The following is a 230,686-nucleotide window of genomic DNA, read 5'->3' as shown; positions in this document are numbered from 1 at the left end:
TCGAGCGCCTGGCGGCTTGGGGCGGGGCCGACGCGGCGATCATCGGGCGCGGCGGGGGCTCGCGCGAGGACTTGTGGGCGTTCAACGACGAGCAGCTGGCGCGGGCCGTGGCGGCGTGCCCCGTCCCGATCATCTCGGCGGTGGGGCACGAGGTGGACGTCACCCTGTGCGATCTCGTGGCGGACTGGCGGGCGCCGACCCCGTCGGCGGCGGCCGAGCGGGCGGTCCCCGTCCTGGCCGATCTGCAGCGCGAGGTGGCGGCGCTTGGCCGCCAGCTGCAATCCGCGGCGGCGGCCCGGGTGCGGGACGCGCGGCGTCGGCTCGAGCAGGTCGCCCGCCACGGCGAGCAGGTGGCACGGCGCCTGGTGGAGCGCCGACGCCTCACCCTCGAGCGCGTGGCGGGGCAGCTGCACGCCCTCTCGCCGCTGGCGACGATGACGCGCGGCTATGTGGTCGCCACCACCCCGGCGGGGGAGCTGCTCGCGTCGGCGCGATCGGTGGAGACCGGCGACGCCGTGCACATCCGGTTCCGCGACGGGCGGGCCGAGACCCGCGTCGAGCGCGTGGTGCGGGAAGACGACCCGAAGACGGAGCAGGCATGATGGCGACGTTCGAGCAGGTGCTGGCACGCCTCGAGGAGATCGTCGAGGAGATGAACCGCGACCAGGTCCCGCTGGATCGCGCGCTGGCGCTCTTCGAGGAAGGGATCGGCCACCTGCGCCAGGCCACGGCCGAGCTGGGGCGAGCCGAGGCGGCGGTGAAGGTGCTCACCGAGCGCACCGATGGTGTGCTGGAGGCGACCGCGCTCGGTGAGTGAGCTGCTGGAGGCGCTGGCCGCAGAGCGCGCGTCGATCGACGCGGCGCTCGCGCGGGTGTGCGACGAGGCGCGGGGCGCGTTCACGCCGCGGGTGGCGGAGGCGGCCTGCTACGCGCTGTTAGGCGAAGGGAAGCGGCTGCGCGGCTTCCAGGGGCGGGCGACGCCGCCCCGCTCGCCGCGGCGGTCGAGGTCGTGCACGCCTACTCGCTGGCGCACGACGACCTGCCGTGCATGGACGACGACGATGTGCGGCGCGGGCGCCCCACGCTGCACCGGGCGTTCGACGTCGGGACGGCCACGACGGCCGGGGTGGCGATGGTTCCGCTCGCGGCCCGAAGCGCGTTCCGGGCCGCGCGCGCCCTGGGGGTCGGCCTCGCCGAAGCGGGGGCGATCGTGCAGGTGCTCATGCGCGCGTCGGGGGCGGGGGGCATGATCGGTGGGCAGCTGCTCGACCTCGACGCCGAGGGGCATTCGCCCGAGCTGGAGGAGCTGGAGCGCATCCACCGGGGAAAGACCGGGGCATTGATCGAGGCGTCGGTGCGCGTGGGGGCCATGGCGGCGCGCGCGGCGGCGCATCGCGTGGAGGCGCTGGGGCGTTACGGCGCGGCGATCGGGCTGGCGTTCCAGATCGCCGACGACGTTCTCGACGTGACCGCGACGACGTCGCAGCTGGGAAAGACCGCCGGGCGTGACGTGGCGCTGCGCAAGGGGACGTACCCGGCGCTGCTCGGCGTCGCGGGGGCCCGCGCCCGCGCGGCGGCGCTGGTGGACCAGGGGGTCGGGGCCTTGCGTGGGGCGGGGATCGCCTCCGAGCCGCTCGTCGCGCTGGCACGCTACGCGATCGACCGTCGTTCATGAGGGGACAGGGCATCTCGCGCACGACCGACGGCCGCGGGCCGGCTGGGGGCGGCGTCGACCGTGTGCGAGATGGCTTCGAGAGCTTCCCCCGATAGGGCAACTTGCGCACCTTCCGATCATGTCTATCCTCGAACGTCTCGCCTCACCTGCCGACCTCCGCCACCTCTCGCGCGACGAACTGCGCGCGCTGGCCGCGGAGATGCGCGCACGCCTGATCGACGTCTGCTCGCGGACCGGAGGCCACATCGGGGCGGGACTGGGGGTGGTGGAGCTCTCCATCGCGCTGCATTACGTGTTCGAGACGCCGCGTGACCAGCTGGTCTGGGACGTGGGGCACCAGGGGTACCCGCACAAGCTCCTCACCGGGCGCAACGACCGGATGGAGACCCTGCGGCAGGAGGGGGGGCTGTCGGGCTTCCTCAAGCGGAGCGAGAGCGAGTACGACACCTTCGGCGCCGGGCACGCGGCCACGTCGATCTCCGCGGCGCTCGGCATCGCCGCCGGGCGTGACCTCCAGGGCGACGACTACAAGGTGGTGGCCATCATCGGCGACGGGTCGTTGACCAGCGGGCTCGCCTACGAGGGCTTGAACAACGCTGGCCATTCCGATCGTGACGTCGTCGTGGTGCTCAACGACAACGAGATGTCGATCGCGCCCAACGTCGGGGCGATGTCGCGCTACCTCACGCAGGTGCAACGCAATCCGCTGTACAACCGCCTGCGCGACCGGATCGGCGGGTTCGTCGGGGCCCACGAGGCGCTCAACACGCTCGTACGAAAGTGGGAAGAGAGCGTCAAGTCGTTCCTGACGCCCGGCGTCCTCTTCGAGGAGCTCGGCTTCCGCTATTTCGGCCCCCTCGACGGCCACGACCTGGACGCGCTGATCGACACCTTCGAGGTGGTGCGCGAGCGGGGCGGTCCGCGCCTGGTGCACGTCGTCACGCAGAAGGGGAGGGGATTCCCCGCCGGGGAGCACGTGGAGAAGTGGCACGCCCTCCCGCCGGGGCACGACCCCGCGACGGGGAAGCCGCTCAAGGCCTCGTCGGCGAACCCGGCGTACACCGCGGTGTTCGGCAAGGGGCTCAGCGAGTTGATGAGCGAGCGCACCGACGTGGTGGCGATCACCGCCGCCATGCCCAGTGGCACGGGGACGGGCGTGGTCGCCAAGGCACACCCCTCGCGCTTCTTCGACGTCGGGATCGCCGAGGGGCACGCCGTCACGTTCGCCGCGGGGCTGGCCACCCGGGGGATTCGTCCCGTGGCGGCGATCTACTCCACCTTCCTGCAGCGGGCGTACGACAACGTGATCCATGACGTGGCGCTGCAGTCGCTCCCGGTCGTGTTCTGCATGGATCGCGCGGGGGTGGTCGGCGAGGACGGCGAGACGCACATGGGGCTCTACGACATCGCCTACATGCTGGCGGTCCCCAACATGACCGTCACCGCCCCGAAGGACGGGACGGAGATGCTGGCCCTGCTGCGGGCCGGCGTGTCGCAGGACCGCGGGCCCTTCTGCCTCCGTTACCCGCGTGACGCCGCCCCCGACCTCGTGCCCCCGATGCGCGAGATCGCGGCCACGCCCCACGCCACGTGGGAAGTGCTCCGCCGCGGGAGCGACGGCGTGGCCATCCTTGCCGTCGGGACGATGGTCCATCCCTCGCTCGATGCCGCCGAATCGTTAGGCGCGGAGGGGCTCGATGTCACGGTCGTGAACTGCCGCTACCTCAAGCCCCATGACGAGGGGACGCTCGCCGAGCTGCTGACGGGGCACCGGACGCTCCTCGTCGTCGAGGAAGGGACGGTCGCCAACGGCTTCGGCGCCTATCTCGCCGCCATCGTGGAGCGGCAGGAGCCGGCGGTGCGGGTGGTGGCGCACGGGGTCCCCGACCGCATCGTCGTCGCGGCGTCGCGCACGCGGCAGCTGGCTCTGTGCGGCCTCGACGTCGCCGGCATCGCGGCGCGCGTGCGGGCCCTCCACGAGAGCGAGGCGCTCGCCGGGTGATGCGTCTCGGCGTCGTCGGGCACCAGGGGTACGACGACCTCCCCCCGCTCATCGAGATGCTGCGCCGGCTCGCACCGGCGCTCGGGATCGCGCTCGCCCTGGAGCCCCCGCTGCGCGCCATGGCGCCCGACCTCCCGGTGATGGACGACCCCGGGTGCGTCGACGCCCTCATGACGTTAGGCGGGGACGGGACCCTCCTCAGGGCCGCACGGCTCCTGGCCGGGCGCCAGGTGCCCATCCTTGGCGTCAACGTCGGGCGGCTCGGCTTCCTCACGGCGTGCAGCCGCGAGGACCTCGACGGCGCGCTGCGCCGCTTCGTCGCCGGCGACTACGTCTCCGACGCCCGCATGGCGCTCGAGGCGACCGTCGCCGAGGACGGCGTTCCCGCCTCGTCGTGGTACGCCCTCAACGACGTCGTCATCAAGCAGGACGGGAAGGCGCGCGTCGTGCGCCTGCACGTGGAGGTGAACGGCGAGGAGATCGCGCAGTTCGCCGCCGACGGCATCGTGATCTCGACCCCGACCGGGTCGACGGCCTACTCGCTCTCGGCCGGGGGGCCGGTGGTCGACCCGGCGCTGGAGTCGATCATCCTGACCCCGATCTCCGCCCACTCGCTCTCCATCCGCCCCCTCCTCCTCCCCCCCACCGCCGAGGTGGCCGTGCGCGTCGAGGATACGGAGAGCGATCAATTGGTGACGATCGACGGACAGGTCGGGAGCAGCTTCGGGAGCGGGCAACGCCTCACCGTCCGGCGCGCCGCGCGCGTCGTCCTTCTCGTCCGGTTCCCGGAGATGACCTTCTTCTGGCGCATGCGGCGCAAGCTCGGCTGGAGCGCCCCCGGGGGCGACTGTCGGTAAGGCATGCTGACGGAACTGCGCATCCGCAACGTCGCCATCCTCGAGTCGGTCGCGCTTCCGCTCCGGCCCGGCTTCAACGTCCTGTCGGGGGAGACGGGAGCGGGGAAGTCCATCATCGTCGAGGCGCTGGGGCTCCTGCTGGGCGAGCGGGGGAGCGCCGACCTGGTGCGCGGCGGGGCCGACAAGGCGAGTGTCGAAGGGGTCTTCGACGCCGGCACGCGCCCCGATGTGCTTGCCACCCTCGACGGGCGCGGGGTCGAGGTCGAGGACGGGCTCGTCGTCCTGCGACGGGAGATCTCCAGCGGCGGCCGGAGCCGCGCGTGGATCAACGGCTCCACCGTCACGACCGGGATCCTGGCCGAAGTGGGGCGCGCGCTCGTCAACATCCACGGGCAGCACGAGTCGCAGACCTTGCTCGATCCCGACGTGCAGCGGAGCGTGCTGGATGCCTTCGGCGGGGCGACGGCACAGGGCGCGCGGGTCACCGAGGCGTTCGATGCCCTGGCCCAGGTCCGCACGCAGGTCGCCACCCTGTCCTCGCGCCGTTCGGATGCCGAGCGCCGCGCCGATTACCTGCGGCACGTCGTCCGGGAACTCGAGGAGGCGCGACTCGTGGTCGGGGAGGAGGGGCGGCTCGACGAGGAGGTGCGTCGGCTCTCGCACGTGGAAGAGCTGCGCGCGCACGCCGTCCACCTCCGCGAAGCGATCGACGGCGACGACGAATCGGCGCTGCGCCGCCTGGGGGCGGCGCAGCGCGCGTTAGGCGCGGCCGCGCGCCTCGATCCCACCCTCGGCCCGCTGCAGGAGATGCTGGATGCCGCCTTCGTGCAGCTGGAGGAGCTCGCCCGTGAGGTGGCCGACTACGAGGGGCGGCTCGACGCCGATCCCGGGCGCCTGGCCGAGCTCGAGCGCCGCCGCGACCTCGTCTTCCGCCTCACGCGCAAGCATGGCGGGAGCGTGGAGGCGGCGTTGGCGACGCTGCGCGAGTCGCAGGGCGAGCTCGATCTCGTCGACACGGCCGGACTCGACCTCGGCGTGCTGGCGCAGCGCGAGGCGCAGCTCGCGGCCGCCCTCGCCCGCGAGGCCACCGCCCTCAGCCAGTCCCGCGCGGCGGCCGCACGCGCCCTCGAGCGCGCGGTCGACGGCGTCTTCCCCGACTTGGGGCTCGCCGACGGGCGACTCACGGTGGCGCTCACCCCGCGCACCGAGGTCGGGCGCAACGGGGCAGAGGAGGTGGAGTACCGCGTGGCGCTCAACGTGGGGCTCGAGGCACGGGCCCTGGCGCGCGTGGCATCGGGCGGCGAGCTGGCCCGTGTCATGCTCGCCCTCAAGACGATCCTGGCCCGGCTCGACGGCGTTCCGACGTTGATCTTCGACGAGGTCGACGCCGGGATCGGCGGACGCGTCGGCCTCTGTGTCGGCGACACGATGCGCAAGGTGGCGGAGCACCATCAGGTCCTGGCCATCACCCACCTCCCGCAGATCGCGGCGCGCGCCCACCACCACATCGTGGTGAGCAAGGGAGCCCGGGGCGGGGTGACCACGGCCGACCTGCGCGTGGTGGACGGCGAGGCGCGCGTCACCGAGATCGCCCGCATGTTGGGGGGGGACCCGGAGAGCGACGCGAGCCGGGCACACGCCCGCGAATTGCTGGAGGCAGCGGCCAGCGCCCCACCCCGGGCCACTCCTGCCGTCCCCGGCAAGGGGAGGGCGCGCGCCCGGCGGAACGCCGGACGGAACGAATGACGAAGCGCGCCACGCCCCACCCTCCGTCACGCGCTTCGGCACGCGCTTCGGCACGCGCTTCGGCACGCGCTTCGGCACGCGCTTCGGCACGCGCTTCGGCACGCGCTTCGGCACGCGCGGCGACGCCCGGGCGCCGCGACGCGCCTAACGAACCACGCGGGGACGGGGGAGCGGGCGCGACTCGGCGGAGCCGAACAGCCGGGCATAGACGCGCAGCCCGATGGCCTGCGTGAAGGTCTTCGGGGCGTTCCCCGTCCCACGCATCGACTGCCCCACCATGTAGCTCACCTCGAGCGGAAGCGTCGAGCGCCCGCGGTACCAGGCGGCCATCGTGGAGTACGTGAATCCCGCGACGAGGCGCTGTTCGGTGCGCGCCGTTCCCGCATCGAGCGCCGACGCGTCCAGCGTCACCGACTCCCCGGCGAGGTTGGTGACCGGGAAGCTCCCCGTGTACGAATCCTCGCCCTTGCGGTAGTAGCTGTACGTGGCGCTGGCCATCAGCGCATCGGTGATCCCGATGCGCGGCGAGAACTCGCCCACGAAGTAGTCGCCCAGGTCACGTCCCACGTACTGGCGGCGGTACAGCGGAGCGAACGGGGCGTTGGGGGTATCGGTGATGCGCAGGTACTGCTCGTCGGCTTGCTGCACGCCGTAGCGCGCGACGATGGAGGCCCAGAACCGCCGGCCGAAGAGCAGGTCGGCGAAGACGCGCCCCTCGATGTCATCCTGCCCGTCGCCGGTCCCGATGTCGGCAAAGTCGTCGGGAGAGTCCAGCTGCGCCGTCCCGCGGCGATACACGCCGCCGACCGCGAGTCGGAACTTGAAGCCGCGAGAGTCGACGCGCTGCGGGGGGCGGGCCCCCAGTCCGTCATACAGGAGGATCTTGGCTCCCACCTCGACGTCGCCGATGTGCGAGCGCTCCACCGTCTCCAGCGGCACGGCACCGATGCCGAACGCCGAGTCGCTCACGATGGCGTTCAGGTCGGCCAGTCCCATCAGCGGGGCCCCGATGGGCCGTGCATCGACCCAGTTGGCCCGGCCGGACGGCGCGCCCAGGAAACCGGCGAACGCGGTGGAGAGGGAGGCGAGACGTGCGAAGACGTCGTTCTGGAGCGCCGACCCCTCGACCGGGGCGAAGCGCGCCCCCTCGCCGGCGCGCGTGCCGTAGACGCGCCCGATGGCCGAGACGACCATCGCCCCGCTCCCCGCCAGCTGCGTGGCCCGTGCGCGATCGGCGTTGATGGCGGCGCACTCCGGGGCGGCGCTTCCGGTGCAGCTGGCGAGCAGCCCCTGGAGACGGCTGACCGCCTCGCCGAGCTGGGTGGAGACGGCAAGGTTCTGCGCCCGGGCGCCCTCGTGCGCGAGCGCCGGGTTCACCCCCATCGTCCCCTCGTTGCGGCCGGGGTTCGGGATGAGCGAGACCTCGTTGCGCGTTTTCACGTAGGGGACCATCACGCCGAGCATGATGCGCCGCGTCACCCCGTACTCGAGGGAGATGGGGGTGGTGACTCGCGAGGCGTCGAAGTCGACGCGCAACCTTCCCAGCGAGCTGGCGACGTCGGTCTTGCCGGTGAGCGCCTGCAGGGCCGACGTCAGCGGACGGAGGGGCTCGAAGCGTGCCGGGCCCAGCGAGTCGAGGTCGTAGTCGACACCGAGACGTTCCACGGTCCCTTCGCTGCGCCCGTTCCCCCCGTTGCCGAACCGCTCGTTCGCGCGACCGAAGGTCGGCTGCAAGCCGATCCGCAGGACGCCGCGGGGGAGGACGGTGGCATCGTCCGACGGGCCGAGGGCGCGCTGCGCCCCGGCGACGCCCGGCAGGAGGGCGAGTGCCGGGACTATCCAAGCCGCAGCGCCTGCTCGCGCGCAACGTCGTTTGAGCTGTTGGGTCGGCACGGTAAGTTGAGGCATCTGGAAATGGCGGCCCCCGCGCCGTGCGCCACGCCGGCGCCCGGACCGAGTCCCGCATCATCGAAAGTAATTGAGCCGTGAACGCTTCGCCGATTCCCCCGATCCCCTGGCAACTCACCGGCAACCACTGGATCTCGCTCCCGTGCATCCACCCGGTCGACGGTTCCCTCCACGCGGTCGGCACGTTGCACCGGGGCGCCCGCGCGGCGGTGGAATTTGCCGGCGGGGCCGATTTTGCGAGTGGCCGTGAGCCCGCCCTGGCGCGACCGGTCCTCGCGATCGACGGCGTCGCGGTGGAATGGACTCGTACCACGCTGGCGTGGGAACGTGCCTTCGGCTGGCTCCCGACGTTCACCGCCACGATCGGTTCGCTGGTCGTGCGTGCGACCATCTTCGCTCCCTACGGGCGCGACGCCGACACGGCGGGGGCGGTGTATGCCTTCGCCTTCGAGAACCGGGGGCAGGGGAGCGTGCAGGTGACGGTGGGGCTGGAAGGGACGCTGGGGCACCGCCAGCTGCGCGTAAAGGCGGCGCGCCCGTTCGTGGATGCGCATGCGGTGCGGCGCGGCGCCACCGAGGCGGTGATCCTCGGCGGGGACGCCGTCCCCGGGCTCGTCGCCGTCGCGATCGGCGCCGATGGGGGGGCGACCATCGAGGTCCCTAACGAGCGGGAATACGCCATCCAGCGCGAGGTGCGCGTCCCGCCGGCGGGGATGGCCGAGGCGGCCTTCTTCCTCGCGGTCGGGCCGGAGGGCGATGGCGCCGAGGCGACGGTCGCCGTGATGCGTCGTCGCGGCTGGCGCTCCCTGCTCTCGGCCACGCGCGACGCCCTTCGCGCGCTGGAGCAGACCAGCGGGCACGACGGCATCGACACGATCATCAACCGCAACCTGCTCTTCGCCTACTTCTACGGTGTGGGGCGGGCGCTCGACGACGCGCATTTCTACCTCGTGCGCTCGCGCGTCCCGTGGCACTCGCGCGGCGTCACGGTGCGCGAGTGGGAGGCGCTGATGTGGACCATCCCCGCGGTGCAGCTGGCGGATGCGCCGCTGGCGCGCGAGCTGATCCTGCGCGCCTGTGAGCTGCACGGCTACTCCCCCGGCGTCGGCGTGCGCTACCTGGACGGGACGCTGTTCGAACCCGGCTTCTCGCTCGAGGGGGCGGGCGCCTACGCCCTCGCCATCGATCGCTACATCCGCGAGACCGGCGACGACCAGATCGTCGAGGAACCGATCATCGCCGATACGCTCTACGGCTCGCACGAGGACATCAGCGCCCGCCGGCACGAGGCCATCCCGCTGTACTCGACCGAGATCACCCCCGCCGGTCGTCCGGCGGCCTTCCCGTACACGCTGCACGGGAATGCCGTGGCGGCTCAGGCGCTCGACGTCTTCCGCCGCACCCTCGACGAGGAGACGGCGCGCGGCGTCGAGGACCCGGAGGCGGTGCGCGCGGCGATCCAGCGCCACTTCGCCGGTGAGCGCGGCGGCAAGCCCATCCTCATGTCGGCGGTGAACCTGGGTGGCGAGGCGGTCGCCGACGACGAGCCGGCCGCGTCGGTCGTCTGGCTCCCGATGTACGAGACGCTCGACCGCCGCGACTCCGCCTACCGGCGGACCGTGCGCTCCATCGACCTGCAACCTCGCGTCCTGGCGCAGCAGATCGCGCGGCTCCTTGGCCCGGATGCGAAGGAGGTCATGCAGTGGCTTCGGCGCGCCCCGTTGCACCAGGGGCTGGCGGCGGAGCAGGTGGACGCCGAGGGACGGGCCACGGCCGATGGCGGCGACGCCTCGCTGGCCGGGTTGCTGGCATACACCCTGTGGTACGCCGTGCACGCGCTCGGTGTCGCCCCGTGACGGGGGATGCGGGTGAGGGGGTAGGGCGAGCGCAGGTCGAGGCGCTCTTCACCCTCGCCTATGGCCGTCGGCCGGCCGTGGTCGCCTCGGCCCCCGGGCGGGTGAACCTCATCGGCGAGCACACCGACTACAACGGCGGCGCCGTCCTCCCGATTGCCATCGCCCAGCGCACGTGGGTGGCCATGGGGCACTCGCGCGACGGCGAGTCGCGGGCCGTCTCGCGCGAGCGCGGGGAGGCGGGGGCGTGGCGCCACGCCGATGCCAGGGCGGCTCACGCGTGGTGGGACTACGTGGCCGGGGCGCTGGTGGCCGCCGAAGCGTTAGGCGGCGGGCGCGGCGCGCGCGAGGTCGCGGTGGCGAGCGACGTCCCGATGGGGGCCGGGCTCTCGTCGTCGGCGTCGCTGGAGGTGGCCACCATCCTCGCCGCCCTCGCCCTCGAGGGAGTCCCGATGGACGCCGCCCCGGCTGCGGCGGGTGGCGGTGCCGCGTGCACCCTGCGCGAAGTGGCGCTGGCGGCCCACCGCGCCGAGTCCGAGTTCGTCGGCGTCGCCTGCGGGATCATGGACCAGTTCGCGAGCGCGCTGTGCCGCGAGGGGCACGCGTTGCACCTCCGGTGCGACACGCAGGAGGCGCGGGCCGTCCCCTTCGCGCGCGGCGTCCTCATCGTCGACACGCTGGCCCCCCGCGCCCTCGTCGCGTCGGCCTTCAACACCCGTCGCGCCGAGTGCGATGCGGCCCTCGCCATCCTGCGCACGCGCGATCCCGGGCTGCGGGCGCTCGCGCGCGCGACGCCGCAGGCGCTGGCCGACGCCCGGCTCCCGCCCCCGCTCGACCGCCGGGCGCGGCACGTGGTGAGCGAGAACCAGCGGGTGCACGACTTCGTGCAGGAGTGCGCGGCCGGGGGGATGGGCGAGCGCCTGGGGCGCCTCTTGAACGCGTCGCACCGGTCGCTGCGCGACGACTACGAGTGCTCCTCCCCCGAACTCGACTGGATCGTGGAGCACTGCGTGGCCCGCGTGGGGATCGCCGGGGCCCGGTTGACCGGGGCGGGATGGGGCGGGTGCGCGATCGTGGTGGGGGAGGAGGAGGCGCTGCGCAGCGTCGTCCCGGACCTCTCCCATGCCTTCGAGCGGGCGTGGGGGCGTGCCCCTCGTATCTGGCTCACCCGGCCGAACGCCGGCGCACGGATCGAGGCGTAGGCGTCGGCGTCGGCGTGCGCGCGAGCGCACGGGGCGACGGACGCGCGGCGTGGAGGGCGACAGCGCTCGTCTTGTTTGCCACGCGGCGCGACGGCTATACTTCGCGCGTCGCGGGAATAGCTCAGTTGGTAGAGCACAACCTTGCCAAGGTTGGGGTCGCGGGTTCGAGTCCCGTTTCCCGCTTCTGATCTGGAGGACGAGAAGGCGAGAAGACGGGAAGACGCGAGGGGGCGGGGCTCGTGGTCTCGTCTTTTGTTTTTTCTCATGTCGAGGCGGTGCGGTGGCTCGGCGCGCGCGGTGGCGCGCGGCTGGTCGCGCTGCGCGGCGCGGGTGGCGAAATGGTAGACGCGGGGGACTTAAAATCCCCTTCGGGCAACCGAGTGCGGGTTCGAGTCCCGCCCCGCGCATCCCCCCCTCCAAGCTTCGAGCGTCGGCGGCTATGATACGCGACATGGCAGATGTCGTTGCGCTCGCCGCCGAGCTCATGGCGATCGAATCGCCCACCGCAGGCGAAGGCAGGATCGTGGACTACGTCTCCCGCTGGCTCGTGGCCCGCGGGTGGAACGTCACCGTCCAGGAAGTCACCCCCGGTCGCGGCAACGTCTGGGCCTCGCGCGCCGGGGGCGGCGTGACGCTCTCCACGCACCTCGACACCGTCCCCCCCTACGTTCCCCCTCGGCTCGAAGGGGACCGGCTGTACGGGCGCGGCGCCTGCGACGCGAAGGGGATCGCGGCCGCGATGCTCGTCGCGGCCGACGTGCTTGCAGCTGCGGGCGAGGACCGTGTCGACCTCCTGCTCGTCGTCGGCGAGGAAAAGGGATCGGATGGCGCGCGTGCGGCCAACCGGCTCCCCGCCACGTCGCGCTTCCTCGTGAACGGCGAGCCCACCGAGAGCCGGCTCGCCCTCGGGGCCAAGGGATCGCTCCGCGTGCACCTGCGTACGCGGGGCAGGGAAGCGCACTCCGCCTATCCGCACCTGGGACAGTCGGCCATCGAGCCGATGCTCGCGCTCCTCCCCACGCTCAAGGACGTCTCCTGGCCCTCCGACCCGGGGCTCGGCGACACGACGGTGAACATCGGGACGATTCGTGGCGGGACCGAGGCGAACATCATCCCCGGAAGTTGCGAGGTGGAGTTGATGTTCCGTCTCGTTGGACCGGTGGACGAGGTGAGGGCGCAGCTCGAGGCGTGGGTGGCCGGGCGTGCCGAGCTCACCTACGGGTCGCACATCCCGGCGCAGCGCTTCCACACGATCGCCGGCTTCGAGACGTCGCCGGTCGCGTACACCTCCGATATCCCGCTGCTCGATCGCTGGGGAACGCCCCTCCTCTTCGGCCCGGGCTCGATCCACGTCGCGCACACGCCTGACGAGTTCATCGACATCGGCGAGCTGCGCGCCGCGGTCGAGGGCTACCAGCGGCTCGTGCGCGCCCTCCTCGATTCATGATGTCGCGTTCCTCGTTGAAGCCGGCCCACAAGTGGCCGGTCGCGGTGCTGGGTGCCACCGGGGCCGTCGGTCAGACCTTCATTCGCCTCCTCCAGGGCCACCCGTGGTTCGAGGTGACCGACGTCGCCGCCTCCGAGCGCTCGGCGGGAAAGACCTACGCCGAGGCGACGCGCTGGATCGAGGGGGCCATGCCGTCCGAGGTGGCGGGGTTGACGGTCTCCGCCTGCGACCCGTCGCAGGTCAGGGCCCGTATCGTCTTCTCCGCGCTCGACGCGAACGTCGCCGGTGAGGTCGAAGCCCGCTTTGCGCGCGCCGGGGCCCTCGTGCTCAGCAATGCGAAGAACTATCGCATGGAGCCCGACGTGCCGCTGGTGATTCCCGAGGTCAATGCCCCCCACCTGGCCCTGCTCGAGGGGCAGCGGCGCGCTCGCGGCTTTGCGCCTGGCGGCGGGATCGTGACCAACGCCAACTGCGCCGCGACGGTCGCCACGGTCGCGCTCGCCCCGCTGCACCAGGCGTTCGGCATCGAGAAGGTCTTCGTGACCACCATGCAGGCGGTCTCCGGCGCCGGCTATCCCGGGGTGCCGTCGCTCGACATCCTCGGCAACGTCATCCCGTACATCGGCGACGAGGAGCCGAAGATCGAGCGTGAGATCAACAAGATGCTGGGCACGCTGCACCACGGCGCCGTCGCGTTCGCCCCCTTCGCCGTCAGCGCGCACGCCAATCGCGTGGCCACGGAGAACGGGCACCTCGTCTGCCTCTCGGTCGGCTTCGGTCGCCGCGTATCGGCACCCGAGGCGTCCGAGGCGCTGGGCGCATGGCGCGGGTGTGCCGAGGCGCGCGGGCTCCCCTCGGCCCCCGAGTCCCCGCTCGTCGTCACCGACGCCGTCGATCGCCCGCAGACGCGCCGCGACGTCGGCGCCGGGCGAGGCATGACGGTCACCGTCGGGCGCGTGCGCCCGGATCCCATCCTCGACGTCAAGCTCGTCGCCCTCGGGCACAACACGATCCGCGGGGCCGCGGGCGGCTCGATCCTTAACGCCGAACTCCTCGCGGCGCAGGGGGCGATCGACGCCGCATGATTGTCGTCAAGTTCGGCGGGACCTCCGTCGGTGACGCGGCGGCGATCGAGCGGCTGGCCACCATCGTGCACTCGCGCCTTCCGCGCCGCCCGATCGTCGTCGTCTCGGCCATGGGCGGCGCCACGAATGCGTTGATCGCGATCGCCGAACAGGCCGCCGAGGGTCAGCTCATCAGCGCGATCCGTGGTGTCGAGGCACTCCGCGAGCGGCACCTGGCCGCGGCCGAGCAACTCCTCGGTGATGCCCCGCAGGCGCGCGAGGTGATGGGCGAATTGAGCGCCACGTTCGACGAACTGGCGTCGCTGGCGGAGGCGCTGTCGGTGCTGGGGCACGCCACGGCGCGCAGCAAGGATGCCATCTCGGCCAAGGGCGAGATGCTGTCGTCGCTGCTGGTCACGGCGGCGCTGGCGGCGCGCGGGATCCCGGCCGAGCACGTCGACGCCACGACGGTGATGATCACGGGCGACCGGTTCGGCAAGGCCGAGCCGCGTCCGGACCGGATCGCCGAGACGACCCAGAAGATCCTGCGCCCCCTCGTCGACCGGGGCGCCGTGCCGGTGCTGGGGGGGTACATCGGATCCACCGAGCAGGGAATCGTGACGACGCTCGGGCGCGGGGGCTCCGACTACTCGGCCTCGCTCTTCGGAGCCGCGTTAGGCGCCGAGGCGATCGAGATCTGGACCGACGTGGACGGGATGCTCACCGCCGACCCGCGCGTGGTGCAGGGGGCGCGCCTCATCGACCGGATCCGCTTCGACGAGGCCAGCGAACTCGCCTCGTTCGGGGCCAAGGTCCTGCACCCGAGCACCATCACCCCCGCCGTCCGGCTCGGGATCCCGGTGTACATCTTCAACTCGCGTCGCCCGGAGGGGACGGGGACGCTCATCACCTTCGATGCCCCCAAGCGCCCGGTAGTGGCGCTGGCGGGAAAGCAGGGGGTGACGCTGCTCCGGGTGCGAAGCCCGCGGATGCTCCTGCAGCACGGCTTCCTGCGCACCCTCTTCGAGGTCTTCGACCGGCACCGCACCTCGGTGGACGTCGTCGCCACCTCCGAGGTCAGCGTGAGCGTCACCATCGACGACGCCACGCACCTGGACACGCTGGTGGTCGACCTCTCGCCCCTGGGCGACGTCTCGGTGGAGCGCAACCGCGGCATCGTCGCGATCGTGGGGGCGGGGCTCACCGACTCCAGCGAGTCGATGTCGCGCGCGCTCGCCGCCCTCAGGGCGCTGCGCGTGCACATGCTCTCGCTCAGTGCCAGCGGCATCAACCTGACGATGCTGGTCGATGGCGACCAGGTGGCGGAGGCGATGCGCCGCCTGCACGACGAGTTCTTCCCCGACGGGACGGCGTGATCATGCGCCTCCTGGTCATCGGCGACGGGAAGATGGGGCGAGCCATCGCGCAGCTGGCGCGCGAGCGCGGGCACGACGTCGTCGGCGTCCTCGGGGCATCGGCCAACGCGGCGGGAGAGGGGATCGCGGCGCTCGCGACCCGTGCCGACGTGGCCGTCGAGTTCACCGAGCCGGCCGCGGCCCGCGCGAACGTCGCCGCCTGCATAGCGAGCGGGCTCCCCGTCGTGACGGGGACCACCGGTTGGTACGATGCCCTCCCGGCGCTCGAGGACGAGGTGCGGCGCACCGGCGGAGCGCTCTTCTGGGCGCCCAACTTCTCGCTCGGCGTCGCGCTCGTGCTCGAGCTCGCCCGTCAGGCGGGGGCGGCGTTCGCTGGCCAGCCGCAATTCGACGCCCACCTGGTGGAGACGCACCACCGCGCCAAGAAGGACGCGCCGTCGGGGACGGGCGCGGCGCTGGCGGCGGAGGTCGCGGCGGCGCTCGGGCGGACCGTCCCGGTCACCAGCGTGCGCGTGGGACATGTTCCGGGGACGCACACGCTCGTCTTCGACGGTCCGTTCGAGCAGGTCACCCTGACCCACGAGGCGCGCGACCGGCGCGTCTTCGCCGACGGGGCCCTGCGCGCCGCCGAGTGGCTGGTCGGGAAGCGGGGAGTCTTCACCATGCGCGACCTGGTGCGCGCCGAGGAGGGAACGTGAGCATGCGTCCATTGTCCGGGTGCGGGACCGCACTGGTCACGCCGTTCACGCGCGAGGGGCGCGTCGACGAGCGCGCCCTGCGCGCCCTGGTGGAATGGCAGGTCGGCGAGGGGGTGCACTTCCTGGTCCCGTGCGGATCGACGGGCGAGGCGGCGACCCTCACCGCCGAGGAGCACGCGCGGGTCGTGGCCATCACCGCCGAGCAGGTCGCGGGGAGGGTTCCGGTGGTCGCCGGCGCCGGGTCCAACGACACGCAGAAGGCGATCGCCCTCTCGCACGCCATGCGCGACGCCGGGGCCACGCACCTCCTGCACGTCTCACCGATGTACAACAAGCCGCAGCAGCGCGGGATCGTGGCGCACTTCCGCGCCATTGCCGATGCCGTCGAGCTCCCGATCGTCGTGTACAACGTTCCCGGGCGCACCGCGAGCAACATCGAGGCGCGCACCGCGCTCGAACTGGCCGCGATCCCCGGGGTCGTGGCCATCAAGGAGGCCTCGGGAAACCTGGGGCAGATCGGCGAGCTCCTGCGCGAGCGTCCCGCCTCGTTCGCCGTCCTCTCCGGCGACGACGCCCTCACCCTCCCGGTGATGGCGCTGGGCGGCGAGGGGGTGATCTCCGTGGTGAGCAATGCGACCCCGCGCCGCATGGTCGCGCTGGTCGAGGCCTGTGCCGCCGGCGACTTCGGCGCGGCGCGGGGGCTCCATCGCCAGCTCCTGCCGTGGATGACGGCCGCGTTCGTCGAGGCCAACCCGGCCCCCGTGAAGGCCGCCCTCGCCATGATGGGACGGATCGAGAACCGCCTTCGCCTCCCCCTGGTTCCGCTGGCCGAGCAGCTGCACGCCACCGTCCACGCGGCGCTCGTCACGGCGGGCGCCATGGCATCATGAGTCACCCCGCGCACGACGCCCTCGCCGCTCGCATCACCGCCCTGGCCGCCACCCCGGCCGGCACCCCGCTCGCGGACGATGCCGAGGCGGTGGTGGCCGAGCTGCTCGATCGCCTCGAGCGCGGCGAGATCCGGGCGGCACGGCGCGATGACGCCGGACGCTGGCAGGCGGTCCCCTGGGTCAAGCAGGGGATCCTGGTCGCGTTCCGCGCCGGCCGGGTCGTCACGTTGCACCCGACGGAGGGGGGCGCCTTCACCTTCTTCGACAAGCACACACTCCCCACGCGTCGCCTCACCCTCGACGACGGCGTGCGCGTCGTCCCCGGGGGATCGTCCATCCGCCGGGGCGCCTACGTGGCGCCGGGGGTGGTCTGCATGCCGCCCATGTACATCAACGTCGGCGCCCACATCGGGACCGGGACGATGGTCGATTCGCACGCGCTGATCGGTTCGTGCGCCCAAGTGGGGGAGCGCGTCCACGTGAGTGCCGCCGCCCAGGTGGGCGGCGTGCTGGAGCCGGTGAACGCCGCCCCGGTCGTGATCGAGGACGAGGTCATCGTCGGCGGGAACTGCGGGGTCTACGAGGGCACCGTCGTGCGCGCGCGCGCCGTCCTCGCCGCCGGCGTCGTCCTGACGCGCGGGACCCCGGTGTACGACCTGGTGCGCGAGACGGTCTATCGCGGCTCGGGCGACGCGCCGCTCGAGATCCCGGCCGGCGCCGTCGTCGTCCCCGGGGCGCGGGCGGTGCGTGAGGGATGGGGCGCCTCGCTCGCCCTCTCGCTCCAGACGCCGATCATCGTCAAGTACCGCGACGACAAGACCGACCTGGCCACCACCCTCGAAGGGTGGCTGCGTTAGGCATGGCGCGCGTGACCGACTCCGTGCACGGCGAGGTCCGCGTCCCGGGCGACAAGTCCGTCTCCCACCGCGCCCTGATCTTTTCCGCCTTCGCCAGCGGCACCTCGCGCGTGCGCGGCATCCTCCAGTCGGACGACGTCAAGTCCACGGCCGGCGTGCTGCGCACCCTGGGATGGGCAGTCCCCGAGGTGAGCGCGGAGATGGTCATCGACGGTGCCGGCTTCACCTCCCGTCTCCCGTCTCCCGTCTCCCGTCTCCAGTGCAACAACAGCGGCACCACCGCCCGCCTCATGGCCGGCGTCGCCGCGGCGCAGCCGTTCGCCAGCACCTTCGTGGGCGATCCCTCGCTCTCGCGCCGCCCCATGCGCCGCGTCTCGGCCCCGCTCGAGGCGATGGGCGCGCGCGTGGAGTTCCCGGACGGGCACGACGGGCTTCCCATGACCATCCACGGCGCCCCCCTCCGCGCGATCGACTGGGAACTCCCCGTGGCGAGCGCCCAGGTCAAGAGCGCCATCCTCCTCGCCGGGCTGTGCGGGCGCGTCCCCGTGCGGGTGCGCGAGCCCGCTCCCACGCGCGACCACACCGAGCGCATGCTCGCCGCGCTGGGGGCCGGTGTCACCACCCGCGACGGATGGATCGAGTTGCAGCCGGCGGATCGTCTCGCCCCGCTCGACCTCGACGTCCCGGGCGATCCCTCGTCGGCGGCCTTCTTCGTGGCCCGCGCCCTCCTGGCCGACGAGGGGAGCCTCGTGGTGCGGCACGTGCTGCGCTCCCCCTTCCGCGACGGCTTCCTGCACGTGGTCCGTCGCATGGGGGCGAGAATCGAGGAGGTGCGCGCCAGTACGGGGAGCGGCGAGCGGCGTGACGACCTCGTGGTGCACGCGGGGAGCGGACTGCGCGCCGTCGCCGTCGGGCGCGACGAGGTGACCTCGATGATCGACGAGGTCCCGATGCTCGCCGTCCTCGCCGCCCGCGCCGTCGGAACGACGGTGGTGCGCGGCGCCGAGGAGCTGCGCGTCAAGGAGAGCGACCGGATCGCGGCCGTCGTCGCCAACCTTCGCGCCGTCGGCGTCGAGGCGGAGGAGCTCCCCGACGGACTCGTGGTCCACGGGACCGAGGCCCCGTTGAGCGGACGCGTGCTCACGCACGCGGACCACCGGATCGCCATGGCCTTCGGCATCCTGGGGGCATCGCGCGGCTGCACCATCACCGTCGACGATCCGTCGTGCGTGGCCGTCTCGTACCCGCACTTCTGGGAAGACCTCGCCCATGTCGCCCGTTAGGCCGGCGCCCGCCAACTGGCGCGGAGGCCACATCGCCATCGCGATCGATGGCCCGGCGGCTTCGGGCAAGTCGTCCACCGCGCAGTGGGTGGCGGCAGAGCTCGGCTTCCGGCACGTCGATTCCGGGGCCCTCTATCGCGCCGCCACCGCCGCCGCCCTGCGCACCGGGCTCCCCGCCAGCGAGTGGACGCCGGCGTGGGTGCTCGCGCAGGCGCAACGGGTGGGGCTCGTTCCCACCGAGACCTCGTTCACCCCGCTCGTCGACGGCGAGCCGGCGAGGGACGAGATCCGGAGCCCGGAGGTGACGCGCCACGTCTCGCTCGTCGCGCAGATGCAGGTCGTCCGCGGGTGGGTCAACGCCCAGGTGCGCGAGGTGGCCCGGTCGCACGACGTCGTCTGCGACGGGCGCGACATGGGGACGGCGGTCTTCCCCGACGCGGAGCTCAAGGTCTTCCTGGTGGCCGACCCGTGGGAGCGCGCACGCCGACGGCTGGTACAGCGCCTCGGGCGTCGCCCGCTCGATGCCGAGATCGCCGAGGAGACCGACCGCCTGGTGCACCGCGACGCCGCCGACGCGACCCAGACCGTCCAGGCCAAGGACGCCGTCCTCATCGACACGACCTACCTGACGCAGGCCGAACAGGTGGAACGCATCGTGGCGCTGGCGCGCGCGACCCGGTCACGCCGCCCCGACTAGGGCGGCGCGCGCAACGGATCCTGGGCCGCGCGCGCGACCCGGTCACGCCGCCCCGACTAGGGCGGCGCGCGCAACGGATCCTGGGCCGCGCGCAGGGCCTGCTCGTAGCTCGCCAGCAGGTGAGCGCGGGAGACGAGTCCCAGCAGGTGCCCATCGCTGGCGCCGACCACCGGAATGGCCTCGTGCGGCGTGGCGCGGAAGCGCGTGGCCGCCTCGGCCAACGACGCGTCGGGCGTCAGCGGGTCGACCGCCGTGGCGAGGTCGGCGGCGATGAGCGTCGTGGCGAGTTGCGGCGCGTCGCGCATGGCCTCGCCCAGTGCCATCGGCGTCACCACGCCGATGTAGCGCCCCTCGGCGTCGACCACGGGAAGCACGGATTGCGGCTGGCGGCCCAACAGCGAGAGCGCCTGCGCGACCGTCGTCGCCTCGCGCAGCATGGCCGGCGCCGGGTCGAGGACGTCGCCCACCGTGCGCAGGCTCACGTCCGGCGCCTCGGCTGCGGCCCCCCGTCGCCGCAGCCATCCCGAATACAGCGAGTCGCGCTCGAGGCGGCGCATCAGCGTCTTGCACGAGACCACGGCCAGCATCAGCGGGAGGACGAGCGTGAAGTCGTTCGTCATCTCGAACACGAGGAGGATCCCCGTGATCGGCGCCCCGGTGGCCCCGGCCACCAACGCCCCCATCCCCGCCACCGAGTAGAGTGCCGGATCGATCCCGCGCCCCGGCAGGAGTTGCGCGCACAACGAGCCGAACGCTCCCCCCGTGGCTGCCCCCACGAAGAGCGAAGGTGTGAAGACCCCACCCGAGCCGCCGAAGTTCAAGGTGACCGAGGTCGCCAGGATCTTCCCCGCAGCGAGGGCAAACAGCGTCCACCACGGAAGCGCGCCGAACAGGTCGAGCGGTGCCGCGAGGTGAATGTCGCCGGCCAGCGCTCCCCGCGATCCGAACAGGAGGAGCCCCACCACCAGCCCGCCGATCAGCGGGCGAGCCCATCGCGGCACCTTCGATGAACGCGCGACGTCCTCGGCGGCAAAGTAGGTGCGCACGTAGAGCGCGGAGGCGAGGGCGCAGATCGCCCCCAGTACGGGGAGGAGGACCCAGATCTCCAGGAGATCCGGCCCGCCGAGCGTGGAGGGGACCGGAAAGGCGGGGGCGCTCCCGAAGAGCCCGCGTGAGACGACGACGCTCACGACGCTGGCGACCACCACCGGAGAGAACGACGCCCCGGAGAAGGCGCCGAGCACCTCTTCGAGCGCGAAGAACGCCCCCGCCAGCGGCGCATTGAATGCGGCCGCGATGGCGGCCGCCGTCCCGCACCCCGCCAGGACGCGGGTGACGGAGGCGTCGACCCGGAAGAGCCGCGCCACCCACGACCCCACGCCGGCGCCGCCCACGACGAGGGGCCCTTCGCTGCCGGCAGATCCGCCCCCGCCGATCGTGATGGCGCTCGCGATCGTCCGGGCGACGGCGGGGCGCACGGGGATGCGACCACCGCGGGACGCGACGGCGCGGATGATGTCGGGGACGTTCATCCCGTCGTGATCGTGCCCGAGGTGGCGCATCACGGCGCTGGCAGCGGCGAACGCGGCCGCGATGACGACGGGGCGGAGGGCGAGGAGGCCGAGTGGGGGGAGGAGGGTGGCTGGCGCGACGAGGAAGAGCGCGTGCGCCGCGGAGATCCCGCGATAGAAGGCGAGGACGCCCAGGGCCGTCAGCGCGCCGACGGGGACGGCGAGGATCAGGAGCACGGCCTCGTCGCTCGTCGCAACCTGGCGGAACCGCGCGGCGAGGGCGCGCCGCCCCCGGGCGACGAGGCGCAGGAGCCGGTCGAGGCGCCATCTGCGTGCGGGGAGGCGGGGGGAGGGTGAGGCCATCAGGGCGGCAAGGTAACGTGCGATTCGCGGCCCGCACCCCCGAGGCTCCCTCCCGTTGACCGGACGCCTCGTTCCCGGCTATTCTTCTCGGTTCCCCGATCCCGGACTTTCCTGGTGCCCCGCCGGCGCGGTCGACCCGGCGAGGCAGGGGGGCCCTTCACTCAACCTCGTCGCGGCGAGCCTAAATATCCGCTGTCACGGAGACACCCGTCCTATGTCCGAGCTCGAGACCACCGCTGGCATGTCGGTCGTGGAGAAGCGCAAGGCCCAGAAGGCCGAGCTGCGCCCGCTGGCCAACCGCCGCCCCGAATTGTACGACGAAGACGAATACTCATCTGCCGAGTACGAGCAGATGATGGAGATGTATAACGGGACGCTCGCGTCGATCGACGAGGGCGAGATCGTGAAGTCGCGCGTGCTCGAAATCCGCGAGAACATGGTCGTCCTCGACATCGGCTTCAAGTCCGAGGGGACGATCCCGCTCGAGGAATTCAAGGACATGCCCGACCTCAAGCCGGGCGACGAGGTGGAAGTCCTCCTCGAGCACCTCGAGGACCAGGAGGGGTCGGTCGTCCTCTCCAAGAAGAAGGCCGACTTCATGCGCGTCTGGGAGAAGATCCGCGTCGCGTACGAGACGGACCATCCGGTCGAGGGAACGCTCGTCAAGAAGATCAAGGGCGGCGTGGTCGTCGACCTCATGGGCGTCGACGCCTTCCTCCCGGGGTCGCAGATCGCGCTGCGGCGCGTCCCCAACATCGACGAGCTCCTGGGGCAGAAGTACGAGTTCAAGATCATCAAGCTCAACAAGCGCCGCCGCAACATCGTCGTCTCGCGCCGCGTGATCCTCGAGACCGAGCGGGCCGGCAAGCGCGAGAAGCTCATGAAGGAGCTCCAGAAGGACCAGGTCCGGAAGGGCGTGGTCAAGAACATCACCGACTTCGGCGCCTTCATCGACCTCGGGGGCGTCGACGGCCTCCTGCACATCACCGACATGTCGTGGGGGCGCATCTCGCACCCCACCGAGATGGTGCACATCGGGCAGGAGCTCGAGGTCAAGGTCCTCGACATCGACTGGGAGCGCGAGCGCATCTCGCTCGGCCTCAAGCAGCTGCAGCCGTACCCGTGGAAGGACGTCATCGAGAAGTACCCGGTCGGCACGCGCGTCGCCGGCAAGGTCGTCTCGATCACCAACTACGGCGCCTTCATCGAGCTCGAGCCCGGCATCGAGGGGCTCGTGCACATCAGCGAGATGTCGTGGACCCGCAACGTCCGCCATCCGTCCAAGATCGTCTCCATCGGTGAGACCATCGAGGCCGTGGTCCTCAAGGTCGATCCGAACGAGGAGAAGATCTCGCTCGGCATGAAGCAGACCGAGCAGGATCCGTGGATGGTCCTCCCGCTCAAGTACCCGGTCGGGACACGCCTCTCCGGCAAGGTCCGCAACCTCACCTCGTTCGGCGCCTTCGTCGAGATCGAGCCCGGCATCGACGGCCTCATCCACATCTCCGACATGTCCTGGACCAAGCGCGTCCAGCACCCGTCGGAAGTGGTCAAGAAGGGCGACACGGTCGACGTCGTGATCCTCAACATCGACGCCGAGAACAAGCGCATCTCGTTAGGCCTCAAGCAGGCCAGCGAGGATCCGTGGCTCCGCATCGGCGAGACCTACCCGGTCGGCACCGAGCTCCGCGGGCGCGTCGTCCGCCTCATGGAGAAGGGGGTCGTGGTCGACATCGGCAACGACATCGAGGGCTTCGTCCCGCTCTCGCACCTCCCCTCCGACAAGGCCATCACCTCCCCGGCCGACATCTGCTGGGAAGGGATGAACCTCGACCTGCGCGTGGTCGAGGTCGATCCCATCCACCGCCGCATCGTCCTCACCGTCACCGACATCCCGGCGGAGCAGCCCCCCAAGCCGGAGACCCCGTCGAAGATCCACACCGAGGATGGCGACATCGTCGGGGAGATCCCGGTCGAGGAGGAGGCGGCGGGCGAGGAGTAGCCGACTCGGCGCCGCGCCGGAACGTTCGGACGCGGCGACAGGGAGGGTACGCGACGCCGCCCCCGGGGAATCACTCCCCGGGGGCGGCGTCCGTTCCGCCCCCACCGCCCGCGTTTGCCGAGGCCGCACCGCCCGCTAGCTTTCGCGCCCATGAGCATGCGCGAAAAACTCGAGCTCCTCGAGCGCCGACGCGCCGAGTCGGAGCAGGGAGGCGGCCCCGCCCGCATCAAGGCCCAGCACGACAAGGGGAAGCTCTCGGCGCGCGAGCGCCTCGACATCCTCCTCGACGAGGGATCGTTCGTCGAGTACGATCGCTTCGTCACCCACCGCTCCACCGATTTCGGTCTCGACGCGCAGCAGGTCTACGGCGACGGCGTCGTCACCGGGCACGGGCGCATCGACGGGCGCCTCGTCTACGTCTTCTCGCAGGACTTCACCGTCTTTGGCGGCTCGCTCTCCGAGACCTTCGCCGAGAAGATCTGCAAGGTGATGGACCTGGCGATGCGCAACGGGGCACCCGTCATCGGCCTCAACGACTCCGGAGGGGCGCGCATCCAGGAGGGGGTCGTCTCCCTCGGGGGCTATGCCGACATCTTCCTCCGCAACACGCTGGCGTCGGGCGTGGTCCCGCAGATCTCGGCGATCCTCGGCCCCTGCGCCGGCGGCGCCGTCTATTCGCCGGCGATCACCGATTTCGTGTACATGGTGCGCGGTTCCTCGTACATGTTCGTGACCGGCCCCAACGTCGTGAAGACCGTCACGCACGAGGACGTGACCATGGAGCAGCTGGGCGGTGCCGATACGCACGCCGCCACGTCGGGCGTGGCCCACTTCGCCCACGACTCCGAGCTGCAATGCCTGCAGGCCATTCGCGAGCTCTTCCGCTTCATCCCGCAGAACAACCTGGGCGACGCGCCCCGCGGGAGCGGGCGCGACCCGCGGGACCGTCGCGACGAGGCGCTCCTCGACGTCGTCCCGGACAACCCGAACAAGCCCTACGACATCCACGAGGTCATCCGCCGCGTCGTCGACGACGGCGAGTTCTACGAGGTGCACCGGGACTACGCCGGCAACATTGTCGTCGGCTTCGCGCACCTGGGCGGCCACAGCGTCGGGATCGTCGCCAACCAGCCGGCCGTCCTGGCCGGGGTGCTCGACATCAACGCCTCCGTCAAGGCGGCGCGCTTCGTCCGCTTCTGCGACGCCTTCAACATCCCGATCGTGACCTTCGAGGACGTCCCCGGCTTCCTCCCCGGCGTGACGCAGGAGCACGGCGGCATCATCCGGCACGGGGCCAAGCTCCTCTACGCCTACTGCGAGGCGACCGTTCCCAAGCTCACGGTCATCACGCGCAAGGCATACGGCGGAGCCTACGATGTCATGAGCTCCAAGCACATCCGCGGCGACTTCAACGTCGCCTGGCCGACCGCCGAGATCGCCGTGATGGGGCCCAAAGGGGCGGTCGAGATCCTCTTTCGCAAGGAGATCGCCGAGTCCACCGATCCGCAGCAGGCGATGGACGAGCGGGTGGCCGAGTACACGCAGAAGTTCGCCAATCCGTACGTGGCGGCATCGCGCGGCTTCCTCGACGACATCATCGATCCCCGCGACACCCGCCCTCGCCTGATCGACGCGCTGGAGACGCTGCAGGGCAAGCGCGACCGGAATCCCCCCCGCAAGCACGGCAACCTCCCCCTGTAGCGCTGTCTCTCGTCTTCTCGTCCTCTCGTGCTCTGATGTTCAGCAAGCTCCTGGTCGCCAACCGCGGCGAGATCGCCCTGCGGATCATTCGCGCCTGTCGCGAGATGGGGATTCGCTCGGTGGCGGTGTACTCCGACGCCGACGTGCAGGCGCCGCACGTGCGTGAAGCCGACGAGGCGGTCCACATCGGCCCGGCCGCGTCGAGCGAGAGCTACCTCAAGGGCGATCGCATCGTCGAGGTGGCGAAGCGGGTGGGCGCCGAGGCGATCCACCCCGGATACGGCTTCCTGTCGGAGCGCGAGTGGTTCTCGCGCCTCGTGCGCGACTCGGGGCTCGTCTTCGTCGGCCCGCCCCCCGAGGCCATCGCCGCCATGGGGAGCAAGACGGCGGCGCGGCAGCTGGCCATTCGCGCCGGCGTCCCCGTCGTTCCCGGCACGACCGAGGCGCTGCGCGACGCCGCGCAGGCCGCGGAGGTGGCCGAGAGCTTCGGCTATCCGGTCCTGCTCAAGGCGGCGGCGGGTGGGGGGGGCAAGGGGATGCGGGTGGTGCGCGAGCCCAAGGAACTTGCCGGGGCGCTCGACGCGGCGCGCCGCGAGGCGAAGAACGCCTTCGGCGACGACGCGGTGTACGTCGAGAAGTACATCGAGGGGCCGCGCCACGTCGAGATCCAGGTCATCGCCGACCAGCATGGGACCGTCTTGTCGTTAGGCGAGCGCGAGTGCTCGGTGCAGCGGCGCCACCAGAAGATGATCGAGGAGGCGCCGTCGGTGGCGGTCTCGCCCGAGCTGCGCCGCCGCATGGGCGAGACGGCGGTCGCGGCGGCGCGGGCCGCGGGCTACGTCAACGCGGGGACGTGCGAGTTCCTCCTCGACCGGAACGGCGACTTCTACTTCCTCGAGATGAACACCCGCCTCCAGGTGGAGCACCCCGTCACCGAGCTGGTGACCGGGATCGACCTGGTGCAATGGCAGATCCGGGTGGCGGCGGGGGAGCGCCTCCCGTTCCCGGCCGACCTGACCCCGCGCGGGTGGGCCATCGAGTGCCGCATCACGAGCGAGGATCCCGCCAACGGCTTCCTTCCCAGCACGGGGCGCATCGACTATTTGCACCTGCCGGCTGGCCCCGGGGTCCGCTGGGACGGGGGGATCGAGGTCGGGACGACCGTCGGGCTGCACTACGACCCGATGCTCGCCAAGCTGATTGTCTGGGGCGCGACCCGCGAGCAGGCCGTCGCGCGCATGCACCGGGCGCTCCGGGAGCTCACCATCGTCGGCGTCGAGACGTCGCGCGAGTTCCACCTGCGCGTCATGGAAGACCCGGAGTTCCAGCGGGGGGAGATCGAGATCCAGTGGCTCGAGCGGCGCCTCCCCGACCTGCTCGGCCGCAAGGCCCCGGCCGAGCGGGTGCGGGCGGCGGCCATCGCGGCCGCGCTCCTGGCCGATCGCGACCGCCTGACGCGCCGCATGGGGGTGTCGCCCGCCCCGGTGGGGAACGGACGCAACGGCGCGACCGCTCCCGCCCCCGATGCCTGGGCGCTGGCCGCCCGGCGCGAAGCGGTCCGCTAGCCCATGCACGCCACCGTGCGCGTCGAGTCGATCGCGGCGGGCGGTGCCGGCGTGTCCCGGGTCGATGGCCTGGTCGTCTTCACGCCGCGCACGGCCCCGGGCGACCTCGCCGAAATCCGGTACACCACGCGCGATCGCCTCGCCCACGGTCGCGTGGTGCGCATCGTGGAGCCGTCGTCCGCGCGCGTCGCGCCGCGCTGCGGGCACTTCGACGGCGACCGCTGCGGCGGATGCCAGCTGCAACACCTTTCGGGCGCGGCCCAGCGCGAGGCCAAGCGACGCATCGTCGCCGATGCGATGGCCCGCATCGCGAAACGCCCGGTCGACGTCGCTCCCGTCATCCCCAGCCCCTCCGACTGGGAGTACCGCAACAAGCTCACCCTGGCCATGCGGTGGCGGGGGGGCGAGTGGCGGGCGGGGCTGCACCAGTGGGACGACGTCGACCGCGTCTTCGCCCTGCGCGAATGCCCCATCACGCACCCCCGCGTGCTGGACGGGTGGCGCGCGGTGCTGCGGGCGGCGGACGCGCTCCCTCGTCAGGCGGAGCTGCGCGGGGCCGTCCGGCTGGTGGACGACACCCTGGCGTTCATCCTGGAGGGCGTGGCCCGATGGCCGCAGGCGCGCGACTTTGCCGAGCGCACCCCGGAACTGGCGATCGTGCGCTGGATCGACTCCCAGGGGCGTGCGCACGACGTCCGCGACGTCGATGCCGAGCGCCCGGCGGCCTCGTTCGGGCAGGTGAACCCCGCGATGGCGGCGCGGCTCCATGCCGACGTGGTGGAGGCGGTGCTCGCCACCGGCGCGCGCGCGGTGGTCGACTGCTACGCGGGTGACGGGGCCACGGCGCTCCCGCTGGCCGAGGCCGGGGTCCGCGTGACGGCGATCGAGCTGGATCGCGAGGCGTCGGCGCATGCGGCCCGTCGCCTTCCGCGGGGGTCGCTGGCCGTCTGCGCGCGCGTCGAGGACGCCCTCCCGTTGCACCTCCCGGCCGACGTGGTGATCCTCAACCCACCCCGCACCGGCGTCGACGCGCGGGTGTGCGCGGCGCTCGAGGACGCACGAGGCCCGCGCGCGCCGCACGTGGTCTACGTGAGCTGCAACCCGGCGACGCTGGCGCGCGACCTGGCACGGCTCCCCTCGTTCCGCGTGCTCCGCGTGCAGCCCTACGACATGTTTCCCCAGACCGCGCACGTGGAGACGCTGTGCGTGCTCACCCCGGAGGATCGCGCGTGAAGTACATCGTCGACGTGAATGGAGAGCGCCTCGAGGTGGAGCTGGACGCCGCGGGGGTGCAAGTGGACGGCGAGCGCGTCGCCGCGCACCTGGCCGACGTGGAAGGAACCCCCATCCAGGTGGTGACCATCGGCGGCGAGTCGCACCGGGTCGCCGTCCGCCGTGGCGACGGACGCGGTCGTTATGCAATCTGGATGGACGGATACCGGTATGAGGTCGAGGCACTCGACGAACGGATGCGGACCATTCGCGACCTCACGGCCGCCGCTGCGGCGAGCGATGGGCCGCGCCCCCTCGTCGCCCCCATGCCCGGGCTCATCGTGCGCGTCACCATCGAGGAAGGCGATGCCGTGGAGGCGGGGCAGGGGGTGGTGGTGATGGAGGCGATGAAGATGGAGAACGAGCTGCGGGCCGCGAGTGCGGGGACGGTTAAGGCGATTCACATCCAGCCGGGAACGGCTGTCGAGAAGGGGGCCCTCCTAGTAGAGTTCGCGTAGTCGCTGGGGCTTCCGTTCATCCCTCGCCGGAACCCCTCGGCACCCTGGAATCGCTGTCCACGGCAGGCGGGCGATGGTCGACCAGTCGAACTCGGTTGAACCAACGCCTCGCGCCGTGCGTTCAGCACACGTCTGCCCCGGGGCGCGTGCGGACGCGCGCTCGGCGGACGCGGTCCCCTTTTCCCTCCACAGGAGAGGCGTATGCACGAGATCTCTCGTTGGCGCAGGAGGCTCTACGTCGCGCTGGCTGGCGTCGTGGGCCTAACGAGTGTCGCGTCGGCACAAGCCGGCACGGGCTCGGTAACAGGTGTCATCACCGACCGCGAGTCGAAGGCCCCCATCGAGGGGGCGCGCATCGTGGTCACCGGTACCACCCTCGAGACGCAGAGCAACGCGAAGGGCGAGTACCGCCTCGTCGGGCTTCGCGCGGGGGTGAACCAGGTCGGCGTCCTGCGCATCGGCTATCGCGCCGGCGCCGACACGGTGCGGGTGCAGGCGAATGAGACGGCGACGCTGAACTTCGAGCTCGCCAAGACGGTCACGACGCTGCAGGAACTCGTCGTCACCGGGACGGTGGGGAACCAGGAGCGCCGCGCCCAGCCGGCGCAGGTGGCCTCGGTGTCCGCGACCGACATCAAGGAGAACGCGGTCGTCAACAACGTCAACGACATGCTCCAGTCGCGCGTCCCCGGCATCGCCGTGAACGCGGCGTCCGGCACGGCGGGGACGAACCGGACGATCCGCATCCGCGGCGCGTCGTCCATCTCGCTCTCCAACCAGCCGATCATCTTCATCGACGGCGTGCGCTTCAACGAGGGGACGGTGAACCTCGGCCTCAATGGGCAGCTCACCGACCGCCTCAACGACCTCAACCCCGACGACATCGAGAACATCGAGGTCGTGAAGGGGCCGGCGGCGGCCACGCTGTACGGCGCCGACGCCTCGGCGGGGGTCATCCAGATCATCACCAAGAAGGGGCGCGCGGGCACCGCCTCGTTCCAGCAGACGGTCCGCGCCGAGTACGGCCAGGCCGATCTCAACTGGACCCCGCCGTCCAACTACGGCAACTGCACCGCCTCGCTCATCGCCGCCAACAGCCCCAACCCGCTGTGCCGCGGGCAGGCGCTGGGGACGCTCGTCAGCGACAACCCGCTGGCCCGTGAGGGGGGCATCCGCACCGGCGCCGACCAGCTGTTCGGCTGGACCGGGCGTGGCGGCGGCCAGAACTACGGTTACTTCCTGTCTGCGAGTGCCGATCGCAACATCGGCACGCTCCCGAGCAACGACTTCCGGCGCTACTCCTGGCGCTCGAACTTCAACTGGATCCCGAACGCCAAGGTCACCCTCGAGGCCGGCGTTTCGTCGATCCTCTCGAAGACGGTGCTCCCCGACAACGACAACAACATCTACGGCTACCTGGGTGGCGCCATGCTCGGCTCGCCCCTCACGCGCCGTGACGATGGCGTTCCGTCGCAGAACGGGTGGTTCGGCTTCAACCGCGGCGTCGATGCCATCGCGGCCATCCAGAACGAGCTCGACACCCGCCGCAACATCCTGAACGCGACCGCCACGTACCTCCCGGCGTCGTGGCTCAAGAGCCGCTTCACCGTCGGCGCCGACCTGCTCAATGACGAGGCGACGCGCTACTTCCCGAAGAACAGCGGGACCAACTACGGCGGCGACCTGAACCTCGGCAGCAACACGCAGACCCGCATCGGGATCCAGCGCTTCACCGTCGACTGGATCAACGACGCCAACAAGTCGTTCGGCGCCGAGAGCCAGTACCAGCTCAACGTCTCGGCCGGTTTCCAGGCCATCGCCACCCGCACCGACAACCTCGGGGCGACGGGGCAGGGCTTCGTGACGAACTCGGCGAACGTCATCAGCAACGCGTCGACGACCTCGGCGACGGGGACGCGCAACGAGGTGCGCCAGTACGGCTGGCTGTCGCAGCTACAACTCGGCATCCGCGACCGCATCTTCATCCAGGCCGGCGCCCGCCTCGACGACTTCTCGGCGTTCGGGACCGGCGTCGAGCCGATCCTCCTCCCGAAGGTCGGGGTGTCGTGGGTCCTCTCGGACGAGTCGTGGTTCCCGCAGAACAGCTTCTTCTCCTCGTTCCGCGGCCGTGTCGCCTACGGGACGACGGGGCGTGCGCCGGGCGCTGGCGCCGCCTTGCAGACGTTGCAGGCGGCCCCGTACGCGGTGCAGCAGGGGGCGTCGATCGTGACTTCCGCCGGCGCCGTGCCGTTCAACCCCGGCAACGTGGACCTCAAGCCGGAGCGCGGCGTGGAGTACGAGCTGGGCTTCGACGCGTCGTTCCTCAACGACCGCGCGCGCGTCGAGTTCACCTACTTCAACAAGACGTCGCTCGACCTCATCCTGCAGCCGCAGCTCCCGCCGTCGCTCGGGTTCCAGCAGAACCCGTTCAAGAACATCGGCGAGGTGCTGAACAGCGGCTTCGAGGTCGGGATCACCGGCGACATGCTCCGCAAGCGCAACTTCCAGTGGGAGACGCGCGTCAACTTCAACACCCTGCATAACGAGATCGTCGACCTCGGCGAGGTGGCGCCCTTCGGGACGCTCAACCGCTTCACCGAGGGCTTCCAGATGGGGTCGTTCGTGTCGAAGCGGATCAAGAACATCAACGAGGCGACCGGCGTGGTGACCGTGGCCGACACCTTCGAGGTGGTGGGCAATGCCCTCCCGACCTTCGAGGCGTCGTGGAGCAACACCTTCACGCTCTTCCGCAACTTCCGCATCTCGACGCTCATCGACACCAAGCAGGACTTCCTCATCAACAACCTCACGGACTTCTTCCGCGAGACCCAGCTCGTCCGCAGCAACCGGCGCCTGGATCCGACCGTCCTCACGGCGCGCGAGCGCCTGCGTCGCTATGGCAACCAGGCCTCGGGCCAGCCGGCCTTCGTCCAGCTCAACGGGCAGGGGACCACGGTGGACCAGACGCGCGACGCCTACCTGCAGCCGGGCGACTTCATCCGCTTCCGCGAGCTGGGGGTGACCTACAACGTCCCGCCGCGCCTCCTGCAGGGCTTCCTCGGGACGCGCACCGCGTCGATCGGCTTCGCCATGCAGAACGTGGCGCTGTGGACCGACTACGAGGGGGCCGATCCCGAGGTCGTCACCGATCCGACCGCTGCGTTCGGTGTCGGGCGCCAGGACTTCCTCACGCTTCCCAACCCGAAGCGTGCGCTCCTCCGTCTCAACATCTCCTTCTAACGCGAGGCCAACATGACGAGATACCAGCGCGCCATCCGGCGCACGCTCGGTGCCGCCGCGGTCCTTGCGAGCGTAGGCTGCAACGATTTCCTCACGGTCGAGAACCCGAACGTCGTCGACGTCTCGGCCATCGACCCGGTCAAGGACGCGACCACGCTCGCCCTCTCGGCGCAGCAGAACTTCGCCGTCGCCCTCGGGTGGTCGGTGATGTACTCCTCGTGGTTCAACGGGGAGAGCATCGTCGCCGAGACCTTCCCGACGCGTAACGAGTTCGGGCGGCGCGACACCAACGAGTCCAACGGGTCACTCAACACGGACGTCTGGGTGCCGATGTCGCTCTCGGCGGCATCCACGAAGATTGTCCTCGACCTGGCGCTCCCGACGCCGGCCTCGAACATCAACCTGGCCCGGGCGTCGCTCTGGCGCGGCTACACCTTCATCCTGATGGCGCAGGACTTCTGCACCGGTGTCGTGGATGGCGGGTCGGAGCTGACGACCGCGAACATGCTCGACTCGGCGGTGGTGCACTTCACCAACGCCATCGGCATCGGGACGGCCAACGGCACCGCGGACGGTGTGGCGATCGCCAATGCGGCCAAGGTCGGCCGGGCGCGCGCGCACCTGCAGGCGGGGCGCGGCGCGCAGGCGGCGGCCGACGCGGCGTCGGTCCCGGCGGGCTTCACCTTCAGCCTCCCGTTCGTGGACAACCTGGCCCAGCGTACGCGCCTCGGAAACCGCTTCTGGCAGTTCACCTCCGATCGCGGGTCGATCGGGGTGGCCGAGGCCTTCCGCGTGCGTCCGGACACGCGCGTCCCCTACAAGACGCCGTCCGAGCACACGCTGCCGCCACAGGACGCTTCGACCGGGGCGTTCTACATCCAGAACAAGTACCCGGGCTTCGACGCGCCGGTGCGCGTGGCGTCCAAGCTCGAGGCCGATTACATCGCGGCCGAGGTGGCCGGGTCGGCGGCGCAGCTGGCGCTGATCGGTGCTCGCCGTGCGGCCGCCGGCGTCGGGGCCTATACGGGCCCGACCGACGCGGCCTCGGTGCTCAAGGAGTTCCTGTGGCAGAAGTCGCTCGACTTCTTCCTCGAGGGACAGCGCCAGGGTGACTGGCGCCGCCAGCCGAACGCGATGACGGGCATCCCCGTCCCGGGGGCACCGTACTTCAAGCCCGGCTTCCCGGCCATCGGCAGCAAGACCTGCTACCCGCTGCCGTTGTCGGAGCGTGACAACAACGTGAACCTGAAGGGGAAGTAGCGGTTCGATCACCCCGCGTTCCCACGGGCGCGGGGGGCAGGGCGCCGCCGGATGATCGCGATCCGGCGGCGCCCTCGTTGTTGGTGGGGGCAACTTGTCGCCTGACATGGAGTTGTCCGTTGACACGCCCCCCGTGCCTGTCTAGCTTGCAAGTCTGCCAAAAAGCGCGTTTCTGCCATTCGTTTCCGATCATGAAGACATTTTCCGCGACTCCCAAGGACATCGACCGGCGCTGGTACATCGTCGACGCCGACGGCATGGTGCTTGGGCGTCTCGCCTCCGAGATCGCGAAGATCCTTCGCGGCAAGCACAAGCCGATCTACACGCCGCACATGGACACGGGTGACAACGTCATCGTCATCAACGCGTCCAAGGTGAAGGTGACGGGGCGCAAGGCCGAGCAGAAGCGGTACTTCCGTCACACGGGCTACATGGGACACGAGAAGTACACGCCGTTCAGCAAGATGATCGAGACGCACCCGGAGCGCGTGATCGAGAAGGCGGTGCACGGGATGCTCCCGAAGTCCGCGCTGGCGCGCCAGGTGCTGCGCCTCAAGCTCCGCGTGTATGCCGATGCGAACCACCCGCACGTCGCCCAGAAGCCGACGGCGTTGACCTTCAACAGCAAGAGTGAGTAGGGATGGCTGAGAACGCGCAGATTCACGCTGTCGGCCGCCGCAAGGAGGCGGTCTGCCGCGTGTACGTGAAGCCCGGCTCGGGCAAGTGGGACGTCAACGGCCGCACGTTAGGCGATTACTTCCCGCGCCCCACCCTGGTGACGGCCATCCAGCAGCCGTTCACGGCGACCGACTCGCTCGGCCGCTTCGACGTCAAGGCGCACGTGGAAGGGGGCGGCCTCACCGGCCAGGCCGGGGCACTCCGCCTCGCCGTGGCCCGCGCCCTCGTCGAGATGGACGAGGCCAACCGCCGCAAGCTGCGCGACCTCGGCCTCCTCACGCGCGACGCCCGTGCGGTCGAGCGCAAGAAGCCGGGGCGTCCCGGCGCCCGCAAGCGCTTCCAGTTCTCCAAGCGCTAGCAGTACCCGCGGGGAGACGGTTCGCCCGTCTCCCCGCCTCCTACCTCGCACTTCTCCCGAGCCTCCGCGGGTGCCAGCCCAGCTGGTCGTAGGCGGCGTTGAAGGAGAAGGTCGATCAACCCAAACGATCAGCAACGCATTCCGATGTCCTCCCCGACCCTCGAACAGCTCCTCGAAGCCGGCGTCCACTTCGGCCACCAGACGCGCCGGTGGAACCCGAAGATGCGCCGGTTCATTTTTGCCGAGCGCAACGGCATCCACATCATCGACCTGCAGAAGACCCTTCGGCAGGCCGAACTCGCGCAGAAGCTGGTGCGCGACGTGATCCTGCGCGGCGACAACGTCCTCTTCGTCTGCACCAAGCGGCAGCTGGCCGCCATCGTGAAGGGCGAGGCGGAGCGCTGCGGCGCCATGCACGTCACCGAGCGCTGGCTGGGCGGCCTCCTCACGAACTTCCAGACCGTCAAGAAGCAGACGCGTCGCCTCAAGGAGCTCGAGTCGGGGTCCGAGGCCGGTGGTGACTTCGAGAACTACACCAAGAAGGAGCAGCTCCTGCTCTCGCGGCAGCGCGACAAGCTCTCCAAGAACCTGTCCGGCATCAAGAACATGGGGCGCCTCCCGGGGCTCCTGTTCATCGTCGACTCCAAGAAGGAGCGCATCGCCGTCTCCGAGGCCAACAAGCTCGGCCTCCCGATGGTCGCCATCTGCGACACGAACTCCGATCCGGACCTCATCACGGTTCCGATCGCCGGCAACGACGACGCGATCCGCTCGGTCGAGCTGATCACCCGCATGATTGCCGACACGATCATCGAGGCGCGCCGCGAGGCCCCGGTCCGCTCGCAGGAAGAGGACGCCGAGGAGAGCACCTACAGCTCCGATCGCGGTCTCGAGCCGGCCGCCGCGGGTGGCAGCGACGAGGAGCGGCGCAAGCGCCGTCGCCCGCGTCGCCGTCGGGCCAAGCCCGAGGCGATCGCAGCTCGCCTCAAGACGGGCGAGACGGCGGGCGAGGGCGGTGAGAGCGGGGACGCGGGCGATGCGAGCGATGCCGGCGAGGCCGGCGGAGACGACAGCGCCGAGTAGACATCACGTGCAGTGGGCGCCCCAGCCGGCGCGCCCACCGCTCCGACGGGGGAAGCGAAGCCGATTCCTCCATCTTCCGTCAGCAATGACCAGCGCCGCCGGCACACCAGCCGGCGGCGTTCTCACGATCCGCAGGATCCTGCGAAGGACGACACCATGAGCAAGCCGATCACGGCGAAGGACATCGCCGACCTCCGCGCCCGTACCGGCGCTGGCATGATGGACTGCAAGAAGGCGCTCGAGGAGGCCGAGGGCGATACCGAGAAGGCGATCGCGATCCTCCGGACCAAGGGGATTGCCAAGGCCGACAAGCGCGCCGGGCGCGCCGCCTCCGAAGGGCGCATCGTCGCCCTGGCCGCCCCCGATGGCAGGAGCATCGCGCTCGTCGAGGTGAACTCGGAGACCGACTTCGTGTCCCGCAACGACGAGTTCGGCGCCCTGGCCCAGTCGCTCGCCGTGCAGGTGCACCAGGACGAGTCCATCGACCATGTCGTCGGCGTCGCCGGCGAGGGGACGCTCTTTGCCCAGCCCTACCACGCCGACACCTCCAAGACGGTCGAGGAGGCGGTGAAGGCCGCCTCGGCCAAGACCGGGGAGAACGTGGTGCTGCGCCGCTACGCGCGCTTCGCCACGACCGGCGCGTTAGGCAGCTACGTGCACTTCAACCACAAGGTCGCGGCGCTCGTCGAGATCACCGGGGGGAGCGGCGCGGCCGTCGAGGCCCTCGCCCGCGAGGTGGCCGAGCACGTCGCGGCCGGCGTCCCGCGCGTCCCCCTCGCCACCACGCGCGAGGAGGTCCCGGCCAGCTTCATCGCCAGCGAGCGCGCCATCTTCGAGGCCCAGGCCAAGGAGAGCGGCAAGCCTGACGCCATCGTGCAGAAGATGGTCGACGGCCGCGTGTCGAAACTCTACGGCGAGATCGTCCTCACCGAGCAGCCCTGGGTGCGCGACGACTCCAAGACGATCCAGCAGCGCGTCGACGAGGTCGCCAAGAGCGTCGGCGCCCCGCTCGCCGTGCGCCGCTTCGTCCGCTTCCAGATGGGCGAGGAGTAAGCGTCCGTGACCGAGTCCCCCGCCACGTACCGTCGCATCCTGCTCAAGCTCTCCGGCGAGGCCCTCGCCGGGGAGAAGGGCTCCGGCTTCGACTTCGAGCGCGTCAACCAGTTCGCGGACGAGATCAAGGCCGTGGTCGAGACGGGCGTCGGCGTGGGGCTCGTCATCGGCGGCGGGAACATGGTCCGGGGGACGCAGCTGGCGGCCCTCGGGATGGACCGCGTCGCCGCCGACTACATGGGGATGCTGGGCACCGTCATCAACGCCCTGGCGCTCCAGGACGTCCTGGAGAAGAAAGGGCTCGACACGCGCGTGATGACCGCCATCCGCATGGAGGAGCTGGCCGAACCCTACATCCGCCGGCGTGCGCTGCGCCATTTCGAGAAGGGGCGCATCGTGATCTTTGCCGCCGGCACCGGCAATCCGTACTTTAGCACCGACACGGCGGCGGCCCTGCGCGCCATCCAGATCAAGGCCGACGTCATCATCAAGGCGACCAGCGTCGACGGGGTGTATTCCGCCGACCCCAAGAAGGACCCCAGCGCCAGGCGCTACGAGCAGATCTCCTACCGCGACGTGATGCTCGAGGAGCTGGGAGTGATGGACCAGACGGCGGTGACGCTCTGCAAGGAGAACAAGCTGCCGCTGATCGTTCTCAACATTCACGAGAAGGGCGCCGTCGCGCGCGCGGTGCGCGGCGAGCGCGTGGGGACCATCGTCCGATGAGCTCGATCCAGAACATCATGAAGGACACGCGGGCGCACATGGAAAAGGCGCTCGAGAACTCGAAGCAGGAGTTCACCTCCATCCGTTCCGGGAAGGCCAACCCCACCATGCTCGACACGGTGCGGGTGGAGATGTACGGCTCGCACATGGCGCTCAACCAGGTGGCCAACGTGAGCAGCCCGGAGCCCCGCCTCCTCGTCGTCACCCCCTTCGACAAGGGACAGGTGAAGGCGGTGGAGAAGGCGATCCGCGAGTCGGACCTCGGCCTCGACCCCGCCATCCAGGGGTCGCTCATCCGCGTCCCGCTCCCGGCCATGAACGAGCAACGCCGCAAGGAGCTGGTGAAGGTCGTGCACAAGCTGGCGGAGGAAGGGCGCATTTCCATCCGCCACTGGCGCACCGAGGCGCGCGATCGCTTCAAGAAGCTCGAGGGGGTCTCGGAGGACGACGTCAAGCATGCCGAGCGGGAGCTGCAGAAGCTGCACGACGACTTCGTCGCCCGGATCGACGGGATGGTGAAGGTGAAGGAAGCAGAAATCATGGAAGTCTGAGCGCAGGGCGCGATGGGTGAGCTCGCCCGGCGCGTGGTCGTGGCGCTCATCGCGGCCCCGCTCGCCATCGGCATGGTGTACCTCGGCGGACTCCCGTTCGCCGCCTTCCTCGGGGTCGTCGGTGGCGCCGGGGCCTGGGAGCTCTATCGCCTGGCCCGGCACGGGGGCGTCGACGCCATGGATGCGTTAGGCGTCCCGGTCGCCGTGGCGCTCCCGCTGCTGGTCCACCTCGACCGGCTGCAGCTGTTGCGCAGCCCGGCCGCCGTCGGGGGGGTGACCTTCGTCGCGCTGCTCGGCGCGTCCATCTGGGCGCGCGGCGTCGGCGGACGCCCGCTGGAGTCGGTCGCGGTCACCGTCTTCGGCGCCCTCTACACCGGGGGGATGCTGGCCTTCGGCTACGCGCTGCGGCATCACCGCTTCGTCATCGAAGCGGCCGCCGGGACCGCCCTCGTGCTGTTCCCCGTGATCCTCACCTGGGCGTCGGACATCGGCGCCTACTTCATCGGGCGCGCGTTCGGCAAGGCGAAGCTCATTCCCTCGGTGAGCCCGGGCAAGACGCGGGCCGGGGCGGTCGGTGCGCTCGTCGTCACCATGGCCGCGGCGTACGCGTACAACGTGCACGTCCTGCGCCCCTGGTCGCAGCTCGCCCTCGCCCCCTGGACCGCCGTCATCTTCGGCCTTCTCGTGAGCCTCGCGGCGCAGGTCGGCGACCTCGCCGAGTCGCTGCTCAAGCGCGAGGCCGGGGTGAAGGACTCGTCGCATCTCCTCCCGGGGCACGGCGGGATCCTCGACCGGCTCGACTCGCTCTTCTTCGTCCTCCCCCTGGCGTACCTCGTCCTCGGGCGCCTGCTCATCGCCGCGCCGCTGTGAGCCGTCAGCCGCAAGGCGTCGCCCTCCTCGGGTCGACCGGGTCGATCGGCCGGTCGGCGCTGCGCGTCCTCGCCCGCCACCCGGATCGCTTCCGCGTCGCCGCACTCACGGCGCACTCGAACGCCGAGGAGCTGGCGGCGCAGGCCGACGCGTTCCACCCCACCTTTGTGGGGCTGGTCGAGAACGGCGAGTCGGCTCGGCCGCACTGGCATCGTGGCCGCGCCGCCACCGTGGAGGCGGCGACGCTCCCGGGCGTCGAGGTGGTCATCAACGCCATCGTCGGGGCCGCGGGGCTCGAGGCGACCCTGGCGGCGCTCGCCGCCGGCAAGCGCGTGGCGCTGGCCAACAAGGAGTCGCTGGTGGTGGCCGGGGCGCTGGTCGAGGCGGAGGCGGCACGCGGGGGCGGAGCGATCGTCCCGGTCGACAGCGAGCACTCCGCGATCCTCCAGTGCGTCGCGGCCCGTCCCCTGTCCGAGGTTCGCCGCCTCATCATCACCGCCTCCGGGGGGCCCTTTCGCACCTGGCCGGCCGAACGGCTCCTCGAGGCACGCCTCGAGGACGCGCTCAACCACCCCACCTGGCGCATGGGGCGGAAGATCACCGTCGACAGCGCCACGCTGGCCAACAAGGCGCTCGAGGTCATCGAGGCCCACTTCCTGTTCGGCCTCCCGTTCGACCGCATCGAAGTGGTCGTCCACCCGCAGAGCATCATCCACTCGATGGTGGAATTCGTGGACGGGAGCGTGGTGGCCCAGATGGGCGTTCCCAGCATGGAGCTGCCGATCCTCTACGCCCTGACCCACCCGGAGCGTATCGCCGACGACGGGGTAACACGCTTCGACCCCGTCGCCTCGTCGCCGCTCACGTTCGAGCCGGTGCGGCATGACGCCTTTCCCGCGCTCGCCCTCGGCGTCGAAGCGGGACGACGGGGAGGGGCGGCACCAGCCGTGTTCAACGCGGCCAACGAACAGGCCGTCGCGCTCTTTCTGGCGGGGGCCATCGACTTCCACGACATTTCGTCGGCCATCGACTCGGCGCTGCGCGCACTTCACGCGGCGCCAGGCGGCGACCTCGAAGCGCTGCTCGCCGCCGATGCGGCGGCACGCCATCACGTCAAGGACCTGTTCGCATGCTGAAGTTCCTCGCTCCACTCCTGGTGTTCGGGGTCGTGGTGTTCGTGCACGAGCTCGGGCACTTCATCGCCGCCAAGCTCACGCGTGTCTATGCCCCGGTCTTCGCCTTCGGCTGGGGGCCGCGCCTGTTCGGCTTCAAGTGGGGCGAGACCGACTACCGCTGGTCATGGTTCCCCATCGGGGGCTTCGTCGCCATGGCGACGAAGGACGCCGAGGCGGTGTCGGCCATCGAGGGCAACACGGAGCTCGGCGGTGCAGGCGATGCCCAGGGGGAAAGGGAGGGGGAGGGGGAAGGGGAGGTCCCCGGCCACCAGCGTGGCCTCAACCCGATCCCGTTCGATCCCGACGCGTTGAAGCCGTTCGGTCCGCACCCGGTGCCGAGCGATCGGTGGATCGAGTCGAAGTCGCTCGCGGCCAAGGTCTTCATCCTGTCGGCCGGCGTGCTGATGAACGTCGTGCTCGCGCTGGTCGTCTCGATCGGCGCCATCAAGGGATTCGGGCGAGCCTATATCCCGGCGGTGGTGGATTCAGTGGTGGCCGGGATGCCGGCCAACGCCGCCGGCCTGCAGCGTGGCGACAGCGTCACGGCGCTCAACGGGAAGCCGGTCGCCCGCTGGACGGAGCTGCTCGAGACGGTGTCCATGTCGGCGGGACGGCCGATCGAGGTCACGGTCGTGCGCCCGACGGGCGAACAGGTCACGCTGACCATGACGCCGGTCCTGAGCGATGACCTGGACGCGGTGACCGGCGCACCCATCAAGGTCGGACGCGTCGGCGTCGCGCCGCGGGCGCGCCCCGCGCGGGAGGCGGTCGGGATGGGGGAGGCGGTGGTGGCGGGGTGGGACGCCACGTGGCGGATGGGCGGGGCCGTGGTGAAGGTCGTCGGCGGGCTCTTCTCGGGACAGGTCTCGGTGAAGCAGCTCGGCGGGCCGATCGCGATTGCCCGTACGTCGTTCGAGGCGGCGAAGAGCGGATGGGAGGAGCTGCTCGGGCTCCTGGCCTTCCTCAGCATCAACGTCGCCGTGCTCAACCTGCTCCCGATCCCGTTGCTCGATGGCGGCCAGATCCTCCTGCGGGTGGTCGAGGCGGCCAAGGGAAGCGAGTTCAGCGCGCGGACGCAGGAGGTCATCATGCGCGTGGGCGTCCTGGCCATTGCCCTGCTGTTCGCGCTCGTGATGTTCAACGACCTCAAGGGACTCGTCGGGCAGTTCTTCCGATGACCGTGCGACAGCTGCTGGCGGCCGTCTTCCTGCTCCTCGCCGTCACCGGATCGGCGCACGCGCAGCTGAAGGGTGTCCGGTTCGAGGTCGCGAGCGTGGGCGACACCACCCTGACGTTTCGGGCCGGGACCGAGCGGTGGCTCAAGGCGGGGCAGCGCGGCATCGCCGTCGACCCGCGGAAGCGGGACGTCCTGGTGGCCCGCCTGCGCATCGCATCGGTCGACCGCGCCGGCCTGGTGACGGCGGTGGTGACGGGGCAGACGACCGCCGTCACCACCGATCACGTGGTGCTGATGCAGGAAGTGCCATCGCCGTGGTACCGGCGACGCACCTTCTGGACGGGGATGGTGATGGGCGCCGCGTTAGGCGCGGTGGCCGGTGCGCAGTTCTGATCCGCGCGCGCCTAGCGCTCGCAGATCACGCTGAACGTGAGGCGCGTCGTGCGGTCGGCGGCCACCATGACGTTGTCGTCGGAGTAGGGCGCGCAGAGCGGCTGTTGCGCGCTCACGCGGTACTGGCCCACGGGAACCACGACCCCTCCGTCCAGTGGCAGCCCCCCCTCACGCCGCACGGCGCCGTCGGCCGAGACGACCGAGTAGCGTGCCCCGCTGGTCACGTTGCGCAGGTTGATGACGATGGTGCCGCAGCTGCGCGGGGTGAGCGTCACGGAATGCGCGCCCCCGGCCCGCACCCGGACGCGCTGCTCCACCGATGCCCAGGAGCAGCCGCCGATGGCCGGGATCGAGGCCCCGACGAGATACTCTCCCGGCTTGAGCGAATCGTTGCGCCACGTCCCGTCGCTCACGGCCTGTCCGTTCACCGTGATCCTGGCGCTGGGCGGGGCCACCACCGCCAGGCGCCCGGTGGTGGGAGCGGCCGGGCGCGGACGTCCGGCCTCGCCGGCGCGAGCCGCGCTGTCGCCCCTGGTCACCGAATCGGGACGCGATCCGACGTTGGCCGCGGCGGGAGCGCCGGTCGCCGTGGTCGCGGCGGCGGAATCCCGGGCGAGTGAATCGCGCGCCGAGGCCGCGCCCCCGCGAATCGCCTCCCGCCGCGTCGCCAGGGCGACCGCCGCCCCGCCGAGCGCGACGACCAGGACGACCAGGGGGGCCACGCGCCTCCACCCCCTGGTCGAGCGCACCAGCTCGAGGGGGGTGACGAGCGTCGGCATCTCTGCCGGCGAGAGGTACGAAGTGCGGGGCCCCGCCTCGTTGGGATGCGCCAGGACCGCGGCCAGCTCGTCCGCCAGCTGCTCGCCCGTGGTCGGCCGATCGTCCGGGTGCTTGGCCAGGCAGCGAAGGATCACGCGCTCGAAGGCGGGGGAGATGGCCGCGTTGATGCTGCGCGGGCTGGGCGGGTTCTCCTCCACGTGCTGCCGGGCGATCTCGTACCAGTCGTCCCCTTCGAAGGGGAGGCGCCCGGTCGCGGCGCGATAGAGCGAAACGCCGAGGGAATAGATGTCCGCCCGCCCGTCGAGCGGCTTGGCTCGCGCCTGCTCCGGGGCGAAGTACTGGGGGGTGCCGACCACCATGTTCGTCCCGGTCTGGTTGGTGTAGCCGGTCACTGCCCGGGCGATCCCGAAGTCGGCCACGACGGCGTTGCCGTGGGGGTCGAAGAGGATGTTGTCGACCTTGATGTCGCGATGGACGACCCCCTCCCGGTGGGCGAAGCCGAGGGCGCGGGCGACGTCGATCCCGACCCGGACGACGAATTCCTCGGGGAGATAGGGGGTGGCCTCCAGCTTGTCCGCGAGCCCGGAGGGGAGGTAGTCCATCGCGAAGTAGACCGCGTCGCCGTCGCGGCCGACGGCGTAGATCTTCACGATGTTCGGGTGGCGGAGCTTGGCGGCGGTGGACGCCTCGCGGCGGAAGCGCTCCTCGAAGGAGGGGTCCCCGGCGAACTGGGGCTTGAGCACCTTGAGGGCGACCGGGATGTCGAGTTCCGGGTCGTAGCCGCGGTAAACCCACGCGAAGCCGCCGGAGCCAATGAGCTCGTCGACCCGGTACTTGCCGAGAAACTTTCCGAGATAGCGCTCAGGCACCGAGGGACGACTTTACAGTGTTAAGCGCGTCGAGTAATTTAGCTGTCTCCAAATGACTTAGCGCACGAGCGCGGCCGTCCGCGCGGGGAATATACCACATGGCATTTGAAAAAGCAGCGACGATCAAGAAGTACCAGGCGTCCGAGAACGACACCGGCTCCACGCGTGTGCAGGTGGCGGTGCTCACGGAACGCATCAACTACCTCACCGAGCATTTCAAGGCGCACGCCAAGGACCATCACAGCCGCCGCGGGCTGCTGAAGATGGTCGGGAAGCGCCGCCGACTTCTCGAGTACCTCAAGCGCAATGACGTCGAGGGGTATCGGCAGGTCATCGGTGAGCTCGGGCTCCGTCACTAACAGTCGTCGCTCCCAACGCAATCGCGCGGCCGCCCCAATGGGGCCCGCGCGTTTTGTGTTCTAACAGTCCCAGTCACAGACACCTCATGCAACGTCTGGAAAAGTCCTTCGCGGGGCGCCGTCTCGTCATCGAGACCGGGCGCATGGCCAAGCAGGCCGCCGGCTCCGCGGTTGTGCAGTTCGGTGACACGATGGTCATCGCCGCGGTCACCGTCAGCGACAACCAGTCGCCGCTCCCGTTCTTCCCCCTCACCGTCGAGTACCGCGAGAAGACGTACGCCGCCGGGAAGATCCCCGGGGGCTTCATCAAGCGCGAGGGGCGCCCCCACGATCACGAGATCCTCGCGGCGCGCATCATCGACCGCTCGATCCGCCCGCTCTTCCCCGAAGGGTTCAAGAACGAGGTCCAGGTCTTCGTCTACGTCATCTCCGCCGACCAGGAGAACGACGCCGATGTCCTCGGGCTGGTCGCCACCTCCTTCGCGCTCAACGCCTCGAAGATCCCCTTCCTCGGCCCCATCGCCGGCGTGCGCGTGGGCCGCGTGCAGGACAAGTGGATCCTCAACCCGACGTTCCAGCAGCTCGCCTACTCCGACCTCGACTTCGTGGTCGCCGGCTCGTCGGACTCGATCGTGATGGTCGAGGGCGGGGCGAACGAGGTCAGCGAGGGCGACGCCCTCGATGCGCTCACGGTGGCCCACAAGGGGATCAAGGAGCTGATCGGCTTCCAGCAGGAGCTCCTCGCCACCCAGGGCGTGGCCAAGATGGCCTGGGCGCGGACGGAGGTCCCGGACGACGTCGTCGCCGAGGTGAAGAAGGCGGCCGAGAAGAAGATCGCCGAGGCCATCAACCAGAAGGAGAAGCACACCCGCGTCCAGGCGGTGGAGGCGGTCAAGCGCGCCGTCAAGGAGAGCCTGGCGGCGGAGAAGCCCGACTTGGCGCCCTACGTGGGCGGGATCCTCGACGATCTCGAGTACCACGCCCTCCGCTCGCAGGTGCTCGGCACCGGGTACCGGGTCGACGGGCGCAAGCCCACCGAGGTGCGGCCGATCACGATCGACACGTCGGTGCTCCCGCGCGCGCACGGCTCGGCGCTCTTCACCCGCGGGCAGACGCAGGCGCTGGTGGCCTGTACGTTAGGCACCGCCGAGGACGTGCAGCGCCTCGACTCCATCAAGGAGCTGGGCGAGTCGACCAAGTCGTTCATGCTGCACTACAACTTCCCGCCGTTCTCCACCGGCGAGGTGCGCCCGGTGCGCGGGACGTCGCGCCGGGAGATCGGCCACGGGAACCTCGCCGAGCGCGCGCTGCAGGCGGTCCTGCCGCCGTTCGAGTCGTTCCCCTATACGCTCCGCATCGTCAGCGACGTCCTCGAGTCGAACGGCTCGTCGTCGATGGCCTCGGTCTGCGGCGGCTCGCTGGCGCTGTTCGATGCCGGCGTTCCGACGCGCGCGGCGGTGGCCGGCGTGGCGATGGGGCTCATCAAGGAAGGGGAGAAGTACGCCATCCTCACCGATATCCTCGGGACGGAGGATCATCTCGGCGACATGGACTTCAAGGTCGCGGGGACGGAGCAGGGGATCACCTCGATCCAGATGGACATCAAGATCGAGGGACTCGATCTCAAGATCCTGAAGGAGGCGCTGGCGCAGGCGCGCGACGGGCGCCTGCACATCCTGGGGGAGATGAACAAGGCGCTCCCGGCGCACCGCGCCGAGCTGTCGCCCTACGCGCCGCGCATCGTCACCCTCACGATCAATCCCGAGAAGATCGGTGACCTCATCGGGCCGAAGGGGAAGACCATTCGCGGGATCCAGGAGGAGACCGGGGCCGAGATCACGGTCGACGACTCCGGCCTGGTGACGATCGCGGCGGTCGGCGGCGAGTCGATGGATCGCGCGCGCCAGATGGTCATGGCCATCACCGCCGAGCCCGTGGTGGGGGAGGTGTACGAGGGGACGGTGAAGACGGTGACCGCCTTCGGCGCCTTCGTCGAGATCATGCCCGGGTCGGAGGGGCTGCTGCACGTCTCGGAGATGCGCCACACGCGTGTCGAGAAGCCCGAGGACGTGGTCAAGAAGGGCGACCGGGTCACGGTGAAGCTGATCGACCGCGACGAGCGCGGGCGCCTGCGCCTGTCGATGAAGGCGCTCCTGCCGAAGCCGGAGGGGATGGAGGAGGCGCCGGCGGGCGACGGCGAGGGGGGCGAAGGCGAGGAAGGCGAGCGCCGTGAGCGCAGCCCGCGCCGCGGCGGGGGCGATCGTGGTCGCCGTGGCGGTCGCGGAGGCGGCGACCGGTAAGCCGTGACGGGATCAGCCACGACCCCGCAGGCCGGTGTCCAGCGATCCGTGCTGGGCAACGGCCTGACGGTGGTCTCGGAGTACATGCCAGGCGTTCGATCGATTTCGATCGGCGCCTGGGTTCGTATGGCGTCGGTGCACGAGACCCGCTCGCAGATGGGGGTGTCCCACCTGCTGGAGCACATGGTCTTCAAGGGGACGCACCGGCGCAGCGCCAAGGACATCGCGATGTCGCTGGAGAACCTCGGCGGCTCGCTCGACGCCTACACGTCGCGCGAGCACACCGCCTTCCAGGCGCGGGTGCTCGACGAGCACCTGGCGGAGGCGGCCGACGTGCTGGGGGACCTCATCTTCTCGCCGGTGCTGCGCGAGAGCGACCTCCAGCTGGAGCGCCGGGTGGTACTGGAGGAGATCGCGATGGTGGACGACACGCCCGACGACCTCGTCTTCGAGCTCCACAACGAGCTGTTGTGGGGGGACCACCCGTACGGCTACTCGATCCTGGGGACGCGCGAGAGCGTCTCGTCGTTAGGCGTGGCGGAGCTGCGGGCATTGCACGCGCGCGGCTACCAGCCGCAGCAGGTCGTGGTGGCGGCGGCCGGGAACGTGGCGCATGACGACCTCCTGGCGGTGCTGGTCCGCACCGGGTGGGAGGCGATCCCGCGCGGTGACGGGGCCCCGGCCCCGGTTCCCGCGCCGGTGGCGCCCCCGCCCGGGGCCCGCCACGTGGAGCGCGAGGCGGCGCAGGTGCAGATCGTCTTCGGGGCGCCGACCATCGCCTACGCCGATCCCCGGCGCTATGCCGTCACCCTCGCCTCCACGCTGCTCGGCGGCGGGATGAGCTCGCGCCTGTTCCAGCGCGTGCGCGAGGAGATGGGGTTGGCCTACTCGGTGTCGACGTTCCACAGTTATCATTCGGACAGCGGCACGCACGGGGTGTACCTGGCCACGTCGCCGGAGAATGCGGTGCTGGCTGCCGCCGCGGTGCGCGACGAGCTGCGGGGCGCCGTGGCGGCGGGGTTCACCCCCGAGGAGGTGGCCGCTGGCAAGGGGCAGTTGAAGGGGCAGATCACGTTGTCGCTCGAAAGCCCGTCCTCACGGATGTACCGCGCGGCGTCAACGGAGCTGTATGGAGAGCCGTACCGGCCGATCGACGACGTGCTGTCGCAGATCGACGCCATCCGGGAGGAAGACGTCGCCGCCATCGCGGCCACGTTCTTCGCGCCCGAGCTGCAAACCGTGCTGAGCCTCGGCCCCGGGCCGGGGGCGGCCTGAGACCCACCCATCCTCTGCGAGCCTAACGATCATGCTCATAGGCGTTCCGAAGGAAATCAAGACCAACGAGAACCGCATCGCCCTCGTCCCGGCTGGGGCCGAGGCGCTGGTGGCGGCCGGGCACCAGGTCCTCATCGAGAAGGGGGCCGGCGAAGGGAGCGGCTTCGACGACAGCGATTACACCGCGGTGGGCGCACAGATCGCCCCCGACGCCGCCGCCACGTGGGCCAAGGCGGACATGATCATGAAGGTGAAGGAACCGATCGAGCGCGAGTGGGCGCACATGCGCCGCGGGCAGACGATCTTCACCTATTTCCACTTCGCGGCGGACGAGAAGCTCACCCGGGCGCACCTCGACTCGGGGGCCACCTGCATCGCGTACGAGACCGTCGAGCTCCCGTCGCGCGAGCTCCCGCTCCTCACGCCGATGTCGGAGGTGGCCGGGCGCATGGCGGTGCAGCAGGGGGCGAAATACCTCGAGAAGCTGTACGGCGGGCGCGGCGTCCTCCTCGGCGGCGTCCCGGGGGTGGCCCCGGCCAAGGCCGTGATCCTGGGGGGTGGGGTCGTCGGGATCAACGCCGCCAAGATGGCGGCCGGCCTCGGGGCCAAGGTGGTCATCCTCGACATCTCGCTCGAGCGGCTCCGCTACCTGTCGGACGTGATGCCGGCCAACGTGCAGCTCATCCACTCCAACCGGCACAACATCCTCGAGCAGGTCGCCACTGCCGACCTGGTGGTGGGCGGGGTGCTGATCCCCGGGGCCAAGGCGCCCAAGCTGATCCGCCGCGAGGACCTCAAGCGGATGCGGCCGGGGGCGGTGATCGTCGACGTCGCCGTCGACCAGGGCGGGTGCGTGGAGACCATCAAGGCGACGACGCACGAGAACCCGACCTACGTCGTGGACGGCGTGATCCACTACGGCGTGGCCAACATGCCGGGGGGGGTCCCGCGGACGTCGACGCTGGCGCTCACCAACGCCACCCTCCCGTACGCGTTGCAGCTGGCCAACAAGGGATGGAAGCAGGCGCTGCGCGACAACCCGGCCCTCCTCAAGGGGCTCAACGTCGTCGACGGCAAGGTGACCTACCCGGGCGTGGCCGAGGCCTTCGGGCTCCCGTACCACGAGCCGGCGCGGTTCGTGGCCTAGCGAGCAGACGAGCCAACGAGTAGACGCGAGGACGAGAGGCTGGGGCCTCTCGTCCTCGGCGTTTCGGCCCCCGCCATCCTCCCCTTCCATGACCCCTACCTTTTCCGTGCCGGTGCGGCGGCTGCCGCTCAACCCGGACCTGCCGCTTCCGGCCAGACAAACGAGTGACAGCGCCGGCTACGACGTGCGCTCGAGCGAGCCGGACTTCGTCTTTGCACCTGGCGAGCGACGCGCGGTGGCAACCGGGCTCGCCTTCGCCCTCCCGCCCGGCGTCGAAATGCAGGTGCGCCCGCGCTCCGGCCTGGCGCTGGGGCAGGGGATCACCGTCCCCAACGCCCCCGGAACGATCGACCCCGACTACCGTGGCGAGCTCCGGGTGATCCTCCTCCACGCCGGCACCGAGCCCGTCACCATCCGGCGCGGCGACCGCATCGCCCAGCTGGTCTTCGCCCGCTTCGAGGCGCCGGCGCTGCAGGAAGTGGATGCCCTGGACGAGACGGCCCGCGGGACCGGAGGGTTCGGGAGCACCGGGATCTGACCCCGCATCGCCCGTCCGCGGGGCGATTCGTGACGTGGCGCACGCCCGCGCGGCGATGCGGAACGCAGCGGGGCGGAGAGCAGGCGGCGACCGGGTGCCGGGCGGGGGGGCTTTCGGGACGCCGGAGATGGGGGACGAGGGAGGCGTACGCGTAGGTTGTGATCTGGCAATGCCTTGCAGCACCTAACGTGCACTGCTAGTTTATCGGGTCACTCGCGTCGCCCCCTTCCGACCACCGGCCCCCTCTCCGGGGTCAGGATTTCCCGATACATGCGTTGGCCATCCCTCTCGGCGGGCAAGCTCTTTCCCGCCAATGCAATCGCGGTTGACCTCGGCACGGCAAACACGCTGGTGTACGTCAAGGGCGAGGGGATCGTCCTGAACGAACCATCGGTCGTCGCGATCGATCGCGAGTCCAAGCGCGTGAAGGGGGTCGGGCTCGAAGCCAAGCGCATGCTCGGGCGCACGCCGGACGGGATCATCGCCGTCCGCCCGATGAAGGACGGCGTCATCGCCGACTTCGACGTGACCGAGAAGATGCTCCGGTATTTCCTGGAGCTGATCATCAAGCACCGGATGTTCAAGATCAAGCCGCGCGTGCTGGTGTGCGTCCCCTCGGGGATCACCGAGGTCGAGCGGCGCGCGGTGCGCGATTCCGCGTTAGGCGCCGGCGCCAAGGAAGTGTTCATGGTCGCCGAGCCCATGGCCGCCGCCATCGGCGTCGGGCTCCCGATCGAGACCCCGACCGGGAACATGGTGATCGACATCGGCGGCGGGACGACCGAGATTGCCGTCATCGCGCTCTCCGGGATCGTGAGCGACACGTCGATCCGCACCGCCGGCGACGAGCTCGACACGGCGATCGTGCAGTTCATGCGCAAGAACTACAACCTCCTCATCGGCGAGCCCACGGCCGAGCAGATCAAGATCCAGATCGGCTCGGCCGCCCCGGTGGGCGAGGAGCGCGAGATGGACGTGAAGGGGCGCGACCTCGTCTCCGGGATCCCGAAGACGGTGCGGGTGCACTCCTCGGAGATCCGCGAGGCGATCCAGGAACCGATCCAGCAGATCGTCGACGCGGTGCGTCGCGCGCTCGAGATCACCCCGCCCGAGCTGTCGAGCGACATCGTGGACCGCGGCATCGTGATGACGGGGGGCGGGGCCCTGATCCGCGGGCTGGACGTCGTGCTGAGCCAGGAGACCGGGTTGCCGATCCACGTCGACGAGGACCCGCTGACGTGCGTGGTGCGCGGCGTCGGGCGCATCCTCGACGACGAGGCGAAGTACTGGTCGGTCCTCTCGTCGTAGGAGGGGGAGATGGCTCGCGCTGCGCGCTCGGGGTCGCGCGCGGATTCCGCGCTGCTGGCGACCTGCGCCCTGCTGGCGCTCTTCGCGACGGTCCTCCCGCTCCCGATCCGTGATGCGATCGCCTCCAACCTGCGGCGCACGGCCGTGGCCCCGCTGCTCGCATTGCAGGAGCGCGCCCAGCGGGCGCGCACGGCGTTCGCCGAGCGCGGCGCGGTGGCGGCGCGGCTCGACTCGCTGGCGCTGCGCAACGCCGAGTTGGGGCAGCTGGCCGCCGAGAACGCCCAGCTGCGCGGGCTCCTGGGGTTGGGGCGTCAGCTGCAATGGGGCTTCGTCCCCGCCGAGGCGCTGCACGGGCAGGGGGAGGGGGACGAGCACCTCCTCGTGCTGACGGCGGGGGCGCGCGCAGGGGTGCGCCCCCGCTCGGCGGTCGTTGCCCCTGACGGACTGGTGGGACAGGTCACGACGGTCGACCCGCGCACCAGCCTGGCCATCCTCTGGACCCACCCCGACTTCCGCGCCAGCGCCATGGCGGCCGACGGGACGGCGTTCGGCATCGTGCGCCCGCACCTGGGCGAGGAGCCCGAGCGGTCGCTCCTCGAGCTGCGCGGCGTGGCGTTCCGCGATGCCCTCAAGCCGGGGACGCGCATCACGACGTCGGGGCTGGGCGGGGTGTACCCGCGCGGCATCCCCATCGGCGTCGTCCTCGGCGAGGTGAAGACCAGCGAGGCGTGGTCGCGCACGTACCTCGTCCGCCCGGCGGTCTACCCGCCCGACGTCGGCAACGTGATGATCCTCTCGCCCGATCGCGTGAGCGGCGAGGCACTGGACGAGGTCTGGGCCAGCGTGGCGCGGGCCGACTCGGCGGCGCGCGGCGTGGCGGCGGCGGGCGACTCGCTGGCGCGCCTCGCGGCGGCGGCCGAAGCCCTGCGGCAGCGGCAGATGGACTCGCTCCGCGCCGTCCTCGGCGTCCCGGCCGCACGCGACTCGTCGGGCACCGACAGCGCCGGCCTGGCCGCGCGCGGCGACAGGCGAGGCGTCGCGCGCGCGGGCGCGTCGGCGCGCAGCGACTCGCTCGTGAGGCGCCCATGAGCCTTCCCCGCGCGGTCCGGACGCTCCTCCTCTTCGTCGCCCTCGTCGCGGCGCAGTACTTTGTGCGCCCGCTGCTGGGGTGGCGGGTCCCGGTGGACTTCCTGGTCATCGCGGTCCTCCTGATCGCGGTGCGCGTGCGCCCGGGGGGGGCGGCGCTGATCGGGTTCCTGCTCGGGCTCGTCGCCGACTCCCTCGCGCCCGAGAGCTTCGGTGCCGCGGCGCTGGCCATGACACTGGTCGGCTTCGGCGCCTCGTGGCTCAAGGCCGTCTTCTTCTCCGACAACGTCTTCCTGCACGCCTTCTTCTTCTTCATCGGGAAGTGGGCGTTCGACACGATCTTCGTGTTCGCCGCCCGGCAGGGCGGATTGTACGAGATGGCGACGCGCGTCGCGCTGTGGTCGCCGATGGAGGCGGCGGTGACGGCGGTCGCCGGGGTTGGGGTGCTTCTCCTCTTCCGCGGCATGCTGGAGGCCCCGGCGACGTGAGCCTCCACCCGAACGACATCCAGCGGCGAGGGCGGCTCGCCTCGTGGCTGGTGGCGCTCTCGCTGATCCTCCTGGCCAGCGGCTTCTTCCGGGCCCAGGTGCTGGAGAGCGCCCGCTTCCAGTTGTCGTCGGAGAAGAACCGGCTGCGCGAGGTCCCGATTCCGGCGGCGCGCGGGATCATCTACGACCGGCACGGGGACGTCATCGCCGAGAACGTCCCGGGGTATTCGGTCTCCATCCTGAGCTCGAGTGCCGACTCCCTGCGCTCCACGCTGCAGCGGCTCTCGACGATCATCGGACTCGCGCCCGACGAGATCGAGTCGGCGGTGCGGCGCCTGCGGCGCGACCCCAACCGGCCCACGGTGGTGCTGGCCGACGCCTCGTTCGACCAGGTGTCGGTGCTCGAGGAACACCGGACGGAGTTCCCGAGCCTGATCATCCAGGCGGCGCCCAAGCGGCGCTATCCCGACGGGCCGATCGTCTCGGCGTTCGCCGGCTACATCAGCGAGATCAACGAGGCCGAGCTCAACTCGACCGAGTACAAGTCGTACAAGTCGGGGCAGCAGATCGGCCGCGCGGGGCTCGAACAGCAGTACGAGCGACAGCTGCGGGGTGTCGAGGGATCGCGCTTCGTGGAGGTCGACGCGCGCGGGCGCGTCGTGCGCGAGGCGGGAGCGCGCCCCGACCGGCCAGCGAAGCCGGCGCCGGCCTTGCGCACCAACATCGACCTCGACCTGCAGCGCTACGTCGCGAGCTACTTCGGCGACTCGCTCGTCGGCGGCGTGGTGGCGATCGAGCCCAGCAGCGGGGCGGTGCTCGCGATTCACAGCGCCCCCACCTTCGACCCCAACCGTTTCATCGGCGGCGTGTCGGCGTCGTACTACAAGGAGCTCACCGAGGACACGCGTCGCCCCCTGTACAACAAGGCGATGCAGGGGCGCTACCCGCCGGCCTCGACGTTCAAGCTGGCAACGGCCGCCATGGCGCTCGAGGCCGGGCTGGTCGACTTCGACACGCGGATGGAGCAGCCGTGCACGGGTGGCTACACGTTCGGGACGCGCTACTTCCGCTGCTGGGATCGCAAGGGGCACGGCAACGTGAACCTGTCGCAGGCCATCGCGAAGTCGTGCGACGTCTACTTCTACCAGCTCGGCCTGCGGATGACCCTCTCGCGGATGCTGGCGGGCGGAGTGAAGCTCAAGTTCCGCGAGAAGAGCGGGATCGACCTCCCCAACGAGACCACGCCGCAGTGGCCATACGCGGTCGAGTACTTCAACAAGCGGTACGGGCCGAACGGGTGGACCAACGCGGTCACGCTCAACCTGTCGATCGGGCAGGGGGAGAACACCCAAACGATCCTGAACATGGCGCGGTTCTACACCGCGCTGGCGACCGATGGCTCGGCGGCGCGCCCCGAGGTGGTGACGCGGAAGCCGGAGCGGACGAAGATCCTGGACCTCACCCCCGCGCAGCTGGCAGGGCTGCGCGACGCCATGGCCGATGTGGTGTCGGGACGGGGGACGGCGGCGAGTGCCGCCATCCAGGGGGTCATCCTGGCGGGCAAGACCGGCACCGCCCAGAACGAGACGGGAAAGGACCACGCCTGGTTCGTCGGCTTCGCCCCCAAGGATGATCCCAAGATCGTCGTGGCGGTGATGCTCTGGCAGGGCGAGCACGGATATGCGGCGGCCCGCATCGCGTCAAAGGTGGTCGAGCACTACCTCAAGCGTCCCACCATCCAGCCGGCCAACGTCGAGGGGGGCGATTGATCAAGCGCGTCTTCGCCGATTACCCGCTCGTCATCATCGCCCTTCTGCTGTCGGCGTACGGGATCGCCGTGGTGTACTCGGCGGGGCAGACCGACGTCCCGGTCGCCGCGGTGGTCGGCGCCTACAAGCGCCAACTGGCGTGGTTCGCCCTGGCCCTGGCGGGGGCGTGGGCGATCAGTCGCGCTTCCGTGCGGCTGCTCGAGTGGGCGAGCTGGCCGGCGTACCTACTGGGAATCGCCCTGCTGGCCGTCACCCTGGTCTTCGGGTCCGGGGCAGGGACGGCGGCCAGCATGAAGGGGTGGCTCACGATCGGCGGGATGCGCCTGGGGCAGCCGGCGGAGCTGGCCAAGGTGACCGTCGTCCTGATGCTCGCCAAGGTGCTGTCGGGACGCCGCGCGGCGCCGAAATCGCTGCTCGAGCTGTGGAAGCCGGCCCTCGTGGTCCTCGTCCCATGGGTGCTGGTGATGGCGCAGCCCGACCTCGGGACGGGGATGGTCTTCGTGGGGATCTTCTTCGCGATGCTGTTCTGGGCGGGCGTCTCGGGGCCGCTCCTCCTCCTCGCCGCATCGCCCGCCATTTCGCTCATCCTGGCCTTCAACACCGGGCTGTGGGGCGCCTGGTTCCTCATCCTCATCGCGGTCGTGCTGTGGTACAAGCCGTTCGTGGTCGAGGGCGTAGCGCTCATCGTCGCCAACGTCGCGATGGGGGTGCTGGCGCCGATCGTCTGGGAGAAGCTCGCCCCGCACCAGCGCGCGCGCCTCCTGGTCTTTCTCGACCCCTCGGAAGATCCCAAGGCCTCGGGCTACCACGTCATTCAGTCGCAGATCGCCATCGGCTCCGGCGGATGGGTCGGGAAGGGATTCACGCTGGGGACGCAGAAGCGCGGGTCGTTCCTCCCCGCGCAGCACACGGACTTCATCTTCGCGGTGGTCGGGGAGGAGCTGGGCTTCCTCGGGGTCTCGATCGCGCTCGCCCTCTTCCTGCTCCTCTTCCTGCGGGTCATTCGCGTGGCGTCGCGCGCCAACGATTCCTTCAGCTCGCTGGTGGCCTTCGGCCTGTTAGGCAGCTGGTTCGTGCACGTGATCGAGAACGTGGGGATGACGCTCAACCTCATGCCCATCACCGGCATTCCGCTCCCGTTCTTCTCGTACGGCGGGTCGTTCATGCTGGCGTGCTGGCTGGCGATCGGGATCCTGGTGCGGATCTCGTCGGAGGGGCGAGGCGAGGCCGACGCGCTCCCGATCGGCCTGCGGCGCTAGGCACCGGCCGGCGTCCCCCTACCAGCGCCCCCGCTCCTCCCCCATTATTCCCGCATGGTCTGGTTCCGGAAGGAGAAGAAGCCTCGGCAGCGTCGCGAGCGGCTGGAGATCCCCGCCGACGCGTGGGAGAAGTGCGAGGCGTGCGCCCACACCGACATCCGCGAGAAGTTCGCGCGGAACCTCAACGTCTGCCCCAACTGCGACTATCACCGGCGCATTCGGGCGATCGAGTACGTGCAACTCCTGCTCGACGACGACAAGTGGGAGGAGGTGGAGACAGACCTGCGCTCGGTGGATGCGCTGGGCTTCCCCGACTACGAGGGGCGCCTGAAGAAGGCACGCGCCAACGCCGGCGACACCGACGCGATCATGACGGTGGCCGGGACGCTGGGTGAGATGCCGGTCAACCTCGGGGTGATGGACTTTGCCTTCATGGGCGGCTCGATGGGATCGGTGGTGGGCGAGAAGATCGCGCGCCTGGCGCAGCGGTCGCTCGAGCGCAAGCACCCGCTGGTGGTGATCTCGGCGTCGGGGGGGGCGCGCATGCAGGAGGGGGTGCTCTCGCTCATGCAGATGGCGAAGGTCTCGGCCGTGCTCTCGCAACTGGCCGAACGGCGCATTCCGTACGTCTCGATCCTCACCAATCCCACCACGGGGGGCGTGAGCGCGAGCTACGCCATGCTGGGAGACGCGATCATCGCCGAGCCGGGGGCCGTGATCGGCTTCGCGGGGCCGCGTGTCATCAAGCAGACGCTGGGCCAGGACCTGCCCGAGGGGTTCCAGACGGCGGAGTTCCTGCTGGACCACGGGATCCTCGACCTGGTGGCGCACCGCAAGGAGCTCAAGCAGACCGTGGGCCGTCTGTTGCGCCACATGAGTGGCAAGCCGGCAGCCGCGGCATGGGCGACGACCTGAGCCGGTACCGCCGCGCCCTCGAGTACCTGTTCGCCCGCACGACCGGCAAGAGCAAGTTTGGGCTCGAGCGCACGCGGGCGCTGCTCGCGGAGCTGGGCGATCCCCACCTCGCCCTTCGCACCTTCCACGTGGCCGGAACGAACGGGAAGGGGAGTGTGTGCGCAACGCTCGAGGCCCTGCTGCGCGCCCGGGGGCTGCGCACCGCGAAGTACACCTCCCCGCACCTCGTCGACTTCGCGGAGCGATTCGTGATCGATGGCGTCGCGGTGCCGGAGGGATTCGTGGCCGACTTCATCGACCGGTGGACGCCGGTGGTGGAGCGCATCGGCGCCACCTTCTTCGAGGCGACGACGGCGATGGCCTTCCACTACTTCGCGGAGTCGGGGGCCGACGTGGCCGTGGTCGAGACCGGGCTGGGCGGGCGGCTCGATTCGACCAACGTCGTCACCCCCCTGGTGGCGGGGGTGACGTCGATCGGGATCGACCACGTGGAGTACCTGGGCGAGACGCGTGAGGCGATCGCCGCCGAAAAGGCGGGGATCTTCAAGCGGGGCGTTCCCGCCGCAAGCGGCGAGAGCGACCCGGCAATCGACGCCCTTCTCGCGATGCTGGCCCGCGAGCACGGCGCCTCACGCATGGTGAGCGTCTGGCGCGACGCCCCCCCCTCCGACGTGACGGTGGGGGAGACGGGGACGCGCTTCGCCCTGCATGTCGATGGGGCCCGGCGCGTCCTGCACACCCCCTTGGCGGGGGCGCATCAGGCGTCCAACGCGGCCCTGGCGCTCCTGATGCTGCGGGAGGCGGGGTCCCCCTACTGGGGAGGGTGGGACGGGGCCGCCAACGCGCTGAAGCGGGTGCGGCTCCCCGGGCGCTTCCACTGGGCCCCCCCGTACATCTTCGATGTCGCGCACAATCCCGACGGCGCGGCCGTGCTGACGCGCACCCTCGCGCACGTGGCGCCGCCGGGACCGGTGGTGGCGGTGCTCTGCGTCCTCGACGACAAGGACTGGCGCGGGGTCATGGAGGCGCTCGCCCCGGTGGTCGCTCACTTCGTCCTGACCGAGGCCCCCACCGCGCCGCGGAGCCGCGCGTGGCACCTGGCGGAGGCCGAGGCGTTCGCCCGGGCGCGCGGGTGGCCGGTGAGTGCCGTTCCCGACTTCGACCAGGCGCTGGCGGAGGGGCGCGACCGCGGCGCGACCGTGCTCGTCACCGGCTCGTTCCATACGGTGGGCGATGCCATGGCTCGCTTGCAGGTCGATCCGCTCGCCGGGTAGCTTTCCCCAATGTCGACCGGAGCGCTCCCAGGATTTCGAGACTTCTACCCCGAGCAGTTCGCGCAGCGCGCCTGGCTCTTCGAGCGGTGGCGCGAGGTGGCGCGGCGCTTCGGCTTCGTCGAGTACGACGGCCCGCCGCTGGAGCCGCTCGAGCTCTACACCAGGAAGAGCGGCGACGAGATCGTCGGACAGCTCTACAACTTCGAGGACAAGGGGGGGCGCCAGGTCTCGCTGCGCCCGGAGATGACCCCGACCGTCGCCCGGATGGTGGCGGCCCGGGCCAACGCCCTGCGCAAGCCGGTGCGCTGGTTCTCGATCCCGCAGCTCTTCCGCTACGAGCGGCAGCAGAAGGGGCGGTTGCGCGAGCACTTCCAGCTCAACGTCGACCTCTTCGGCGAGGGCGACGTGGCGGCCGACGCCGAGCTCCTGGCGGTGGCGTGCGAGATCATGCGGAACTGTGGGCTGGGACCGGACGATGTCGTCGCCCGCGTCTCCGACCGCCGGCTCCTGACCGCCCTGGTGCGCGGCGCCGGGATCCCCGAGGAGGCGATCGGTGCCGTCTTCGCCGCGGTGGACAAGATCGAGCGCGAGCCGACCGAGGCGTTGGTGAAGAAGATGACCGAGGTGGGCGTCTCGGCCACCGCCGCCGGGCACGTGCTGGAGCTCGTGAAGGGGTCGGACTTCGACGCGCTGCGCACGGAGTTCGCCGGCCATGGCGAGGTAACGTCGGCGCTGGAGCGCTTCGACACCTATCGTGCCCTGCTCGACGCCCACGGGGTGCGGGAGTATCTCCGCCTCGACCTCACCATCGTGCGGGGGCTGGCCTACTACACGGGGATCGTCTTCGAGTTGTTCGATGCCCGGGGCGAGTTCCGTGCGGTGTGCGGCGGCGGGCGCTACGACAACCTGCTGCAGGCGCTGGGCGGCGTCGACATGCCGGCCCTGGGCTTCGGCATGGGCGACGTGGTGCTTGGCGAGCTCCTGAAGGCGCGGGGGAAGATGCCCGGCGGGGCGCCCGCGCTGGACTACTGGATCGCGCCGCTGGACGGGACGCACCGGGTGGCGGCGACGGCGCTGGCCGCCCGGCTGCGAGCGGAGGGGGCGAGCGTCGAGTATCCGCTCAAGGAACAGGCGTTAGGCAAGCAGTTCAAGGCGGCGCACGGCGCCGGCGCGCGCGCCGTCGTGATCGTCGGCGACCGCTACCGCGAGGCGCAGGAGGTCGAGGTCAAGGACCTGGCGACCGGCGGGCAGGAGGTGCGCCCGCTCTCCTGGCTGCTCGACCACGCCCGCACTCGCCCCACTGGCGCCAACGACCGACCGTGACGAGACGAGAGAACGCACGCGAATTTCGCACCGGGCGAGGCATCCTCTCCCGTCTCTCGTCTCCCGTCTCCCGACTCCTCAATGTCTGACAAGAAACTCACCCCCCGCGCCACCGATTTCAGCGCGTGGTACAACGAAACCGTCCTCCGCGCCGAGCTGGCGGACTATTCCCCCGTGCGCGGTTGCATGGTCATTCGTCCCAACGGCTACGGCATCTGGGAGCGCATGCAGCGCGCCCTGGACGACATGTTCAAGGCCACGGGACATCGCAACGCCTACTTCCCCCTCTTCATCCCCGAGAGCTTCCTGCACAAGGAGGCGCAGCACGTCGAGGGGTTCGCGCCCGAGGCCGCGGTCGTCACACACGGGGGCGGCAAGAAGCTCGAGGAGCCGCTCGTCGTCCGCCCCACCTCGGAGACGATCATCTACTCGATGTACGCCAAGTGGGTGCAGAGCTACCGGGACCTCCCCATCCTGATCAACCAGTGGGCCAACGTGGTCCGCTGGGAGATGCGCACACGCCTCTTCCTGCGCACGCTGGAGTTCCTGTGGCAGGAGGGGCACACCGCCCACGCCACCCACGACGAGGCCGAGGCGGAGACCCGCCTCATCCTCGGCGTCTATCGCACGTTCATGGAGGAGTGGATGGCGATGCCGGTCGTTACCGGCCTCAAGACGGAGAGCGAGAAGTTCGCCGGCGCGCTGCGCACGTACTGCCTCGAGGCGATGATGCAGGACAACAAGGCGCTGCAGGCGGGGACCTCGCACAACCTCGGGCAGAACTTCGCCAAGGCGTTCGAGCTCAAGTTCCAGGACGAGTCCGGGGCCATGGAATACGCGTGGAACACGAGCTGGGGCGTCTCGACGCGCATGATCGGCGGGCTGGTGATGACGCACGGGGACGACAACGGGCTCCGGACCCCGCCCCGACTGGCGCCCATCGAGGTCGTGATCGTCCCCATCTGGAAGAGCGACGAGGAGCGCACGCGCCTGCTCGAGGCGGCGTACCAGGTCAAGCAGGAGCTGGCGACGTGGGGCGGGCGCGGCGACGACCGCATCCGCGTGCACGTCGACGCCCGCGAGGGGATGAAGCCTGGCGCCAAGTACTACGAGTGGGAGCTGCAGGGGGTCCCGCTTCGCCTGGAGATCGGCCCCCGCGACCTGGCCAACGGGGCGTGCATGGCGGCGCGCCGCGACACGCGCGAGAAGGCGTCGCTCTCGCTCGGGCAGCTCCCCGGCGCGGTCGCGACGCTCCTCGCGACGATCCAGGGCGACATGCTGCGCGCCGCGCGCGAGCGCCGCGAGGCCAACAGCGTCCGCGACCCCATCAGCTATGATCGCTTCCGGGAGATCATGGAGGGCGACGGGGCCTTCGTGTACGCCGGGTGGAACGGCGATCCGGCGGTCGAAGCCAAGGTGAAGGAGGAGACGAAGGCGACGATCCGCTGCATCCCCGAGCCGGAGTTCCTCACGCAGGGAGCGGCGTCGACGTGCATGGTGACCGGCGAGCCCGCCAGGCATACGGTCATCTGGGCCAAGGCCTATTGATGCCGATGATCGCCCGGATCGACGGCACGCTGCACTGCGAGGGGGTGGCGCTCGACCGCGTCGCCGAGGCGGTCGGGACGCCGGTGTACGTCTATGCGGCCGCGTCGATCCGCGAGCAGTTTCGCCGGCTCGATGCGGTGCTGGCGCCCGTCCCGCATCGCATCCACTATGCCTGCAAGGCGAATGCCTCGCTTGGCCTCCTCGCCCTCCTGCGCGACGCCGGGGCGCGCATCGACGTCGTGTCGGGTGGGGAGCTGTACCGCGCGCAGCTGGCGGGCTTCGCCCCCGCCGACATCATCTTCGGCGGCGTCGGCAAGTCGCCGCACGAGCTTCGCGAGGCGATCGCCGCCGCCGTCCACGTGATCTCGGTCGAATCCGAGGACGAGCTGCGCCAGGTCGACGCCATCGCCGGCGCCATGAAGCGCACGGCGCGCGTGGGGATCCGCGTGAATCCCGAGGTCACGGTCGAGACGTTCCACGAGTACATCAAGACGGGAGAGAAAGGGGACAAGTTCGGCGTCCCCTTCGACGAGGCGCACACGGTCGCGTCGCTGGCGCATGCCCTGCCGCACGTGCGACTGGTGGCGATCGGGATGCACATCGGGTCACAGCTGACGGACCTGGCGGCATATGCCGACGGCATCGCGCGGCTGGAGGCGCTCATTGGGGCGCTGCGCGGGGAGGGCGTCGACACGCTCGAGCACGTGGACATCGGGGGCGGCCTCTTCGTGCCGTATGCGGACGAGGCGCCCGCGGACCTGGCCGGCTACGCCTCGATCGTCGTTCCGGCTGTCCAGCGTTTGGGGCTCGAGCTGATCGTCGAGCCGGGGCGCTTCCTCGTCGCGGACGCCGGCGTCCTCCTGGCGCGGGTCCTCTATCGCAAGCGCAGCGGCGGACGCGACGTCCTGGTCACCGACACCGGGATGAACGACCTCCTGCGCCCGTCACACTACGACGCCTACCATCGCATCGAGGCCGTGCATGCCGCGCCGGGGCGCGGGCGATTCGACGTCGTGGGCCCCATCTGCGAGAGTGGCGACTTCCTCGCCCTCGATCGCGAGCTCGAGGACGTGCAGCCGGGAGCGCTCCTCTGCGTCTTCACCACCGGCGCGTACGGCATGAGCATGGCATCGAACTACAACGCGCGCCCGCGCGCGGCCGAGGTGCTGGTGGACGGGGCGCGATGGGCGGTGATCACCGCGCGCGAGACCTACGCCGACCTCGTGCAGCGCGAGACGGTCTCTCCCGAATGGAGGAACTCCTGATGCTCGTCGGCCTCCTGTCCGACACGCACGATCGCCTCCCGGCCATCCGGGCCCTGCTGGATTACATGCAGAAGCGGGGCGTGGGCATCGTGCTGCACGCCGGCGACTTCTGTGCCCCGTTCTCGTTGCAGCCGTTCGTCGACGCCAACATGCCGATGGTGGGCGTCTTCGGGCGGAACGACGGCGACCACGAGGGCATTCGCGCCTTCGCCCAGCAGGGGATGGGGATCGAGTTGTTCGAATCGCCGCACTCCTTCGAGCTGGAAGGACAGCGCATCCTGCTCGTGCACGACCTCGTCGATGCGGGCCCGCGTTCCATCGAGTCGCACGACGTGGTGGTGCACGGCTTCACCCATCGCGAGGAGATGATGATCCGCGGCGAGACGCTGATCGTGAACCCGGGCGAGGGGTGCGGGTGGCTGCACGGCGAACCGTCCGGGGCCATCGTCGACCTCGACACCAAGGACGTGCACTTCTTCAAGCTCAAGGGCGTACACACCTTCCAGACCTCGGACGACGCGTGAGCCTTGCCAACATGGGGAGCCGCATCCTCATCCTCGATTGCGGATCGCAGTTCACGCAGCTCATCGCGCGGCGGGTGCGCGAGGCGCGCGTCTACTCGGAGATCCACCCGCCCACCCGCGACCTCGCCTGGATCAGGGCGTGGAACCCGACCGGGATCATCCTGTCCGGGGGGCCGTCGTCGGTGACCGACGCCGGGGCTCCCACCTTCGACCCCGGCATCCTCGACGTCGCGCCGGTCCTCGGTGTCTGCTACGGGATGCAGTGGATCGCCCTTGCATCTGGCGGCCGTATCGCCGGGGGGGGGAGGCGTGAGTACGGGCGCGCCGAGATCACGGTGCGCGAGAACGCCGCCCTCTTTGCGGGATTCGAGCCGGGGGAGCGATCGCAGGTCTGGATGAGCCACGGCGACCACGTCGAGGAGGTGCCGCCGGGCTTCGTCCTCACGGCGTCCAGCGCCGACAACCCGGTCGTGGCCATGCGCCACGAGTCCCGGCCGATCCACGCGATCCAGTTCCACGCCGAGGTGCACCACACGGTGCGCGGCGCGGACATCATCGCGAACTTCCTCTTCGAGGTGTGCCGCTGCGAGCCGGGGTGGACGCCGGGGCACTTCATCGACGACGAGGTCGCGAAGATCCGCGCCCTCGTGGGCGACAAGCACGTCATCTGCGGGCTCTCGGGGGGGGTGGATTCGTCGGTGGCCGCCGCGCTCGTGCACAAGGCCATCGGCGACCAGCTCACCTGCATCTTCGTGGACACGGGGCTCCTGCGGCTCCACGAGCGTGAACAGGTGGAGCGCACCTTCAAGGCGCACCTCGGCATCACGCTGGTCACGGTACGGGCCGAGGACCGCTTCCTCTCGGCGCTCGCCGGCGAGGCAGAGCCCGAGAAGAAGCGGAAGATCATCGGTCACACGTTCATCGACGTCTTCGAGGACGCCGCCGCCGAGGCGGGGAAGGACGCCGAGTTCCTGGTGCAGGGGACGCTCTACCCCGACGTGATCGAGAGCGTCAGCGCCACCGGGGGGCCCAGTGCCACGATCAAGACGCACCACAACGTGGGCGGGCTGAAGCCCGAGATGAAGTTCAAGCTGATCGAGCCGTTGCGCGAGCTGTTCAAGGACGAGGTGCGCAACGTGGGGCGCGAGCTGGGGCTCCCCGAGGAGATGGTGGGGCGACACCCCTTCCCGGGGCCGGGGCTGGCCATTCGCGTGCTGGGCGACGTGAGCGCGGACAAGGTCGCCGTGCTGCAGAAGGCCGACGCCATCTACCTCGAGGAGATTCGCGCCGCGGGGCTGTACAACGACATCTGGCAGGCCTTCGCCGTCCTGCTTCCGGTGCGGTCGGTCGGCGTGATGGGCGACTATCGCACCTACGAGAACGTCGTCGCCCTCCGCGCCGTGACGAGCACCGACGGGATGACGGCCGACTGGTATCCCTTCCCGTACGATGTCCTCTCCCGCGTCTCTTCGCGCATCATCAATGAGGTGAAGGGGGTGAACCGCGTCGTATACGACGTGAGCTCGAAGCCCCCGGCGACGATCGAGTGGGAGTAGGAGGATGAGACGGGAGACGGGAGACGGGGGACGGGAGTGCAGCGGGGCGCCTTGCAGGCGCCCCGCTGCGTGTGGCGCGTGTGAGGCGGGGAGGGGGACGTGAGCGCGACGCGCGCGGCCGGCTCCGGGACGCTGCGCATCCCCACGCGGCATGAGCTGCGCGACGTCGCGCGCCTGGCAGCGCCCATCGTGACGGTACAGGTGGGGCTCATGCTCATGGGCGTGGTCGACGCGGCCATGGTGGGACGGGTATCGGCCACCGACCTGGCGGCGGTCGCGTTAGGCAACTTCTGGTGGATCACGATCTCCCTCTTCGGCGCGGGGATCGTGATGGCCGTCGACCCGGTGGTGGCGCAGGCGGTGGGGGCGGGAGACGCGGGCGACGCCGCCCTGGGGGTGCAGCGCGGATTGCTCCTGGCGATGGGCGTGACCGTGGCGTCCATCGCCTGCATCCTCCCCACCGAGCACGTCCTGCGCCTCCTGGGGCAGCCGGCCGACGTCGTCCCCATCGCCGCGGCGTACGTGCGCATCCAGATCCCGGCAACGCTCCCCTTCTTCGTCTTCGTCCTCTTCCGCCAGAGCCTGCAGGCCTTCCACGTCACGCGCCCCATCGTGGCGGCGGTCGTCATCGGGAACGCGGCCAACGTCCTGCTCAACTGGATCTTCATCTACGGGAACCTGGGGGCGCCCCCGCTCGGCGCCGTGGGTGCGTCCATCTCCACGGCCATCGGCCGGTACGTCATGACGGGGGCACTCGTCGCCATGGGATGGCGAGCGATGCGCCACACGCTGGTGCCGTGGCGCGCCGACGCCGTGCGGTGGGCGCCGCTCGGACGCATGCTGCGCATCGGGCTTCCGATCGGCGTGCACCAGTTCTTCGAGATCGTCGCCTTCGGCGGCGCACTGGCGCTCATCGGCCTCCTTGGCACCGTGCCGCTGGCGGGGCACGAGATCACCATCAGCCTGGCCGCGCTCACCTACATGGTCCCCCTGGGGATCAATGCCGCCGCCTCCGTCCTGGTGGGGCGTGCGATCGGGCGCGGCGACCTCGACGGCGCGCGTCGCGAGGCGAGCGCTGCCCTGGCCATGGGGGTGGGCTTCATGGCGTGTTCGGCCGTCGTCCTCCTCTCCCTCCCCGAGCAGCTGGCGCGCCTCTTCACGACCGATGCGGCGGTCGCGGCGGTTGCCGCATCGCTCATCCCGATCGCCGGGATCTTTCAGGTCTTCGACGGCATCCAGGGGGTGTCGAGCGGGATCCTGCGTGGGGCCGGCGACACGCACGTCCCGATGCTCGCCAACGTGCTCGCGTACGCGGTCATCGGCCTCCCGCTCGGGGCATGGCTCTGCTTCTCGATGAAGCTCGGGGCCGTCGGGATGTGGTGGGGCCTGGTCATCGCGCTGGTCGTCGCCGCGACCGCGTTAGGCTGGCGCGTGCACACGCACCTCGGGCGACCGATCGCGCGCGTGGCGGTCGACGACACGGCGCGAGGGTGATCGACGCATCGGCGCTGCAGGATTGATCCCGCCCTTTCGGGCGGGATTACTCTCGACGGCTCGCCGACTGGACGATATCGTGGTCGCGATGTCACCCAATACTCGCATCGTTCTTCGCGGCGCCAAGTTCATGGCGTGTGGCACGCTCATCGGCGCGACGCTGGGCGTCGTCACCTTCCTCCCTGGTGAGCTCGTCGCCACGTCGGGCTCCCCCGGCGGTGCCGGGCCGTCGTGGCCGCTTGCCTTCGGCGTGGCGTGGGCCTGCGGGCGGGTCGGTGCCGTCGTCGGGGTGATCTTCTACATCATCCGGCGAACCCTGGTGGGGGAAGTCCCCGATCCGTGCGAGTCGATGCGTGAGCGGGCGCAGCCACGCATGTCCGCGATCCGGGAACAGTCCACCCCGGGGGCACCCGGCTAGGCGAACGTCCCGTTCTGGACGCCCGTCGCTTGGAGAAGCGCGCGGCGACCGATCGAGTGGCGAAGCAAGAGAGGGGCGACCGTGCTGGTCGCCCCTCCGCGTCTTCGCGAATCGTGCATCGCGCATCGCGCCATCAGCCGCCGGCGCGCCGACGGATCAGACCCCCTTCTCCTCGAGCAGCGCCATGAACTCCGCCGGGCTCCCGATGGCGAGAAGGCGATCCGGAACGTCCGTCTCCTTGCTGAACTGGGCGATCTTGCCGAGCACCGGGAGGTACTGGTTCGACACCTCGAGCGGCGGCGCGACGATGAGGAAGAAGAACTTCACGGGCTTCTCGTCGATGGCCTTGAAATCCAGCCCATCCGCCTTGCGTCCGAAGGCCACCCGCAGCTTGTTGACCACCAGGGAGCGGCAGTGGGGAATGGCGATGTTGCGCCCGATCCCGGTGGAGCCGAGGTTCTCGCGGCGCTTGAGCATCTTGAAGAGCATCCCCTCCGACTTTTCGTCGAGCTTGAGCAGGGCGATGAGCTCCTTCAGGATCTCATCCTTGGTGGTCCCGTCAAGCTCCAGCTTGATTGCGTCTTCGGAGAAGAACTCTCGCAGTTCCATCGAACCCTCGAACGTACGCGTGCCCTGATGCGCCGCGATCCATGCGACGCGACGTGCGCGAGGGCTGCGGCGCCCCCGCCCGGAAGACCGCGCAAGTTATGCTGCGTCGCAAGTCGTGTCAAAGCTTCATGTTGAATCACTTTCCGGGTGGGATTAGCTTCCGATTCATGGCGTTTCCATTCCCCGTTGCACACGCGGTCCCGCTCTTCCTGGCCCCCATGGCCGGCGTCTCCGAGTCGCCGTTCCGGCGCCTGTGCCGCCGGTACGGTGCCGACGTCGTCGTGACCGAGTTCCTCTCGGCGGAGGGAATCCGGCGCGAAAACCAGGCGACGCTCTCGAAGCTGCGCTTCGGGGCCGACGAGCGGACCATCGGCGTCCAGATCTTCGGCGCCGAGCCGGACGCGATGCGCGAGGCGGCGGCGTTGGTCACCGACGTCTTCCAACCCGAGTACATCGACATCAACTTCGGGTGTCCGGTCAAGAAGGTGGTGCGGCGCAATGGTGGCTCCGGGTGCCTGAGGGACCTGGGGCTCGTGCAATCGGTGATTCGCGCGGTCATCGCGGGGACGCACCTCCCGGTGACGGTGAAGATCCGGTCGGGGTGGAGCGAGGAGATGCGCGACCCGGTGAAGATCGGGCTCGCCTGCCAGGCGGCAGGGGCACGCGCCCTCGCCATTCACCCCCGTACCCGCACGCAGATGTACACGGGGAGTGCCAACTGGAGCGAGATCGCCCGGGTCAAGGAGGCGCTCGACATCCCGGTCGTCGGGAACGGCGACATCAGGTCGGCGCACGACGCCCTGCGCATGCGGCGCGAGACGGGGTGCGATGGGGTGATGATCGCGCGCGGGTCGTTCGGGCAGCCGTGGATCTTCGACCAGGCGCGGGCGCTCCTGGAGGGGCGTGAGATGCCGCCCACGCCGGAGGTGGAGGAGCGGTTCGCCATCGCCCTGCAGCACGCGCGCATGGTCCAGGAGTACGAAGTGGACCCGGAGGGGGCGGCCGTCGAGTTCCGCAAGCACCTGGGGTGGTATGTGAAGGGGCTTCCCAACTCAGCCGACCTGCGCAAGCGCCTCCACGCCGTCAATTCGTTCGCGGAGGTGGAGGGGATCTTCGCCGACTACCTCCGCTGGCGCGACGAGGCCGGCGTGCCTTCGAACGCTGCAGTGGGCGAAGGAGCCGTGCTGGAGCCCGCCGACGCGTGAGCGCACACCGGATCCTCGACATCCTGGCGCAGGTAGCCAGCGGCGACATCGCGCCGTCGGCCGCGCTCGAACGCCTGGCGCTGGAGCCGTACGAATCGCTCGGCTTCGCGACCATCGACCATCACCGCGCCCTGCGGCAGGGCTTTCCCGAGGTCGTATTCGGGAGCGGGAAGACCGCGGAGCAGGTGGTGGCCATTTGCGAGCGACTGGCGGAGCGCGGCGACGGCTTCCTCGTGACGCGCGCCAGCGAGGCGGTGTGCTCGGCGCTGGTAGAGCATTTCCCCTCGGCCCTCGTGAATTCGCTCGCCCGGACCGTCCGCCTCCCCGCGGGTGCTCCACCGCCCGCTGGCAGCGGCACCATCCTCATCGTGACGGCGGGGACGAGCGACCTTCCGGTCGCCGAGGAGGCGGCCGAGACCGCGTTGGCGATGGGGAACACCGTCACGCGACTCACGGATGTCGGCGTGGCGGGAATTCATCGCCTCTTGGCCCGTGGCGAAGAGCTCCGCCAGGCGAGCGTGATCATCGTGGTGGCGGGAATGGACGGGGCGCTCCCATCGGTAGTTGGGGGGCTGGTGAAGTGTCCGGTCATCGCCGTCCCGACGAGCATCGGCTACGGAGCGGCGCTCGGGGGGGTTGCCCCCCTGCTGACGGCGCTCAACTCGTGCGCGGCCGGGGTCACGGTGGTGAACATCGACAACGGTTTCGGAGCCGCCGTCGCGGCGTCTCGCATCACGCACGCCTGGGGGCGGGGAGGGGGAGACGGCACCTGATCGCCCCTGAACCCGTGCCGGAAGTAGTCTCGCGCCATGGATTGTCAAGTGATTCATGGTCAACGTGTTGCGTACGTCACTTCGAGCGACTCTTCAGGTGCCGATTGACGTGGGGTGGCGAAGCCGTTAGCCTTCATCTGGTAGTCCATGGGGGCGACCTGGATTCGACGGGGTCGGTGACGCCGTGGCTGCGTGCCCAGCTGCTGAGCGCTGGTAAAACACTCGGCAAAATCACAACTGCCAACACTGAACTGGCCCTCGCCGCGTAACTCCTAGGAGTTGCTGCAGGCGTTGCTCCTGATGAAGCCCGCCCGAGGCGGCGTCCGGAGTATCGCAATATCGGGATAGTCCGGCGTCGCGCCTCTTGGCGCCGGGCGAAACTCCAAGGAGGCTCGTGCAGCAATGGGCCGCTCACCGGCCAGTGGCTGCAGACCCCAATCGGTGAGCTACGCACGTAGATGCTGTGGTTGATCTTATCTCGGACCGGGGTTCGACTCCCCGCGCCTCCACTCCGGAAGACCCCGACCGCTCGCGGTTGGGGTCTTCCGCTATTTCCACCCTGCTGACTCGGTCCGCGCCATGAATCTCGGGCGATTCCGCACGCCGGCCACGCCGCTCCATCGCGCGTCCACGGTCCTCTTCGACGATCTGGCGCACCTGCTCCGTGTGCAGCGCGCGATGGCCTCGGGCGGCGGTGACGCGAGCCTCTACGCGACGTTCGGGACCCCGACCACGGCGGCGCTGGCCGATCTGCTGCGCGAGCGGGAGGGAGGCGATGGGGTCGCCTTCGCCCCGTCGGGGCTGGGCGCGGTGGCGCTCGCACTGTTGGCGGTGCTGCGGCAAGGCGACCACCTCCTGATGGCCGACTCGTGCTACGGCCCCACTCGCGCGCTGTGTGACGGGATCCTGGAGCGGTTCGGCGTGGAGACGGAGTACTACGATCCCCTGACCGGCGGCGCGATCGCGCACCGACTGCGGGCCAACACCCGGGCGATCTTCATGGAGAGTCCGGGGAGCTTCACCTTCGAGGTGCAGGACGTCCCCGCGATCGTCGCCGCCGCGAAGCGGACGGAGCGAGAGCGCGGCGAGGCGATCTTCACCCTGATCGACAACGCCTGGGGGTCGCCGGGGTTGCTCACCCCGCTGGCGATGGGCGTCGATATCTCGATCGTCCCCATGACCAAGTACTGGGGCGGGCACGCGGACCTCCTGCTGGGGGCGGTGGTCGCCAACGCGCGCAGCTGGCGGATGGTACGGGGGGCGGCGTTCGACCTCGGTGCCTGTACCAACGCGGAGGATGCCGCGCTCGCCCTGCGGGGGGCGCGCACGGTCGACGTTCGGCTTCGCCAGCATGCCGAGAGCGCGCTCGCTGTGGCGGCGTGGCTCGACGCGCATCCTCGCGTTGGAGCGCTCCTCCACCCGGCGCTCCCCGCCAGTCGCGGACACGACTTGTGGAAGCGCGACTTCAGGGGGAGCAACGGGCTCCTGTCGTTCGAGCTCCTCACGCCGTCGGGGGGGCCGGCCACGCCGCACGACGCCGCCCCCGTGGTCGACGCCCTCGCGCGCAGCGGGGCGTTCGGGCTGGGCTATTCCTGGGGAGGGTACGAATCACTCGTGATGCCCGGGGTGCTGCCGAACGGGACATCCCACCAGGCGCGACGCGTCCGCCCCTGGGAGGGAGGGACCCTCATTCGCCTGCACGTCGGGCTGGAGCCGGTGGAACGCCTTATATCGTCGCTCGAGGGGGCACTGGGGGCGGCGCCTCCGCCCTGAGCCGCGCCGGCCTCAGGGCCTTTCCGTGCCGCCCGGTCAACCGGTCGTCGCCGCCTGTGCTGCCGCCAGCCGGGCGATGGGGACGCGGAACGGCGAGCACGACACGTAATCGAGGCCGGCCTCGTGGCAGAAGGCGACCGAGCGGGGCTCGCCGCCATGCTCGCCGCAGATGCCGGCCTTGAGCTTGGGGCGCGAGGCACGCCCGTCGCGCACCGCCATCTGGATCAGCTTGCCGACGCCCGTGATGTCGAGAACCTGGAAGGGGTCATCCGGGAGGATTCCGCGCTCGACGTATGCGGGGAGGAAGCGTCCGGCGTCGTCGCGGCTCATGCCGAGCGTCGTCTGCGTGAGGTCGTTGGTGCCGAACGAGAAGAACTCGGCGCTTTCGGCGATCTCCCCGGCGGTGAGGGCGGCCCGCGGGAGCTCGATCATCGTCCCGATCTGGTAGTCGATGTCCTCGCCCATGGCGCGCACGACGTGCGCATGGCAGTCCTCGAGGATGGCTCGTTGGTGCACGAACTCCTTCACCGTCGCCACCAGGGGGATCATGATCTCGACGTGGACGTCGATGCCACGCCGCTTGGCCCTGACCGCCGCCTCGAAGATGGCGCGCCCCTGCATCTCGGTGATCTCGGGGTACGTGATCCCCAGGCGGCACCCTCGGTGCCCCAGCATCGGGTTGGTTTCGCGCAGCCCCTCCACGATCCGCATCAGCTCCTGACGGGTCAGCTTGAGCTGGCGGGCCAGGAGCTTCGACTCTTCGCCGCCGTGGGGGAGGAACTCGTGCAGCGGGGGGTCGAGGAGGCGGATGTTGACGGGGAAGCCGCTCATCGCCTCGAAGATCGCCTCGAAGTCGGCGCGCTGCATTGGAAGGAGCTTGGCGAGCGCGCGCCGGCGCCCGCCTTCATCGCGGGCGACGATCATCTCGCGCATGGCGTTGATGCGGTCGCCCTCGAAGAACATGTGCTCGGTGCGGCACAGGCCGATCCCTTCGGCGCCGAAGCCGCGTGCCGTTCGCGCATCGCGCGGCGTGTCCGCATTGGCGCGCACGCGAAGCCGCCGGCTCTCGTCGGCCCACCCCAGCAGGCGTGCATAGGACTGGTACAGCGGGGCGGCGATCGCCGAGAGTTGACCCGACGTCACCCGGACCACCTCCGAGGGGATCGTCGGGAGGTCGCCGGAGAAGACGCGCCCGGTCCCGCCATCGAGTGTGATCCAATCGCCCTCGCCGATCACGGTCCCGTCCACCGTGAACTGCCGGTTCCGCACGTCGACGGCGATCTCCTTGCAGCCGACGACCGCACACTTGCCCATGCCGCGGGCGACGACGGCGGCGTGGCTCGTCATCCCGCCGCGCGACGTGAGGACGGCGCGCGCCGCCACGATGCCGTGGAAATCCTCGGGGGTGGTCTCGTCGCGGACGAGGATCACCGCCTGTCCCGCGGCCGCCCGCTGCTCGGCGACGTCGGGATCGAAGACCGCCATCCCCGCCGCGGCGCCGGGACTGGCGGGGAGGCCGGTGGCGATCGGCCTGGCGTGCGCGGCCGGGTCGATGACGGGGTGGAGGAGCTGGTCGAGGTGCGACGGGTTCACGCGCTGCAGCGCCTCTCGCTCGGAGATGAGCCCCTCGGCCACCATCTCGCCGGCGATGCGAATCGCCGCCGCCGCCGTGCGCTTGCCGGTCCGCGTCTGCAGGAGGTAGAGCGTCCCACGTTCGACCGTGAACTCCAGGTCCTGCATGTCGCGAAAGTGCCGCTCGAGCAGCTCCTGCACGCGGAGCAGCTCTCCATAGGCGCCGGGCAGCTTCTCCGCCATCTCGTCGATGTGCAGCGGAGTGCGGATGCCGGCCACGACGTCCTCCCCCTGGGCGTTGACGAGGAACTCGCCGTAGAACCTCCGCTCCCCGGTGGACGGGTCGCGGGTGAACGCGACGCCGGTCCCGGAATCCTCCCCCATGTTGCCGTACACCATGGCGACGATGTTGACCGCCGTCCCCAGCGTCTCGGAGATGGCGTTCACGCGCCGATAGTCGACCGCCTTCTTGAGCGTCCACGACTTCCAGACGGCCTCGATCGCCCCCCACAGCTGCTCGTGTACGTCCATCGGGAACTCGCGCCCGGTGGTGTTGCGGACGAGCGCCTTGTACTCCTCCACGAGGTTCCGCAGCGAGCCTTCGTCGAGCTCGGCGTCGTTCTGGGCGCCGGTCATCAGGCGCTTGGCCATCAGGAGGTGCTCGAAGTCGTGGATGGGGACCCCGAGGACGACGTCGCCGTACATCTGGAGGAAGCGGCGATACGAGTCGAAGGCGAATCGTGCATTGCCGCTCTGCTGCGCCAGCCCCTGCACGGTGCGATCGTTCAGCCCCAGGTTGAGGATGGTCTCCATCATCCCCGGCATCGAAATGGGGCCCCCCGACCGCACGGAGACCAACAATGGGTTGCGGGGATCGCCGAGGCCGCGCCCGGCCACCGCCTCGAGGCGTTCGAGGTTGGAGGCTACCTCCTCGGCGAGCCCCAGCGGCCGCGTCCCGGTGGCCAGGTAATCGAGGCAGGTACGGCACGCGATGGTGAAGCCCGGCGGGACGGGGACGCCGAGGTTCGTCATCTCGGCGAGGTTCGCCCCCTTGCCTCCCAGCACCGCCTTCATGTCGCGCGTGCCGTCGGCCTTGCCGTTGCCGAAGAAGTAGACCTGGCGTGCGGAGTCCATCATGGGGCGTCGTGTCGTTGGGAGGAGGCTCGCGGGAGGCTAGTCCGAGATCGGCTCCCGCGAGCCGTAGCGAAGCTTGATCGGGGTCGACGGCGCGGGTGTCGGGTACTCCCCCGAAAAGCATGCGTGGCAGAAGCCCGAGGGACCTCCGGGGACGGAGTTGAGCATCCCGTCGAGCGACAGGTAGCCGAGCGAGTCGACGCCGATGAGCGCCGCGATCTCGTCGACGGAGTGATTGGCCGCGATCAGTTCCTCCCGGCTGGGAGTGTCGATGCCGTAGTAGCAGGGGCCGGTGACGGGGGGCGACGAGACGCGCATGTGCACCTCCCGGGCACCCGCCCCGCGCACGAGGGCCACCAGCCCCTTGGTGGTGGTGCCGCGCACGATGGAATCGTCGACCATGACCACGCTCTTGCCAGCCAGCACTTCGCGCACCGGGTTGTACTTGATCTTCACCTTGGCATCACGCCCCGTCTGCGTGGGCTGGATGAAGGTCCGCCCGACGTAGTGGTTGCGAATGAGCGCCAGCTCGAGCGGGAGCCCCGATTGCTCCGCGAATCCCAGGGCGGCCGCGTTGGACGAGTCGGGGACGGCGAAGACGAGGTCGGCCGAGGGGGCCGGCCGCTCCTTGGCCAGCTGCCGCCCCAGGGCGCGCCGCGCGCGGTCCACCGAGCCGCCGAAGACGTACGAGTCGGGGCGCGCGAAGTAGACGTGCTCGAACACGCAGCGATACAGCTGGCGGATGGGGGAGGCCTGGAAGGCTCGCATCCCGTCGCGGTCGACGGCAATGATCTCGCCGGGCTGCACCTCGCGGATGAGCGAGGCGCCGACGATGTCGAGGGCGCAGGTCTCGGAGGCGAAGACATAGCCATCTCCCAGCGAGCCAATGACCAGGGGACGCCACCCCCGCGGGTCCCGGGCGGCCAGGAGCGTCTCGCCGATCACGACGACGAGACAGTACGCGCCCTCGACGCCGGTGAGCGCCTCGGCGAGCATGTATTCGGGGAGTGCCTCGGTCGCCCGGGCCAGGCGGTGCACGATGACCTCGGAGTCCATCGTGCTGGCGAAGATCGATCCCGAATCCTCGAGCTTCTGCCGAAGTTCGAGGGCATTGGTGAGGTTGCCGTTGTGAGCGAGGGCGATATGCCCACCCTTGAACCGGGCGAGCATTGGTTGTGCGTTCTCGATCGACGACGAGCCGGCGGTGCTGTAGCGCGTGTGCCCGATCGCGATGGAGCCGGGGAGCCCCTCCAGCTCGCGCGCCGACAGCCCCTCGCTCACCAGTCCCATCTTGCGTGTCCCGCGAGCGACGGAATCGCGATCGATCGCGACGATTCCCGCCGACTCCTGCCCGCGATGCTGCAAGGAGTAGAGCCCCAGGTGCGTGATGGCCGCTGCCTGGTCCGTGCCGAACACTCCGAATATGCCACACATGGTTCAGCTCTCCTGCGACCCTTCGTGCGACTCGATGGTGGCGGTGGCCACGCGCGTCATGATGCGCGGGATCGCCTCGTGATAGGCGTCGGCGAGGGTGGCGACGGGTGTCGCCGCCACGCCACTCCCCAGGCGCATCCGGAAGGTGCCGTCGCGCGCCCCCACGCGCCCGAGGACGTGGGCCGGGACGCCATGCCGCCCGGCGGCGGCCACGACGTCGGCGGGAGCGCCGGTCGAGACGATGATCCGTCCCTGCGCCTCGCCGAAGAGGACAGCCCGCTCGGGGAGGTGTGCCCACGGGGTGAGGTCGACGTCGACACCGACGGCGGCGTCGCGTTCCATCATCGCGCATTCGGCCAGGGCCACGGCGAATCCGCCCTCCGAGCAATCGTGGGCCGACGACACCAGCCCGCCCTGGATGCACTCGAGGAGCGTGTCGATCAGCCTCTTCTCGCCGTCGAGGTCGCAACGGGGTGGGGCACCGATGGTGAGGTCATGGATGCGAGCGAGGTACTCGCTCGCGCCCAGCTCGTCGGTGAAGTCGCCGAGGAGGACGATGGCGTCCCCGTCGTTCCGGAAGGGGGCGCGGGTGACCCAGCGGACGTCGTCGATGAGGCCGACCATGCCGATGGTGGGCGTGGGGAAGACCACCGAGATCGGGCTCTCGTTGTAGAACGAGACGTTGCCGCCGGTGACCGGCGTGCCTAACGTGCGGCAGGCCTCGCCCATCCCGGCCACCGCCTCCTTGAACTGGTGGAAGACCTCGGGGCGCTTGGGGTTGCCGAAGTTGAGGCAGTTGGTGATGGCCATGGGACGCGCGCCGGTGCAGGCCACGTTGCGCGCGGACTCGGCCACCGCGATGCGCCCGCCGGTGCGGGGCTCGAGATAGACGTAGCGGCCGTTGCAGTCGGTCTTGGCCGCGATCGCCTTGTTGGTGCCGTGCAGGTGCACCACGGCGGCATCGGCCGGGCCGGGGCCGACGATCGTGCTGGCCCGCACCGTCGAGTCGTACTGGCGGTACACCCAGGTCTTGCTGGCGATCGTCGGGCTGGTGAGCAAGCGCCCCAGCGTCCACAGCGGATCCTGCTCCTCCGGGCGTGGTGCGACCATGTGGGGGTCGCGGGCGCGGAGCGCCTTGACGTCCTCGCCCTCGCGCGCCTCGGGGTAGTAGACCGGGCACTCGGTCACGAGCTTCGAACCCGGGAACTCGGCCACGACGTGCTCGCCTTCCGTGACGCGGTAGACCGGCTCGGCGATCACCTGGCCGATGACCTCGGCCGTGAGGTCCCACTTCTCGAGGATGCGCTTGACGTCGCCCTCGTGCCCCATGCGGGCAACGACGAGCATGCGCTCCTGCGATTCCGAGAGCAGAATCTCGTACGGGGTCATCCCCGGCTCACGCACCGGGACCTTGGCGGTGTCGATGGTGACGCCAACGTCGCCGCGCGCCGCCATCTCGGCCGAGGAGCTGGTGAGGCCGGCCGCTCCCATGTCCTGGATGGCGACGATGTGCCCGCTGCGGATCAGCTCGAGCGAGGCCTCGAGGAGGAGCTTCTCGGTGAAGGGATCGCCCACTTGGACGCGCGGACGCTTGGCCTCGCTCGCCTCGGTCAGGTCCTCCGACGCGAACGACGCGCCGTGGATCCCGTCGCGTCCGGTGCGGGCGCCGACGGCGATGATCGGGTTGCCGACGCCCTCCGCCCGGGCCGTGATGAGCTCGTCCTCGCGCATCAGGCCGACGCACATCGCGTTGACCAGCGGGTTCCCTTCGTACGCCGGGTCGAAGACCACCTCACCCGCCACCGTCGGGATGCCGACGCAGTTGCCGTAGTCGCCGATGCCCTTGACCACGCCGGCGAAGAGCCAGCGCACGCGCGGCGAGTCCAACGATCCGAAACGGAGGGAGTTGAGCATGGCGATGGGGCGGGCGCCCATCGTGAAGACGTCGCGGAGAATCCCGCCCACACCGGTCGCTGCCCCCTGGTAGGGTTCGACCGCCGACGGGTGGTTGTGCGACTCGATCTTGAACGCCACCGCGAGCCCATCGCCCACGGAGATCACGCCGGCGTTCTCGCCCGGCCCCTGGAGGACCCACGGTGCCTCGGTGGGGAGGGTGCGCAGCACCGGCTTGGAGTGCTTGTACGAACAGTGCTCGTTCCAGAGCGCGCTGACGATGCCCAGTTCGGTGTGCGTGGGGGTTCGCCCCAGCAGGCGCACGAGGCGCTCGTACTCGTCGGGGGTGAGGCCGTGCTCGGCGACGAGCGCCGGGGTGATTGCCGGGTCGCCGGCACGCGGTGTCGCGCCCATTACCACTTCAACCCGAACATGGCGCGCACGAACGAGCGGAGCTGACTCTGGTCGATGTGCTCCATCATCTCGACCTCGCCCGCATCGAACCAGACGCCATGGCACTCGCTGCAACGGTCGATCTTGATGTGGTGGAACTCGGTCTCCACGAGGTCGTTGCCGCACTTGGGGCACTTCATGTAATGCGACTGGCGCTCGGCGTGCGCGCGCTCGTCGTCGAGGCGGGCGCGCTGCGCCTTGATCAACTCGGCGTCCTGCTTGACGAAGTACTCGTCTTCCGTGCGCGAGGGCTTGTGCTCGTTCATGACTCTAGGCGGGCAAGGGGAGGAGTGGCGAGGAAGGGATCACGCGGCGACGGCGGCCAGCATGCTCTCGAACAACGCGAGGCCGTCGGTGCTGCCGTGGAGCGGGTTCACGGCGCGCTCGGGATGCGGCATCATCCCGAGCACGTTACCGCGCGCGCTGACGATTCCGGCAATGTTGTCGAGGGCGCCATTCGGGTTGGCGGCACCGGTGGCATGCCCGGCGGCATCGACGTAGCGGAAGACGACCTGGCCCGCATCCTCGAGCGCCCGGAGCCCGTCGCCGTCGATGACGTACCGGCCGTCGCCGTGGGCCACCGGGATGCGCAGGAGCTGTCCCGCGCGATAGCGGTGCGTGAAGCCGGTGGTGGCGTTCTCGACGCGCAGGGTGACCGTGTCGCTCACGAACTTCAGCGACGCGTTGCGGAGGAGCGCGCCGGGCAGGAGTTGCGCCTCGCAGGCGATCTGGAAGCCGTTGCAGATGCCGAGCACGGGCGCCCCGCGGTTGGCGTGGGCGATGACCTCGCGCATGATCGGCGAGAAGCGGGCGATGGCCCCGGCGCGGAGGTAGTCGCCGTAGCTGAAGCCGCCGGGAAGGATGACGACGTCCACGCCCTGGAGGTCGTGGTCCTTGTGCCAGAGGCGCACGCCGGTGGCGCCTAACGCCTCGGTCACCGCGAGGTAGGCGTCATCGTCGCAGTTGGAACCCGGAAAGGTGACGACGCCGAACTTCATGCGGGGGTGACTCCCGCGAGCTCGTAGTCCTCGGTGACCGGGTTGGCCAGCAGCTGGTCGCACATGGCGCGCACGCGCGTGGCGGCGGCGTCGGCGCTCTCGGCCTCGAGCTCGAGCACGAGGTGACGGCCGACGCGGACGTCGGCGACCGCGGTGAAGCCCAGGGCATGAAGGGCATCGGCCACGGCCTTGCCCTGGGGGTCAAGAATGCCGCGGCGCGGGACGATATGGACGGCAACTCGGTAGCGGGTCATCCCCGGTTGTCCTCGGTGGGGTTGGAGTGAGGCGGTGAGTCGGACGGTGGAAGCGGACGGTCGCCGCGATGATGGCGGCGCCGGCGGCGGCGGCGGCGGGCCAGCGCGGGGGCGCCCTCCGCCGCCACTTCTTCCGGCTCGGCCAGCGCGCCCCCGACTTCGTCTTCGTCCTCGCCGTCCGCCTCCGCGGCGTCGTGGCCGGGCAGGCGGTCGAGCAGGCCGATGAAGACGGTGGCCACGAGGCCGTACAGGACGTACGCCATCGCCGCCGGGAAGAAGAACTGCTTGGGGAGGAAGATCACCCCGAGCACGGTCCCGACCACCAGCAGCGAGCCGAGGATCTGCTTGACGCTGCGGTACCCGATGGTCGGCATCGCCGCGTACTGGACGTTGCTGATCATCAGGAAGCTCAGGCCGAGCATGATGAAGCGCAGCATCTGATGCCACGGGAGGTCGGCGATCATCGTCTGCGTGTACAGGTCGGTCTGCGAGAACCAGTAGTACGTGGCGAGGGTGCCGCCGGCCGCGGGGGAGGGGAGGCCGGTGAAGTGCGTCTTCTTGCGCCCCGCCTGCTCCACGTTGAAGCGCGCCAGCCGGATGACGGCGCACATCGTGAACAGGAAGCAGAAGATCCAGTCCCACCCGGCCTGGTTGAAGACGGCGAAGTAGATGATCATCGTCGGCGCGAGGCCGAACGAGATGGCGTCGACGAGCGAATCGAGCTCCTCGCCGAAGCGGCTGCCCGTCCGCGTCGCCCGCGCGACGCGGCCGTCGAGGGCGTCGGCTACGCCTCCGAAGACGATGTACGACACGGCCCGTTCGAAGTCGCCGCGCGAGGCGGCGACGATCGCGAAGACCCCGAAGAACAGGTTCGCGAGCGTGAATCCGTTCGGCAGGAGGACGACGGCCTTGCGCGGTTGAGGCCGGGCCACGGTCAGGGCGCTCCCAGGCGGGCGATCAGGGTCGTGCCGGCGAACGTCGTCTGCCCCACCTTCACCATCGGCATCGCCGAGGTGGGGAGGAAGACGTCGACCCGCGAGCCGAAGCGGATGATCCCCATCCGCTCTCCCTGCTCGACGCGTTCCCCTTCGCGGCTGTAGGTCACGATGCGTCGGGCGATGAGCCCCGCGATCTGGCGCACGAGGATGCGTCGGCCGTCGTGCTCGAGCCCCACCGACATCTGTTCGTTCTCGAGGCTCGACTTTTCCGTGGCGGCGTTCAGGAACTTGCCCGGGTTGTAGTGGACAAACTTCACCGTGCCGGCCACGGGATAGCGGTTCACGTGCACGTTGAAGACGTTCATGAAGATCGAGATGCGGAGGGCGCGTCCATGGAGGAACGCCGGCTCGTCGACCTCGGTGATCATCACGATGCGTCCGTCGGCGGGGGAGATGACCAGGTCCGCGCCGCGCTCGCCAATCCGTTCGGGGTCGCGGAAGAAGTACGCGACCCAGAGCGCGACGATGGTGAGGACGAAGGCGAGGAGCCAGAATGGCCACGAGCGCCGGCCGAGCGCCACGGTGTAGCCCACGATCGCCATGGCGGTCGCGAGCAGCATGAAGGGATAGCCTTCTCGGGCGAAGTTCACGGGAGCTTGGTGATGTCGAGTGAGGCGTCGGTGATCCGGCGGAAGGCGTCCAGGTAGCGCGCGCTGGTCGCGGCGACCACCTCCTCGGGAAGGTAGGGTGGCGGAGACTCGCCATTCCACCGCCCCGCCTTGCGCTCCCCGTCCAGGTAGTCGCGCAGGGGCTGCTTGTCGTAGCTGGGCTGCGCGCGTCCCGGCGCATACTGATTCGCCGGCCAGAAGCGCGACGAGTCGGGCGTCAGGACCTCGTCGATGAGGATGGTCTTTCCGCCGACACGCCCGAACTCGAACTTCGTGTCGGCGATGATGATGCCGCGCGGCTCCGCGGTGCGGCAGGCGAAGTCGTAGATGGCACGCGAGAGCCCTTCCAGCTCGGCCGCCTCCCTGGCACCGACGATCCTCGCCATGGTCGCGATCGTGATGTTCTCGTCGTGCCCCGACTCGGCCTTGGTGGCCGGAGAGAAGACCACGGGGGCGAGTCGGGCGCTCTCCACCAGGCCGGCGGGGAGCGGCTCACCCGCCAGCGTCCCGGTGGCCTGGTACTCCTTCCACGCCGAGCCCGACAGGTACCCGCGCACCACGCATTCGACCGGATAGACGTCCGTGCGGCGCGAGACCATCGCTCGCCCCCGCAGGATCTCGCGGTATGGGCCGAGCGCCGGGAATTCGTCGACCAGCGGGGCGACGGCGGTGCTCAGCATGTGGTGGGGGACGATCGGCTCGAGCTGGCGCAGCCACCAGGCGGTGAGCTGCGTCAGGACGATCCCCTTGAACGGGACGGTCTCGCGCATCACGACGTCGAAGGCGGAGACGCGATCGGTGGCCACGATGAGCAGGCGCTCGTCGTCGAGCTCGTAGACGTCCCGCACCTTGCCGCGGCGGTGGGGGCGGAGGGGGAGGGTGGTGGTGGCGATGACGTTCATACCCGCACCTCCTCGCGGGGCGTGGGTGGGAGGCTGGCCTCCAGGATCGGGTCGACCACCTCGGCGAGGAACTCGTCGACCTGCTGCGGGGCGCGGCCGACGAAGCGCGCGGCGTCGAGAGCGGCGCGGATGTCGTCCAGCGCGACGCCGAAGCCCGGATCTCCGGCAAGTCGGTCGAGCATGTCGTTGGCGCGCCCCTCGTCCTTCATGGCGCGCGCCGCGGCGATGCTGTGCCGGCGGATGACCTCGTGCGCATCCTGCCGGCTGCGCCCGGCGCGCACCGCGCGGACGATGAGTTCCTCGGTCGCCATGAAGGGAAGCTCGTCGTTGACGCGCGCGGCGATACGGGCCGGGTGCACCTCGAGTCCCGAGGCGACGTTGGCCAGGAGGACGAGGATGGCGTCGGTGGCGAGAAACGACTCGGGGATCACGAGCCGGCGATTGGCCGAGTCGTCGAGCGTCCGCTCGAAGTACTGCACCGCGTGCGTCTGGTTGGCGTTCGGTTCGAGCGAGGCGACGAAGCGGGCGAGCGAATTGATGCGCTCGCAGCGCATCGGGTTCCGCTTGTAGGCCATCGCCGACGAGCCGATCTGTTCCTTCTCGAACGGCTCCTCGATCTCGCCAAAGGCCTGCAGCATGCGCAGGTCGGAGGCAAGCTTGGCGGCGCTCGCCGCGATCCCGGCGACGACCGACAGCACCTGGGCGTCGATCTTCCGGGTGTAGGTCTGCCCGCTGACGGGGATGGAGGCGCCGAATCCCATGGCCCGGGTCACGAGGCGGTCGAGCTCGCGCACCTTGGCGTGGTCGCCGCCGAAGATCTCGAGGAACGAGGCCTGGGTGCCGGTCGTCCCCTTCACGCCGCGGAAGGGGAGCGTCGCGTCCCGGTGGTCGAGCTCGGACAGGTCCAGGACGAGGTCCTGCATCCAGAGCGTGGCGCGCTTCCCGACGGTGGTGAGCTGCGCCGGCTGCAGGTGCGTATACCCCAGCGTCGGCTGGTCCCGCCAGGTGCGGGCGAAGGCGGCCAGTTCGCGCAGCGTATCGACGACCTTGGCGCGCAGGAGGGCGAGCCCCTCGCGCATGAGCAGGAGCTCGGCGTTGTCGGTGACGAAGCACGAGGTGGCGCCGTAGTGGATGAAGCCCTTGGCGGCGGGGGCGACGTCGCCGAAGGCGTGCACGTGCGCCATGACGTCGTGCCGGAAGCGCTTCTCGTACGCCGCCACCGCGGCGAAGTCGATGTCGTCGAGGTGCGCGCGCATCTGCGCGATGGCCTCGTCGGGAATCGGGACGCCTAACGACTTCTCGGCCTCGGCGAGCGCCAGCCAGAGGCGACGCCACAGGCCGTGGCGCCGCTGCGGCGACCAGAGGGCGAGCATGTCGCGGGACGCGTAGCGCTCCGCCAGCGGGGTGGAATACTGCGCGTGCGTGGTCACTGAATCACGAAGTCCGTGGTGTAGAAGTAGCCACGCCGTTCGAAGACGAGCCGTAACCCGCTGCGCCCGCCGTAGTAGTCGAAGGCGCGGGAGACATCGGCCGCCTCCCCGATCGTGGTGCGGTTGATCTGGACGATCAGGTCGCCCTCCTGCAGCCCGATCTCGTTCTGGATGCGATCGCTGGCGCGCACCACCAGCGCCCCCCTCGTGCTCCGGAACCCGCGCTCGGCGCGGATGGCCGGCGTCAGCGACACGAGCTCGAGCTCGCGCAGCACCGTGACGCGCGGGGCACTCACCTCCGGCAGGTCGGCCACCGTGACGTTGACCGTGAACTCGCGTCCCCCGCGCCGCACGACGAGGGGGATGGTCTCTCCCACGCGCAGGTCGAGACGCTCGGCTTCCCAGTCGAAGACGTTGCGCAGCGCCTTCCCGCGCGAGCGCAGGATCTGGTCGCCCGGCTGCAACCCGGCCCGGGCCGCCGGAGAACCGGGGACCACGGCGCGCAGGACGACGCCTGCCGTCACGATGTCGCGCGGATTGCCGCTCGTGCCCGTGCGCAGCTGCTCACCGATCCATGGGCGGCGAACGCTTCCATGGTCGAGGAGATCGTCGACGATGCGACGCGCCCGGTTGATGGGGATGGCGAAGCCCAGGCCGACCGACCCCCCGCTCGGCGAGTAGATGGAGGAGTTGACGCCGATCACCTCACCCACCGCGTTCACGAGCGGACCGCCCGAGTTGCCGGGGTTGATGGAGGCGTCGGTCTGGATCATGCCGACGTAGATCCCGCTCCCCTCGCTCCGCCCCATCAGGTTGCGCCCGGTGGCGCTGATGACGCCGGCGGTGACGCTCGGCTCGGTGTTGCCGAGCAGGAAACCGAACGGGTTGCCGATGGCGATGGCCCACTCGCCGATGAGGAGCGGCTCGGAGCTCCCCAGCGTGGCGACGGGAAGGTTGCGCGCGTCGATGCGGATGACGGCCAGGTCGTTGGTCTCGTCGATCCCGACGAGGGTGCCGGCATACGTGGTCCCGTCGCGGAGCATGACCGAGATGCGGTTGGCGCCGCTCACGACGTGGGCGTTGGTGACGATGATCCCGTTGGGGCGGATGATGAAGCCCGAGCCCAGCCCGGGTTGCACCTGCTGCCCGGAGCGGCCACCGAAGAACTGCTCGAAGACGTCGGCGGGGACCCGTTCGACGGTTTCGGTCTGCACCGTGACGACGGCCGGGGCGACGCGGGCGACGGCGTCGGTGATGGCCGTGCGGCGGGCAGCGTTGATCTGGGCGTTCTGCTCCGCCACCTGGGCCGAGGCGGCGAGCGCCGGGGTGGCAGGGGCGGGGGAGCCGCCATCGCAGGCGGAGCCGAGGGCGACGGCGATGGCGGCGATGGTGTCGCGGAAGCTCATGCGTCGGCGAGATAGAGGGCGTCTGGGTAGGCGACCCGATCGAGGAAGAGGGCGTGCGCCGGCGCGGGGGGCGACACGTCGGTGTTGGACGTCGCGCCGAGGAGCGCGGGGAGGTCGCCGGGGGCGCGCCGACCACTCGCGATCTCGAGCATGGTCCCGACCAGAAACCGCACCATATGGTGCAGGAAGCGATTGGCCTCGATGTGGAAGGTGAGGCCACCGGGGCGATCGCTCCAGCAGGCGTCGGTCACGATGCAGCGGTGAGGGTCGTGGTCGGGGGCGGTACCGCGAACGGCGAAGGCGATGAAGCAGTGATCGCCCACAATCTCCCTGGCAGCGGCATCGAGCAAGCCACGATCGACCGGATGTCGATACGCCCATTCGGTGCGTCGCCGGAACGGTGACATGACCGCGTCATCCGTTCCCACGTAGTACGCATACCGTCGGGCCTGCGCGCTGAACCGTGCGTGGAACTCGGGGCGCATCTCGTGCACCGCCGCTACCCACACGTCGTCGGGGAGGAGTGCGTTGAGGGCGCGGCGCAATGTTGGCGCGCTCCACTTTTCCGGCACTCGCACTCCGACCGCCTGCCCGCGCGCGTGGACGCCCGCGTCGGTACGGCCGGCCCCCTGGGCCACGATTCGTTCACCGCACAACCTGGCGAGCACCCGCTCGACCTCACCCTGGACGGTTCGCGTCCCAGGCTGCACTTGCCACCCCGAGAAGGCGGTCCCGTCGTAGTGCAGCACGAGCTGCAGGGTGCGCACCGACATCGACGCGAAAGTTAGCCCGGCAACCCTTCAAGTCAAGCAAACGCCGGGGCGCGCGGCACCGCGCCAACCGATTGACTTCGCGTCACCTACAGGGTCACTTTGCACCTCCGCGCCGCCCTCGGTGAGGGAGCAGCGTACCGTCCCGACATGTCGATTCGCACCCTCCCGTCGCTCGCGCACGCCCTGAGTGTTGCCCCCGATCTCGACGCCGCCCTGGTGGCGCTCGGGGAGGCGCTGGCGGAATCCGACCGGTCGGCCGTCGTCGCGCTGTTTCGCTACGATGGACGTCGCGACATGCTCCGCGAGCGGCTCACTCCCGCCGGAAGCCAGGTGACCCGCGCCGTGGTGGACACCACCATCGATCACCTCCCGCCGGCCGCGCGGGCGATGGTCGCGCACGGGGGACAGTTCGTCGACCTGGGCGACCGTTCCGCGGAGTACGCCCGCCTCCTCGGGCTCACCCCCTTCGCCGACGGGGGGATCCTCGCGGTGCGCGGCCTAACGACTGACGGCGACCTCTCGGGGATGCTGGCCCTCTACGAGCAGCGGCGCATGTTCGGGACCCGCACCACCGAGCGCTTCGCCCCATCAGTGGCGCTCTTCGAGCTGGCGTACGGCCGCTTCGGCGAGCGGGAGGCGCGGGAGGAGGCGGTCCGCACGCTGGAGGACGTCACGCAGCGGGTGCACAGCGAGTACGTGCGGAAGCTGGGAGCGCTCGAGACCGAACTGGGGCGCGCGCGCGGCGCCGCGACGCAAGCGAGCCCCGCCGACAGCGACCGCCTGTTGCAGCTCGAGCGCGACATCGCCGGGGCGCAGGAGGACGGGCGTCGCGCCACCCGCAAGGCGACCTCGCTCGAGCAGCAGCTCACCGCCGCCGTCGCCCAGCTGGAGCAGGCGCACATCGAGCTGCACCGCCGCAACGAGGCGCTGCGCCAGAAGACGCGCACCTTGTACCTCATCGAGCGCTCGCTTCGCGTGGACAACACGGCGCACGACCCGCGCCAGCTGGTGGACGGGCTGCTGGCGCTGGTGGGAGACGACATGCAGGCGCAACGCTGCTCGCTCATGCTGCGCGCGCCCGAGCCCGAGATGTTGTACCTGGCGGCAGCGCGCGGCCTGGCCCCCAACATCGTCCTCGGCTCGCGCGTCCCGTTCGGCAAGGGCGTCGCCGGGATCGTGGCGGTCTCGCGGGAACCGCTCCTGGTGCAGGATGCCGCCGAGGCCGATCGCCACCCCCTCCTGCGCGACCAGTACCTGACCACCGGCTCCTTCATCTCGTTCCCCCTCATCTATCGCGGCGAGTTGCTGGGGGTGGTGAACCTGACCAACCGGGCCCGGCGCGGCGTCTTCGTCGAGGAAGACGTGGAACGGGTCAGCCTGCTCGCGCTCGAGATCGCCCTCATCGCGTCGAACGCGCGCCTCCCCGAGCGGCTCCTGGGAGAAATTGGTGGGCGCTAACGCACTGCAGCAGGCCATACGCCGGCTGGCCTTCGGGGAATCGCTCGACGCGCCGACGGCGACCGCCTCCTTCGGCGTGATCATGCGCGGCGAGGCCACGCCGGCGCAGGTCGCCGCGCTGCTGATGGGGCTGCGGGTCAAGGGCGAGACCGTCGACGAGGTGGCGGGGGCGGCCACCGCCCTGCGCGAGGCGATGGTCCACCTCCCCGCGGACGACCCCGACTCGCTGGTCGACACGTGCGGGACGGGAGGCGGGACGCTCACGACCTTCAACATCTCCACCGCGGCCGGCTTGCTGGCCGCAGGTCTCGGGGTGCGGATCGCGAAGCACGGCAACCGGTCCTTCACCTCCCAGTGCGGGAGCGCGGACGTGCTCGAGGCGCTCGGCGTCCGGCTGGACGCCCCCCCGGCGGTGATGGAGCGCGCGCTCCAGGAGGCGGGCGTGGTCTTCATGTTCGCCCCCAGCATGCACCCGGCGATGCGCCACGTGGGACCGGTGCGGCGCGAACTCGCGGTTCCGACCGTGATGAACATCGTGGGCCCCCTGGCCAACCCCGCACAGGCCGGTCGTCAGGTGCTGGGGGTCGCGGAGGTGCACCGCATGCCGCTGATGGCCGGTGCGCTCTCGGCGCTGGGGAGCCGGCACGCCCTCGTCGTCCATGGTGAGCCGGGACTCGACGAGTTCTCGCCGCTCGGGACGACCCGGGTGCTGGAGGTGCGCGATGGCACGACCCGCGAGTGGAGCGTCGAGCCGCGCGACTTCGGGTACCCGGAGTTCTCGGCCGACGGACTGGCCGGCGGCACGCCAGCCGACAACGCCCGCATCGTGCGGGAGGTGCTGGCAGGCGAGGGGACACCGGCGGCCACGGCCGCGGTGGAGCTGAATGCCGCCGCGGCCCTGTACGTCGCGGACGTGGTGTCGGACTTCGCGGCCGGTGTGTCGATGGCTCGCGAAGGGCTCGCGAGCGGGGCAGGGCTCGCCGCCCTTGAGCGGCTGCGGCAGGCGTACGCGCTCTAGTCGCGCGCCCGCACGACCGCCCTGATGCTTGCGGCCTAGTACTTCCGGATGACGCCGACGACGATGCCCTGGATGGCGATGTCGTTCTCGTGAACATACATCGGCGCCAGCGCATCGTTGGCCGGCTGCAGGCGGATGCGCCCGTCGCGCTCGCGGTACAGCTTCTTGCACGTGGCGCCGCTGTTGTTGAGGAGGGCGATGACCATCTCCCCGTTGTCGGCGCTGCGACGCTCGTTCACGATGACGAAATCGCCGTCGCGGATCTGTTCGTCGATCATCGAATTGCCGCGCACCCGGAGGACGTAGTGGTCGCCGTTGCGGCTCACCAGTTCCTGCGGCACGGCGATCGTCTCGTTGTAGGACAGGGCCTCGATCGGGGCCCCGGCCGCCACGGTGCCGAGCAGCGGCAGCTCGATGGCGCGGGCGAAGACGTCGGAGGGGAGGATCTCGATGGCGCGGCTCTCGTTGTAGTTGCGCCGGATGTACCCCTTACGCTCCAGGTTGGTCAGGTGCTCGTGCACCGTGGCCAGCGAGTTATAGTTGAACTGCGCGGCGATCTCCTCGAAGCTGGGAGCATAGCCGTGATCCGCCGCATACTCCTGCAGGTAGGTCAGGATCTCTCGTTGCCGCTTGGTCAACGCCATTGTGCGCTCCGCGCCAAGGTGCGTTCGGGAGCCATGAGTGCAAGGACGATCCCCGAACATCTGCCGAAGCAACGTTAGCCGAACAAGCCCCGAAGTGCAAGAGAATCTCCCCTGGACGCCCCCCTCGGGCCCATTGGGCCGCCTGAGCCGGGCTGCCCTCGAACGCGCCGAGCTCCTCCTCCCCCGGCGGGCGGAGCTGCGCGATCGCGCCCGCGACGCCGCTCCTCGCCCATCCCTTGCCCAGGCCCTTCGGGGAGGGGAGACGGTGGCGATCATCGCCGAGATCAAGCGACGCTCCCCATCGAAAGGGGTGATCAATGCCGCCATCGATGCGGGCGATCGCTCCCGGCTCTACGCCGAGTCCGGGGCGCGCGCCCTCTCGATCCTCACCGAGCCGGCCGAGTTCGGCGGCTCGGCCGATGACCTTCGAATGGTGGCGGGACAGGTGGCGATCCCCCTGCTCAAGAAGGATTTCCACGTCCACGAGGTCCAGGTGTGGGAGGCCCGGGCGCTGGGGGCGTCGGCGATGTTGTTCATCGCACGCGCCCTTGCCCCCGACATGCTGCGCCGTCTGGTCGACCTGGCGGTCGAGGCCGGCGTCGAACCCCTCATCGAGATTCGCTCCGAGGCGGAGCTCGAGGTGGCGCTGATGACGCCGGCGCAGGCGATCGGCGTGAACGCGCGCGACCTGGAGACGCTCGTCGTGGACGCGGCCGTCACCGAGCGGGTCCTCCCGCGCATCCCCGAGGATCGCATCCGGGTGGCGGAGAGCGGGATGGCGACGCCCCGCGACGTGGCCCGCGCCGCGTCGCTCGGCGCGCATGCGGCGCTCATCGGCTCGTCGCTCTCGGCGGCCGCCGATCCCGCGGCCACGCTGCGGGCCCTGGCGGGCGTCGCCCGGGGGGGACATGGGGGTTGAGATCAAGTTCTGCGGGCTGACGCGAGCCGACGATGCGCGGGTCGCGCTGTCGTTAGGCGCGGCCTACCTGGGGTTCATCCTCGCGCCCAGCCCCCGTCGCCTGACGCTGGAGCAGGGCGCGGCCCTCCTCGCCTCCCTGGATGCCGGTGCGACGGCGCCTCCCGCCCGGCGGGCACGCCGCGTCGGCGTGGTGGCGGGCGCGGACGTGCGGTCCATCGTCCAGGCCGTCGACACCCTCGGACTCGACGTCGTCCAGCTCCATGGCGTCGATGACGAGCGGCTCGTGCCGGCGCTGCGGGCGGCGACTCGCGCGCAGCTCTGGAGCGTGGTGCACGTGGGCGCGGACGGCGTCGATGAGAAGCGCCTTACGAGCGCGGCGCGTGCCGATGGCGTCGTCCTCGATGCGAAGGTCGACGGGGTGCTGGGGGGAACGGGGCGCGCGTTCGACTGGGCGCGGGTCGCCCGGGCGGTGGATCCGTTCCGCGGGGTCCGACCGATTATCCTTGCTGGAGGGCTGCGACCGGACAACGTCGCGCGCGCGATCGCGCTCTTCGCGCCGGACGTGGTCGACGTCTCGTCGGGGGTGGAAGCGGCCCCCGGTTGCAAGGATCCTGCGCGCATGCGCGCGTTCGCGGACGCCGTACACGGAGCTGGAGGGAGATGACGGTCCCCGTCGCACTGCACGATCGATTTGGCGTCTATGGCGGGCGCTACGTACCCGAAACCCTGATCCCGGCGCTCGACGAGCTCGAGGCGGCGTTCGACGCCGCGCTGTCGGATGCGGCCTTCATCGCCGAGTGGCATTCGCTGCTGACGCACTACGTCGGGCGGCCGTCGGCGCTGAGCGACGCGCCGCGGCTGTCGGAGCTGGTCGGGGCGCCGGTGTGGCTCAAGCGCGAGGACCTGAACCACACGGGTGCCCACAAGATCAACAACACCGTGGGGCAGGCCCTGCTGGCGCGCCGCATGGGGAAGTCGCGCATCATCGCCGAGACGGGGGCGGGGCAGCACGGCGTGGCGACCGCGACCATCTGCGCGCGATTCGGGCTCGAGTGCGTCGTCTACATGGGCGAGGAAGACATGCGGCGGCAGGCGCTCAACGTCTACCGCATGCAGCTGATGGGGGCGCGTGTGATCCCCGTCACCAGCGGGACGCGAACGCTCAAGGACGCCACCACGGAGGCGATCCGCGACTGGGTCACGAACGTCCGCGATTCCCACTACATCATCGGCTCGGTGGTGGGGCCGGCCCCGTATCCGCGGATGGTGAAGGAGTTCCAGGCGGTCATCGGGCGCGAGGCCCGGGCGCAGATGCTGGAGCGCGCCGGGCGGCTGCCGCGGACCGTGGTGGCATGCGTGGGGGGGGGGTCGAACGCGATGGGAATTTTCGCCGGATTCGTTGACGATCCGGGGGTGCAACTCGTCGGAGTGGAGGCGGCAGGTGAAGGGCTCGATTCCGAGCGCCACTCGGCGTCGCTGTCCCGCGGGACGCCCGGCGTCCTGCACGGCTCCCTGAGCTACCTGCTGCAGGATGACCGGGGGCAGGTGCACCCGGCGCACTCGATCTCGGCCGGGTTGGACTACCCGGGCGTGGGGCCGGAGCACTCCTTCCTGAAGGATAGCGGCCGGGCCCGCTATGTCGCGGTCGGTGACGAACAGGCGCTCGAGGGATTCGCGATGCTGAGTCGACTGGAGGGGATCATTCCGGCATTGGAGACGGCTCATGCGGTGGCGTGGGTCGCGGCGCAGCGTGGGCAGTGGGGCGCCGACGAGCCGGTGCTGCTCTGCGTGAGCGGGCGCGGCGACAAGGACGTGGCGCAAATCCGCGAGATGGGGCTGCTCACGCTGTGACGCAGCCGTCGGCGCCGCCCCAGCTCCCTGGCGTGGACGACCGTCCCGAGCCCCCGTTCCCGGCGGCGCTCGTGGAGGAGATGCTGCGCATGTTTGCGCGGGCGGTGCGCGCGCACCAGCTCTACCTCCACAACAACCCGACGTACCTCAAGGCGCTGGACAACCTGCGTGCGACCTTCGCGCCGATCTGGTCCCATACCGACGAGGTCACCATCGAGGTGACCGACACCCAGCTGCGCTGGGAGGGGCTCGTCGTCATCAACGAGCCCGACAAGACGACCGACGCGCTGCCGTGGGTGCTCTACAAGGACGGCATCCGCGAGTTGCAGCTGATGCGCGGCGTCGAGGAGTCGGAGGTCGTCGCGCTGGTGGACATCGTGTCGCGGGTGCGCAAGGCGCTGCCTGACGAGGACGACCTGCTGACGCTGCTGTGGGAGCAGGAATTCGCGCAGGTCCGCTACCGGTACGTGGACATGGTGCTCGAGGGGGTCGCGCCGCTGGATGCGTCCGACCTGGCGCACCAGGACCGGTTGGTGGACCCGCAGCAGGTGCAGGAACCGCCGCAGGAGACGATCCTCCCCAGCGGGGTCGTGAACCTCGACGACTTCGACGCCACGCTCTACTTCCTCGACGAGCACGAGGTGGAGTACCTGCGTGACGCGGTGGCGGCCGAGTACGCGGCCGACCTGCGGGGGAACGTCGTCTTCATGCTGCTCGACGTCTACGAGGTGCAGACCGATCCCGCGATCCGCGAGGAGATCGTGAGGGTGCTCGACAACCTGCTCGTGCAGCTGCTGGCGGCCGGGCGCCTCCGCACGGTGGCCCTCCTCCTGCGCGAGGTGAACGTCGCGGCCAACCGGGCACGGGAGATCGCGCCCGCGCAGCGCGAGCAGCTCCTGACGCTCCCCAACCGCATGAGCGAGCCGGAGGCGCTGTCGCAGCTCCTGCAGTCGCTGGACGAGCGCGCGGACCTCCCCGAACAGGGCGACCTGAACGAGCTCTTCGACCAGCTCCGGGTGACGGCGTTGGGGACGATCTTCGCCTGGCTGGGGCGGCTCCAGGATCCGCGCGTACGCGCCCAGCTCGAAGCGGCGGCGCAGCGGCTGGCGGCATCCAACACGGCGGAGCTGGTGCGCCTCATCGGGGCGCCCGAGCGCGAGGTGGCGCTGGAGGCCGTCCGCCGTTCCGGCGCGATGCGGGCCGCCGCAGCGGTCCCCGCGCTCTCGCGACTCACCGGGCACCAGGAGGGCGGGGTGCGCCTGGCAGCCGTGCAGGCGCTCGGCGAGATCGGGACCCCCGGTGCGCTGCAGCAGCTGGAGCGGGCCATCGACGACCCGTCGCGTGAGGTGCGCGTGGCGGCCGCCCGCGCCTTCGCGGCGCGCGCCCACAAGCCGGTGCTGGCGCGCCTCGAGGCGGCCATCAAGGCGAAGCGCCTGGGGGATGCCGACCTCACCGAGAAGATGGCGATCTTCGAGGCCTATGGGGCGATGTGCGGCGAGGCGGGGATCCCGCTGCTCGACGGCCTGCTGAACGGCAAGGGGATCTTCGGACGGCGCGAGGACGCCGAGCTGCGGGCCTGCGCGGCGCGGGCGCTCGGCCAGGTCGGGTCGAACGCGGCCATCGAGTCGCTCCGGCGCGCGGCGGCGGACAAGGAGATCCTCGTGCGCAACGCCGTCAACCGCGCCCTGCGGGGAGGGACGGAGTGAGCGGGATACGGCCCACCCCGGCGACGGGGACGCGCATGCAGGTCTCGACCAGCGACCTGTCGGGGGACACCTACATCCGGCGTGCCGGAAGGCAGCTGATCCAGAGCGTCTACGGCGCCATGCGCGTCATCCGGCTGTACCCGCCGGAGAACGAGGCGGTGCGCAACGCCCTCGCCGACCTGGCCGCGACCGCCGGGGCGCTGCTCGAGCGGGAGCACGAGCTCGAGCTGCGTGCCACCAACGAGTTCATCTTCGTCAACTCGACCCGCCTGCGCCTCGACCTGGACAACTACGCGAGCTTCTCGCAGATCCTGTCGGCGCTTCGCGCCTGCGGCGTCGGGGTCGTGCGCGTCCATCCGGGAGCGCAGGCGCGTGACTGGCTCGTCTTCCTCTCGCTCCTGCTGAGCCAGAGCAAGTCGGAGGGGGATGTCACGGCGTTCGACGTCGCCGAACGGCTCGCCGCGGCGGGGGTCTCGGTCTTCGAGCTGGGGGCGCCGCTCGTCACCGAGGACGACAGCGACCGCCTGGAGCGCGCCAAGGAGGCCGCCAAGCGCACCTACTCGCAGTCCGTGGCGGTCACGAAGGAAGTGATGAACTCGGTGCGCATGGGGGCGGCGCCGAACATCAAGAAGATCAAGCGGGTGGTCCAGACCATCGTCGACCAGATCCTGAACGAGGAGACGTCGCTGGTGGGGCTCACCACGATCCGCGACTACGACGAGTACACCTTCACGCACTCGGTCAACGTCTGCATCTTCTCGGTCGCGCTCGGGCGACGCCTGGGGCTGAGCAAGTTGCAGCTGTACGACCTCGGGCTGGCGGCGCTCTTCCACGACATCGGGAAGTCGCGCGTCCCCCTGTCCGTGCTCAACAAGGTCGAGGGGCTCAACGATGACGACTGGCGATGGCTGGCCGCGCACCCGTGGCTCGGCGTGCTGGCGCTCTTCCAGATGCGCGGACAGCAGGAGCTGCCGTACCGCGCCATGGTGGTGGCCTACGAGCACCACATGAAGCTCGACCTCACCGGCTATCCCAAGAGCACGCGCCCGCGCCAGCAGAGCATCTTCAGCAAGATCGTCGCCGTGGCCGATGGCTTCGACGCCGCCACCACGCGGCGCGCCTACCAGACGGTCCCCATGTCACCGGCCGCTGTGCTGGCCGGCATGCGCGACAACCCGAAACGCGGGATGGACCCGGTGGTCGTGAAGGGGTTCATCAACCTCCTCGGCGTCTTCCCCGTGGGGACGGTGGTCGTCCTCGACACCTTCGAGCTGGCCGTGGTGCACGCCACGAACCCGAACCCGGCCGCGATCTCGCGCCCGATCGTCCGCATCGTCAGCGATGACCGCGGCAACGTGCTCTATCCGGGGCACCTCGTCGACCTCACCGAGCAGAACGGCGATGGCACGTACGCCCGCACCATCATCAAGACCGAGAACCCCGATCGATACGGCATCAATGTCGGCGACTACTTCGTCTGATCCGCTCGCGCAGCGATTCGAAACCCTGGCCGGCGCCAACCGCCGCGCCCTCGTGACCTACATGACGGCGGGGCACCCGGACCCGGCGCGCTCGGTGGCGCTCATGCGCGCGCTCGAGGCCGGGGGAGCGGACGTCATCGAGGTCGGCGTCCCATTTTCGGACCCGATGGCCGACGGACCGGTGATCCAGCGCAGCTCGCAGGTGGCCCTTGGCCATGGCGTGGGACTGCCGCAGGTGCTGGAGATGGTGCGCGAGGCGCGACTCTCGGTTCCGGTCGTCCTGTTCAGCTACCTCAACCCGATCCTCGCCGCCGGCCCCGAGGTTCTGGCCCGCGCCGCCGAGGCCGGAGTCCACGGCGTGCTCGTGACGGACCTGCCGGTCGGTGCCGACCCGGCGCTCGAGGCCAGGATCGGCGACGGACCGCTGGCGTTCGTGCGCCTGGTGGCCCCGACGACGCCGACCGAGCGGATGCGCGAGATCGCCCGTCACGGGCGCGGCTTCGTGTACCTCATCTCGCGCCTCGGCGTGACCGGCATGCAGCGCGACGTGGCCCGCGACCTTCCGGAAACCGTGGCGCGGCTGCGGTCGGCGACGGAGCTCCCGATCTGCGTGGGCTTCGGCATCTCCACCGGGGAACAGGCGCGCGCCATCGGGCGCATGGCCGACGGCATCGTGGTGGGGAGCGCCATCGTGAAGGCGGCCGAATCCGGGGTCGAGGCGGCGCACGCCCTAACCGTGGAACTCCGCCAGGCACTCGACGCCGCCTGACGTGCGCGTGCGCGTCGACCTCCTCACACGTGGCATCGCCGTCGCGGGGACCGCGGTGGTGGGGGGGCTGACGGTCGCCGACCCACGGTGGGCCACGCACCCCGCAGGCCTGCTGGTCGTGGCACTCGGCACCATCCTCCTGCGCGCGCGCCCGGTCGCGCTGACCAAGTACTCGACGCTGTCCGGGACGGCGGTGGCCGCGATGTCCGGGGCGCTGGTCCTCGGGGTGGGCGCCGCGACGATGGCCGTCTTCGTCGGCATCCTCTGCACCGACTGGCTCCTCCATCGCAAGATGCTGTGGTGGGCCTGGGTCAACGCCGGGCGCGAGGTGCTCGCCCTGGCCGCCGCGTACGGGGCCTATGCCGCCACCGCCCTCCTCACGAACGTGCAGCTGACGGGGGCGCTCACGGCCGAGGTCGTCCCGGCCATGTCCGTCTTCGCCTTCGCCTATTTCGTGACGGGGCGGGGGCTGCAGTACTTCTCCCTCCTGGTGCGCGACAAGCTGTTCCCCGACGAGCGCGCGCTCATCCTGCGCTACGAGGTCGTCACCTTCGGGGCCGCCGTGGCGGCGACGTTCCTCGTGGTCCTGACGATCGTCAACGTCGCGCACGCCGGGTGGTGGGTGGTCGCCGTCGCGCTGGGTTTCGCCTCCCTCCTGTTCCAGCGCATCCTCGAGGAGGCCATCGCCGCCGAGGAGCTCAACAAGGTGCACCAGATGGAGCTGGTCGTCTCGAGCGACGCCTCGCTCGGCGAAGCCTTCACCCGCATCGCCGGGCTGGCGAGCCGCCTGATCGACTGGCGGGAGTTCAGCATCCATCGCCTGCACGAGGGGGCGCCCCGCCTCCTCTTCACCAGTCGCGACGGCCTGCTCGATCCGCCCATCGACCCCCCCGACAGCGGACGGCTGCTCCGTGAGGAGGCGCTCGCCAGCGGGCGACCGGTGGTCGTCAACGACGCCACGATCGACCCGCGGCTCGTCGGCGGACGCGAGACGGTGCAGAGCACCGTCGTCGTTCCGCTCATGTTCGGGGAGCGCGCCGTGGGGCTGCTGGAGCTGGAACACCACAAGCGCGACATGTACGGGGCGAAGGAGCTGGCGATGGTGCAGCGCTTCGCCAGCCAGCTCGCCACGACGATCCACATCCAGGACCTGCGGCGTCCCCTGGTGGAGTCGGTGGCCCGGCTGGAGCGGCAGGTGGGGACGATGGGTGAATCGGCGCACGCGCTGCGCGGGGGTGCCGAAACCGTCGCCCGACTGGCGACGGAGCTGTCGCGATCGGTGGCCGAGGCGAGCGACCAGTCGGCGCGCGGACGCGATGCCGCCGCGGACGTGCACGCGACGACGACGACCATCGCCCGCGACGCGCGTGAAGCGGCGTCGGCGAGCGAACGCGCCGCGCAGATCGCCACCGAGCATCGGGGGACGATTGGCACCGCCATCGAGCGCCTCGTGAGCGCGAAGGGGTTCGTCGGCGAGAGCGGGGCCATCATGGCCGACCTTGGCGACGAGACCCGCCGCGTCACCTCGTTCATCGGCGTCATCAAGGACCTGGCCGAGCAGACGAATCTCCTGGCGCTCAACGCCGCCATCGAGGCGGCGCGGGCCGGAGAGGAGGGACGCGGCTTCGCGGTGGTGGCCGAGGAGATCCGCAAGCTGGCGGAGCAGAGCGGGCGCGCGTCGGAAGACGCGAGCGTGCTGGTGGCGACGCTGGTGGGCCAGATGGAACGGGCGACGCGGCAAATGGATCGCGGGCAAAGCCTGGTGTCCGACGTCGAGACCCTGTCCGGATCGGCGCGCGACGCGATGGCGCAGGTGGTGGAGTCGTCGCAGGCCGCCGCCACGTGGGCGCGGCGCATTGCCGAGGTGTCGCACACCCAGGACGAGGCGGTCGGCGGGATGCGCGATCGGCTGGCGCGCGTGGCCGAGATCTCGCGCCGGAACACCGAGGGGACGGAGCAGCTGGCGGCGACGGCGGAATCGCAGGCGCGCTCGGTGCACGAGGTGGAGGGGGCGACGCGCGAGCTGCGCGAGCTGGCCACCTACCTTGGCGACCTCGCCCGACGCCTGTCGCGCATCGGGCAGCGCTGAAATTGACGCCCCTCCCGGGCGCTTTTAGGTTGCGCCGGCGTGCCCTCCTTCGCTGATTCCTCGCCGCCGTCGCACGCCCCGTCCCCGGTGGAGCTCCCCTCGTGGGCGCGGGTCGGCGACAAGCGACGCGCGCACATCGCGCGCGTGACGGCGTTGCTGGACGGCTGGAGCGAGGCGCTGCACCTCACCGATGCGGAGCGCCAGCTGTGGCACGATGCGGGGCGCTGGCACGATGCGCTGCGCGATGCGCCGCTCGACGAATTGCGGCTGGCGGTCCCCGACCGGTCGCTCCCGGACTCGGTCCTGCACGGCCCGGCCGCCGCGCGCCGCCTGGCCGAGGAGGGGGAGGCGCGGGAGGAAGTGCTGGAGGCCATCCGCTGGCACACGCTTGGCAATCCCGAGTGGGGACGCGCGGGGCGGGCCCTGTTCATGGCCGACTACCTCGAACCCGGGCGTCCGTTCGCGCAGGCCGATCGGGCCTTCCTGGCCTCGCACGTCCCCATGGACTTCGACGGCGTCTTCCGGCAGGTGGTGCGGACGCGGATCGAGTGGACCCTGCGCGAGGGGAAGACGATCTTTCCCGAGACGGCGGCGCTGTGGAATCGCGTGCGATGAGGCGCATCGCGCTGTTCGTGGCGGCGGCCGTGCTCGTGGCCGCCGGGGCGGGCGCCTGGCTCCTCCGCGCCAGCCCTGGTGCACCTGACGAGCCCCGCGCGCCCCAGGGCGCCCCCGTGCGCCGGGTCGTCCCTCCGGGGACGCGCATCCGGGTGGAGGTCCTCAACACGACGACCACGCGGGGCGTCGCACGCCGGGTCACGCTCTACCTGCGGGATGCCGGCTTCGACGTCGTGCGGTTCGCGGGGCAGGGACCGGCGCTCGATTCGACCCTGGTGCTGGACCGCAGCGCTCACCCCGAGTGGGCGGCGCTGGTCAGCGAGGCGTTAGGCGGGGCGCGGGTGGAGTCGCGCCCCGACAGCTCACGCTACGTTGACGTCACCGTGCTGGTCGGCCGGGTGGTGCGAACGCCGCCGGAGGCGTTCTACCCGTAGCTGTCCGCAGGCGGCCGCGATGTCCTTGCCGCGGCTCTTCCGGATCGCCACCTCGACGCCGAGGCGTCGCACGCGGCCGGCGAACGCGCGGATGCCGGCCGCGGTGGTGGGGACGAAGTTCCCGGCTCCCCCCGGGTGCAACGGAATCAGGTTGACGAACGCCCCGCACTCCCGCGCCAGGGCGGCCAGCTGCTCGGCATGCTCGGGGTGGTCGTTGACCCCGCCAAGCATGACGTACTCGAAGGTCACGCGCCGTTCGAATGCCGCGGCCGCCGCGATGACCTCGGCCAACGGGTACTTCACGTTGATCGGCATCAGCGACCGGCGGAGCTCGTCGGACGGTGCGTGGATCGAGATGGCCAGGCGGAATTGCTCGGGACGGTGCCCCAGCGCGACGATCCCCGGAAGGACGCCGACCGTGGAGACGGTGATGTGGCGGGCCCCGATGCCGAAGCCCTCGGGGGCGTTGAGGATGGTGAGCGTGGGATCGACGGCGGCCCAGTTCATCAGTGGCTCGCCCATCCCCATGAAGACGATGTTCGTCGGACGCACTGGGGGGGCCAGCAGGGCGAGTTCGCGCACCTGGCCCGCGATCTCGTGCACCTCGAGGTTGCGGGCGAATCCCATGACCCCGGTGGCGCAGAATGCGCACTTGAGGGCACACCCCGCCTGCGAGGAGATGCAGAAGGTCATCCGGTCGCCCTCGGGGATGGCGACCGTCTCGATGGTCTGCCCGTCGTGGAGCTGGAACAGGAACTTTTCGGTCCCGTCGGTCGACGACTGGCGCGCCACCAGGGCGAGTGGAGGGAGGGCGAACGCCCCGTCGAGGGCATCGCGCAATGCCCGCGGCAGGGTCGAGAGCTCCTGGAACGACCGAACCGGATGCTTCCAGAGGGCGGGGAGGAGCTGCTTGAGCCGATAGGCAGGCTCTCCGCGGGCGCGCAGGAATTCGCCGAGCGTCTCGGCGGCCCGCGCCGGCGTGAGGTTGAGCAGGTTGGTCTTCACGCGTCGACCGGCGACGAAGGGACGGGATGACGGGCGGGGCGCGGCGACCGACTCGTCCGCCCCGGTCGCCGCCGGATGGCCCGCCGGCCGGCGATGCCCGGCCCGTGACGGTCCAACACAAAGCGTGACATGCGGTTGAGCATACCGGATCCGGGGGGCGCGGTCAACTCATTGCCTACCACCGTCGAGCGCGGAAAACTAGATTCCGCGGGAGTTGTTCCGCCGGGACAGGGGCGCCCCGATCGTCGGAGGCGCCCTCCGGCCCGTCATCGCCCATGCCCCGATCTCGCAGGACGAATCGCTCCGATCCGCCCGTGGCGCGCTCCGCAGGAGACTCGGACGCGCCGTGTGCCGGACGCCGGAGACGCCGATGAGCGTGGTCCGTCGCTGGAGTCCGCCGATTCTCTGGGGTGGGATGATCCTGGTCGCGACATCACTGCCTGGTAGCGCGCTCCCGTCACCCCCGATCGTCCCCGGGGTGGACAAGGTGGTGCACGCCACGCTGTACGGTGTGCTCGGGTGGCTCGTGGCCCGCGCGGTCGCGGGGCGAGGGTGGGGCACCTGGGCGATGATGGGGCTGGCCATGGCGACGTTCGCGGCGGCGGACGAGTGGCATCAGCAGTGGATTCCCGGTCGAAGCACCGATGCCTTCGACTGGGTGGCCGACGTGGCAGGGGCCATGGCCGGCGCCTCACTTTTGCGGTCGGCGCGCGGGCGCCGGGAGACCAGGACGTGACGAGTGCGAACCCATTGGCCACGGCCCTCAGGAGCCACCTGTGCGGCGCCCTGCGTGAATCGCACGTCGGGGAGCGGGTGCGCGTGGGAGGGTGGGTGCATCGCACCCGGAACCTGGGGGGGCTCGTCTTCGTGGACCTGCGGGACCGGGCCGGGCTCCTGCAGGTGTCCTTCGCCCCGGGGACGGCGACCGCCGAAGCGTTGCAGGTGGCGGAGCGCCTGACGCCGGAGACGGTCGTCCTGGTCGAAGGAGAGGTCGTGGCCCGTCCCCCGGAGGGGCGCAATCCGGAGTTGGAGACGGGAGCGATCGAGCTGCGTGCCGTGAGCGCCCGCGTCGTCGGGCCGGCGGTCACGCCGGCGATCCCGGTGGCGCGAGGCAAGGGGGAGAAGCTGGCCGCCGAGGAGTTGCGGTTGAAGCACCGCATCCTGGACCTGCGGCGCCCCGAGCTGCAGCAGAACCTCGTCCTGCGGCACCGCCTGATGCAGGTGACGCGGCGGGTGATGAGCGGCCTGGGCTTCCTGGAGATCGAGACGCCGATCCTGACCAAGCCCACGCCCGAGGGGGCGCGCGACTTCCTGGTCCCGAGCCGGGTGCACCGCGGGGAGTTCTACGCGCTCCCGCAATCGCCGCAGATCTACAAGCAGCTGCTGATGGTGGCCGGGTACGACCGCTACTTCCAGGTTGCCCGCTGCTTCCGCGACGAGGACCTGCGCGCCGACCGCCAGCTGGAGTTCACGCAGATCGACCTCGAGGCGTCGTTCGTGAGCGTGCAGGACGTGCAGGACGTGGTGGAGGAGGTCCTGGTGGCGTTGTGGGGGGAGGCGGGGCATGCGGTCCCGCGTCCGTTCCCGCGCCTCACGTGGCGGGAGGCGATGGAGCGATTCGGCGTCGACAAGCCGGACCTGCGTTACGGCGTCGAGATCGAGGACCTGTCGGCGCACGTGGGGGCCGACGCGGCGCCGTTCGTGGCCGAGTCGTTAGGCGCCGGCGGCCGGGTGCGCGGGGTGCGCGTCCCGCATGGGGCGGAGGCGTCGCGCAAGGAGATCGACGGCTTCACCGCGGCGGCCAGGGACGCCGGGGCCGGGGGGCTCATCTGGGCCCGTCGCGCGGAGCAGGGGTGGGAGGGGCAGGGGGTGAAGGCGATCGGGGCCGGCGCGCTGGAAAGGGCGGGCGGCGCCGTCGGCGACTTGCTGCTGGCGGTCGTGGGCCGGGACGAGGTCACGTCGCCGGCGCTGCACGCCGTCCGGTCGCTGGTCGTGAAACGCCCGGGGATCCCCGTCCTCCGGGAGCACGCCTTCTGCTGGGTGGTCGACTTTCCGCTGTTCGAGCATGACCCCGACACGGGGGCGCACGTCCCCGCGCACCACCCGTTCACCTCGCCGCACCCGGACGACCTTCCCTTCCTGGAAAGCGACCCGGGGCGGTGCCGCGCGCAGCACTACGACGCGGTCTACAACGGGAACGAGCTCGGGAGCGGGTCGATCCGTATCACCGATCCGCGGCTGCAGGCGCTCATCTTCCGCCTGCTGGGGATCGGTCCGGAGGAGCAGCAGCGCCGCTTCGGCTTCCTCCTCGACGGGCTCGCCTCCGGGGCGCCGCCCCACGGCGGCTTCGCGTTAGGCTTCGACCGCATCGCCATGCTCCTGGCGGGGGCCCCGTCGCTGCGCGACGTGATCGCCTTTCCCAAGACGACGGCGGCGCGCGCCCTCTTCGAGGGGGCGCCGACGCCGGTGAAGCCCGAGGACCTGCGGGCGCTCCACCTCTCCATCACCGACTGACTCGTGGCCGATCCGACGCTGATCCCGACGCAGACGCACCGCCTGAGCGCCGAAGGGGCAGACCCCCTCACGCTGGCGGGCGTGCACGACGCCAACCTGGTCGAGCTGCAGCGCCTCTCCGGGGCGCGCGTGGCCCTGCGGGGAGACGCGCTGACCCTGAGCGGGTCGGCCGAAGCGGTGGAGCGGGGGGTCACCATCGCCCAGAGGATGATCGACACCGCCCGCCAGCGCGGCGCCCTCGACGCCGACGACGTCCTGCGCATCTCGCTCGAGGAATCGCGCGAGGAGGGCGAGGACGACTACCGGATCGTGCTCCCCGGCGTGCGTCGCATCATCCAGCCCAAGACGCCGGGCCAGGGGGCGTACCTGCAGGCGATCGCCGAGAACGACATCGTCATCGGGATCGGCCCCGCGGGGACGGGGAAGACCTACCTGGCCGTGGCCGCCGCCGTCGACGCGCTGTCGCGCAAGCGCGTGCGACGCATCATCCTCGCGCGCCCGGCGGTGGAGGCAGGAGAGAGCCTGGGCTTCCTTCCGGGTGACCTGCAGGCCAAGGTGGACCCGTACCTGCGCCCCCTCTACGACGCGCTGGAGGACATGATGCCGCTCGAACGCATGCAGAAGGCGCTCGAGACGCGCGTCATCGAGATCGCCCCGCTCGCCTACATGCGCGGGCGCACGCTGAACGACGCGTTCGTGATCCTCGACGAGTCGCAGAACGCCACCAACGCGCAGATGAAGATGTTCCTCACGCGCCTGGGGGCCAACTCCAAGACGGTCATCACGGGCGACAAGACGCAGATCGACCTCCCCAAGCGCGAGGAGTCGGGGCTGCTGCAGATCGAGCGCATCCTGTCGCACATCGACGGGATCGCGATCCATTACCTGACGGACGTCGACGTGGTGCGGCATCGCCTGGTGCGCGAGATCATCAGGGCGTACGCCGAGGACCTGGGCGCCTGAGCGGCATGGACGACGAACCTTCCCCCCCGGCGCGCACGCGCCACGCCCTGGACGTCCTGGTGTCCAGCGAGGCGGGGCGCCTTCCGCTGTCGCGCGCGCGCGTGGCGGCGATCGGGCGGCGCGTCCTCGCGGGCGAGCGATGCCGGTCGGCGGTGCTCACGATCGCCTTCGTCACCGACCGGACCATGGCACGCCTCAATCGCCGGCACCTGGGACACACGGGGGCCACCGACATCATCACCTTCGCGCACGCCCCGGCCGCCCCCGTGCTCCCGCTGGTGGGGGACGTCTACATCGCCCCGGCAGTCGCCAGACGCAATGCGGCCGCCTTCGGCTGCACCATGCGGGAGGAGCTGGTGCGCCTGACGGTGCACGGGGTGCTGCACGCCCTCGGCTTCGAGCACCCGGAGGGCGCGGAGCGCCAGCGCTCGCCCATGTGGCGGCGCCAGGAGCGGTGGGTCCGGCGCCTGCGGGCGGAGGGCGCATGGTGACGATCCTGTCGTGGATGGCGGCGCTGCTCGCCGCCGCGGTGGCGGCCGCGTGCGCCGCCGCGGACGGTGCGATGCTGGCCCTCGATCCGGACGCGCAGCTCCCGCGCGATCTCCGGGCGCTGCACGGGCGACGCGAGCGCGCGCACCGCGCGCTGGCCTTCGCGCGCGTCATGGCCCAGCTCACCGGCGGCGTCAGCGTCGCCGCTGCCCTCGGGCTGGGCGAACGGTCGCGCGGCGCGGCGGTGGCCCTGGGAGGGCTCGCGGCCCTGCTGCTCGTCGGCGTGACCGAATCGCTGGCCCGCAGCACGGGAAGCGTCCGTGGCGAACGCGGCGCCCTGCGTCTCCTGCCGTTCATCCGGGCGGTGGAGCGGGGGCTCGCGCCGATCGCCGCCCTCGGCGGCTGGATCGACGCAACGCTGCATCGCCTCCTCCCCCCGTCGGCGCGGCAGGAGGACGCCCGCGAGGCGACGTCCGAGCAGTTCCGGCAGGTGGTGGCGGCCGAGGCCGAGGCCACGAAGGAGGAGGAGTTGCAGCTGCGGGGCGTCTTCCGGCTTGGCGACACCGAGGTGCACGAGCTGATGGTGCCGCGCGTGGACATGGTGGCCATCGACCGCGACACGCCCTTCTCGGAGGTGGTGGACCGGGTGCGCAGTTCGGAGCATGCCCGCATCCCGGTGTATCACGAGAGCATCGACGACATCGTCGGGATCCTGTTCGCGAAGGACCTGCTGGCGGGGATCGTCGCCGACGAAGTTCCGGAGGACTGGACCGCGCTCGTGCGCCCGGCGGTCTTCATCCCCGGGGCGAAGAAGGCCGACGCCCAGCTGCGCGACTTCCAGGCGAGCGGTCAGCACGTCGCGATCGTCGCCGACGAGTTCGGGGGGACGGCCGGGCTGATCACCATCGAGGACGTGCTGGAGGAGATCGTCGGCGACATCCGGGACGAATACGACGTCGAGGAACCGCCGGTGGAGCGCGACGGCGACGACCGCTTCTGGTTCTCCGCCCGGCTGACGCTCGACGAGCTCTCCGACATCCTGGGGGTCGACATGCGCCATGAGCAGGTGTCGACGCTGGGCGGGCTCGTCTACGAGGTGCTGGGGCGCGTCCCGCGCGCGGGCGAGGAGCTGACCCTGCATGGCTTCCGGGTGGTCGTGGAACGCGTGGTGCGGCGGCGCGTGCATCGCGTGTACTTCGAGCGCCTGGTCTCGGACGAGCCGACCGAGTGGGGCCTGGAGGGGGGCGCATGAGCGCCGCCGCCCTCCTGCTGGTGACCATCGTCGTGGTGGCCTCGTTGACGGCGGCCGCCACGGCGGTGCGGTCGGTGAGCCGGATCTGGCTGCGGCACTGGGTGGAGCGTCGCCTGAGCGGTGCCCGCACCGCCGCCCTCTACCTCGAGCGCCCGCAGCGCTTGCTCCTGGCGGCCACGACGGGGGTGGCGATGGCCGTGTTCATCGCCGGGACGTTCATCGGCACGGCGGTGCCGGGGGGCCCCTTGGCCAAGGGACGCGCCATCGTGGGGTACGCCCTCCTGTTGCTCCTGGCGGGACAGCTCATCCCGCGCGCGGTCGCGCGCCGCTGGTCGAGCGCCCTGATCCCCGTCCTCCTCCCGCTGCTGCGGGTGGTGGAATTCCTCTTCATGCCCCTCCTCGTCGTGGTGCGGCGCGTGACGGGCGAGGCGCGACGCGAGGCGAGCGAGGAGGCGGCGACCGACGCCGAAGCCCTCGAGGAACTCCTGCGCGAGGGCGAGCTGGAGGGCGTGGGCGACCATGCCGAGATCGCGATCATCGAGGGCGTCGTGCAGTTCGGCGAGAAGACGCTGGCGGAGGTGATGACCCCCCGCGACGAGGTGTTCGCGATCGAGGAGGGGACGGCGCCGGCCGACGTGGCGCGCCTGGTCGCGCAGTCACGATACAGCCGCGTCCCGATCTACCGGGGATCGCTCGACCACGTCGTGGGCATGCTGCACGCGTTCGACCTGATCGACACGGCCGGGGAGGAGCGGCCGCGCTTGCGCCCGGTGGCGCTGGCGACCACCGCGATGCCCTGCGACGCCTTTCTCACGCGCATGATCCGCGGGCGCACGCACCTGGCGGTGGTGAAGGACGACACCGGACACACGGCCGGGATCGTGACCCTCGAGGACCTGCTGGAGGAGCTCGTCGGCGACATCCGGGACGAGCACGATGAGCCGGTCACCCCGGGGACTCCCCTTTCCGCGGGCGCCCCGCTCGCCCCCACCGAGCTCCCCGGCGCTCCCCCCGCCGCCTCCCCCCCCATTCCCCCGAACGCCGGACCCGACGCGTCGTGACCACCCTGTCGTCTTCGTTCCCGGCCGCCGCCAGCGGCGAGCTCCCCGCCGCGATCCAGCGACTCCTGGGCGCGTTCGACGCCCGGCAGCCGGCCGCCCTCGCGCGTGCCGTCAGCCTGGTCGAGAACCAGCGCGAGGGGTTCGATGCGCTGCTGGCCGCGCTTCACCCGCGCATCGGCCGCGCCCGGCGCATCGGGATCACCGGACCGCCGGGAGCCGGGAAGAGCACGCTCACGACCCAGCTCACCAAGGCGTACCGCGCCGCCGGGCTCACGGTCGGCATCGTCGCCGTGGACCCGACCTCACCGTTCACCGGCGGGGCCCTGCTGGGCGACCGCATCCGCATGGAGGACGTGGCGCTCGACCCGGGGGTGTACATCCGCTCGCTCGCGACCCGAGGATCGTTAGGCGGCCTGTCGTCGGCGACGCGGGTCGTGGCCGATGTCCTCGACGCCTTCGGCTTCGACCGCATCCTGCTGGAGACGGTGGGCGTCGGCCAGAGCGAACTCGACATCGCCCGCGCCGCCGAGAGCACCCTGGTCGTCCTCGTTCCGGAGTCGGGCGACTCGATCCAGACGCTGAAGGCGGGGCTGATGGAGATCGCCGACCTGTTCGCGGTCAACAAGGCCGACCGCCCGGGGGCGGACCGGGTGCGCAACGACATCGAGCTGATGCTGGGGATGCGATCGGGGCTCGCATTGCGCGACGTGCCGGCGCACCATGGGGTGGACCTGGGCGCCATTGCCAACCCCGCCAGGGTGGCGCGTGCCGCCGCGCGCGGCGAGCAGGAGGAGCGCTGGGTCCCCCCGGTGCTGCGCACGGTCGCCGCCAAGGGGGAGGGGGTCGGCGAGGTCGTGGACGCGCTCGACCGGCACTTCCGCTATCTTGGGGCCAGCGGGGAGCTGACCCGGCGACGACGCGAGCGGTGGCGGGAACAGGTCCTGGAGGTGGCGGAGCAGCGCCTGCGACACCGGGTCTGGCGCGACCCGGACATCCAGGCCTTCATCGAGGCGTCGCTCCCGGCCATCGAGGCCGGCACGAGCACGCCGTTCGGCATCGCCGACGAGTTGTTGCGGCGCGGTGCCGGGATCCTAACGAGGACGAGCCCATGACGTCGATGCGCGATCTGACCGAGACGGTCCGCGAGCAGCAGCAGGAACTCGAGCGCCTGCGCGCGGAAGTGGCGCGCTGGCGCACGCGCTACGAGCAGGGTGAGAAGCGCGACCTCGCCTTCGTGAACTCCGAGAAGGAGGTCGAGCCGGTCTATACGGTGCTCGACGCCATGGACGGCGATCCCCTCGCGCTGCCGTTGCCCGGCGACTTCCCGTACACGCGCGGCATCCACCCCACGGGTTACCGCGGCCGCTTGTGGACGATGCGCCAGTTCGCCGGATTCGGCACGGCGCGCGAGACCAACCAGCGCTTCAAGTTCCTCCTCGAGCACGGGCAGACGGGGCTCTCCACCGCATTCGACTTCCCGACGCTGATGGGCTACGACTCCGACCATCCGCGGTCGGAGGGTGAGGTCGGGAAGACGGGAGTCGCCATCTCGTCCCTGGCCGACATGGAGACGCTCTTCGACGGGATCCCGCTCGACAAGGTCTCGACGTCGATGACGATCAACGGACCGGCGGTGATCCTCTTCTGCTTCTACGTGGCCGCGGCCGAGCGCCAGGGGGTGAAGCCGGAGCAGGTGATGGGGACGGTCCAGAACGACATCCTCAAGGAGTACATGGCGCAGCACGCGTGGGTGTACCCGATCGAGCCCGCGTTGCGCCTGATCGTCGACCTGTTCGAGTGGGCGGCGACGAACACGCCCAAGTGGAACACCATCTCCATCAGTGGCTACCACATCCGCGAAGCCGGGGCGACGGCGGCGCAGGAGCTCGCCTTCACCCTGGCCAATGGCTTCACGTATGTGGAGCGCGGGATGGCGCGCGGCCTCGACGTCGACACCTTCGCCCCGCGCCTGTCGTTCTTCTTCGACATCCACAACGACTTCTTCGAGGAGATCGCCAAGCTGCGCGCCGCGCGCCGCATCTGGGCCAGGCGCCTGCGCGACGTGTACGGGGCGCGGGACCCGCGCTCGTGGATGCTGCGCTTCCACTCGCAGACGGCAGGGGTGACGCTCACCGCGCCGCAGCCGATGAACAACATCGTGCGGGTGGCCTACCAGGCGATGGCCGCGGTGCTCGGCGGGACGCAGTCGCTGCACACCAACTCCATGGACGAGACGCTGGCCCTCCCCACCGAGGCGGCGGTGCAGGTGGCGCTCCGCACGCAGCAGGTCCTCGCCTACGAGACCGGCGTCGCCAACGTGAGCGACCCGTTGGGCGGGTCCTACTACGTCGAGGCGCTCACCGACCAGTTCGAGCGCGAGGCCGAGGAGATCTTCGCCCAGGTCGAGGAGCAGGGCGGCGTGGTGAAGGGGATCGAACAGGGGTGGTTCCAGCGCAAGATCGCCGAGAGCGCCATGCGCCAGCAGTGGGAGATCGAGCAGCGCCGGCGCCTGGTGGTGGGGGTGAACGAGTTCGTCACCGAGGAGCCGGAGCTGACCATCCCGGTCCTCAAGGTGGGGAAGGAGGCGGACGACACGCAGCGCGCCGGGCTGGCCCAGCTGCGCGCCACACGCGACTCCACCCTCGTCCAGCAGCGCCTGGGCGCGCTGCGCGACGCGGCGCGTACGGACGCCAACCTGATCCCCTACATCCTCGATTGCGCCCGCGCCTATTGCACCTTGTACGAGATCCGTGCGGCGATGGAGGAAGTCTTCGGCGCGTACCGGGAGCCGGTCTTCTTTTGAGCACCAGAAGACGAGAAGACGAGAAGACGGGACGACGAAGGATGGCTTCCGCGGGCGCCGGGAACCGGCGCGGCGAGGGTCGCTCACCCTCGTCGGCTCGCCCCCACGTCGCCTCGTCCGCTCGCGGGGAGTGGTGGGCGTCGTACTTCGACGCGCAGTACCTGCTCGAGTACGAGCCGATCTTCGACCTGGCGCAGGACCGGCGCGAGGTCGCCCGGCTGATCGAGATCCTGGAGCTCCCCGTCGGGGCGCGCGTGCTCGACGTGCCGTGCGGACAGGGGCGACATGCGCACCTCCTGGCGGAGACCGGCTTCGACGTCGACGGGCTCGATTATTCACGCGAGCTGCTGCAGAAGGCCAGGGCACGCGGAACGGGAGCCACGCTGCGGTACACGCAGGGTGACATGCGCCGCCTGCCGGCCAGGTGGAGCGGACGCTTCGACGCCGTGCTCAATCTCTTCACCTCGTTCGGCTTCTTCACGCAACCGGCGGACGATGCGCGCACCATCGCCGAGTTCGCGCGCGTCCTCCGCCCCGGCGGCATCCTGGTGTGGCACGGCGGGAACCGCGACGGCGTGATGGCGCGCTTCGTGTCGAAGGACTGGTGGACGACGACCGACGGGACGGTCGTGGCCCACGAGCGCACCTTCGACCCGCTCGCTGGAATCCTGACGATCCGTTCGACGTTTCGCGGCGCCGGCGTGAACGGGGAGCGAGAGCACCGACTCCGGCTCTATACCGCCACGCGCCTCGCCGAGCTTTGCGCCGACGCCGGGCTCGTCGTCGAGCAGGCGTTCGATGGATGGCGCGACCGCCCGCTCCGGCGCAGCTCCGGCGAGATGCTCCTCGTTGCCAGGAAGGAGCACTAGGCGAGAGGTGCCTTCCCCAGCGAACGGGGGCTAGTTTTCCGGTCGCCGCTCGCCGGCGACGGAACACGCCGCTCGCCGGCGCTGGAACACGCCGCGCGCCGTTCGTCGTTGAACGCTTCCACACGGTACGCCCCACGACCGAGCACCCTATGTCCCGACCGATTCGTGTCCTGATTGCCAAGCCCGGCCTCGATGGCCACGACCGCGGCGCCAAGGTGGTGGCCGCCGCGCTGCGCGATGCCGGGATGGAGGTGATCTACACCGGGCTGCACCAGACCCCCGAGATGATCGCCAACGCCGCCGTGCAGGAGGACGTCGACGTGATCGGGCTGTCGATCCTGAGCGGGGCACACATGACGCTCTTCCCCAGGGTCCGCCAGCTGCTGGTGGAGGCGGGGCGGGATGACATCCTCGTCACGGGCGGCGGGATCATCCCCAAGGAGGACATGGAGGCGCTGCGCGCCCAGGGGATCGGGGAGCTGTTCGGCCCCGGCACCCCGACATCGGCGCTGATCGACTACATCCAGGGGTGGTTCCAGTCCCGGCAGCCGGCGGCATGACGTCACGATTGCGGGAGCTCGGCGCGGCGGTGCGCGAGCTCGAGGCGACGCTGCGCTCCGGCGGCGGCGCCGACAAGGTGGCCCGACAGCACAAGCAGGGAAAGCTCACGGCGCGCGAGCGCATCGAGGCGCTGTGCGACGTCGGCTCGCGGTTCCTCGAGATCGGCCTCCTGGTGGCCTACGACCAGTACGACGGCCAGGCGCCGGGCGCCGGCGTGGTGACGGGAATCGGTCAGGTGCACGGCCGCGAGGTCGTGATCGTGGCGAACGACGCCACCGTGAAGGCCGGCTCCTGGTGGCCGGAGACGATCCGAAAGATCCTGCGCGCGCAGGAGATCGCGATGCGCTGCCGCATCCCGATCATCTACCTCGTCGACTCGGCCGGGGTCAACCTCCCGTACCAGGGGGGGGTCTTCCCGGGGCAGTACGGGGCGGCGCGCATCTTCTACTACAACTCGATCATGCGGCGCTACCTCCGGGTGCCGCAGATTGCCGCGGTCATGGGGCCGTGCATCGCCGGCGGTGCGTACCTTCCCGCGCTCTCCGACGTCATCCTGATGGTGAAGGGGACGTCGTTCATGGGGCTCGGCGGCCCCAACCTCGTGAAGGGGGCCACCGGCCAGACGATCGACGGCGAGACGTTAGGCGGGGCGTCGACGCACACCGAGGTCAGCGGCGTGGCGCACTACGCCCTGGACGACGACGCCGCCTGCCTGGCGAAGATTCGCGAACTCGTCGCGCGGCTTCCGCAGGGAGCCGCACTCCCCGCTCGCGTCTCCCCGCGCCCGTCGGGCGCCTCACCGGACGCCCTCTACGACCTCCTCCCGGCCGACCACCGCATGTCCTACGACATGCATGCGGTGTTGCGTTCCGTCCTCGACGACGGAACGCTCGACGAGTTCCAGCCCGGCCTCGCGCGAGAGATGATCTGCGGCGACGGGCACATCGAGGGAATCGCCGTCGGCGTCATCGCCAACCAGCGCGGCCTCATCAAGGGGCGCCCGGGGGAGAAGCCGCGCTTCGGCGGGATCCTCTATGCGGAGAGCGCCGAGAAGGTGGCGTACTTCATCGACCGCTGCGATCGACAGGGCATCCCGCTCCTCTTCGTGCAGGACGTGTCGGGCTTCATGGTCGGCGCCGAGGCCGAGCACGAGGGGATCATCCGCGCCGGGGCGCGATTCGTCGAGGCCATGGCCTGCGCACGCGTCCCCAAGCTCGTCCTGACCGTGAACCACGCGTCCGGGGCGGGCTACTACGCGATGGCGGGGCAGGGGTTCGACCCCGACTTCATCTTCTCGTGGCCCACGGGGCGCATGGGGGTGATGGAGGGAGAATCCGCGATCCAGGCGGTCCACGGCCCGGCGCTGGAGGCGGCGAAGAAGGCCGGCCACCCTCCGTCGGGCGAGGTGCTGCAGGCCGTCGAGGAGATGCGAGCCGACTACGAACACCAGCTCGACGCCCGCTACGCGGCCGCGCGCGGCTACGTCGACGCCATCATCCATCCGGAGGAGACGCGCGACGTCATCGCCATGGCCTTGCGCGCCGCGCTCCGCAACCCGGGCCCGCACATCGGGGCCTTCGTCCTTCCGCCGCAACCGGAGGTTGCACGATGAGTGCGCCGATGAAGTCGCTCGTCAGGGTCGCATCCGGCCAGGGATTCTGGGGCGACTGGCTCGAGGCGCCCCGCCGCCAGGTGGAGGGAGGCCCCGTCGACTACCTCATGCTCGACTACCTGGCCGAGGTGACGATGTCGATCCTCCAGAAGCAGAAGGAGCGCGACCCGAAGATGGGGTATGCACGCGACTTCATCGGGGCGATCGAGTCGGTGCTGCCGGGGATCGTCGAGCGCGGGGTGAAGGTGATCGCCAACGCGGGCGGGGTGAACCCGCGGGCATGCGCCGACGCCCTCCTCGCCCTCGCCGACCGGAAGGGCGTGCGAGGCAAGTTGGCGTTAGGCGTAGTGACCGGTGACGACCTCCTGCCGCGCCTCGACGCGCTGCTGGCCGAGGGGCATGCGCTCGCCAACATGGACACGGGCGAGCCGCTGTCGATCGTGCGCGACCGGGTCCTCTCGGCCAACGCCTACATCGGCTCGGACCCCATCATCGAGGCGCTGGCCAAGGGCGCGAACGTGGTGATCACGGGGCGCTCGACCGACACGGCGCTGACCATGGCCCCCCTGCGCCACGAGTTCGGGTGGGGGCCAGGCGACTGGGACAAGCTCGCCGCCGGGATCATCGCCGGCCACATCATCGAGTGCGGCGCCCAGTGCTCGGGTGGCAACTGCCTCAAGGACTGGGACACCATTCCCGACGTCTGGAACATCGGCTACCCCATCGTGGATGCGCGCCCCGACGGGACCTTCGAGATCTGCAAGCACCCCGACACCGGCGGGCGTATCGACGTCTCGACGGTCTCCGAGCAGCTGGTGTACGAGATGGGCGACCCGCACTCCTACATCACCCCGGACGTCGTCGCCGACTTCACCTCGATCCAGCTCGCGCCGTCGGGCGAGAACCGCGTGAGGGTCTTCGGGATCAAGGGGCGCCCCCCGACCGACAAGCTCAAGGTGTCGATCGCGTACCGCTCCGGCTACAAGGCGGTGGGGACCCTGGTCTATGCGTGGCCCGATGCCCTGGCGAAGGCACAGGCCGCCGACCAGGTGCTGCGCCGGCGCCTGGAGTACCTGGGGCTCACGTTCGACACCATCGTCACCGAGTTCGTCGGCGCCAACGCGACCCATGGCCCGCTGGCGGGCGATCATCGCGATGCCCCGGAGGTGCAGCTGCGGGTCGGCGTCCGCGGCCAGGACAAGGCGATGGTCGAACGCTTCACGCGCGAGCTGATCCCGATGGTCCTCAACGGCCCGCCGAGTGTGACCGGCTTCGCGGCGGGACGCCCGAAGGTGGAAGAGATCGTCGCCTACTGGCCGGCGCTCATCGACAAGAGCGTCGTCACGACCCAGGTGGAGGTGGTGCGATGAAGGTGCGGCTCCTCGACCTCGCCCATGCCCGGTCCGGGGACAAGGGTGACACCGCCAACGTCGGCGTCATCGCCCTGAAGCCCGAGTGGTATCCCCTCCTCGCGCGCGAGCTCACGGTGGACCGGGTGGCGAGGCACTTTCGCGGTGTCATCACCGGCGGAGTGCAGCGCTACGAGCTTCCCAACCTGCACGCGCTGAACTTCCTGCTGCATGGGGCGCTCGACGGGGGCGGGACGCTCTCCCTCAAGACCGACGCGCAGGGAAAGGTCTTCTCGACCGCCATGCTGCGGATGGTCCTCGACCTCCCCGAAGCCGAGGTCGCGGCGCTCGGCCTTCCGGTCGCGCACTGAGGCCAGCCGCGATGGGCACGGTCACGAAGGCCAAGCTCGCGCTGACGGTCATGGGGCTGATCATCTTCGCCGCTGGCGTCCGCCTCGACGATGCACGCCTCCGCGTGATCGCGATCGTCCTCGTGGCGGTGGCGTGGGCCATGCGATTCATCAAGTCGAAACCGGCGTCCTCGGACGGCCCTCCGGAAGGGTGAGCCGTGGGCCCCGGTCGCGGCGGTGGCGCCCACGCGCCGCGGCGGATCAACAGATGCGCGGCAGCTGCTCCCCGATCTGCATGGTGACCACGCGGCTCGCACCTATCGCGGTGCGCTCGATGAGCATTCCAGGGTGCGCAGCGGTCACCTCGCCGATGATCGCCGCGTCGGCGCCGAGCGGATGGGCGCGAAGGGCGGCCAGGGCGGCGTCGCCCTGCGCCCGCTCGACGATCGCGATCAGCTTTCCTTCGTTTGCCACGAAGTAGGGGTCGAGGCCGAGCAGTTCGCACGCCGACCGGACCTGCGGGCGCACGGGGATCCGGTCCTCCTGCACCACGATGCCGACCGACGCCTGGGTCGCGATCTCGTTCAGCGCCGAAGACAGCCCTCCGCGCGTCGGGTCACGCAGGACGTGCACGCCGGGGGCAGCGGCCAGGAGGTCGCGCACCATCGTGTGGAGCGCGGCGCAGTCGCTCTCGATCGTCGTCTCGAACTCGAGCCCCTCGCGCACGCTCATGATCGCCATGCCGTGATCCCCGAGCGTTCCGCTGAGGAGGACGAGGTCGCCCGGGACCGCCAGCTGCGGCGCGATCGCCACGCCGTCGGGGACGATCCCCACGCCGGAGGTGTTGATGTACAGGCCGTCGCCCTTGCCGCGCTCGACGACCTTGGTGTCGCCGGTGACGATGCTGATCCCGGCCGCGCGGGCGGCCGCAGCCATCTCGGCGACCACGCGCCCAAGCGACGCGGTGGGGAATCCCTCCTCGATGATGAACCCCGCGCTCATGAAGAGCGGCGTTGCCCCGCTCATCGCGACGTCGTTGACCGTCCCGTTCACCGCCAGCGTCCCGATGCTCCCGCCGGGGAAGAAGAGCGGGCGCACCACGAAGGAGTCGGTGGAGTACGCGATGCGCCCCGGCGGCAGGGCGAGCACGGCCGAGTCGGTCATGCGGTCGAGCGCCGGGTTCGAGAAGGCGGGCTTGAACAAGTGGTCGACCAGCTCGTTGGTGAGCTGGCCTCCTCCGCCATGCCCGAGTACGATCGCCGGGTAGTCCCTGAGCGGGAGGGGACACGACCAGGCGGCGAGGTCGATGGTCACGGGAGCCGCACGATGGACGGGAGATGGGAGACGGGAGACGGGAGTGCGCCGGCTGGCGGCGCAGCCGCGTCCACGAGGGACGGCGTCACGCGGTGGTGCGCTGGAGGGTGACGAACCTTCCGTAGTTGTAGTACGCCGCGCACGCTCCCTCGCTCGACACCATCGTCGCGCCTAACGGGGTGCGGGGCGTGCACTCGCGGCCGAACGCCGCGCATTGGTTGGGCTTGAGGGCGCCCTGCAACACCTCGCCCGCGCGGCACAGCGTCGATTCGCGCGTCGCGATGCGCCCGACGTCGAACCGGCGCTCGGCGTCGAAGTCGCGATACGCATCGCTCAGCCGCCACCCGCTCCCGGGGATGACGCCGATGCCGCGCCACGCACGGTCGGTGACCTCGAACACCTGTCCGAGGAGTGCCTGCGCCGGACGGTTGCCGTCGAAGGTGACGACCCGTTCGTAAGCGTTCTCCACCCGGCCCTCCCCGTGCTCGAGCTGCCACACCGCGCGACGGATCCCCTCCAGGACGTCGAGCGGCTCGAAGCCGGTGACGACGATGGGGACGTGGTGCTCGGCCGCCAGCGCCGGGTACTGCCAGAACCCCATGACGCTGCAGACGTGCCCGGCCGCCAGGAACGCCTGCACCCGATTGGCGGGAGCGCGCATGATGGCATCGATGGCGGGCGGGACGAGGACGTGCGAGACGAGCATGGTGAAGTTCCGCAGTCCCTCCCGCTTGGCCAGGTGCACGGCCATCGCGTTGGCCGGCGCCGTGGTCTCGAAGCCGATCCCGAAGAAGACGACCTCCCGGTCGGGGTGTGCCCTCGCCAGCTGCACGGCGTCGAGCGGGGAGTACACGACGCGGACATCGCCGCCCTCGCTCTTCACGCGAAAGAGGTCCCGCTCGCTGCCCGGGACCCGGAGCATGTCGCCGAACGAGGTGAAGATCACCCCGGGGCGTGCCGCGATCGCCAGCGCCTTGTCGATCACCTCGAGCGGCGTGACGCACACCGGGCAGCCCGGCCCGTGGATCAGCTCGATCCCGTCGGGGAGGAGCTGGTCGATCCCGTTGCGGAGGATGCTGTGCGTCTGCCCGCCGCACACTTCCATGATCGCCTAGCGGCGCGTGGTGATCGCCCTGATGTCGGCGGCGAGCCGCTGGGCGATGGCGCCGTCGCGGAACTCCGTGAGGTACCTCATTGCAGCTGAGGTGGGAGGGGGCAGGCGTCCGGTGGGCGATACGCCTCGTCCGGCACCTCGCCCAGTTCCTCCTCGAGGATTCCCAGCTCGCGAAAGTGCTGCAGCGTCTGGTGCGCCGACGCCTCGTCCACACGGGAGATGGCAAAGCCGACGTGGACGATCGCGTAGTCGCCCACGACCGCGTCGGGGAGGTACTCGAGGCAGACCTGCTTCTGGATCCCCCCGAAGTCGAGGCGCCCCATCCGGGCGCCCCCGGCCTCGAAGATGTCGACGATGCGTCCAGGAACGGCGAGGCACATGGTTCGCGTTGCGGAGGGTGACCGTTCACGCTCGACGACTATGAAGCACCAGGCTCGCTGGCGGAAGGGGCCAGCGCGGCGCCCAAGCGTCCCTGCCATTCGTCCCGCCGCTCGCGAAGCAGCGTCATCCACTGCTCCATCCCGCTCCCGCACTTCGACGACACCTCGAGGATCGTCATCCCGGGGCGTACTTCGTGAATGGCGCGGTGCGCCTTGGCTCGGTCGAACTCGCACGCCTCGGCCAGGTCCATCTTGGTGACGACGGCGACGTCGGCCGAGTTGAACATGGTGGGATACTTGAGCGGCTTGTCCTCGCCCTCCGTCACCGACAGGAGCGCCACCCGCAGTGCCTCGCCCAGGTCGTAGCTCGCCGGGCAGACGAGGTTGCCCACGTTCTCGATGAAGAGGAAGTCGAGCGACGCCAGGTCCCAGTCCCCCAGGAAGTCGCCGATCATCTCCGCCTCGAGGTGACAGCGTCCGTGCGTGTTGATCTGGCGCGCCGGCGCTCCGCTCCGCGCCAGGCGCTGCGCATCGTTGTCGGTCTCGAGGTCCCCCACCAGCGCCGCGGCCTGCGCGCCCGACGCCAGAAGGTCGCGAAGCGTATGCTCCAGGAATTGCGTCTTCCCCGTGCCCGGGCTCGAGACGAGGTTCACGACGTAGACCCCCGCAGCCTCGAAGCGCGCGCGCAGCCCCCGCGCCAGCTCGTCGTTCTTCTTCAGGATTCCGGCGCGAACCTCGACGATCCGGGTCTGGCTCATGATTCGATCTCCACCGATTCGACCTGCAATTCACGCCCCTGCCGGATCTCCCCGCACGGGGTGCCGCAGGTGGGACAGCGAAAGCTCTGCACCCCAGCCAACTCGACCTCCTTCAGGCAATGGGCGCACCATACCACCAATGGTACGTCGAGAATCTCCAGGCGCGACCCCTCCAGTAGCGTCCCCTGGCTGGCCGCTTCGTAACAGAACTGCAGGGCGCCCGACTCCACGCCGGCGAGCGCCCCCACCTTGATGCGGACGGAGAGCACCTTCGCCGCGCCTGCGCGCTGCGCGGCCTCCACGGATTGCTCGACAATTCCCTGCGCCAGCGAGAGCTCGTGCATCGAAGACAGATAAGCGGAGTGACGAAGCGGTTCGCCCGGACCAGCGCGGCCGCCTCGGGGGGCGCGGGCCGGAAGGGCGAAAGCTCGCTACCTGGCACCTGGAGGCCAAGGTGCGACGAAAGGGCGGGGTGCCGTGTCGGCGATTGGAGGGCAGTTGCGCCCGGGAATCCCACTATCCGTGGGCGCGTGGGGCGCGGCACCTTCATGCCATGGGAGATCGGGTGAGTGCCCCTCGCCCCCCTCAGCGCCGTGGCCGGTGCACGGGACGCGCGCCGTGCGGTGCCGGATGGAGGAGCGGTGGAACGCGTTAGGCGTCGCGTGCACGTCCGCGGCGTGGTGCAGGGGGTCGGGTTCCGCCCCTTCTGCCATTCCCTGGCCGCGCACTTCGGCCTGGCCGGCCACGTCGGCAACGACGGAGCGGGCGTCTTTCTGGAGTTGGAGGGAGACGCCGGGCACGTGGCCGCCTTCCTCCAATCGCTCGAGCGCGAGGCTCCCCCGCTCGCCCGCATCGAGGAGGTGCACGTCGAGTCCGTCCCGACGCAGGGAGAGCGCGAGTTCCGCATCCTTGCCAGCGAAGCCCTCCCGGGGGAGGTGACGCCGGTCTCTCCCGACGTCGCCACGTGCGACGACTGCCTCCGCGAACTGCACGATCCCGCCGATCGCCGCTATCGCTACCCGTTCATCAACTGCACGAACTGCGGACCGCGCTACACCATCATACGCGACGTGCCGTACGATCGCCCGCTCACCACCATGGCGTCGTTTGTCATGTGCGAGGCGTGCGCGCACGAATACCACGACCCGCGCAACCGGCGCTTCCACGCGCAACCGAACGCATGCCCGGCCTGCGGTCCCCGCCTGGGTTGGCGCACGCGCGACGAGAAGCGCGACTCCCTCACGGGCGAAGCGGCGCTGGCGGCCGCCCTGGATACGCTACGGAGCGGGGGCGTGGTGGCGGTGAAGGGAATTGGCGGCTTTCATCTGGCGTGCGACGCCACAAGGCCGGAGGCCGTGATGGCGCTGCGGACCCGCAAACGACGGTCGGACAAGCCATTCGCCATCCTGGCCCGGGACGTCACCGAGGTGTGTCGCTTCGCGGAGGTCTCACCCGATGCAGGGCGCCTCCTCACGTCGCCGGCGCGCCCCATCGTCCTCCTGCAGCGTCGGGGCGCCCCCGACATCGCCGTGGCCCGTGAAGTGGCGCCGGGGCAGGCGACCCTCGGCGTCATGCTCCCCTACACGCCGCTGCACCACCTGCTGGCCGCAGTTGGGCCGCTCGTTCTCACATCCGGAAACCTGAGCGAGGAGCCGATTGCCCGCGACAACGCCGAGGCGCTCGAGCGCCTGGCCTCCCTCGCCGACGGCTTCCTGCTGCACGATCGCGAGATCCACGTGGTCTGCGATGACTCGGTGATTCGGGTGCACCAGGGACGCGAGCTTCCCCTGCGCAGGTCACGCGGCTATGCCCCGTATCCGGTGCGCCTCCCCGCGCCAGCGCCAGCGGTGCTGGCGGTGGGGGGAGAGCTCAAGGGCACCGCCTGCCTCACGCGCGACCGCTACGCCTTCCTCACGCCCCACATCGGCGACGTGGGCAACCTGGAGACGCTCGCCGCGCTCGAGCGCGCGTGCGACCATCTGGCGCGCCTCTTTCGCGTGGTGCCGGAGCGTCTCGCCTGCGACATGCACCCAGGCTACCTCTCGGCCCAGTGGGGGCGCCGCTTGGCCGCCGAGCAGCGCCTGCCAGTGATCGAAGTCCAGCACCACCATGCGCACCTTGCCGCCCTCATGGGCGAGCACGGCCTGGGAGCGCGCGACGCCATCCTCGCCTTCGCCTTCGACGGGACCGGCTACGGGACCGACGGCACGATCTGGGGTGGCGAGGTCCTGCTTGGCGGCTATGCCGGCTTCGAGCGCGTGGCCCACCTGGCGCCCGCCCCACTCCCCGGAGGCGACGCCGCCGTACGGCGCCCCGCCCGGACGGCGCTGGCCCAACTGTGGGCTGCCGGCCTGCCATGGGAGGGAACGCACGCCGCGGCGGCGTTGGCCGCCGGGGAGCGCCGCGTCCTCCGCACCCAGCTCGAGCGGCGCATCAACTGCGTCGACACCACGTCGATGGGACGATTCCTGGATGCGGCCGCCTCGCTCGCCGGAGGGCGCCAATCCGTGAGCTACGAGGGCCAGGCGGCGATCGAATTCGAGGGGATGGCCCGTGAGGGAGCCGCACGCGGTCCCGCGTACCACTTCGAGTGCTCCGACTCGCCCGGCGATGTGATTATCTTCGACGGCGCGCCCGTGCTGCGCGGTGTTGCGGCCGACGCGGCCGTCGGACGCGACAGGCGAGACATGGCGCGGGCGGTGCATGTGGCCGTCGCCGGCGCGATCGTCGCCGTCGCATCCCGCCTTCGGGAGACGCGCGGGATCGACCGTGTGGGGCTGACGGGCGGCGTGTTCCAGAACGTCCTCCTGCTCGCGCTCGCCGAGGACGGCCTGCGCGCGGCCGGATTCACGGTGCTGCTGCACCACAAGGTTCCACCTAACGATGGCGGGCTCGCGCTCGGACAGGCGCTGGTCGCCGCCCACGCGTGAGGACGGCAGATGTTCCTGGGAATCCTGACAATTGTGGGGGTGGGCTTCCTGGTCGGCTTCCGCCACGCCTTCGAGCCGGATCACCTGGCCGCCGTGACGACCCTCGCGACTCGGCATCGTGGCCTCGCGCACGCGGCGCGACTCGGAGTCGCCTGGGGCGTGGGGCACACCGCCAGCGTCGCCGTGGTGTCGCTGGCGCTCATCGTCCTCGGCATTCACGTCCCCGAGTCCTTCTATCGCACGGCGGAGCTGGGAGTCGCGCTGCTCCTGATCGCCCTGGGCGTCTCGTCGCTCGTGGCCGAGGCGCGTCGACATCGGCGGGAGCTCGGGGAGCCGCACGCGCACGCCCACGATGCGCACCTCCCGCATTCGCACGATCCCGGGATCCGCACCGTCGCGCGCTCCCTCTGGTTCGGCGTCGCGCACGGGATGGCCGGGAGCGGGGCCGTCATCGTCCTGATGGTGGCGGCCGCCTCGACCAGGGAGGCCCAGCTCGGATACCTGGCGGCGTTCGGGCTCGGGACGGTGGCGGGGATGTCGGTCGTTTCGCTCCTCACCGGAGCGGTCGCCGGCGCCGCCGCAGCGCGGAACCTCGTGTACGCACGCCGCATCCGCATCGGGGCGGCCATCGCCAGCGCCGTGGTCGGCGTGATGCTGGGGTGGCGCACGTTCGTCGGCTGAGCGGCTCGTTGCGACATTCGAGGCGGGGCCTCCCAGCCGGGGCCTCGTAGCGGGACGCACCAGCGGGGGCCCTCCCGAAGGGGCATTCCACCGGTCGTTAGATTTCGCCCCCATGTCCCAGCGTCCCATTCCCGAACTCCTGGCCCCCGCCGGCTCGCTCGATGCGGTTCGCGCGGCCGTGGCCAACGGCGCCAACGCGGTGTACCTCGGCGCCGAGCGATTCAATGCCCGGGACGAGGGCGCCCAGCTCACGCTCGACGAGCTCGAGCAGGCTTGCCTCATCGCCCACGGCGGGGGGACGCGCGTTTACCTGACGCTGAACACGCTGGTCAAGCCGGCCGAACTGGCCGACGCGCTCGCCCTGCTCGGCGAAGCGATCGACCGCGGCATCGATGCGGCCATCGTGCAGGACCTGGGGATCATCCGCCTGATTCAGCAGGTGTATCCCGGTTTCGAGATCCACGGCTCCACGCAGATGACGGTGCACGACGCGAGCGGGGCGCTCCTGATGCACGACATCGGACTCGAGCGCGTCGTCCTGGCGCGCGAGAACACGCTGGACGACGTGCGCGCCATTCGCGCCGCCGCGCCGGCGCTCGGGCTCGAGACCTTCGTGCACGGGGCGCTGTGCATCTCCTACTCGGGACAGTGCTTCATGTCGGGGATGATCTCGGAGCGGAGCGCGAACCGCGGGTCGTGTGCGCAGTCGTGCCGCAAGGATTACGTACTCACCGACGCGCGGAGCGGAGAGGAGCTGGACCGCGGTTACCTCATCTCGGCGAAGGACCTGGCGGCGTACGACCAGCTGCGCGAGCTGGCCGAGGCTGGCGTGGACTGCCTCAAGGTCGAGGGGCGCAAGAAGAAGCCTGAATACGTCGCCACCGTCACGCGCACCTACCGCGACTTCCTCGATCGCGTTGCGGCTGGCGACGCGGCGCATCCGACCGCCGAGGAGGTCCGCCCGCTGGTGCAGATCTTCTCGCGCGGCTTCACCAGCGGGATGTTCACCGGCCGGGCGGGGCGGGACTACATCACCCGGGAGCAGCCCGACAATCGCGGACACGAAATCGGCATCGTCCTCGGTCGCGACGGGCAGGATCTCCTGGTCGAGGTCACGCACGCCATCCAGCCGGGCGACGGGCTGGGCTTCGAGCCGCCGCCGGGGGCGCGTGCACGGTCGACCGGCTTCGCCGTGACCCGGGTGCGAACCGTGTCGGCTCGAAATGGCGTGATGCGACAGGCCATCCATGCTCGCGATCGCGTCCCGGCCGGGTGGCGCGTGGTGCGCAGCTCCGAGGCGGCGCTGCTGGAGCGCGCCCGCGCCTCGTTCGCGGCGCTCCCGATTCCCGCGCGAGGGCGGCGCCAGCGCCTCGATGTCCGGCTCTTCGGCAACGCGGGGGCCCCCCTCAAGGCCGTCTTCGCGGCGGGAGGCGAGCAGGTGGAGGTCCGCAGCGAGGTCGCGCTCGCCCCGGCCTCACAGCGTGCCCTCGACCACTCCCGCCTGCGCGAGCAGCTGGGGCGGCTGGGCGAGACGCCGTTCACGCTCGGCGCGCTCGACATCGCCGGGCTCGCCGATGGGCTCTTTCTCCCGGTGAGCGAGCTCAACAAGCTCAGGCAGGGGGCCGTCGACGCGTTGCTTCTTCGCCGGGACTGGGCGCGCTCGGCGGAGGAGGCCGAGCGTGCGGCGCGCATCCACGCCGCCATCGCTGCACCGCTCGGCCCCGGCGCCCCCCCACGTGACGGGTGGACACTCTCGGTGGAGGTATGGTCGCTGGACGAGGCGCGCGCGGCGGCAGCGGCCGGGGCCACCGAGATCGTCGTCGACCCGTTCCTGCGCCACCCCGTGCCGCCAGCTGCACGCCTGCGGGCGCTGGCGGCCGAGCTGGGGGAAGGGGGCGTCGTGGTGCGCCTGCGCACGCCCACCATCGTCCGCCCCGAGGAGCGTCGCGCGCTCGACAAGTGGCTCGATTTGCAGCTGCCGGTACTCACCGGGCACGCCGGGCTGGCCGTGGAGCTGGCGGCGGCCGGGCGCGACGTGGCCACCGACTACGCGCTCAACGTCTTCAACGCGCACACCGCCGCGGAGTTCTTCCGCCGCGGCATTTCGCGGATGGCCGCCTCCGTGGAGCTCACGGTCGAGGAGATCGCCCAGCTCGTCGCCCCATGGAAGGGGCGCGGCTTCGACGTCGTCGTGTACGGACGCCCCGAGGGGATGACGATCGAGCACTGCGTCCTCTCGGCCGCGTTCGACCGCGTGGCGACCACCTGCCGGGACCTGTGCGTGCAGAAGCATCCCGTCGTCGAGCTGACAGACCCGGCGGGCTACACCTTCCCTGTCGCCACCGATGCCGCGTGCCGCAACCGGCTCCTGCACTCGCGCCCCATCGAGGGGTCGGAGTTCGTCCCGCGCCTGTGGGAGGCGGGGATCCGAACCTTCCGGATGCTCTTCAACCTTCCGGGCGATCCGATCGCCGAACTGGTCGGCGACTACGCCCGGCTGCTGGGGGCACTCGCACGCCATGAGGCGCCCCCGGCACTCGCCGTGCGCGAGCGCCTGGCGCACCACTTCACCCGCGGGCACTTCACGCGCGCCGTCTGATCTCGGCGGTGTTGCACGGTGGTCCTGATCCCGTCCCTGCGCCGGGCGCGACCACCCGGCGTGCGTGCCTGACGCGAGATCGCGATCGTGATCCCCGGTCCCCCGTCAGGCGGGATGCGTGGCGTCGAGGCGAAGGCGCGCCTCGAAGAGGAGGATGGACGGCGTGAACGGCTTGGACAGCACCGGCCCGCCCATCGCCTCTGCCTCCACCACCTGCGGCGAGTCGCCGGGATATCCCGAGGTGTAGAGGACCTGCACCGCGGGCCAGCGCTCGCGCAGCCGCCGTACCAGGTCGACCCCGCCCATCTGGGGCATCACGACGTCGGCGATGACGAGGTCGATGGGATCGCGCTCCGCCGCGACCCGATCGAGCGCCTCGGCGCCGTTGGCCGCCTCCAACACCACATACCCCGCCGCCCGCAGCGCCCGCACGGTCGTGTGTCGCACATCGGCGTCGTCCTCCACGAACAGGACCCGGCGCTGGCGCGATGCGTCGGTCGACGCGGTGAAGGGATGCCCGGCATGGGCGCGCCCTTCGTCCAGCTCCTCCGTCGGGGGGAGCCAGACGTGGAAGGTCGACCCCTCATTCTGGGCGCTCTCCACCGTGATCTCTCCCCCGTGGGCGGTCACGATGCTCTGGCACGTGGAGAGCCCGAGCCCGGTGCCGCGTCCGGCGGTCTTGGTCGTGAAGAAGGGTTCGAAGAGGCGCTCCTGCACTTCATGGTTCATGCCGACGCCCGTGTCGCTGACGTCGAGCATGACGCCTTCGGGGGGAGCCGCCGTCCCGCTCCAGTGACGGGGGACCCCCCGGCGCGTACACAGGTCGAGTTCTCCCCCGTGGGGCATCGCGTCGCGCGCGTTGACCGCCAGGTTGACGATGACCTGCTCCAACTGCGCGGAGTCGGCGTACACGAGGGGGAGGTCGCTGGCCAGCGTGAGGCGGAGCGTGATCGTCTCCCCCAGCACGCGCCGCAGCATGGTGGCGAGGTTCCCCACCAGGGTGTTGATGTCGATCACCCGCGGACGGCTCACGTCGCGCCGAGCGAAGGCGAGCAGCTGACGGGTCAGTTCGGACGCCCGGGTCCCCGCACGCCTGATCTCCTCGAGGTCGGGCGCCGCGCCGTGCTCTGCCGGGAGCGCCTCCTGGGCCAGCTCGGCGCTGGTGAGGATCGACGTCAGCAGGTTGTTGAAGTCGTGAACGATGCCGCCGGCCAGTCGCCCGATGCTCTGCATGCGATTGGCGTGCACCAGGCGGGAATCGAACTCCTCGGGATCCGACGGGAGGGGAACCCCGATGGCGTCGGCGCTCCCTTCGAGCAGGAGGCCGGCGAGGCGCGACCCCGTGAGTGGAGCCGACGACGCCCCCGCGCTCGCCGCCACGCGCTGCTGCAGCATCGCCGCGAGGTCATCGGGCGGCGCCTCGGGCCGCGGCGTCGCCCGACGCAGCGCCACCGCCAGGGCCGCCGCGGTCAGCGCCAGCGCCGTCCCGACGGCCGCAAGGATCGCCCTGGGGACCGGCGATGCCGCCTCGGCCAGCGAGGCGAGAGACAGGGTGGCCGTCACCACGGCCACGGCGAGGAGCGCCAGCGTCGCCGCGCCCTGGCCCAGCGGCTCCCGCGTGCCGGAGCCGCCCCGTCGGAGCCTCGTGAGCAGGAGCCACGCCGCGACGATGCCTAACGTCGATGCCGCCAGCAGCAGCGCGATGTCGACCAACGAAACTGTCATTGGTGTCCGGTGACCGGTGGCGTCGCACGTGGCGTGCCGGGCGGACCCGCGCGGCCCCTCGTGCTGCAACCAAATGGCATGATAGGCGGCGGTCCGGATGAGGGTAAGGGGCGCGTCTCGAGGCAGCGTTGCGGATATGTCTCCCCTAATCTCGCCCCCCGCCGAGTTGCTTCGGCGCTTTGGGGTCACCGCCCTGCGTCCCGCGCAGCAGTCCGCGCTCCTCGCCCTGGCCGTCGGGCGCGACGTCCTCGTCATCCTCCCCACGGGCGGCGGAAAATCGCTCTGCTACCAGCTCCCGGCGGCGAGCGGCATGACGCCCACCGTGGTGGTGTCCCCGCTGGTCGCCCTCATGAAGGACCAGGTGGACGCCCTCCGTCGGCGCGGCATCGCCGCCGCCCAACTGTCCGGCGCGGTCACGGTTCCGGAGCGCGAACGCGCCTGGGGGGCGCTGCAGAATGGAACCCTCACCATCCTCTACCTCTCCCCCGAGGCCCTGGCCTCCCGGGCAACGGTGGCGCGCCTGGCGCGCGCCGCTCCGCGACTGCTCGCCGTCGACGAGGCCCACTGCATTTCCGAGTGGGGCGAGTCGTTCCGCCCCTCGTACCTGACGCTCGGACGCGTCCGTGAGGCGCTCGGCGCCCCGCCGACCATCGCCCTCACCGCCACGGCCACCCCCCGGACCGCGCGCGATATCGTCGAGCGGCTCGCCCTCCGCGATCCGCTGCGCGTGAGTGGCGGCTTCGATCGTGCCAACTTGCGGCTGGAGGTCAGGCGCGTGAGCGGGGAGGGGGAGCGCGCGGCGCGGCTCCACGCGCTCGTGTGCGGCGCCCCCGGGCCGGCGATCGTGTATGCTCCGACGCGACGTGAAACCGAGCGCCTGGCGGCGGAGTTCGTTCGCATCGGCGTGGCCGCCGCCCCGTTTCACGCCGGCCTCCCGACCGAGGAGCGCGGCACCCTGCAGGACCGATTCCTGGGCAATCACATCTCCGTCATCGTCGCCACCAATGCCTTCGGTATGGGGGTCGACAAGCCCGACGTGCGCCTGGTCGTTCACGCCGCGCCGCCGCTCACACTCGAGGCGTACTACCAGGAGGCGGGGCGCGCCGGGCGCGACGGCGCCCCGGCTCTCTGCGTCCTCCTCCTCGGCCCTCACGACCTGGCGCGCGCGCGCCTCCGGCTCTCAAGGGGCATGGTGACCGCCGACCGGCTTCGCGCGCTCCTCCGCCTCCTCGACGCCCCCTTCGCCACATCGCACGGACTGGGAGGAGAGCGGGACGTGCTCGCCCGCCTTGCCCGGGCCCTCGGCGCGACCGCCGAGGAGGCCGCGGCTGCGTTGCGCCTGCTGCTCGAGGCGGGCGCGCTCGAACGGCGCGGGGCGACCGGGGTGCTCCGGATGCTCGCCACCCAGGCACGCCTGGCGACCGATCCGTCGCTCCCCGCGAACGACATCGCGGCGCTGCGCCTGCTTGGAGCGCCCGCCACCGGCCGTCGCCCCCTCACGCTCGCCGACGTGGCCGCCGTTGCGCCCGACGGCGACGCCCCCCGCTTCCTCCACCGACTGGAAGCCCGACAGCTGGCGGTGTGGCAGGCGCTGGAATGGCCGTGGCGCGTGCGCGCCCATCCGCCGGGCGCCGAACTCGAGCGGCTCGCCGTGCGCCACACGTCGCGCCGGGCGCGCGACGCCTGGCGATTCGCACAGGTCGCACGAATGGTGACGTCCCCGCGTTGCCGTCGAACGGTCCTGCTTCGATATTTCGGCGAGGACACCCCGGCGGGCTCGTGCCACGCCTGCGACGTTTGCGGGACGCGTCGCGGGACACTTTCCTGAGGCCGCGCGCGTATATCGCGTGTCGCGGCGCCTCCCATACGATCCCCGGGAACCCTGCCACGGGCTCCCCGTACGACATAGCGTGAAATGGACGACTCGCAGTACTTCTCCGAGCAGCACCTGCAGGTGCGCGACATGGTCCGGGCCTTTGCCCGCGACGAAGTCGCCCCTGTCGCCGCCCATTTCGACGCCATCGCCGAGTTCCCCTGGGAGAACATCCGGAAGATGGGAGAGCTCGGCCTCCTGGGCGTCCCATGGCCGGAAGAGCTGGGGGGCGCGGGGCTCGACCTCATCAGCTACATGATCGTCATCCACGAGCTGGCCAAGGTCGATGCGTCGCATGGGCTCACGGTCTCCGCGCACACGACGCTCGGCACGTCCCCCATCGTCCACTTCGGGAGTGAGGCGCAAAAGGCGCGGTACGTCCCGCTCCTCGCCTCCGGCCGGGTCATGGGCGGCTTCGGGCTCACCGAGGAAAGCGCCGGGAGCGACGCCGGGGGGACCCGCACGACGGCGGTGAGGAAGGGCGACCGCTACCTCCTCAACGGATCCAAGCGCTTCATCACGCATGGCGGCGTCGGCGAGATCTTCGTCGTCACCGCCGTGACCGACCCTTCCAAGGGGACGCGAGGCGGGATCTCGTCGTTCATCCTCACCAAGCGGAACGACGACCTGGCGCGTGCCCAGGAGCACGGCATCGGACACGCGCCCGAACTCACCGCGATGCCGGGCTTCAAGTCGGGGCGCAAGGAAGACAAGCTGGGATGGCGCGCCTCGGATACGCGCGAGCTCATCTTCGAGGATGTCGAGGTCCCGGCCGAGAACCTGCTCGGGACGGAGGGGGAGGGGTTCGCGAACTTCATGCGGACGCTCGACGCCGGGCGCATCGGGATCGCCGCGCTCTCGTTAGGTATCGCCGAGGGGGCCTTCGAGGAGGCGCTCAAGTATTCGACCGTGCGCAAGCAGTTCGGGCAGCCCATTTCGGCCTTCCAGGGCATCTCGTTCCAGCTGGCCGACATGGCGACGCAGATCGAGGCGGGGAAGCACCTCGTCTACCACGCGGCGGCCAAGCTGCAGCGCGGCGACAACGTGACCAAGGCCGCCGCCATGGCCAAGCTCTTCTGCTCCGAGCTCGCGATGCGCACCACCATCAAGGCCATCCAGGTGCACGGCGGCTACGGATACACCAAGGAGTACCCGGTCGAGCGCATGATGCGCGATGCCAAGATCTGCGAGATCGGGGAGGGGACGAGCGAGATCCAGCGCCTGGTCATCTCCCGCGAGCTCCTTCGTGAAATGAACGCGTGAACTTCGCACGGCTGGCGGCGCGACTTCGCCTCCCCCTCGGCTTCGTGCTGGGCGGGCTCTACCTCGCCTTCGCGCGTCCCACGCGCGAGGCCCTGATCGTCGGGGCGATCATCGCCCTCGCCGGGCTCCTGGTGCGCGCCTGGGCATCGGGACACATCGTCAAGAATGACCGGCTCGCGACCACCGGACCGTATGCGCACACGCGTAATCCGCTCTACTTCGGGAGCTTCCTGATCGCGTGCGGCTTCGCCCTCGCCGCGCACTGGGCGCTGCTGCTCGTCGTTGCCCTCTTCTGGCTCCTGATCTACGGCCCGACGATCAAGCGCGAGCGGAACAAGATCCTCGCGATGTTTCCGGAGGCGTACCCGGCCTTCGAACAGAACGTGCCGGCGTTCTTTCCGCGGCTCACCCCCTGGCGCGGAGGAGGGGAATCGACCCCCTTCAGCCCCGGGCTCTACATGCGCCATGGCGAATGGCGAGCCGCGTTGGGGTATCTTGGGGCCATGACCTGGCTGTACCTGCGACTCCGGGGGATCGTGTGAGGCGCCGCGCCCACGCGCGCGCGCTCGCCCACGTGTGTGGGCGCATGTTCTCCCGGGTGGCAGTGCTGTTCTCACGGGCGGGCGCGCGACTCGCGCACGTCCGGCATCAGAGGCCGCAGCCGGCGGAGCGCGTGTCGCGCCGCCTCGGCTCGGCCGGCGCTGTGGTGTGCGTCTCGGGGGTGACTCCCCGGTATCGCACGTCCGGCCGATTCTCGCCCTGGTCGCGTCCGGTGCCTATCCAGGCATCGGGGCGCCCTCGGGTGACGGCCGCGATGTGGTCGATCGCGCATTCCGTCAGGCCACCTGTCCCTTCCGCGCGCGTGTCACGCCTGCCGTCGTTCCGTGCCACCGCACCCACCCTCTCATGTGTCCGCCCCGCCGCAGTCCTCGAGTCGCGAGGAAGCCGGCGCGGGGGGATCTCCGATGAAACGCGAGATACTCATCAGTTCGACGTCGCGGGAAATCCGCGTCGCCATCATCGAGGACGACCAGCTCGTTGAACTCCTGGTCGACCGTCCGGAAGCGCGCCGGATGGTTGGCGACATCTACCTCGGACGGGTCGAGGCGGTGCAGCCCGGCATCCAGGCCGCCTTCGTCGACATCGGCACGGAAAAGAGTGCGTTCCTGCACGCATCCGACCTCGTCGTCCCCGACGAAGACGAAGAAGGTGACGAGGAGGAGGGAGATGACGAGGGCGAGGACGGCGAGGAGTCACCGCGCCACTCGCGCCGAGCCAAGGCGCCCCCCATTCAGGACGTCCTGAAGAAGGGCGACACCCTGATCGTCCAGGTCTCCAAGGAACCGATTTCAACCAAGGGGCCGCGCGTCACGGCGCAGGTTTCCCTCGCGGGACGCTTCCTGGTCTACATGCCGCACGCCTCGCGTGTGGGGGTGAGCCGGAAGATCGGCGACCGCACCGAGCGGGCGCGCCTTCGCGAGCAGGTGGAGGGAATCCTCCCGCCCAAGTCGGGAGGGGTCATCGTCCGGACGGTGGGCGAGGACGCGACGCCGGAGGCGTTCGAGCGAGAGCTCAACACGCTGATGGCCACCTGGAAGCGAGCCAAGAAGAAGACGACCTTCGTGCGGGCGCCGGCGCAGCTCCATCGCGAGACCAGCCTGACCCGCGGGATCATCCGCGACATCTTCAGCACGAAGGTCGAGTCGATCCAGGTCGACTCCAAGCAGGTGTTCAACGAGATCGTGGAATACCTCAAGGGGATCGCCCCCGAGCTCATCGAGCGGGTGCAGCTGTACGAAGGGAACGTCCCCCTCTTCGACAAGGCCGAGATCGAGACCGAGATTCGGGACCTCTTCAAGCGCCGCTGCGAGCTCCCGTCGGGCGGTTACCTCATCATCGAGCCGACCGAGGCGCTGGTCTCCGTCGACGTGAACTCCGGGCGGTTCACCGGGAAGAAGGACCCCGAGAAGACGATCCTGAAGACGAACCTCGAGGCTGCGCGTGAGGTCGCCCGCCAGATCCGTCTCCGCGACATCGGGGGGATCATCGTGTGCGACTTCATCGACATGGAGAGCAAGGGGAATCGTGACCGGGTCCTCCAGGAGCTGCGGACGCACCTGGGGCGCGACCGGGCGCGGACCAAGGCCTTCCCCGTGTCGGATCTGGGGCTGGTGGAGATGACCCGCCAGCGCGTCCGCCAGAGCCATCTCCAGCAGATGACCGCGGCGTGCCCCATCTGCCACGGCACGGGGCGGATCTTCACCCCGGAGACCATCGCCCGGCGCGTCGAGCGGTCGGTCAAGCGGATGGCCGTCGAAGGGAAGCGCGAGCCCATCGTGGTGAAGCTCCATCCCGAGGTCGCGCTGTACGTGCTGGACCAGGAGAAGGACTATCTCAGGAAGCTGGAGAAGTTGGCCGGCTTCGCCATGGAGATGCGAGACGACCCCCTGCTCAGGCCAGACGAGTTCAAGCTGGTGGTGAAAGGGGCGGGCCGCGACGTGACCCAACAGTACGCCGTCGCCTAGGGCGCGAGGCGCGGCCTGGCACGGGCCTGGCACGGGCCTGGCACGGGCCGACACGCGCCTGCCACTCCCGTCCCCCGTCTCCCCTCTCCCGTCCGTTCTTCCCAGACATTGACCGAAGTCGATGCCCCGACTACGTTTCGAGGCTCGCGACTTTATCGATTCAGAGACCATGACTTACGCCATCATCCGTACCGGCGGCAAGCAGTATCGGGTTCAGCCCGGGACGACGCTGCGCATTGCGACGCTCCCCGGCGACGCCGGTGCGTCCGTCGAATTCAACGAAATCCTGCTCGGTTCCGACGGCCAGACCGTCCGTACGGGCGTCCCGTATCTCGCCGGCGCCAAGGTGACTGGCGAGATCGTCAAGCACGGGCGTGGCGAGAAGATCGTCGTCTTCAAGTTCAAGCGCCGGAAGAACTACTCCCGCAAGCAGGGGCACCGGCAGGGATTCACCGAAGTCCGCATCAAGGACATCACGCTCGGCTGACGAGAGGACACCATGGCACACAAGAAAGGCGTCGGCTCGTCTCGCAACGGCCGCGACAGCAACCCGAAGTACCGCGGTATCAAGAAGTACGGCGGTGAGGCCGTGCGCGCCGGGAACATCATCGTGCGCCAGTGCGGCACGAAGTGGCACCCAGGACGCAACGTCGGCCTCGGCACCGACTACACGATCTACGCGCTCGTCGATGGGGTGGTCCGTTTCCACCACAAGGACAAGAAGCGCCAGCAGGTCAGCGTCGATCCGTTCCCGACCGAGTCGGTGACCGCGGCCTGATCCGCTCGCTCCATCCACGCGCCCCCGGCCCCGCGCCGGGGGCGTTTGCTTGCGCCACGACTCCGAGGCGCAACCGGACGACCCGCGGGGGCGTAGTATAGGGGAAGCGGGCGACGCGGTCGCCCGGTCTCGCCGTACTATCCACAGGATCAGGATCACCATGCCCATCTGGGACAAGCTCAAGACGGAGCTCGATCGCGCCGGACGGGTGGCGCAGGGTGCCCTCGACGAGGGGAAGCTCCGACTCGAAGTCTTCCGCGCCCGCCAGCTGGTGGACCGCGCCGCGCAGGCGCTGGGCTACGCCGTCTATCGCGCGCGCACCGCCGGCGATGGCGCGCCCGACGACGCCACCTTGCAGCGTCTCGTCGACGCCGTGCGCGAGCGCGAGGGTGACCTCGCGGCGCTCGAGGCGCGATTGCACGACCTCACCGGCCGCGTCCCGCCGCGCGACGAGCCGCCGCCGCCCGAGGCGGCGGCCGAGCCTTCGGGCACGTCGCCACCGCCCACCACATCCGACGCGATGGGCGACGCCTCACCCGATCGCGTCGGCTTGTAAGAGGGCGACCCGCGCGTCACGAGAGAGGGGCACGCCATCAGGCGTGCCCCTCCGTGAGTTCCTCGCCCACGCCGATCGCGCGGCGGATCAGGGCTTCGCCCTGTAGTCCGGCGGAAGCGTCCGGTAGCGCCGCATCAACTCGTCCTGGCGCGACGGACGTTGCACCTCTACGCCGCGGACGTACACCTTCTCGGCACGCGTGTACAGCTCGAACGGGTCGCCGCTCCAGATGACCAGCGTCGCGTCGCGCCCCGGCTGGAGCGAGCCCACCCGGTTGGCGACGCCGTACATCTCGGCCGGCGTGAGCGTCACCGCGCGCAGCGCCGCGTCCCACGGCATCCCGAACGCCACCGCCACCCCAGCCTCGTACTTGACGTTGCGGGCGTTGAAGGCGTCGGCTCCGCCGGCGATGACCACCTTCGCCCCCGCCTGCTGCAACAGCGCGGCGTTCTCCTGGCGCGCCCCCAGCGTGGAGAAGTCGCGGGGGATGTTGTTCAGCGCCCCCACCACCACGAAGGCATTGGCCGCCGCGATCCGGTCGGCCACCTTCCACCCCTCGGTCGCCGAGGTCAGGACGAGCTTGAGCCCGAACTCCTTGGCGATGTCGAGCGCCACCAGGATGTCGCTGGCCCGGTCGGCGTCGACGGCAAGCGGGATCTCGCCGCGCAGCACCGGCTGCAACGCCTCCAGGTCCACCGGCCGTGCGGCAAGCGGTCGCGAGCCGTTGGCATCGTAGCGGTCGCGCCGGCGGGGCCACTCGCGCGCCTCCGCCAGCACGGCGCGGAGACGCTGGTAGACTTCGGCGCGAGAGGCGCCGCGATCGCTCCCCTTGGAGCCGATGTCGGCAAACACCGCCACCGGTCCCTTGAGGAGGACGTCGCCCAGCGTCCCGTCGCCGAGGACGACGACCGCCCCCTGGCCTCCCACCAATCCACCGCGTGGAATCAGCCCCGCCGTGGTCACGCCGTCATTGCGCGTCACCTGCAGGAGTGGCGACGCGGGATTGAACCCCTCCCACACGCGCAGCGAGGGGGTGATGCCGTCGCCCTGTCCGCGGGCGGAGAGATCGACCGTCGCCTGCACGGCGCCGATTTCCGTGAGTCCGAGCGAGGTGGTGGCATTGAAGATGCCCGGCGTCACCCACTTGCCCGTGGCATCGATGCGCCGCGCGTCGGCCGGGATGGTGACGTTGCTCCCGACGGCCACGATGCGGCCATCGCGGACCAGGACCGTTCCGTTCTCGATGGCCGGTCCGCTCACCGGGTAGACCTTGGCCCCCGTGATGGCCAGGACCTGCGCCTGGGCCGGGGCGCTGGCAAGCAGGGTCGCCGCGCAAGCGAGCGCCGCGAGGGCGTGGTTGATGGTCTTCATCTCAGCGCCCTCCCTCGGCCGGGGGGACGAAGCCGAGCTCGAAGTCGGTACGCCACCGCTTTGACGGATCGAGCATGTCGAAGAGGAGGGCGCCATCGGTCCAGACCTTCTCTGCCTTGGAGTAGATGCTGAAGGGATTCCCGCTCCACAGGACGACGTCGGCATTCTTGCCCGGCTCCAGCGTTCCGATGCGGTCGTCGAGCCCCAGCGCCCACGCCGGGTTGATGGTGAGCCAGCGAATGGCCTCGTCCTCCGTGATGTCGATGCCCAGGGTCCGCGCCTCCGCAATGGACTTGGCGGCGTCCTGGTTCAGTCGCTGCATCCCGCTCGCGTCGTCCGAGTGCACGATCGCGCGCGCGCCGGCGGCGTGCACGAGCGCCAGGTTGGCTCGTACGCCATCCATCGCCTCGATCTTGAAGCCGCCCCAATCGGACCAGAGCGACGCAGCGATCCCCTTCTGCGCCAGGATGTCGGCGAGCTTGTAGGCCTCCACGCCGTGATGGAACGAGCGGATCTGGAAGCCGAATTCGTCGGCGACTTCCATCGCCCCTTCCATGTCATTGGCCGTGTAGCAGTGCCACTGTACCAGGATGTTTCCGCGAAGCACCTCGGCCAGCGTCTCGAGCCCGAGGTCGCGCGCGGGGGGCTCGCCCTTGCGATCCGCGAGCCAGCGATCCCACCGGCGACGGTATTGTTCCGCCTGGATGTACTGCGCGCGCCACCCGGCCACGTTCCCCATGCGGGTGGAGGGGCCGCGGTTGGCGTACACGCGCTTGGGATTCTCGCCGCACGCCTGCTTGAGTCCGTACTTGGCGCCCGGGAACTTCATCCCGCGCACGGTGCGCGAGGGGACGACCTTGAGCACGACGCTCCGTCCCCCGATCAGGTTCGCCGAGCCGGGGAGGACCTGGATGGTCGTCACCCCGGCGGCCAGCGCTCGTGGGAACTGCGGATCCTGCGCGTAGACCGAGTGCTCGGCCCAGACGTATGGCGTTGACGGGTTCGTCGCCTCGTTGCCGTCGCTGAGGGCATCCACGCCCGGCGCCGGATACACGCCCAGGTGCGTGTGCGTATCGATGATTCCCGGGGTGACGTACTTCCCCGAGCCGTCGATGACCACGGCGTCGGACGGCACGGCGATGTTGGCCCCGACCGCCGCGATCTTGCCGCCCTGCAGGAGAATCGACGCTCCGCGGATCGTCGGTCCCGCCGCCGTCATGATCGTCGCGTTCCTGATGACCGTGGCCCGCGAGGGGAACGGCCGGTACGTGCTCGGGAACGGATCGGCATTCGGGAGGCTGAGCGCCGCCGGGGCAGGGGGCGCCTTGGTTCCCGTGTCCGCCTGGGCGACGGATGGAGTGGGGGTGGGGGCCGGGGCACTGGACGGCTGTCGTGTCGCGCACGCCAACGTCGTCGCCCCGAGCACGAGGGGGAGGGTCGCTCTCATGTGACTCGCAATACTCCTGAGGAGGGGCAAGAGACTCGGGCGCGCGAAGCTTACGCCGGGGTCCGGCATGCGGCCAGTGTCGGGACGGCGCAGGCCGGAGGATCCCCGCTCAGCGCACGTGAGCGCCCCGTACGATTCGTGCCATCTGGTCGGGGACGTCGGTGCAGATGGCGTCGACACCGAGCGCCTCGAGGCGGGCCACGTGCTCCGGGGCGTTCACCGTCCACGCCACGACGCGCCCACCGGCGTGGTGCACGCGCTCGACGAGCGGCGCGTCGATCATCTCCCACCACTGCCAGAAGTCGCGCCCCCCTGCCACTCGCAGGGCGCGCTCGGGCTCCAGCAGGTAGCTGGCGGAGAGGACTCCCGTGGGGAGAGCGGGGTTCAGCTCGTGAACTCGGCTGGAGACGCGGTGATCGAACGAATGCACGGCGCAGGATCCCCCGTACCGCCGAAGGCAATCGACCACCAGGGACTCGATTCCCGCCGCCTTGATCTCCACGTAGACCGTCGCGCGTCCGGCGACGAGGGCGAGTGTCTCCTCGAGCGTCGGCACCGCCACGACTCCCGCGATTGCCACGCGGAGCTCCGCCAGGGTCACGGAAGCGATCGCTCGCCCCGTCTCCCCCGCGGGAGCGCTGACCGGGCGGGGAAGGGACGGGTCATGATGCACGACGATCACGCCATCGCGCGTCGCGTGGACGTCCAGCTCGATGCCGTCGGCGTGGGCCTCGATGGCGAGGGCAAAGCCGGCGAGTGTATTCTCTGGTGCCTGGCGCGGCATGCCGCGATGGGCAATGACTTCCATTCCTCGGGAGCGGTTCGGGTGTTCCCGTCGCGAAGTGCGGTGTGGTGTCATCCATCTTAACACCGGGCCCCGGAGGGCGTCTCACGGGACGGAAACGCATGACTGCGGAAACTGCACCGGGCGTCGAATCGCCGGACGAGGAGTTGATCTCGCGCTGGCGCGCGGGTGACGAACGGGCAGCCAGCCGCCTGGTGGCGCGGCATGCCCCGGCGGTCGCGCGCTACGTGGCCAGCCTCGGGGTGCGCGAGGGGGCGGAGGAGGTGGTGCAGGACGCGTTCGTGCGGGCCTTCGGGTCGCTGGATGCCTTTCGCGGGGAGAGTTCGCTGCGGACCTGGCTGTTCACGATCGCGCGGCGGCTGGTGCTGGACCGGCGTCGAACCGGACGGCGACAGCGGGAAATGACGGAATTGCAGGACGGCGATGTGGCGACGGAATATGACGCGCTGGACACGCTCATCGCCGACGAAGCGCAACAGAAGATGCGGTTCGCCATCGGGCGACTGACAGCGACCCAGCGCGAGGTGTTCATGCTGCGCGTGAACGACGGAATGTCCTACAAGGAAATTGCAGGCGTGGTGGGCACCACGGAGGGAGCGGCACGCGTGCACTATCACAACGCCCTGCGGCAGGTCAAGGAGACGCTCCATGCCGACTGACTGTTCGTCCATCGAGATGCGGGAGCTGTTGCCCGAACTCCTGCACGACGCGCTTCCCGCCCCCGAGCGGGAGCGGGTCGAGGCGCACCTCGCCGCGTGCGAGAGCTGTGCAGCCGAGTTCGCGGTGCTGCGCTCGGCCCGGCGTGCGTTTGCGGGGCTTCGGGTGCCGGCGGTCGACACCGCGGGAATCGTCGCCGCGTTGCCGCGCCCCGTGGCACCGGCGGGCCGTCGGCCGCAGCCGGCGCGACGGTCGCCGATGCTCTTCCGGCTCGCGGCCGCCATCACCTTCATTTCCCTGGGCGGGATCTCGGTCGCGGTCGTGCGCTCGTTCCTGGGCGACGCGCCGGCGACGGCGGTCGACAGCGTGATGGCCTGGAAGGACGACTCCCTCTCGGGGATGCCGACGCTGGCGCGCGCCGATACCCCGCGTGCGGCGTCCCGGGCCTACTCGGGGCTGGCGGTGCACCCCTCGATCAGCGACCTGGGGGACGCGGATCTCGAGTCCCTCCTTGGCGAGTTGGACCAGATGGAAGCCGCCCCCCTGGCGGAACCGGAAGTGAACCCCGGTGGCCGCGCCCTCTACGGGGCGATCATCGGTTCGTAGGAGAATGCAGACCATGTCCCGATTCCTCACCGTACTCGTGCTCTGCGTCGTTGTGGCTGGCGACGGAGGCGCCCAGCGTCCCGTGGCCCAGCCGGGCGCGCGACGCGACCGCGCGATGCTCGAGCAGCGCTTCCGCGAGCGCTTCGAGCAGGTCGTGAAGGAGCGTCTCGCGCTCACCGATGCCCAGCTCGCGCAGCTCGTCGAGGTGAACAAGCGCCTCGACGGCCGGCGCCGCGAGCTCTTTTCCGAGGAGCGCAAGGTGCGCCGGGAGATGCGCGACGCGCTCCAGGCGGCCGACGATCAGGGCAATGAAGCCAGGGTGGCCGACCTGATGGAGCGCGCCATTCGCGTGCAGCGCTCCCGCCTCGACCTGCTGGAGTCCGAGCAGCAGGAGCTCTCCGCCTTCCTCACGCCGACGCAGCGGGCGAAGTACATGGGAATCCAGGAGCAGTTGCGCAGGCGCGCCGACGAGATGCGCCGCCGAGCGGAGGGAGACACGCTGGGAGACTCCTTCGGCCCCCCCCCAGGCGCGGCGGGTCCCCGGCGCCCGATGCCGCGGCGTCCGGGGGGCGGAGCACCGTGACGCCCGACGGCGTGGCCGGACGGGATCGTTGAGCCACCGCTTTCCAGCGGCTACATTCCGCGCCACGCCCGGGTGGCGGAATTGGTAGACGCAGGGGACTCAAAATCCCCCACCCTTCGGGGTATACGAGTTCGAGTCTCGTCCTGGGCATGCCACGAGCAAAGGGGACGTCGCACATGCGATGTCCCCTTTGGCTTCCCTCCACCGCCGTGATCATGTCCCCTCACTCCGTACTCGTCACCCGTCGTCTCCCCGACTCCGTCGAGGAGACACTGCAGCGTACCTTCGGGGCCACGCTCAACGAGCCCGACGTGCAGCTCACGGCGTCCGAGCTGAGGCACGCGCTGGCCACGCATGACATCGTGCTCTGCACGCTGACGGATCGCCTGACCAGGGAGGTGCTGGAGGGAGGAGCCGGTCGCGTGCGCCTGCTGGCCAACTTCGGCGCCGGGACCAACCACATCGACCTCGACACGGCGCGTCGCCTGGGCATCGTCGTCACCAACACCCCTGGGGTCCTGACCGACGACACCGCGGACCTCACCATGCTCCTCATCCTGGCCGCCGCGCGTCGGGCGCGCGAGGGGGAGCGCGAGCTGCGCTCCGCCACCTGGACCGGATGGCGTCCCACACACCTCCTCGGGACTCGCGTCACCGGGGCGACGTTGGGTATCGTCGGCTTCGGGCGTATCGGCCAGGCGGTCGCGCGCCGCGCCAGCGCGGGGTTCGGAATGCGCGTCCTCTATCACTCGCGCCGCCAAGCCGCTCCCGACGCGGAGACGCGTTGCGGGGCGACGTTTGTCCCGGTGCTGGAGTCGCTCCTGTCGCAGTGCGACATCGTGTCGCTGCATTGCCCGGCCACCCCTGCAACGCACCACCTGATCGGCGCCGCCCAACTGGCCGTGATGCGTCCAGCCGCCTATCTCGTGAACACCTCCCGGGGTGATGTCGTCGACGAGTTGGCGCTGGTGACGGCGCTCGAGGAGGGGCGGATTGCCGGCGCGGGACTCGACGTCTACGAGCACGAGCCGGACGTCCCGGAGCCCCTCCGGTCGCTCCCCAACGTTTATGCGCTCCCGCACCTCGGAAGCGCCACCACGGCGTCGCGGGTCGCGATGGGGGAGTGTGCCGTGCGCAACATCACCGCCTTCGTCCGGGGTGAGGCGCCGCCGGATCGTGTCGCCTGACGAGCGGGGCCCCCCCCGAGCGGCGAGCCACGTGACGCGGACGTGACGCCGACCATGCATCGTTGCACGCGGAACGATTCCGCAGCCAGGACCTAATAGGACTTTCGCTTGCCGCTCCACCGCGCCTCCCCTAGCTTTCCGCCCCGTCACCGAGCAGCCGTCGCCGCCGCGGCGCATACGTCTTGCGCATGGCGTGCGGCCCGGGCAATTCCCGCGCCCCCCGACCTTCCATGCCCCTGACCATCTCCGCGCGCGCCGCCAACCCGGCCACGCTCAACACGCCGTTGCTGGTCGCCCTGCTGCCCACCGGGACCGAGCTCCCGACGCACCTGAAAGCGCTGGACAAGGCGGTGGGTGGCGCGATCGGGCGGACCCTCCGGCGCGGCGACTTCCGCGGGGGGCGCGACGAGGTGCTGCACCTGACCGGTGGATCCCGAGGGCCGCGTCGCGTCCTCCTGGTGGGCTACGGCACGCCGACCGACCGCCCCCTCGCACTGCGCCGTGCCGCGACCCTTGCCGCCCGCCAGGCGCATCGGCTGGGGGCGGGGTCGCTCGCCCTGCTCGCCGGCGCCGTCGACGCGCGCGAGGCCGAGCAGGTCCTGGTCGGCCTGCAACTCGGTTGCTGGGAGTTCACCGACCTTCGCACCCCGCCCCCCGAGGCCGACCGTCGTGCCCCCCTCACCGAAGCGACCCTCATCGCCGACAACGCCAAGGCGCTGGGCTCGGTCGTGGACAATGCCATCGCCATCGGCGCCGGCTACGACCTGTCCCGGCGCCTCGCCCAGATGCCGGGCAATCTGTGCACGCCCGACCTCCTTGCCGACACCGCGCGCGACGTCGGTACCCGCCACTCCCTCAAGGTGACGGTCCTCGGACGAAAGGAGATGGAGCGCGCGAAGATGGGCTCGTTCCTCGGCGTCGCCCAGGGGACACCGCAGGATCCGAAGCTCGTCGCCATCGAGTACCGCGGCGGCCCTAAAGGGGAGAAGCCGATCGTCCTCGTCGGGAAGGGGCTCTGCTTCGATACGGGGGGCATCTCGATCAAGCCCGCCGAGCGAATGGAGTTCATGAAGTTCGACATGTGCGGCGCGGCGGGGGTCATCGGGGCGATGGAGGCCATCGCTCGCCTCGCCCTCCCGGTCAACGTCGTCGGCGTCTTCGGGGCCACGACCAACATGCCCTCCGGAACGGCGCTCAAGCCCGGCGACGTGGTCACGGCATCGAACGGGAAGAGCATCGAGATCATCAACACCGACGCCGAGGGGCGCCTCGTCCTCGCCGACGTCCTCTCCTGGGTCACGCGATTCGACCCGGCGGTCGTCGTCGATGCCGCGACACTCACCGGCGCCGTGGTCGTGGCGCTCGGCAATTTCACCACGGGCGCCCTCGGTAACGATGACACCCTCGTGGCGGAAGTCGTCGGCGCCGCCCGTCGGGCCAGCGAGCCGGCCTGGCAGCTCCCGATGTCCGACGACTACCGGGAGCTCATCAAGTCGGACGTCGCCGACATCAAGAACACCGGCGGGCGCGCGGCCGGCACCATCACCGCCGCGATGTTCCTCCGCGAGTTCGTGTCGTATCCATGGGTGCACCTCGACGTGGCCGGCACCGCATACAGCGAGTCGGACCTGACCATCATTCCCAAGGGGCCCACCGGGGTCCCGACGGGGACGTTCATCGAGTTCGTCAGGGGGAGAGCGCACTGATCCGCATCGCCCGATTCCTCCGTCTCGCCGGCCTCGGCCTCGCGGTCGGGGCCGTTTTGCACGGGACGGCGCTGGCCCAGAAGCCTCCCGTGCGCCGAGTCGCGCCGCGCCCGGATTCGACGAAGGTGGCACGCCCGGCGGTCGACACGGTGAAAAAGCGGGCCGACTCGCTGAAGACGGCGCGCGATTCGACGAAGACGTCCGCCGCCGACACGCTCCGGCAGAAGGGCGACACCCTCCGGCCGAAGGCGGACTCGCTCCAGCAGAAGGGAGACTCGCTCCGGCACCGCGCCGACTCGCTGCGCGCGCGCCGCGACTCCCTCGTCGCCGATTCCCTCCGGATCGACTCGCTCGAGAAGGAGAACCTGGCGATCCTGGCCGCGCAGGTTCGTCGCGGCGACACCGTCAAGGCGCCGACCCCCGCCGCGGAGATGCCGACGCTCACCGACCTCGATGGCGGCTATCGCTGGGGACGCGACGAACTGGCGGCCTCGGGGGCGCTCACGTTAGGCGACCTCCTCGATGCCATCCCCGGCGTCACGGTCTTCCACTCCGGATGGATCGGCTCTCCACAGGTCGGGGCGATGTTGGGGGACTTCCAGCGGCTGCGCATCTTCTACGACGGCATCGAACTCGATGCCCTCGACCCCCGGAACGGTGGCGTTCACGACTTGTCGTTCATCCAGCTCTGGCAGCTCGAGGAGGTTCGCATCGAGCGCGGCGCGAGTGAAATCCGTGTGCACCTGCGGTCGTGGCGCGTGAAGAGCACGACCCCGGCGACGCGGGTCGACATCGGCACCGGCGACCTGGAGACGAACGGATATCGCGGCTATTTCGGCCGGCGCTGGCGCAACGGCCTCGCGCTCCAGGTCGGGGCGAGCCAATTCTCCTCGCGCGACAACCGGAGCGCGGGCGACGCCGACGGGCTCTCGCTCTTCGGACGATTCGGATGGGCCAAGGGGCGTTTCAGCGCCGATGCGTCGTTCCTGCGCACCTCGAGGGACCGGACGGAACAGCTCCGCGACACGTCCGCGGGCGGCAACCTCCCCCCCTTCGATGGCCAGCAAACCGAAGCGTACGCCCGCGCGGCCTTCACCGACACGACGCGGGGAGTGTGGGCGCAGGTCACCGCGGCGAGTCTCGCGCACACGCAGAACAACCTGGCGTTCACCGACACGGTCAAGATTCCCTACAAGCGGCTCCCCTCGCAGCTGACCCCTTCGCGCCGCCAGCTCATCGCCGCCGCGGGGTGGGAGCGCGGTCCCTTCGCCCTGTCGGCCACCGGGCGCATGCGTCGCATCGACACCCTGAGCTTCTTCACCCCCTCGGCCCGCCTGTCCTTCACGACGCCGCGGCTCGCGCTCGCGGCCTTCGCCGAACAGCAGGACGAGCTGAAGCTGCGTCGCACGGAGGTCTCGGGGCGGCTCCTCCCCCTGTCGTGGCTCGGCATCTCGGGGGCCGTCAGCCGATTCGCCCCCACCGAAGTGGGCGCCCATCCCACGACGCTGGCGTATCGTGGCGAGGTCGGTCTGCGCATCAGCCGCGCCTGGCTTTCCGGGGGGATCATGTCTCGCGACACCGCCCAGTTGGTCGCCCCGATCGTCTACGACACGTCGTTCGTGGCCAGCGCCACCGGCGCCATGACCGGAACCTTCGTGACCCTGCGCGGAAAGATCTGGAAGGACGTGGGATTCGATGTGTCCGCCATCAAGTGGGATTCCGCAGGCGCCTATCGCCCGCAGTACCAGACGCGCTCGCAGCTGTACCTCAACACCAGCTGGCTTGGGCGCTTCCCGACGGGGAACTTCAACATCCTCGCGGCGGTGACGCACGAGTACCGAACCCAGGCATACTTCCTCACCGGAGACGGGAGGGTGGCGGCCTCGCAGTACCGGACCATCAACGCACAGCTGGAGATCAGGCTGCTGCAGGCCACGCTCAGCTACCAGTTCCGGAACCTGCTCAACGAGCAATACCAGCAGGTCCCCGGCTACTTCATGCACCGGCCGGTGCAGTACTACGGTGTTCGCTGGTACTTCTTCAATTGACAAGGTTGTTGTGGCGCAATAACTTGCGCGGCCTCCCATGATCCGAAGCATGACCGGCTTTGGCGCGGCGGAAGGGACGGTGGGCGCCGCGCGCGTCTCCGTCGAACTCCGCTCCGTCAACCATCGATTCTTCAACGCCAACATCCGCCTCCCCTCGGAGCTCGCCCGATGGGAGGGTGAGGTGCGTGAGGCGCTGCGCAAGCGCGTGAGCCGGGGGAACATCTCCCTCTCGGCCCGGGTCGAGCGCGGCGTCGCGGGTGCGCCGGCCATCGACGAGACACGGTTCGGCGCGTATGTCGAGCTCCTGCGCCGCCTGCAGCAGCGCTACGAGCTGGACGGGCAGATCGACGTCGCCGCCGTGCTCCGCATGCCCGACGTGATGTCATCCATCTCGGAGGGCGAGGAGGGCGACGTGAGCGAGTTGCTTGCCATCGTCGACGCCTCGGCGGCGGCGCTGGCCCGCGCGCGTGAGGAAGAGGGGGAGCGGCTCGCGGTGTACCTGCTGGAACGGCTGGCCATCGTCGAGGACGCACTCGCGCGCATCGCGGAGCGCTCCCCGGTCCGCCTCGTGGAGCAGCGTGATCGCCTGCGCGCCGCCGTCGCCGAATTGGCGCACGGGGTGGCTGTGGACGAGCAGCGCCTCGCGATGGAGATCGCCGTCCTCGCCGACCGCCTCGACGTCAGTGAGGAGCTGTCTCGCTTCGCGTCGCACAACGCGTCGTTCCGTCAGACGCTGGCGCGGCGGGACGGCGAGCCCATCGGCAAGCGGCTCGGCTTCCTGCTGCAGGAGATGCTGCGCGAGGCCAACACGACCGGTAGCAAGGCGAACGACGCGCGAATGCTCGCCGACGTGGTCACGATCAAGGAGGAGCTGGAGCGGATTCGCGAGCAGGTGGAGAACCTCGAGTGATCCCGTTTCCCCTGATCCTCTCGTCGCCGTCGGGGGGAGGAAAGACGACCATCGCCCGGATGCTCCTCGGGCGACGTGCCGATGTGGGGTACTCGATTTCCTGCACCACGCGCGCTCCCCGCAACGGGGAGCGCGACGGGGCGGACTACTACTTCCTGGACCGCGGCGATTTCCTGGCCCGGCGCGAGCGGGGGGACTTCGCCGAGTCCGCCGAGGTGCATGGGAACCTGTACGGGACCCTCAAGAGCGAGGTCGAGCGGATCTTCGCCACGGGGCGGCACGTCGTGATGGACATCGACATCCAGGGGGCACGGCAATTCGTAGCCGCATACCCGGAGTCGGTGTTAGTCTTCCTGCTGCCGCCTTCCGCGGAGACGCTCCTGAGCCGCCTGACGGCTCGCAACACCGAGTCACCGGATGCGGTGTTGCGCCGCCTGACGGGAGCGCGTGACGAACTGGCGGCGGTGGGAAGCTACCAGTACGTGGTGGTGAACGACGACCTGGAACGCGCCTTCATGCAGGTCGCCTCCATCGTCGAGGCAGAGACGGTTCGGCACCGCCGGGTGCCGCTGCTGGAACACCGGGTGCGGCAGCTGCTGGACGGGCTGGACCGCGAGATCACGAGATACGCACGAGCAACCTGACGAGAGATGCGAGTTTTCACACCTGACGAAATCGCGGCGCATTCCGCCAACAAGTACCTCGGGGTGCTGGTGGCGGCGCGGTACGCCCGCCTCCTCAACGAGATCCCGAAGAGCCTGACACCGAGCGCGGCCGAGAAGAAGCTCACCACGCGCGCCATGGAAGAGCTGTCCCGCGGCGACGTGGAGTACAAGGTCGTCGCCCGTCGTCGCGCGGAGTAACGACCGTTCGTCCGTTTGCGAAGCGCCGGATCCTCCTCGGGGTGACGGGAGGGATCGCCAGCTACAAGTCCGCGTCGCTGGCGCGCCTGCTCACGCAGGCCGGCGCCGAAGTGGACGTCGTCCTCACGCGATCGGCGCAGGAGTTCGTGGGCCCCGTCACCTTCGAGGCGCTCACGGGACGCGCCGTGCACACGGTCCTCGTCGCCGCGGGACACGCGCTCGACCACATCCGGCTGGCGCGCGCCGCCGACCTGGTCGTGGTGGCGCCGGCCACGGCCGACCTCCTGGCGCGGGCGGCGCACGGACATGCCGACGACCTCCTGACGGCCGCCCTGCTGGCGACGTCCGCCCCCGTCCTCGTCGTCCCGGCCATGAACGACCGGATGTGGGGACATCCGCAAACCACGCGCAACGTCGCGCACCTGCGCGAGCTGGGATACCACGTGCTCGACCCCGACACGGGCGACCTGGCCGTGGGGGAGGGGAGCGGCCCCGGGCGCATGCCGGAGCCCGAGACGATCATGCACCACGTCGCGCGCCTCCTCGAGGCGTCGTCGCCCCTGGCCGGGCGCCGCATCGTCGTGACCGCCGGACCCACGCGCGAGGCGCTGGACCCGGTGCGCTTCCTCTCCAACCGCAGCAGCGGCAAGATGGGCGTGGCCGTGGCCGAAGCGGCCTGGCGCCGCGGGGCGTCGGTGCACCTCATCGCCGGCCCGTTAGGCATTGCCGTCCCCCCGATGCTCGACGTCGAGCGCGTCGAGGACGCCGAGGAGATGCTGGGCGCGGTGTCGCGGGCCCTCGCCGCCGCCGACGTCCTGGTGATGGCGGCGGCCCCGGCCGACTTCCGGCCGGCCACGGTCGCGGGATCGAAGATCAAGAAGGACCAGGCGCCCGCCGCCATCGCGCTCACCCCTGCGCCCGACATCCTCCGCGAGACCGCATCGGAGCGGCGGCCGGGGGCCATCGTGGTGGGCTTCGCCCTGGAGACCGACGACGTCGTTGCCAACGGGCGGAAGAAGCTGGCGAGCAAGGCGCTCGACCTCATCGTCATCAACGATGCGCGCGAGGCGGGGGCGGGATTCGAGGGAGACACCAATCGCGTCACCCTGCTTGCGGCTGACGGCACCCCCGACGCCCTCCCGCTCCTGGGCAAGCGCGACGTCGCCGACGCCATCCTCGACCGCGTCGAGGCGCTGCTCGGTGGACGCTAAGGAGCGGCTGCGCCTCTACCTGGAGCAGAGGCGTGATGCGGGCGAGTCGGAGCTGGTCCTCGACTCCATGTCGGTCGAGGAGGTCATGCGCCTCCTCGGCGCGGGCGGGAGCGCCACGGGTCGCGCCCCCGAGCGCGCGGCGGAGCGTTCCCTCGAACGCCCGGTGCGCCCCTCGGTGCCGCCATCCGATGCCCCTCCCACCCACGGCGCAGCACGCGACTGGCGCGAAGCGCTCCGCGCCCTGGACGCGCAGCCCGGGGGAGCCAAGGGCACAGCCGCGCCGCAGCGCCCGGAGGCCCCACCGATGGTCCGCACCGACGCCGAGCGTGCTCCCGCGCCCGCGACGCGCCCCCCCCTGGCGGGCGTTCCCCAGGGCGTCCCCTCGGACGCCCTCCCCGACGCCCCCCCCTCGCCCCCGATGCCCGCGCCATCACCCGATCGCCCCCCCCGCGACGCAGGGCAGCCCCCCACGATCCCCCTCGATCAGGTGCCGGCCGGGCTCGTGGTCGGGGCGCCCGGCCACGACGGCGGTTCCACGTCACCCTGGCACACGATCGACGAGATCGCGGAGGCCACCCGGCGCTGCCAGGCGTGCTCGCTCCACAAGACGGCCCGGCAGGCGGTCCCCGGTGAGGGGAATCCCGAGGCGGATTTCGTCTGCGTGGGCGAGGCGCCTGGCGCCAACGAGGACGAGCAGGGGCGCCCCTTCGTGGGGCAGGCCGGGCAGCTCCTCACGAAGATCCTCGCCGCCATCGACCTGTCGCGTGACCAGGTCTTCATCTGCAACGTCCTCAAGCACCGTCCGCCCGGCAACCGGAACCCCACGCCCGAGGAAGTGGCGGCCTGCTCGCCATTTCTCGTTAGGCAGATCGAGCTGCTCCAGCCCAAGGTGATCCTGGCCCTCGGGACCTTTGCGGCGCAAACACTATTGCAGACCCGGGAGCCCATCGGCAAACTGCGCGGCAAGATCCACCGCTACCACGGGGTCCCCCTCATCGTCACCTACCACCCGGCGGCGTTGCTCCGCAACCCGTCGTGGAAGCGCCCGACCTGGGAAGATGTCCAGCTTGCTCGACGAATCCTCGATCGCGCCCGCGGCGCGTGACCCGTTCCGCGATCGGCGCCCTCCCTACGCGGAGGACGCCGAGCAGGCGGTGATCTCGGCGATGATGATGGATCGCAACGCCATCGTGCGTGCGATCGAGTTCGTCGATGACACGATGTTCTACCGCGAGGCGCATCGCCGCCTCTTCCGCGCCATCCTCGCCCTCAACGAGCGCGGGTCGGTGGTCGACGTCCTCACCCTCGCCGACGAACTCGCCCTGCGCGGCGAACTCGAGGCGTCGGGCGGCAAGGATTATCTCGGCCAGCTCGTCGACGTCGTCCCGACCTCGGCCAACGTCGAGTATCACGCCAAGATCATTCGCGAGAAGGCGCTCGTCCGCCGCCTCATCGAGACCTCGACCGAGATCATCACCTCGGCCTACGAAGGGAAGTCCACCTCCCACGACCTCCTCGACGTCGCCGAGCAGCGGATCTTCCAGATCAACCAGTCGCGCAAGTCGGAAGGGTTCCACCGCATCAAGGAGCTCCTCTGGCAGGCCATGGAAAAGATCGAGGAGCTCAGCCGCCACGGCGAGAGCGTCACCGGCGTCCCCTCGGGCTTCGACGACCTCGACAAGCTCACCCTGGGCTTCCAGCCCTCGGAGCTCGTGATCGTCGCCGCGCGCCCGTCGATGGGGAAGACGGCCTTCGTGCTCAACGTGGCCCAGAACGCCGCCTACTACGGCAAGACCCCGGTCGCGCTCTTCTCGCTGGAAATGGCCAAGGAGCAGCTGGTGACCCGCATGCTCGCCGCCGAGGGGTGGGTCGATGCGCAGAAGCTCCGCAGCGGCAAGCTCACCGACGACGACTTCCGGAACCTGGCCAAGGCCTCCGGCATCCTCGGTACGCTCCCCATCTGGATCGACGACACCCCCGGGCTCTCCGTGCTCGAGATCCGGTCGCGGTCGCGCCGCCTCAAGGCGGAGAACAACATCGGGATGATCATCATCGACTACTTGCAGCTGATCCAGGGCCCCGCCGACTCCGAGAGCCGGCAGCAGGAGGTCAGCTACATCTCGCGTTCGCTCAAGATCCTCGCCCGCGAACTCGAGGTCCCGGTCATCTGCCTGTCGCAGCTGTCCCGCGGCCCCGAGCAGCGCACCGGCGAGAACAAGCGCCCGCAGCTCTCCGACCTCCGCGAATCGGGCGCCATCGAGCAGGACGCCGACGTCGTGATGTTCCTCTATCGCCCGGAGTACTACGAGGGGTCGCACGACGAGCGCGGCGAGCCGCGGCGCCTGGCCGACGGCACGCCGCTCGACGGCCTCGCCGAGGTGATCATCGGCAAGCAGCGCAACGGCCCCACCGACACGGTCCGCATGTACTTCCACAAGAAGTACACGCGCTTCGACAACTATTCGCCGCGCAAGGAGTGACGACGCTGCGCAACCGGACGGTCTATCGCTGCACCGAGTGCGGCGCCGAGCACCCCAAGTGGGCGGGGCGGTGCGACGCCTGCGGCGAGTGGAACACCCTCGCCGAGGAGGTGGCCGCGCGCCCCCCGAAGGCGGCGTCCCGCTCCCGCGCCGCGCCCGGAGCAGCGTCCGGCGCCGGCCCATCGCCCCTCGTGCGCCTGCGCGACGTGCGCTCGGCGCGCACCGCCCGCCTTTCGTCCGGCATCAGCGAGTTGGACTTCGTCCTCGGCGGCGGGATCGTCCCCGGCTCCATGGTCCTCGTGGGCGGGGAGCCCGGCATCGGGAAGTCGACGCTCCTCTTGCAGGTGGCGGCCTCGCTCACCGCCGGCGGAACCGAGGTCCTGTACGTCTCGGGAGAGGAATCGCCCCTCCAGGTCAAGCTGCGCGCCGAACGGCTGGGCCACGCCGATGCCGTGCAGCTCCTGTGCGAGACCTCGCTCGAGGCCATCCTCGAGACGGCCACCGCCGCGAGTCCCGCCGTCGTGGTCATCGACTCCATCCAGACCATGGCCACGGAGGAGCTCGAGGGCGCGCCGGGCAACGTGGGACAGGTCCGCGAGTGCGCCGCCCGCCTCATGCGCTTCGCCAAGTCGTCGGGGGCGACGGTCCTCGTGGTGGGACACGTGACCAAGGGCGGCGGGATCGCCGGCCCCAAGACGCTCGAGCACATCGTCGACACGGTGCTCTACTTCGAGGGCGAGGGGACCGGCGATCACCGCATCCTGCGCGCCACCAAGAATCGCTTCGGCTCGGTGGACGAGATCGGCGTCTTCCGCATGACGGAAGATGGGCTGCTCGGGGTGGGAAACCCGTCGGCGCTCTTTCTCGGCGATCGCGAGGGGCGCGCCTCCGGGAGCGCGATCACCGCCCTGCTGGAGGGGACACGTCCCGTGCTCGTCGAGGTGCAGGCGCTCGCCGCCAAGGCGGGGTTCGGCACCCCGCAGCGGGTGGCCACCGGATTCGACGGACGCCGCCTCGCCTTGCTCCTGGCGGTGCTCGACAAGCGGGCGGGGCTCTCCTTCGCTCCCCTCGATGTCTTCCTCAACGTGGTCGGCGGGCTGCGCATGCAGGAACCGGCCGGTGACCTGGCCGTCGCGGCCGCACTCGCATCGAGCGTGTACGACCAGGCGCTCCCGCCCGACGCCGTCTTCATCGGTGAAGTGGGACTCGCCGGCGAGATCCGCCCGGTGTCGCAGGCCGAGCGGCGACTGGCGGAGGCGGCCCAGCTCGGATTCCGCACGGTGTACCTGTCGGAGCGCGGCGTCCCCCGACGGACGCCGGACGGGGTGCGCGCGGTCGGCGTCGGTTCGTTAGGCGGCCTGTTCAAGGGACTGTTCCGGTGATGCACGACCACGCGGCGGGCGCCGATCACCCCGGGGGGGAAGGACACGACGGGCACCCCGCCGAGCGCGCCCCCGGCCACCTCCCGCGCCAGGCGGCCCCGCCCGAGCTGCGTCCCGACACCGCGGCCAGGCGCGATGTCGGCGTGATCATCGTCGCGGCCGGAAGCGGAAGCCGGACGGGGAGCCGGGAGCTCAAGCAGTTCCGGTGGGTGGCGGGAAAGCCCATGCTCCTGCACAGCATCCAGGCCTTCCACCGCCGGGCCGACGTGGCGCAGGTCGTCGCCGTACTCCCGCGTTCGGTCGCCGGCGACCCGCCCCCGTGGATCTTCCAGTGCGACGTCGATCGCCTCCTGGTCTCCGTGGGAGGGCGCGAACGCATGGACAGCGTGTGGAGCGGGATCGAGGATCTCGACGACGAGGTGGAGATCGTCGTCGTCCACGACGCCGCGCGCCCGCTGGTGACCGACGCGACGATCGACGCCGTCATCCGCCAGGCCCGTGCCGGGACGGGAGCCATCGCCGCCCTCCCCGTGGTCTGCGAACCGTCGATCGCGCCCGCCTCTGGCGCGCGCAGACGCCCCAGGCCTTTCCCAGGGAGATGCTCGAGCGCGCGCACCTCGAGGCGCGCCGCGCGGGAGTGGGGGCAACGGACGATGCCGCCCTCTGCGAGCGACTCGCCTTCCCGGTCGTCGTGGTGCGGGGGAGTGAGCGTGCCATGAAGGTCACCGAGGAAGAGGATTTCGCCCGCGCCGACGCCCTGGCGCACCTCCCGGAATGAGCGCGGGGACGCTCTCCACCCCGTTCTGGTCCCCACCGGAAGTGGAGGCATCGCTCGGGACCACGATCGACCACCTGCGGAATCGCGGCGTCCTCGCTTATCCCACCGAGACCGTCTACGGCTTCGGGACGGCGGTGGACCACGATGCGGTGGAGACGCTGGTGCGCCTGAAGCAGCGCCCGCCGGCCAAGCCGTTCCTCCTCCTCATCGCCGGGAGCGACATGCTCACCCGCCTCGATCTCGCGCTGACGAGTGACGCCGCGCGCCTGGCGGCACGCCATTGGCCCGGACCACTCACCCTCGTGCTCACCGGTGGCGACCGGCGCGTCCCCGCGCGGCTGCGCGGACCAGAGGGTGGCGTCGCGGTACGCTGGACCTCGCACGAGGGGCTGCAGCGACTCCTGCGCGCCTACGGCGACCCCATCACCTCGACGAGCGCCAATCGCCCCCGGCAGCCACCAGCCATGTCGGCCGGGGAGATCGTGCAGCAGTGGCAATCCGAGATCACCCGCGGCATCATCCGGGTCCTCGACGGCGGGAGGCTCGTCGCGTCGCCCCCCTCCACCGTCGTCGACTGCACCGGACGGCGCCCCCGTGTCATTCGCCCGGGCGCCATCCCCTCCGCGGTCCTGCGGGAGAGCGTCCCTCACTTGATGGGGGAGTTCTAGGCGGCTCGTCGCGGCGACTGCGAAACGCGTGCGGGGCAGGTAACTTTCAGGATCCCAGGGACGACGTCGACCGCTCGTCACTCACCTCACCGCCGCCACCCTCCGCCGTACGTGAAGATCCTCTTCGTCTGCACCGGCAACACCTGTCGCTCCCCGCTCGCGGAGGCCATTGCCAGGCGCGAGGCGATCGGGCGTGGCCGTGAGGACGTCGAGGTGGCGAGCGCGGGAACGAGCGCCTGGGATGGCGCCCCGGCTTCGGACGGCGCCCTCCTCGTCGCCCTCGAACGCCACCTCGACCTGGGGGGGCACGCGGCCCGGCAGCTCACCCCGGATCTGGTGGCATGGGCCGACCTCGTCCTCACCATGGGGCCGCACCATCTCGAGCGGGTCCAGGCGTTAGGCGGTGACGGCAAGGCGCAGGTCCTGACCGCGTTCGCGAAGGATGCTGGCGATCCCGCAGGGGTGTCCGACCCCTTCGGCGGCGACCTGGAGATGTACCGGGCCACCTTCGACGAGCTGCAACGCGAGATCCGGCGCGTCTTCGACGCCCTGGCGACCGAACGCGCGTGACGGGGCACCGTCCCGGGCGGCTGGTCCTCATCGGCCACCCGGTGGCCCACTCGTTGTCACCTGCCTTCCAGAACGCCGCGCTGCGGGACGCCGGGATCCCCCTCACCTACGAGGCGCTGGACGTTCCACCCGCGGCCTTGCCCCACGCCTTGCGCCTCCTGCGCACCCAGCGCGCGGCAGGAAACGTCACCGTCCCGCACAAGGAATCGGTCTTCACCGCCTGCGATGTGCTGACGCCGCTGGCCAGGCGCGTCGGTGCGGTGAATACCTTCTGGACCCGCGACGACGACGCCCTGGTCGGCGACAATACCGACGTCGCGGGCTTCGAGGCCCTGGCCGACGCCCTCGGCGTCGTGCGGGCGCATTGCGTGGTCGCGTGCATGGGGAGCGGGGGCGCCGCGTCGGCGGTCTGCGCCGCGGTGGAGCAGTGGCCGGGAGCCCTCGTGCGACTGTGGGCGCGAACCCCACAGCGCGCGCGCGCGCTGGCCGCCCGATTCGGCGATCGCGTCCGGGTCGCGCCGTCGCTTCGAGACGCGCTGGACGGCGCCCAGCTCGTGGTCAACGCCACTCCCCTGGGGCTGCGCGACGAGGACGTCCCGGTCGCGCCCGACCAGCTGCCGCGTGACGCTCGCGTGATGGACCTGGTGTATCGTCGCGGCGAGACGCGCTGGGTACGGGAGGCGCGGCGTGCAGGTCATGCCGCGTGCGACGGACGGGAGATGCTCCTGGTGCAGGGGGCCGCGGCCTTCGAGCAATGGTTCCATCGTCCGCCCCCCCTGGAGGTCATGCGACGCGCACTGGAGGCGGCCGCCGCGCGATAGCCCGCCGCCTCCACGATGACGGAGTGGCGAATGGCAGCGTGGTGGAACGCGGTGGTGCGCACGGCGCGGGAGCATGTCGAAGCGCTCGTCCTCCCCCGCATCTGCGTCTCCTGTGACGCCCTGATCCCGGCGGCGAGCGAACGGATGGTCTGCCAGCTCTGCTGGGCCCGTGTCGCAACGCTCCCGCGCCCCAGGTGTGAACGCTGCGGGCACCCCCGTGCGATCACGGCGAGTTGTCGCTGGTGCCCGCTCCTCCCACCCTACGTCCGCGCGGTGCGGTCGTGGTGCTGGGTCCCCGGTGGCGTTGCCGAGCGCCTGGTGTACGCGCTCAAGTACGAGGGGTGGCACGGGGTCGCGGTGGAGCTGGCCGCGCGCGTGGCGCGTCTCGACTGGCCCGAGGACGTGCGGCGCGAGTGGGCGGCATTGGTCCCCGTGCCGCTGTCGGTCGAACGCGAGCGGTCGCGCGGATTCAACCAAAGTGCGAAGCTGGCCGACGCGCTGGCTCCACACCTTGGGGTGGAAGTGTGGCACGATGTCCTCCAACGCCCGAGGGCCACGCCCTCCCAAACGCGATTGACACCGGAACAGCGTTTGCACAACGTTGCCGACGCCTTCCGGGTCGCCGACGGGGCGTCATCGAAGCTGCGTGACGCCCATGTCATCCTCGTCGATGACGTCGTCACCACCGCCGCGACCCTGAATGAGTGCGCCGCCACGTTGTGGAACGCTGGGGCGCGGATCATCAGCTACGTCACCTTCGGCCGGGCCCGCTCCGCGGGCGACGCGCCGCTATCGCGAGGATGAGCGCAACATGGCACTTCGGGTTGGCATCAACGGCTTCGGGCGCATCGGGCGCCAGGTCATTCGTGCGGCGAAGGAGCAGGGGGCGGCGATCGACTTCGTCGCGGTCAACGACCTCACCGACACCAGGACGCTGGCGCACCTCTTCAAGTACGACTCCGTGCACCGGACCTACAAGGGAACCGTCTCGCACACCGAGGACTCGATCACGATCGACGGCGACACGATCAAGGTGTTCGCCCAGAAGGATCCGGCCGCCCTCCCCTGGAAGGACCTGGGCGTCGACGTCGTGCTCGAGTCGACGGGTCGCTTCACGAACGCCCCCGACGCGCGCAAGCACCTCGACGGCGGGGCGAAGAAGGTCATCATCTCGGCCCCGGCCAAGGGCGAGGACATCACCGTGGTGATGGGCGTCAACCACGAGAAGTACGACCCCGCGTCGCACCACATCGTCAGCAACGCCTCGTGCACCACGAACTGCCTGGTGCCCATGGTGAAGGTCATCCGGGATACGTTCGGCTTCAGGCACGGCTCGATGGTGACGATCCACTCGTATACCAATGACCAGCAGATCCTCGACCTGCCGCACAAGGACCTGCGCCGTGCCCGCGCCGCGGCCGTCTCGATCATCCCGACCACGACCGGTGCCGCCAAGGCCACCTCGCTCGTGATTCCGGAGGTCAAGGGCAAGATCGACGGCATCGCCATCCGCGTCCCGACCCCCGACGTCTCGCTCACCGAGCTCACCGTCGAAGTGGAGCGCCCGGTGACGATCGCCGAGGTCAACGCGGCCTTCGCCGCCGCCTCCGAGGGAGCACTCAAGGGAATCCTCGCCTACACCGAGGTGGAGCTGGTGTCGGCCGACTACATCGGAAATCCCTTCTCCTGCATCCTCGACGCGAAGAACACCAACGTCATCGACGGCACCATGGTGAAGGTGTCCGGCTGGTACGACAACGAGTGGGGCTACGCCAGCCGCTGCGTGGACCTCATCACGTACGTCGGGGCCAGGCTGTAGGCCCGGTTCATGAACAAGCAGACCATCCGCGACCTGACCGACGCCCAGCTGCGTGGGCGTCGGGCCCTCGTTCGTGTCGACTTCAACGTCCCCCTCGACGAGAGGGGGAACGTGAGCGACGACACCCGAATCGTCGCCGCGCTCCCCACGCTCGAGTACCTGGCGGGGCACGGGGCGCGGGTCGTCCTGCTCTCGCATCTCGGGCGCCCCAAGGGGGGCCCCGACCCGAAGTACTCGCTCGCCCCCGTCGCACGACGACTCGCCCAGCTCACGAAGTATCCGGTCACTTTCCACGCCTCCTCGGCGGATGAGGGGGCCGTCGCGGCGTCGCGGGGACTGGCCGACGGCGAGATCCTCCTCCTCGAGAACACGCGCTTCCATCCGGGGGAGGAGAAGAACGACGAGGCGCTCAGCCGTGCCTTCGCATCGCTGGGCGACCTGTACGTCAACGACGCCTTCGGCTCGGCACATCGCGCCCATGCCTCCACCGCCGGCGTCACCGCCTTCCTCAAGCCGGCCGTGGCCGGCTTCCTCATGGAGCGCGAGCTCGACTACCTGGGCAAGGCCATCGCCGAGCCCCGCCGCCCCTTCATCGCGATCCTCGGCGGCGCCAAGGTATCGGGAAAGATCGACGTCATCGAGGCGCTCCTCCCCAAGGTGGACGGCCTCCTGATCGGTGGCGCCATGGCGTGCACGTTCTTCGAGGCGATGGGGCTCGAGACGGGCAAGTCGCTGGTGGAGCCCGACCGGGTGGAGCTCGCGGCCTCGCTCCTCGAGCGGGGAGGGTTCCGCCTCACCCTCCCGCACGATGCGGTCGTCTCGACCGCGATCGACAACGGCGCCGGCGCCCATGCCACGCGGCGCGACGCCATCCCCGCCGACGAGGCCATGTTCGACATCGGCCCCGACACGATGCGCTCGTATGCCCGCGCGATCGCCTCGGCCAAGACGGTGCTCTGGAACGGACCGATGGGGGTCTTCGAGAACCCGCCGTTCAACGAGGGGACGCTCGCCATTGCCCGCGCGATGGCAGAGGCGACCAAGGGCGGGGCCACGACCATCGTGGGCGGCGGCGACTCGGCGGCTGCGGTCGCCGAAGCGGGGTTGGACAGAGCGATGAGCCATGTCTCGACCGGTGGCGGCGCCTCGCTCGAGTTTCTCGAGGGGAAGGCGCTCCCGGGGGTCGACGCCCTCGACGAGAGGTGAGCCCGGTGCAACACCCTGTCTTCGCCGCCAATTGGAAGATGAACCACGGGCCGAGCGATGCCCGGGCCTTCATGCGCTCGTTTCTCGCGCACTACGCCCGCCGCCCCGACCGGCAGGTCATCTTCTTTCCTCCCGCCGTGAGCCTCACGACGGTCGTCGATGCGCTCAAGGAACGGCAGGACATCGTCGTCGGCGTGCAGAACATCCACTGGGAGGACAAGGGCGCCTTCACCGGTGAGCTCTCCGCCGGCATGGCCCGCGACGCGGGGGCCACGCTGGCCCTCGTCGGCCACTCGGAACGTCGGCACGTCTTCGGGGAGCGCGACGAGGAGACCGGACTCAAGGTCGCCGCCGCGGTGCGAGCCGGTCTCCTTCCGATGCTGTGTGTAGGGGAGACGCTCGAGGAGCGCGAGGCCGGTGCGACCGAGCAGGTGGTCCTCCGCCAGCTTCGCGCCGGGCTGGCCGACATCGACCCGCACCATGCCGCGAGCCTGCTCGTGGCCTACGAACCGGTGTGGGCCATCGGGACCGGGCGAACCGCGACGCCCGACGACGCCGGCGCGATCCACGTGATCATTCGCCAGGAGCTCGTGGGAATGCTGGGAGAGCGGGCGCAGAATGTCCCGATCTGCTACGGCGGGAGCGTGAATCGCGGCAACGCGGCGTCGCTCCTGGAGGCTCCGGAGGTCGACGGATTGCTGGTCGGGGGGGCCTCGCTGGACGCCGAGGGGTGGTCGACGATCGTTCGCACTTGATTCGGGCGCGTAAGTGCCGCAATATTCCGTGCTTAGCACGAACACGCCCAACCCAGCGCCAGGCGCATGTACACCTTCCTGCTCATCATCCTGATTCTCGTCAGCCTCGCCGTGATTGCGGCGGTCCTCCTGCAGTCGGGGAAGGGGGGCGGACTCGCCGCGTCGTTCGGTGGCGCGTCGTCGTCTTCCGACTCGTTCATCGGGACGCGGCAGGCGGGGAACCTCCTGACGCGCGTGAGCTGGTGGGGGGGCGGAATCTTCCTCTTCCTCGCCTTCGTGTTGCAGCTGATGTCCGTGCGGACGCGGACGCCGAAATCGATCCTGGACACGCCGCTCACGCAGTCGCCCGCCACGGCGCCGGCTCCGCAGGGACAGGCACCGGCGGCCGCTCCGGCCGTCCCCCTCGAAAAGGCGCCCGCGACTCCCGCTCCCGAGACCAAGAAGCAGTAGTCCCCTGACGTGACCTCTCACGACGAAATCCCTGGGTTCCTTCTCCTCGAGGACGGAACCCTTTTTCGTGGCCGCCACGCCGGCCACGCCCCGATGACGGTGGCCGAGGTGGTGTTCACCACGAACATGACCGGCTATCAGGAGACCTTCTCCGACCCGTCATACCGTGGCCAGATCGTGGTCATGACCGCGCCCATGATCGGCAACTACGGTGTCAACGCCGAGGATCCCGAGTCCGATCGCCCTCAGGTTGCCGGCGTCGTGGTCCGCGAGCTATCGCGCACCTACTCCAACTGGAGGGCGAGCGGCGATCTCCTCAGCTGGCTCTCCGCCGCCAACGTCCCGATTCTCGAGGGCGTCGACACCCGGCAACTGACCAAGCACCTGCGGTCGGCCGGCGTGATGCGAGGGGTCATCGCCGCGGGCACCGAGGTGACCAAGGAGGTGCTCGCGGCGCTCGACGCCTGCCCCTCCATGGAGGGGCTCGACCTCGCGTCGGTCGTCACGACAGATCGCACCTTCACGTGGGGGAGCGAGTCAGCTCCTTACCGCATCGTGGCTTACGACTACGGGATCAAGCAGAATATCCTGCGCCTGTTCGAGGCCAACGACTGCCACGTCACCGTCGTGCCGTCCACGACGCCCCCCGAGGAGGTGCTGGCGCTCAAGCCCAGCGGCGTCTTCTTCTCCAATGGACCGGGCGACCCGGCGGCGGTCAGCTACGCCCCGCACGCCATTCGAACGATCGGCGATGCCGGCGTCCCCGTCTTCGGGATCTGCCTCGGCCACCAGATGATCGGCCTGAGCTACGGGGCGTCGACCGTGAAGATGCCGTTCGGGCATCACGGGGGGAATCACCCGGTCAAGGAGCTGGAAACGGGGCGCGTCCTCATCACGTCGCAGAACCACGGTTTCGCGGTGCAGGGGGACGAACACGAGATTCCCGGGGCTCCGTCGCTCCAGGTGACGCACGTGAACCTCAACGACGGGACCGTCGAGGGGCTCCGTCACCGCGACCTCCCGATCTTCTCGGTGCAGTACCACCCGGAGGCCGCGCCGGGTCCGCACGACGCTCGACCGCTGTTCAAACAGTTCATCAAGGCGGTCCGGGACGGGGCAGGGCGAAGTGGTCCAAACGCTTGACACACAATAGCTAAGCGTTCTATGTTCGACCGAACTTTCGAGCGCCTGGACCCCGTCCTGTTCGAGACCACGCAATGACCAAAGCCGACCTCGTCGAGCGCGTCACGCAGCAGATTTCCCGCACGGCCGGTCCCATGATCTCCAAGAAGGACTGCGCGCGTGTCGTGGACGCGTTCCTCGACGCGATCAAGGAGGCGCTGCAGGCGCAGAAGAACATCGAGGTCCGCGGCTTCGGCACCTTCAAGATCCGTCACCGCAAGACCCGCATGGCGCGCAACCCCCGGACCGGCTCGCCGGTCGAGGTGTCGGCTCGTCCGGTCCCGGTCTTCAAGCCGTCCAAGGAGCTTCGTGCCATGGTGGCCGAGCTCGAGCCGCTCGAAGGCGCGGTGGAGGATTGGGATGACGATCATGAAGAAGAGGAGATGAGCGAGGCATAGCGCCGGTCGCCCCTCCCGAGTCGCCCAACGTGCCCCGGTCGCCCCGCGACCGGGGCACGCCTGCTTTCGGAAGCGATCCGGGCGGGCGAGCCGGACACCTCCCCGTTGCGCGACGGGAGGCACCCCATAGTCTTCCTCCGTATGCCGACTGTACGCGTTCTCCTCTTTGCCTCGTATGCCGAGGCGCTTGGCGCCACCGCGATCGACGTCGAGGTGGGCGGGGCGGCCCGGGTGCGCGACGTGCTGGCCACGGTGCGCGAGCGCCCGGGGGCCGACCGCCTCCCGCCTGCTCCCCTCGTCGCGGTCAACGCGAGCTACGCGCGCCTCGACGACCTCGTGCGGGATCGCGACGAGGTGGCGATCATTCCTCCGGTGGCGGGGGGGTGATGCGAGTCGCCCTCGTGACGACCCCGATCGACGCCGCGGCGCTCGTGGCCGAGGTGAGCTCCGCCTCGTCCGGGGCGACGACGCTCTTCGTCGGGACCGTACGTGACGTCAACGACGGACGGGAGGTACGGGGCATCGACTACTCCGCGTACGAGGCGATGGCCTTGAAGGAGATGGAGGCAATCGCCAGCGAGGCGGTGGGGCGCTTCGGGACGCCGCACGTGGTGATGGAGCACCGCCTGGGCTACCTGGCGCTCCGCGAGGCGAGCATCGCCATCGTGGTGTCGCACCCGCGGCGCGCCCCCGCGATGGACGCGGCGCGATACCTGATCGAGGAAGTCAAGAAGCGCGTCCCCATCTGGAAGCGCGAGCACTACGCGGACGGCACGCGCGAGTGGGTCGATCCCACGCGCGCCCACGAGGAGGCGGGGCGATGAGCGAGGTGGTACTGCGCGACCAGTTCGGGCGCGGGATCGAATACCTGCGGATCTCGGTCACCGATCGCTGCAACTTCCGCTGCCTGTACTGCATGCCGCTGGAGGGGATGGAGTGGCTCCCCAAGCGCGACATCCTGTCGTACGAGGAGATTGCCGAAGTGGTGCGCCAGCTGGCCCCCTTGGGGCTGCGGCGGCTGCGGATCACCGGTGGCGAGCCCACCATCCGGCCCGACCTCCCGGCGCTGGTCCGCCAGCTGCGCGAGATCGCCGAGATCCGTGACATCGCCCTGTCGACGAACGGGGTCAAGCTCCCCCAGCTGGCCGGCGCGCTGCGCGAGGCGGGGCTCGACCGGGTGAACATGAGCGCGGATTCGTTGCGCCCGGATCGCATCGTGGCGATCGCCCGCCGCAACCTCGGGCTCTCACCGGTCCAGGCGGCGCAAGCCGCTGAGGATGCAGGGCTTGGGCCCATCAAGATCAACGTCGTTGTGATGCGCGGCATCAACGACGACGAGGTGGTCGACTTCGCCCGTCTGGTCATGGACCACCCCTGGCACGTGCGCTTCATCGAGCTCATGCCGGTCGGCGAGATGCGCGACCTCACCTGGGAGCACGTGGTGCCGAGCGAGGAGGTCCTGCAGCGGGTCGCATCCCTCGGGGTCCTAACGAGCGACGAGGGGCCCAAGGGGAACGGGCCGGCGCGCTACTTCCGGATCGGGGACTCCCCCGGCACGGTGGGGGTCATCACCCCGATGACGCACACCTACTGCAGCTCGTGCAACCGGGTGCGCCTAACGGCCGACGGGCGGCTGCGGACCTGCCTGTACGGCGACCATGAGGTCAACCTGCGCGATCCGCTGCGCCGCGGCGAGCCGCTGGAGCCGCTGTTCCGGAAGGCGCTGGCCGAGAAGCCCAAGGAGCATCACCTGCTGCAGATGCAGGTGGGCGGGCTGCGCGCCCTGTCGCAGGTGGGCGGGTGAGGTGCGCCCGGGGGGCGGATGTTGATCCCCCCCTGTGCGCCGGATAGCTTGGGAGCATCACGTCATCGCTCCTTTCACACGATCCAAATACATGGTCAACAAGATCACGGTCGTAGGCGCTGGCAACGTGGGCGCAACCGCCGCGCAGCGCCTTGCCGAAAAGGAACTCGCCCGGCAGGTCGTCCTCGTCGACGTCGTCGAGGGGATCCCGCAGGGCAAGGGGCTCGACCAGTGGCAGTCGGCGCCCATCGAGCTGTACGACACGCGGATCATCGGCACCAACGGCTACGACGAGACGGCGGACTCGGACATCGTCGTCATCACGGCCGGCATCGCCCGCAAGCCGGGGATGTCGCGTGACGACCTGATGAACACCAACGCGGGCATCGTGAAGTCGGTGTCGGAGAGCATCGCCCGCACCTCGCCTAACGCGATCCTGATCATCGTGTCCAACCCGCTCGACGTCATGTGCCACGTCGCGATGAAGGCGTCGGGCTTCCCGCGCCAGCGGGTGCTGGGAATGGCCGGCGTCCTGGACACCGCGCGCTATCGCGCCTTCCTGGCCGAGGCGCTGGACGTCTCGGTGCGCGACATCCAGGCCATGGTGCTGGGCGGGCACGGGGACACGATGGTCCCGCTGATCTCGTACACCACCGTCAGCGGCATCCCCGTGACGCAGCTCATGGCGCGCGACGTGCTCGACAAGATCGTCGATCGCACGCGCAACGGGGGGGCCGAGATCGTCTCGTTCCTCAAGACCGGCTCGGCGTATTATGCGCCCTCCGCGGGAGCGGTGCAGATGGTCGAGGCCATCGTGCAGGACCAGAAGCGCATCCTCCCGTGCGCGGCCTGGCTCGAGGGGGAGTACGGGATGTCGGGGCTCTTCCTGGGCGTCCCGTGCAAGCTCGGGCGGAAGGGGCTGGAGCAGGTCATCGAGGTCGAGCTCACGAGCGCCGAGCGGGTCGCGCTGGGGAAGAGCGCCGACGCCGTACGAGAGCCAATGTCCAAGCTCGGCTGACGGCCACGGGGACGGGGCGCGCGGATCGTGCGCCCCGTCCCCGTCTCGGCTCCCCTCGCCCCACACCCTTTCCCCTTCTTCCACATGGCAATAGCTGCGATGCCGGCGCGTGATTCGTCCCGGGTGTCGACGAGTCGTCTGCGCCGCTTCTGGGACTCGAGCGTCGGCAAGAAGGTCGTGATGGCCGTGACCGGGATCATCGGCATCGGCTTCGTCGTCGGGCACATGGCCGGCAACCTCCAGATGTTCAAGGGGACCGGCGCCGCCCAGGCCATGCACGACTATGCCGTGCTCCTGCGCAAGACCGGCGGTCTCCTCTGGCTCGTCCGCGGCGTCCTGCTCGGTGCCGTCGCGTTGCACGTGACGGCGGCGCTCCAGCTCATCGCGCGCAACCGGGCCGCGCGCCCCGTCGCGTACGGCCTGCTGAAGCCCCAGGTCTCGACCATCGCCTCCCGCACGATGCGCGTGGGCGGGATCATCCTCCTCGCCTTCATCGTCTTCCACATCGCCGACATGACGTTCGGCCTCGGGGTGCCGGACTTCCGTCACCTCGATCCCTACAACAACCTGCGCAACGGCTTCAGCCGCTGGTGGGCGCTGGCGTTCTACCTCGTCGCGATGGCCGCACTGGGGTTGCACCTGTACCACGGCGCCTGGGCCTCGCTGCGGACCCTCGGCGCCCGCCGTCCCTCGTCCCAGCCGCTGCACCGCAACATCGCGATCGCCATCGCGGTCATCACCGCCCTCGGCTTCGCGGCCGTCCCCATCGGCGCCGCCCTGGGTCTCTTCACCGACGACACGCCGATCATGGAAGAGCGCCAGACGGTGAGCGCGTTCACCGAAGGAGCCCGCTGATGGAACTCAAGTCCGGGATCCCCAGCGGTCCCATCGCCGAGAAGTGGGACAAGCACAAGTTCGAGATGAAGCTCGTGAACCCCGCCAACAAGCGGAAACACCACATCATCGTGGTGGGGGCAGGGCTTGCGGGCGCCTCCGCAGCGGCGACGATGTCCGAACTGGGTTACATCGTGTCGTGCTTCTGCTTCCAGGATTCGCCGCGCCGCGGCCACTCGATCGCCGCCCAGGGCGGCATCAACGCCGCCAAGAACTACCAGAACGACGGCGACTCCATCCAGCGGCTCTTCTACGACACGGTCAAGGGAGGCGACTTCCGCGCCCGTGAAGCCAACGTCTATCGGCTCGCGCAGATCTCGGTCAACATCATCGACCAGTGCGTGGCCCAGGGCGTCCCCTTCGCCCGCGAGTACGGCGGTCTCCTCGCCAACCGCTCGTTCGGCGGCGCACAGGTATCGCGCACCTTCTATGCCCGTGGACAGACAGGGCAGCAACTCCTCCTCGGCGCGTACCAGGCGCTCGAGAAGGAGGTCGCGAAGGGCGGGGTGACGATGTTCCCGCGCACCGAGATGCTCGACCTCATCGTCATCGACGGGCACGCGCGCGGCATCGTGACGCGCAACCTCGTGACCGGGAAGATCGAGACGCACCTCGGCGACGCCGTCGTGCTGGCGACCGGCGGCTACGGCAACGTCTTCTACCTCTCCACCAACGCCAAGGGATCCAACGCCACCGCCATCTGGCGCGCCTACAAGCGCGGTGCCGCCTTCGGCAACCCGTGCTACACGCAGATCCACCCCACCTGCATCCCGCAGAGCGGCGACTACCAGTCCAAGCTCACGCTGATGTCGGAGTCGCTGCGCAACGACGGTCGCGTCTGGGTCCCGAAGAAGGCGGGTGACACGCGCCCACCGCACGAGATCCCCGAGGGCGACCGCGACTACTACCTCGAGCGCAAGTACCCGTCGTTCGGCAACCTCTCGCCGCGCGACATCGCCTCACGCGCGGCGAAGGAAGCCTGCGACAGCGGGCGCGGCGTCGGCCCGGGCGGGCTCGGCGTCTACCTCGACTTCCGCGACGCCATCAACCGCCTGGGGCGCGCCAAGATCGAGGAGCGCTACGGGAACCTGTTCCAGATGTACCAGCGCATCACCGACGAGGACCCGTACCAGGTCCCGATGCGCATCTATCCCGCGGTGCACTACACCATGGGAGGGCTCTGGGTCGACTACAACCTGATGAGCACGATCCCCGGCCTCCACGTCCTTGGCGAGGCGAACTTCTCCGACCACGGGGCCAACCGCCTCGGGGCCAGCGCGCTGATGCAGGGGCTGGCCGACGGGTACTTCGTCATCCCCTACACCATCGGGCACTACCTCGCGAGCAACAAGCTCGCCCCGATCTCGAAGGACCACCCCGAGGTGCGGGCCGTGGAGCGCGACGTCGAGGAGCGCACCCGTCGCCTCCTCGGCATCAAGGGGAAGCGTACGGTCCAGTCGTTCCATCGTGAGCTCGGCAAGCTCATGTGGGACAAGTGCGGGATGGCGCGCGACGCGCAGGGGCTGCAGGAGGCGCTCGCGTCGATCCCCGCCATCCGGGAAGAGTTCTGGGAAAACGTGACCGTCCCCGGGAGCGGCGATGACCTCAACCAATCGCTCGAGCAGGCCGGACGCGTGGCCGACTTCCTCGAGCTCGCGGAGCTGATGTGCCGCGATGCCTTGCACCGCGAGGAGTCGTGCGGCGGTCACTTCCGCACCGAACACCAGACCGAGGACGGCGAGGCCAAGCGCGACGACGAGCGGTTCACGTACGTGGCGGCCTGGGAGTACGCCGGTGATGGGAAGGCCCCGATCCTGAACAAGGAACCACTCGTGTTCGAGAACGTGCACCTGGCAACGCGGAGCTACAAGTGAGCGAGTCCTCGCCCGCTTCGGCTCCGGTGCCGACCCCTCGTCCTCTCGTCCTCCCGTCCCTTCGTCTTCTGGCCATATGAACCTCACGTTGCGCGTATGGCGGCAACCCGGTCCGAGTGCCGCCGGCAAGTTCGTCGAGTACCAGGCACGCGACATCTCGACCGACATGTCGTTCCTGGAAATGCTGGACGTCATCAACGAGGGGCTGGCGTCGAAGGGCGAGGAGCCGATCGCCTTCGACCACGACTGCCGCGAGGGCATTTGCGGCATGTGCGGCCTCATGATCAGCGGTGTGGCGCACGGCCCGATGAAGGCGACCACGACCTGCCAGTTGCACATGCGCTCGTTCACCGACGGCGACACCATCACGGTGGAGCCGTGGCGCGCGGCGGCCTTCCCGGTGTTGCGCGACCTGTGCGTGGACCGAAGCGCCCTGGACCGGATCATCCAGGCCGGAGGGTACATCTCGGTCTCGACCGGCAATGCCCCCGATGGCAACGCGATCCCCATTCCCAAGCCCGCCGCCGACGCCGCCATGGATGCGGCGGCCTGCATCGGGTGCGGGGCGTGCGTGGCCGCCTGTCCCAACGGGAGCGCCTCGCTCTTCACGGCGGCCAAGATCTCGCACCTGGGGCATCTCCCGCAGGGGCAGCCCGAGCGCTACCGCCGCGCCCGGCAGATGGTCGCCCAGATGGACCTCGAGAGCTTCGGCGGGTGCACGCTCCATGGGGAATGCCAGGAGGCGTGCCCCAAGGAGATCTCGATCGATGCCATCGCCCGCATGAACCGCGACTTCATCTACGGCGCCGCGCTGGAGCCAGAGGAGTCGCGGGCGGGGGGCGGAGACTGAGCGTCGAACGATCCTCGCGCCAAAGCGAAACCGGCTGCCCCCTCCTGAGGGGCCGCCGGTTTCGTTCGCCGGGCATCGGCCCGCCGGTCCGCGTGCCCCGGCCTGGGGGGAGCGCCGGTGACCCGGCGCCCCGTACGCCAGCGCGTCCCGTCAGAGGCGTGGAAGGGTCACGCCGAGCTGTCCCTGATACTTGCCGGCCTTGTCCTTGTACGACACGAGGGGCGGCTCGCCCTTGAAGAAGAGGACCTGCGCGATGCCCTCGTTGGCGTATATCCGGGCCGGGAGGGGAGTGGTATTCGAGATTTCGAGCGTGACGTGTCCCTCCCACTCGGGTTCGAACGGCGTCACGTTCGTGATGATCCCGCAGCGTGCATAGGTCGACTTCCCGACCGTGATGGTGACCACGTCGCGCGGGATCCGGAAGTATTCCACGGAGCGAGCCAGCGCGAAGGAGTTGGGTGGGACGATGCAGACGTCGCCTTCGAACTCCACGAACGACTTGGGGTCGAAGGCCTTGGGATCGACGATCGAGTTGAGGACGTTGGTGAAGATGCGGAATTCGCGGGCCACCCGCATGTCGTAGCCGTAGGAGCTGACCCCGTACGAGATGACCCCCGATCGCACCTGGCTCGACTCGAAGGGGTCGATCATCCCGTGCCTGGTGGCCATCTCGGTGATCCAACGGTCGTTCTGAATCGACATGCGCCAGCGTGCTCCCTGATCGGGGGTGGGGGTCTGGACGGCGCACGGGACTCGGCCGGCGCCACGGCCGGCGAAAGGTAACGCCCGCATCGTGCCGTGGGGATGCGGCACGGGAGGGAGACGCCCTGGGCGCCGCCCGAGTGCCGCCCGAGTACCGCCCGAGTACCGCCCGCGCCGCGCGTGAGGCGGAGGGGGATCCCGGGAAAGTGGAGCGATGCGAGGCGCGGGGTGCAACGGCTGCCAACTCCCTCGTACGGTTCGCCTTAGTTCCGTTGACACCCTCCCACTCATTCGGGTAGGTTATGCCCGCTGAACACGTGAAATCTTTCACGAACTTCGGAGTGCACTGGGAGCGACATGGATCGCACGTACCTGCCCGTCCTGCTCTTGCTTGGATTCGTCGCGCTCAACGCCGTGCTGATCGTGGCGTTGTCGACGCTCGTCATCCGGCGACGCCCGACCCCCGTGAAGGACACGCCGTACGAATCCGGCATTCCGCCGTTGGGAGATGCGCGGGAACGCTTCTCCGTGAAGTTCTACATGGTCGCGATGCTCTTCATCATCTTCGACATCGAGACCGTGTTCATGATCCCGTGGGGGGTCTACTACCGCCAGTTGTCGTGCAAGGTGGCACTGGTGAACAATGCCTGTCCGGCCGGGAACGTCTCGTTCTTCGGGCTCGGGGAGATGCTCGTCTTCATGGCGATCCTCGTCGTCGGGTTCGTCTACGTCTGGAAGAAGGGAGCGCTGCAATGGGATTAGCACCTCGCCCTGACGCGAACGTCGTCAGCTACGCCCCCCAGGATCAGGAGGGGTGGGTCACGACACGCCTCGACATGCTGGTGAACTGGGGGCGCGCCAACTCGCTGTGGCCCATGCCGTTCGGCACGGCGTGCTGCGCCATCGAATTCATGGCCTCGGCGGCGGCGCGCTTCGACCTCGCCCGTTTCGGGATGGAGCGCATGTCGTTCTCGCCGCGCCAGTCGGATGTGCTGATCTGCGCCGGGCGCGTCCCGTTCAAGCTGGCCCCGGTCATCCGGCGCATCTACCAGCAGATGCCGCAGCCGAAGTGGGTCATCTCGATGGGCGCGTGCGCGTCGACGGGCGGGATGTTCGACACGTACGCGGTGACGCAGGGAATCGACACCATCATCCCGGTGGACGTCTACGTGCCGGGGTGTCCCCCGCGTCCGGAGGGGCTCATGTACGGGATCATGATGTTGCAGGAAAAGGTGAAGCGGGAACGGATGAGCGACACGTCGATCCGCGAGGAGCTGGATCCGGATCCGGCGAGTGCCTTGTACATCCCTCCGTCGGTGATCGACGAGCTGTCGGAGCCGTTCGGGAATTCGGTCCACCAAACCCGGTCGGGGCTGTGAGCGCGCCGTTCACCATCATCCATGCCGGGCAGGCGGTCCCCGGCGCCGCCGCGCCGCGCACGCCGGGCGCGCTGCCGCACCGGGGCGGGCCGCTGAACCCGAGCGCGGAACGCCTCCAGGCCCGCTTCCCGCAATTCTTCGTTAGGTCCGAGGCGGTGTGGGGCGACACGACCGTCTTCATTCGTCCCGAGGGGGCGCTCGAGGTGGTGCGCTGGCTCCACGACGACGCCGGGGAGCAGTACGACTACCTCGTGGACGTGACCGCGGTCGAGTATCGCGACCTGGAGCAGCCGCTCGAGGTCGTGTGGCACCTGCGATCGATCCCGTATCGCCGCTTCCTGCGCGTCAAGGCCCAGCTCCCCAAGGGGGAGCCGCTGCGCGTCGCGAGCGTGCACGCGGTCTACAAGGCGGCGGATTGGCTCGAGCGTGAGTGCTACGACATGTTCGGCATCACCTTCGAGGGGCACCCGGACCTCCGGCGCATCCTGATGTGGGAGCAGTACCGGGAAGGGTTCCCGCTCCGGAAGGACTTCCCGTTGCGCGGCCGCTTCTCGCGCGCCGAGCAGCTGCGGCAGGCGCTGTCGGCCAACCCGGAGGCCAAGTATTCGATGGAGGAGCTGGCCATCGCCGACGCGTTCGACGACCTGCCGCAGGACATGCAACGCCGCCTCAAGGGCGGCGAACGGACGGGGGAGTAACGTGGCTACCAAGCGAACGATCGAAGTCGCGCTCTCGACGACGGGGCTCGACCGCGAGGGCCGGCCGCAGCGGACGCCGCTGGTGGTCGACGGCTCGGGGCAGCTGACGGCCCTCGAGGCGCCGCCGGCGCTGGAGCCGGAGCTCGAGGGCGAGCACATGCTCATCAACATCGGGCCGCAGCACCCGGCCACGCACGGGGTGTTGCGCCTGGTGCTCGAGCTCGACGGCGAGACGGTGGTGCGGTGCATCCCGCACATCGGGTACCTGCACTGCGGCTTCGAGAAGATCGGCGAATACCGCCAATACAATCAGATCATCCCCTGGACCGACCGCGAGGACTACCTCAACTCGCCGGGGAACAACATCGCGTTCGCGCTGGGTGCGGAGCGCCTGTTCGGCGTGGAGATCACGGAGCGCTGCAAGGTGCTGCGCGTGATCGCGCTCGAGCTGTCGCGCATCATCTCGCACCTGGTGTGGGTCGGGACGACCTGCATCGACATCGGGGCGTTCACCCCGTTCCTGTGGGCCTTCCAGGAGCGTGAGAACATCTACAACCTGCTCGAGGGATGGGTGGGAGCGCGCCTGACGACGAGCATGTCGCGCGTCGGGGGGATGGCGGCCGACATTCCCGACGGATGGCTCGACGGGCTCAAGGGGTTCCTGCACACCTTCCCCAAGACCATCGCGGAAGTCGACAAGATGGTGACCCGCCATGGCATCTGGGTGGGGCGCACGATCGGGCTGGGCGTGATGACGCCGGAGGAGGCGCTCAACTACGGCCTCTCGGGCCCGATGGCCCGCGCCTCGGGCGTGGCGTGGGATACGCGCCGTGACTTCCCGTACCTCGACTACGAGACATACGACTTCGACGTCCCCATCGGGGTCAACGGCGACGTGTACGACCGCTTCCTGGTCCGCATGGAGGAGATGCGCCAGTCGGTGCGGATCCTGGAGCAGGCGGTCCAGCGCCTCCCCGACGGCCCGGTGAATGTCGACGACCCGCGCGTCATCCTCCCGCCGAAGCACAAGGCGACGAGCGAGATCGAGTCGATGATCCACCACTTCAAGATCGTGATGGAGGGGCCTCGCCCCCCGGTGGGCGAGGTGTACCTCCCGGTGGAGAGCCCGAAGGGAGAGAAGGGCTACTATTTCGTGTCGGATGGGACGGCCAAGCCGGTGCGCTGGCGCATTCGTCCCCCGTCGTTCGTGAACCTGAGCGCGATCCCGAAGATGGTCGAGGGGCACCTCCTCTCCGACGTCATCGCGATCAACGCGAGCATCGACATCGTCATGGGAGAGATCGACCGATGAGAGCCGAGAGGGGAGACGGGAGTCGGGCGACGGGAGGGATGGCGCGATGAGCCACGGTCCTTCCGCGGCCGGCGGCGCCGCGCTCAAGCCATCGCATGGGCATCACGACGAGCCCTACGTTCCGGTCTTCGTGGGCGAAGCGCGGGCGAAGCTCGACGAGCTCCTCACGCGCTATCCCACCAAGCAGGCGGCCCTCCTCCCGGCGCTCTGGATGCTGCAGGAAGCCCGCGGCTGGGTGAGCGAGCAGGGAATGGCCGAGATCGCGGGACTGCTCGACATCACCCCGGCGTACGTGAAGGGGGTGGTGACGTTCTACACCATGTACCACCAGCACCCGGTGGGGAAGTATTTCATCCAGGTGTGCACCACCTCGCCGTGCAACGTGTGCGGGGCAGAGGACGTGGTGAAGGCCTTCCTGGAGAAGACCGGCTGCGGCGAGTTGGGGGTCACGTCGGAGGATGGCCGCTACACGGTGATCGAGGTCGAATGCCTCGGCGCCTGCGGCTTCGCCACCCCCGTGATGGTCAACAGCGACTTCCTCGAGTCCATCACCCCGGACTCGGTCCCGCACGTCCTCGAGAAGTACCAGTGAGAAGGCGGGGGATCGATTCTCCCGTCTCCCGTCTCCCGTCTCCCGACTGATCTGCTATGGGTTATCCGCACCAGCCGCATCCCCGCGAGACGCTCGTCCTGTCGAGGCACTTCGGCGATGCCGAGGCGCGCTCGCTGGAGGGGTGGAAGAAGCGCGGCGGCTACAAGGCGCTGGAAATGGCGTTAGGCATGGACCCGGTCGCCATCCAGAACGTGGTGAAGGAGTCGGGGCTGCGCGGCCGCGGCGGCGCCGGCTTCCCGACCGGGCTCAAGTGGTCGTTCATGAAGCTCGGCGACGGCAAGCCGCACTACCTGTGCTGCAACGCCGACGAGTCGGAGCCCGGGACGTTCAAGGACCGCGAGATCATGCGCTGGACGCCCCACGCCCTCATCGAGGGGGTCGCGATCGGGGCGTACGCCATCGGGGCCGAGACGGCGTACATCTACATTCGCGGCGAGTTCACCGAGCCGATCCAGCGAATGGAGGCGGCCCTGGCCGAGGCGCGCGCGGCCGGCATCATCGGCCGGAACGCGATGGGGACCGGCAAGACGATCAACGTCTGGGTCCACAAGGGGGCCGGCGCCTACATCTGCGGTGAAGAAACCGCCCTCATGAACTCCATCGAGGGGCGCCGCGGCAATCCGCGCATCAAGCCGCCGTTTCCCGCGGTGGCCGGGCTCTTCGCCAAGCCGACGACGATCAACAACGTCGAGACGCTGGCGGCCGTGCCGCACATCCTGAACAACGGCGCCGACTGGTACAAGAAGATGTCGCGCCCCGACAACCCGAAGTCGACCGGGACCAAGCTGTGGAGCGTGTGCGGCAACATCGCGCGCCCCGGCAACTACGAGGTCGAGATGGGCTTCCCGTTCGGGGAGTTCCTGCATGAGGTGTGTGGCGGTGCCCTTCCGGGGCGGACGCTCAAGGCGATCATTCCCGGCGGCTCGTCGGTCCCGATCATCACGATCGAGGAGGCGGAGCGCGCCCTGATGGACTACGAGGGGATGATGACGGTCGGGACGATGCTCGGCTCCGCCGGCTGCATCGTCCTCGACAGCGCGCAGTCCATGCCGAAGCAGATCGCGCGCCTCGTGCGCTTCTACGCGCACGAGAGCTGCGCCCAGTGCACGCAGTGCCGGGAAGGCACGGCGTGGAGCAGCAAGATTCTCGACCGCATCGTCGCCGGCGACGGGACGGCCGAAGACCTGGATACGCTCCTGGACATCGGCGAGAACATGACCGGGAAGACGATCTGCGTCCTCTCGGACTCGTGCGCGACCCCCGTCGCGAGCGGCCTGCAGAAGTTCCGCCACGAGTTCGAAGCCCTCATCACGAAGAAGACGATCCACACCGTACCCACGGTGGTGGCCTGATGGCCGACACTCCTCTCGTCAACCTCACGATCGAAGGGCGCCCAGTCGCCGTCGCCCCGGGGACGTCGATCCTCGAGGCGGCGAAGACGGCGGGCGTCCTCATCCCGCACTACTGCTACCACCCGGGGCTCTCCGTGGCCGGCTCGTGCCGCATGTGCCTCGTGGAGGTCGAGAAGTTCCCGAAGCTCGCACCGTCGTGCGCGACGGCAGTGGCCGAGGGTCAGGTGGTGCACGTGCACTCCGAGAAGGCCCGCGAGGCGCGCAAGGGCGTCCTCGAGATGCTCCTCATCAATCACCCGCTCGACTGCCCCATCTGCGACCAATCGGGGGAGTGCGAGCTGCAGGACTACACGTATCAGGAAGGGCCGAAGGAGTCACGCCTCCGCGACCCCAAGCGCTTCAGCCCGGCCGAGGACTTCGGCGGCGACGTCCTGTACGTGCAGAACCGCTGCATCCTGTGCACGCGCTGCGTGCGCTTCATGGATGACGTGGCGCACGACACGGTGCTCAACGTGAGCGAACGCGGCGATCGCGCCTTCATCGGGAAGTTCGAGGGGAAGGACCTCACGCACGCGTGGGCGGCCAACGTCATCGACGTCTGCCCGGTCGGCGCCCTCGTCAGCAAGGACTTCCTCAACAAGGCGCGCGCCTGGGAACTCGACCGCACGGCCTCGGTGTGCACCAGCTGTTCGCAGGGGTGCAACATCATCGTCGAGACGCGCGACAACACCGTGATGCGCCTGCGTCCGCGCTCGAACGAGAGCGTGAACCAGTTCTTCATGTGCGACCACGGACGCGCGAACTACCGGTGGATGAACCGGCGCGACCGCCTCGAGGTCCCCAGCATCCTGGGGGCCGGCGGCCACGCCACGGTCGACTGGGAGGTCGCGCTCGAGGCCGCCGCCCGCGTCCTCAAGGGGAAGCGTGCCGTCGTCCTCGCGTCGCCCAACCTCTCCAACGAGGCGTTGCACCTCCTGTCGCGCCTCGTGCGCAAGAGCGGCGGGGCGGGGGTCTTCCGGGTGGCACAGGGCGCCGAGGCGCCGCTCCCCGGCGTCGACGACCTCGCGCTCCGCGCCGACCGCGCCGCCAACGTCACCGGAGCGCAGCTCCTGGGCTTCACACGGCACGCCTCCCCGCTCGACGTGCTGCAGGCGGGCGACGCCCTCGTCGTCGCCGACGCCGACCTCAGCGAGTCGGACCTTCCCGCGCTGGCGCGCGCGGCGGTCACGGTCGTCATCGGCACGGCGATGCCCGCCCACCTTCCCAAGGCCGACATCATCCTCCCCATCGCCAACATGACGGAGGAGGAGGGAACGCTCACGAACCTGCGCGGACGCGTGCAGCGCTTCCTGCAGGCCAAGGCCGCCCCCGGCATGGCGCGCCCCAGCTGGTACGTCCTCGCCGACCTCCTGGGGGCGATGGGCGAGAAGGCCGAGTATTTCGTGGCCGCCGACGCCTTCGCGGCGCTGGCCGCGAGCGAGCCGTCGTTTGCCGGGCTCACCTACGACGCGTTGGGGCTTCGCGGCCGTCCCGTGGCCGACGCCGAACGCCTTGCCGAGGCGGCCCGATGAGCGCGCTCCTCATGAACCTCCCCAGCCTGTTGCAGGTGGCGGCCGATCCGCAGCAGCCCCCGACGTTCTGGCCGTGGTTCGTGGCCACGGTCGTGAAGCTGCTCGTCTTCTTCACGCTCTACATGGTCATCGTCGCCTATTCCACGCTGGCCGAGCGCAAGATCTCGGCGTGGATCCAGGGGCGGCACGGGCCCAACCGCGTGGGGCCGCGCGGTTACTTCCAGCCGCTGGCCGACGGCGTGAAGAACTTCATGAAGGAGGAGACGCTTCCTCCGCACGTCAACAAGGTGCTGTTCATCCTGGCGCCGATGCTGTCGTTCCTGCCCGCGCTCGTGATCTGGGCGATCATCCCGTGGGGCGCGTCGTGGGCGTCCCCGTGGGGGCGCATCGACCTGGTGCTCGCCGACCTCCCGATCGGCTACCTGTTCACGGTGGCCATCGCCTCCCTCGGCGTGTACGGGATCGTCCTCGCCGGGTGGAGCTCCAACAACAAGTACGCCCTGCTGGGCGGCCTCCGGGCCAGCGCCCAGATGGTCTCCTACGAGATCGGCCTGGGGCTGTCGCTGATCCCAGTCTTGCTGCTGGCGGGGAACGTCACGCTGCGCGCCATCGTGAACCAGCAGGCCGAGATGCACATGTGGAACGTGCTCACGCTCTCGGTCGCCTTCGTGACCTTCCTCATCTCGGCCTTTGCCGAGACCAACCGCCTCCCCTTCGACATGCCCGAGGCGGAGTCGGAGCTCATCACCGGGTACCACACCGAGTACTCGGCGATGAAGTTCTCGCTCTTCATGATCGCCGAGTACGCCAACATGCTCACGCAGTCGGCGATGATCGCGACGCTCTTCTTCGGCGGCTGGGACATTCCGTTCATGACGGCGGACAACACCGGCGCGGTGAGCGGCCCGCTCGTGCTGCTGTCGGTGGTCCTCATGCTGGCGAAGGTCTTCTTCTTCATGTTCTTCTACATCTGGATCCGCTGGACGCTGCCGCGCTTCCGGTATGACCAGCTCATGTCGCTCGGGTGGAAGTTCCTGTTCCCGGTGGCGCTGGCGTACATCGTGGTCGTGGCCGGGCTGATGCTCGGGCTCGACGCGATGGGGATCCAGCGCGGCTTCGTGTACGGCGGGATCTTCCTCGCCGTCAACGCGGTGATCCTGTTCATCCTCTTCGCGGTCTTCGATCGTGGGCGCGTGGTGAGCCCGGCGTCCGCGCGCGCCTCCGCCGACGAAGTGGCGCGGCTGCGCGGCATCAGCGCCGCCCGCACCAACCTCTCGACCCAGGCAGGCAACTGATGGCGATCAACGTGAAGGTCGTGGAGCGTCCCATCGAGGAGACGAGCTACGTCCGGGCGACGCTGAAGGGGCTGGGCAACACCTTCAAGCACCTCATCGACCCGCACAAGGTGACCACGCAGTACCCCGAGGAGCGCGAGAGCATCTCGCCGCGCTGGCGAGGGACGCACCGCATGCTCACCACCGAGGACGGCAAGGCCAAGTGCGTGGCCTGCGGGCTGTGCCCGACGGTGTGCCCGGCCAACTGCATCAAGCTGGTCCCGGGCGAGGACGAGCAGGGCAACCGCTATCCCCTCGTGTTCGAGATCGACGAGTTCCGGTGCATCTTCTGCGGCTACTGCCAGGAAGTCTGTCCCGAGGAGGCGATCCACCTTGGGCGGCACTACGAGAACGCCGAGTACTCGCGCGAGGGCTTCGTGTACGACCTCGAGCGCCTCATGGCGCAGACGCACCCCGTCTGCGAGATGTGGGACCCGGCCGATCCGAAGGGCGAGTGATGTCAAACTTCTTCTACCAGCTCCACTTCTACCTCTTCGGGTTGATCGCGATCGCCTCGGCGCTCGCCTTCGTGACCCGCAAGGGCCCGGTGGCGGCGGCGCTCTGGCTCGTGAACACGATGTTCTCGCTGGCGGCGCTCTACGTCATGCTGGACGCCCACTTCATCGGGGCCATCCAGGTGCTGGTCTACGCCGGCGCGATCATGGTCGTCTTCCTCTTCGTCGTCATGCTCCTCAACCTCGGGCATCCCGACGAGATCTCCGACCTGCGCGGCACGTGGGGGCGCCTCCTGGGCGGCCTCCTCGGACTCGCCATCCTCGCCCAGATCATCGTCCTCCTGCGCTCGCCGGCCCCGGCCTCGCTGGTGCAGTCGGAGTTCCAGCGCGCCGAGAGCCTGAAGGACCTCAACGCCGTGGCCGCGATCGCGAAGCCGCTGTTCAGCGACAACCTCCTGGCGTTCGAGCTCACCAGCATCCTCCTGCTGGTGGCGATCGTCGGCGCCGTCGTCCTCGGCAAGCGGAGGGCCTCCGCATGATGGTTCCCGAAGCGCTCGCGTTCTCGGCGGTGCTGTTCACCATCGGGGTGGTCGGCGTGCTCACGCGCCGGAACGCGATCATCGTCTTCATGTGCGTCGAGCTCATGCTCAACGCCGTCAACCTGTCGTTCGTCGCCTTCTCGCGGTTGTACGGGATGACGGGGCAGGTGTTCGTGGTCTTCGTCATGACCGTGGCCGCCGCCGAGGCGGCCGTGGGGCTGGCGATCATCATCTCGATCTTCCGCCACCGCCAATCGGTGGACCTCTCGAACATCAATCTCCTCAAGGGCTGATGCTCCTCCAGGACGCTGCAGCCGCCGGGGCGCATCCGCTGGCCGGGACGATGGCGGAGTGGATCTGGCTCGTCCCGATCCTTCCCCTCCTCGGGTTCGTGATCAACGGACTCCTCGCGCTCACGAGCGTGGCGAAGACCGGGCCCGGGAACCCGACGGCACACCATGCGCACCACGACGATCACGCCGACGATCACGGCGACGCCCATGGCCACGGTGGCCATGGCCACGACGCGCCCCACGACGACCACCATCCCGTCACGCGCCACAAGTACGCGGGGATCGTGAGCCTGGTGGGGCCGGCCGTGCTGGCCGCCTCGTTCGCCCTGACCGCCGCGATCTTCCTCGCCCTCACGGGGGCGCACGCCGAGGCGCCATTCGTCAAGTCGCTCTTCTCGTGGATGGTCGCCGGCGACCTCTCGATCGACGCCGCCTTCCAGGTGGACCAGTTGTCGATGGTGATGGCCATGGTCATCACCGGCGTCGGGACGCTGATCCACATCTTCAGCGTCGGCTACATGCAGGACGACCCGGGGTACCCGCGCTACTTCGCGTACCTCAACCTGTTCGTCTTCTTCATGCTGGTGCTGGTGCTCGGCGCCAACTACCCGATGCTGTTCGTCGGGTGGGAAGGGGTGGGGCTCTGCTCGTACCTGCTGATCGGGTTCTGGTTCTCCGACAAGGCCAACGCCGACGCCGGCAAGAAGGCGTTCATCGTCAACCGCATCGGTGACTTCGGCTTCCTGGTGGCGATGTTCCTCCTCTTCGCCAACCTCGGGACGCTCGACTTCGCCGGCGTGAACGCGGGCGCGGCGCAGCTGGTCCCCGGCGGGGCGCTGGTGACCGCCATCTGCCTGTTCATGTTCCTCGGGTGCACCGGCAAGAGCGCGCAGATCCCGCTCTACGTCTGGCTCCCGGACGCCATGGCCGGCCCGACGCCGGTCTCGGCCCTCATCCACGCGGCCACGATGGTGACGGCCGGCGTGTATCTCGTCGCGCGCAGCGCGGTCCTCTTCTCGCTGGCCCCGGTCGCCTCGCTGACCGTCGCCTTCGTCGGGGCGCTGACGGCGATCTTCGCCGCCACCATCGGCCTCAAGCAGTGGGACATCAAGAAGGTGCTGGCCTACTCCACCGTCTCGCAGCTGGGCTACATGTTCGTGGGCGTGGGCGTGGGAGCGTACGCCGCGGGCGTCTTTCACCTCGTGACGCACGCCTTCTTCAAGGCGCTCCTCTTCCTCGGTTCGGGGTCGGTGATCTACGCCATGCACCAGGCGTACCACCACACCGGGAACCATGACGACGCGCAGGACATGCGCAACATGGGCGGGCTCAGGAAGTACATGCCCGTGACCTTCATCCTCATGTGGATCGCCACGCTGGCGATCGCCGGCATCCCGCCGTTTGCCGGGTTCTTCTCGAAGGACGAGATCCTGGGCGCCGTCTTCGCCCGGACGCACGGGTCGACGCTGGCAGAGGCCAGCTGGCTCGGGATTCCGGGGAGCGCCCTGCTGTACGCCATCTACGTCATCGGGCTCGTCTCCGCGCTCCTGACGGCGATCTACATGACGCGCATGATGCTGTACACCTTCCACGGGCCCAACCGGAGCGGGGAGAAGGAGCAGCAGCACCTGCACGAGGCCCCGTGGGTGATGACGGGTCCGCTGGTGGTGCTCGGCATCCTGAGCCTGGCCGGTGGGTGGCTCAACCTCCCGACGTTCTTCCCGGCCGGGCCGGTGCAGGCGCTGCATCACTGGCTCGAGCCGGTGACGGGCGAGTCGGCGCTGCGCGTGACGATGGGGAACGAGGCGCACCTCGCGCACAGCACCGAGTACCTGCTCGTCGGCATCGCGATCGCGATCGCCGTGATCGGCATTGCCCTGGCGGTGGCGCGCCTCAAGCCGTCGGCCCTGGTGCCGAAGCGCGAGGCACCGGCGTCGGAGGGCTTCGCGCGCGTGCTGGAGAACAAGTACTACGTCGACGAAGGCTACGACAAGGTCGTGGTGCAGCCGCTCGTCGGCGTGTCGCGCAGCGTGCTCTGGAAGGGGATGGACGCGGGGCTCATCGACGGACTCTTCGTGAACGGCAGCGCCCAGCTCGCGCGCGGTATCGGCTGGTTGGGATCGCGCCTGCAATCGGGCCAGGTGGGGACATACGCCTGGGTGCTCATCATCGGCGTCGTGGCGGTACTCGGCGCTTTCTCCCTGCGATAGACCGATGCAAGCCTTGCTCGAATCCATCGGATACAACAGCTGGATCCTCCCCGTCCTGCTGCTCATCCCGCTGATCGGTGCGCTCCTGGTCTGGGTGCACGGCGCCACCCTCCGGGGAGCGACCGGTGATGCACGGGCGGCCGCGGAGAACACGGCACGCATCATCACGCTCGCGATCTTCCTGGTCGAGTTCCTCGTCTCGATCGGCCTCTGGTGGTCGCTCGACCCCTCCTCCGGCGGGTGGCAGGCGACCTTCGACGCGCCGTGGATCGACGCGTGGGGGACGACGTTCGCCCTCGGGATCGACGGACTGTCGCTGATGATGGTCCTGCTCACGACGCTGATCATGCCGCTCGCCATCCTGGGCGGGTGGACGAGCGTGAACCGGAAGGTGCATGCGTATCACGCCCTCATGTTGCTCCTGACGGTCGGGATGCTGGGTGCGTTCGTGGCGCGCGACCTGTTCCTGTTCTACGTGATGTGGGAAGTGATGCTGATCCCGATGTACTTCATCATCGGTATCTGGGGCGGCGAGCGGCGCATCTACGCCTCGCTGAAGTTCTTCATCTACACGATGCTCGGCTCGCTCCTGATGCTGGTGGCCATCGTGTACCTCGGCTGGCAGGCCGGGATGCTGACCGGGAAGCCCGATTTCTCCTACGACGCGATCATGGCGGTCGCGGGAATGGACCCGGGGGCCTCGTTCTGGCTCTTCCTCGCCTTCTTCGTGGCCTTCGCGGTGAAGGTCCCGATGTTCCCCTTCCACACGTGGCTCCCTGACGCCCACGTGGAGGCCCCCACCGCCGGATCGGTGGTCCTGGCCAGCATCCTCCTCAAGCTGGGGACCTACGGCTTCTTGCGGCTGGCGATTCCCCTCTTTCCGGGCGTGGCCATGCACGACACGGTGCGCACGGCGATCCTCGCCCTCAGCGTCATCGGCGTGATCTACGGCTCGCTGGTGGCGCTGGTGCAGCCCGACTTCAAGAAGCTGGTCGCGTACTCCTCGGTGGCGCACCTCGGGATGGTCATGCTCGGGATCTTCGCCATGACCACCGAGAGTGTGCAGGGCGCCCTCATGGTCATGATCGGCCATGGCATCTCGACCGGGGCGCTCTTCTTCCTCATCGGGATGATCTACGAGCGCAGGCACTCGCGCCTCTTCGCCGACTACGGTGGCATCGCGAAGGTGGTCCCCATCTTCGCCACCGCCCTCACCGTCGTGGCCCTCAGCTCCATCGGCCTCCCCGGTACCAACGGCTTCGTGGCCGAGTTCCTGGTGCTGGTCGGCTCGTTCCGCACGGTGCCGTGGATGACCTTCATCGCGACGCTGGGCGTCATCCTCGCCGCCGCCTACTTGCTGTGGGCCGTGCAGCGCATCATCTACAACCCGATGGACAAGCCGGCCAACGCGAAGATGACCGACCTCAACTGGCGCGAGATCGGGCTTCTCGTACCGCTCCTCTTCGTCATCCTCTGGTTGGGCGTGTATCCCAAGCCGGTGCTCCGTCGCATGGAGGCCTCGGCGGCCAGGTTCGTGCAGCAGGTCGAGAGCCGCGCGGCATCGCAGCAGGCCAACATGAGCACCATGGCGGGAGGGAACTGAGATGCAATACGATCTCTCGATCCCGTCGCAGCTGACGATGGCGCTCGGCCCGGACCTCATCCTGCTGGGCGGCGCGATGATCCTGATGCTGGTCGCCGCGTGGGGGCCCGAATCCGCCGCCCGCCAGCGGAACGTGGGGATGGCCGCCCTCGGGCTCGCGGTCATCGTCCTCGGGACGGTCGCCTTCACCGCCACACGCGGCCTCTCGGCGTTGAACGGCGTGATTGCCGTGGACGGCTTCCGCTGGGCCGCCGACGCGCTCTTCCTGCTGGCGGCCATCATCACGCTCATGCTCGCGGTGGACTACAACGAGCGCGAGGGAATCCTTGCCGGCGAGGCGCACGTCCTCACCATCTTCGCCACCGGCGGGATGATGGTCATGGCGGCGGCCCGCGACCTCATGGTCCTCTTCCTCGGCATCGAGCTGATGTCGATCGCCGTGTACGTGCTGGCCGGGCTCGACCGGCGGAACCCCCGCTCCGCCGAAGGGTCGCTGAAGTACTTCCTGCTTGGCGCCTTCGCGACCGGCTTTCTGCTGTACGGCATCGCGCTCGTGTACGGGGCCACCGGGACCACCAACCTGACCGAGATTGGCGAGCGCATCACGACGCTGGGGCTCGCCAAGTCGCCGATGCTCCTGGTCGGCGTCGCGCTCCTGTTGATCGGCTTCGGCTTCAAGCTGGCGGCCGCGCCGTTCCACATGTGGGCGCCCGACGTGTACGAGGGGGCGCCGACCCCCATCTCGGCCTACATGGCCGCCGGGGTGAAGGCCGCCGCCTTCGCTGCCCTCCTGCGCGTCTGGCTCGAGGCCTTCCCCGGCGTGTACTCCGAGTGGCACAAGGCGGTCTGGTGGCTGGCTGCGGTCACGATGCTCGCCGGCAACATCATCGCCCTGCAGCAGAAGAACCTGAAGCGCATGCTGGCCTACTCCAGCATCGCCCACACGGGCTTCATCCTCGTGGCCCTCGCCGCCGGGACGCCGCAGGCGGCCACGGCGTTCCTCTTCTACCTGGTGGCGTACACGCTGGCGACGATGGGGGCCTTCGCGGTCATCATCGCGGTGGGGCGGTCGGGGGCGCCGGGCGACCGCATCGAGGACTTCCATGGGCTGTGGCATTCCAACCCGGGGCTCTCGATCGGGATGATGGTCTTCATGCTCGCGCTCCTCGGCTTCCCGGTGTTCGGCGGGATGGGCTTCCTGGCCAAGTGGTACGTCTTGCAGGCCGCCATCCAGGCCCCCGCGCCGCAGGTTCGACTGGCCGTCCTCCTCGTCCTCACGTCGACGATCTCCGCGGGCTATTACCTCTACGTGGTGATGGTGATGTTCATGAAGCAGCGCGCCCCCGACGCGCCGAGCGTTCCGGCGATGCCGGCGCTGACGCGCGCCGTCGTCGTCGGCTCGGTGGCGTTGCTCCTGCTGTTCGGCGTGTATCCCAACCCGGTCGTGCGGCTGGCCAAGGCCTCGAGCTCGTTAGGCCGGGCGGCGGCGCCCGACGCGGCCGACTCGCGGACGGCCGCGCTTCCCGGACACTGACCTGAGCGGGGCCGCGACGCGGCCCCGACTCGTTTACGGCACCTTCACGCGCCCATGGCCATCGACGCAGCGATCTTCAGGCAGTACGACATTCGCGGCATCGTCGGGCACGACCTGACGGCCGAGGCGACATTCGCGATCGGACAGGCCTACGCGGCGCACCTGGCGGCCCATGACCTCCGGGGCGCGGTGGCCGTCGGCCGAGACAACCGCCCCTCGGGCACCTCGCTGCGCGACGCCCTCGTGCACGGCCTCACCGGCGCCGGCGTCGACGTCGTCGACATCGGCGTCGTCCCCACGCCGCTCCTGTACTGGAGCCTGCACAAGCTCCCGGTGATCGGGGGCATCCAGATCACCGGATCCCACAACCCCCCCGAGTACAACGGGTTCAAGCTGTGTGTGGGGAGCGACTCGCTCCACGGTGCCGGGATCCAGGGACTCCTCTCGTTCATCCGGGCGGGAACGTTCCCGAGCGGGACCGGCACGGTCCGCCGCGCCGAGGTGATCGCCCCGTACATCGACGACGTGGTCGCCCGGACGGGACGGCTCTCGCGCCCGCTCAAGGTCGTGGTCGACGCCGGGAACGGGGCAGGGGCCCTGGTGGCCGAGGCCCTGTTTTCCCGGCTTGGGGTGCAGGGACGTTACATCTTCTGCGAGAGCGACGGCACCTTCCCGAACCACCACCCCGACCCGACCGTCGTCGAGAACTTGCACGACCTTATTAGGGCGGTCCGCGACGAGCGCGCCGACCTCGGCATCGCCTTCGACGGCGATGCGGACCGCATCGGGGTCGTGGACGGAGACGGCACCGTCATCTGGGGCGATCACGTCCTCATCCTCTACGCTCGCGACGTCCTGGCGCGCACCGGGGCGGGGCAGCCGATCATCTTCGACGTGAAGTGCTCGCAGGCACTGCCCGACGCGATCCGCAAGGCGGGGGGAGACCCGGTGATGTGGAAGACCGGACACTCCCTCATCAAGGAGAAGATGAAATCGCTGCACGCACCGGTCGCCGGCGAGATGTCGGGGCACATGTTCTTCGCCGAAGGGTTCTACGGCCACGACGATGCCCTGTACGGTGCGGCGCGCCTGCTGCGCATCGTGGCCGACAGCGGCAAGTCGGTCCGCGAGCTCCTCGCCGACGTCCCGGTCTTCCACGCCACGCCGGAGATTCGCGTGGAATGCGGTGACGACCGCAAGTTCGCGTTGGTGGAGGCGGCCGCACGTCACTTCAAGGCGACGCACGACGTGATCGACGTGGATGGCGTTCGCGTCCTGTTCGGCGATGGGTGGGGCTTGATCCGCGCCAGCAACACGCAACCGATCCTGGTCACCCGCTACGAGGCGCTCACCCCGGAGCGCCTGGCGACGATCCGTGCCGAGATGGAAGGGTGGCTTCGCTCACAGGGCGTGACCCCCTGACGTGAGCGGGCGCCGCTGGCTCCTCGGTGCAACGCTGGCCGTCGCCGCGCTCCTGCTGGTCGGGCGCGTGGTGGCCGGATGGTATGTCGATTACCTGTGGTTCGACGCACTCGGAGCGGCGGACGTGTGGCGTGCCCGCGCCATCGACCTCGTGATCCTTCGCGGGTCGGCATTCGCCGTCGGGGCGACGTTCGTCTTCATCAACCTGTACGCCGTCAGGCACTCCGTCGTCTCGCTCGTCCTGCCGCGCCGCGTCGGCAACCTGGAAATCGGGGAGGAAGTCCCGGGGCGCTACCTCGATGTCGCGGTCGTCGCCCTCTCCCTCGCGCTGGGGCTCCTCCTGGCCCTCCCGCACGGCGACTGGGCCTCCGTCGACCTCGTGCGGCACGGAGAAGCGTTTCGCGAGAGCGACCCGTACTTCCAGTTCGACCTCGCCTTCTGGGTGTATTGGCTCCCGCTCGAAGCCGAGTTCCACCTGTGGTCGCTCATCGCCGTCCTCGCCGTCACGTTCGTGGTGACGTGCCTGTATGCGCTCACGCCGAGCCTGCGATGGGAAGGGGGGCGACTGCGCATCACGGCATACGTGCGCCGGCATTTCTTCGCCCTCGGCGCGGCACTGCTGGTGATCCTTGCGTGGAGCTATCGCCTCGACGCCTACCGGCTCCTCCTCGAGGGGAGCGGGGCACAGGGAACGTTCAACGCCATCGACCATCGAGTCGGCATTCCCGCGAGCCTCGCCCTGGCGCTGGGCACCGTGGCCGCGGCCATGCTCCTGCTCTGGTCGGGGTGGGTGGGTCAGTTCCGCATCGCCTTCGCGGCGGTGAGCGCCGCCCTCCTGCTGGCGCTCTCCCTCCGCCAGCTGCTCCCGGCCGTGGCCGAGCGGTACCTGACGCCGGTCGACCAGGAGCTGCGCGACGCCCCGTACCTGAAGACGCGTGCCGCCTATACCCGTCGCGCCTACGCGGTCGATCGCGTGGTGCGGCCGGACACGCTCGGGGATCAGGGCAGCGTTCGAGAGTCGCTCCGCGGCGCGGCGCTGTGGGATTCTCCTGCGCTCACGCGTGCCGTGGCGCGCGAGCGGCGCGGAGGGATGCAGCACGCCTCGCTCGGCTGGGATGGACGGGCGGGGCGCCTGCAGTCGATCATCGTCGAGGAGCCGATGGGCGCCGATGCCGCCGCAACGCCGGCGCCGTGGAGCGCGGTGCGCGTCGAGGCGGACATGGTGACCGACCAGGGCGATCCCGTCAGCGACGGCGGCCGGGGCGGCGAGCTCCCGCTCCCCCCCGTCCTGGTCCTCGACGCAGCTCCGGGTTATCGCCTGGTGCGCGACTCGACAGGCAGCGTCGCGGCGCCCCGGCTCGACGACTTCGGCGCGCGACTCGCCCACGCCTGGCGCCTCCAGGATCCACAGCTCCTCGGGGCCGATGCGGCCCGCGACGGCGGGCGCCTCGTGATGATCCGCGACGTGCGGCGCCGCGTGCGACGCATCTTCCCCTTCTTCCTGCAGGGAGGAAGCGTCTCGCCCATCATCCATCGCGATTCGCTCTTCTGGAGCGTTCCCCTGTATGCGGCCTCGGCGTTCTACCCGCTCAGCGACCCGGTGCGTGTCCTGGGCGAGGAGGCGCGTTACTTCCAGCATGCGGGCGTCGCCATCGTCAGTGCCCATACCGGGCGAGTCTTCGCCATCGCCGATCCGGCGCCCGATCCGATCACGACGTCGTGGATGCGGCGCTTTCCGCGCCTCTTCGTCGCGGCCTCGGCGCTCGACCGGGAACTGACGGACCAGGTCGTCCCGCCTCCCGAGGGGGCGCAGCTGCACGCACGGATCTTCGCCCGCGTGGGGACGCGCGGCGAGAATGCCCCGCCGTCGCATCTCCCCCTGCAACCGGGAGGAGACACGACCTTCGCGGGCGGCGGCGTGCCCCCCTTCGTCGACCCGCTCAGCGGGAAGCTGTCCATCGCCTATCCCGTCCTCGACGGCGCGGATCGTGTGCGGGGTGTGGTCGTCGCCAGCGGTGGTGCCGACTATGACGTCCGCTGGGAGGCGGCCCCTCGGCTCGGGCCCCGCTGGGGGACGATCGTCGACAAGCTGCATCGTGCCATCGACTCGGCCTCCCAGGGAGGCGCCGCGCGCGAAGCCCCCCTCGTGCGCGGGCCGGTGCGCGTCATCCCGTACGCCGGCGGTGCGGCCTTTCTTCAGACGGCGTATGCCCGCCGGAGCGACGGCAGCCCGGTGGTTCGGCTGGTGGCGGTTGCGATTGGTGACACCGTGCGAACTGGGGTGACGATCGCGGCCGCGGCCGGACTCCCGGTGCCGACCGTTCCCAGCGCGCCGTTGACGCCAACGGAGTTCCGCGCCCGCGTGGAAGCGCTGTACGCCGAGATGCGGGAAGCGCTGGCGCGCGGCGACCTTGGCGCCTTCGGCAGTGCCTACGATGCGTTGGGTCGCCTGTTGCGCGCGACCCCGGCAAAACCTTGAACCCGTCCGTGAGGCCCCGTAGCTTGCGCGGCTGCGCCTGTGCAGCGGCGCAATTCGCGCGCGCCCGGGGCGCCGCGCGGCATCGTGAGGGTGAGCCGCCGCTCCCTCGCAGCAGGCCGGGACGTCCCCCATCGGCGGCAGCGTCCACAACGTCGGAGAACGCGTGAACATTCACGAATACCAGGCGAAGGAGATCCTTCGCGCGGTCGGCGTGCCGATCCCGCCCGGAGAGACCGCCACCACGCCTGACGAAGCCGAGGCGATCGCCCGCCGCATCGGCAAGATGGTGGTGGTCAAGGCACAGGTGCATGCCGGCGGTCGCGGCAAGGCCGGGGGAGTCAAGCTCGCGAAGACGCCGGGCGAGGCGCGCGAGAAGGCGCAAGCCATCCTTGGCATGCAGATCAAGGGGCTCACGGTGCAGAAGGTCCTGGTGACCGAGGCCGCCGACATCGCGAGCGAGGCCTACGTCGGGATCATCCTCGACCGCGCGAGCAAGAAGCCGGTCTTCATGGTGAGCCCGGCAGGCGGGATCGACATCGAGGAGGTCGCCGCCACGACCCCCGACAAGATCCTCAAGCTTCCCATCGACACGCGTTACGGCCTCATGCCGTTCCAGGCGATGCGCCTGGGGTTCTTCCTGTACGACGACCTCGCCAAGGCGCGCGCCGCCGCCCGGATCATGGGGCAGCTCTACACGGCGTTCATGCAGAGCGGCTGCTCGCTCGCCGAGATCAACCCGCTGGTGGTGACACCGGCCGGTGACGTCATCGCCGTCGACGCCAAGATGGTCATCGACGACAACGAGCTCGATCGCCGTCCCGCCATCGCGGCGCTGCGCGACGAGAGCGCCGAGGCCCCGAGCGAGGTGCTGGCGCGCAACGCGAACCTCACCTTCATCAAGCTCGACGGCAATGTCGGGTGCGTGGTCAACGGCGCGGGGCTCGCGATGGCCACGATGGACCTGGTCAAGTACTACGGCGGCGATCCCGCCAACTTCCTCGACATCGGCGGCTCCTCCAACCCGGAAAAGGTGGTGAACGCGCTGCGCATCATCACGGCCGATCCCAGCGTCAAGGCGATCCTGTTCAACATATTCGGCGGCATCACGCGTACCGACGACGTCGCCAACGGCATCGTGACGGCCACGAAGGAGAATCCACTCAAGGTGCCGATCGTCATCCGCCTCACCGGCACCAACGAGGAGATCGCGATGAAGATCCTGACCGCGAACGGTTTCTCGGCCTCCAGCGACATGGACGAGGCGGTGAAGAAGGCGGTCGAACTCGCAACCGGAGGGCAGGCCGCGTGAGCGTCTTCATCGGGAAGGACACGACCCTCCTCGTGCAGGGGATCACCGGGCGCGACGGCTCGTTCCACACGAAGCAGATGATCGAGTACGGCACGCGCGTCGTCGCCGGCGTCACGCCAGGCAAGGGCGGACAGACGTTCGAGGGCACCGTCCCGGTCTACAACACGGTAGCCGATGCGGTGCAGGCAACCGGCGCCAACACGTCGGTCATCTACGTTCCGCCGCCGTTCGCGGCCGACGCGATCATCGAGGCGGCCGACGCCGGGGTCGAGCTCATCGTCGCCATCACCGAGGGCGTCCCGGTCCTCGACATGACGCGGGTCTACCCCTTCGTGAAGGAGCGGGGGGTGCGACTCCTCGGCCCCAATTGCCCCGGGCTCATCACGCCCGGCGAGTCCAAGGTCGGCATCATTCCGGGGCGCATCTGCACGCCTGGGCCGGTCGGCGTGGTGTCGCGCTCGGGGACCCTGACGTACGAGGTCGTCTACCAGCTGACCCGCGCCGGCATTGGCCAGACGACCTGCGTGGGCATTGGCGGTGACCCGATCAACGGGACCAACTTCATCGACGCACTCGAGGCGTTCGAGAAGGACCCGGCCACGAAGGTGGTGTGCATGATGGGCGAGATCGGCGGAACCGACGAGCAGGAGGCCGCCGAGTTCGTGAAGCGGCACATGACCAAGCCCGTCGTCGGCTTCATCGCCGGCCAGACCGCTCCGCCGGGGCGCCGGATGGGGCATGCCGGCGCCATCATCTCCGGCTCCGCCGGAACCGCCGCGGAGAAGATCCAGGCGTTCCTGGAGGCCGGCATGGGCGTCGCCAAGCGCCCGATGGACTTCGTGGAGCTCGTCAAGGCCCGACTCAACTGACGCAAGTTCGCCGACGCTTGGTAGGCGGGGAGACGAGAGCGGACCACGCCCGCCGGAAACCGGCCCCCGTGGCAACGCCTCGTCCTCTCGTCTTCTCGTCTTCTCGTCCTCTCGTCTTCTCGTCTGCTCGTCCTCTCGTCTTCTCGCAGAACCATGTCTGGAAATCGCACGCTGACCATCGTGAAGCCCGACGCCTTCGGCGCCGGCAAGGCAGGGAAGATCATCGCGCACCTCGAGGGGGCCGGCTTCAAGGTCGTCGCCGCCCGGGTGCTGCACCTCTCGACGGCGCAGACCGAAGAGTTCTACGGAGTTCACCGGGAGCGTCCGTTCTTCCGGTCGCTGGTGACATTCATGACGTCCGGGAAGTGCATGCCGCTCGTGCTGGAGCGCACCGACGCCGTGAGCGAACTCCGCCGGGTCATCGGGGCCACGGATCCCGCCGAGGCGGCCGAGGGGACGGTCCGGAAGCTCTACGCGGAGTCGAAGGAGCGGAACGCGATCCACGCGTCCGACTCGGACGAGAACGCCTCGCGCGAGGCCCGGTTCTTCTTCGCCGAGTCGGAGCTCCTGTAAGGCGGCGTAAGTTCCACGGCCATCGCCACTTGATACGCTAGCCCGGCAGGTCTAAATTGCCGGGCTATGCTGTCCTTTGACCTCCGGTCTCTCGAATCGCACGCGGCACAGGTCGATGGCGTCCTGGCCGGCGACGATGCCGTATGGCAGGAAGGCGATGCGCGGCCGACGAATGGAGTCCACGTCACGGGGCGTCTCTCGAGCGCCGGGACGGGGCGGTTCTACTTCAGCGGCCACTTCGCGGGGACGGCGCATGACGAGTGCCGGAGATGCCTTACCGCCGTCGCGACACCAGTCGCCGACGAGGTGCACCTCCTGTTCGCCGAGCCGGGGGGCGAGGATAGCGATGACCCCGACGTGTACCCGATCGACGCACGAGACTACACCCTGGACCTCCGTCCGGCCGTACGGGAGCAATGGCTGCTGGCCGTTCCCGCGCTCGTGACCTGCCGCGAGGACTGCAAGGGGTTGTGTCCCAAGTGCGGAGCCGACCTGAACCTCGGCGCGTGCAGCTGCGCGCCGACGCACGACCCCCGCTGGGATGCGCTGCGCTCGCAGGACGAGCCGGCGCGTTAGGCGGAATCACTTCTTCTGAGACGATAGTCCCATGGCCGTCCCCAAGCGACGTACCTCCAAGCGCAGAAAGCGGGCGCGCAACACGCACAAGGTCGCCCCGGCGATCGCCATCCAGAGCTGCCCGCGCTGCGGGAGCATGAAGCGCCCCCACCGCGTGTGCGCGGAGTGCGGGTACTACGCGGGTGAACAGCGAGTCGAAGCACAGGAAGCGTAACCTTGGCGCGCATCGCGCTTGACGCGATGGGGGGCGACTTCGCCCCCTCCGCTCCCGTCGCCGGGGCGCTGCTCGCCCTCGCGGACCTCGATTCCTCGCATCGCATCCAGCTCGTCGGCCTCCCTGGCGTCATTCGCCAGGCGCTCGACGAGGCGCTGGCGGGCGCCCATGCCCACCTCGCCCCCCACCTCGATCGCCTCGACATCGTCGAGGCGTCAGAGGTCATCGGCATGACCGACAAGCCGTCGGCCGCCATTCGCGGCAAGCCCAACAGCTCCATGCACGTCGGGCTCAAGCTGCAGGCGCAGGGCGCGTCCGACGCCTTCGTCTCGTCCGGCAACACCGGGGCGCAGATGGCGATCTCCTCCCTCATCCTGCGCCTCCACCCGGGGCTCTCGCGCCCCGCGATCAGCACGGTCTTTCCGACCGCCCGCCAGCCGGTCGTCGTCGTCGACTCCGGGGCCAACGTGGACTGCTCGGCGCAAGAGCTGGTGCAGTTCGCCAGGCTCGGGGCCGTGTACGCCGAGGACATCCTCGGACGCACCAACCCCGTCATCGGGCTCCTGAGCATCGGCGAGGAGCCGGAGAAGGGGAGCGCCGCCGTGAAGGAGGCGCACCAACTCCTGCGGCGGTCGGGGCTCAACTTCCAGGGAAATGTCGAGGGGCGCGACCTCCCGGTGGGCGGGAGCGACCGCGGCCCCATCGACGTCGTGGTCTGCGACGGCTTCGTGGGCAACGCCCTCCTCAAGTTCTACGAGGCGGTGGCCCCCACCCTGATCAGCATGGTGGCTCGTCACGCCGGACTGTCCAAGGAGCAGCTGGCCGGCGCCTTCAAGCAGCTCGACTACTCGGAACAAGGAGGGGCCCCGCTGCTGGGCGTCCGGGGCGTGTCGATCATCTCGCACGGCAAGTCCAGCCCGCGCGCCATCATGAACGCCATCAAGGTCGGCCTGCGAGCGGTGGAGACGCGCATGAACGATCACATCGGACGCCGCCTCGCCGAGAGCGAGCAGACGGGATCGGCGGCGTGAAGCGCCCCGTCGCCTACCTGGCCGGGGTCGGCAAGTACGCCCCGCCCCGGGTCATGACCAACGCCGAGTTCGCCAAGCTCGGGCTCGAGACGGACGACGCGTGGATCGTGCAGCGCACGGGAATCCGCGAGCGCCATATCGCCGCCCCCGACGAAACGAACCGCACGATGTCGGCTGCCGCGGCGCGCATCGCCATGGAGCGCGCGGGAGTCACGGCGGGCGAAATCGACGTGATCGTCCTCGGGACCGCTTCGCCGGATCGCCTCCTGCCATCGACCGCGGTCGACCTCCAGGCCGAACTGGGCGCCACCCGCGCCGCCGCCTTCGACGTCATGGCGGCCTGCTCGAGCTTCCTCTACGGCCTCATCGTGGCCGAAGGGCTCCTGCAGAGCGGCGCTGCGGAGACCGCGCTGGTGGTCGGGACCGAGAAGCTCACGTCCATCGTCGACTGGAGGGACCGCTCCACCTGCGTCCTCTTCGGCGATGGCGCCGGCGCTGCGATCCTCAAGCGGTCGCGCCACGGCAAGGGGATTCTCTCGACCTTCATGCGCTCGGACGGCACCCTCGCCGAGCTGCTGTATCGCCCCACGGGCGGCGCCGCGCACCCGTTCGACGAGCAGGTGCTGCAGGACCGCTCCTTCTACGTGAAGATGGAGGGGCGAGAAGTGTTCAAGCACGCCGTGCGATCGATGTCCGAAGCCGCCGACCGCGCGCTGGACGGCGCCAAGCTGACCGGCGCCGACATCGACCTCATGATCCCGCACCAGGCCAACATTCGCATCATCGAGGCGACGGCCAAGCACGCCGGCATCCCGATGGAGAAGGTCTTCGTGAACGTGGATCGCTACGGCAACACCTCCTCCGCCTCCGTGCCGATCGCCCTCGAGGAGGCGCTCGCCTCCGGGCGCATCAAGGAAGGGATGAACGTCCTCCTCGTCGCCTTCGGCGCCGGGTTCACCTGGGCGTCGCTGGTCATCCGCTTCTAGGAGTCACATGGACGTCGTCCTGATGTTTCCCGGGCAGGGATCGCAGAAGCCGGGCATGGGAAAGGACCTCGTCGAGGCCTTTCCCGCTGCCCGGGAGGTCTTCGCCTCTGCCGACGACGCGCTCGGCGAGGCGCTCTCCACGCTTTGCTTCGACGGGCCGGCCGACACGCTGACGCTCACGCGTAACGCGCAGCCGGCACTCCTGGCGCACGGGGCCGCTGCCTGGGCGGTGGTGCGCGACGCCGTCGGCGGACGCGTCCGCGCCGCCGCCGGACACTCCCTGGGTGAGTTCACGGCCTACCACGCCGTCGGCGCGCTCTCCCTGAAGGACGCCGTCCGGCTCGTGCGCGCGCGCGGGGAGCTCATGCAGGCAACCGGGACCGAGCGACCGGGGGCGATGGCCGCGATCCTCGGCGATCTCGCCGAATCGATCGACGCGCTGTGTGCCCGCGCCTCCGCCGACCCCGATGGCGGGCTGGTCGTCCCGGCCAACTACAATTGCCCCGGCCAGGTCGTCATCTCGGGCGAGGTGGCCGGCGTCGAGCGCGCCATGGTGCTGTGCAAGGAGGCGGGCGCCAAGCGTGCGATGCGCCTCAACGTGAGCGGCGCATTCCACTCGCCGCTCATGGCCCCGGCACGCGACGGGCTCGCCGCCGCGATCGCCAGCGCCGGCTTTGCTCCTCCCCGAGTTCCCGTCTACGCCAACGTCACCGCCGACGCGGTGACCGACGCGGCGACCGCGGCGCGCCTGTGCGTCGAGCAGCTCACGTCCCCGGTGCGGTGGACGGAGCTCGTGGAGCGGATGGCCCGCGACTACCCGGACGCGCTGTTCGTCGAGCTCGGCCCCGGCAGCGTCCTCACGGGACTCGTGCGCAAGATCGCACCGGGGGTGGCGACCGCGTCGTGCGGGACGACGGCGGACGTGGAACAACTCCTTGCCAAGGTAGCGTGATGCGGATCGACCTCACGGGTAGGAATGCGCTGGTCACCGGAAGCACGCGCGGCATCGGCCGCGCGATCGCCGAGTCGCTCGCCACCGCGGGGGCGCGCGTCGCGATCGTCGGACGCGACAAGGGGCGCGCGGAAGCGGTGGCCGCGGAAATCGGGGGCGGGGCGCAGGGGTTCGCCTGCGACGTGAGCGAGGTGAGCCAGGTGACGGCGCTCGTCGAGGAGGTCGAGCAGGCGTTCGGCGGCATCGACATCCTCGTCAACAACGCCGGTCTCACGCGCGACAACATCATGCTCCGCCTGAAGGACGAGGACTGGGACGCCGTGATCAACGCCAACTTGCGCGGCGCATTCGCCACCACTCGGGCCGCCACGCGCGGCATGATGAAGCGTCGCTGGGGGAGGATCATCAACATCTCGAGCGTCGTCGGGCTCATTGGCAACAAGGGGCAGAGCAATTACGCGGCCAGCAAGGCGGGGCTCATCGGGCTCACCAAGTCGGTGGCCAAGGAATTCGCCTCGCGCGGCATCCTGGCCAACGTGGTGGCGCCGGGGTTCATCGAGACCGACATGACCACCGCCATGACCCCCGAGGCGCGGCAGGCGATGAGCCAGCAGATCCCGCTGGAGCGACTCGGAACGCCGGAAGACGTCGCCAACGTGGTGACCTTCCTGGCCTCGGACCGTGCCGGCTACATCACGGGGCAGGTCCTGGTGGTGGATGGCGGGCTGGTGATGTAGCACACCACGAACATTGCTTATCTTTTCTCGACCCAAATTCACCCACGTACTTACGGAGAGGACCCGGTCATGGCCGACCTGAGCGAGAAGGTCAAAGACATCATCGAGAAGGAGCTGGGAGTCGAGCGCGAGAAGCTCACGAACGAGGCCAGCTTCATCGAGGACCTTGGCGCGGACAGCCTCGATATCGTCGAGCTCGTGATGGAGTTCGAGAAGGAGTTCAACATCGACATTCCCGATGAGGATGCCGAGAAGCTGCGCACCGTTGGAGATGCGCTCGGCTACCTCAAGGAGAAGGTCAGCGCGTAATGCGGCGTCGAGTCGTCGTCACCGGCCTCGGTGCCGTCACGCCGGTAGGGAACGACGTGGCGTCGGCGTGGCGCGCGCTGCTCGCGGGCACGTCGGGGGCCGGTCCGATCACCAGGTTCGATCCCAAGGACTTCAAGGTGCGCTTTGCCTGCGAAGTGAAGGGATTCGACCCGCTGGCCTACATGGATCGCAAGGAAGCCAAGCGCGCGGACGTGTACACCCAGTTCGCGCTGGCGGCTTCGGTCCAGGCGATGGCCGATGCCGGGCTCGGTGACGGCGGGTTCGAGCCGGAAGAGGCCGGCGTGATCATCGGGAGCGGGATCGGCGGCCTCAAGGTGTTCGAGGAACAGCACGATCTCTACCGGGAGCGGGGGCCGAGCAAGATCTCGCCGTTCTTCATCCCGATGTTCATCTCCGACATGGCGGCGGGGATCGTGTCGATGCACTTCGGCGCGAAGGGGCCGAACTACGCCACGGTGTCGGCCTGCGCCACGAGCGCGCATGCCATCGGCGACGCCTTCCGCACCATCCAGTACGGCGACGCCAACGTCATGATCACCGGGGGCTCCGAGGCGGCGGTCACGCCGATGTCGATCGGCGGCTTCGCGAACATGACAGCGCTCTCGGAGCGCAACGACGACCCCGCCACCGCGTCGCGTCCGTTCGACAAGGGGCGTGACGGCTTCGTGATGGGTGAGGGGGCGGGGGTGGTCGTGCTCGAGGAACTGGAGCACGCGCGGCGGCGCGGCGCGCGGATCTACGCGGAGCTGGTGGGCTATGGCGCCACCGGAGACGCCTATCACATGACCGGCCAGCCCGAGAACCACGAGGGGCTGCAACGGGCCATGCGGCGGGCACTGCGCGACGGCGGCCTTGCCCCCGCCGACGTGCAGTACATCAATGCCCACGGCACGTCGACGCCGCTCAACGACCCGAACGAGATTCGTGGCATTCGCGCGGTGTTCGGCGCCCACGCCGACGCGCTGAATGTCAGCTCGACCAAGAGCATGACGGGTCACATGCTGGGGGCGGCCGGGGGGGTGGAGTTCATCTTCAGCACCCTCGCGATCCAGCACAACACGATCCCGCCGACGATCAACGTCTTCGAGCAGGATCCGGAGTGCGACCTCAACGTCACGCCGAACGTGCCGCAGCAGCGTGAGGTGAACGTCGCCATCAGCAACTCGTCCGGGTTTGGCGGGCACAACGTGGCCCTGGCCATCCGGCGCTACCTGGAGTAACACGTGTCGGTTGCCGTCGACGTCCCCCGCCGCTTCCTGCGCGACCCCGCGCTCCTGCCGATCGCCGACAAGCTGGCGGCGGGCGAACGACTGACGGAGCGCGATGCCCTCACCCTCTTCGAGACGCCCGACCTGCTCGGCGTGGGGGCGATGGCCGATGCGGTCAACCGCGCCCGGAACGGTGACCTGGTCACCTTCGCCTCGAACCAGCACATCAACCCCACCAACGTCTGCGTGCTGCGGAAGACCTGCGTCTTCTGCGGCTACGCGCGGCTTCCGAAGGAAGACGGCGCGTTCCGCTACACGATGGAACAGGTGATGGCCGAGGCCGAGCGGGCGCGCGATGGCATGACCCGCGAGTTCCACATCGTGGGCGGCCTCGACATGAAGGCGGGGCTCGCGTACTACACGGAGATGTTCCGCCTGCTGAAGCGCGAGCTGCCGCACGTGCACATCAAGGCGCTCACGGCGGTGGAGATCGCGCACATCGCGCGGATCGAGAAGATGTCGTGGCGCGACGTCCTGATCGCGCTGCGCGAAGCCGGCCTCGACACGCTGCCCGGCGGGGGCGCCGAGACGTTCAGCGCCGCCGTGCGCGAGCAGATCGCCGACAAGAAGCTGGGCGGGGCCGACTTCATCGGCGTCCACCGCGCCGCGCACGAGCTCGGGATCCGCTCGAATTGCACGATGCTGTACGGTCACGTCGAGACGATGGCCGATCGCGTGGAGCACCTGGCGATGCTGCGCCAGCTGCAAGACGAGACCGGGGGCTTCCTGGCCTACATTCCGCTGGCGTACCACCCCGACGACAACGAGCTCGGCCGGAAGCTCGGTCGGCAGGGAGTGGCATCGACGGGGTACGACGACCTCCGCAACCTCGCGGTCGGACGGCTCTTCCTCGACAACTTCCAGCACATCAAGTCGCACTGGATCATGGTCACCCCCTTCCTGTCGCAGGCGTCGCTCTCGTTCGGCGTGAACGACCTGGAGGGGACGGTGGTGCGGGAGAAGATCTACCATGCGGTCGGCGCCACGACGCCCCAGGGGATGTCGCTCGATGCCCTGCTGGCGCTGATCCGCGGGGCGGGGAAGGTGCCCGCCGAGCGCGACTCCTTCTACCGGATCCTGCGCCGCTTCGATGCGCCGACGGCGGGCGCGCCTTCCGCGGCAGGAGCCGAGGCGGCCTGACATGCGCATCGGGCGCATTCCGTACATCAACTGCTACCCGGTGTACGGGGCGATCGATCGTGGGATCGTCCCGCTCGAAGGGACGCTGGTGGACGGGATTCCCAGCGCCCTGAACGCGCGGATGGCGGCGGGCACGCTCGACGTCAGCGTCGTCTCGGCGGTGGAGTACGCGCGCGACTCGCGGCGCTACCTCCTGCTCCCCGACCTCGCCATCTCGTGCGACGGGCCCGTGCGCTCGGTGATGCTCTTCTCCAGGCGTCCCGCCCCCGAGCTCGGCGGGCGCCGGGTCATCGTGTCGCGCAGCTCCATGACCAGCGTGGCCCTGACCGAGCTGCTGTGCGAGCACGTCTGGCACGTGCGCCCCGAGTTCGTTCCCGGCAACAGCGAGTTGGCCGACATTGCCCGGTTCGCCGACGAGGAGCACGAGGCGCGCCTCGTCATCGGCGATGCCGCGCTGATCCTGGGGAGCGCGAGCCGCGACGGTGGCGCCTCGGCGTATCCGTACGTGTACGACCTCGGGCTCGAGTGGAAGGCGTGGACGGGGCTCCCCTTCGTCTTCGCCGTCTGGGTCGCGCAGCGCACGACCCCGGTGGCGGCGTCGCTGGGCGCGCATGCGTCGCTCATCGCGTCCCGGGACTGGGGGCTGTTGCACCTGGACGAGCTCGCCGATCAGGCGGCGCACGTGACCGGCGTGAGCCGCGATGCGTGCGTCGAGTACTTCGCCGGGCTGGACTACGGCCTCGGGTACGAGCACCTCGCGGGCCTCACCGAGTTCTTCCGCCGCCTCGTCGCCGCAGGGCGCGTCCCCAACGGGACCCTTGCCTTCCTCCCCGCCGCCTAGCCGCGATTGCCATGACGCGCGACCTCCTGGATTTCTACACCAACGCCCCGCTCCTCGAACTCGGCCTCGAGGCCGACCGGATCCGGCGCGAGAAGCACCCGTACGACACGGTCACCTACATCGTCGACCGGAACATCAACTACACGAACGTCTGCGTGGCCGACTGCGGCTTCTGCGCCTTCTATCGCCGCCCCAAGCACGGCGAGGGATACACGCTGTCGTTCGAGCAGATCGGGGAGAAGATCGAGGAGACCAAGGCGCTGGGCGGGGTGCAGATCCTGATCCAGGGTGGGCACAACCCCTACATCCCGTTCGAGTGGTACCTCGACCTCCTGCGGTACATCAAGACGTACCACCCCATCCACGTGCACGGCTTCAGCCCCAGCGAGGTCGATTTCTTCTCCAAGACGTTCCGCATGGAGGCGGTCGACGTCATCCGCGAGCTGCAAAAAGCGGGACTCGACTCCATCCCCGGCGGCGGCGGCGAGATCCTGGTCCAGCGGGTGCGCGACATCGTCGCCCCGAAGAAGGCCGGGGCCGACCGCTGGCTGGAGATCATGGAGCTGGCGCATAACGAGGGGATGAAGACCTCGGTCACGATGATGTACGGCATCGGCGAGACGCTCGCGGAGCGCCTGGAGCACCTCGAGCGCGTCCGCGAGGTCCAGCGCCGGACGGGAGGCTTCACCGCCTTCATCACCTGGCCGCTGCAGCCGGAGAACACCCCCGAGATGTCGCACATGCCGAAGTCGGACGCCGTCGAGTACCTGCGCACCGTCGCCATCGCGCGCGTCGTCCTCGACAACGTCCCCAACCTCCAGGCCAGCTGGGTCACGATGGGGATGAAGGTGGGACAGCTGGCGCTGACCTTCGGGTGCAACGACTTCGGCTCCCTCATGATCGAGGAGAACGTGGTCTCGGCGGCCAACACGACCCACCGCACCACGACCGACGAGCTCGAGCGCCTCATCCGCGACGCCGGGTTCGTCCCCGCGCGGCGGCGCCAGGACTATTCCATCATCCCGGTCGACTCGCCGGCCGCGGCGTGACCCGGGCGTGACCTCGCGCACCGGGATCGGCTACGACTCGCACCGCTTCGCCCCCGGGGGGCCGATGCGCCTCGGCGGCGTCGACATCCCCGCGGACGTGCACCTCGCCGGGCACTCCGACGGCGACGCCATCTGCCACGCCCTCACCGACGCCGTCCTGGGCGCCGCGGCGGCGGGCGACATCGGGGAGATGTTCGCCGATACCGACCCCGCCAACCGCGGACGCGATTCGGTGGAGATGCTGCAGGCCGCGCTGGCGCGCGTGCGCGCGTTGGGCTGGCGGGTCGCCAGCGCCGACGTGACCGTCATCGCCGAGCGCCCCAGGATCGGCCCGCATCGGGAGCGCATCCGCGTACGGCTGGGCCAGGCGTTGCAGCTGGATCCCGGGGCCGTCAGCGTCAAGGGCAAGACCAATGAGGGCATGGGGTGGATCGGCCGCGGAGAAGGGCTCGCCTGCCTCGCCGTGACCACGCTGGCGCCGCTCGACGGCTGAGTCGCCGTGCCGCAGCTGCAGGCGCTGCTCGACTGGCTCTCGGCCCTTCCGCCGACTACGCTCCTGGGCGCCATGGCGGTGCTGGCCGCCGTCGAGAACATCTTTCCCCCCATCCCCGCCGACGTCCTCGTCGCCTTCGGCGGCTTCCTCGCCGCCCGGGGCGACCACTCCCCATGGCCCGCCTTCCTCGCCGTCTGGGGGGGGAACGTGGCCGGGGCGCTGTTCATGTACTGGCTGGGCCGCCGCCTGGGGCGCCAATGGATCGATCGCCAGTTCCACCTCGGTGCCGCGGGCCAAAACGAGGCGCGGCTCGCCGCCTGGCACGCCCGATACGGCCCGTTCGCCCTCTTCGTGAGTCGGTTCCTCCCCGCAGTGCGCGCCCTCGTCCCCCCGATGGCGGGCGCGCTTCACTTTCCGCTGCTCGAGCTGACGCTCGCCATCAGCCTCGCCTCGGCCACCTGGTACGGCGCCATCACTTGGCTCGCCTTCACCACGGGGAACAACTGGGAGGCGCTCGTGGCGCGGGTCTCGGCGCTCGGCATGTGGAGCGGTGTCATCGCGGTCGCGCTCGTGACCGCCGCCCTGGCCATCTGGTGGCGACGCCGGCGCCGCGCGTCATGAGCTCCCTGCCGCTCCCCGACGAGCTGGCGCGTGCCTTCCACCTCGAGCGATTCGACGACTTCCTCTCGCTCGAGCAGGGCGCGGCGGAGCGCACCCGCGAGGCATACGGCCGCGACGTGGCGCGACTCGCCGCCTTCGCCGTATCCAAGGGTCGCAGGACGCCGGGGGCCATCGACGCCCGCGCGCTCCGCGACTTCGTCTATCACCTCAAGGACCTCGGCCTCGCCGGCTCTTCCATCCGTCGCAACGTCGCGGCCGTTCGGACCTATTTCCGCTTCCTCGTGGGCGAAGGACTCGCCACGGCGGACCCGAGCGATCGGCTGGAGATGCCGCGGCGCTGGCGCGAGCTCCCCGACGTTCTCACGGTCGAGGAGGTGGCCCGGATCCTCGGCGCCCCGTCGCTCGACGACCCCCTTTGCTTTCGCGACCGCGCCATGCTGGAACTCGCCTACGGGGCGGGGCTGCGCGTGGGCGAGTGGATCACCCTGCACGTGAAGGACGCCATCCTCGACGAGGGGCTCGTGCGCGTGTTCGGGAAGGGGGGAAAGGCGCGGCTCGTCCCGGTGGGGCGCCCGGCGATCGGGGCGCTCGCCCTGTATCTTCGCGAACTGCGCCCGAAGCTCGAGCGCGGCCAGGGGAAAGGGATCCTCTTCCTCAATGCGCGCGGGGAAGCGCTCTCGCGCATGGGGGCGTGGAAGATCCTGCGCAAGCACGTGGAGGCGGCGGGGATCGAGAAGCATGTCTCGCCGCACACGCTACGCCATTCGTTCGCCACCCACCTCCTCGAGGGCGGCGCGGACCTGCGCGCCGTGCAGGAGATGCTGGGGCATGCCGACATCTCGACCACGCAGGTCTACACGCACGTGAGCCGCGACTACCTCCGGAGCGTGCACAAGCAGTATCATCCGCGAGGGTGACACGGCGTTCTTCCCAATCCCATCTCCCCACCTGGCGCGTGCTCCTCGTCATCGACAACTACGACAGCTTCACCTACAACCTCGTGCAGTACTTCGGCGAGCTGGGTGAAGAGCTCGTGGTGCACCGCAACGACGCCGTCACGGTCGAGGAGGTGCGCGCGATGGCGCCCCGGGCGATCGTGATCTCCCCGGGACCGTGCACACCGAGCGAGGCCGGCATCAGCGTCCCGCTGATCCGGGCGCTGGGCGCTCGGGTCCCGCTCCTGGGAGTCTGCCTCGGCCACCAGTCCATCGGCGAGGCATACGGCGCCCGCGTCGTCCGCGCGTCCCGCGTGATGCACGGCAAGACGTCGTTCGTCACGCACGACGGGACAGGGCTCTTCGAGGGGCTCCCGTCGCCGCTCGAGGTCATGCGCTACCACTCGCTCGTCGTGGAGCGTGCGTCGCTCCCCCCCGACCTCGAGGTCATCGCCGAGGCTTCCGACCTCCCGGACGAGGTGCACGCGCTGCGGCATCGCGTGCATCCGGTGTGGGGGGTCCAGTTCCACCCCGAGTCGATCCTCACGCAGGGTGGACTGGCGATCCTGCGCAATTTCCTGGCGCTCGCGACCGCGTTCCACCAGCGCGCGCGCGCTGCCTGACGAGACCCTCAGCCCGACACCGCCACATGCTCCGACGCCTCCTCCTGGCCACGGCTGCGCTGGCGGTGGCGGCAGTGGTGCTCGCGATGCTCTTCGCGGCCGACATGGCCGACCGGTCGATGAACAAGGTCACCGCGCCGGGGCCGTACCGTGCCTCTCCCGCCGCCGAATCGCTCCTCGCCGGCATCGACGTGGTCGACCTGCACGCGGACGCCCTCCTCTGGCCGCGGGACCTCCTCACGCGCCACGACCACGGCCACGTCGACCTCCCGCGGCTGCGCGAGGGGCACGTCGCGCTGCAGGTCTTCTCGGTCGTGACCAAGACGCCGCGCGGGATCAACTACGAGCGCAACACGGCGGAAACCGACAACATCACGCTGTTGGCCATCACGGAGCGCTACCCGGTCCGCGCCTGGTTCTCGCTGCGGGAGCGTGCGTTGTGGCAGGCGCACCGCCTGCAGGACGCGGCGGCGCGGTCACTCCGCTCCCGGGATGGGCTTCCCGAGCTCCGGATCATCCGGACGCGCGACGACCTGGCCCGGCTGCTCGCGGACCGGCGGGGCGGACAGGCGACGATCGGCGGGATCCTGGCGACCGAGGGCCTTCACCCGCTGGAGGGGAAGCTCGAGAACCTCGACACGCTGGTGGCGGCCGGCTTCCGCATGTTCGGCTTCACCCATTTCTTCGACAACGAGGTGGGAGGATCGGCGCATGGCGTGAGCCACGGCGGGCTCACCCCGTTCGGCCGGGCCGTGGTCCAGCGCATCGACTCGTTAGGGATGATCATCGATGTCGCCCACGCCTCACCCCGGCTGGTCGACGACGTGCTGGCCACGACGCGCCGCCCCGTGGTCGTGTCGCACGGCGGGGTGCAGGGAACCTGTCCCGGGCCGCGCAACCTGTCGGACGACCAGCTCGCCCGCATCGCGGCGACGGGGGGCATCGTCGGGATCGGCTACTGGGATGGCGCCATCTGCGACCCCACCCCGGCCGCCTTCGCCCGGGCGGTCGTCCATGCCGTGCGGGTCGCGGGCGAGGATCACGTCGCCCTCGGGTCCGACTTCGACGGGGCCACGACGACGCCGTTCGACGCGAGCGCGATGGGCGTCGTGGCCGAGGCGCTCCGCACCGCGGGGCTCACCGACGCGCAGGTGACGAAGATCATGGGGGGGAACGCCCTGCGGCTCCTCGGGACGCTGCTGCCGGAGCGCTGACGCGCCGGTGGGAGCGGGGAGCGCGGGGCCCCCAGCCGCGCCGTGGCGGGACGCACGGCATACCACCACGGCTGTTGGAAAAGGGCACGTGCGCGGGTTAACTTGGGTGGCGTGCCTTTTGCGAACACGGCCGCCTCCGCGCCCCCCTCGGTCCTCGCTGTCATTCCTGCCCGGCTTGGCGCCACGCGCCTTCCGCGCAAGCCGCTTCGTCTCCTCGGGGGGGTCCCGCTCATCGTCCGCGTCTGGGAGCGCGTGTCTTCCTTGCGGGTAGCCGACGCCGTGGTGGTGGCCACCGACTCGACGGAGATCGCCGACGCCGTGACCGCGGCGGGCGGGCGGGCGGTCCTGACGGCGTCGTCGCATCCGTCGGGGACCGACCGGATCGCGGAGGCGGTGGCGCAGGAGGAATTCGGCCGGCACGAGGTGATCCTCAACGTCCAGGGCGACGAGCCCTTCGTCCCGGAAGGGGCGGTCCGGGGGGCGTTGTCGATGGTGACCACGGCGCGCTTCCCGCTCGGCACCGCCGCCACGCGCGCCGACGCGACGATCCTCGGCACGCCTAACGTGGTCAAGGTGGTCGCCGCCGACGACGGGCGGGCGCTGTATTTCTCGCGCGCGCCGATCCCCTTCCTGCGCGAGATGGGCGATGCCCCGCTGCGCGACGGCCACGTGCGGCAGCACCTCGGGATCTACGCCTACACGCGCGAGGCGCTGGCCGCGTGGGTGGCGCTCCCCGAGCACCCGCTGGAGCGCATCGAGCGCCTCGAGCAACTGCGCCCGCTCGCCGCGGGCATGCTGATGGGTGTGGCGACGATCGACGAGCCGCCACCCGGCGGCGTGGATACCGAAGACGACTTGTCCCGCGCCAACGCGCGCTGGAATGACCTTTACGCCGGACGGAGCTGATGTCCTCACCCGTGCACCCGACCCAGGCCAACCAGGCCACCCGCTACATCTTCGTGACCGGCGGCGTGGTGTCGTCGCTGGGCAAGGGAATCGCCGCCGCGTCGTTGGGCCGCCTCCTCGTCGAGCGCGGGCTGCGCGTGTCGATCATGAAGTTCGACCCGTACCTCAACGTCGACCCGGGGACGATGTCGCCGTTCCAGCACGGCGAGGTCTTCGTCACCGACGACGGGGCCGAGACCGACCTCGACCTGGGGCACTACGAGCGGTTCATCGACCGCTCGCTCTCGCAGCTGAACAACGTGACGACGGGGCGGATCTACCTCAACGTCATCACCAAGGAACGCCGGGGCGAGTACCTCGGCTCCACCGTGCAGGTCATCCCGCACATCTCCGACGAGATCAAGTCGCACATCAAGCGGCTGGCGCCGGGCAACGACGTCGTCATCGTCGAGATCGGCGGCACGGTCGGTGATATCGAGTCCCAGCCCTTCCTCGAGGCCATCCGCCAGTTCCGGCAGGAGGTGGGGAAGCAGAACGCGATGTTCATCCACCTCACGCTCGTCCCCTACATCGCGGCAGCGGGCGAGGTGAAGACCAAGCCCACGCAGCACTCGGTCCGTGAGCTGATGGAGCTGGGCATCCAGCCCGATGTCCTCATCTGCCGCACCGAGCGCCCCCTGTCGGAGGACATCAAGCGCAAGATCGCGCTCTTCTGCAACGTGGAATTCGGCAACGTCATCGAGAGCCGCGACGTCCCGACGATCTACCAGATCCCGCTCGAGTTCTCGGAGCAGGGGCTCGACGAGCGGGTCATGGAGCGCCTGAACCTCAGCGGGCGCGAGCCCGACCTCACCGCCTGGCGCGAGATGGTGCAGCGCGTCACCGCCCCCCACGACCGGGTCCGCATCGCCGTCGTCGGCAAGTACACGCAGTTCGTCGACAGCTACAAGAGCGTGCAGGAGGCGCTGATCCACGGCGGCATCGCGAACGACGTCGGGGTCGAGCTGTCGTGGCTCTCGAGCGACCTGTTCACGGGGCCCGGCAAGGCCCGCGAGCTCCTGGCCGACTTCCACGGTCTCCTGGTCCCGGGCGGCTTCGGCGTGCGCGGGGTCGACGGCATGGTCGAGGCCATCCGCGCCGCGCGCGAGCTGCCCATCCCGTTCTTCGGCATCTGCCTGGGGATGCAGGTGGCCATCATCGAGTTCGCCCGGCACGTCCTCGCGCTCCCCGATTCGCACTCGAGCGAGTTTGCCCCCGAGTGCGCGAACCCGGTGATCGCGCTCATGGAGGAGCAGAAGCACGTGACCGACATGGGCGGGACGATGCGCCTGGGGGCCTATCCCTGCCGCCTGGCGCGCGGCACCATGGCGGCCGAGGTCTACGGCGTCCCCGAGGTCAGCGAGCGCCACCGCCATCGCTACGAGGTCTCCAACGCCTATCGCGACGCCTTCGTCGAGCACGGGATGCGGCTGAGCGGGCTGTCGCCCGATGGCTCGCTCGTCGAGATCATCGAAGTCGCCGACCATCCGTGGTTCCTCGGGTGCCAGTTCCACCCGGAGCTGCAATCGCGTCCCACGCGGCCGCACCCGCTGTTCGCCGCCTTCGTCGCGGCCGCCGTCACGCGGCGGCGTGCGACGGAGCGGGACGTGGTGCCCGCCCCCAAGGCCCTCGTCGAGGCGGCGGACTGAGCATGTTCGCAGGCTTTCCGACGGATCGACTCTTCGTCATCGCCGGGCCGTGCGTCCTGGAGGATGACGCCCTCAACCTCCGCGTCGCCGAGGCGCTCGCAAAGCTGGCGCCGCTGGTCCCGGGCGGGATCGTCTTCAAGGCGTCGTTCGACAAGGCCAACCGCTCCAACCCCGGTGCCGCGCGCGGCCCCGGGATCGAGGAGGGGCTCGCCAAGCTCGCTCGGGTGCGCGAGGCGACCGGGCTCCCGGTCCTGACGGACGTCCACCTCCCGGAGCAGTGCGCCCCGGTGGCCGAAGTCGTCGACGTCCTGCAGATCCCCGCCTTCCTCTGCCGGCAGACCGACCTCCTCGAGGCCGCCGGCGCCACGGGGCGCCCGGTGAACATCAAGAAGGGGCAGTGGATGCACCCGGAGGGGATGAAGGGCGCGGTGGCCAAGGTGGACGCCGCTCGTCCACGCGGCGGAGTCGCCCCCGCCGCCCGTCTCCCGGCCAGCATCTCCAGCATCTCCAGCATCTCCAGCACCGCCACCACCGAACGGGGCACGTTCTTCGGCTACGGGGACCTGGTGGTGGACATGCGCGCCTTCCCCCGCATGCGTGCCGCCACCGGGACGCCGGTCATCTTCGACGGGACCCACAGCGTGCAGCAGCCAGGCAAGGGGGAGGGCGGGGCGAGCGGCGGGTTGCGCGAGTTCATCCCGCCGCTGACGCTCGCGGCGATCGCTGCGGGGGCCGACGGGCTCTTTCTCGAGACCCACCCCGACCCGGCCCACGCCCCGAGCGACGGGCCCAACATGCTCCCGTTAGGCGAGCTGGACGGACTCCTCCGGCGCGCCGTGGCCGTCTGGGAGGCGCGCCGATGATCGGCTTCGGCGCCCCGGACGACCTGCCGCGCCCCGTCGGGCTCCTCCCCCACCTGGCTCCCGACGACGCCCGGCGCGTGCGCTTCGTGGGCCTGGACGTGGACGGCGTCCTCACCGACGGCGGCATCTATCTCGGGGACGTGGGGGGGACGCGCTTCGAGAGCAAGCGCTACGACATCCAGGACGGTCTCGGCATCAAGATGTTGCAGCAGGCGGGGATCGTCGTGGCGATCATCACCGGGCGCGTCTCCGAGAGCGTGTCGTTGCGCGCACGGGAGCTGGGGGTCGACGAGCTGGTGCAGGACGCGCACGCACGCAAGCTCCCCGCGCTGCGCCGCATCCTCGCGGCGCGCGGCATCCCGATGTCCGACGCCGCCTTCATCGGCGACGACCTCCCCGACCTGGGGGTGATGCACGAGGTCGGGCTCCCGGTGGTGGTCGCCAACTGCACCGAGGAGGTCTTCCAGGCGGCGCGATTGCGGCTGACGCGCAAGGGAGGCGACGGCGCCGTGCGCGAGTTTGCCGAGCTGCTCCTGAAGGCGCGAGGCGAGTGGGACACCCTGGTGGAGGCCTACGTGGCCTCGCGCAACGGGGACGGTCCGGCATGACCGGCGACCAGGCGATCGCCCTGGGGCGGCGCGTCCTGCGGCTCGAGACCGAGGCGCTGGCCGAGGTCGAGCGGCGGCTGGGGGAGGACTTCGCGCGGGCCGTCGACCTCCTCGCTTCCTCGCGGGGCCGCGTGATCGTCTCCGGGGTCGGCAAGTCCGGGCTGATCGGGCGGAAGATCGCCGCCACCCTCACCTCGACCGGGACACCGGCCAGCTTCCTGCACCCGGTGGAGAGCCTGCACGGCGATCTCGGCCTGGTGGGGGGCGACGACGTGGCGATCCTCCTCTCGAAGAGCGGGGAGAGCGACGAGGTGCTGGTGCTCCTGGAGCACCTCAAGCGCTTCGGCGTGCGCACCATCGGCATCGCCGGCAACGCCGCCTCGTCGCTGGCGCGGGAATGCGACGCCACGCTCGATGCGTGGGTGCGCGAGGAAGCGTGCCCGCACGACCTGGCCCCCACCACCAGCACGACCGTCGCACTCGCGTTAGGCGACGCCCTGGCGGTCGTCCTGCTCGAACGCCGCGGGTTCCAGCGCGAGGACTTCGCGCGCGTCCACCCGGGTGGCTCGCTCGGCCGCAAGCTCCTGACTCGCGTGCGCGACCTGATGGAGCGCGAGCGCCTCCCCATCCTCCCGCCCTCGGCGACGATGCGGGAGGTCGCGGTCCTCCTTGCCCGGCGGCGCGGGATCGTCGTCGCGGGCGACGCCGACGGGCGCCTCCTCGGCGTCTTCACCGCCGGCGACTTCACGCGCCTGATGGAGCGCGAGGGCGACCCGTTCGTCGTCCCGCTCGAGCGCGTCATGACCCGGACGCCGCGCACCGCGCAGGCGCAGGAACTTGCCAGCGCCGCGGTGTACCGGATGGAGCAATTCGGCATCATGGCGATGCCGGTCACCGATGACACCGGAATCGTCGTGGGCATCGTCCACCTCCATGACCTGATGCGCGCGGGGGTGGCCTGATGCCTCGCCTCCTCGCGCTCCTCCTCGGAACGGCCCTCCTGGCCGCCTGCAAGGACGCCGCCCCGCCCGTCGTGGGGCAGGCCAGCGTCGTCCCCGACTCCGCCGACCAGGTGCTGTTCGGCGTGAAGTTCTTCCTCACGGACGGGGGAATCCGCCGGGCGGAACTGGTGGCCGACACCGCCTACATGTACGACGAGAACACCCGCACCGAGCTGCGCAAGGTCAACACCACCTTCTACAAGGTGAGCGGGGAGAAGGACGCCGTCCTGACCTCGAAGACCGGCAGCTACAACGTGCGCCTGGGGAACATGGAGGCGCGCGGCGACGTGGTCGTCGTCGCCACCGACGGGCGCAAGATCCAGACCCCCCACCTGCGCTACGATCCCGGCCGCAACGAGATCGCCAGCGACTCGGCCTTCGTGATCACCGAGCCCAATGGGCGCGTAACGGAGGGCATCGGCTTCATCGGCGACCCGGACCTCAACAACGTGCGCGTGCTGCGTTCCACCCGTTCGCGCGGCAGCCGGATCACGATCCCCAAGTCGTGAGTCGCCTCCGCGTCCTCCTCTCGATCGTGCTCCTGGCGGCCACCGCCGGCTGCATGCGGCTCGGCCGGCGCCCCCCCGCGCCGCCGCCACCGGTGGCCGGCCCGATCATGCCCGCCGACTCGATCCCGCTCATCCGGATGGACAGCATCGTGCGCCGCGTGGCGGGCGCCCCGGTGGAGTCGGCGTTCGTCGCCCCCCCGGCCGCCCCGCGCCCACAGGAGCGCCCCGCCGAGCGCTGCCTCCTGGAGATCGAGGGCGACCGGTCCCAGTTCATCAAGGATCCCATCTCCCAGAAGTACACCTCGTACTTCGGCGGGGGCTTCACCGGGCGCTGCCCGACCCAGGGGATCACGATCACCGCCGACTCGGCCGAGTTCTACGACCAGAACCAGCTGTACTACCTGCTCGGGAACGTGAAGTACCGGGAGAAGCGCGTGCACCTCGATGCCGACAAGCTGACCTACTTCCGGGCGGAAGAACGGCTCCTGGCCGAGGGGAACGTCTACGCCGTGATGCCCGACTCCGCGTCGATGACGGGACCGCGCGCGGAGTACTACCGCGCCGTGCGCGGGGTCCGCGCGCGCGCGCGCATGGTGGCCACCATGCGCCCCACGCTCAAGCTCTACGAGGCCGACTCGCTCGGCCAGCGGCGCGGCGAGCCGGTCCTCCTCACGGCCGACAACATCAATGGCGAGGGCGACTCCGTCTTCGTCGCCTGGGGGACGGTGCAGCTCGACCGCTCCGACCTGATGGCCCGCGGCGACTCGGCCGAGCTCGACAATCGGCGCCAGTTCGCGCGCCTCATGAAGCAGCCGTACGTGGAGAGCAAGGGGAAGGACGCCTTCACCCTGCGGGGAAAGGTCATCGACGTCTTTGCCCGGAACAAGCTGGTGGAGCGGGTCGTGGCCCGGGATTCGGCGGTCGCGGTGAGCCGGGAGCTCACGCTCTCGTCCGACACCATCGACCTGCGAGTGAAGGACAACCAGCTGCAGCGCGCCTTCGCCTTCGGCCCGGGGGCCGCCTCCGCCGTCACGCCCGAGCGCACCGTCATTGCCGACTCGCTGGACGTGCGGATGCCCGGCCAGCGCATCCGCGAGATGTACGCCGTGCGTGCCGCCTACGCGGAGAGTGATCCGGACAGCACGAAGGTCCGCTCGGCCGAGCGCGACTGGCTGCGTGGCGACACCATCGTCGCCCGCTTCGACTCGGCCGCCGCCGGCGATACCACGTCGCGCCCCCGGATCCGCGACCTCCTCGCGTCGGGCAACGCCAGCTCGTTCTACCAGGTGCCCAACAGCAAGGCCGCCGACAAGCCGGGAATCAACTACGTCAGGGGGCGACAGATCATCGTCGACTTCAAGGAGCGGGACGTGCAGACCGTCACCGTCGTCGATTCCGCCTCGGGGATCTTCCTCGAGGCCGTGGCCGATACGGCGGCCGCCAAGCCCGGCACTCCCACACGCCGCCCCGGCCGCAACACGCCGCCGGCCAGGCGCCCGCCTAACGCCGTCCGACGCCCATGACCCCGGATCCCCTCTCACCGCGCATCAAGGCGCTCATCGAGCAGCGCGCCGGCGGCGATCGGTCCGTCGCCTTCGGCCTGCACGCCGTCGTCAGCGAGTGCGACGCCGACGGCGTCGCCATCTTCAACGACGTCGCCATCCGCTTCCGCGACGACTGGCTCGCCGCCATCCGGTCGCAGGGGGGCGACGCCGACCGCGAGGCGGGGCGCCTGTCGCTCGACGAGGTCCGGACCTTCCTCCAGAAATCGGTCCTCCCGCGCCTCGCGGCGCAGCGGCTCATCGACTACCCGATCCCGGGGGACCAGGACGTCGGCGCCAAGATTCGCGTCGCGGAGTCCCTCTGGGATGAGGTCGCCCCCCAGCGCGTCGACGTGGCCGAGACCCTTCGCCTCACCGGCGAGCACGCCACGGCGGCGGCGGGTCCGTCGCCCACCGCCCGTCGCTCCGGTGAGGTCGCGGTCGTCCCCGCGGGGAGCACGCTCGAGGCGAAGGGGCTCGTCAAGATCTATCGCAAGCGCCGCGTCGTGCACGACGTCGCCCTTCACCTCCAGCAGGGAGAGATCGTCGGCCTGCTGGGCCCGAACGGGGCGGGGAAGACGACGACGTTCTACATGATCGTCGGCCTCATCCAGCCGGTCAGCGGCTCGATCCACCTCGACGGCGAGGAAATCACCCGGATGCCGATGTACAAGCGCGCGCGCCGCGGCATCGGCTATCTTTCCCAGGAGCCGTCGATCTTCCGCAAGCTGACCGTCGAGGACAACATCCTGGCCATCCTGGAGACGTTGCCAATCACGAAGGAGGAGCGTCGATCTCGGTTGGAGACCCTGCTCGACGAACTGAGCATCAAGCACCTCCGGCACAGCAAGGCCTACGCGCTGTCCGGGGGGGAACGGCGCCGCCTCGAGATCACCCGGGCGCTGGTCTCCCAGCCGAAGTTCATGATGCTCGACGAGCCGTTCGCCGGGGTCGACCCGATCGCGGTCCACGACATCCAGACGATCGTGGCCGGGCTGCGCCATCGCGGTATCGGAGTGCTCATCAGCGACCACAACGTGGAACAGACACTCGATATCGTCGACCGTGCCTACATCATGTTCGACGGCCAGGTGAAAGTCTCCGGGACCGTGCGCGACCTCGTCTTCGACGATGAGGTCTCGCGCATCTACCTGGGGCCGACGCTCACCGCACGCCTGCGCACCCGCTTCGCCGCCGAGAGGGAGGGGCAGCCCGCATGAAGACGGGGCTCAGCCAGAGCACGTCGCTCCGGCAGGAGCTGAAGGTCAATCCACGCCTGTACCAGGCGATGGACCTGCTCTACATGCCGCTGCTCGACCTCCAGCAGCACCTCAAGCAGGAACTCCTCAACAACCCGTTCCTCGAGATGACCGAGCCCGACGAGGACGACTCGGAGGAGGAGGAGCGCGAGGGCGAGGAGGGGCCGGTCGACCTGGCGGAACCGGAGACCGCGCCGCCGGAGGAGCGGGAGTCGGTCAACAACGAGACGATCGACTGGGAAGAGATCCTGCTCGACGGCTTCGAGACCGGCGGGGTGCGCGAGGAGCACGAGGAGCGCGAGTACTACGAGCCCGTCTCGGTGGAGCGGCGCGACCTCGACGACCACCTCAAGGACCAGATCTCCCTCCTCGAGCTGACCCCGCGCCAGTTGCTGCTGGCGGACGAGTTCGCGGGCAACATCAACGAGGACGGCTACCTCACCTGCGCGATCGACGAGATCCTCGACGGCATCAACGAGGTGGTCGCCCGCGCGGCCGAGCGCGAGGGGTTCGAGGGCACGCTCCCGCTGTACACCCCGGCCGAGGCCGAGGAGATGCTGCGCATCGTCCAGACGCTCGACCCGCCCGGGGTCGGGGCGCGCGACCTCCGCGAGTGCCTCCTCTTGCAGCTGCGCGACCTCCAGCAGGAGGGGACGCTGCAGTTTCGCCTCGTGCACGACGCCTTCGACGAGCTCATCGCCCACCGCTGGAGCGAGATCTCGAAGCGCTTCGGCATCAGCGCCCAGGACGTGCAGCACGCCGCCGACGAGATCGCCAAGCTCGACCCCAAGCCGGGATTGCGCTACAGCGTCGCCAACGACGGCTACATCGTCCCGGACCTCGTCGTGGAGAAGATCGACGGCGAGTACCACGTCTTCATCAACGACGCCAACCTCCCGCGCCTCCGGCTCAGCAAGGCGTACCAGGACATCGCGCGTGACAAGAAGAAGTTCGACGGCGAGAACAAGGAGTTCATTTCCTCCAAGCTCAACTCGGCCAACTGGATGATCCAGGCGATCGAGCAGCGCCGCCAGACGATGCTCAAGGTCATGAACTACATCGTCGACCGGCAGCGCGACTTCTTCGAGAAAGGGGTGCAGTACCTCAAGCCCCTCACCCTGCGCGAGGTGGCCGAGGTGATCTCCATGCACGAGAGCACCGTCAGCCGCGTCACGAACGAGAAGTACGTGCAGACGCCGCGCGGCGTCCTCCCCCTCAAGTTCTTCTTCTCGTCCGGGCTGAGCACCACCGGGGGCGAGGACGTGTCGGCGCGCGGCATCAAGGACCAGATCGAGAAGCTGGTCGCCAGCGAGGACGCACGGAATCCGCTCACCGACCAGGCCATCGTGAACATCCTGCGCGAGAACGGCGTCAACATTGCACGGCGCACCGTCGCCAAGTACCGCGACCAGCTGGGGGTGCTCTCCGCGCGCATGCGCAAGCGGGTATGACCCCGCCGCCCATCCGCGTCTCCGTCCTCGTCCCGGCGAAGGACGAGGCCGAGAACCTCCCGCTCTTCATGGAGCAGGCGGCCGACGCCTTCGCCGGCCTTCCGCATGGCGTCGAGGTCATCGTCATCGACGACGGGTCGGTCGACACGACCTGGGCCGTCCTCGAACAGCTGCGCGCGCGCTACCCCTTCCTGCGCACCACCCGCCATCGCGCGCGCCGGGGCATCGCCGATGCCCTCCGCACCGGATACCTGGCGGCGCGAGGCGACATCCTCGTCTTCTATCCCGCCGACCTGCAGTTCAAGCCGGCCGACATCCCGCGCCTCGTCGCCCCGATCCTCGCCGACGAGGCGGACATGGTGACCGGCTTCAAGGAAGGGAAGTACGAAAAGGCCTTCGTGTCGTCGGTGTACAACCGGCTCAGTCGCGCCCTCTTCCACGTCCCGGTCCGCGACCTCAACAGCGTCAAGGCCTACCGGCGCGAGATCATGGAGATCCTCCCCACGCGCCCCGATTGGCATCGGTACATGATCGTCATCGCCGCCGCGCAGGGATACACCGTCACCGAGATCCCCGTCCCGCTGTATCCGCGGCACGCCGGCCGGTCGAAGTTCGGGCTCGGCCGCATCCCGGTCGGCGTCCTCGACATGCTCTCGGTGTGGTTCGAGCTCCGCTTCGCCCAGAAGCCGCTCCTCCTGTTCGGGATGCTCGGGGCAGCGCTCTTCGCCGTGGGCGCACTCGCCGGGGTGGCGGCGCTGGCCTGGCTCGCGATCACCGGCGTCGGCGTGCGCGCCGTCTGGACGGTGATCCAGACGTGCCTCATCCTCGGATCCGTCTTCTTCGCCACCGGGCTCCTGGGTGAGCAGGTGGCCGGGCTGCGGGCCCAGGTGCGCGAGCTCCGGCGCGTCGCCGACGAGCGCCGGATGGACCCGGGTGACGCGCGCGGGGCGCCGCCCCCGGGGGCCCCCCGGCGCGAGGGGCACCACGATGCCTGACGCGCCCACGCTGCGCGTCCTCTTCCTCACGCATTCCTACCCGCGCGTCCCCGGAGACGCGGCCGGGTCGTTCCTGTTGCATCTGGCGGTCGCCCTCCGCAAGGAGCGGGTCGACGTCCAGGTGGTGGCGCCCGCCGCCGACGCCCTCCCGGAGCACGACGTCTTCGAGGGAATTCCGGTCGACCGCTTCCACTACGCGCCGCGCCGCTACGAGAACCTCGCCTACACCGGCGAGATGGCGCAGGAGGTGCAGCGCTCCTGGCTGGCGAAGTTCGCCCTCGTCGGCTTCCTCGGCGCCGAGTTCGCCGCCGCGACACGGGAGCGGCGCGCCTTCGCCCCGCACCTCGTCCATGCGCACTGGTGGTTTCCCGGCGGATTGGTCGGCACCTGGGCCGCCGGGCTCGCCGGGATCCCGCTGGTGACCACGATGCACGGAACCGACGTCCGCCTCGCCCGCGCCCGGACGTTCGCGCGCCCGCTCTTCCGTCATGTCCTCCACCACTCGCGGGCCGTGACGACGGTCTCGCGCTGGCTCGCCGACGAGGTGCGCGACCTGGTCCCGGGGGTCGCCCCGCTCGTCGCCCCCATGCCGGTGGCCACGTCGCTCTTTCATCCGGCCGCCACGCGGAGCAGCGACCGCGTCCTCTTCGTGGGACGGCTCAATGCGCAGAAGGGGGTCGCCCTCCTGCTCGACGCCATCGCCCGGATGCGGCACCAGGTCGCCTTCGACCTCGTCGGCGACGGACCCGACGCCGCCCCCCTCAAGGCGCAGGCGGCCCAACTCGGGATTGCCGATCGCCTCACCTGGCACGGCGCGCGCCCGCAGACCGAACTCCCCGCCTTCTACCAGCGCGCCAGCGCCCTCGTGGTCCCGAGCCTCGAGGAGGGGCTGGGCCTGGTGGCGGTCGAGGGCCAGCTGTGCGAGGCGCCGATCGTCGCCTTCGACTCGGGAGGGATCACCGACATCATCACCCACGGCGAGACCGGCCTCCTGGCGCCCGCCGGCGACGCGGACGCCCTCGCGGCCGCGCTCGACCGCCTGTTCGACGACCCCGAGCTGCGCTTCGCGTTAGGCAGGGCGGGGCGCATGTCGGCCCTCGGCGACTTCGCTCCCGAATCGGCGGCGCGGCGGTACGCCACCCTCTACCGATCCATCGTTGCGCCGTAGCGCGCTCCGCATCGGGTTCGCCCTCCTGGCGCTCGCCGCCGTGGCGCTGGCGGGACGCGCCATCGCCACCCAGTGGCACGCCTTCGTCGCCTCGGGAGCCCGCCTCACGCCGCGCTGGTCGCTCCTCGCCCTCTCCAGCGGGATCGTCCTCGTGGCGTACGCCCTCCTCGTCGAGACCTGGCGCCGGGTGGTCCGCGCATGGGACGCCGACATCCCCTGGTCGCAGGCCGCTCGCATCTGGTTCATCTCCAACCTCGGACGCTACCTCCCGGGCAAGGTCTGGCAGATCGGGGCCATGGGGGTGATGGCGCAGCAGCGCGGCGTCTCGGTGCTGGCCGCGACCGGCTCGGCGCTCGTCATCAACCTCGTCAACCTCCTCGCCGGCTTCGGCCTCGTCGTCGTGACGGGAGCGGAGTTCTTCGAGGCGCGGGGGGCCGCAATCGTCCTCGGGGCGATGCTCGTCGGCGGGATCGTCCTTGCGCCGCGGGTGATCCCGCTGGCGGCGCGCGTCGCGGGGCGCATCCTGCGACGCGAAGTCACCCTCCCCGCGCTCCCCGACCGCGCCCTCTGGCTCGCGTCGATCGGCTGCCTCCTGGCCTGGATCCTCTACGGCATCGCCTTCCGCATCTTCGTGGCGGGGATTCTCGGCGCCGCGCCGGGACGCACGACCTCCTACATCGCTGCCTTCACGGGATCGTACCTCGCTGGCTACATTGTGCTGTTCGCGCCCGGCGGCATCGGGGTGCGTGAGGGGTCGTTGATCGTCGCCCTGGGCCGCCTCGGACTGGCGCAGGCGGGGGCGGCCGGCGTCATCTCGCTCACCTCGCGCCTCTGGCTCACGATTCTCGAAGTCCTTCCCGGGCTCGGCTACCTGGCCGCCGACGCCTTGCGCGGGCGCCGACCCATTTCCCCTCGTCATGACTCGCAAGCCTGACGCCGCGGTTCCCACCGGCCCCGCATCGGCTGCGTCCCCCCCTCCCGCGCCCCGCTTCGCCCTCGGGTGGGCCGCCCTGGTGCACGCCGTCTGTACGCTGGCGCTGGGATTCCCGGCCCTGGCCGGCAAGTTCCTCGTCAATCCGTACTCCGACCAGTACATCGCCGGCTACGCCTTCCGCGAGTTCGCCCGGAGCCACTTCAAGCAGTTCGGCGAAATTCCGCAGTGGAACCCCTACCTGTTCGGGGGGATGCCATTCGTCGACGCCATGCACGGCGACACGTTCTACCCGACGGCGCTCCTGCGCCTCCTCCTCGGGACCGACACCGGGATGACCTGGGGGATGCTGCTCCACGTCTTCCTCGCCGGCTTCTTCACCTTCCTGTTCCTGCGCGCCCTGGGGCTGTCCTTCTTCGCGTCGGTGATCGGTGGCGTGGCGTACCAGATGGGCGGGAACGTCGCGGGGCTCGTCTCCCCGGGACACGACGGCAAGCTCTTCATCGCCGCCCTCCTGCCGCTCGCCCTCTACTTCGTGGTGCGCGGCGTCCGCGACGGCCGCAACGCCGCCTGGGGCCCGCTCGCCATCGTCGTCGGGCTCGCGGTCCTCTCGCCGCACCCGCAGCTCCTGCAATACATGCTGCTGGTGACCGGGGCGTTCGCCCTCTTCCTCGCCCTCGGCTTCGGCAGCGACACCGTCGTGCCCAGGCGCGCCGGGATGCTTCGCCTCGCCAGTGCGCTCGGCGCCGTCGCCGTGGGAATGGTGATGGGTGCCATCCAGTTCTGGCCGGTGCGGGCCTACGAACCCTTCTCGCCGCGTGCGGGAGGGAAGGGGTGGGAGCACGCGATCTCCTACTCGATGCCCACGGAGGAGGTGCTCAACTTCGTCGTCCCCCAGTTCTCCGGGATACTCGACAAGTACTGGGGGAGAAACGGCATCCACTTCCACTCCGAGTACATCGGGGCCGCCGTCCTCCTCCTGGCCGGCCTCGCCTTCGGCGCATGGACCCTCCGCTCGCACACGCGCATCGTGCGCTTTTGGGGCGGCGCCTTCGTGATCGCACTCCTGTGGGCGCTTGGCGGGAACACCCCGTTCTACTCCCTCGTATACGCCCTCGTCCCCGGAACGAAGTACTTCCGTGCGCCCAGCACGATGCTCTTCGTCGTGTCCTTCTGCACGGCGGTGCTCGCGGCGTTCGGCGCCGAGCGCATCGTGCGCCTCGAGGATCGGCGTCGGTACGTCATGGGATGGGGCGTCGCCGCCCTCGTCATCGGCGCTCTCGGCGCGCTGGGAGCGCTCACGAACCTGGGACTCTCCATCGCCGGTCCCGACCGAGCCGATCTGGTGCTGGCCAACGACGGCGCGCTCAGGGTGGGAGCGATCCGCAGCATGGTCTTCATCCTCCTTGCCGCGCTCACGGTCTTCGTCGTCGCGACGAAGCGTGTCTCGCGCGACCTCGGCGGGATCATCCTCCTCCTCGTCGTCGCGCTCGACTGCTGGAGCGTGACCCGCCGGTACTGGATGTTCTCCGAGCCGGCCAAGGTTCTGTTCGGCTCCAACCCGGTCGTGGACTACCTGCAGCGCCAGCCTGGGCCGTTCCGCGTCCTGTCGTTCCAGACCGCGCCGTCCGAGGGGGTACACGATCCCTTGCTGAACTACGACGGGCTGATGGTGCACGGCATCTCGTCGGTTCTGGGCTACCATGGCAACGAGCTTGGCGCGTACGACCGGCTGGCCGGGAAGGATGAAGGATTCCGTCAGGTGGCAAATCCCAACTTCTGGCGGCTCCTCAACATGCGCTACGTGCTCACCAACTCGCCGGAGAACATCGGCATCCCCGAGTTGAAGCTGGTCGCCGGCCCTGCGCGCGACGCCGCGGGAAGCGAGTTGTACCTGCACGAGATCCCGATGGAGACCTCGTATGCCTGGGTCGCCCCGGTCATCGTGAAGGGCGACGAGGCCGCGGTGCTCGGCACCGTGCTCGACCCGCGCTTCGACGTCCGTCGCGCCGCGATCTTCGACACCTCGGCTGCAGTGCAGGGGGAGTCGATCACCGCTCTCCCTGAGCCCCTGACCATCAAGGCGAGCGTGAAGCGGTACGAGCCGGGCCGGGTGAGCATCGAGCTCGACACGCCGGCCCCCGAGGGATCGGCGCTCATGGTGTCCGAGAACTGGTATCCCGGATGGACAGCCACCGTGGACGGCAAGGCCGCCACGATCGGCAAGGCGGCCGTTTCGCTCATCGGCGTCGCCTTGCCGACGGGGGCGCGTGCCATCGACCTGCGCTTCACGAACCCGGCATACGAGACCGGGAAGGGGGTGACGTTCGTCGCCGTTGCGCTGGCGCTCCTCCTGTTCGCCATGGGGCTGTGGGCCGACCGACGAGGGGCTCGACGTGTCTGAAAAGGCGCTGGTCATCGTCCCGACGTACAACGAGCGGGAGAACGTCATTCGCCTGATCGACGCGGTCCTCTCGCAAGCTCCGTCGCTCGAGGTGCTCGTCGTCGATGACGGTTCGCCCGACGGGACGGGGACCCTGGTCGACGAGCGCGCCGCGGGCGACCAGCGCGTCCACATCCTCCACCGCCCTCGCAAGATGGGGCTGGGGACCGCCTACCTGGCCGGCTTCAAGTGGGCGCTCGAGCGGGACTACGAGCTCGTCTTCGAGATGGACGCCGACTTCTCGCACGATCCGTCTCACCTTCCGCAGTTCCTGGAGAGCGCGAAGGACGCCGATCTGGTGCTCGGCTCGCGGTACCGCGATGGGAAGGTCACGGTGGTCAACTGGCCCATCTCACGCCTCATGCTCAGCTACAGCGCGAACATCTACGCGCGTATCGTGACGGGGCTTCCGCTGTTCGACGCCACGGGCGGATTCAAGTGCTTCCGCCGGAAAGTACTCGAGGCGATCGACCTAACCGACGTCCGGTCAAACGGTTACGCGTTTCAGATCGAAATGAGCTTCCGGGCGTGGCGCAAGGGGTTCCGGATCGTGGAGATCCCCATCGTCTTCGTCGACCGTACCGAGGGCGAGAGCAAGATGTCCAGGCGCATCGTCCGCGAGGCGATCTGGATGGTCTGGCGTCTGCGCTGGTGGGGCATCACGAACAGGGTGTAGTCATGGCCGGACGGCGATTCTGGAAGATGAGCGGGTCGGGGAACGACTTCGTCTTCTTCGACGCGATGCGCGAGTCCGCGGGCGCGCTGGCGACCCCGGAAGTGATCGGGCGGCTGTGCGAGCGCCGAACGGGGATCGGCGCCGATGGCGTGGTCTTCCTCGAGCCGCACCCGACGCACGCCTTCTCCATGCGCTATTTCAACCGCGACGGTACGCTGGCCGAGATGTGCGGCAATGCCGCGCTGTGCAGCACGCGGCTCGCGACCGAGCTCGGTATCGTCCGCGGGGGAGATTTCGCCTTCCAGACGGTCTCAGGCCCCGTGACGGGGCGGTTCGTGGACGGACACCCGGAGATCGACATGGTGCCGGTCACCGATCTCCAGGCGCGCTTCGACACCCCCCTGATTCCGGGCGAGGAACGGATGGGGTTCGCGCGCGTCGGTGTCCCGCACCTCGTGGTACTGGTGCCGGACGTCGAACAGGTCGACGTCTATCACCGCGGCAAGGAGCTCCGGAACCTCCCCGGGCTTCGCGACGGGGCGAATGCGAACTTCGTCTCGCGCACCCCCTCGGGCGGGTGGTCGATCCGCACGTACGAGCGCGGGGTGGAGGAAGAGACGCTCGCCTGCGGGACCGGCTCGGTCGCCGCGGCCTCGCTCCTGACGGCGTGGGGACTCATCCCCGGGAGCGTGACGCTGACGACCCGCTCGGGGTGCGAGCTCCGCGCCTCGGTGGCGGAAGGGACGGAGAAGGGAATCCCGGTGCTCCGCGGCGAGGGACGCATCGTCTTCGAGGGGACGTTGGGCGAAATCTGAGCCCGACCGGCTTGCCCCGAGTCACTGTCGCCAGGACCAGGCCTGGCCCCAAGCGGCTGCGACCCATCGATGCGCCGGACGCCCGTCGGCGCATCGTCACCGGCCGGGTGAGACCGCGATTCCGACCAGAAGAGCCGCATCGCCCGGCCGTCCCGCGCGATGCTTGGCGCCAACGCTGCGCAAGCGCCGGACCCACAACGACATGACAGACACCCAGGAAGGGGAGCGGCGCACCGTTTCTCCACACTTTCCCACGGACGAAGTTTACATAACACCTATTATGCGTATGATTGCTGCCGAGAAAACGTGCCGGGCCGAGGGTCGCTCCCCGGCCCGGCACTCTCCCGCCACCTTCGCAGCAGGCCCTTCGTTCTTGGCAGTTGTCGAGGCTGGCCGTCGACTTTCGCGGGCGAGGCTACTTGCTCGCCACCGCCGCGCCAAGCTCACCCACCCGGAGGCGAGCCTCGCCGTTCAGCGGTGATGCCTGATCCTCGGCGATGGCCTGCCAGATCTTGAGCGCCTCATCCTTCTTGTTGGCCGCCACGAAGGCACGCGCCGCATCCGACTTGTAGCTCTCCCGCTCGCTCGGCAACTCCGACTTCTCGGCCGCCTTGAGGTATTCCGCCGCGGCGTCGGCAGGTTTTCCGGCCTGCTCGAGTCCCGCGGCCCGCAGCGCGTGCAGCGACGCCTGGAGCGCCCCGGCCGAGCCGGCCTCGTCCAGGGCCTTCAGCCCGTCCTCGACCTTCCCCTGCTCGAAATACACCCGCGCCAGCAGGAGGCGCGCCTGCACGCCCGCGTTCGTCGAGCCGTAGCGCTGCACGACCTTCTGCAGGTCGGCGGCCGCGAGCGGGAGGTTACCGGCGGCCACGCTGCGCTGCGCGTCCACGAGCGCACGCGACGCCTGCGCCGACTTGGTCGCGTTCGAGCGAGACACGACCCACGTGCCCGCGACCGCCGCCACGACGACGATGGCGCCGATGCCGAGCTGGCGCGTGTGCGCGCGCACCCAGTCCATTACTGACTCTGCCGAGTCTTCGAGCTGCGGCCGCGCCGCTTCACCTGTTTTGGTCATGTGTCGTGAGGAATTCCCGCTCCCGGCCTGTTGTTTCTCAGGAGCTCTTAATCTCGTTATGGCCCACGCCGATTTCCGGACGAGACAAAGATGCGCAGCGCCGCGCGTGTAAGGAAGTGTGGCCTTGTCACTGCGTGACTTTCCGCTATCCTTCACAGCGCCCTCACCCTCAACCACTTACCATGATTAGGCGCAAAGGCATTTCACGCATCGACCAGCCGGAGAAGCACAATCACGGCTGGCTCGTCCAGGTCACCTTCGAGGGAAAGACGCACCGAAAGTGGTTCTCGGACAACAAGCATGGCGGCAAGAAAAAGGCGTTCGCGCAGGCCGTGATCTGGCGCGACAAGACCGAGAAGGCCCTCGGCAAGCCGCAGACGGGGCGTGTGGTGGTGAGGTCGCGCCGCAACCGGTATGGCGTGACCGGGGTGCAGTGGGACAAGCGGCACCAGGCGTTCATCGTCTCCATCAACCCGGAGCCCGGCCGGCAGAAGCGCTACTACGTCCCGGCCAAGGGGCGCAAGAAGGCCGAGGCGCTGGAGGAGGCGAAGAAGCTGCGCCTGAAGCTCGAGAAGGAAATCTACGCCAAGCGCGGCGCCTGATCGTCCCTCCGGCTCGCGTCACGGGGCCCCGACCGCGACCTGCGCGGTGGGGCCCCGTCACCTTTCCCTCCCCATGCGTCACGCGGTGCGAGCCAGCCGCGTCCGCACCAGTGCCCCCGACACGATTCGAACGTGCGACCAACGGTTTAGGAAACCGCTGCTCTATCCATCTGAGCTACGGGGGCGAAGTCGGCACCTAACGCCGGGAATCTACCGGGACGGATGGGCGCGGTAAAGGCGACGTCCCGCACCACGCCACCGCGGCTAACCGTCGAAGACGACCGCACTCTCGACCCGCTGCCCGGGCAGGAGCGCGCGGCCGCCGAGGAATCCGAGTTCGAGAGGCGGGCCGCCGCCGCTGCGGTCCCCCCGGTCGCCAGCACGTCGTCGACGACGAGCACGCGCGCGCCAGCCCCCAGCGCATCCACGTGCACCTCGAGGGCGTCCGTGCCGTACTCCAGGGCGTAATCCTCGCGCGTCGTCCGATACGGCAACTTGCCCGGCTTGCGGACCGGGACGAGCCCGGCGCCTAACGTGACCGCCACCGGACCGCCGAACAGGAAGCCCCGGCTCTCCACGGAGAGCACGTGCGTGACGCCGAGCGCCCGGAACGGCACGGCCAGCAGGTCGCACGACGCCCGGTAGAGCCCCCCGTCCCCGAGGAGCGGCGTGATGTCCTTGAAGGTGATCCCGGCCCTGGGATAGTCGGGGATGTCACGGATGGCGGCGCGGATGGCGGCGCGCAGCGCCATGGCCGGCGAGTCGCCCCGGGTCACTTGAGGACGGTGAAGGGATGCGGCAACTCGAGCGTGGGCTGGGGAACCAGGGAGATCACCTGCTTCACCTCGGCCCCGCGGGGGCCCTCGCGCACTGCCGCCAGAAGCGCGCGCAGCGCCTCCTCGCTCCCCGACGCGGCGATCTCGACGTTGCCGCTCGAAAGGTTGCGCACCCACCCCGCCAGCTGCAGCGCCCTCGCCCGGTCCTGGACAAACCCGCGAAAGCCGATCCCCTGGACCCGGCCTGCAACCTCGATGTGTACGACGGGCACGAGCGAGCGCGAACGTTATCTGCTGGCGGAAAGGAGTGACGCGAGCACGCTCGCCAGCACGGCCGCCGGTCCCGCGTTCGCGTCGGTCACGGGCACAATCTCGCCCCTGCGCACGCGCTCCGCCACCTGCTCGAGGAGCTCGGCGACACGCTCCCGCCCCTCGTCCGGCGCCTCCGCCACCGGCGCCGGAGCTCCGCGTTCGCCCTCCTGGGGCGGCGCACCACCCTGCCCGACGCTCGCCTCCCACGTATCGGGCGCAGCGCCCCTGCCCCCCCCGGTCCCCACCTCGAGCACCTGGCGTTCCCCCGGAGCCTCGCCGGGGGTGTGGGATGACGCGACGTCCGGGATGAGTGCCGGCGCGACGTACGCAGGGTCGACGATCGCTTCCTCCTCGAGCTCCCCCGCTCGCCCCGGGAGCGGATCGGGCAGTCCCCTTCCGACCAGTCCCCCGTCTCCTGACCGACCGGCGTCGAGCCGGGGCTCGTTCTCGACGGCCGCCACATCCCCGAGGGCGTCGGCCTCGCTCCACCCCCACTCATCTCGCCGGGTGGGGGGCTCGTCGGAGCGGTCGATGGTCGCCGACAGCGAGGTGCGGCGTGGCTCATCCGCTGCGTCGACCGCTCCGTCGACCGCTCCGTCGACCGCTGCGTCGACCGCTGAATCGACCGCTCCATCGGCCGGTGAAGCGACCGCTGCGTCGACCGACGGCGACGGGAGCTCGGGCTCGTCCGCCCAGTCGACACTCATCGACCGCGCGAGGAGCTGCGGCTCGGCGAGGAGCTGCGGCTCGGCGAGGAGCTGGGCCTCGGCCTCCCCCCTCGACCCCGTCGGCACTGGCGGCACTGGCGGCGGCACATGGGCCGCCGGGAATGGCGCGGCGAAGGGCGAGACGGCGGGACGACGGGCGCCGAGCGGGCGTAGCCCGCCTCCCTGCCCCGCCCCCTTCGGCGGCCCGGCGAAGGGGCGAAGCGCGGGCCGGCGCGGGGACTGCCCGCCCTGGTCCTGTGAGTCGTCTGCCATGAGAGCCGCTCCGGTCGACAAGCGTTGGTGGCTCCCGCGTGCCCACCCTCCCTAGGGTGACGCCCAGCCGTGGGTGCCCAACAGCGGGACGAACCGCACGGGGACGATGTCACGCCGCTCGATGCGATCCGGGAGCCGCGTCACCATCGTCAGCATCTGCTCGTCACGGTTGCCCAGCGGGATCAGCAGCCTCCCTCCGACCGCGAGCTGGTCGACGAGCGGCTGCGGGAGGTCGGGCGAGGCGGCGGAGACGAGGATCGCATCGTACGGCGCATACTGCCGCCAGCCGATCGTGCCGTCGCCGAGCAGAAAGGAGACGTTGCGGCTGCCGCACTCGCGCACCACGGCACGCGCCTTCTCGAGCAGCGGCGCGACACGCTCGATGGAGAAGACCTGGGCGGCCAGGTGGGCCAGGAGCACCGTCTGGTACCCCGATCCCGTCCCGATCTCCAGCACGCGCTCGGTGCCTTGCAGCTGAAGCAGCTGCAGGTAGCGGGCGTGGACGCTGGGCTGGGAGATCGTCTGGCCGCTGCCGATCGGCAGCGAACTGTCCTCGTACGCGCGATGGCGCACGCCCGTGGGGACGAAGAGGTGCCGCGGCGTCTCCTCGATGGCCCGGAGCACGGCCAGGTCCGAGATCCCGCCCGCCTGCAGCGCCTCCACCAGGCGGCGACGGGCACCGCGGAACTCGGGCGTTACGGGGCTCGCCACCAGCGCTCCGCCGCGTCCAGCATGTCCCGATGGGTGAGGTCGAGGTGCAACGGCGTCACCGACACGTAGCCGTCGCGAATGGCCTGGAAATCGGAGTCCCCGCTCCCGGTCCACGAAATCTCCCCGCCGCCGATCCAGAAGATCTTCCGCCCCCAGGGATCCTTCATCGGCTGGATCGAGTTGGAGTAGACCCGGCGCCCGAGGCGGGTGAGCCGGATCCCCTTGATCTCGTCGCCTCGTACCGGCGGAAGGTTCACGTTCAGCAGCGTCCCTGCCGGAAAGGCCGGGAGCGACGTGAGATGACGGAGGAGCGGGACGAGGAACTCGACCTGCTCGTCGAGCTTCGCGATATCGGCGCGGAGGTCACCGCCGGCGAACGACAGGGCGATCGACGGAATCCCGAGGGCGAGCCCCTCCATGGCCGCCGAGACCGTTCCCGAGTAGAGCACGTCCTCGCCCATGTTCTGGCCGTGATTGACCCCGCTGAGCACGAAATCGGGGCGCGCGTCCATGAGGGACTCGACGGCGAGCATCACGCAGTCGGTGGGGGTCCCGTCGACCTGGTACCGGTGCTCGCCCCGACGCACCGGGCGCAGGGGATGGTGCAGGGTGAGCGAGTGAGACGTCGCGCTCTGTTCGCGGTCGGGGGCGACGACGGTCACCTCGCCGATCTGTTCCGCGGCGCGCACGAGGCACTCGAGGCCGTGGGCGAGAATGCCGTCGTCGTTGGTGCAGAGGAATCGCATGATGTCGCTAACGCTAGTGATCGCTCGGGACCGGGGCTAGTTCCCGGTCGCGCGCCGGGCGACCACCACCCGTCGCAACCGCCTCGCTCACTCCCCTCGCTTCCCCGACGCCTCGCCACCGTCGCGCGGCGGGAGGGGGGCGGAGCCGTCGAGAATCTCCGCCAGCTGCTGGAGTTCCCGTTCCAGCTCGGCGAGTGTCTCCACGGCCAGCGCCTCACGGGCGGCGACGCGGATCGTCCCGCCCTTGCGGTGCTCGTCGACCCGCTGCCGCGCGCCGTCGATCGTGTACTTCTCGGTATACAGCAGGTGCTTCACCAGCTGGATGAGCTCCACCTCGCGCCGCTGGTAGACCCGGTTCCCCGAGCGGTTCTTGGCCGGGTTCAGGAAGCGGAACTGGCTCTCCCAGTAGCGCAGGACATGCGGCTTGAGATCGGTCAGCTGACAGACGTCGCCGATGGAGAAGAACTCCTGCACCACCTCGTCGCTCATCCGTCACGCTCCGGGCGCAGCTCGCGCCCCATGAGGTCGGCCAGCGCGTCGTGCGGGGCCTGCTGCTCGAAGAGGATCCGCGCGACGGCGGCCACGATCGGCATATCCACCCCCATGCGCACCGCGAGCGCCCGCGCGCTCTCGGTCGTGGTCACCCCCTCGGCCACGCTCTCCGTCGCCGCGAGCACCTCCTCGAGCGGACGCCCCTTCCCCACCTCCACCCCCACCGCGCGGTTGCGGCTCAGGGCCCCCGTGCAGGTGAGGACGAGGTCGCCCATCCCCGCCAGCCCGGCAAACGTCTCGGGACGCGCGCCTAACGCGACCCCCAGTCGCGTCATCTCGGCCAGGCCGCGCGTGATCAGCGCCGCCCGCGAGTTGAGCCCGAGCCCGACCCCTTCGGCGATCCCGGTCGCCACCGCCATCACGTTCTTGAGGGCGCCGCCGACCTCCACCCCCGTGACGTCGTCGTTCGTGTAGACGCGGAACGAGGAGGAGCTCAGCGCACGTTGCACCACCTCCGCGGCCTCGCCATCCCCGGACGCGGCCACCACCGCGGTCGGCATGCCGCGCGCCACCTCGAGCGCGAAGCTCGGCCCGCTCAGCGCCACCACCGGGTGCCCCGGCAGCTCCTCGCGCACCACATCGGTCATCAGCGCCAACGATCCGCGCTCGATCCCCTTCGTCGCGACCACGGCGAGGGCCCCGGGCGCCACCACCTCGCGCCCGCCGCGCACCACGTCGCGCAGCACGTGCGACGGGGCGACATACACCACCAGCTCGGCGTCGCCGAGCGCCTCCGACAGCGAGGTGGTGGCGCGAATCGCGGGGTCCAGCGTCGCCCCCGGCAGGAAGCGCGGGTTTGCGTGGGTGAGGTTGACGTGCTCCACCACGTCCGCCTCCCGCGCCCACAGGCGCGCCGCGTGCCCGCCGCGCGCCAGCAGGTGCGCCAGCGCGCTCCCCCACGCCCCCCCACCGACCACCGTGCACCGCATCAGCGCCCTCCCCCGCCGGGGCGCCCGAGGCGCGACTCCTCGCCACGCCGCAGCCGGCCGATGTTGGCGCGGTGCGTCCACACCACGAAGGCGGCCAGGGCGAGGGCCAGCCCCCCCAGGGGCGAGCGCCCGCCCTCGCGGACCAGCACCACCAGCGCCAGCGCCGCCGCTCCCAGCATCGACCCTAACGACACGTAGCGGGTCGTCGCCACCACCACCGCGAAGGTCGACAACGCCACCAGGAACGGGAGCGGCGCCAGGGCGGCGAAGGCGCCGGAGGCCGTCGCCACTCCCTTCCCCCCGCCCCTGAACAGCCCCCCGTAGGGGCGCACGTGCCCCACGATCGCGCTCACCCCGAACGCGGCCGGCCACCATCCTCCCTGGGCGCCGGTGAGCGCGGGGAAGGCCAGTACCGGCACCGCCCCCTTCGCCGCGTCCAGGATGAGCACCACGAGGGCCGCCGGGGCTCCCAACGTCCGGTAGACGTTCGTCGCCCCCAGGTTCCCCGAGCCGTGCTCTCGCAGGTCGATCCCCCGCAGCACCCGTCCCGCCACGTAGGCGAACGGCGTACTGCCGAGCAGGTAGGCCGCCACGAGGCCAACGAGGGGGAGCATGTCAGGCGGCCGCCACGTGCTTCTTCTTCACCTGGACCCGGAGGGGATTCCCGGTGAACCCCCACGCTTCGCGGAAGCCGTTGTGCAGGTAGCGCACGTAGTGCTCCTCCAAGGCGTCGGTGTTGTTCCCGAAGACGACGATCGTGGGGGGAGCGGTCTCGACCTGCGTCGCGTAGTGCAGGCGCACCTCGCGCCCGGCCGCCTGGGGCGGCTGGCGCCGGCTCACCAGCTCCTCGAGGACCGCATTGACCTGCGCCGTCGGAATCCGCTTCAGCCGCTCAAGCTCCACTTCCAGGAGCGTATCGAGGACCCTCGTCACGCGCTGCCCCGTCTTGGCCGAGGTGAAGAGGAACGGGACGAAGGCCAGGTAGGGAGCCTTCTCCACGCACTTCTTCTGGAACCTCGCCGCCGTCTTCTCGTCCTTCGACACCAGGTCCCACTTGTTGACGATCACGATCAGCCCGCGCCCCGCTTCCCAGGCCAGCGCGGCGATCTTGAGGTCCTGGTTCAGGAGCTCCTCGGTCCCGTCGATCAACAGGCAGCAGATGTGGGCCCGGTCGATCGCCCGGCGCGTGCGCAGCGCCGAGTAGAACTCGACACCGTCCTCGACGCGGGACTGCCGGCGCAGCCCGGCCGTGTCGATGAAGACCAGGTCGCGCTCGTGATAGCGCATGGGCGAATCGATCGCGTCGCGCGTCGTCCCGGCCACGTCCGAGACGACGAGCCGATCCTCGCCGAGCAGACGGTTCACGAACGACGACTTCCCCACGTTGGGGCGCCCGATGACGGCGATCTTGAGCGAGGTGTCGTCTTCCGGCGCGACCTCGGGGATGTGCTTGACCACCTCGTCGAGCATGTCGCCCGACTGCTTCCCGCTGACCGCCGAGACCGGGATGGGGTCGCCCGCGCCGAGCTCGTAGAACTCGTAGAAATCGGTCGTCCGGGGATTGTCCACCTTGTTGGCGATGACCAGGAACGACTTCCCGGACGTGCGCAGGATCTCGGCGATGCGGTGGTCCACCGGATGCAGCCCGGCTCGCGCATCCACCACGAAGAGGAGGAGGTCCGCCTCGGCGATGGCCTGTTGCACCTGGCGGCGGATCTCCACGTCCATGGCCGCCCGCGGGTCGTCGGTGATCCCCCCGGTGTCCACCAGCCAGAATGCCGACCCCGCCCACTCCGCCTGCCCGAAGTGGCGGTCCCGCGTCGTCCCCGCCTCCTCGCTCACGATGGCGGTGTTCCGACCGACGATGCGGTTGAACAGCGCCGACTTGCCCACGTTGGGGCGCCCGACCAGCGCGACGACGGGAAGGCTCACGATGCCCCCGCCACGCTGGAAGACATGGAGTGACCTTCGAGTTGCAGCACGTCGATGAAGTCGTAGGAAGGATAGACCGGCATCGGGAGCGACTCCCGCACGCCGACGAACGTCAGGTCGTCGAGGAAGATCCCGTCCTCGTTGATCGTCTCCGCCGGGATCAGCGCCAGGTCCACGTCGTGCCGGTCCCGCAGCGCACCGAGGACGTCGGCACCCACCAGGAGCCCGGCCGTCGTCGTCGTGGGGCCGAACAGGGAGTTCGTGGTCACCAGCATCTCGAACGTCGCCCCCGTCGCGGCCGTCAGCTGCGCCAGCAACGGCGGCATGATCTCGCGCATCGCGCGCCCGGTGACGACCGCGATCCGCTTCCCATCCAGCCGGGGGAGCGTATCCAGCCCCTGCGCCACCCGATGCCGCAGGCTCGTCACCGCCCCAACCCCGTTCTCGATCTGGGCGAAGTCCCCATAGTGCGCCACGTCCGGGAGCTCCCGGCCGGCCAGGAGATACAGCTCGTCCGACCCGTACACCCACGCCTCGCCGCGCTCGGCACGCCCCCGCGCCGCCCAGCGCTCCGCCGTCTCCAGCAGGCGAAGGGCGTTCTGGCGATCCATCGACTCCCCGGTGTACAGGTGCGAGAACTGCGTCAGCCCCACGGGAACGAGCGCCACCGACAGGCAGGCGTCGCCGAAGTTCCAGAGGTCCGTGAGCGACTGCTCCAGCACCTCCCCATCGTTGAGCCCGGGAACGACCACCATTTGCCCATGGAACTGGATCCCCCCGTCCACGAGGCGCGTGAGCTGCTCGACGATGTTGGGAACGCGCGGATTGTTGAGGAGCTTCTTGCGCGCCTCCCAGGGCGTCGCATGGACCGAGACGTAGAGCGGCGAGAGGCGGTACTCGATGATGCGCTGGACGTCGCGCTCCTTGAGGTTGGAGAGCGTCGCGAAGTTCCCGTACGCGAACGACAGGCGATAATCGTCGTCGCGGATGTACAGCGGCTTCCTCAACCCCTTTGGGAGCCCCTCGATGAAGCAGAACTCGCAGCGATTCGCGCAGCGCCGCACCGAGGGTGGCTCGAGCTCGACGCCAAGCCCCTCGCCCTCCGGGCGTTCGATGTCGTACACCACCTCGTCGCCGCCCGGGAGGCGCACCGCGACCTCCAACTCGTCGTCGGCGGTCAGGAACTCCCAGTCGAGGAAATCCGCGATCTCTCGCCCATTGACGGAGAGAATCTCCGTCCCGGGGACGATCTCGAGTTCCTGGGCGATGCTGTCGGGAAGGACGCGGGCGACGCGGACCATGGACGGGCCAGAGACGAACGGGGGAAGGACGCGTTGACACGCAATCTTCCCCCGAAAACACTGAAGTCCACCCGACTGGATGGACCTCAAGGAACTTAGTAGTTCACCGCGCCGATATCAATGCGGCGCATACACTTTCACCCTTGAACCCGTCGTCACGCCTCAGGATGGCCGGGGGGAAGGACGACGGCGGCGTAGCCCGTCCCGGGCCACGCCGCCGTGTACTCCCGTCGCCGCTGCCTGGCCCTCGGCTAGCCGCCGAGCGGGGCGTAGCGATAGGCGAGGATCCCCGCGCCTTCCACCTCCACGCGGAACGACTTCGACTTCTTCGCGCCGACCGCCTCGACCACGACGTCCTTGGTGGAGACCACCGTCCCGGCGGCATCGAGGAACTCGAACTTGAGCGTATAGCTCTTCTCGGCGTCCGTCGTGTTCTCGATCGCCCCACCCAGCGTGTGCTTGTTCTCGTCGTGCGCCCACAGGTTGAAGGTCACCTTGACCGGCGCCTCGGACATGCGCTTGAAGTACTTCAGGAGAGAATCGTTGGCGGCGGCGTACGCCTTCGCCTCGGGCGAGGTGGCCGGCTTCTTGGCCGCCGCGTCCTTCCGCAGCTTGGCCTCGTTCTGGTAGTACAGTGCCCAGAGCTGGTAGTTGTCGGGGTTCTCCGGGTCGACGTTCACCAGGCGGGTGAGGATCGCGGGGACCTCGGTCCACTTCTCCAGCTTCTGGAGTGTGACGGCGTAGTTGAACAGGCCATCGCGCGAGGCGACGTTCTTCTTCAGCCCGGCGTCGAAGAGCGCCGCCGCGTCGGCGGCCCGATCGGCGCGGGCCGCGTTGACTCCGGCCTCGAACAGCGCGGCATCGGAGTACGTGCCCGGGCTCGCGATCATCGCGCCGAACACCTTCTCGGCGGCGGCGCTGTTGCCGCTGGCGATCTGCGCGCGGGCAAGCGCCCCCTGCGCCTTGGCGTCACCCGGGAACTCGGCGAGGTACGCCTCGAGATAGGCCGTCGCATCCGCGAACTTGGCCGCCTTCGCCTCCCCCTCGAGCGACTCGCCCTGCGACATCACCAGCTGGGCGATGTTGAGCATGACGTTCTTGCGCTCCTCGACGGTGGCGGTGTCGCCCTTCATGAGCGTAGCCATCTTCTTGAACGACACCACGGCGGCGTCGACCGAGTCCTTGGACTGCTGGACGTTGCCGAGGATGTTGTAGGCGATGTACGCCAGGCGGTAATCGTCGTAGACGGAGAGGCCGCGACGGACGAGCGCCGCCGCCGAGTCGGTGAGTTGCTGGTTGTAGACGTTGACCGCCGCGTTGACGAGCGGGGCATACAGGCGCCGGCGCGACTCCTCGGTCTCGGCCTTGCACGCCGGGTTGGAGGCCTCGACGAGGTCGAACGCCGAGTCCGTCGCCGCCACGAGGTCGATCATCCCGTCGGGATCGGTGGCGTAGCCCACGCTGCCGCGCTTGACCGGGGCGAAGCCGCTGTCCTTGTACTGCTCGGCGATCATGGCGAGCGCGCGCCCGAGCACGAAGGCGCGCCCCGTGGGATTGGCGGCCACGATCTTCTCCTGGTCCTTGGTCAGGAGCGTGACCGCCTGCAGCATCGCCTTGCGCTTGTCCTCCGGCTTGCCGATCGGGAGGTCGGCCTTGGTGAGCGCGCTGGCGGCATCCTTCACTTGATTCGGCTTCTTCTCATCGATGGTGCACGCGTCCTGCGCCACGCCGGGAACCGGGCGAAGCGCGAGCGCGAGGGTGAGGACCACCGAGAAGCGGAACAGGTTCATTCGAGATCTCCTTGCATGGAACGGCGCGCCAGGCGCCTGGAACGGCGCGCGGCCGCGCGCCTGACTGGGCGCGACGCGCGCGCCGGCGTGAATCCTACCCATCTTCAGCAATCGCGTTCCGCCTCGGCCAGGGCCAGCGACGACACGTCGCCCAGCGTCCGGCCGGTGGCTTGCGCCACCGCCCGCACATCATCGAACTCCGGCTTGGCGCGCCGGGTGCCGTTAGGCAGGATGGCGACCTTCACCCGCACGCGGTGCCCCAGCACGCGCACGGCCCGCGCCTCGCGCGTGAGGGCACGCCGTTCGACGACCGAGCGCCGGATGCCTAACGTCGACGTGTTCGCGAACAGGATGTCCTCGATGCGCCCGACGTCGTCTTCGCGCACCAGCGCCTCCATCCGCGTCCCCACGCGCCCCTTCTTCATCTGGGTCGCCGTCAGCACCACGTCCAGCGCGCCCGCCTCCCGCACCAGATCGGCGCACCCCGCCACCAGTTCCGGCGACAGGTCGTCGAGGTCGGTGGCCAGCAGGACGAGGCGCTCGACACCCTCGTCGCCGGCGGTGACATCGTCGGCCAGCGTGATGCGGAGGGCGTTGGCCCGTCCCAGCAGGTCCTTCGTCCCGGCACCATACCCGCTGCACCGCGGGATGTAGCGCGCCGGGGGAGCGCCGGTCGACAGCACCTTCACCAACGCCGCCCCCGTCGGCGTGACCAGCTCCCCTGCCCCCTCGGGGCCGGGGCGCACGGTGTGCCCTTCCAGCAACCGGAGCGTGGCCGGCGCGGGGACGGGGAGGATCCCGTGTGCCGCCTTCACGAAGCCGTCTCCCAGCGAAATGGTCCCACAGCAAACGCGCGAGACCCCCAGTTCGCTCAACCCCCAGATCGATCCCACGATGTCGAGGATGGCGTCCACCGCCCCGACCTCGTGCAGGTGGACCTCGTCGGCACTCACGCCGTGGATCTCACCCTCCTCCTCCGCGATGGCGGTGAAGGCCTGATCGGCACGCTCGCGCACCAGGGACGGGACCGGCGCCTTGGCCACGAGGGCGCGGATCTCGTGGATGTGGCGCCCGTGCGGCTGCTCGGGAATGTCGAAATCCACCTTCTTGCACGCGATCATCCCGCGTTGCACATCGGCGATGCGCACCCGCACATCGCCCAACCCGAGACGCACCGGGAGCGCCTCGAGCCAGGCGGGGTCGAGCCCCACGTGGACGAGCGCCCCCAGCATCATGTCTCCGGAAATGCCGCTGAACGGTTCGAGGATCGCGATGGTCACGGGAGAAAAATACACTGCCTGGGCGCGCTATGCCCGGTAGCTGGCTCCACTCCCCGTGTTGTAGACCACGACCTCGCTGTCGGCCGAGAGGCGCCCCAGCCGAACCAGCTTCGCGGTGACGAAGAGCGCCGCCCCCCCTTCCGGGGCCGCGTCGATGCCGGTGAGGTGTGCCAGGCGGGCCGTGTAGTCGCGAATCTCCTCCTCACTCGCACTCTCGGCGTCGCCGCCGCTCTCCCGCAGCGTCTTGAGCACCAGCCGGTCGCCCAGCGGGCCGGGAACTCGCAGCCCGCTCGCGTGGGTCCACGGGTTCTCCCATGGGGTGGCGCGGTCGGCCCCCTCGGCATGCGCACGCACGAGCGGTGCACAGCCAGACGCCTGCGCGACGATCATCTGCGGGAGGCGTGCACCCGCGTCGAGCCACCCCCAGGCGCGCATCTCGTGGAAGGCCTTCCACATCCCGATCACCCCTTCCCCCCCCCCGGTGGGGTACACGACGGCGTCCGGCAGCCGCCAGCCGAGTTGCTCGGCGAGCTCGAGGCCGAGCGTCTTGTTTCCCTCCGCGCGGTATGGCTCCCGCAGCGTGGCGACGTTGAAGAAACCCGTCGCGTGCGCGTGTTCGGCGCTCAGCCGCCCGCAGTCGCCGATGTGTCCGTCGATCGTCACCAGCTCCACTCCCATCGCGCGGATGGTGTCGAGGATGGGGCGCGGGGTGGTGTCGGGGGCGTAGATGCGTGCCGCGAGCCCGGCCGCGGCCGCGTACGCCGCGAGCGCCGCCCCGGCGTTTCCTGCGGTGGGAACCACCAGCCCGGGGACGCCGCGCGCGCGCGCACGCGTCACGGCGGCACTCAGCCCACGCGCCTTGAACGACGCGGTCGGGTTGACCCCTTCATCCTTGACCCAGAGGCGGCGGACCCCCACGAGACGCGCGAGCCCGGGATGCTCGGACAGCGGAGTCATCCCCTCGCCTAACGATACCGGCGCCTCGCCGTCGGCGAGCGGGAGGGCGGCCGCGTACCGCCACATGTCCCACCGCGGGAGCAGGGCGTCACGCCTGGGCGCGGGACCGTCGAGGACGGCGAGGAACGGTTGGCCGCACGTGGGGCACAGGCCGACACCGGCATCCTGCGTTTCGGGGTGGCCACAGGCAGAGCAGGCGAGGGTCCAGCGGGGCATGTCAGGAAGTGTGAAGGGAGGGAGGGAGCGGGGTCAGTGCGTGTGTGGGGACGACGGGTCGATGACAGCGGATGGAGCGGCGGCAGGCGATGGAGCACCTGGCGCGGACGGATCGTCGACCGCCCCTGGATCAGATGACGCGCCACCCCCTCCGGGCGCTGCGCCCGGGGCCACCGGCTCCCCGGGGGTGCTCGACGCTCCATCCGTCGGCCGCAACGCCTGCACGACACGGCGTGCCGAGGCGAGGGAGAACCCGGGGAGGGCGGCGATGTCCTCGGGAGCCGCGTCGCGGACCCCCTGCAGCGAGCCGAACGCCTTCAGGAGGACGCGCCGCCGGGCAGTGCCGATGCCCGGTATGCGCAGCAGCTCCGACGTCAGGGTGCGCATCGAGCGACGCGCCCGGTTGAACGACACCGCGAAGCGGTGCGCCTCGTCGCGGGCCTGCTGCAGGGTGCGAAGCGCCGGGGAGCGACGCGAGAGGCGGAGTGATTCGCTCCGTCCGAGGACGAAGATCTCCTCCTCCTTCTTCGCCAGCGAGATGAGCGGCATCTCACCAAGCCCCAGTGAGCGGAGGGCTTCGTGCGCCGCGTTCAGCTGCCCCTTGCCGCCATCGATGACGACCAGGTCGGGGAGCGGCTTCCCCTCCTCGAGGCGACGCCCGAAATAGCGCGCGACCACCTCGTGCATCGACGCGAAGTCGTCGGTCCCCTCCACCGTCTTCACCTTGAACTTGCGGTACTCCGCCCGGCGCGGTCGCCCATTCTCGAACCAGACGCACGATCCGACCGTGTCGGTCCCATGCGCCGTCGAGATGTCGAAGCAGACGAGGCTGCGCGGCAGCTTCTGGAGCCCGAGTTCGCGCTGCAACTCGTACACGGGGCTCGCCGCCCGCTCGTCCGCCTCGTCGGCCGCCAGCTTGAACTCCTCGAGGAGGTGGCGCGCGTTCTGTTCCGCCAGCTGCACCAGCTCGCGTCTCGGGCCGCGCTGCGGCACGACGACCCGCGTCGTCCGCAACGTCTCCTCCAGCAGGGCCCGGTCCTCGAAGTCCATCGGGACCAGCAGCTCCGCGGCCCGCTCGTTCGACGGCGCGTAGGCACGCGCCAGGTACGCCGAGAGGATGGCGGCGTCCTCCTCGCCCTCGAGGTTCTCGAGGAAGCGCTGGTCGCGCGCCAGGAGCTTGCCCCCGCGCACCCGGAGCGTCGTGACGCAGGCGTCGTCGCCGTCGCGCGCGTAGCCGATCACGTCCCGGTCCCCCCCCTCGACCTGCACCACGACCGTCGGTTCCTCGAGCGTCTCCAGGCGCAGGAGCGCATCGCGCAGCTCCGCCGCTCGCTCGAAGTTGAGCGAGGCGGAGGCTTCCTGCATGCGTTCGCGCACGCGCGAGACGACCTCCGCCGTGCGCCCCTCGAGGAAGAGGACGACCTCATCGATCATCGCCCGGTAGTCGGCCTCGCTCTGGTATCCGACACACGGCGCCTTGCACTTCCCGATGTGGTAGTCCAGGCAGGGGCGGTCAGGGGCGTCCTCGGGGAGCGCGTAGTGGCAGGAGCGCACCGTGAAGATCCGCTTGACGACGTTGAGGGCGCGCCGCATCGCCCCGACGTCGGTGTACGGCCCGAAATAGCGCCCGCCGTCGCTCCGCACGATGCGGGTGACGAGCAACCGCGGGAACGGCTCCTGCACCGTGACCTTGATGTACGGGTACGACTTGTCGTCGCGCAGCGCGATGTTGAAGCGGGGGCGGTACTCCTTGATCAGGTTCGCCTCGAGGAGGAGCGCATGGGCCTCGGTCGGGACGACGATCGTGTCCAGCTCGGCGATCAGCCGCACGAGCGCCTGCGTCTTGACCGAGCCCTCGTGCGTGCTCGCGAAGTAGCTGCGCACCCGCGAGCGCAGGCGCTTTGCCTTCCCGACGTACAGCACCGTACCCTGGGCATCCTTCCAGAGGTAGACGCCGGGGGTCTCGGGGAGGTGGGGGAGCTTGGCGGCGACGTCCGCCGGAGTCTCGCGCATGAATGGAATCTACAGCGCCCGGCTCCTCACCTGCGCCCCACGCCCCTCCCCAAGCGCCCCGCGATCGCCCGCGCCTGCGGGACCCCCGCGGCGAGCGTGGCGGCGCCGTAGCCGAGTGAGAAGGTGCCGAGGACCGCGGCGCTCGCGACGATTCCGCGCGCCCCTCCGAGCACCTCGCGAACCCCCCATCCGATCGCCGCCGCGGTCACCGCGCACCCCCACAGCGTGAAGAGGAACGACCGAGGGAGCGAGACCGCGCCGATGCGCAGTCCGACCGCGCGCCGCAACAGGGCGAACTCGACCCACGCCGCCACCCCTGCCGAGGCGGTGAGTCCGGTCACGGCCCAGCGAGGGTCGATGCCCAGCACCCCGGGAAGCCAGAGCGAGGCCACGAAGCCCAGCGCCGTCGTCAGCGCCACCCGTACGATCGCGAACCGGAGGGGGGTGCGCGTGTCATGCAGCGCGTAGAGGGAGCTGGCGTACAGGCGCCCGAGCGTCGAGGCCAGCAACCCGACGGCGGATCCGGCCAGCACGCCCCACACCCACTGCACCTCCCTGGCCTGGAACTCGCCCCCTTCGAAGACGAGGCGCGCCAGCAGGTCCCCGAAGGCGAGGAAGGCCACGGCCGACGGGACGATGAAGAAGGCGATCCGCCGCAGGCCGAGGGCGAGCCGGTCGCGCAGGCGATCCGCGATCTCCGCGCTCTCGCCGGTCACGCTCGACATCGCGGGGAGCTCGGCGGCCGAGATCGACATCCCGAAGAGGGAGACGGGGAGCATGTAGAGCAGCTGCACATTGTTGAGGATCGTCGGCGCCCCCATGACCAGGAACGAGGCGATGAACGAGTCGATGTAGGCGCTGAGCTGCGTGACGCCGCGCCCCACGAAGACTGGCCCGAAGTTGCGCAACACGGTGCGCACGTGCGGCGAGCGCGCGCTCACGCTCACCCGCCAGGCGCCGAGCACCCGCGACACGTTGCGCCACTGCACCGCCAGCTGCAGCGCCGATCCGGCGACGCTCCCCCATGCCAGGATGACCGCGAGGCGCGGCAGCG

The 230,686-nt window shown here is 70.1% G+C and carries 214 protein-coding genes, 4 tRNA genes, 1 other RNA gene and 2 pseudogenes (1 of these 221 cut by a window edge); 177 read left to right on the top strand and 44 right to left on the bottom strand.

The window, feature by feature from the left end; translation table 11 throughout:
- The 6 genes and pseudogenes from ABS52_04020 to ABS52_03995 form a co-directional block, all read left to right on the top strand.
- Positions 1–602 carry the 3' portion of an exodeoxyribonuclease VII large subunit gene (locus ABS52_04020; GenBank protein ODT04833.1) on the top strand. It extends 547 nt beyond the left edge of the window, so only the last 602 of its 1,149 coding nucleotides appear in the window; its start codon lies off the left edge, out of view; its stop codon occupies positions 600–602.
- Positions 602–817: an exodeoxyribonuclease VII small subunit gene (locus ABS52_04015; GenBank protein ODT04832.1), complete on the top strand. Its 216-nt coding sequence runs from the start codon at positions 602–604 to the stop codon at positions 815–817. The genes ABS52_04020 and ABS52_04015 overlap by 1 nt, the downstream gene beginning before the upstream one ends.
- Position 818: 1 nt before the next feature.
- Positions 819–1,675 (top strand): annotated as a pseudogene (locus tag ABS52_04010) (hypothetical protein).
- 115 nt (positions 1,676–1,790) lie between these two features.
- Positions 1,791–3,677: a 1-deoxy-D-xylulose-5-phosphate synthase gene (locus tag ABS52_04005; protein ODT04831.1), complete on the top strand. Its 1,887-nt coding sequence runs from the start codon at positions 1,791–1,793 to the stop codon at positions 3,675–3,677.
- Complete coding sequence (locus ABS52_04000) at positions 3,677–4,534, top strand: hypothetical protein (protein ID ODT04754.1); 858 nt, start codon at positions 3,677–3,679, stop codon at positions 4,532–4,534. The genes ABS52_04005 and ABS52_04000 overlap by 1 nt, the downstream gene beginning before the upstream one ends.
- A gap of 3 nt (positions 4,535–4,537) precedes the next feature.
- The gene (locus ABS52_03995) at positions 4,538–6,280 is read left to right on the top strand and encodes a DNA repair protein RecN (GenBank protein ID ODT04753.1); all 1,743 of its coding nucleotides are present in this window, start codon (positions 4,538–4,540) and stop codon (positions 6,278–6,280) included.
- A 144-nt stretch (positions 6,281–6,424) separates the two neighbouring features.
- Here the strand turns inward: ABS52_03995 and ABS52_03990 are convergent, their stop codons facing one another.
- The gene (locus ABS52_03990) at positions 6,425–8,014 is read right to left on the bottom strand and encodes a hypothetical protein (protein ID ODT04752.1); all 1,590 of its coding nucleotides are present in this window, start codon (positions 8,012–8,014) and stop codon (positions 6,425–6,427) included.
- A 251-nt stretch (positions 8,015–8,265) separates the two neighbouring features.
- Between ABS52_03990 and ABS52_03985 the strand changes: the two genes are divergently transcribed.
- The 12 genes from ABS52_03985 to ABS52_03930 all read left to right on the top strand — a co-directional run bounded on the left by ABS52_03985 (position 8,266) and on the right by ABS52_03930 (position 19,555).
- Positions 8,266–10,044, top strand: a complete 1,779-nt coding sequence (locus tag ABS52_03985; protein ID ODT04751.1) for a hypothetical protein — start codon at positions 8,266–8,268, stop codon at positions 10,042–10,044.
- Positions 10,045–10,121: 77 nt separating this feature from the next.
- Positions 10,122–11,243: a galactokinase gene (locus ABS52_03980; GenBank protein ID ODT04830.1), complete on the top strand. Its 1,122-nt coding sequence runs from the start codon at positions 10,122–10,124 to the stop codon at positions 11,241–11,243.
- Between the two features lie 110 nt (positions 11,244–11,353).
- Positions 11,354–11,426 (top strand) — tRNA-Gly (locus tag ABS52_03975).
- Positions 11,427–11,567: 141 nt separating this feature from the next.
- A tRNA-Leu gene (locus tag ABS52_03970) sits at positions 11,568–11,650 on the top strand.
- Positions 11,651–11,694: 44 nt separating this feature from the next.
- Positions 11,695–12,690: a hypothetical protein gene (locus ABS52_03965; protein ODT04829.1), complete on the top strand. Its 996-nt coding sequence runs from the start codon at positions 11,695–11,697 to the stop codon at positions 12,688–12,690.
- On the top strand, positions 12,690–13,775 hold the full coding sequence (locus tag ABS52_03960) for an aspartate-semialdehyde dehydrogenase (GenBank protein ID ODT04750.1): 1,086 nt from the start codon (positions 12,690–12,692) through the stop codon (positions 13,773–13,775). The genes ABS52_03965 and ABS52_03960 overlap by 1 nt, the downstream gene beginning before the upstream one ends.
- A complete protein-coding gene (locus ABS52_03955) occupies positions 13,772–15,130 on the top strand; it encodes a hypothetical protein (protein ODT04749.1) in 1,359 nt (452 codons plus the stop codon). The genes ABS52_03960 and ABS52_03955 overlap by 4 nt, the downstream gene beginning before the upstream one ends.
- 2 nt (positions 15,131–15,132) lie before the next feature.
- Entirely contained in the window at positions 15,133–15,828 is a 696-nt protein-coding gene (locus ABS52_03950) for a hypothetical protein (GenBank protein ID ODT04828.1), read from the top strand.
- Complete coding sequence (locus ABS52_03945; GenBank protein ODT04748.1) at positions 15,825–16,718, top strand: 4-hydroxy-tetrahydrodipicolinate synthase; 894 nt, start codon at positions 15,825–15,827, stop codon at positions 16,716–16,718. Before ABS52_03950 ends, ABS52_03945 begins: the two co-directional genes overlap by 4 nt.
- Positions 16,715–17,575 (top strand): 2,3,4,5-tetrahydropyridine-2,6-dicarboxylate N-succinyltransferase, encoded by an 861-nt coding sequence (locus tag ABS52_03940; protein ODT04747.1) that lies wholly within the window; start codon positions 16,715–16,717, stop codon positions 17,573–17,575. Before ABS52_03945 ends, ABS52_03940 begins: the two co-directional genes overlap by 4 nt.
- A gap of 2 nt (positions 17,576–17,577) precedes the next feature.
- Positions 17,578–18,858, top strand: a complete 1,281-nt coding sequence (locus tag ABS52_03935) for a 3-phosphoshikimate 1-carboxyvinyltransferase (GenBank protein ID ODT04746.1) — start codon at positions 17,578–17,580, stop codon at positions 18,856–18,858.
- A gap of 31 nt (positions 18,859–18,889) precedes the next feature.
- On the top strand, positions 18,890–19,555 hold the full coding sequence (locus tag ABS52_03930) for a cytidylate kinase (GenBank protein ODT04827.1): 666 nt from the start codon (positions 18,890–18,892) through the stop codon (positions 19,553–19,555).
- A 56-nt stretch (positions 19,556–19,611) separates the two neighbouring features.
- Here ABS52_03930 and ABS52_03925 read toward each other — a convergent pair whose 3' ends face one another.
- On the bottom strand, positions 19,612–21,429 hold the full coding sequence (locus tag ABS52_03925; protein ODT04745.1) for a hypothetical protein: 1,818 nt from the start codon (positions 21,427–21,429) through the stop codon (positions 19,612–19,614).
- A gap of 214 nt (positions 21,430–21,643) precedes the next feature.
- Between ABS52_03925 and ABS52_03920 the strand changes: the two genes are divergently transcribed.
- The 17 genes from ABS52_03920 (at position 21,644) to ABS52_03840 (ending at position 40,991) form a co-directional block, all read left to right on the top strand.
- Positions 21,644–23,431 (top strand): 30S ribosomal protein S1, encoded by a 1,788-nt coding sequence (locus ABS52_03920; GenBank protein ID ODT04744.1) that lies wholly within the window; start codon positions 21,644–21,646, stop codon positions 23,429–23,431.
- A 150-nt stretch (positions 23,432–23,581) separates the two neighbouring features.
- Positions 23,582–25,132, top strand: a complete 1,551-nt coding sequence (locus ABS52_03915; GenBank protein ID ODT04743.1) for a methylmalonyl-CoA carboxyltransferase — start codon at positions 23,582–23,584, stop codon at positions 25,130–25,132.
- 35 nt (positions 25,133–25,167) lie between these two features.
- Positions 25,168–26,697, top strand: coding sequence for a pyruvate carboxylase subunit A (locus tag ABS52_03910; GenBank protein ID ODT04742.1), 1,530 nt, complete (start codon positions 25,168–25,170; stop codon positions 26,695–26,697).
- A 3-nt stretch (positions 26,698–26,700) separates the two neighbouring features.
- Positions 26,701–27,930, top strand: a complete 1,230-nt coding sequence (locus ABS52_03905) for a hypothetical protein (protein ODT04741.1) — start codon at positions 26,701–26,703, stop codon at positions 27,928–27,930.
- Positions 27,927–28,427: a hypothetical protein gene (locus tag ABS52_03900; protein ODT04740.1), complete on the top strand. Its 501-nt coding sequence runs from the start codon at positions 27,927–27,929 to the stop codon at positions 28,425–28,427. Before ABS52_03905 ends, ABS52_03900 begins: the two co-directional genes overlap by 4 nt.
- Before the next feature lie 201 nt (positions 28,428–28,628).
- On the top strand, positions 28,629–31,667 hold the full coding sequence (locus ABS52_03895; protein ODT04739.1) for a hypothetical protein: 3,039 nt from the start codon (positions 28,629–28,631) through the stop codon (positions 31,665–31,667).
- A gap of 12 nt (positions 31,668–31,679) precedes the next feature.
- The gene (locus ABS52_03890; protein ODT04738.1) at positions 31,680–32,927 is read left to right on the top strand and encodes a hypothetical protein; all 1,248 of its coding nucleotides are present in this window, start codon (positions 31,680–31,682) and stop codon (positions 32,925–32,927) included.
- A 191-nt stretch (positions 32,928–33,118) separates the two neighbouring features.
- Positions 33,119–33,565 carry a 50S ribosomal protein L13 gene (locus tag ABS52_03885; protein ODT04737.1) on the top strand — a complete coding sequence of 149 codons (447 nt, stop codon included), beginning with the start codon at positions 33,119–33,121 and terminating at the stop codon, positions 33,563–33,565.
- A 2-nt stretch (positions 33,566–33,567) separates the two neighbouring features.
- Positions 33,568–33,963: a 30S ribosomal protein S9 gene (locus tag ABS52_03880; protein ID ODT04736.1), complete on the top strand. Its 396-nt coding sequence runs from the start codon at positions 33,568–33,570 to the stop codon at positions 33,961–33,963.
- A gap of 144 nt (positions 33,964–34,107) precedes the next feature.
- Positions 34,108–35,046, top strand: a complete 939-nt coding sequence (locus ABS52_03875; protein ID ODT04735.1) for a 30S ribosomal protein S2 — start codon at positions 34,108–34,110, stop codon at positions 35,044–35,046.
- A 156-nt stretch (positions 35,047–35,202) separates the two neighbouring features.
- The gene (locus ABS52_03870) at positions 35,203–36,099 is read left to right on the top strand and encodes a translation elongation factor Ts (GenBank protein ID ODT04734.1); all 897 of its coding nucleotides are present in this window, start codon (positions 35,203–35,205) and stop codon (positions 36,097–36,099) included.
- A gap of 6 nt (positions 36,100–36,105) precedes the next feature.
- Positions 36,106–36,825 carry a UMP kinase gene (locus tag ABS52_03865; GenBank protein ID ODT04733.1) on the top strand — a complete coding sequence of 240 codons (720 nt, stop codon included), beginning with the start codon at positions 36,106–36,108 and terminating at the stop codon, positions 36,823–36,825.
- Positions 36,822–37,376 (top strand): ribosome recycling factor, encoded by a 555-nt coding sequence (locus ABS52_03860; protein ODT04732.1) that lies wholly within the window; start codon positions 36,822–36,824, stop codon positions 37,374–37,376. The genes ABS52_03865 and ABS52_03860 overlap by 4 nt, the downstream gene beginning before the upstream one ends.
- A gap of 12 nt (positions 37,377–37,388) precedes the next feature.
- The gene (locus ABS52_03855) at positions 37,389–38,246 is read left to right on the top strand and encodes a hypothetical protein (protein ID ODT04731.1); all 858 of its coding nucleotides are present in this window, start codon (positions 37,389–37,391) and stop codon (positions 38,244–38,246) included.
- Positions 38,243–39,382: a 1-deoxy-D-xylulose-5-phosphate reductoisomerase gene (locus ABS52_03850; protein ID ODT04730.1), complete on the top strand. Its 1,140-nt coding sequence runs from the start codon at positions 38,243–38,245 to the stop codon at positions 39,380–39,382. Before ABS52_03855 ends, ABS52_03850 begins: the two co-directional genes overlap by 4 nt.
- Complete coding sequence (locus tag ABS52_03845) at positions 39,376–40,599, top strand: RIP metalloprotease RseP (protein ODT04729.1); 1,224 nt, start codon at positions 39,376–39,378, stop codon at positions 40,597–40,599. The genes ABS52_03850 and ABS52_03845 overlap by 7 nt, the downstream gene beginning before the upstream one ends.
- Complete coding sequence (locus tag ABS52_03840; protein ID ODT04728.1) at positions 40,596–40,991, top strand: hypothetical protein; 396 nt, start codon at positions 40,596–40,598, stop codon at positions 40,989–40,991. The genes ABS52_03845 and ABS52_03840 overlap by 4 nt, the downstream gene beginning before the upstream one ends.
- An 11-nt stretch (positions 40,992–41,002) precedes the next feature.
- Here ABS52_03840 and ABS52_03835 read toward each other — a convergent pair whose 3' ends face one another.
- Positions 41,003–42,640 carry a hypothetical protein gene (locus ABS52_03835; protein ID ODT04727.1) on the bottom strand — a complete coding sequence of 546 codons (1,638 nt, stop codon included), beginning with the start codon at positions 42,638–42,640 and terminating at the stop codon, positions 41,003–41,005.
- 98 nt (positions 42,641–42,738) lie between these two features.
- Here ABS52_03835 and ABS52_03830 point away from each other — a divergent pair, with 98 nt between their 5' ends.
- The 19 genes from ABS52_03830 (at position 42,739) to ABS52_03740 (ending at position 64,486) form a co-directional block, all read left to right on the top strand.
- Complete coding sequence (locus ABS52_03830) at positions 42,739–42,999, top strand: 30S ribosomal protein S15 (protein ID ODT04726.1); 261 nt, start codon at positions 42,739–42,741, stop codon at positions 42,997–42,999.
- A gap of 86 nt (positions 43,000–43,085) precedes the next feature.
- Positions 43,086–45,299, top strand: a complete 2,214-nt coding sequence (locus tag ABS52_03825) for a polyribonucleotide nucleotidyltransferase (protein ID ODT04725.1) — start codon at positions 43,086–43,088, stop codon at positions 45,297–45,299.
- An 84-nt stretch (positions 45,300–45,383) separates the two neighbouring features.
- The gene (locus ABS52_03820; GenBank protein ID ODT04826.1) at positions 45,384–46,574 is read left to right on the top strand and encodes a hypothetical protein; all 1,191 of its coding nucleotides are present in this window, start codon (positions 45,384–45,386) and stop codon (positions 46,572–46,574) included.
- Between the two features lie 31 nt (positions 46,575–46,605).
- Complete coding sequence (locus ABS52_03815; GenBank protein ID ODT04724.1) at positions 46,606–47,721, top strand: alanine dehydrogenase; 1,116 nt, start codon at positions 46,606–46,608, stop codon at positions 47,719–47,721.
- Between the two features lie 88 nt (positions 47,722–47,809).
- The gene (locus ABS52_03810) at positions 47,810–48,259 is read left to right on the top strand and encodes a deoxyuridine 5'-triphosphate nucleotidohydrolase (GenBank protein ODT04723.1); all 450 of its coding nucleotides are present in this window, start codon (positions 47,810–47,812) and stop codon (positions 48,257–48,259) included.
- Positions 48,260–48,529: 270 nt separating this feature from the next.
- Complete coding sequence (locus ABS52_03805) at positions 48,530–49,567, top strand: rod shape-determining protein (protein ID ODT04722.1); 1,038 nt, start codon at positions 48,530–48,532, stop codon at positions 49,565–49,567.
- 9 nt (positions 49,568–49,576) lie between these two features.
- Positions 49,577–50,656 (top strand): hypothetical protein, encoded by a 1,080-nt coding sequence (locus tag ABS52_03800; protein ODT04721.1) that lies wholly within the window; start codon positions 49,577–49,579, stop codon positions 50,654–50,656.
- The gene (locus ABS52_03795; protein ODT04720.1) at positions 50,653–51,141 is read left to right on the top strand and encodes a rod shape-determining protein MreD; all 489 of its coding nucleotides are present in this window, start codon (positions 50,653–50,655) and stop codon (positions 51,139–51,141) included. Before ABS52_03800 ends, ABS52_03795 begins: the two co-directional genes overlap by 4 nt.
- Positions 51,138–52,910, top strand: coding sequence for a penicillin-binding protein 2 (locus ABS52_03790; protein ODT04719.1), 1,773 nt, complete (start codon positions 51,138–51,140; stop codon positions 52,908–52,910). The genes ABS52_03795 and ABS52_03790 overlap by 4 nt, the downstream gene beginning before the upstream one ends.
- Entirely contained in the window at positions 52,907–54,169 is a 1,263-nt protein-coding gene (locus tag ABS52_03785; GenBank protein ODT04718.1) for a rod shape-determining protein RodA, read from the top strand. Before ABS52_03790 ends, ABS52_03785 begins: the two co-directional genes overlap by 4 nt.
- A gap of 54 nt (positions 54,170–54,223) precedes the next feature.
- A complete protein-coding gene (locus tag ABS52_03780; protein ID ODT04717.1) occupies positions 54,224–55,084 on the top strand; it encodes an acetyl-CoA carboxylase subunit beta in 861 nt (286 codons plus the stop codon).
- The gene (locus tag ABS52_03775; protein ID ODT04716.1) at positions 55,069–56,358 is read left to right on the top strand and encodes a hypothetical protein; all 1,290 of its coding nucleotides are present in this window, start codon (positions 55,069–55,071) and stop codon (positions 56,356–56,358) included. The genes ABS52_03780 and ABS52_03775 overlap by 16 nt, the downstream gene beginning before the upstream one ends.
- Before the next feature lie 9 nt (positions 56,359–56,367).
- Positions 56,368–57,681 carry a histidine--tRNA ligase gene (locus tag ABS52_03770; protein ODT04715.1) on the top strand — a complete coding sequence of 438 codons (1,314 nt, stop codon included), beginning with the start codon at positions 56,368–56,370 and terminating at the stop codon, positions 57,679–57,681.
- Between the two features lie 81 nt (positions 57,682–57,762).
- Positions 57,763–59,229, top strand: a complete 1,467-nt coding sequence (locus ABS52_03765) for a proline--tRNA ligase (GenBank protein ID ODT04714.1) — start codon at positions 57,763–57,765, stop codon at positions 59,227–59,229.
- Positions 59,229–60,494 (top strand): diaminopimelate decarboxylase, encoded by a 1,266-nt coding sequence (locus ABS52_03760; protein ID ODT04713.1) that lies wholly within the window; start codon positions 59,229–59,231, stop codon positions 60,492–60,494. Before ABS52_03765 ends, ABS52_03760 begins: the two co-directional genes overlap by 1 nt.
- A complete protein-coding gene (locus ABS52_03755; protein ID ODT04825.1) occupies positions 60,494–61,018 on the top strand; it encodes a hypothetical protein in 525 nt (174 codons plus the stop codon). Before ABS52_03760 ends, ABS52_03755 begins: the two co-directional genes overlap by 1 nt.
- 11 nt (positions 61,019–61,029) lie before the next feature.
- Positions 61,030–62,574 carry a glutamine-hydrolyzing GMP synthase gene (locus ABS52_03750; protein ODT04824.1) on the top strand — a complete coding sequence of 515 codons (1,545 nt, stop codon included), beginning with the start codon at positions 61,030–61,032 and terminating at the stop codon, positions 62,572–62,574.
- A gap of 99 nt (positions 62,575–62,673) precedes the next feature.
- Positions 62,674–64,068, top strand: a complete 1,395-nt coding sequence (locus ABS52_03745; GenBank protein ID ODT04712.1) for a hypothetical protein — start codon at positions 62,674–62,676, stop codon at positions 64,066–64,068.
- Between the two features lie 130 nt (positions 64,069–64,198).
- Positions 64,199–64,486, top strand: a complete 288-nt coding sequence (locus ABS52_03740; protein ODT04711.1) for a hypothetical protein — start codon at positions 64,199–64,201, stop codon at positions 64,484–64,486.
- Between the two features lie 156 nt (positions 64,487–64,642).
- Here the strand turns inward: ABS52_03740 and ABS52_03735 are convergent, their stop codons facing one another.
- Complete coding sequence (locus tag ABS52_03735) at positions 64,643–65,095, bottom strand: hypothetical protein (GenBank protein ODT04710.1); 453 nt, start codon at positions 65,093–65,095, stop codon at positions 64,643–64,645.
- 167 nt (positions 65,096–65,262) lie between these two features.
- On the opposite strand from ABS52_03735, the gene ABS52_03730 reads away from it, so the two are divergent.
- The 4 genes from ABS52_03730 to ABS52_03715 all read left to right on the top strand — a co-directional run bounded on the left by ABS52_03730 (position 65,263) and on the right by ABS52_03715 (position 68,846).
- Complete coding sequence (locus ABS52_03730) at positions 65,263–66,300, top strand: tRNA dihydrouridine synthase DusB (GenBank protein ODT04709.1); 1,038 nt, start codon at positions 65,263–65,265, stop codon at positions 66,298–66,300.
- Positions 66,297–67,073: a 1-(5-phosphoribosyl)-5-amino-4-imidazole-carboxylate carboxylase gene (locus ABS52_03725; GenBank protein ODT04708.1), complete on the top strand. Its 777-nt coding sequence runs from the start codon at positions 66,297–66,299 to the stop codon at positions 67,071–67,073. The genes ABS52_03730 and ABS52_03725 overlap by 4 nt, the downstream gene beginning before the upstream one ends.
- A gap of 149 nt (positions 67,074–67,222) precedes the next feature.
- Positions 67,223–67,585, top strand: a transfer-messenger RNA (tmRNA) gene (ssrA, locus tag ABS52_03720).
- A gap of 67 nt (positions 67,586–67,652) precedes the next feature.
- Entirely contained in the window at positions 67,653–68,846 is a 1,194-nt protein-coding gene (locus tag ABS52_03715) for a cystathionine beta-lyase (protein ODT04707.1), read from the top strand.
- Between the two features lie 36 nt (positions 68,847–68,882).
- On the opposite strand, the gene ABS52_03710 is transcribed toward ABS52_03715, so the two are convergent.
- The 12 genes from ABS52_03710 to ABS52_03655 are packed head-to-tail and all read right to left on the bottom strand — an operon-like array spanning position 68,883 to position 82,701.
- Positions 68,883–71,552, bottom strand: a complete 2,670-nt coding sequence (locus ABS52_03710; GenBank protein ID ODT04823.1) for a pyruvate, phosphate dikinase — start codon at positions 71,550–71,552, stop codon at positions 68,883–68,885.
- 39 nt (positions 71,553–71,591) lie between these two features.
- The gene (locus ABS52_03705) at positions 71,592–72,986 is read right to left on the bottom strand and encodes an amidophosphoribosyltransferase (GenBank protein ID ODT04706.1); all 1,395 of its coding nucleotides are present in this window, start codon (positions 72,984–72,986) and stop codon (positions 71,592–71,594) included.
- A 3-nt stretch (positions 72,987–72,989) separates the two neighbouring features.
- Complete coding sequence (locus ABS52_03700) at positions 72,990–75,293, bottom strand: phosphoribosylformylglycinamidine synthase II (protein ID ODT04705.1); 2,304 nt, start codon at positions 75,291–75,293, stop codon at positions 72,990–72,992.
- Positions 75,293–75,598, bottom strand: coding sequence for a hypothetical protein (locus tag ABS52_03695; GenBank protein ODT04704.1), 306 nt, complete (start codon positions 75,596–75,598; stop codon positions 75,293–75,295). Before ABS52_03695 ends, ABS52_03700 begins: the two co-directional genes overlap by 1 nt.
- Before the next feature lie 39 nt (positions 75,599–75,637).
- A complete protein-coding gene (locus ABS52_03690) occupies positions 75,638–76,330 on the bottom strand; it encodes a phosphoribosylformylglycinamidine synthase I (protein ID ODT04703.1) in 693 nt (230 codons plus the stop codon).
- On the bottom strand, positions 76,327–76,584 hold the full coding sequence (locus tag ABS52_03685) for a phosphoribosylformylglycinamidine synthase (GenBank protein ODT04702.1): 258 nt from the start codon (positions 76,582–76,584) through the stop codon (positions 76,327–76,329). Before ABS52_03685 ends, ABS52_03690 begins: the two co-directional genes overlap by 4 nt.
- Entirely contained in the window at positions 76,581–77,516 is a 936-nt protein-coding gene (locus ABS52_03680) for a CDP-diacylglycerol--serine O-phosphatidyltransferase (protein ID ODT04701.1), read from the bottom strand. Before ABS52_03680 ends, ABS52_03685 begins: the two co-directional genes overlap by 4 nt.
- Before the next feature lie 2 nt (positions 77,517–77,518).
- On the bottom strand, positions 77,519–78,142 hold the full coding sequence (locus ABS52_03675; protein ID ODT04821.1) for a phosphatidylserine decarboxylase: 624 nt from the start codon (positions 78,140–78,142) through the stop codon (positions 77,519–77,521).
- Between the two features lie 26 nt (positions 78,143–78,168).
- Positions 78,169–79,092 (bottom strand): phosphoribosylaminoimidazolesuccinocarboxamide synthase, encoded by a 924-nt coding sequence (locus tag ABS52_03670; GenBank protein ID ODT04700.1) that lies wholly within the window; start codon positions 79,090–79,092, stop codon positions 78,169–78,171.
- Positions 79,089–80,465, bottom strand: a complete 1,377-nt coding sequence (locus ABS52_03665) for an adenylosuccinate lyase (GenBank protein ID ODT04822.1) — start codon at positions 80,463–80,465, stop codon at positions 79,089–79,091. The genes ABS52_03670 and ABS52_03665 overlap by 4 nt, the downstream gene beginning before the upstream one ends.
- Positions 80,466–80,518: 53 nt before the next feature.
- Entirely contained in the window at positions 80,519–81,928 is a 1,410-nt protein-coding gene (locus tag ABS52_03660) for a hypothetical protein (GenBank protein ODT04699.1), read from the bottom strand.
- A complete protein-coding gene (locus ABS52_03655) occupies positions 81,925–82,701 on the bottom strand; it encodes a tRNA pseudouridine(38-40) synthase TruA (protein ID ODT04698.1) in 777 nt (258 codons plus the stop codon). Before ABS52_03655 ends, ABS52_03660 begins: the two co-directional genes overlap by 4 nt.
- A 147-nt stretch (positions 82,702–82,848) precedes the next feature.
- Here ABS52_03655 and ABS52_03650 point away from each other — a divergent pair, with 147 nt between their 5' ends.
- Positions 82,849–84,159 (top strand): hypothetical protein, encoded by a 1,311-nt coding sequence (locus ABS52_03650; protein ID ODT04697.1) that lies wholly within the window; start codon positions 82,849–82,851, stop codon positions 84,157–84,159.
- Positions 84,149–85,177, top strand: a complete 1,029-nt coding sequence (locus ABS52_03645; protein ODT04696.1) for an anthranilate phosphoribosyltransferase — start codon at positions 84,149–84,151, stop codon at positions 85,175–85,177. The genes ABS52_03650 and ABS52_03645 overlap by 11 nt, the downstream gene beginning before the upstream one ends.
- A 35-nt stretch (positions 85,178–85,212) precedes the next feature.
- Here the strand turns inward: ABS52_03645 and ABS52_03640 are convergent, their stop codons facing one another.
- Positions 85,213–85,821, bottom strand: coding sequence for a repressor LexA (locus ABS52_03640; GenBank protein ID ODT04695.1), 609 nt, complete (start codon positions 85,819–85,821; stop codon positions 85,213–85,215).
- Positions 85,822–85,954: 133 nt separating this feature from the next.
- On the opposite strand from ABS52_03640, the gene ABS52_03635 reads away from it, so the two are divergent.
- The 9 genes from ABS52_03635 to ABS52_03595 all read left to right on the top strand — a co-directional run bounded on the left by ABS52_03635 (position 85,955) and on the right by ABS52_03595 (position 95,685).
- Positions 85,955–86,740: a hypothetical protein gene (locus ABS52_03635; protein ID ODT04694.1), complete on the top strand. Its 786-nt coding sequence runs from the start codon at positions 85,955–85,957 to the stop codon at positions 86,738–86,740.
- Positions 86,730–87,404, top strand: a complete 675-nt coding sequence (locus ABS52_03630) for a hypothetical protein (protein ODT04693.1) — start codon at positions 86,730–86,732, stop codon at positions 87,402–87,404. The genes ABS52_03635 and ABS52_03630 overlap by 11 nt, the downstream gene beginning before the upstream one ends.
- On the top strand, positions 87,401–88,591 hold the full coding sequence (locus tag ABS52_03625; protein ID ODT04692.1) for a tryptophan synthase subunit beta: 1,191 nt from the start codon (positions 87,401–87,403) through the stop codon (positions 88,589–88,591). The genes ABS52_03630 and ABS52_03625 overlap by 4 nt, the downstream gene beginning before the upstream one ends.
- The gene (locus ABS52_03620; protein ODT04691.1) at positions 88,588–90,297 is read left to right on the top strand and encodes a hypothetical protein; all 1,710 of its coding nucleotides are present in this window, start codon (positions 88,588–88,590) and stop codon (positions 90,295–90,297) included. Before ABS52_03625 ends, ABS52_03620 begins: the two co-directional genes overlap by 4 nt.
- Positions 90,294–91,778, top strand: a complete 1,485-nt coding sequence (locus ABS52_03615) for a hypothetical protein (GenBank protein ID ODT04690.1) — start codon at positions 90,294–90,296, stop codon at positions 91,776–91,778. The genes ABS52_03620 and ABS52_03615 overlap by 4 nt, the downstream gene beginning before the upstream one ends.
- Positions 91,756–92,547, top strand: a complete 792-nt coding sequence (locus ABS52_03610; GenBank protein ID ODT04689.1) for a tryptophan synthase subunit alpha — start codon at positions 91,756–91,758, stop codon at positions 92,545–92,547. Before ABS52_03615 ends, ABS52_03610 begins: the two co-directional genes overlap by 23 nt.
- A gap of 1 nt (position 92,548) precedes the next feature.
- Positions 92,549–94,636, top strand: a complete 2,088-nt coding sequence (locus tag ABS52_03605) for a hypothetical protein (GenBank protein ODT04688.1) — start codon at positions 92,549–92,551, stop codon at positions 94,634–94,636.
- Positions 94,637–94,723: 87 nt separating this feature from the next.
- Positions 94,724–95,251, top strand: a complete 528-nt coding sequence (locus ABS52_03600) for a hypothetical protein (GenBank protein ID ODT04687.1) — start codon at positions 94,724–94,726, stop codon at positions 95,249–95,251.
- Complete coding sequence (locus ABS52_03595; GenBank protein ID ODT04686.1) at positions 95,248–95,685, top strand: hypothetical protein; 438 nt, start codon at positions 95,248–95,250, stop codon at positions 95,683–95,685. Before ABS52_03600 ends, ABS52_03595 begins: the two co-directional genes overlap by 4 nt.
- Here the strand turns inward: ABS52_03595 and ABS52_03590 are convergent.
- Positions 95,614–96,690: a 23S rRNA (adenine(2503)-C(2))-methyltransferase gene (locus ABS52_03590; GenBank protein ODT04685.1), complete on the bottom strand. Its 1,077-nt coding sequence runs from the start codon at positions 96,688–96,690 to the stop codon at positions 95,614–95,616. The two genes, ABS52_03595 and ABS52_03590, sit on opposite strands and share 72 nt — an antisense overlap.
- A 415-nt stretch (positions 96,691–97,105) precedes the next feature.
- Between ABS52_03590 and ABS52_03585 the strand changes: the two genes are divergently transcribed.
- The 14 genes from ABS52_03585 (at position 97,106) to ABS52_03520 (ending at position 110,728) form a co-directional block, all read left to right on the top strand.
- Positions 97,106–97,426 carry a hypothetical protein gene (locus ABS52_03585; protein ID ODT04684.1) on the top strand — a complete coding sequence of 107 codons (321 nt, stop codon included), beginning with the start codon at positions 97,106–97,108 and terminating at the stop codon, positions 97,424–97,426.
- 14 nt (positions 97,427–97,440) lie between these two features.
- Positions 97,441–99,204, top strand: a complete 1,764-nt coding sequence (locus ABS52_03580) for an aspartate--tRNA ligase (protein ODT04820.1) — start codon at positions 97,441–97,443, stop codon at positions 99,202–99,204.
- A gap of 21 nt (positions 99,205–99,225) precedes the next feature.
- Positions 99,226–100,167: a phosphate starvation-inducible protein PhoH gene (locus ABS52_03575; GenBank protein ODT04819.1), complete on the top strand. Its 942-nt coding sequence runs from the start codon at positions 99,226–99,228 to the stop codon at positions 100,165–100,167.
- A gap of 5 nt (positions 100,168–100,172) precedes the next feature.
- Positions 100,173–100,658, top strand: a complete 486-nt coding sequence (locus ABS52_03570; protein ODT04683.1) for an rRNA maturation RNase YbeY — start codon at positions 100,173–100,175, stop codon at positions 100,656–100,658.
- Complete coding sequence (locus ABS52_03565; protein ID ODT04682.1) at positions 100,622–101,908, top strand: hypothetical protein; 1,287 nt, start codon at positions 100,622–100,624, stop codon at positions 101,906–101,908. The genes ABS52_03570 and ABS52_03565 overlap by 37 nt, the downstream gene beginning before the upstream one ends.
- Positions 101,884–102,969, top strand: coding sequence for a hypothetical protein (locus ABS52_03560; GenBank protein ID ODT04681.1), 1,086 nt, complete (start codon positions 101,884–101,886; stop codon positions 102,967–102,969). The genes ABS52_03565 and ABS52_03560 overlap by 25 nt, the downstream gene beginning before the upstream one ends.
- A 53-nt stretch (positions 102,970–103,022) precedes the next feature.
- Positions 103,023–104,081, top strand: coding sequence for a GTPase (locus tag ABS52_03555; protein ID ODT04818.1), 1,059 nt, complete (start codon positions 103,023–103,025; stop codon positions 104,079–104,081).
- Between the two features lie 56 nt (positions 104,082–104,137).
- Entirely contained in the window at positions 104,138–105,772 is a 1,635-nt protein-coding gene (locus ABS52_03550; GenBank protein ID ODT04817.1) for a methylmalonyl-CoA mutase, read from the top strand.
- 41 nt (positions 105,773–105,813) lie between these two features.
- Positions 105,814–106,641 (top strand): hypothetical protein, encoded by an 828-nt coding sequence (locus tag ABS52_03545; GenBank protein ODT04680.1) that lies wholly within the window; start codon positions 105,814–105,816, stop codon positions 106,639–106,641.
- 149 nt (positions 106,642–106,790) lie between these two features.
- The gene (locus ABS52_03540; GenBank protein ODT04679.1) at positions 106,791–107,201 is read left to right on the top strand and encodes a methylmalonyl-CoA mutase; all 411 of its coding nucleotides are present in this window, start codon (positions 106,791–106,793) and stop codon (positions 107,199–107,201) included.
- A complete protein-coding gene (locus ABS52_03535) occupies positions 107,198–108,814 on the top strand; it encodes a propionyl-CoA carboxylase (GenBank protein ODT04678.1) in 1,617 nt (538 codons plus the stop codon). The genes ABS52_03540 and ABS52_03535 overlap by 4 nt, the downstream gene beginning before the upstream one ends.
- Positions 108,815–108,822: 8 nt before the next feature.
- Positions 108,823–110,184, top strand: a complete 1,362-nt coding sequence (locus ABS52_03530) for an ATPase (protein ODT04816.1) — start codon at positions 108,823–108,825, stop codon at positions 110,182–110,184.
- Positions 110,181–110,534, top strand: coding sequence for a hypothetical protein (locus ABS52_03525; GenBank protein ID ODT04677.1), 354 nt, complete (start codon positions 110,181–110,183; stop codon positions 110,532–110,534). Before ABS52_03530 ends, ABS52_03525 begins: the two co-directional genes overlap by 4 nt.
- Positions 110,535–110,545: 11 nt before the next feature.
- Positions 110,546–110,728, top strand: coding sequence for a hypothetical protein (locus tag ABS52_03520; protein ODT04676.1), 183 nt, complete (start codon positions 110,546–110,548; stop codon positions 110,726–110,728).
- Positions 110,729–110,774: 46 nt separating this feature from the next.
- Here the strand turns inward: ABS52_03520 and ABS52_03515 are convergent, their stop codons facing one another.
- From ABS52_03515 to ABS52_03495, 5 genes and pseudogenes are all read right to left on the bottom strand, one after another.
- Positions 110,775–111,827, bottom strand: coding sequence for a hydrogenase expression/formation protein HypE (locus tag ABS52_03515; protein ODT04675.1), 1,053 nt, complete (start codon positions 111,825–111,827; stop codon positions 110,775–110,777).
- An 85-nt stretch (positions 111,828–111,912) separates the two neighbouring features.
- A pseudogene (locus ABS52_03510) lies at positions 111,913–113,022 on the bottom strand (hydrogenase formation protein HypD).
- Positions 113,019–113,321 carry a hydrogenase gene (locus ABS52_03505; protein ODT04674.1) on the bottom strand — a complete coding sequence of 101 codons (303 nt, stop codon included), beginning with the start codon at positions 113,319–113,321 and terminating at the stop codon, positions 113,019–113,021. The pseudogene ABS52_03510 and the gene ABS52_03505 overlap by 4 nt, the downstream one beginning before the upstream one ends.
- A gap of 38 nt (positions 113,322–113,359) precedes the next feature.
- A complete protein-coding gene (locus tag ABS52_03500) occupies positions 113,360–114,079 on the bottom strand; it encodes a hydrogenase accessory protein HypB (GenBank protein ID ODT04673.1) in 720 nt (239 codons plus the stop codon).
- A complete protein-coding gene (locus ABS52_03495; protein ID ODT04672.1) occupies positions 114,076–114,423 on the bottom strand; it encodes a hydrogenase maturation nickel metallochaperone HypA in 348 nt (115 codons plus the stop codon). Before ABS52_03495 ends, ABS52_03500 begins: the two co-directional genes overlap by 4 nt.
- A gap of 279 nt (positions 114,424–114,702) precedes the next feature.
- On the opposite strand from ABS52_03495, the gene ABS52_03490 reads away from it, so the two are divergent.
- The 3 genes from ABS52_03490 to ABS52_03480 all read left to right on the top strand — a co-directional run bounded on the left by ABS52_03490 (position 114,703) and on the right by ABS52_03480 (position 120,289).
- Positions 114,703–117,009, top strand: coding sequence for a carbamoyltransferase HypF (locus ABS52_03490; GenBank protein ID ODT04815.1), 2,307 nt, complete (start codon positions 114,703–114,705; stop codon positions 117,007–117,009).
- 9 nt (positions 117,010–117,018) lie between these two features.
- Positions 117,019–117,690, top strand: a complete 672-nt coding sequence (locus ABS52_03485) for a hypothetical protein (protein ODT04671.1) — start codon at positions 117,019–117,021, stop codon at positions 117,688–117,690.
- 112 nt (positions 117,691–117,802) lie between these two features.
- The gene (locus ABS52_03480; protein ID ODT04670.1) at positions 117,803–120,289 is read left to right on the top strand and encodes a hypothetical protein; all 2,487 of its coding nucleotides are present in this window, start codon (positions 117,803–117,805) and stop codon (positions 120,287–120,289) included.
- A 105-nt stretch (positions 120,290–120,394) separates the two neighbouring features.
- Here the strand turns inward: ABS52_03480 and ABS52_03475 are convergent, their stop codons facing one another.
- On the bottom strand, positions 120,395–122,002 hold the full coding sequence (locus ABS52_03475; GenBank protein ODT04669.1) for a hypothetical protein: 1,608 nt from the start codon (positions 122,000–122,002) through the stop codon (positions 120,395–120,397).
- A gap of 178 nt (positions 122,003–122,180) precedes the next feature.
- Between ABS52_03475 and ABS52_03470 the strand changes: the two genes are divergently transcribed.
- The 7 genes from ABS52_03470 (at position 122,181) to ABS52_03440 (ending at position 129,009) form a co-directional block, all read left to right on the top strand.
- Positions 122,181–123,842, top strand: coding sequence for a hypothetical protein (locus tag ABS52_03470; protein ODT04668.1), 1,662 nt, complete (start codon positions 122,181–122,183; stop codon positions 123,840–123,842).
- Between the two features lie 87 nt (positions 123,843–123,929).
- Entirely contained in the window at positions 123,930–125,150 is a 1,221-nt protein-coding gene (locus tag ABS52_03465; GenBank protein ODT04667.1) for an acyl-CoA dehydrogenase, read from the top strand.
- Positions 125,147–125,692: a hypothetical protein gene (locus ABS52_03460; GenBank protein ID ODT04666.1), complete on the top strand. Its 546-nt coding sequence runs from the start codon at positions 125,147–125,149 to the stop codon at positions 125,690–125,692. Before ABS52_03465 ends, ABS52_03460 begins: the two co-directional genes overlap by 4 nt.
- Before the next feature lie 423 nt (positions 125,693–126,115).
- Positions 126,116–127,675 carry a hypothetical protein gene (locus tag ABS52_03455; protein ODT04665.1) on the top strand — a complete coding sequence of 520 codons (1,560 nt, stop codon included), beginning with the start codon at positions 126,116–126,118 and terminating at the stop codon, positions 127,673–127,675.
- A 169-nt stretch (positions 127,676–127,844) separates the two neighbouring features.
- Entirely contained in the window at positions 127,845–128,162 is a 318-nt protein-coding gene (locus ABS52_03450; protein ODT04664.1) for a 50S ribosomal protein L21, read from the top strand.
- Between the two features lie 12 nt (positions 128,163–128,174).
- Positions 128,175–128,453 (top strand): 50S ribosomal protein L27, encoded by a 279-nt coding sequence (locus ABS52_03445; protein ODT04663.1) that lies wholly within the window; start codon positions 128,175–128,177, stop codon positions 128,451–128,453.
- A 160-nt stretch (positions 128,454–128,613) separates the two neighbouring features.
- Positions 128,614–129,009 (top strand): hypothetical protein, encoded by a 396-nt coding sequence (locus ABS52_03440; protein ID ODT04662.1) that lies wholly within the window; start codon positions 128,614–128,616, stop codon positions 129,007–129,009.
- 87 nt (positions 129,010–129,096) lie between these two features.
- On the opposite strand, the gene ABS52_03435 is transcribed toward ABS52_03440, so the two are convergent.
- The 3 genes from ABS52_03435 to ABS52_03425 form a co-directional block, all read right to left on the bottom strand.
- Positions 129,097–130,380, bottom strand: coding sequence for a hypothetical protein (locus ABS52_03435; GenBank protein ID ODT04661.1), 1,284 nt, complete (start codon positions 130,378–130,380; stop codon positions 129,097–129,099).
- A 1-nt stretch (position 130,381) separates the two neighbouring features.
- Entirely contained in the window at positions 130,382–131,788 is a 1,407-nt protein-coding gene (locus ABS52_03430; protein ODT04814.1) for an amidohydrolase, read from the bottom strand.
- A 148-nt stretch (positions 131,789–131,936) separates the two neighbouring features.
- Positions 131,937–132,635, bottom strand: coding sequence for a hypothetical protein (locus ABS52_03425; GenBank protein ODT04660.1), 699 nt, complete (start codon positions 132,633–132,635; stop codon positions 131,937–131,939).
- Positions 132,636–132,778: 143 nt separating this feature from the next.
- Between ABS52_03425 and ABS52_03420 the strand changes: the two genes are divergently transcribed.
- From ABS52_03420 to ABS52_03265, 32 genes are all read left to right on the top strand, one after another.
- Entirely contained in the window at positions 132,779–133,291 is a 513-nt protein-coding gene (locus tag ABS52_03420; GenBank protein ODT04659.1) for a hypothetical protein, read from the top strand.
- Between the two features lie 16 nt (positions 133,292–133,307).
- Positions 133,308–133,895 (top strand): hypothetical protein, encoded by a 588-nt coding sequence (locus ABS52_03415; protein ID ODT04658.1) that lies wholly within the window; start codon positions 133,308–133,310, stop codon positions 133,893–133,895.
- Positions 133,896–133,899: 4 nt separating this feature from the next.
- Positions 133,900–134,478 carry a hypothetical protein gene (locus ABS52_03410; GenBank protein ODT04657.1) on the top strand — a complete coding sequence of 193 codons (579 nt, stop codon included), beginning with the start codon at positions 133,900–133,902 and terminating at the stop codon, positions 134,476–134,478.
- Between the two features lie 66 nt (positions 134,479–134,544).
- Positions 134,545–134,628, top strand: a tRNA-Leu gene (locus ABS52_03405).
- A 65-nt stretch (positions 134,629–134,693) separates the two neighbouring features.
- Complete coding sequence (locus ABS52_03400) at positions 134,694–135,665, top strand: D-glycerate dehydrogenase (GenBank protein ID ODT04813.1); 972 nt, start codon at positions 134,694–134,696, stop codon at positions 135,663–135,665.
- A gap of 230 nt (positions 135,666–135,895) precedes the next feature.
- Positions 135,896–137,371 carry a hypothetical protein gene (locus ABS52_03395; protein ODT04656.1) on the top strand — a complete coding sequence of 492 codons (1,476 nt, stop codon included), beginning with the start codon at positions 135,896–135,898 and terminating at the stop codon, positions 137,369–137,371.
- Between the two features lie 56 nt (positions 137,372–137,427).
- Positions 137,428–139,419 (top strand): hypothetical protein, encoded by a 1,992-nt coding sequence (locus ABS52_03390; GenBank protein ID ODT04655.1) that lies wholly within the window; start codon positions 137,428–137,430, stop codon positions 139,417–139,419.
- Positions 139,420–139,456: 37 nt separating this feature from the next.
- Positions 139,457–140,329, top strand: a complete 873-nt coding sequence (locus ABS52_03385) for a YicC family protein (protein ID ODT04654.1) — start codon at positions 139,457–139,459, stop codon at positions 140,327–140,329.
- Positions 140,326–140,973: a guanylate kinase gene (locus ABS52_03380; protein ID ODT04653.1), complete on the top strand. Its 648-nt coding sequence runs from the start codon at positions 140,326–140,328 to the stop codon at positions 140,971–140,973. Before ABS52_03385 ends, ABS52_03380 begins: the two co-directional genes overlap by 4 nt.
- Before the next feature lie 6 nt (positions 140,974–140,979).
- Positions 140,980–141,192, top strand: a complete 213-nt coding sequence (locus tag ABS52_03375) for a hypothetical protein (GenBank protein ID ODT04652.1) — start codon at positions 140,980–140,982, stop codon at positions 141,190–141,192.
- Positions 141,193–141,221: 29 nt separating this feature from the next.
- Positions 141,222–142,403: a hypothetical protein gene (locus ABS52_03370; protein ID ODT04651.1), complete on the top strand. Its 1,182-nt coding sequence runs from the start codon at positions 141,222–141,224 to the stop codon at positions 142,401–142,403.
- A gap of 304 nt (positions 142,404–142,707) precedes the next feature.
- Positions 142,708–143,508 carry a hypothetical protein gene (locus ABS52_03365; GenBank protein ODT04812.1) on the top strand — a complete coding sequence of 267 codons (801 nt, stop codon included), beginning with the start codon at positions 142,708–142,710 and terminating at the stop codon, positions 143,506–143,508.
- Complete coding sequence (locus ABS52_03360) at positions 143,462–144,883, top strand: replicative DNA helicase (protein ID ODT04650.1); 1,422 nt, start codon at positions 143,462–143,464, stop codon at positions 144,881–144,883. Before ABS52_03365 ends, ABS52_03360 begins: the two co-directional genes overlap by 47 nt.
- A gap of 5 nt (positions 144,884–144,888) precedes the next feature.
- Positions 144,889–146,265, top strand: coding sequence for a DNA repair protein RadA (locus tag ABS52_03355; protein ODT04811.1), 1,377 nt, complete (start codon positions 144,889–144,891; stop codon positions 146,263–146,265).
- Positions 146,265–146,984: a hypothetical protein gene (locus tag ABS52_03350; protein ID ODT04649.1), complete on the top strand. Its 720-nt coding sequence runs from the start codon at positions 146,265–146,267 to the stop codon at positions 146,982–146,984. Before ABS52_03355 ends, ABS52_03350 begins: the two co-directional genes overlap by 1 nt.
- Before the next feature lie 100 nt (positions 146,985–147,084).
- On the top strand, positions 147,085–147,711 hold the full coding sequence (locus ABS52_03345) for a threonylcarbamoyl-AMP synthase (protein ID ODT04810.1): 627 nt from the start codon (positions 147,085–147,087) through the stop codon (positions 147,709–147,711).
- 111 nt (positions 147,712–147,822) lie between these two features.
- The gene (locus ABS52_03340) at positions 147,823–148,281 is read left to right on the top strand and encodes a hypothetical protein (GenBank protein ID ODT04648.1); all 459 of its coding nucleotides are present in this window, start codon (positions 147,823–147,825) and stop codon (positions 148,279–148,281) included.
- Positions 148,278–149,102 (top strand): hypothetical protein, encoded by an 825-nt coding sequence (locus ABS52_03335; GenBank protein ODT04647.1) that lies wholly within the window; start codon positions 148,278–148,280, stop codon positions 149,100–149,102. The genes ABS52_03340 and ABS52_03335 overlap by 4 nt, the downstream gene beginning before the upstream one ends.
- Positions 149,103–149,117: 15 nt before the next feature.
- Positions 149,118–149,906: a hypothetical protein gene (locus tag ABS52_03330; GenBank protein ODT04646.1), complete on the top strand. Its 789-nt coding sequence runs from the start codon at positions 149,118–149,120 to the stop codon at positions 149,904–149,906.
- Between the two features lie 7 nt (positions 149,907–149,913).
- Entirely contained in the window at positions 149,914–150,921 is a 1,008-nt protein-coding gene (locus tag ABS52_03325; GenBank protein ODT04645.1) for a type I glyceraldehyde-3-phosphate dehydrogenase, read from the top strand.
- 9 nt (positions 150,922–150,930) lie between these two features.
- Entirely contained in the window at positions 150,931–152,127 is a 1,197-nt protein-coding gene (locus ABS52_03320) for a phosphoglycerate kinase (protein ODT04644.1), read from the top strand.
- Positions 152,128–152,132: 5 nt separating this feature from the next.
- Positions 152,133–152,882 carry a triose-phosphate isomerase gene (locus tag ABS52_03315; protein ODT04809.1) on the top strand — a complete coding sequence of 250 codons (750 nt, stop codon included), beginning with the start codon at positions 152,133–152,135 and terminating at the stop codon, positions 152,880–152,882.
- 66 nt (positions 152,883–152,948) lie between these two features.
- On the top strand, positions 152,949–153,332 hold the full coding sequence (locus ABS52_03310; protein ID ODT04643.1) for a preprotein translocase subunit SecG: 384 nt from the start codon (positions 152,949–152,951) through the stop codon (positions 153,330–153,332).
- Positions 153,333–153,359: 27 nt separating this feature from the next.
- Positions 153,360–154,475, top strand: a complete 1,116-nt coding sequence (locus ABS52_03305; protein ODT04808.1) for a carbamoyl phosphate synthase small subunit — start codon at positions 153,360–153,362, stop codon at positions 154,473–154,475.
- A 74-nt stretch (positions 154,476–154,549) separates the two neighbouring features.
- Positions 154,550–154,912, top strand: coding sequence for an integration host factor subunit beta (locus ABS52_03300; GenBank protein ID ODT04642.1), 363 nt, complete (start codon positions 154,550–154,552; stop codon positions 154,910–154,912).
- Positions 154,913–155,053: 141 nt separating this feature from the next.
- Positions 155,054–155,299, top strand: a complete 246-nt coding sequence (locus ABS52_03295) for a hypothetical protein (GenBank protein ODT04641.1) — start codon at positions 155,054–155,056, stop codon at positions 155,297–155,299.
- On the top strand, positions 155,299–155,736 hold the full coding sequence (locus ABS52_03290; protein ODT04640.1) for a hypothetical protein: 438 nt from the start codon (positions 155,299–155,301) through the stop codon (positions 155,734–155,736). The genes ABS52_03295 and ABS52_03290 overlap by 1 nt, the downstream gene beginning before the upstream one ends.
- Positions 155,733–156,716 (top strand): cyclic pyranopterin phosphate synthase MoaA, encoded by a 984-nt coding sequence (locus ABS52_03285; GenBank protein ODT04639.1) that lies wholly within the window; start codon positions 155,733–155,735, stop codon positions 156,714–156,716. The genes ABS52_03290 and ABS52_03285 overlap by 4 nt, the downstream gene beginning before the upstream one ends.
- A gap of 91 nt (positions 156,717–156,807) precedes the next feature.
- Positions 156,808–157,734 carry a malate dehydrogenase gene (locus ABS52_03280; protein ODT04638.1) on the top strand — a complete coding sequence of 309 codons (927 nt, stop codon included), beginning with the start codon at positions 156,808–156,810 and terminating at the stop codon, positions 157,732–157,734.
- Positions 157,735–157,833: 99 nt separating this feature from the next.
- Positions 157,834–158,589: a hypothetical protein gene (locus tag ABS52_03275; protein ID ODT04637.1), complete on the top strand. Its 756-nt coding sequence runs from the start codon at positions 157,834–157,836 to the stop codon at positions 158,587–158,589.
- Positions 158,589–160,502 carry a succinate dehydrogenase flavoprotein subunit gene (gene sdhA, locus ABS52_03270; protein ODT04636.1) on the top strand — a complete coding sequence of 638 codons (1,914 nt, stop codon included), beginning with the start codon at positions 158,589–158,591 and terminating at the stop codon, positions 160,500–160,502. The genes ABS52_03275 and sdhA overlap by 1 nt, the downstream gene beginning before the upstream one ends.
- Before the next feature lie 76 nt (positions 160,503–160,578).
- Positions 160,579–161,352 (top strand): succinate dehydrogenase, encoded by a 774-nt coding sequence (locus ABS52_03265; GenBank protein ODT04635.1) that lies wholly within the window; start codon positions 160,579–160,581, stop codon positions 161,350–161,352.
- A 150-nt stretch (positions 161,353–161,502) separates the two neighbouring features.
- Here the strand turns inward: ABS52_03265 and ABS52_03260 are convergent, their stop codons facing one another.
- The gene (locus tag ABS52_03260) at positions 161,503–162,054 is read right to left on the bottom strand and encodes a dCTP deaminase (protein ID ODT04634.1); all 552 of its coding nucleotides are present in this window, start codon (positions 162,052–162,054) and stop codon (positions 161,503–161,505) included.
- A gap of 357 nt (positions 162,055–162,411) precedes the next feature.
- Here ABS52_03260 and ABS52_03255 point away from each other — a divergent pair, with 357 nt between their 5' ends.
- From ABS52_03255 to ABS52_03010, 50 genes are all read left to right on the top strand, one after another.
- Complete coding sequence (locus ABS52_03255) at positions 162,412–162,816, top strand: NADH-quinone oxidoreductase subunit A (protein ODT04633.1); 405 nt, start codon at positions 162,412–162,414, stop codon at positions 162,814–162,816.
- The gene (locus ABS52_03250) at positions 162,807–163,433 is read left to right on the top strand and encodes an NADH-quinone oxidoreductase subunit B (GenBank protein ID ODT04632.1); all 627 of its coding nucleotides are present in this window, start codon (positions 162,807–162,809) and stop codon (positions 163,431–163,433) included. Before ABS52_03255 ends, ABS52_03250 begins: the two co-directional genes overlap by 10 nt.
- Positions 163,430–164,131: a hypothetical protein gene (locus ABS52_03245; protein ID ODT04631.1), complete on the top strand. Its 702-nt coding sequence runs from the start codon at positions 163,430–163,432 to the stop codon at positions 164,129–164,131. The genes ABS52_03250 and ABS52_03245 overlap by 4 nt, the downstream gene beginning before the upstream one ends.
- Before the next feature lie 157 nt (positions 164,132–164,288).
- A complete protein-coding gene (locus ABS52_03240; GenBank protein ID ODT04807.1) occupies positions 164,289–165,443 on the top strand; it encodes an NADH dehydrogenase (quinone) subunit D in 1,155 nt (384 codons plus the stop codon).
- Positions 165,444–165,573: 130 nt separating this feature from the next.
- On the top strand, positions 165,574–166,035 hold the full coding sequence (locus ABS52_03235) for a hypothetical protein (GenBank protein ID ODT04806.1): 462 nt from the start codon (positions 165,574–165,576) through the stop codon (positions 166,033–166,035).
- Between the two features lie 56 nt (positions 166,036–166,091).
- Positions 166,092–167,408: an NADH oxidoreductase (quinone) subunit F gene (locus ABS52_03230; GenBank protein ODT04630.1), complete on the top strand. Its 1,317-nt coding sequence runs from the start codon at positions 166,092–166,094 to the stop codon at positions 167,406–167,408.
- Entirely contained in the window at positions 167,408–168,979 is a 1,572-nt protein-coding gene (locus ABS52_03225; protein ODT04629.1) for a hypothetical protein, read from the top strand. The genes ABS52_03230 and ABS52_03225 overlap by 1 nt, the downstream gene beginning before the upstream one ends.
- A 122-nt stretch (positions 168,980–169,101) precedes the next feature.
- Positions 169,102–170,274, top strand: a complete 1,173-nt coding sequence (locus ABS52_03220) for an NADH-quinone oxidoreductase subunit H (protein ID ODT04805.1) — start codon at positions 169,102–169,104, stop codon at positions 170,272–170,274.
- A 62-nt stretch (positions 170,275–170,336) separates the two neighbouring features.
- The gene (locus ABS52_03215) at positions 170,337–170,771 is read left to right on the top strand and encodes an NADH-quinone oxidoreductase subunit I (GenBank protein ID ODT04804.1); all 435 of its coding nucleotides are present in this window, start codon (positions 170,337–170,339) and stop codon (positions 170,769–170,771) included.
- Positions 170,771–171,307 carry a hypothetical protein gene (locus tag ABS52_03210; protein ODT04628.1) on the top strand — a complete coding sequence of 179 codons (537 nt, stop codon included), beginning with the start codon at positions 170,771–170,773 and terminating at the stop codon, positions 171,305–171,307. Before ABS52_03215 ends, ABS52_03210 begins: the two co-directional genes overlap by 1 nt.
- Complete coding sequence (locus ABS52_03205) at positions 171,307–171,600, top strand: NADH-quinone oxidoreductase subunit K (GenBank protein ODT04803.1); 294 nt, start codon at positions 171,307–171,309, stop codon at positions 171,598–171,600. Before ABS52_03210 ends, ABS52_03205 begins: the two co-directional genes overlap by 1 nt.
- Positions 171,600–173,810: an NADH-quinone oxidoreductase subunit L gene (locus ABS52_03200; GenBank protein ID ODT04627.1), complete on the top strand. Its 2,211-nt coding sequence runs from the start codon at positions 171,600–171,602 to the stop codon at positions 173,808–173,810. Before ABS52_03205 ends, ABS52_03200 begins: the two co-directional genes overlap by 1 nt.
- A gap of 4 nt (positions 173,811–173,814) precedes the next feature.
- On the top strand, positions 173,815–175,413 hold the full coding sequence (locus ABS52_03195; GenBank protein ODT04626.1) for a hypothetical protein: 1,599 nt from the start codon (positions 173,815–173,817) through the stop codon (positions 175,411–175,413).
- A gap of 1 nt (position 175,414) precedes the next feature.
- On the top strand, positions 175,415–176,947 hold the full coding sequence (locus tag ABS52_03190) for a hypothetical protein (protein ID ODT04625.1): 1,533 nt from the start codon (positions 175,415–175,417) through the stop codon (positions 176,945–176,947).
- Positions 176,948–177,007: 60 nt separating this feature from the next.
- Positions 177,008–178,369 carry a phosphomannomutase gene (locus ABS52_03185; GenBank protein ODT04802.1) on the top strand — a complete coding sequence of 454 codons (1,362 nt, stop codon included), beginning with the start codon at positions 177,008–177,010 and terminating at the stop codon, positions 178,367–178,369.
- A gap of 1 nt (position 178,370) precedes the next feature.
- Entirely contained in the window at positions 178,371–180,848 is a 2,478-nt protein-coding gene (locus ABS52_03180) for a hypothetical protein (GenBank protein ODT04624.1), read from the top strand.
- Positions 180,849–181,011: 163 nt separating this feature from the next.
- Positions 181,012–182,157 carry a succinate--CoA ligase subunit beta gene (locus tag ABS52_03175; protein ID ODT04623.1) on the top strand — a complete coding sequence of 382 codons (1,146 nt, stop codon included), beginning with the start codon at positions 181,012–181,014 and terminating at the stop codon, positions 182,155–182,157.
- Complete coding sequence (locus tag ABS52_03170; GenBank protein ID ODT04622.1) at positions 182,154–183,026, top strand: succinate--CoA ligase subunit alpha; 873 nt, start codon at positions 182,154–182,156, stop codon at positions 183,024–183,026. The genes ABS52_03175 and ABS52_03170 overlap by 4 nt, the downstream gene beginning before the upstream one ends.
- Before the next feature lie 153 nt (positions 183,027–183,179).
- Positions 183,180–183,599, top strand: coding sequence for a nucleoside-diphosphate kinase (locus ABS52_03165; GenBank protein ID ODT04621.1), 420 nt, complete (start codon positions 183,180–183,182; stop codon positions 183,597–183,599).
- Positions 183,600–183,665: 66 nt separating this feature from the next.
- Complete coding sequence (locus tag ABS52_03160) at positions 183,666–184,175, top strand: hypothetical protein (protein ODT04620.1); 510 nt, start codon at positions 183,666–183,668, stop codon at positions 184,173–184,175.
- A 31-nt stretch (positions 184,176–184,206) separates the two neighbouring features.
- Positions 184,207–184,389: a 50S ribosomal protein L32 gene (locus ABS52_03155; GenBank protein ODT04619.1), complete on the top strand. Its 183-nt coding sequence runs from the start codon at positions 184,207–184,209 to the stop codon at positions 184,387–184,389.
- A 26-nt stretch (positions 184,390–184,415) separates the two neighbouring features.
- A complete protein-coding gene (locus tag ABS52_03150; protein ID ODT04801.1) occupies positions 184,416–185,420 on the top strand; it encodes a phosphate acyltransferase PlsX in 1,005 nt (334 codons plus the stop codon).
- The gene (locus ABS52_03145; GenBank protein ID ODT04618.1) at positions 185,417–186,406 is read left to right on the top strand and encodes a 3-oxoacyl-ACP synthase; all 990 of its coding nucleotides are present in this window, start codon (positions 185,417–185,419) and stop codon (positions 186,404–186,406) included. Before ABS52_03150 ends, ABS52_03145 begins: the two co-directional genes overlap by 4 nt.
- A gap of 7 nt (positions 186,407–186,413) precedes the next feature.
- The gene (locus tag ABS52_03140) at positions 186,414–187,358 is read left to right on the top strand and encodes a [acyl-carrier-protein] S-malonyltransferase (protein ID ODT04617.1); all 945 of its coding nucleotides are present in this window, start codon (positions 186,414–186,416) and stop codon (positions 187,356–187,358) included.
- A gap of 5 nt (positions 187,359–187,363) precedes the next feature.
- A complete protein-coding gene (locus ABS52_03135; GenBank protein ID ODT04800.1) occupies positions 187,364–188,095 on the top strand; it encodes a 3-oxoacyl-[acyl-carrier-protein] reductase in 732 nt (243 codons plus the stop codon).
- 69 nt (positions 188,096–188,164) lie between these two features.
- Positions 188,165–188,404: an acyl carrier protein gene (locus ABS52_03130; GenBank protein ODT04616.1), complete on the top strand. Its 240-nt coding sequence runs from the start codon at positions 188,165–188,167 to the stop codon at positions 188,402–188,404.
- Positions 188,404–189,645 carry a beta-ketoacyl-[acyl-carrier-protein] synthase II gene (locus ABS52_03125; protein ODT04615.1) on the top strand — a complete coding sequence of 414 codons (1,242 nt, stop codon included), beginning with the start codon at positions 188,404–188,406 and terminating at the stop codon, positions 189,643–189,645. Before ABS52_03130 ends, ABS52_03125 begins: the two co-directional genes overlap by 1 nt.
- A gap of 36 nt (positions 189,646–189,681) precedes the next feature.
- Entirely contained in the window at positions 189,682–190,833 is a 1,152-nt protein-coding gene (locus ABS52_03120) for a hypothetical protein (protein ID ODT04799.1), read from the top strand.
- Between the two features lies 1 nt (position 190,834).
- Positions 190,835–191,674 (top strand): hypothetical protein, encoded by an 840-nt coding sequence (locus ABS52_03115; protein ID ODT04798.1) that lies wholly within the window; start codon positions 190,835–190,837, stop codon positions 191,672–191,674.
- An 11-nt stretch (positions 191,675–191,685) separates the two neighbouring features.
- Positions 191,686–192,723 (top strand): dehypoxanthine futalosine cyclase, encoded by a 1,038-nt coding sequence (locus ABS52_03110; GenBank protein ODT04614.1) that lies wholly within the window; start codon positions 191,686–191,688, stop codon positions 192,721–192,723.
- 7 nt (positions 192,724–192,730) lie between these two features.
- Positions 192,731–193,216, top strand: coding sequence for a 2-C-methyl-D-erythritol 2,4-cyclodiphosphate synthase (locus ABS52_03105; protein ID ODT04613.1), 486 nt, complete (start codon positions 192,731–192,733; stop codon positions 193,214–193,216).
- A gap of 6 nt (positions 193,217–193,222) precedes the next feature.
- Complete coding sequence (locus ABS52_03100; GenBank protein ODT04612.1) at positions 193,223–193,837, top strand: hypothetical protein; 615 nt, start codon at positions 193,223–193,225, stop codon at positions 193,835–193,837.
- Complete coding sequence (locus tag ABS52_03095; protein ID ODT04797.1) at positions 193,834–194,754, top strand: site-specific tyrosine recombinase XerD; 921 nt, start codon at positions 193,834–193,836, stop codon at positions 194,752–194,754. The genes ABS52_03100 and ABS52_03095 overlap by 4 nt, the downstream gene beginning before the upstream one ends.
- 38 nt (positions 194,755–194,792) lie before the next feature.
- Positions 194,793–195,395: an anthranilate/aminodeoxychorismate synthase component II gene (locus ABS52_03090; protein ID ODT04611.1), complete on the top strand. Its 603-nt coding sequence runs from the start codon at positions 194,793–194,795 to the stop codon at positions 195,393–195,395.
- Positions 195,396–195,421: 26 nt separating this feature from the next.
- On the top strand, positions 195,422–196,609 hold the full coding sequence (locus tag ABS52_03085) for a peptidase M19 (GenBank protein ID ODT04610.1): 1,188 nt from the start codon (positions 195,422–195,424) through the stop codon (positions 196,607–196,609).
- Positions 196,610–196,720: 111 nt separating this feature from the next.
- Positions 196,721–197,515, top strand: a complete 795-nt coding sequence (locus ABS52_03080) for a 3-deoxy-D-manno-octulosonate cytidylyltransferase (protein ID ODT04609.1) — start codon at positions 196,721–196,723, stop codon at positions 197,513–197,515.
- Positions 197,515–199,203, top strand: coding sequence for a CTP synthase (locus tag ABS52_03075; GenBank protein ODT04608.1), 1,689 nt, complete (start codon positions 197,515–197,517; stop codon positions 199,201–199,203). The genes ABS52_03080 and ABS52_03075 overlap by 1 nt, the downstream gene beginning before the upstream one ends.
- Positions 199,204–199,205: 2 nt before the next feature.
- Positions 199,206–200,066 (top strand): 3-deoxy-8-phosphooctulonate synthase, encoded by an 861-nt coding sequence (locus ABS52_03070; GenBank protein ID ODT04607.1) that lies wholly within the window; start codon positions 199,206–199,208, stop codon positions 200,064–200,066.
- Between the two features lie 53 nt (positions 200,067–200,119).
- Complete coding sequence (locus ABS52_03065; GenBank protein ODT04796.1) at positions 200,120–200,674, top strand: hypothetical protein; 555 nt, start codon at positions 200,120–200,122, stop codon at positions 200,672–200,674.
- Positions 200,671–201,636, top strand: a complete 966-nt coding sequence (locus ABS52_03060) for a D-arabinose 5-phosphate isomerase (protein ODT04606.1) — start codon at positions 200,671–200,673, stop codon at positions 201,634–201,636. The genes ABS52_03065 and ABS52_03060 overlap by 4 nt, the downstream gene beginning before the upstream one ends.
- Positions 201,636–202,184 (top strand): LPS export ABC transporter periplasmic protein LptC, encoded by a 549-nt coding sequence (locus tag ABS52_03055; GenBank protein ID ODT04605.1) that lies wholly within the window; start codon positions 201,636–201,638, stop codon positions 202,182–202,184. The genes ABS52_03060 and ABS52_03055 overlap by 1 nt, the downstream gene beginning before the upstream one ends.
- Positions 202,181–203,707 carry a hypothetical protein gene (locus ABS52_03050; GenBank protein ID ODT04604.1) on the top strand — a complete coding sequence of 509 codons (1,527 nt, stop codon included), beginning with the start codon at positions 202,181–202,183 and terminating at the stop codon, positions 203,705–203,707. The genes ABS52_03055 and ABS52_03050 overlap by 4 nt, the downstream gene beginning before the upstream one ends.
- A 371-nt stretch (positions 203,708–204,078) precedes the next feature.
- Positions 204,079–204,945, top strand: coding sequence for an LPS export ABC transporter ATP-binding protein (locus ABS52_03045; protein ODT04795.1), 867 nt, complete (start codon positions 204,079–204,081; stop codon positions 204,943–204,945).
- On the top strand, positions 204,942–206,435 hold the full coding sequence (locus ABS52_03040) for an RNA polymerase sigma-54 factor (protein ODT04603.1): 1,494 nt from the start codon (positions 204,942–204,944) through the stop codon (positions 206,433–206,435). The genes ABS52_03045 and ABS52_03040 overlap by 4 nt, the downstream gene beginning before the upstream one ends.
- Positions 206,432–207,430 (top strand): hypothetical protein, encoded by a 999-nt coding sequence (locus tag ABS52_03035; protein ODT04602.1) that lies wholly within the window; start codon positions 206,432–206,434, stop codon positions 207,428–207,430. The genes ABS52_03040 and ABS52_03035 overlap by 4 nt, the downstream gene beginning before the upstream one ends.
- Positions 207,369–208,598: a hypothetical protein gene (locus ABS52_03030; protein ODT04601.1), complete on the top strand. Its 1,230-nt coding sequence runs from the start codon at positions 207,369–207,371 to the stop codon at positions 208,596–208,598. Before ABS52_03035 ends, ABS52_03030 begins: the two co-directional genes overlap by 62 nt.
- Positions 208,588–209,532, top strand: a complete 945-nt coding sequence (locus tag ABS52_03025) for a hypothetical protein (GenBank protein ID ODT04600.1) — start codon at positions 208,588–208,590, stop codon at positions 209,530–209,532. Before ABS52_03030 ends, ABS52_03025 begins: the two co-directional genes overlap by 11 nt.
- Before the next feature lie 79 nt (positions 209,533–209,611).
- A complete protein-coding gene (locus ABS52_03020) occupies positions 209,612–211,933 on the top strand; it encodes a hypothetical protein (protein ID ODT04599.1) in 2,322 nt (773 codons plus the stop codon).
- Complete coding sequence (locus ABS52_03015; GenBank protein ODT04598.1) at positions 211,926–212,648, top strand: dolichyl-phosphate beta-D-mannosyltransferase; 723 nt, start codon at positions 211,926–211,928, stop codon at positions 212,646–212,648. Before ABS52_03020 ends, ABS52_03015 begins: the two co-directional genes overlap by 8 nt.
- 2 nt (positions 212,649–212,650) lie before the next feature.
- Complete coding sequence (locus ABS52_03010) at positions 212,651–213,463, top strand: diaminopimelate epimerase (protein ODT04597.1); 813 nt, start codon at positions 212,651–212,653, stop codon at positions 213,461–213,463.
- Between the two features lie 415 nt (positions 213,464–213,878).
- On the opposite strand, the gene ABS52_03005 is transcribed toward ABS52_03010, so the two are convergent.
- Positions 213,879–214,478, bottom strand: coding sequence for a hypothetical protein (locus ABS52_03005; GenBank protein ODT04596.1), 600 nt, complete (start codon positions 214,476–214,478; stop codon positions 213,879–213,881).
- A gap of 239 nt (positions 214,479–214,717) precedes the next feature.
- Here ABS52_03005 and ABS52_03000 point away from each other — a divergent pair, with 239 nt between their 5' ends.
- Positions 214,718–215,137, top strand: a complete 420-nt coding sequence (locus tag ABS52_03000) for a hypothetical protein (GenBank protein ID ODT04595.1) — start codon at positions 214,718–214,720, stop codon at positions 215,135–215,137.
- A gap of 111 nt (positions 215,138–215,248) precedes the next feature.
- Here ABS52_03000 and ABS52_02995 read toward each other — a convergent pair.
- A tRNA-Arg gene (locus tag ABS52_02995) sits at positions 215,249–215,322 on the bottom strand.
- 37 nt (positions 215,323–215,359) lie between these two features.
- Here ABS52_02995 and ABS52_02990 point away from each other — a divergent pair.
- Positions 215,360–215,605, top strand: coding sequence for a hypothetical protein (locus ABS52_02990; GenBank protein ID ODT04594.1), 246 nt, complete (start codon positions 215,360–215,362; stop codon positions 215,603–215,605).
- Between the two features lie 304 nt (positions 215,606–215,909).
- On the opposite strand, the gene ABS52_02985 is transcribed toward ABS52_02990, so the two are convergent.
- The 14 genes from ABS52_02985 to ABS52_02920 all read right to left on the bottom strand — a co-directional run.
- Positions 215,910–216,185 (bottom strand): hypothetical protein, encoded by a 276-nt coding sequence (locus tag ABS52_02985; protein ODT04593.1) that lies wholly within the window; start codon positions 216,183–216,185, stop codon positions 215,910–215,912.
- A 15-nt stretch (positions 216,186–216,200) separates the two neighbouring features.
- A complete protein-coding gene (locus tag ABS52_02980) occupies positions 216,201–217,019 on the bottom strand; it encodes a hypothetical protein (protein ODT04592.1) in 819 nt (272 codons plus the stop codon).
- A gap of 237 nt (positions 217,020–217,256) precedes the next feature.
- Positions 217,257–217,919, bottom strand: coding sequence for a protein-L-isoaspartate O-methyltransferase (locus ABS52_02975; GenBank protein ID ODT04794.1), 663 nt, complete (start codon positions 217,917–217,919; stop codon positions 217,257–217,259).
- A complete protein-coding gene (locus ABS52_02970; GenBank protein ODT04591.1) occupies positions 217,901–218,662 on the bottom strand; it encodes a 5'/3'-nucleotidase SurE in 762 nt (253 codons plus the stop codon). The genes ABS52_02975 and ABS52_02970 overlap by 19 nt, the downstream gene beginning before the upstream one ends.
- An 87-nt stretch (positions 218,663–218,749) precedes the next feature.
- Entirely contained in the window at positions 218,750–219,151 is a 402-nt protein-coding gene (locus ABS52_02965) for a hypothetical protein (GenBank protein ODT04590.1), read from the bottom strand.
- Positions 219,148–220,143 carry a glycerol-3-phosphate dehydrogenase gene (locus ABS52_02960; GenBank protein ODT04589.1) on the bottom strand — a complete coding sequence of 332 codons (996 nt, stop codon included), beginning with the start codon at positions 220,141–220,143 and terminating at the stop codon, positions 219,148–219,150. Before ABS52_02960 ends, ABS52_02965 begins: the two co-directional genes overlap by 4 nt.
- Positions 220,143–220,757, bottom strand: coding sequence for an acyl-phosphate glycerol 3-phosphate acyltransferase (locus ABS52_02955; GenBank protein ID ODT04588.1), 615 nt, complete (start codon positions 220,755–220,757; stop codon positions 220,143–220,145). The genes ABS52_02960 and ABS52_02955 overlap by 1 nt, the downstream gene beginning before the upstream one ends.
- A gap of 1 nt (position 220,758) precedes the next feature.
- A complete protein-coding gene (locus ABS52_02950; GenBank protein ODT04587.1) occupies positions 220,759–222,075 on the bottom strand; it encodes a ribosome biogenesis GTPase Der in 1,317 nt (438 codons plus the stop codon).
- Positions 222,072–223,376 (bottom strand): hypothetical protein, encoded by a 1,305-nt coding sequence (locus ABS52_02945; protein ID ODT04586.1) that lies wholly within the window; start codon positions 223,374–223,376, stop codon positions 222,072–222,074. The genes ABS52_02950 and ABS52_02945 overlap by 4 nt, the downstream gene beginning before the upstream one ends.
- 251 nt (positions 223,377–223,627) lie before the next feature.
- A complete protein-coding gene (locus ABS52_02940) occupies positions 223,628–225,166 on the bottom strand; it encodes a hypothetical protein (GenBank protein ODT04585.1) in 1,539 nt (512 codons plus the stop codon).
- Positions 225,167–225,270: 104 nt separating this feature from the next.
- Entirely contained in the window at positions 225,271–226,446 is a 1,176-nt protein-coding gene (locus ABS52_02935) for a TIGR00299 family protein (protein ID ODT04584.1), read from the bottom strand.
- A gap of 27 nt (positions 226,447–226,473) precedes the next feature.
- Entirely contained in the window at positions 226,474–227,619 is a 1,146-nt protein-coding gene (locus ABS52_02930; GenBank protein ID ODT04583.1) for a hypothetical protein, read from the bottom strand.
- A gap of 33 nt (positions 227,620–227,652) precedes the next feature.
- Positions 227,653–229,632 (bottom strand): excinuclease ABC subunit C, encoded by a 1,980-nt coding sequence (locus ABS52_02925; protein ID ODT04582.1) that lies wholly within the window; start codon positions 229,630–229,632, stop codon positions 227,653–227,655.
- Positions 229,633–229,658: 26 nt separating this feature from the next.
- The coding region (locus ABS52_02920) for a lipid II flippase MurJ (protein ODT04581.1) at positions 229,659–230,686 on the bottom strand (1,028 nt) is incomplete at its 5' end.

The organism is Gemmatimonadetes bacterium SCN 70-22 (assembly GCA_001724275.1).
Taxonomy (GTDB): Bacteria; Gemmatimonadota; Gemmatimonadetes; order Gemmatimonadales; family Gemmatimonadaceae; genus SCN-70-22.
Note: the sequence above shows the minus strand (reverse complement) of the source record. Positions and strands in the feature narration are given on the sequence as shown.

Excerpts from the sequence above, each read along its gene's own strand:
- ABS52_04015 (ODT04832.1), top strand. The coding sequence starts at position 602 with ATGGCGACGTTCGAGCAGGTGCTGGCACGCCTCGAGGAGATCGTCGAG.
- ABS52_04000 (ODT04754.1), top strand. The coding sequence starts at position 3,677 with ATGCGTCTCGGCGTCGTCGGGCACCAGGGGTACGACGACCTCCCCCCG.
- ABS52_03995 (ODT04753.1), top strand. The coding sequence starts at position 4,538 with ATGCTGACGGAACTGCGCATCCGCAACGTCGCCATCCTCGAGTCGGTC.
- ABS52_03965 (ODT04829.1), top strand. The coding sequence starts at position 11,695 with ATGGCAGATGTCGTTGCGCTCGCCGCCGAGCTCATGGCGATCGAATCG.
- ABS52_03960 (ODT04750.1), top strand. The coding sequence starts at position 12,690 with ATGTCGCGTTCCTCGTTGAAGCCGGCCCACAAGTGGCCGGTCGCGGTG.
- ABS52_03955 (ODT04749.1), top strand. The coding sequence starts at position 13,772 with ATGATTGTCGTCAAGTTCGGCGGGACCTCCGTCGGTGACGCGGCGGCG.
- ABS52_03950 (ODT04828.1), top strand. The coding sequence starts at position 15,133 with ATGCGCCTCCTGGTCATCGGCGACGGGAAGATGGGGCGAGCCATCGCG.
- ABS52_03940 (ODT04747.1), top strand. The coding sequence starts at position 16,715 with ATGAGTCACCCCGCGCACGACGCCCTCGCCGCTCGCATCACCGCCCTG.
- ABS52_03935 (ODT04746.1), top strand. The coding sequence starts at position 17,578 with ATGGCGCGCGTGACCGACTCCGTGCACGGCGAGGTCCGCGTCCCGGGC.
- ABS52_03925 (ODT04745.1), bottom strand. The coding sequence starts at position 21,429 with ATGGCCTCACCCTCCCCCCGCCTCCCCGCACGCAGATGGCGCCTCGAC.
- ABS52_03920 (ODT04744.1), top strand. The coding sequence starts at position 21,644 with ATGTCCGAGCTCGAGACCACCGCTGGCATGTCGGTCGTGGAGAAGCGC.
- ABS52_03915 (ODT04743.1), top strand. The coding sequence starts at position 23,582 with ATGAGCATGCGCGAAAAACTCGAGCTCCTCGAGCGCCGACGCGCCGAG.
- ABS52_03910 (ODT04742.1), top strand. The coding sequence starts at position 25,168 with ATGTTCAGCAAGCTCCTGGTCGCCAACCGCGGCGAGATCGCCCTGCGG.
- ABS52_03905 (ODT04741.1), top strand. The coding sequence starts at position 26,701 with ATGCACGCCACCGTGCGCGTCGAGTCGATCGCGGCGGGCGGTGCCGGC.
- ABS52_03895 (ODT04739.1), top strand. The coding sequence starts at position 28,629 with ATGCACGAGATCTCTCGTTGGCGCAGGAGGCTCTACGTCGCGCTGGCT.
- ABS52_03890 (ODT04738.1), top strand. The coding sequence starts at position 31,680 with ATGACGAGATACCAGCGCGCCATCCGGCGCACGCTCGGTGCCGCCGCG.
- ABS52_03885 (ODT04737.1), top strand. The coding sequence starts at position 33,119 with ATGAAGACATTTTCCGCGACTCCCAAGGACATCGACCGGCGCTGGTAC.
- ABS52_03880 (ODT04736.1), top strand. The coding sequence starts at position 33,568 with ATGGCTGAGAACGCGCAGATTCACGCTGTCGGCCGCCGCAAGGAGGCG.
- ABS52_03875 (ODT04735.1), top strand. The coding sequence starts at position 34,108 with ATGTCCTCCCCGACCCTCGAACAGCTCCTCGAAGCCGGCGTCCACTTC.
- ABS52_03870 (ODT04734.1), top strand. The coding sequence starts at position 35,203 with ATGAGCAAGCCGATCACGGCGAAGGACATCGCCGACCTCCGCGCCCGT.
- ABS52_03860 (ODT04732.1), top strand. The coding sequence starts at position 36,822 with ATGAGCTCGATCCAGAACATCATGAAGGACACGCGGGCGCACATGGAA.
- ABS52_03855 (ODT04731.1), top strand. The coding sequence starts at position 37,389 with ATGGGTGAGCTCGCCCGGCGCGTGGTCGTGGCGCTCATCGCGGCCCCG.
- ABS52_03845 (ODT04729.1), top strand. The coding sequence starts at position 39,376 with ATGCTGAAGTTCCTCGCTCCACTCCTGGTGTTCGGGGTCGTGGTGTTC.
- ABS52_03840 (ODT04728.1), top strand. The coding sequence starts at position 40,596 with ATGACCGTGCGACAGCTGCTGGCGGCCGTCTTCCTGCTCCTCGCCGTC.
- ABS52_03830 (ODT04726.1), top strand. The coding sequence starts at position 42,739 with ATGGCATTTGAAAAAGCAGCGACGATCAAGAAGTACCAGGCGTCCGAG.
- ABS52_03825 (ODT04725.1), top strand. The coding sequence starts at position 43,086 with ATGCAACGTCTGGAAAAGTCCTTCGCGGGGCGCCGTCTCGTCATCGAG.
- ABS52_03820 (ODT04826.1), top strand. The coding sequence starts at position 45,384 with ATGCCAGGCGTTCGATCGATTTCGATCGGCGCCTGGGTTCGTATGGCG.
- ABS52_03815 (ODT04724.1), top strand. The coding sequence starts at position 46,606 with ATGCTCATAGGCGTTCCGAAGGAAATCAAGACCAACGAGAACCGCATC.
- ABS52_03810 (ODT04723.1), top strand. The coding sequence starts at position 47,810 with ATGACCCCTACCTTTTCCGTGCCGGTGCGGCGGCTGCCGCTCAACCCG.
- ABS52_03805 (ODT04722.1), top strand. The coding sequence starts at position 48,530 with ATGCGTTGGCCATCCCTCTCGGCGGGCAAGCTCTTTCCCGCCAATGCA.
- ABS52_03800 (ODT04721.1), top strand. The coding sequence starts at position 49,577 with ATGGCTCGCGCTGCGCGCTCGGGGTCGCGCGCGGATTCCGCGCTGCTG.
- ABS52_03795 (ODT04720.1), top strand. The coding sequence starts at position 50,653 with ATGAGCCTTCCCCGCGCGGTCCGGACGCTCCTCCTCTTCGTCGCCCTC.
- ABS52_03780 (ODT04717.1), top strand. The coding sequence starts at position 54,224 with ATGGTCTGGTTCCGGAAGGAGAAGAAGCCTCGGCAGCGTCGCGAGCGG.
- ABS52_03775 (ODT04716.1), top strand. The coding sequence starts at position 55,069 with ATGGGCGACGACCTGAGCCGGTACCGCCGCGCCCTCGAGTACCTGTTC.
- ABS52_03770 (ODT04715.1), top strand. The coding sequence starts at position 56,368 with ATGTCGACCGGAGCGCTCCCAGGATTTCGAGACTTCTACCCCGAGCAG.
- ABS52_03765 (ODT04714.1), top strand. The coding sequence starts at position 57,763 with ATGTCTGACAAGAAACTCACCCCCCGCGCCACCGATTTCAGCGCGTGG.
- ABS52_03760 (ODT04713.1), top strand. The coding sequence starts at position 59,229 with ATGCCGATGATCGCCCGGATCGACGGCACGCTGCACTGCGAGGGGGTG.
- ABS52_03755 (ODT04825.1), top strand. The coding sequence starts at position 60,494 with ATGCTCGTCGGCCTCCTGTCCGACACGCACGATCGCCTCCCGGCCATC.
- ABS52_03750 (ODT04824.1), top strand. The coding sequence starts at position 61,030 with ATGGGGAGCCGCATCCTCATCCTCGATTGCGGATCGCAGTTCACGCAG.
- ABS52_03740 (ODT04711.1), top strand. The coding sequence starts at position 64,199 with ATGGCGTGTGGCACGCTCATCGGCGCGACGCTGGGCGTCGTCACCTTC.
- ABS52_03735 (ODT04710.1), bottom strand. The coding sequence starts at position 65,095 with ATGGAACTGCGAGAGTTCTTCTCCGAAGACGCAATCAAGCTGGAGCTT.
- ABS52_03730 (ODT04709.1), top strand. The coding sequence starts at position 65,263 with ATGGCGTTTCCATTCCCCGTTGCACACGCGGTCCCGCTCTTCCTGGCC.
- ABS52_03715 (ODT04707.1), top strand. The coding sequence starts at position 67,653 with ATGAATCTCGGGCGATTCCGCACGCCGGCCACGCCGCTCCATCGCGCG.
- ABS52_03710 (ODT04823.1), bottom strand. The coding sequence starts at position 71,552 with ATGGACTCCGCACGCCAGGTCTACTTCTTCGGCAACGGCAAGGCCGAC.
- ABS52_03705 (ODT04706.1), bottom strand. The coding sequence starts at position 72,986 with ATGTGTGGCATATTCGGAGTGTTCGGCACGGACCAGGCAGCGGCCATC.
- ABS52_03700 (ODT04705.1), bottom strand. The coding sequence starts at position 75,293 with ATGGGCGCGACACCGCGTGCCGGCGACCCGGCAATCACCCCGGCGCTC.
- ABS52_03695 (ODT04704.1), bottom strand. The coding sequence starts at position 75,598 with ATGAACGAGCACAAGCCCTCGCGCACGGAAGACGAGTACTTCGTCAAG.
- ABS52_03690 (ODT04703.1), bottom strand. The coding sequence starts at position 76,330 with ATGAAGTTCGGCGTCGTCACCTTTCCGGGTTCCAACTGCGACGATGAC.
- ABS52_03685 (ODT04702.1), bottom strand. The coding sequence starts at position 76,584 with ATGACCCGCTACCGAGTTGCCGTCCATATCGTCCCGCGCCGCGGCATT.
- ABS52_03675 (ODT04821.1), bottom strand. The coding sequence starts at position 78,142 with ATGCTGCTCGCGACCGCCATGGCGATCGTGGGCTACACCGTGGCGCTC.
- ABS52_03670 (ODT04700.1), bottom strand. The coding sequence starts at position 79,092 with ATGAACGTCATCGCCACCACCACCCTCCCCCTCCGCCCCCACCGCCGC.
- ABS52_03665 (ODT04822.1), bottom strand. The coding sequence starts at position 80,465 with ATGCTCGCCCTCTGGTCGCCGCAGCGGCGCCACGGCCTGTGGCGTCGC.
- ABS52_03660 (ODT04699.1), bottom strand. The coding sequence starts at position 81,928 with ATGAGCTTCCGCGACACCATCGCCGCCATCGCCGTCGCCCTCGGCTCC.
- ABS52_03655 (ODT04698.1), bottom strand. The coding sequence starts at position 82,701 with ATGTCGGTGCGCACCCTGCAGCTCGTGCTGCACTACGACGGGACCGCC.
- ABS52_03650 (ODT04697.1), top strand. The coding sequence starts at position 82,849 with ATGTCGATTCGCACCCTCCCGTCGCTCGCGCACGCCCTGAGTGTTGCC.
- ABS52_03640 (ODT04695.1), bottom strand. The coding sequence starts at position 85,821 with ATGGCGTTGACCAAGCGGCAACGAGAGATCCTGACCTACCTGCAGGAG.
- ABS52_03630 (ODT04693.1), top strand. The coding sequence starts at position 86,730 with ATGGGGGTTGAGATCAAGTTCTGCGGGCTGACGCGAGCCGACGATGCG.
- ABS52_03625 (ODT04692.1), top strand. The coding sequence starts at position 87,401 with ATGACGGTCCCCGTCGCACTGCACGATCGATTTGGCGTCTATGGCGGG.
- ABS52_03610 (ODT04689.1), top strand. The coding sequence starts at position 91,756 with ATGTCGGCGACTACTTCGTCTGATCCGCTCGCGCAGCGATTCGAAACC.
- ABS52_03595 (ODT04686.1), top strand. The coding sequence starts at position 95,248 with ATGAGGCGCATCGCGCTGTTCGTGGCGGCGGCCGTGCTCGTGGCCGCC.
- ABS52_03585 (ODT04684.1), top strand. The coding sequence starts at position 97,106 with ATGATCCTGGTCGCGACATCACTGCCTGGTAGCGCGCTCCCGTCACCC.
- ABS52_03570 (ODT04683.1), top strand. The coding sequence starts at position 100,173 with ATGGACGACGAACCTTCCCCCCCGGCGCGCACGCGCCACGCCCTGGAC.
- ABS52_03545 (ODT04680.1), top strand. The coding sequence starts at position 105,814 with ATGGCTTCCGCGGGCGCCGGGAACCGGCGCGGCGAGGGTCGCTCACCC.
- ABS52_03540 (ODT04679.1), top strand. The coding sequence starts at position 106,791 with ATGTCCCGACCGATTCGTGTCCTGATTGCCAAGCCCGGCCTCGATGGC.
- ABS52_03535 (ODT04678.1), top strand. The coding sequence starts at position 107,198 with ATGACGTCACGATTGCGGGAGCTCGGCGCGGCGGTGCGCGAGCTCGAG.
- ABS52_03530 (ODT04816.1), top strand. The coding sequence starts at position 108,823 with ATGAAGTCGCTCGTCAGGGTCGCATCCGGCCAGGGATTCTGGGGCGAC.
- ABS52_03525 (ODT04677.1), top strand. The coding sequence starts at position 110,181 with ATGAAGGTGCGGCTCCTCGACCTCGCCCATGCCCGGTCCGGGGACAAG.
- ABS52_03520 (ODT04676.1), top strand. The coding sequence starts at position 110,546 with ATGGGCACGGTCACGAAGGCCAAGCTCGCGCTGACGGTCATGGGGCTG.
- ABS52_03505 (ODT04674.1), bottom strand. The coding sequence starts at position 113,321 with ATGTGCCTCGCCGTTCCTGGACGCATCGTCGACATCTTCGAGGCCGGG.
- ABS52_03500 (ODT04673.1), bottom strand. The coding sequence starts at position 114,079 with ATGAGCCAGACCCGGATCGTCGAGGTTCGCGCCGGAATCCTGAAGAAG.
- ABS52_03495 (ODT04672.1), bottom strand. The coding sequence starts at position 114,423 with ATGCACGAGCTCTCGCTGGCGCAGGGAATTGTCGAGCAATCCGTGGAG.
- ABS52_03485 (ODT04671.1), top strand. The coding sequence starts at position 117,019 with ATGTTCCTGGGAATCCTGACAATTGTGGGGGTGGGCTTCCTGGTCGGC.
- ABS52_03480 (ODT04670.1), top strand. The coding sequence starts at position 117,803 with ATGTCCCAGCGTCCCATTCCCGAACTCCTGGCCCCCGCCGGCTCGCTC.
- ABS52_03465 (ODT04667.1), top strand. The coding sequence starts at position 123,930 with ATGGACGACTCGCAGTACTTCTCCGAGCAGCACCTGCAGGTGCGCGAC.
- ABS52_03455 (ODT04665.1), top strand. The coding sequence starts at position 126,116 with ATGAAACGCGAGATACTCATCAGTTCGACGTCGCGGGAAATCCGCGTC.
- ABS52_03450 (ODT04664.1), top strand. The coding sequence starts at position 127,845 with ATGACTTACGCCATCATCCGTACCGGCGGCAAGCAGTATCGGGTTCAG.
- ABS52_03445 (ODT04663.1), top strand. The coding sequence starts at position 128,175 with ATGGCACACAAGAAAGGCGTCGGCTCGTCTCGCAACGGCCGCGACAGC.
- ABS52_03440 (ODT04662.1), top strand. The coding sequence starts at position 128,614 with ATGCCCATCTGGGACAAGCTCAAGACGGAGCTCGATCGCGCCGGACGG.
- ABS52_03435 (ODT04661.1), bottom strand. The coding sequence starts at position 130,380 with ATGAAGACCATCAACCACGCCCTCGCGGCGCTCGCTTGCGCGGCGACC.
- ABS52_03425 (ODT04660.1), bottom strand. The coding sequence starts at position 132,635 with ATGGAAGTCATTGCCCATCGCGGCATGCCGCGCCAGGCACCAGAGAAT.
- ABS52_03415 (ODT04658.1), top strand. The coding sequence starts at position 133,308 with ATGCGGGAGCTGTTGCCCGAACTCCTGCACGACGCGCTTCCCGCCCCC.
- ABS52_03410 (ODT04657.1), top strand. The coding sequence starts at position 133,900 with ATGCAGACCATGTCCCGATTCCTCACCGTACTCGTGCTCTGCGTCGTT.
- ABS52_03400 (ODT04813.1), top strand. The coding sequence starts at position 134,694 with ATGTCCCCTCACTCCGTACTCGTCACCCGTCGTCTCCCCGACTCCGTC.
- ABS52_03395 (ODT04656.1), top strand. The coding sequence starts at position 135,896 with ATGCCCCTGACCATCTCCGCGCGCGCCGCCAACCCGGCCACGCTCAAC.
- ABS52_03385 (ODT04654.1), top strand. The coding sequence starts at position 139,457 with ATGATCCGAAGCATGACCGGCTTTGGCGCGGCGGAAGGGACGGTGGGC.
- ABS52_03375 (ODT04652.1), top strand. The coding sequence starts at position 140,980 with ATGCGAGTTTTCACACCTGACGAAATCGCGGCGCATTCCGCCAACAAG.
- ABS52_03365 (ODT04812.1), top strand. The coding sequence starts at position 142,708 with ATGGTCCGCACCGACGCCGAGCGTGCTCCCGCGCCCGCGACGCGCCCC.
- ABS52_03360 (ODT04650.1), top strand. The coding sequence starts at position 143,462 with ATGTCCAGCTTGCTCGACGAATCCTCGATCGCGCCCGCGGCGCGTGAC.
- ABS52_03350 (ODT04649.1), top strand. The coding sequence starts at position 146,265 with ATGCACGACCACGCGGCGGGCGCCGATCACCCCGGGGGGGAAGGACAC.
- ABS52_03330 (ODT04646.1), top strand. The coding sequence starts at position 149,118 with ATGACGGAGTGGCGAATGGCAGCGTGGTGGAACGCGGTGGTGCGCACG.
- ABS52_03325 (ODT04645.1), top strand. The coding sequence starts at position 149,914 with ATGGCACTTCGGGTTGGCATCAACGGCTTCGGGCGCATCGGGCGCCAG.
- ABS52_03320 (ODT04644.1), top strand. The coding sequence starts at position 150,931 with ATGAACAAGCAGACCATCCGCGACCTGACCGACGCCCAGCTGCGTGGG.
- ABS52_03310 (ODT04643.1), top strand. The coding sequence starts at position 152,949 with ATGTACACCTTCCTGCTCATCATCCTGATTCTCGTCAGCCTCGCCGTG.
- ABS52_03300 (ODT04642.1), top strand. The coding sequence starts at position 154,550 with ATGACCAAAGCCGACCTCGTCGAGCGCGTCACGCAGCAGATTTCCCGC.
- ABS52_03295 (ODT04641.1), top strand. The coding sequence starts at position 155,054 with ATGCCGACTGTACGCGTTCTCCTCTTTGCCTCGTATGCCGAGGCGCTT.
- ABS52_03290 (ODT04640.1), top strand. The coding sequence starts at position 155,299 with ATGCGAGTCGCCCTCGTGACGACCCCGATCGACGCCGCGGCGCTCGTG.
- ABS52_03285 (ODT04639.1), top strand. The coding sequence starts at position 155,733 with ATGAGCGAGGTGGTACTGCGCGACCAGTTCGGGCGCGGGATCGAATAC.
- ABS52_03280 (ODT04638.1), top strand. The coding sequence starts at position 156,808 with ATGGTCAACAAGATCACGGTCGTAGGCGCTGGCAACGTGGGCGCAACC.
- ABS52_03275 (ODT04637.1), top strand. The coding sequence starts at position 157,834 with ATGCCGGCGCGTGATTCGTCCCGGGTGTCGACGAGTCGTCTGCGCCGC.
- sdhA (ODT04636.1), top strand. The coding sequence starts at position 158,589 with ATGGAACTCAAGTCCGGGATCCCCAGCGGTCCCATCGCCGAGAAGTGG.
- ABS52_03265 (ODT04635.1), top strand. The coding sequence starts at position 160,579 with ATGAACCTCACGTTGCGCGTATGGCGGCAACCCGGTCCGAGTGCCGCC.
- ABS52_03260 (ODT04634.1), bottom strand. The coding sequence starts at position 162,054 with ATGTCGATTCAGAACGACCGTTGGATCACCGAGATGGCCACCAGGCAC.
- ABS52_03255 (ODT04633.1), top strand. The coding sequence starts at position 162,412 with ATGGATCGCACGTACCTGCCCGTCCTGCTCTTGCTTGGATTCGTCGCG.
- ABS52_03250 (ODT04632.1), top strand. The coding sequence starts at position 162,807 with ATGGGATTAGCACCTCGCCCTGACGCGAACGTCGTCAGCTACGCCCCC.
- ABS52_03240 (ODT04807.1), top strand. The coding sequence starts at position 164,289 with ATGCTCATCAACATCGGGCCGCAGCACCCGGCCACGCACGGGGTGTTG.
- ABS52_03230 (ODT04630.1), top strand. The coding sequence starts at position 166,092 with ATGGGTTATCCGCACCAGCCGCATCCCCGCGAGACGCTCGTCCTGTCG.
- ABS52_03225 (ODT04629.1), top strand. The coding sequence starts at position 167,408 with ATGGCCGACACTCCTCTCGTCAACCTCACGATCGAAGGGCGCCCAGTC.
- ABS52_03220 (ODT04805.1), top strand. The coding sequence starts at position 169,102 with ATGGTCATCGTCGCCTATTCCACGCTGGCCGAGCGCAAGATCTCGGCG.
- ABS52_03210 (ODT04628.1), top strand. The coding sequence starts at position 170,771 with ATGTCAAACTTCTTCTACCAGCTCCACTTCTACCTCTTCGGGTTGATC.
- ABS52_03205 (ODT04803.1), top strand. The coding sequence starts at position 171,307 with ATGGTTCCCGAAGCGCTCGCGTTCTCGGCGGTGCTGTTCACCATCGGG.
- ABS52_03200 (ODT04627.1), top strand. The coding sequence starts at position 171,600 with ATGCTCCTCCAGGACGCTGCAGCCGCCGGGGCGCATCCGCTGGCCGGG.
- ABS52_03195 (ODT04626.1), top strand. The coding sequence starts at position 173,815 with ATGCAAGCCTTGCTCGAATCCATCGGATACAACAGCTGGATCCTCCCC.
- ABS52_03190 (ODT04625.1), top strand. The coding sequence starts at position 175,415 with ATGCAATACGATCTCTCGATCCCGTCGCAGCTGACGATGGCGCTCGGC.
- ABS52_03165 (ODT04621.1), top strand. The coding sequence starts at position 183,180 with ATGTCTGGAAATCGCACGCTGACCATCGTGAAGCCCGACGCCTTCGGC.
- ABS52_03160 (ODT04620.1), top strand. The coding sequence starts at position 183,666 with ATGCTGTCCTTTGACCTCCGGTCTCTCGAATCGCACGCGGCACAGGTC.
- ABS52_03155 (ODT04619.1), top strand. The coding sequence starts at position 184,207 with ATGGCCGTCCCCAAGCGACGTACCTCCAAGCGCAGAAAGCGGGCGCGC.
- ABS52_03150 (ODT04801.1), top strand. The coding sequence starts at position 184,416 with ATGGGGGGCGACTTCGCCCCCTCCGCTCCCGTCGCCGGGGCGCTGCTC.
- ABS52_03140 (ODT04617.1), top strand. The coding sequence starts at position 186,414 with ATGGACGTCGTCCTGATGTTTCCCGGGCAGGGATCGCAGAAGCCGGGC.
- ABS52_03130 (ODT04616.1), top strand. The coding sequence starts at position 188,165 with ATGGCCGACCTGAGCGAGAAGGTCAAAGACATCATCGAGAAGGAGCTG.
- ABS52_03125 (ODT04615.1), top strand. The coding sequence starts at position 188,404 with ATGCGGCGTCGAGTCGTCGTCACCGGCCTCGGTGCCGTCACGCCGGTA.
- ABS52_03115 (ODT04798.1), top strand. The coding sequence starts at position 190,835 with ATGCGCATCGGGCGCATTCCGTACATCAACTGCTACCCGGTGTACGGG.
- ABS52_03110 (ODT04614.1), top strand. The coding sequence starts at position 191,686 with ATGACGCGCGACCTCCTGGATTTCTACACCAACGCCCCGCTCCTCGAA.
- ABS52_03095 (ODT04797.1), top strand. The coding sequence starts at position 193,834 with ATGAGCTCCCTGCCGCTCCCCGACGAGCTGGCGCGTGCCTTCCACCTC.
- ABS52_03085 (ODT04610.1), top strand. The coding sequence starts at position 195,422 with ATGCTCCGACGCCTCCTCCTGGCCACGGCTGCGCTGGCGGTGGCGGCA.
- ABS52_03075 (ODT04608.1), top strand. The coding sequence starts at position 197,515 with ATGTCCTCACCCGTGCACCCGACCCAGGCCAACCAGGCCACCCGCTAC.
- ABS52_03070 (ODT04607.1), top strand. The coding sequence starts at position 199,206 with ATGTTCGCAGGCTTTCCGACGGATCGACTCTTCGTCATCGCCGGGCCG.
- ABS52_03060 (ODT04606.1), top strand. The coding sequence starts at position 200,671 with ATGACCGGCGACCAGGCGATCGCCCTGGGGCGGCGCGTCCTGCGGCTC.
- ABS52_03055 (ODT04605.1), top strand. The coding sequence starts at position 201,636 with ATGCCTCGCCTCCTCGCGCTCCTCCTCGGAACGGCCCTCCTGGCCGCC.
- ABS52_03040 (ODT04603.1), top strand. The coding sequence starts at position 204,942 with ATGAAGACGGGGCTCAGCCAGAGCACGTCGCTCCGGCAGGAGCTGAAG.
- ABS52_03035 (ODT04602.1), top strand. The coding sequence starts at position 206,432 with ATGACCCCGCCGCCCATCCGCGTCTCCGTCCTCGTCCCGGCGAAGGAC.
- ABS52_03010 (ODT04597.1), top strand. The coding sequence starts at position 212,651 with ATGGCCGGACGGCGATTCTGGAAGATGAGCGGGTCGGGGAACGACTTC.
- ABS52_03005 (ODT04596.1), bottom strand. The coding sequence starts at position 214,478 with ATGGACTGGGTGCGCGCGCACACGCGCCAGCTCGGCATCGGCGCCATC.
- ABS52_03000 (ODT04595.1), top strand. The coding sequence starts at position 214,718 with ATGATTAGGCGCAAAGGCATTTCACGCATCGACCAGCCGGAGAAGCAC.
- ABS52_02990 (ODT04594.1), top strand. The coding sequence starts at position 215,360 with ATGGGCGCGGTAAAGGCGACGTCCCGCACCACGCCACCGCGGCTAACC.
- ABS52_02970 (ODT04591.1), bottom strand. The coding sequence starts at position 218,662 with ATGCGATTCCTCTGCACCAACGACGACGGCATTCTCGCCCACGGCCTC.
- ABS52_02965 (ODT04590.1), bottom strand. The coding sequence starts at position 219,151 with ATGAGCGACGAGGTGGTGCAGGAGTTCTTCTCCATCGGCGACGTCTGT.
- ABS52_02960 (ODT04589.1), bottom strand. The coding sequence starts at position 220,143 with ATGCGGTGCACGGTGGTCGGTGGGGGGGCGTGGGGGAGCGCGCTGGCG.
- ABS52_02955 (ODT04588.1), bottom strand. The coding sequence starts at position 220,757 with ATGCTCCCCCTCGTTGGCCTCGTGGCGGCCTACCTGCTCGGCAGTACG.
- ABS52_02945 (ODT04586.1), bottom strand. The coding sequence starts at position 223,376 with ATGGTCCGCGTCGCCCGCGTCCTTCCCGACAGCATCGCCCAGGAACTC.
- ABS52_02940 (ODT04585.1), bottom strand. The coding sequence starts at position 225,166 with ATGAACCTGTTCCGCTTCTCGGTGGTCCTCACCCTCGCGCTCGCGCTT.
- ABS52_02930 (ODT04583.1), bottom strand. The coding sequence starts at position 227,619 with ATGCCCCGCTGGACCCTCGCCTGCTCTGCCTGTGGCCACCCCGAAACG.
- ABS52_02925 (ODT04582.1), bottom strand. The coding sequence starts at position 229,632 with ATGCGCGAGACTCCGGCGGACGTCGCCGCCAAGCTCCCCCACCTCCCC.